This window comes from Jezberella sp. (genome assembly GCF_964834465.1).
On record NZ_CBAZRM010000005.1, the window covers coordinates 1 to 189867 of the forward strand.

Annotated in this window: 172 protein-coding genes, 1 tRNA gene and 4 pseudogenes; 89 read left to right on the forward strand and 88 right to left on the reverse strand. The window is 51.6% G+C overall.

Annotated elements, in window-relative coordinates; genetic code table 11:
• A partial coding sequence (locus AC1W8Y_RS04810; RefSeq protein ID WP_482013339.1) for a hypothetical protein occupies nucleotides 1–214 on the forward strand: 214 nt, incomplete at its 5' end.
• Nucleotides 215–495: 281 nt separating this feature from the next.
• Entirely contained in the window at nucleotides 496–1959 is a 1464-nt protein-coding gene (rng, locus tag AC1W8Y_RS04815) for a ribonuclease G (RefSeq protein WP_482013340.1), read from the forward strand.
• Between the two features lie 16 nt (nucleotides 1960–1975).
• Here the strand turns inward: rng and msbA are convergent, their stop codons facing one another.
• Nucleotides 1976–3745, reverse strand: a complete 1770-nt coding sequence (msbA, locus tag AC1W8Y_RS04820) for a lipid A export permease/ATP-binding protein MsbA (RefSeq protein WP_482013341.1) — start codon at nucleotides 3743–3745, stop codon at nucleotides 1976–1978.
• 199 nt (nucleotides 3746–3944) lie between these two features.
• Here msbA and AC1W8Y_RS04825 point away from each other — a divergent pair, with 199 nt between their 5' ends.
• Entirely contained in the window at nucleotides 3945–4850 is a 906-nt protein-coding gene (locus tag AC1W8Y_RS04825; RefSeq protein ID WP_482013342.1) for a glycosyltransferase family 9 protein, read from the forward strand.
• 135 nt (nucleotides 4851–4985) lie between these two features.
• Complete coding sequence (locus AC1W8Y_RS04830) at nucleotides 4986–5642, forward strand: YdcF family protein (RefSeq protein WP_482013343.1); 657 nt, start codon at nucleotides 4986–4988, stop codon at nucleotides 5640–5642.
• A 27-nt stretch (nucleotides 5643–5669) separates the two neighbouring features.
• On the opposite strand, the gene AC1W8Y_RS04835 is transcribed toward AC1W8Y_RS04830, so the two are convergent.
• From AC1W8Y_RS04835 to dnaE, 7 genes are read right to left on the reverse strand one after another with little or no spacing between them, the layout of a single operon-like run.
• Complete coding sequence (locus AC1W8Y_RS04835; protein WP_482013344.1) at nucleotides 5670–6803, reverse strand: glycosyltransferase family 4 protein; 1134 nt, start codon at nucleotides 6801–6803, stop codon at nucleotides 5670–5672.
• The gene (locus tag AC1W8Y_RS04840; protein WP_482013503.1) at nucleotides 6796–7500 is read right to left on the reverse strand and encodes a polysaccharide deacetylase family protein; all 705 of its coding nucleotides are present in this window, start codon (nucleotides 7498–7500) and stop codon (nucleotides 6796–6798) included. The genes AC1W8Y_RS04835 and AC1W8Y_RS04840 overlap by 8 nt, the downstream gene beginning before the upstream one ends.
• A 46-nt stretch (nucleotides 7501–7546) precedes the next feature.
• Nucleotides 7547–8656 carry a glycosyltransferase gene (locus AC1W8Y_RS04845; RefSeq protein WP_482013345.1) on the reverse strand — a complete coding sequence of 370 codons (1110 nt, stop codon included), beginning with the start codon at nucleotides 8654–8656 and terminating at the stop codon, nucleotides 7547–7549.
• A complete protein-coding gene (locus tag AC1W8Y_RS04850; protein ID WP_482013346.1) occupies nucleotides 8653–9462 on the reverse strand; it encodes a glycosyltransferase family 2 protein in 810 nt (269 codons plus the stop codon). Before AC1W8Y_RS04850 ends, AC1W8Y_RS04845 begins: the two co-directional genes overlap by 4 nt.
• Nucleotides 9432–10280: a polysaccharide deacetylase family protein gene (locus AC1W8Y_RS04855; protein WP_482013347.1), complete on the reverse strand. Its 849-nt coding sequence runs from the start codon at nucleotides 10278–10280 to the stop codon at nucleotides 9432–9434. Before AC1W8Y_RS04855 ends, AC1W8Y_RS04850 begins: the two co-directional genes overlap by 31 nt.
• Nucleotides 10277–11413 (reverse strand): glycosyltransferase family 4 protein, encoded by a 1137-nt coding sequence (locus AC1W8Y_RS04860; protein WP_482013504.1) that lies wholly within the window; start codon nucleotides 11411–11413, stop codon nucleotides 10277–10279. Before AC1W8Y_RS04860 ends, AC1W8Y_RS04855 begins: the two co-directional genes overlap by 4 nt.
• Nucleotides 11413–14898, reverse strand: coding sequence for a DNA polymerase III subunit alpha (dnaE, locus tag AC1W8Y_RS04865; RefSeq protein ID WP_482013348.1), 3486 nt, complete (start codon nucleotides 14896–14898; stop codon nucleotides 11413–11415). The genes AC1W8Y_RS04860 and dnaE overlap by 1 nt, the downstream gene beginning before the upstream one ends.
• Before the next feature lie 80 nt (nucleotides 14899–14978).
• Between dnaE and AC1W8Y_RS04870 the strand changes: the two genes are divergently transcribed.
• Nucleotides 14979–15878: an aspartyl/asparaginyl beta-hydroxylase domain-containing protein gene (locus AC1W8Y_RS04870; RefSeq protein ID WP_482013349.1), complete on the forward strand. Its 900-nt coding sequence runs from the start codon at nucleotides 14979–14981 to the stop codon at nucleotides 15876–15878.
• A 7-nt stretch (nucleotides 15879–15885) separates the two neighbouring features.
• On the opposite strand, the gene hrpA is transcribed toward AC1W8Y_RS04870, so the two are convergent.
• Complete coding sequence (hrpA, locus tag AC1W8Y_RS04875) at nucleotides 15886–19746, reverse strand: ATP-dependent RNA helicase HrpA (RefSeq protein ID WP_482013350.1); 3861 nt, start codon at nucleotides 19744–19746, stop codon at nucleotides 15886–15888.
• An 82-nt stretch (nucleotides 19747–19828) separates the two neighbouring features.
• Here hrpA and argA point away from each other — a divergent pair, with 82 nt between their 5' ends.
• Together argA and AC1W8Y_RS04885 are read left to right on the forward strand one after the other, a co-directional pair.
• Entirely contained in the window at nucleotides 19829–21193 is a 1365-nt protein-coding gene (argA, locus tag AC1W8Y_RS04880; RefSeq protein WP_482013351.1) for an amino-acid N-acetyltransferase, read from the forward strand.
• 53 nt (nucleotides 21194–21246) lie between these two features.
• Complete coding sequence (locus AC1W8Y_RS04885; RefSeq protein WP_482013352.1) at nucleotides 21247–21513, forward strand: oxidative damage protection protein; 267 nt, start codon at nucleotides 21247–21249, stop codon at nucleotides 21511–21513.
• Between the two features lie 3 nt (nucleotides 21514–21516).
• Here AC1W8Y_RS04885 and phoU read toward each other — a convergent pair whose 3' ends face one another.
• The 6 genes from phoU to AC1W8Y_RS04915 form a co-directional block, all read right to left on the reverse strand.
• Nucleotides 21517–22239, reverse strand: coding sequence for a phosphate signaling complex protein PhoU (phoU, locus tag AC1W8Y_RS04890; protein WP_482013353.1), 723 nt, complete (start codon nucleotides 22237–22239; stop codon nucleotides 21517–21519).
• A 135-nt stretch (nucleotides 22240–22374) separates the two neighbouring features.
• Complete coding sequence (gene rpiA / locus AC1W8Y_RS04895) at nucleotides 22375–23049, reverse strand: ribose-5-phosphate isomerase RpiA (protein ID WP_482013354.1); 675 nt, start codon at nucleotides 23047–23049, stop codon at nucleotides 22375–22377.
• 1 nt (nucleotide 23050) lies between these two features.
• Nucleotides 23051–23815, reverse strand: coding sequence for a 3-deoxy-D-manno-octulosonic acid kinase (locus tag AC1W8Y_RS04900; RefSeq protein WP_482013355.1), 765 nt, complete (start codon nucleotides 23813–23815; stop codon nucleotides 23051–23053).
• Between the two features lie 4 nt (nucleotides 23816–23819).
• A complete protein-coding gene (locus AC1W8Y_RS04905) occupies nucleotides 23820–26315 on the reverse strand; it encodes an ABC transporter permease (RefSeq protein WP_482013356.1) in 2496 nt (831 codons plus the stop codon).
• 31 nt (nucleotides 26316–26346) lie between these two features.
• Nucleotides 26347–27711 carry a DNA repair protein RadA gene (gene radA, locus AC1W8Y_RS04910; RefSeq protein WP_482013357.1) on the reverse strand — a complete coding sequence of 455 codons (1365 nt, stop codon included), beginning with the start codon at nucleotides 27709–27711 and terminating at the stop codon, nucleotides 26347–26349.
• 16 nt (nucleotides 27712–27727) lie between these two features.
• Complete coding sequence (locus AC1W8Y_RS04915) at nucleotides 27728–28447, reverse strand: SDR family oxidoreductase (RefSeq protein WP_482013358.1); 720 nt, start codon at nucleotides 28445–28447, stop codon at nucleotides 27728–27730.
• Between the two features lie 109 nt (nucleotides 28448–28556).
• Here AC1W8Y_RS04915 and hpnC point away from each other — a divergent pair, with 109 nt between their 5' ends.
• From hpnC to AC1W8Y_RS04960, 9 genes are all read left to right on the forward strand, one after another.
• The gene (gene hpnC, locus AC1W8Y_RS04920; protein WP_482013359.1) at nucleotides 28557–29399 is read left to right on the forward strand and encodes a squalene synthase HpnC; all 843 of its coding nucleotides are present in this window, start codon (nucleotides 28557–28559) and stop codon (nucleotides 29397–29399) included.
• Nucleotides 29396–30274, forward strand: a complete 879-nt coding sequence (gene hpnD / locus AC1W8Y_RS04925) for a presqualene diphosphate synthase HpnD (protein WP_482013360.1) — start codon at nucleotides 29396–29398, stop codon at nucleotides 30272–30274. The genes hpnC and hpnD overlap by 4 nt, the downstream gene beginning before the upstream one ends.
• Nucleotides 30271–31587: a hydroxysqualene dehydroxylase HpnE gene (gene hpnE, locus AC1W8Y_RS04930; RefSeq protein WP_482013361.1), complete on the forward strand. Its 1317-nt coding sequence runs from the start codon at nucleotides 30271–30273 to the stop codon at nucleotides 31585–31587. Before hpnD ends, hpnE begins: the two co-directional genes overlap by 4 nt.
• A gap of 69 nt (nucleotides 31588–31656) precedes the next feature.
• Nucleotides 31657–32880 carry a voltage-gated chloride channel family protein gene (locus AC1W8Y_RS04935; protein WP_482013362.1) on the forward strand — a complete coding sequence of 408 codons (1224 nt, stop codon included), beginning with the start codon at nucleotides 31657–31659 and terminating at the stop codon, nucleotides 32878–32880.
• Between the two features lie 83 nt (nucleotides 32881–32963).
• Complete coding sequence (locus AC1W8Y_RS04940) at nucleotides 32964–33224, forward strand: DUF4160 domain-containing protein (RefSeq protein ID WP_482013363.1); 261 nt, start codon at nucleotides 32964–32966, stop codon at nucleotides 33222–33224.
• An 8-nt stretch (nucleotides 33225–33232) separates the two neighbouring features.
• Nucleotides 33233–33487 carry a DUF2442 domain-containing protein gene (locus tag AC1W8Y_RS04945; RefSeq protein WP_482013364.1) on the forward strand — a complete coding sequence of 85 codons (255 nt, stop codon included), beginning with the start codon at nucleotides 33233–33235 and terminating at the stop codon, nucleotides 33485–33487.
• A 16-nt stretch (nucleotides 33488–33503) separates the two neighbouring features.
• Entirely contained in the window at nucleotides 33504–33857 is a 354-nt protein-coding gene (locus AC1W8Y_RS04950; protein WP_482013365.1) for a nuclear transport factor 2 family protein, read from the forward strand.
• A gap of 22 nt (nucleotides 33858–33879) precedes the next feature.
• On the forward strand, nucleotides 33880–34269 hold the full coding sequence (locus AC1W8Y_RS04955) for a tautomerase family protein (protein ID WP_482013366.1): 390 nt from the start codon (nucleotides 33880–33882) through the stop codon (nucleotides 34267–34269).
• A gap of 68 nt (nucleotides 34270–34337) precedes the next feature.
• The gene (locus tag AC1W8Y_RS04960; protein ID WP_482013367.1) at nucleotides 34338–35699 is read left to right on the forward strand and encodes an ISL3 family transposase; all 1362 of its coding nucleotides are present in this window, start codon (nucleotides 34338–34340) and stop codon (nucleotides 35697–35699) included.
• Between the two features lie 39 nt (nucleotides 35700–35738).
• Here the strand turns inward: AC1W8Y_RS04960 and thrC are convergent, their stop codons facing one another.
• Genes thrC through alaC form a run of 3 tightly spaced genes read right to left on the reverse strand, consistent with a single transcriptional unit; the run spans nucleotide 35739 to nucleotide 39636 of the window.
• Nucleotides 35739–37148 (reverse strand): threonine synthase, encoded by a 1410-nt coding sequence (gene thrC, locus AC1W8Y_RS04965; protein WP_482013368.1) that lies wholly within the window; start codon nucleotides 37146–37148, stop codon nucleotides 35739–35741.
• Complete coding sequence (locus tag AC1W8Y_RS04970) at nucleotides 37145–38452, reverse strand: homoserine dehydrogenase (protein WP_482013369.1); 1308 nt, start codon at nucleotides 38450–38452, stop codon at nucleotides 37145–37147. The genes thrC and AC1W8Y_RS04970 overlap by 4 nt, the downstream gene beginning before the upstream one ends.
• Nucleotides 38452–39636: an alanine transaminase gene (gene alaC / locus AC1W8Y_RS04975; RefSeq protein WP_482013370.1), complete on the reverse strand. Its 1185-nt coding sequence runs from the start codon at nucleotides 39634–39636 to the stop codon at nucleotides 38452–38454. Before alaC ends, AC1W8Y_RS04970 begins: the two co-directional genes overlap by 1 nt.
• Before the next feature lie 192 nt (nucleotides 39637–39828).
• Here alaC and AC1W8Y_RS04980 point away from each other — a divergent pair, with 192 nt between their 5' ends.
• The 5 genes from AC1W8Y_RS04980 to pbpG all read left to right on the forward strand — a co-directional run bounded on the left by AC1W8Y_RS04980 (nucleotide 39829) and on the right by pbpG (nucleotide 44592).
• Complete coding sequence (locus tag AC1W8Y_RS04980; protein ID WP_482013371.1) at nucleotides 39829–40278, forward strand: Mth938-like domain-containing protein; 450 nt, start codon at nucleotides 39829–39831, stop codon at nucleotides 40276–40278.
• 9 nt (nucleotides 40279–40287) lie between these two features.
• A complete protein-coding gene (locus AC1W8Y_RS04985; RefSeq protein ID WP_482013372.1) occupies nucleotides 40288–40761 on the forward strand; it encodes a peroxiredoxin in 474 nt (157 codons plus the stop codon).
• Nucleotides 40762–40792: 31 nt separating this feature from the next.
• Entirely contained in the window at nucleotides 40793–42535 is a 1743-nt protein-coding gene (locus AC1W8Y_RS04990; RefSeq protein ID WP_482013373.1) for a PhoH family protein, read from the forward strand.
• Nucleotides 42525–43520 (forward strand): 4-hydroxythreonine-4-phosphate dehydrogenase PdxA, encoded by a 996-nt coding sequence (gene pdxA / locus AC1W8Y_RS04995; RefSeq protein ID WP_482013374.1) that lies wholly within the window; start codon nucleotides 42525–42527, stop codon nucleotides 43518–43520. Before AC1W8Y_RS04990 ends, pdxA begins: the two co-directional genes overlap by 11 nt.
• Before the next feature lie 106 nt (nucleotides 43521–43626).
• A complete protein-coding gene (gene pbpG, locus AC1W8Y_RS05000; RefSeq protein ID WP_482013375.1) occupies nucleotides 43627–44592 on the forward strand; it encodes a D-alanyl-D-alanine endopeptidase in 966 nt (321 codons plus the stop codon).
• Here pbpG and AC1W8Y_RS05005 read toward each other — a convergent pair.
• The 9 genes from AC1W8Y_RS05005 to AC1W8Y_RS05045 all read right to left on the reverse strand — a co-directional run bounded on the left by AC1W8Y_RS05005 (nucleotide 44589) and on the right by AC1W8Y_RS05045 (nucleotide 51573).
• Complete coding sequence (locus tag AC1W8Y_RS05005; protein ID WP_482013376.1) at nucleotides 44589–45965, reverse strand: replicative DNA helicase; 1377 nt, start codon at nucleotides 45963–45965, stop codon at nucleotides 44589–44591. The genes pbpG and AC1W8Y_RS05005 overlap by 4 nt on opposite strands.
• Nucleotides 45958–46803 carry an RIO1 family regulatory kinase/ATPase domain-containing protein gene (locus AC1W8Y_RS05010; protein ID WP_482013377.1) on the reverse strand — a complete coding sequence of 282 codons (846 nt, stop codon included), beginning with the start codon at nucleotides 46801–46803 and terminating at the stop codon, nucleotides 45958–45960. The genes AC1W8Y_RS05005 and AC1W8Y_RS05010 overlap by 8 nt, the downstream gene beginning before the upstream one ends.
• An 85-nt stretch (nucleotides 46804–46888) precedes the next feature.
• Nucleotides 46889–47344: a 50S ribosomal protein L9 gene (gene rplI, locus AC1W8Y_RS05015; RefSeq protein WP_482013378.1), complete on the reverse strand. Its 456-nt coding sequence runs from the start codon at nucleotides 47342–47344 to the stop codon at nucleotides 46889–46891.
• A 13-nt stretch (nucleotides 47345–47357) separates the two neighbouring features.
• Entirely contained in the window at nucleotides 47358–47630 is a 273-nt protein-coding gene (gene rpsR / locus AC1W8Y_RS05020) for a 30S ribosomal protein S18 (protein ID WP_482013379.1), read from the reverse strand.
• A 12-nt stretch (nucleotides 47631–47642) separates the two neighbouring features.
• The gene (gene priB, locus AC1W8Y_RS05025) at nucleotides 47643–47936 is read right to left on the reverse strand and encodes a primosomal replication protein N (RefSeq protein ID WP_482013380.1); all 294 of its coding nucleotides are present in this window, start codon (nucleotides 47934–47936) and stop codon (nucleotides 47643–47645) included.
• Nucleotides 47937–47940: 4 nt separating this feature from the next.
• A complete protein-coding gene (gene rpsF / locus AC1W8Y_RS05030) occupies nucleotides 47941–48321 on the reverse strand; it encodes a 30S ribosomal protein S6 (protein WP_482013381.1) in 381 nt (126 codons plus the stop codon).
• A 206-nt stretch (nucleotides 48322–48527) separates the two neighbouring features.
• Nucleotides 48528–50381: a 1-deoxy-D-xylulose-5-phosphate synthase gene (gene dxs, locus AC1W8Y_RS05035; protein ID WP_482013382.1), complete on the reverse strand. Its 1854-nt coding sequence runs from the start codon at nucleotides 50379–50381 to the stop codon at nucleotides 48528–48530.
• Nucleotides 50382–50395: 14 nt separating this feature from the next.
• Nucleotides 50396–51301 (reverse strand): polyprenyl synthetase family protein, encoded by a 906-nt coding sequence (locus tag AC1W8Y_RS05040; RefSeq protein WP_482013383.1) that lies wholly within the window; start codon nucleotides 51299–51301, stop codon nucleotides 50396–50398.
• Complete coding sequence (locus tag AC1W8Y_RS05045; protein WP_482013384.1) at nucleotides 51298–51573, reverse strand: exodeoxyribonuclease VII small subunit; 276 nt, start codon at nucleotides 51571–51573, stop codon at nucleotides 51298–51300. The genes AC1W8Y_RS05040 and AC1W8Y_RS05045 overlap by 4 nt, the downstream gene beginning before the upstream one ends.
• Nucleotides 51574–51740: 167 nt before the next feature.
• Here AC1W8Y_RS05045 and AC1W8Y_RS05050 point away from each other — a divergent pair, with 167 nt between their 5' ends.
• Together AC1W8Y_RS05050 and htpX are read left to right on the forward strand one after the other, a co-directional pair.
• Nucleotides 51741–52886 (forward strand): aromatic ring-hydroxylating oxygenase subunit alpha, encoded by a 1146-nt coding sequence (locus tag AC1W8Y_RS05050; protein WP_482013505.1) that lies wholly within the window; start codon nucleotides 51741–51743, stop codon nucleotides 52884–52886.
• On the forward strand, nucleotides 52883–53764 hold the full coding sequence (gene htpX / locus AC1W8Y_RS05055; protein WP_482013385.1) for a protease HtpX: 882 nt from the start codon (nucleotides 52883–52885) through the stop codon (nucleotides 53762–53764). Before AC1W8Y_RS05050 ends, htpX begins: the two co-directional genes overlap by 4 nt.
• On the opposite strand, the gene AC1W8Y_RS05060 is transcribed toward htpX, so the two are convergent.
• Nucleotides 53761–54531, reverse strand: a complete 771-nt coding sequence (locus tag AC1W8Y_RS05060) for a ZIP family metal transporter (protein WP_482013386.1) — start codon at nucleotides 54529–54531, stop codon at nucleotides 53761–53763. The genes htpX and AC1W8Y_RS05060 overlap by 4 nt on opposite strands.
• A complete protein-coding gene (gene polA, locus AC1W8Y_RS05065) occupies nucleotides 54531–57251 on the reverse strand; it encodes a DNA polymerase I (protein WP_482013387.1) in 2721 nt (906 codons plus the stop codon). Before polA ends, AC1W8Y_RS05060 begins: the two co-directional genes overlap by 1 nt.
• On the opposite strand from polA, the gene AC1W8Y_RS05070 reads away from it, so the two are divergent.
• From AC1W8Y_RS05070 to AC1W8Y_RS05085, 4 genes are all read left to right on the forward strand, one after another.
• Complete coding sequence (locus AC1W8Y_RS05070) at nucleotides 57250–57909, forward strand: LOG family protein (protein WP_482013388.1); 660 nt, start codon at nucleotides 57250–57252, stop codon at nucleotides 57907–57909. The genes polA and AC1W8Y_RS05070 overlap by 2 nt on opposite strands.
• 7 nt (nucleotides 57910–57916) lie before the next feature.
• Nucleotides 57917–60022, forward strand: coding sequence for an O-linked N-acetylglucosamine transferase, SPINDLY family protein (locus AC1W8Y_RS05075; RefSeq protein WP_482013389.1), 2106 nt, complete (start codon nucleotides 57917–57919; stop codon nucleotides 60020–60022).
• A 64-nt stretch (nucleotides 60023–60086) separates the two neighbouring features.
• Entirely contained in the window at nucleotides 60087–62720 is a 2634-nt protein-coding gene (locus tag AC1W8Y_RS05080) for a tetratricopeptide repeat protein (protein ID WP_482013390.1), read from the forward strand.
• A gap of 22 nt (nucleotides 62721–62742) precedes the next feature.
• Nucleotides 62743–64854, forward strand: a complete 2112-nt coding sequence (locus AC1W8Y_RS05085) for an O-linked N-acetylglucosamine transferase, SPINDLY family protein (RefSeq protein WP_482013391.1) — start codon at nucleotides 62743–62745, stop codon at nucleotides 64852–64854.
• A gap of 95 nt (nucleotides 64855–64949) precedes the next feature.
• Here the strand turns inward: AC1W8Y_RS05085 and AC1W8Y_RS05090 are convergent, their stop codons facing one another.
• The 9 genes and pseudogenes from AC1W8Y_RS05090 to scpB all read right to left on the reverse strand — a co-directional run.
• The gene (locus AC1W8Y_RS05090) at nucleotides 64950–65354 is read right to left on the reverse strand and encodes a DoxX family protein (RefSeq protein ID WP_482013392.1); all 405 of its coding nucleotides are present in this window, start codon (nucleotides 65352–65354) and stop codon (nucleotides 64950–64952) included.
• Nucleotides 65355–65441: 87 nt separating this feature from the next.
• The gene (typA, locus tag AC1W8Y_RS05095) at nucleotides 65442–67262 is read right to left on the reverse strand and encodes a translational GTPase TypA (protein ID WP_482013393.1); all 1821 of its coding nucleotides are present in this window, start codon (nucleotides 67260–67262) and stop codon (nucleotides 65442–65444) included.
• Nucleotides 67263–67271: 9 nt separating this feature from the next.
• Entirely contained in the window at nucleotides 67272–68027 is a 756-nt protein-coding gene (gene truB / locus AC1W8Y_RS05100) for a tRNA pseudouridine(55) synthase TruB (protein ID WP_482013394.1), read from the reverse strand.
• Nucleotides 68028–68056: 29 nt separating this feature from the next.
• On the reverse strand, nucleotides 68057–68458 hold the full coding sequence (gene rbfA / locus AC1W8Y_RS05105) for a 30S ribosome-binding factor RbfA (RefSeq protein ID WP_482013395.1): 402 nt from the start codon (nucleotides 68456–68458) through the stop codon (nucleotides 68057–68059).
• Between the two features lie 9 nt (nucleotides 68459–68467).
• Complete coding sequence (infB, locus tag AC1W8Y_RS05110; protein ID WP_482013396.1) at nucleotides 68468–71518, reverse strand: translation initiation factor IF-2; 3051 nt, start codon at nucleotides 71516–71518, stop codon at nucleotides 68468–68470.
• A 64-nt stretch (nucleotides 71519–71582) separates the two neighbouring features.
• Nucleotides 71583–73055: a transcription termination factor NusA gene (nusA, locus tag AC1W8Y_RS05115; protein WP_482013397.1), complete on the reverse strand. Its 1473-nt coding sequence runs from the start codon at nucleotides 73053–73055 to the stop codon at nucleotides 71583–71585.
• Entirely contained in the window at nucleotides 73052–73561 is a 510-nt protein-coding gene (rimP, locus tag AC1W8Y_RS05120) for a ribosome maturation factor RimP (protein ID WP_482013398.1), read from the reverse strand. Before rimP ends, nusA begins: the two co-directional genes overlap by 4 nt.
• Nucleotides 73562–73776: 215 nt before the next feature.
• Nucleotides 73777–75507 (reverse strand): pseudouridine synthase, encoded by a 1731-nt coding sequence (locus tag AC1W8Y_RS05125; RefSeq protein ID WP_482013399.1) that lies wholly within the window; start codon nucleotides 75505–75507, stop codon nucleotides 73777–73779.
• A gap of 197 nt (nucleotides 75508–75704) precedes the next feature.
• Nucleotides 75705–76307, reverse strand: a pseudogene (scpB, locus tag AC1W8Y_RS05130) (SMC-Scp complex subunit ScpB); the annotation flags it as partial.
• 75 nt (nucleotides 76308–76382) lie between these two features.
• Between scpB and AC1W8Y_RS05135 the strand changes: the two are divergent.
• Nucleotides 76383–76459, forward strand: a tRNA-Met gene (locus tag AC1W8Y_RS05135).
• Between the two features lie 250 nt (nucleotides 76460–76709).
• Here AC1W8Y_RS05135 and AC1W8Y_RS05140 read toward each other — a convergent pair.
• Nucleotides 76710–77198: a hypothetical protein gene (locus tag AC1W8Y_RS05140; protein WP_482013400.1), complete on the reverse strand. Its 489-nt coding sequence runs from the start codon at nucleotides 77196–77198 to the stop codon at nucleotides 76710–76712.
• Nucleotides 77191–77988, reverse strand: coding sequence for an enoyl-CoA hydratase/isomerase family protein (locus AC1W8Y_RS05145; RefSeq protein WP_482013401.1), 798 nt, complete (start codon nucleotides 77986–77988; stop codon nucleotides 77191–77193). Before AC1W8Y_RS05145 ends, AC1W8Y_RS05140 begins: the two co-directional genes overlap by 8 nt.
• A 232-nt stretch (nucleotides 77989–78220) precedes the next feature.
• On the opposite strand from AC1W8Y_RS05145, the gene AC1W8Y_RS05150 reads away from it, so the two are divergent.
• Entirely contained in the window at nucleotides 78221–78916 is a 696-nt protein-coding gene (locus tag AC1W8Y_RS05150) for a nitroreductase (RefSeq protein WP_482013402.1), read from the forward strand.
• Nucleotides 78917–78992: 76 nt separating this feature from the next.
• Nucleotides 78993–79682, forward strand: coding sequence for a TerC family protein (locus AC1W8Y_RS05155; RefSeq protein ID WP_482013403.1), 690 nt, complete (start codon nucleotides 78993–78995; stop codon nucleotides 79680–79682).
• A 7-nt stretch (nucleotides 79683–79689) separates the two neighbouring features.
• Here AC1W8Y_RS05155 and AC1W8Y_RS05160 read toward each other — a convergent pair whose 3' ends face one another.
• A complete protein-coding gene (locus tag AC1W8Y_RS05160) occupies nucleotides 79690–80385 on the reverse strand; it encodes a TerC family protein (RefSeq protein WP_482013404.1) in 696 nt (231 codons plus the stop codon).
• A gap of 197 nt (nucleotides 80386–80582) precedes the next feature.
• Here AC1W8Y_RS05160 and AC1W8Y_RS05165 point away from each other — a divergent pair, with 197 nt between their 5' ends.
• The 5 genes from AC1W8Y_RS05165 to AC1W8Y_RS05185 all read left to right on the forward strand — a co-directional run bounded on the left by AC1W8Y_RS05165 (nucleotide 80583) and on the right by AC1W8Y_RS05185 (nucleotide 85193).
• Entirely contained in the window at nucleotides 80583–80975 is a 393-nt protein-coding gene (locus tag AC1W8Y_RS05165) for a gamma-glutamylcyclotransferase family protein (protein WP_482013405.1), read from the forward strand.
• A gap of 30 nt (nucleotides 80976–81005) precedes the next feature.
• Nucleotides 81006–82130 (forward strand): DNA polymerase Y family protein, encoded by a 1125-nt coding sequence (locus AC1W8Y_RS05170; protein ID WP_482013406.1) that lies wholly within the window; start codon nucleotides 81006–81008, stop codon nucleotides 82128–82130.
• 132 nt (nucleotides 82131–82262) lie between these two features.
• Nucleotides 82263–83978, forward strand: coding sequence for a nitrite/sulfite reductase (locus AC1W8Y_RS05175; RefSeq protein WP_482013407.1), 1716 nt, complete (start codon nucleotides 82263–82265; stop codon nucleotides 83976–83978).
• Nucleotides 83975–84760 (forward strand): uroporphyrinogen-III C-methyltransferase, encoded by a 786-nt coding sequence (gene cobA, locus AC1W8Y_RS05180; RefSeq protein WP_482013408.1) that lies wholly within the window; start codon nucleotides 83975–83977, stop codon nucleotides 84758–84760. Before AC1W8Y_RS05175 ends, cobA begins: the two co-directional genes overlap by 4 nt.
• On the forward strand, nucleotides 84732–85193 hold the full coding sequence (locus AC1W8Y_RS05185; RefSeq protein ID WP_482013409.1) for a DUF934 domain-containing protein: 462 nt from the start codon (nucleotides 84732–84734) through the stop codon (nucleotides 85191–85193). Before cobA ends, AC1W8Y_RS05185 begins: the two co-directional genes overlap by 29 nt.
• A gap of 1 nt (nucleotide 85194) precedes the next feature.
• Here the strand turns inward: AC1W8Y_RS05185 and AC1W8Y_RS05190 are convergent, their stop codons facing one another.
• The 3 genes from AC1W8Y_RS05190 to AC1W8Y_RS05200 are packed head-to-tail and all read right to left on the reverse strand — an operon-like array spanning nucleotide 85195 to nucleotide 88164.
• Nucleotides 85195–86514, reverse strand: coding sequence for a sulfate adenylyltransferase subunit 1 (locus tag AC1W8Y_RS05190; protein WP_482013410.1), 1320 nt, complete (start codon nucleotides 86512–86514; stop codon nucleotides 85195–85197).
• Nucleotides 86514–87443 carry a sulfate adenylyltransferase subunit CysD gene (gene cysD / locus AC1W8Y_RS05195; RefSeq protein WP_482013411.1) on the reverse strand — a complete coding sequence of 310 codons (930 nt, stop codon included), beginning with the start codon at nucleotides 87441–87443 and terminating at the stop codon, nucleotides 86514–86516. The genes AC1W8Y_RS05190 and cysD overlap by 1 nt, the downstream gene beginning before the upstream one ends.
• Nucleotides 87433–88164, reverse strand: coding sequence for a phosphoadenylyl-sulfate reductase (locus tag AC1W8Y_RS05200; protein ID WP_482013412.1), 732 nt, complete (start codon nucleotides 88162–88164; stop codon nucleotides 87433–87435). The genes cysD and AC1W8Y_RS05200 overlap by 11 nt, the downstream gene beginning before the upstream one ends.
• Before the next feature lie 262 nt (nucleotides 88165–88426).
• Here AC1W8Y_RS05200 and AC1W8Y_RS05205 point away from each other — a divergent pair, with 262 nt between their 5' ends.
• From AC1W8Y_RS05205 to AC1W8Y_RS05230, 6 genes are read left to right on the forward strand one after another with little or no spacing between them, the layout of a single operon-like run.
• A complete protein-coding gene (locus tag AC1W8Y_RS05205; protein WP_482013413.1) occupies nucleotides 88427–89833 on the forward strand; it encodes an efflux transporter outer membrane subunit in 1407 nt (468 codons plus the stop codon).
• A 5-nt stretch (nucleotides 89834–89838) separates the two neighbouring features.
• Complete coding sequence (locus AC1W8Y_RS05210) at nucleotides 89839–90981, forward strand: EmrA/EmrK family multidrug efflux transporter periplasmic adaptor subunit (protein ID WP_482013414.1); 1143 nt, start codon at nucleotides 89839–89841, stop codon at nucleotides 90979–90981.
• A 14-nt stretch (nucleotides 90982–90995) separates the two neighbouring features.
• Nucleotides 90996–92543 carry a DHA2 family efflux MFS transporter permease subunit gene (locus AC1W8Y_RS05215; RefSeq protein WP_482013415.1) on the forward strand — a complete coding sequence of 516 codons (1548 nt, stop codon included), beginning with the start codon at nucleotides 90996–90998 and terminating at the stop codon, nucleotides 92541–92543.
• A 56-nt stretch (nucleotides 92544–92599) separates the two neighbouring features.
• Nucleotides 92600–93181 (forward strand): carboxymuconolactone decarboxylase family protein, encoded by a 582-nt coding sequence (locus AC1W8Y_RS05220; RefSeq protein WP_482013416.1) that lies wholly within the window; start codon nucleotides 92600–92602, stop codon nucleotides 93179–93181.
• A 55-nt stretch (nucleotides 93182–93236) separates the two neighbouring features.
• Nucleotides 93237–94175 (forward strand): SMP-30/gluconolactonase/LRE family protein, encoded by a 939-nt coding sequence (locus tag AC1W8Y_RS05225; protein ID WP_482013417.1) that lies wholly within the window; start codon nucleotides 93237–93239, stop codon nucleotides 94173–94175.
• A 33-nt stretch (nucleotides 94176–94208) separates the two neighbouring features.
• Nucleotides 94209–95471 (forward strand): MFS transporter, encoded by a 1263-nt coding sequence (locus AC1W8Y_RS05230; RefSeq protein ID WP_482013418.1) that lies wholly within the window; start codon nucleotides 94209–94211, stop codon nucleotides 95469–95471.
• A gap of 12 nt (nucleotides 95472–95483) precedes the next feature.
• Here the strand turns inward: AC1W8Y_RS05230 and AC1W8Y_RS05235 are convergent, their stop codons facing one another.
• Together AC1W8Y_RS05235 and AC1W8Y_RS05240 are read right to left on the reverse strand one after the other, a co-directional pair.
• Nucleotides 95484–96251: a class I SAM-dependent methyltransferase gene (locus tag AC1W8Y_RS05235; RefSeq protein ID WP_482013506.1), complete on the reverse strand. Its 768-nt coding sequence runs from the start codon at nucleotides 96249–96251 to the stop codon at nucleotides 95484–95486.
• 20 nt (nucleotides 96252–96271) lie between these two features.
• The gene (locus tag AC1W8Y_RS05240; RefSeq protein WP_482013419.1) at nucleotides 96272–96433 is read right to left on the reverse strand and encodes a hypothetical protein; all 162 of its coding nucleotides are present in this window, start codon (nucleotides 96431–96433) and stop codon (nucleotides 96272–96274) included.
• Nucleotides 96434–96531: 98 nt separating this feature from the next.
• On the opposite strand from AC1W8Y_RS05240, the gene AC1W8Y_RS05245 reads away from it, so the two are divergent.
• The gene (locus AC1W8Y_RS05245; protein WP_482013420.1) at nucleotides 96532–97161 is read left to right on the forward strand and encodes an LON peptidase substrate-binding domain-containing protein; all 630 of its coding nucleotides are present in this window, start codon (nucleotides 96532–96534) and stop codon (nucleotides 97159–97161) included.
• A 17-nt stretch (nucleotides 97162–97178) separates the two neighbouring features.
• Here the strand turns inward: AC1W8Y_RS05245 and AC1W8Y_RS05250 are convergent, their stop codons facing one another.
• From AC1W8Y_RS05250 to AC1W8Y_RS05260, 3 genes are all read right to left on the reverse strand, one after another.
• The gene (locus AC1W8Y_RS05250) at nucleotides 97179–97766 is read right to left on the reverse strand and encodes a c-type cytochrome (protein ID WP_482013421.1); all 588 of its coding nucleotides are present in this window, start codon (nucleotides 97764–97766) and stop codon (nucleotides 97179–97181) included.
• Between the two features lie 17 nt (nucleotides 97767–97783).
• Entirely contained in the window at nucleotides 97784–99004 is a 1221-nt protein-coding gene (locus AC1W8Y_RS05255; protein WP_482013422.1) for a PQQ-dependent sugar dehydrogenase, read from the reverse strand.
• A 143-nt stretch (nucleotides 99005–99147) separates the two neighbouring features.
• Complete coding sequence (locus AC1W8Y_RS05260) at nucleotides 99148–100338, reverse strand: benzoate/H(+) symporter BenE family transporter (protein WP_482013423.1); 1191 nt, start codon at nucleotides 100336–100338, stop codon at nucleotides 99148–99150.
• 230 nt (nucleotides 100339–100568) lie between these two features.
• On the opposite strand from AC1W8Y_RS05260, the gene AC1W8Y_RS05265 reads away from it, so the two are divergent.
• The 4 genes from AC1W8Y_RS05265 to AC1W8Y_RS05280 are packed head-to-tail and all read left to right on the forward strand — an operon-like array spanning nucleotide 100569 to nucleotide 104463.
• Entirely contained in the window at nucleotides 100569–101441 is an 873-nt protein-coding gene (locus AC1W8Y_RS05265; protein ID WP_482013424.1) for an FAD binding domain-containing protein, read from the forward strand.
• Between the two features lies 1 nt (nucleotide 101442).
• Nucleotides 101443–101919: a (2Fe-2S)-binding protein gene (locus AC1W8Y_RS05270; RefSeq protein WP_482013425.1), complete on the forward strand. Its 477-nt coding sequence runs from the start codon at nucleotides 101443–101445 to the stop codon at nucleotides 101917–101919.
• A gap of 2 nt (nucleotides 101920–101921) precedes the next feature.
• Nucleotides 101922–104195: a xanthine dehydrogenase family protein molybdopterin-binding subunit gene (locus AC1W8Y_RS05275; protein WP_482013426.1), complete on the forward strand. Its 2274-nt coding sequence runs from the start codon at nucleotides 101922–101924 to the stop codon at nucleotides 104193–104195.
• Nucleotides 104196–104202: 7 nt separating this feature from the next.
• Nucleotides 104203–104463: a MoaD/ThiS family protein gene (locus AC1W8Y_RS05280; RefSeq protein WP_482013427.1), complete on the forward strand. Its 261-nt coding sequence runs from the start codon at nucleotides 104203–104205 to the stop codon at nucleotides 104461–104463.
• An 89-nt stretch (nucleotides 104464–104552) separates the two neighbouring features.
• On the opposite strand, the gene mmsB is transcribed toward AC1W8Y_RS05280, so the two are convergent.
• Nucleotides 104553–105494 (reverse strand): 3-hydroxyisobutyrate dehydrogenase, encoded by a 942-nt coding sequence (mmsB, locus tag AC1W8Y_RS05285; RefSeq protein ID WP_482013428.1) that lies wholly within the window; start codon nucleotides 105492–105494, stop codon nucleotides 104553–104555.
• Nucleotides 105495–105561: 67 nt separating this feature from the next.
• On the opposite strand from mmsB, the gene AC1W8Y_RS05290 reads away from it, so the two are divergent.
• Complete coding sequence (locus AC1W8Y_RS05290; protein ID WP_482013429.1) at nucleotides 105562–106002, forward strand: malonic semialdehyde reductase; 441 nt, start codon at nucleotides 105562–105564, stop codon at nucleotides 106000–106002.
• 29 nt (nucleotides 106003–106031) lie between these two features.
• Here AC1W8Y_RS05290 and AC1W8Y_RS05295 read toward each other — a convergent pair whose 3' ends face one another.
• Complete coding sequence (locus AC1W8Y_RS05295) at nucleotides 106032–107750, reverse strand: N-acyl-D-amino-acid deacylase family protein (RefSeq protein WP_482013430.1); 1719 nt, start codon at nucleotides 107748–107750, stop codon at nucleotides 106032–106034.
• Nucleotides 107751–107860: 110 nt separating this feature from the next.
• Here AC1W8Y_RS05295 and AC1W8Y_RS05300 point away from each other — a divergent pair, with 110 nt between their 5' ends.
• Nucleotides 107861–108172, forward strand: a complete 312-nt coding sequence (locus tag AC1W8Y_RS05300) for a cupin domain-containing protein (RefSeq protein WP_482013431.1) — start codon at nucleotides 107861–107863, stop codon at nucleotides 108170–108172.
• Nucleotides 108173–108227: 55 nt separating this feature from the next.
• On the opposite strand, the gene AC1W8Y_RS05305 is transcribed toward AC1W8Y_RS05300, so the two are convergent.
• Genes AC1W8Y_RS05305 through AC1W8Y_RS05320 form a run of 4 tightly spaced genes read right to left on the reverse strand, consistent with a single transcriptional unit; the run spans nucleotide 108228 to nucleotide 112105 of the window.
• Nucleotides 108228–109268 (reverse strand): tripartite tricarboxylate transporter substrate-binding protein, encoded by a 1041-nt coding sequence (locus tag AC1W8Y_RS05305; protein WP_482013432.1) that lies wholly within the window; start codon nucleotides 109266–109268, stop codon nucleotides 108228–108230.
• Between the two features lie 27 nt (nucleotides 109269–109295).
• A complete protein-coding gene (locus tag AC1W8Y_RS05310; RefSeq protein WP_482013433.1) occupies nucleotides 109296–110237 on the reverse strand; it encodes an alpha/beta hydrolase in 942 nt (313 codons plus the stop codon).
• Nucleotides 110238–110265: 28 nt separating this feature from the next.
• A complete protein-coding gene (locus AC1W8Y_RS05315; protein WP_482013434.1) occupies nucleotides 110266–111189 on the reverse strand; it encodes a histone deacetylase family protein in 924 nt (307 codons plus the stop codon).
• A gap of 4 nt (nucleotides 111190–111193) precedes the next feature.
• Nucleotides 111194–112105 (reverse strand): DMT family transporter, encoded by a 912-nt coding sequence (locus tag AC1W8Y_RS05320; protein ID WP_482013435.1) that lies wholly within the window; start codon nucleotides 112103–112105, stop codon nucleotides 111194–111196.
• Between the two features lie 124 nt (nucleotides 112106–112229).
• On the opposite strand from AC1W8Y_RS05320, the gene leuC reads away from it, so the two are divergent.
• The 4 genes from leuC to AC1W8Y_RS05340 are packed head-to-tail and all read left to right on the forward strand — an operon-like array spanning nucleotide 112230 to nucleotide 115717.
• Entirely contained in the window at nucleotides 112230–113630 is a 1401-nt protein-coding gene (leuC, locus tag AC1W8Y_RS05325; RefSeq protein ID WP_482013436.1) for a 3-isopropylmalate dehydratase large subunit, read from the forward strand.
• A gap of 9 nt (nucleotides 113631–113639) precedes the next feature.
• Nucleotides 113640–114263, forward strand: a complete 624-nt coding sequence (leuD, locus tag AC1W8Y_RS05330) for a 3-isopropylmalate dehydratase small subunit (RefSeq protein WP_482013437.1) — start codon at nucleotides 113640–113642, stop codon at nucleotides 114261–114263.
• A 22-nt stretch (nucleotides 114264–114285) separates the two neighbouring features.
• Nucleotides 114286–115377, forward strand: coding sequence for an alkene reductase (locus tag AC1W8Y_RS05335; RefSeq protein ID WP_482013438.1), 1092 nt, complete (start codon nucleotides 114286–114288; stop codon nucleotides 115375–115377).
• 40 nt (nucleotides 115378–115417) lie between these two features.
• The gene (locus tag AC1W8Y_RS05340) at nucleotides 115418–115717 is read left to right on the forward strand and encodes a DUF1330 domain-containing protein (RefSeq protein ID WP_482013439.1); all 300 of its coding nucleotides are present in this window, start codon (nucleotides 115418–115420) and stop codon (nucleotides 115715–115717) included.
• A 10-nt stretch (nucleotides 115718–115727) separates the two neighbouring features.
• Here AC1W8Y_RS05340 and AC1W8Y_RS05345 read toward each other — a convergent pair whose 3' ends face one another.
• Complete coding sequence (locus AC1W8Y_RS05345; RefSeq protein ID WP_482013440.1) at nucleotides 115728–116705, reverse strand: glycosyltransferase family 2 protein; 978 nt, start codon at nucleotides 116703–116705, stop codon at nucleotides 115728–115730.
• A gap of 117 nt (nucleotides 116706–116822) precedes the next feature.
• Here AC1W8Y_RS05345 and AC1W8Y_RS05350 point away from each other — a divergent pair, with 117 nt between their 5' ends.
• Complete coding sequence (locus AC1W8Y_RS05350) at nucleotides 116823–118415, forward strand: ArnT family glycosyltransferase (protein ID WP_482013441.1); 1593 nt, start codon at nucleotides 116823–116825, stop codon at nucleotides 118413–118415.
• Here the strand turns inward: AC1W8Y_RS05350 and AC1W8Y_RS05355 are convergent.
• Genes AC1W8Y_RS05355 through AC1W8Y_RS05375 form a run of 5 tightly spaced genes read right to left on the reverse strand, consistent with a single transcriptional unit; the run spans nucleotide 118412 to nucleotide 123396 of the window.
• A complete protein-coding gene (locus tag AC1W8Y_RS05355; RefSeq protein ID WP_482013442.1) occupies nucleotides 118412–119662 on the reverse strand; it encodes an MFS transporter in 1251 nt (416 codons plus the stop codon). The genes AC1W8Y_RS05350 and AC1W8Y_RS05355 overlap by 4 nt on opposite strands.
• A gap of 14 nt (nucleotides 119663–119676) precedes the next feature.
• Entirely contained in the window at nucleotides 119677–121002 is a 1326-nt protein-coding gene (locus tag AC1W8Y_RS05360; protein ID WP_482013443.1) for a sulfatase family protein, read from the reverse strand.
• A 34-nt stretch (nucleotides 121003–121036) separates the two neighbouring features.
• The gene (gene hutG / locus AC1W8Y_RS05365) at nucleotides 121037–121996 is read right to left on the reverse strand and encodes a formimidoylglutamase (protein WP_482013444.1); all 960 of its coding nucleotides are present in this window, start codon (nucleotides 121994–121996) and stop codon (nucleotides 121037–121039) included.
• Nucleotides 121993–122649: an amino acid ABC transporter permease gene (locus tag AC1W8Y_RS05370; protein ID WP_482013445.1), complete on the reverse strand. Its 657-nt coding sequence runs from the start codon at nucleotides 122647–122649 to the stop codon at nucleotides 121993–121995. The genes hutG and AC1W8Y_RS05370 overlap by 4 nt, the downstream gene beginning before the upstream one ends.
• On the reverse strand, nucleotides 122650–123396 hold the full coding sequence (locus tag AC1W8Y_RS05375; RefSeq protein ID WP_482013446.1) for a transporter substrate-binding domain-containing protein: 747 nt from the start codon (nucleotides 123394–123396) through the stop codon (nucleotides 122650–122652).
• Nucleotides 123397–123498: 102 nt separating this feature from the next.
• Here AC1W8Y_RS05375 and AC1W8Y_RS05380 point away from each other — a divergent pair, with 102 nt between their 5' ends.
• Nucleotides 123499–124392 (forward strand): lysophospholipid acyltransferase family protein, encoded by an 894-nt coding sequence (locus AC1W8Y_RS05380; RefSeq protein ID WP_482013447.1) that lies wholly within the window; start codon nucleotides 123499–123501, stop codon nucleotides 124390–124392.
• An 18-nt stretch (nucleotides 124393–124410) separates the two neighbouring features.
• Here AC1W8Y_RS05380 and ugpC read toward each other — a convergent pair whose 3' ends face one another.
• The 5 genes from ugpC to AC1W8Y_RS05405 all read right to left on the reverse strand — a co-directional run bounded on the left by ugpC (nucleotide 124411) and on the right by AC1W8Y_RS05405 (nucleotide 129349).
• Nucleotides 124411–125418, reverse strand: a complete 1008-nt coding sequence (gene ugpC / locus AC1W8Y_RS05385) for a sn-glycerol-3-phosphate ABC transporter ATP-binding protein UgpC (protein WP_482013448.1) — start codon at nucleotides 125416–125418, stop codon at nucleotides 124411–124413.
• Between the two features lie 15 nt (nucleotides 125419–125433).
• Nucleotides 125434–126288, reverse strand: a complete 855-nt coding sequence (ugpE, locus tag AC1W8Y_RS05390; RefSeq protein ID WP_482013449.1) for a sn-glycerol-3-phosphate ABC transporter permease UgpE — start codon at nucleotides 126286–126288, stop codon at nucleotides 125434–125436.
• 9 nt (nucleotides 126289–126297) lie between these two features.
• The gene (gene ugpA, locus AC1W8Y_RS05395; protein WP_482013450.1) at nucleotides 126298–127182 is read right to left on the reverse strand and encodes a sn-glycerol-3-phosphate ABC transporter permease UgpA; all 885 of its coding nucleotides are present in this window, start codon (nucleotides 127180–127182) and stop codon (nucleotides 126298–126300) included.
• Nucleotides 127183–127190: 8 nt separating this feature from the next.
• Nucleotides 127191–128519 (reverse strand): sn-glycerol-3-phosphate ABC transporter substrate-binding protein UgpB, encoded by a 1329-nt coding sequence (gene ugpB / locus AC1W8Y_RS05400; RefSeq protein WP_482013451.1) that lies wholly within the window; start codon nucleotides 128517–128519, stop codon nucleotides 127191–127193.
• Nucleotides 128520–128665: 146 nt separating this feature from the next.
• On the reverse strand, nucleotides 128666–129349 hold the full coding sequence (locus tag AC1W8Y_RS05405) for a hypothetical protein (RefSeq protein ID WP_482013452.1): 684 nt from the start codon (nucleotides 129347–129349) through the stop codon (nucleotides 128666–128668).
• Between the two features lie 183 nt (nucleotides 129350–129532).
• Here AC1W8Y_RS05405 and AC1W8Y_RS05410 point away from each other — a divergent pair, with 183 nt between their 5' ends.
• Entirely contained in the window at nucleotides 129533–130507 is a 975-nt protein-coding gene (locus AC1W8Y_RS05410) for a Bug family tripartite tricarboxylate transporter substrate binding protein (protein ID WP_482013453.1), read from the forward strand.
• Nucleotides 130508–130527: 20 nt separating this feature from the next.
• Here AC1W8Y_RS05410 and AC1W8Y_RS05415 read toward each other — a convergent pair whose 3' ends face one another.
• Complete coding sequence (locus AC1W8Y_RS05415) at nucleotides 130528–131322, reverse strand: SDR family NAD(P)-dependent oxidoreductase (protein WP_482013454.1); 795 nt, start codon at nucleotides 131320–131322, stop codon at nucleotides 130528–130530.
• 129 nt (nucleotides 131323–131451) lie between these two features.
• On the opposite strand from AC1W8Y_RS05415, the gene AC1W8Y_RS05420 reads away from it, so the two are divergent.
• From AC1W8Y_RS05420 to AC1W8Y_RS05455, 8 genes are all read left to right on the forward strand, one after another.
• Entirely contained in the window at nucleotides 131452–132648 is a 1197-nt protein-coding gene (locus AC1W8Y_RS05420; protein ID WP_482013455.1) for an MFS transporter, read from the forward strand.
• A 29-nt stretch (nucleotides 132649–132677) separates the two neighbouring features.
• Nucleotides 132678–133667 (forward strand): quinone oxidoreductase family protein, encoded by a 990-nt coding sequence (locus AC1W8Y_RS05425; RefSeq protein ID WP_482013456.1) that lies wholly within the window; start codon nucleotides 132678–132680, stop codon nucleotides 133665–133667.
• Nucleotides 133668–133733: 66 nt separating this feature from the next.
• Nucleotides 133734–134930 (forward strand): porin, encoded by a 1197-nt coding sequence (locus AC1W8Y_RS05430; RefSeq protein WP_482013457.1) that lies wholly within the window; start codon nucleotides 133734–133736, stop codon nucleotides 134928–134930.
• A 104-nt stretch (nucleotides 134931–135034) separates the two neighbouring features.
• Entirely contained in the window at nucleotides 135035–136288 is a 1254-nt protein-coding gene (locus AC1W8Y_RS05435) for an ABC transporter substrate-binding protein (RefSeq protein ID WP_482013458.1), read from the forward strand.
• A 46-nt stretch (nucleotides 136289–136334) separates the two neighbouring features.
• The gene (locus tag AC1W8Y_RS05440; protein WP_482013459.1) at nucleotides 136335–137192 is read left to right on the forward strand and encodes a branched-chain amino acid ABC transporter permease; all 858 of its coding nucleotides are present in this window, start codon (nucleotides 136335–136337) and stop codon (nucleotides 137190–137192) included.
• Complete coding sequence (locus AC1W8Y_RS05445) at nucleotides 137192–138166, forward strand: branched-chain amino acid ABC transporter permease (RefSeq protein WP_482013460.1); 975 nt, start codon at nucleotides 137192–137194, stop codon at nucleotides 138164–138166. Before AC1W8Y_RS05440 ends, AC1W8Y_RS05445 begins: the two co-directional genes overlap by 1 nt.
• Nucleotides 138156–138929 carry an ABC transporter ATP-binding protein gene (locus AC1W8Y_RS05450; RefSeq protein WP_482013461.1) on the forward strand — a complete coding sequence of 258 codons (774 nt, stop codon included), beginning with the start codon at nucleotides 138156–138158 and terminating at the stop codon, nucleotides 138927–138929. The genes AC1W8Y_RS05445 and AC1W8Y_RS05450 overlap by 11 nt, the downstream gene beginning before the upstream one ends.
• Nucleotides 138926–139660: an ABC transporter ATP-binding protein gene (locus AC1W8Y_RS05455; RefSeq protein ID WP_482013462.1), complete on the forward strand. Its 735-nt coding sequence runs from the start codon at nucleotides 138926–138928 to the stop codon at nucleotides 139658–139660. Before AC1W8Y_RS05450 ends, AC1W8Y_RS05455 begins: the two co-directional genes overlap by 4 nt.
• A gap of 3 nt (nucleotides 139661–139663) precedes the next feature.
• Here the strand turns inward: AC1W8Y_RS05455 and hppD are convergent, their stop codons facing one another.
• The 6 genes from hppD to AC1W8Y_RS05485 all read right to left on the reverse strand — a co-directional run bounded on the left by hppD (nucleotide 139664) and on the right by AC1W8Y_RS05485 (nucleotide 147443).
• On the reverse strand, nucleotides 139664–140740 hold the full coding sequence (hppD, locus tag AC1W8Y_RS05460) for a 4-hydroxyphenylpyruvate dioxygenase (RefSeq protein ID WP_482013463.1): 1077 nt from the start codon (nucleotides 140738–140740) through the stop codon (nucleotides 139664–139666).
• An 11-nt stretch (nucleotides 140741–140751) separates the two neighbouring features.
• Nucleotides 140752–142071: a fumarylacetoacetase gene (gene fahA, locus AC1W8Y_RS05465; protein WP_482013507.1), complete on the reverse strand. Its 1320-nt coding sequence runs from the start codon at nucleotides 142069–142071 to the stop codon at nucleotides 140752–140754.
• 2 nt (nucleotides 142072–142073) lie between these two features.
• Entirely contained in the window at nucleotides 142074–142610 is a 537-nt protein-coding gene (locus AC1W8Y_RS05470) for a VOC family protein (RefSeq protein ID WP_482013464.1), read from the reverse strand.
• Nucleotides 142611–142614: 4 nt separating this feature from the next.
• The gene (locus AC1W8Y_RS05475; RefSeq protein ID WP_482013508.1) at nucleotides 142615–143097 is read right to left on the reverse strand and encodes a MarR family winged helix-turn-helix transcriptional regulator; all 483 of its coding nucleotides are present in this window, start codon (nucleotides 143095–143097) and stop codon (nucleotides 142615–142617) included.
• Between the two features lie 97 nt (nucleotides 143098–143194).
• Nucleotides 143195–144067, reverse strand: coding sequence for a response regulator (locus tag AC1W8Y_RS05480; RefSeq protein WP_482013465.1), 873 nt, complete (start codon nucleotides 144065–144067; stop codon nucleotides 143195–143197).
• The gene (locus AC1W8Y_RS05485; RefSeq protein WP_482013466.1) at nucleotides 144060–147443 is read right to left on the reverse strand and encodes a hybrid sensor histidine kinase/response regulator; all 3384 of its coding nucleotides are present in this window, start codon (nucleotides 147441–147443) and stop codon (nucleotides 144060–144062) included. The genes AC1W8Y_RS05480 and AC1W8Y_RS05485 overlap by 8 nt, the downstream gene beginning before the upstream one ends.
• Before the next feature lie 220 nt (nucleotides 147444–147663).
• On the opposite strand from AC1W8Y_RS05485, the gene urtA reads away from it, so the two are divergent.
• The 11 genes from urtA to AC1W8Y_RS05540 all read left to right on the forward strand — a co-directional run bounded on the left by urtA (nucleotide 147664) and on the right by AC1W8Y_RS05540 (nucleotide 158507).
• Complete coding sequence (gene urtA / locus AC1W8Y_RS05490; protein WP_482013467.1) at nucleotides 147664–148929, forward strand: urea ABC transporter substrate-binding protein; 1266 nt, start codon at nucleotides 147664–147666, stop codon at nucleotides 148927–148929.
• Nucleotides 148930–149011: 82 nt separating this feature from the next.
• Nucleotides 149012–149926: an urea ABC transporter permease subunit UrtB gene (gene urtB, locus AC1W8Y_RS05495; RefSeq protein WP_482013468.1), complete on the forward strand. Its 915-nt coding sequence runs from the start codon at nucleotides 149012–149014 to the stop codon at nucleotides 149924–149926.
• A gap of 27 nt (nucleotides 149927–149953) precedes the next feature.
• Nucleotides 149954–151186, forward strand: coding sequence for an urea ABC transporter permease subunit UrtC (gene urtC, locus AC1W8Y_RS05500; RefSeq protein ID WP_482013469.1), 1233 nt, complete (start codon nucleotides 149954–149956; stop codon nucleotides 151184–151186).
• Nucleotides 151183–151929 (forward strand): urea ABC transporter ATP-binding protein UrtD, encoded by a 747-nt coding sequence (gene urtD, locus AC1W8Y_RS05505; protein ID WP_482013470.1) that lies wholly within the window; start codon nucleotides 151183–151185, stop codon nucleotides 151927–151929. The genes urtC and urtD overlap by 4 nt, the downstream gene beginning before the upstream one ends.
• A gap of 9 nt (nucleotides 151930–151938) precedes the next feature.
• Nucleotides 151939–152628, forward strand: coding sequence for an urea ABC transporter ATP-binding subunit UrtE (gene urtE, locus AC1W8Y_RS05510; RefSeq protein ID WP_482013471.1), 690 nt, complete (start codon nucleotides 151939–151941; stop codon nucleotides 152626–152628).
• An 18-nt stretch (nucleotides 152629–152646) separates the two neighbouring features.
• Nucleotides 152647–153876 (forward strand): formamidase, encoded by a 1230-nt coding sequence (fmdA, locus tag AC1W8Y_RS05515; RefSeq protein WP_482013472.1) that lies wholly within the window; start codon nucleotides 152647–152649, stop codon nucleotides 153874–153876.
• A gap of 28 nt (nucleotides 153877–153904) precedes the next feature.
• Nucleotides 153905–154258, forward strand: a complete 354-nt coding sequence (locus AC1W8Y_RS05520; RefSeq protein WP_482013473.1) for a zinc ribbon domain-containing protein — start codon at nucleotides 153905–153907, stop codon at nucleotides 154256–154258.
• 75 nt (nucleotides 154259–154333) lie between these two features.
• Nucleotides 154334–155371, forward strand: coding sequence for an aliphatic amidase (locus tag AC1W8Y_RS05525; RefSeq protein ID WP_482013474.1), 1038 nt, complete (start codon nucleotides 154334–154336; stop codon nucleotides 155369–155371).
• Between the two features lie 24 nt (nucleotides 155372–155395).
• The gene (locus tag AC1W8Y_RS05530) at nucleotides 155396–156199 is read left to right on the forward strand and encodes an AAA family ATPase (protein ID WP_482013475.1); all 804 of its coding nucleotides are present in this window, start codon (nucleotides 155396–155398) and stop codon (nucleotides 156197–156199) included.
• Nucleotides 156199–157866 carry a nitric oxide reductase activation protein NorD gene (locus AC1W8Y_RS05535; protein ID WP_482013476.1) on the forward strand — a complete coding sequence of 556 codons (1668 nt, stop codon included), beginning with the start codon at nucleotides 156199–156201 and terminating at the stop codon, nucleotides 157864–157866. Before AC1W8Y_RS05530 ends, AC1W8Y_RS05535 begins: the two co-directional genes overlap by 1 nt.
• Nucleotides 157867–157904: 38 nt before the next feature.
• The gene (locus AC1W8Y_RS05540; RefSeq protein WP_482013477.1) at nucleotides 157905–158507 is read left to right on the forward strand and encodes an MOSC domain-containing protein; all 603 of its coding nucleotides are present in this window, start codon (nucleotides 157905–157907) and stop codon (nucleotides 158505–158507) included.
• Between the two features lie 23 nt (nucleotides 158508–158530).
• Here AC1W8Y_RS05540 and AC1W8Y_RS05545 read toward each other — a convergent pair whose 3' ends face one another.
• Complete coding sequence (locus tag AC1W8Y_RS05545) at nucleotides 158531–159682, reverse strand: alpha/beta fold hydrolase (RefSeq protein WP_482013478.1); 1152 nt, start codon at nucleotides 159680–159682, stop codon at nucleotides 158531–158533.
• 123 nt (nucleotides 159683–159805) lie between these two features.
• Between AC1W8Y_RS05545 and AC1W8Y_RS05550 the strand changes: the two genes are divergently transcribed.
• Both AC1W8Y_RS05550 and AC1W8Y_RS05555 read left to right on the forward strand, forming a co-directional pair.
• Nucleotides 159806–161476 carry a 3-(methylthio)propionyl-CoA ligase gene (locus AC1W8Y_RS05550; protein WP_482013479.1) on the forward strand — a complete coding sequence of 557 codons (1671 nt, stop codon included), beginning with the start codon at nucleotides 159806–159808 and terminating at the stop codon, nucleotides 161474–161476.
• A 52-nt stretch (nucleotides 161477–161528) separates the two neighbouring features.
• Entirely contained in the window at nucleotides 161529–162368 is an 840-nt protein-coding gene (locus AC1W8Y_RS05555) for an amidohydrolase family protein (RefSeq protein ID WP_482013480.1), read from the forward strand.
• A 1-nt stretch (nucleotide 162369) separates the two neighbouring features.
• On the opposite strand, the gene AC1W8Y_RS05560 is transcribed toward AC1W8Y_RS05555, so the two are convergent.
• The gene (locus AC1W8Y_RS05560) at nucleotides 162370–163026 is read right to left on the reverse strand and encodes a hypothetical protein (protein ID WP_482013481.1); all 657 of its coding nucleotides are present in this window, start codon (nucleotides 163024–163026) and stop codon (nucleotides 162370–162372) included.
• A 220-nt stretch (nucleotides 163027–163246) separates the two neighbouring features.
• On the opposite strand from AC1W8Y_RS05560, the gene dctP reads away from it, so the two are divergent.
• Genes dctP through AC1W8Y_RS05575 form a run of 3 tightly spaced genes read left to right on the forward strand, consistent with a single transcriptional unit; the run spans nucleotide 163247 to nucleotide 166134 of the window.
• Complete coding sequence (gene dctP, locus AC1W8Y_RS05565) at nucleotides 163247–164278, forward strand: TRAP transporter substrate-binding protein DctP (RefSeq protein ID WP_482013482.1); 1032 nt, start codon at nucleotides 163247–163249, stop codon at nucleotides 164276–164278.
• Between the two features lie 40 nt (nucleotides 164279–164318).
• A complete protein-coding gene (locus tag AC1W8Y_RS05570) occupies nucleotides 164319–164837 on the forward strand; it encodes a TRAP transporter small permease (RefSeq protein WP_482013483.1) in 519 nt (172 codons plus the stop codon).
• A 10-nt stretch (nucleotides 164838–164847) separates the two neighbouring features.
• Entirely contained in the window at nucleotides 164848–166134 is a 1287-nt protein-coding gene (locus AC1W8Y_RS05575) for a TRAP transporter large permease (protein ID WP_482013484.1), read from the forward strand.
• A 77-nt stretch (nucleotides 166135–166211) separates the two neighbouring features.
• On the opposite strand, the gene AC1W8Y_RS05580 is transcribed toward AC1W8Y_RS05575, so the two are convergent.
• Nucleotides 166212–166520 (reverse strand): putative quinol monooxygenase, encoded by a 309-nt coding sequence (locus AC1W8Y_RS05580; protein WP_482013485.1) that lies wholly within the window; start codon nucleotides 166518–166520, stop codon nucleotides 166212–166214.
• A 181-nt stretch (nucleotides 166521–166701) separates the two neighbouring features.
• On the opposite strand from AC1W8Y_RS05580, the gene AC1W8Y_RS05585 reads away from it, so the two are divergent.
• From AC1W8Y_RS05585 to AC1W8Y_RS05595, 3 genes are all read left to right on the forward strand, one after another.
• Entirely contained in the window at nucleotides 166702–167436 is a 735-nt protein-coding gene (locus tag AC1W8Y_RS05585) for a sulfite exporter TauE/SafE family protein (protein ID WP_482013486.1), read from the forward strand.
• A gap of 12 nt (nucleotides 167437–167448) precedes the next feature.
• Nucleotides 167449–168297 (forward strand): dienelactone hydrolase family protein, encoded by an 849-nt coding sequence (locus AC1W8Y_RS05590; protein WP_482013487.1) that lies wholly within the window; start codon nucleotides 167449–167451, stop codon nucleotides 168295–168297.
• Nucleotides 168298–168378: 81 nt separating this feature from the next.
• The gene (locus AC1W8Y_RS05595) at nucleotides 168379–169251 is read left to right on the forward strand and encodes a phytanoyl-CoA dioxygenase family protein (protein ID WP_482013488.1); all 873 of its coding nucleotides are present in this window, start codon (nucleotides 168379–168381) and stop codon (nucleotides 169249–169251) included.
• A 5-nt stretch (nucleotides 169252–169256) separates the two neighbouring features.
• On the opposite strand, the pseudogene rlmD reads toward AC1W8Y_RS05595, so the two are convergent.
• The 5 genes and pseudogenes from rlmD to surE all read right to left on the reverse strand — a co-directional run.
• Nucleotides 169257–170561 (reverse strand): annotated as a pseudogene (gene rlmD / locus AC1W8Y_RS05600) (23S rRNA (uracil(1939)-C(5))-methyltransferase RlmD); the annotation flags it as partial.
• An 8-nt stretch (nucleotides 170562–170569) separates the two neighbouring features.
• Nucleotides 170570–171070, reverse strand: coding sequence for a Spy/CpxP family protein refolding chaperone (locus AC1W8Y_RS05605; protein ID WP_482013489.1), 501 nt, complete (start codon nucleotides 171068–171070; stop codon nucleotides 170570–170572).
• Between the two features lie 8 nt (nucleotides 171071–171078).
• Nucleotides 171079–171927: a peptidoglycan DD-metalloendopeptidase family protein gene (locus AC1W8Y_RS05610; RefSeq protein ID WP_482013490.1), complete on the reverse strand. Its 849-nt coding sequence runs from the start codon at nucleotides 171925–171927 to the stop codon at nucleotides 171079–171081.
• Between the two features lie 17 nt (nucleotides 171928–171944).
• A complete protein-coding gene (locus AC1W8Y_RS05615; protein ID WP_482013509.1) occupies nucleotides 171945–172724 on the reverse strand; it encodes a protein-L-isoaspartate(D-aspartate) O-methyltransferase in 780 nt (259 codons plus the stop codon).
• Between the two features lie 23 nt (nucleotides 172725–172747).
• On the reverse strand, nucleotides 172748–173494 hold the full coding sequence (surE, locus tag AC1W8Y_RS05620; protein WP_482013491.1) for a 5'/3'-nucleotidase SurE: 747 nt from the start codon (nucleotides 173492–173494) through the stop codon (nucleotides 172748–172750).
• Nucleotides 173495–173634: 140 nt separating this feature from the next.
• Between surE and plsY the strand changes: the two genes are divergently transcribed.
• A complete protein-coding gene (plsY, locus tag AC1W8Y_RS05625) occupies nucleotides 173635–174270 on the forward strand; it encodes a glycerol-3-phosphate 1-O-acyltransferase PlsY (RefSeq protein ID WP_482013492.1) in 636 nt (211 codons plus the stop codon).
• A gap of 67 nt (nucleotides 174271–174337) precedes the next feature.
• Here plsY and tsaD read toward each other — a convergent pair whose 3' ends face one another.
• On the reverse strand, nucleotides 174338–175408 hold the full coding sequence (gene tsaD / locus AC1W8Y_RS05630; protein WP_482013493.1) for a tRNA (adenosine(37)-N6)-threonylcarbamoyltransferase complex transferase subunit TsaD: 1071 nt from the start codon (nucleotides 175406–175408) through the stop codon (nucleotides 174338–174340).
• Nucleotides 175409–175424: 16 nt separating this feature from the next.
• On the reverse strand, nucleotides 175425–177029 hold the full coding sequence (locus AC1W8Y_RS05635) for an ABC-F family ATPase (RefSeq protein ID WP_482013494.1): 1605 nt from the start codon (nucleotides 177027–177029) through the stop codon (nucleotides 175425–175427).
• A gap of 149 nt (nucleotides 177030–177178) precedes the next feature.
• On the opposite strand from AC1W8Y_RS05635, the gene AC1W8Y_RS05640 reads away from it, so the two are divergent.
• The 5 genes from AC1W8Y_RS05640 (at nucleotide 177179) to AC1W8Y_RS05660 (ending at nucleotide 183531) form a co-directional block, all read left to right on the forward strand.
• Nucleotides 177179–178513: an alanine/glycine:cation symporter family protein gene (locus AC1W8Y_RS05640; protein ID WP_482013495.1), complete on the forward strand. Its 1335-nt coding sequence runs from the start codon at nucleotides 177179–177181 to the stop codon at nucleotides 178511–178513.
• A gap of 124 nt (nucleotides 178514–178637) precedes the next feature.
• Nucleotides 178638–179834, forward strand: coding sequence for an ABC transporter substrate-binding protein (locus tag AC1W8Y_RS05645; RefSeq protein ID WP_482013510.1), 1197 nt, complete (start codon nucleotides 178638–178640; stop codon nucleotides 179832–179834).
• A gap of 123 nt (nucleotides 179835–179957) precedes the next feature.
• Nucleotides 179958–180836 carry a branched-chain amino acid ABC transporter permease gene (locus AC1W8Y_RS05650; protein WP_482013496.1) on the forward strand — a complete coding sequence of 293 codons (879 nt, stop codon included), beginning with the start codon at nucleotides 179958–179960 and terminating at the stop codon, nucleotides 180834–180836.
• A gap of 4 nt (nucleotides 180837–180840) precedes the next feature.
• Nucleotides 180841–182781, forward strand: coding sequence for a branched-chain amino acid ABC transporter ATP-binding protein/permease (locus AC1W8Y_RS05655; protein ID WP_482013497.1), 1941 nt, complete (start codon nucleotides 180841–180843; stop codon nucleotides 182779–182781).
• A 27-nt stretch (nucleotides 182782–182808) separates the two neighbouring features.
• Nucleotides 182809–183531 carry an ABC transporter ATP-binding protein gene (locus AC1W8Y_RS05660; protein WP_482013498.1) on the forward strand — a complete coding sequence of 241 codons (723 nt, stop codon included), beginning with the start codon at nucleotides 182809–182811 and terminating at the stop codon, nucleotides 183529–183531.
• Nucleotides 183532–183548: 17 nt separating this feature from the next.
• On the opposite strand, the gene AC1W8Y_RS05665 is transcribed toward AC1W8Y_RS05660, so the two are convergent.
• From AC1W8Y_RS05665 to AC1W8Y_RS05675, 3 genes are read right to left on the reverse strand one after another with little or no spacing between them, the layout of a single operon-like run.
• Complete coding sequence (locus AC1W8Y_RS05665; RefSeq protein WP_482013499.1) at nucleotides 183549–184808, reverse strand: Dyp-type peroxidase; 1260 nt, start codon at nucleotides 184806–184808, stop codon at nucleotides 183549–183551.
• Nucleotides 184805–185974, reverse strand: a complete 1170-nt coding sequence (locus tag AC1W8Y_RS05670; RefSeq protein ID WP_482013500.1) for an SMP-30/gluconolactonase/LRE family protein — start codon at nucleotides 185972–185974, stop codon at nucleotides 184805–184807. The genes AC1W8Y_RS05665 and AC1W8Y_RS05670 overlap by 4 nt, the downstream gene beginning before the upstream one ends.
• Before the next feature lie 60 nt (nucleotides 185975–186034).
• Complete coding sequence (locus tag AC1W8Y_RS05675; RefSeq protein ID WP_482013501.1) at nucleotides 186035–187498, reverse strand: carbohydrate porin; 1464 nt, start codon at nucleotides 187496–187498, stop codon at nucleotides 186035–186037.
• A gap of 196 nt (nucleotides 187499–187694) precedes the next feature.
• On the opposite strand from AC1W8Y_RS05675, the pseudogene AC1W8Y_RS05680 reads away from it, so the two are divergent.
• A pseudogene (locus tag AC1W8Y_RS05680) lies at nucleotides 187695–187910 on the forward strand (transposase); the annotation flags it as partial.
• Nucleotides 187911–187948: 38 nt separating this feature from the next.
• On the opposite strand, the gene AC1W8Y_RS05685 reads toward AC1W8Y_RS05680, so the two are convergent.
• Nucleotides 187949–189493, reverse strand: coding sequence for a DKNYY domain-containing protein (locus tag AC1W8Y_RS05685; RefSeq protein ID WP_482013502.1), 1545 nt, complete (start codon nucleotides 189491–189493; stop codon nucleotides 187949–187951).
• 193 nt (nucleotides 189494–189686) lie between these two features.
• Nucleotides 189687–189867: pseudogene (locus AC1W8Y_RS05690) on the reverse strand (IS256 family transposase); the annotation flags it as partial.

Genomic DNA, 189867 nt, shown 5'->3' on the forward strand with positions numbered 1-189867 from the left:
ATCGTATTTCCATGACCTGATCGCTCAGGCCGGTTATACGTCGCTGCTCAAAGGAAGTGAGGTTGTTTGTCTATCTAAGCCCTTGACGAACTTAAATAAATTTACTTCCAAACTTCTTTGTGAGCACTTGATTTCGTTTAAGCAGCTAGTGACCCTGTTACAGATCATTCGCCTGCGCACTCATTCCAAGCGCCCACACTTATCGGTTGTCTAGTTTTTAAAGAACATGGTATTCGGTACTACTTTGTCAGTTTGCTTACTTGCATTTGCTTTCGCATTTACGTTTCAACAAAACAGAAGCGAGATTATGAACGATTTTTTTTACCGTGTCAAATTGTTGCAATCAAACGACTTATTTAATTTGCTTGCAAAAACTGCCACTAAAACCGACCACACTTTTGTTTCACAACTGCGTAAAACAAAACCGCTTCAACTGCCAAGCCCGCTACTATAGCACGATTGCGGTAACTACACATAGAACGTAAAGACGAAACCATGACTGAAGAAATTTTGATCAACGTAACCCCCTTTGAAACCCGCGTGGCGCTTGTCTCTCACGGCACGTTGCAAGAGGTACAACTTGAGCGGACCATGCAAATGGGCCATGTCGGTAATATCTACCTCGGCAAGGTGGTGCGCGTATTACCGGGCATGCAAAGTGCCTTTGTTGACATCGGCCTTGAGCGCGCGGGGTTTATCCATATCGCAGAGTTACGGGAAAATCGCAGCGAACGAGTCGCCGCAGTCACCCCTACAGCTATCGAGAAAATTTTATTTGAAGGCCAGAGCTTGTTGGTGCAGGTCATCAAAGACCCCCTCGGCACCAAAGGGGCAAGGCTGTCGACTCAAATCAGTATTGCCGGCCGTATGCTGGTGTTTTTACCTCACGATCCGCATATTGGGGTGTCGCAGAAAATAGATTCAGAGGCTGAACGCCAATCGTTGCGTGATCGAGTGGCCGCGTTGATCGGTGACGAGACCAAAGGCGGTTATATCGTGCGCACACAAGCAGAAGGCGCGACTGATCAAGAGCTAAAAGCTGACATTGATTATCTGGCAACGCTTTGGCGTCTCGTACAAGCGAAAGCTAAATCACTGCCTTCACCATCAGTGCTGCATCAAGACTTAACGCTCGCCCAACGGGTAATGCGGGACATGGTGACCCCAAATACGCATCAGATTCTGGTTGACTCTAGAAGCACGATGACTGAACTGGTCGCATGGGCCAATATCTACACCCCTTCAGTCACTGATCGCATCCAACACTACAGTGCAGAGCGGCCGCTTTTTGATACCGCTAATATCGAGGATGAAATATTGCGGGCCATGTCACGTCGGGTGGATTTGAAATCAGGCGGTTACCTCATCATTGATCAGACAGAAGCGCTCACGACCATTGACGTTAATACCGGCGGTTATGTTGGCGGTCGCAACTTTGATGACACCATCTTCAAAACCAACCTGGAGGCCACGCACGCAATTGCTCGGCAATTAAGGCTGCGCAATCTTGGTGGCATTGTGATCATTGATTTTATTGACATGGAAGATGCCCGCCATCGAGAGGCTGTGCTCGCCGAGTTGAATAAATCTCTATCCGTCGACCGAACCCGTGTCACGGTGAATGGTTTTACGCAATTGGGTCTCGTCGAAATGACTCGTAAGCGCACGAGAGACTCGCTTGCGCATCAGTTATGTGAGCCTTGCCCTACCTGCCAAAGTCGAGGCAGCGTGAGAACAAATCAGACGATTTGCTATGAAATCTTGCGAGAAATCTTGCGAGAGGCGCGTCAATTCAATCCGAAGGAGTTCAGAATTTTTGCCTCACAAGGGGTCGTCGACCTGTTCCTGGAAGAAGAAAGTCAACACCTGGCCATGCTCGGTGACTTCATCGGCAAACGGATCTCTCTTGAGGTCACAACGGGCTACACCCAAGAGCACTACGACATTGTCCTGACCTGAAGTTGCTATGCAAGTGTTAGTGCAAACCCATTTGATGTAAATTGCAGTAAGCACCGCCTTTTGCAAGCAACTCGAGGTGTGTGCCTTGCTCAATGACGCTTCCGTGATCCATGACAACGATGCTGTCCGCGTTTTGTACCGTCGACAGTCGGTGAGCGATGACGAGGGTGGTGCGGCCTTTCATGAGTGTTTCAAGGGACATCTGCACCTGCCGCTCTGATTCGTTATCTAAAGCAGACGTGGCTTCATCCAAAATCAAAATGGGTGCATTTTTAATCAAAGCCCTTGCAATTGCCAAGCGTTGGCGCTGACCACCGGACAGTCTGGTGGCATTCTCGCCCACCTGTGTATGAATGCCTTGAGGTAATTTATCGACAAAATCCAATAAGTTCGCCGCTTGCAGTGCGGCACGGATTTCTGACTCGGATGCTTCGTGCAGCGCACCGTAGCCGACGTTAACCGCAATCGTATCGTCAAACAGCACGACGTCTTGACTGACAAGCGAGAGATGCTTGCGCAAGTTGCTCAGGCTAATCTGTTCGATATTCTGATCATCGATTAACACTTCCCCAGCGCTCGGAAGAACAAATCTTGGCAACATGTTGACCAAGGTCGTCTTACCGCTACCGGATCGTCCGACAAGAGCAACAGTTTGTCCCGGTTCGACAACGACATTGATTTGATTGAGGGTATTTGCTTCTGCATCAGTAAATCGATGAGATAAATTTTTAAACGCGATCCTTCCCTTGACGGGATGAGTGAAGTCCCCACGCACCGTTTCAATTTCGGACGGTTGATCAATCAGCGAAAAGATACTTTCTGCGGAAACCAGCATTTTTTGCGTACGACTAGACACCTTAGTCAACCGCTTGATTGGGTCAAATATTTGCGCCAATGCAGCCATGAACGAAGCGAAACTGCCCACGGTGAGCCCACCATGCTGTGCTTGCCATAACGCCACTGCGATGACCGCGGCAACGGCAAATGCAGTGATCACTTGGGTGATCGGAGTCAAGGCCGCGTCTGCGGTAGAGGCTCGCATATCAAAACGACGTAACCGCCCGCTGACATAAGAGAACCTATCTCTCTCGTAGCGGTATCCATCAAAAAGTTTGATCACGCGCTGACCATCGATAGCTTCGTTGACCGTTCGGGTCATCTCTGCGTTCATGGAGATCATCTCACGATTGATCTTACGCAGCCGATTTGTGAATATCTTAGAAATCACCACCGAGAGAGGCATGGTGAGGATGATGATCAGCGTCAGTTGCCATGACATATAAAGCAACACGGCAATCATGGCGATCACCACCATTGACTCGCGAACGATAGTCGTCAACACATCTGTTGCAAAGCTGGTGACATTGCCCGCATCGACGGTAAATCGGTTGAGCAGCCGACCCGAATCGCCCTTTTTAAATTCACTATCGGGCATGGTCAACAGTTTGTCGAACATATCCCGTCGCACCCCAAGCAGCACATTGTTGGCAGCCCAGGACAATAAATAGTCGCTGAAAAAGTTACAGACGCCTCTTAGCAAAATCAAACCCACGATGGTGAGCGGCACGATCCAGATATAAGATGGTTTGCCACCAGTAAAACCTTCGTCTAGCAATGGTTTCATGGCGACAGCCAAGGTGGGTTGAGTCGCTGCAGCGCCAGCCATGAACAATGCCGCCAACAAGAGACCTTTCCAATTTGAACCCACACGCGTGTAAATGCGACGCCACAAGTCTTTGTTCGTGGGCGACGACAAATTGGGAGGTGATGAATCAGCGGTGGTCAAAGTGAGGATCCGTATAAATTAAACCAAGAGTGTTGCGGATTTTACCCGCAGAGTCCTCTCGATTCGGCTACTTTACGTGGGTTTACTTTGGATAACCGTCGCTTTGTCGTATTCTCACAAAGTGAGCAAATCTACCAACATGCCAGTGACACTACCTTCCGTTCTCATCAGGCTGCCCAATTGGGTCGGCGATGTTTGTATGAGCCTACCCATCCTCGATATGTTTGAAAAGGCACAGATCCCTTATGCCTTGTGTGCAAGGGGTTGGGCTCAACAACTTTTATCCGGATTCAACGCTGAAGGGTTTTGTCAGATCAACGGAACCCTATTGCACGATATAAAAGCCGTTCGTGCTTGGACACGGCAACATACGAGCTATCAACGTGCCCTCGTGCTTCCAGACTCTTTGTCGAGCGCGCTTATTTTTCGCACGGCGGCTTTAAACAGTGTTGGTTACCGGGACGACGGTAGAAGCTTTTTGTTGACGCATGCTGTTGACAAATCTAATCCTGCGCAGCACGCTGCTCAATACTGGTTTGAGTTGGCTCGACAAGCATTACATCGGTGGGAAATCTCGAACGACTTGCCAGCCTTGCCTGAACAAGTGTGTCTTCGCTTGACAGACCAACACCAAGCTGGGGCATTGAAATTACTATCGACGCACGGGCTCTCACCTAAAAAGTTTGTCTTAATTGCCCCAACCGCTACTGGTTTACATCACGGGCAAGTCAAAGTCTGGCCACATTTCGCCGCGTTGACAGAAGCGCTACAAAATGAGGGACATTTAGTCGTCATGTGCCCGCCTCCGTTGGAAATGATCGCGGCCAAGCGTGCCGCGCCCAGCGCAATGATGCTGCCGCCGCTAGACCTCGGAAGTTTTGCTGCGCTGAGTCAATTGGCCTCGTTGGTTGTTTGCAACGATTCGGGCGTTGCCCATGTCGCCGCAGCGGTAGGTGCAACTCAAATTACGCTTTTTGGCGTGACCAATCCAAATAGGACGCGACCTTGGACACCAGCCAGTATTAATCTAGGTTCGCAAGACCATTGGCCAACTATTGATGAAGTCGTTGAGCAATCAGCGTTGAGCCTTGAGCGTTTGCGGTAGCTTTAACATTGTTTTCACCAAACTTTGCTGACATCCATACAAATCCCTTCGCTGCTGCTTTATCCACCTAACCTCTGCCTACTATTGTTAGTGACAGCGGTTGTGTTGGCCTTGCTGAGAAAAAAACAAGCGGCAATGACGTTAACTGCAGCTGGCCTACTGTGGGTGTTGATCTGGTCGTTGCCCATCAGTGCCTTGTATTTCGGTGGTCGATTGGAGGCCAAAGCGGACTATCTGCCTCCAGCGCAAGCGCCCAAAGCGGACGTCATCGTCGTTCTTGGGGGTAACACCCAAAGCAATCGCTCAAACTGGTTCGAGCCTTATAGTCGGTCGACTGCAATCGATCGAATCGATCGTGCGGCAGATCTTTATTTTGAAAACAAAGCCAGCCACATTGTCGTTTCTGGCGGATCGCTCGAAGGCCCGACCAGCGAGGCGCACGGCATGGCGAGGGTCTTGCGCCAGAAAGGTATCCCAGAATCCGCGATTGTGCTAGAAAACAATAGCCGAAACACATACGAAAACGCCCTTTTTAGTCAGCAAATTATTCAGCAGTTTGGTTGGTCGAAAGTTGCTGTGGTCACTTCTTCCCTTCACATGCCACGTGCCATTGCTACCTTCAAAAAACTTGGCGTTGATGCGGTCCCCAGTGGTGTTCCACCGCAGATCGTTAAGTCAAACCACTTACTCATTAACCCTTGGTTGCCACACACTCGCACCCTCGAGGCGAGCCGCAGCATCATCAAAGAATATTTCGGCCTCTTCGGCTACTGGTTACGTGGTTGGCTATAGCGCCCCAGACTCGACACACGACAGGCGTCATTGAGCTCGTGTTTCGACGGATTTTGTATACAGTGCTTCGTACTGATCAGTGACGTTGGCCCACGACAGGGACTCGACGAGGTGCCTACTCTGTTCAATGAATGTGCTTCTTAGCTCAGCAGAGCTCATGACAGCCGTAATCGCGGTTTTGATTTCGTCAGGGTCGTCTGGATGCTCTAAAACCCATGCATCGCTACCGTGTGTGACATATTGAGCAAACCCGCAATATCTGGGGTGACTAACGACCACGGGTAAACCATTTGCCATTGCCTCAAGCGGTGCCATCGCAAAACTGTCGCCTAAGGTTGGATGTACATAAATATCTGCAGCTGCATAGTAGGGCTGAACATTGGTCGTAGGCAGCACAAAGAGCAGTCTTCGCGAGGTAAACAGGGGATGCGCTCGTAATCGCTCTTGCACCTCTTGCTCAGCACCAACGACCAACACCTTATAGTGCGCGGGTAAATCTTCGGCTGCTTTGAGCAATTGCTCAAGCCCTTTACGCAATGGATTAAGCGCAACCAGCAAACAAAGTACATTCAGCTGCTCTACGCCCAGCATGGTTCTCGTTTGCTCCCGTATCAACGGGTCAACACGGACTGGATCGACCCCCGGGGGGATGACTTGTACCGGCAAATCTTCACCATAAGCCGCTAACAGTTGCTCTTTAATGACAGGCGCAACGGCAACGACCTGTCGGCCCGCTTGATGCGTCATGCGAGCCCCTTCAAGCCAAAAATAAACTGCATTTCGAGGGCTACACCAGTGCAGGATCTTCGCCCATTTGCCACGCCCATTTAAGCGCCGAAAACGGACCGGACTCACATGCATCACCTGTATTTGCCCGGCCGGACCATCCATATTTGAGTGCACGATATCAAAGCCCTGACGAGTTAACCGAGCTGCTTGTATCGCAAAGTGCCATACGCGAAGCCAGCTAGGCCACCAGCGCGGCCCTAAAATTTTGACCTCGTGAACAGGCAACTGATGATCAAACTCGTGTGCAATAACCGTCACATCATGAGAGCGACGCAATAAATGCGTCACTAAATCGACGCTGTACGCCTCTGCCCCGCCAAATCGGCGACCGAAACGATCGACCAAAAAAGCAATGCGCAAGGGCTTATGCACCGCGCCTGTCCTCGTGAAGCGTGAGCACTTTCTGAAAAAAACGAATCAAATGCGTCTGGCGCCAAATACCCACCCGATTAATTTCAAAAGCATCACCACCAACATGCGCTAATCCACGTTCTGTCGTGGTCGCATTCGTATAGCCCGCGGCAAGCGCCATGTTTGCATGTGCAGGCCGATGGTCTCCATAGGGATAACAGAAGGCGGTCACTGCTTGATCGATCGTGCTTTCTAGTATCCGCTTTGATTCGACCATTTGAAAGACCGCTTGATCGTCTGAGATATCAGTCAAGTGGACGTGATCTAAGGTGTGAGACCCCACTTCTTGACCGCTACGCGCCCAACGCCGAATTTCATCGGCAGTCATCAGATCAGCGGCAGGAACATTCTTCGATAGATCCCATCGATTAGAACCCCCAAACTCGTTTGCGACGAAATAATTGGTTGATGAAAACCCGAGTTTTTGCAATACGGGCAAAGCGTTGATCAACACATTGCGATAGCCATCGTCAAAGGTGATCCCAAACACCTTTCCGTGACGTTCACCAGAAAGGTAGGGCATCAAGTCTTGCATACTTAGCCCTTGGTAACCCAGTCTTGATAACCAAGTCATTTGGCGTTCAAAACTTTTAGGATGAACGGTCAAACTACGAAATCGCGTACCTCGCGGTGCAGGTATCGTGATTTGGTGGTACATCAAAACAGGAATCGGTTTCAAACGAGAACAAGTCGTGGTGCTCATCTTATTTGTCTCCCGCTTGATAAACGGCCAGCGTTTCAGTCACAAATTGCCGCAAATTGAAGGTGGTGAGCGCTTTGACTCGGGCGCTTTGCCCAAAGGTTTTCAGCACTTGCGGCTCTTTCGCGATGGCGTTGAGGACCTCAGCAATCGCGCTGGCATCGCGAACCGGCACAATCCATCCCTCTTCGTGATCGGTCAGGTTTTCAGGTAACCCACCCACCCGAGTGATCATGACAGGTAAACCCTGCGCCATGAGTTCGCGACAAGCAAAGGATAAGGCTTCACGATAAGAAAGAACGAAGCCCACGTCACAGGCTGCCAGCACCGGACGGACGTCATCGATTAAACCTGGAAACGAAAACTGGTGACGAACACCGATCGCGTCAAGCCGAGCAACTTGATCTGCCGAGGGTGGGTCACCGATCACCACTACGTGAAAGCGATCACGTACCGCTGGATCCAATAGAATCAATGCGCCAGCGAGATCCAACCACCCCTTGTCATCATCTGTGCCACCTGAACTACCCAACACTATTTTGTCAGGCAACGGTGAGCCAAGATGTTTCACACGTAAAGCCTGGTATTCGGTTTCAGTCACTGGCGTGAAGTAATCAGTGTCGATACCATGTCGAACCGTCACGATTCGATGCCGCCGGTAAGGCGATTTCAATAACAATGCAGAAATGAAATCACTGACGCCAATTGCCGCATGGGTGGCGAGCATGGCTCGAATCCAGTTGCCAATACTGTTGATGGGATGATCGTTATGCTTGGTCAAAACAATACGTGGTTTGGGCGACAACCCAATCGTCGCCAGCATCACTAGTTTGTGATCACTTGAACCATTGACATGAATGACGTCAAAGCGATGATGTTTGATCAGGCGTCGCAACACTTTACAGGGCCCAGCAAGCTCGGTAACGCGCCCAGGGAACGACAAATCTACCCGATTAACGGCAGGAATATCGGCCGCATAACGATACAACCGACTCGATGCCGGCGTGGCCAAGGTGATTTCATTGTGCCCCGCCAGTCCCCGCATCAGATTCATGAGGTAAGTCACGTGACCGCCGCCATTGCGGGGATGAAAATTGGTGTACAGAATTTTCAACGCTTGTCTCGCTTGTTGCGCTGGTCATGCGTTGAGCGGTGATCGTTGATCAGCATCAATTTGGCATACCGATAAAAACTACCGGACGCAGCGGTCACGGCAAGCACAAGCCCATATCGTCCGTCTAAGAACCCACGTCTCAAAAAATAAATTCGAATAAACGTCCAGAAAGCGTGCCCTAAAGCACCGAAAACACTGGTGCGCTTGCCTTTGTTTGCCATCATGGTTGCTGCATCGCTCGAATAGCGATTGATTTTGAGAATCAACGCATCGAGATCGGGGTACGGAAAATGTAGCAAAGAGGCCTTCAGTGTCCCGACACGATCTTTTGTGACAACCTTTTCATGCACTGGAACATCAGAAAATCTTGCGCTTTCCCTTTTGAACAACCGCAAGACATGATCAGGCCACCAGCCGCTGTGGCGAATCGCCTGCCCACAAAATTCAGATAATCTTGGTATCTGGTAGGCCGACTCGATGGGGTTCAACAACACCGCGACGATTTCGTGCTCGAGCGCTTCGGTCACGCGCTCGTCTGCGTCAATGGACAACACCCAAGCATGGTTAGCCAAATCCAGTGCGCGATTTTTTTGTGGCCCAAAACCTGGCCAGTCTGCGACAACATGGACCTGAGCGCCGCAGCGCTTCGCTATATCAATCGTGCCATCGGTGCTGCCAGAATCAAGCACAATCACCTCATCAGCAAAGGCGACCGAGGCTAAGCACGCTTCAATATGGCGTGCCTCGTTCTTGGTGATAATGATCACCGACAGTCCTAAGCTTTGTTGCGGCGTGCTCGCTTCCATAACTTCCATTTGTTGTAGAGAGGGCCCCAGAAAGGATGCGCAGCAAGCCAAATGCGTTGTGCAATCCAGAGAAAACCTCTGTTTCTGACAGCGAACCGGTAGATATGGGCCGTATCCTGGCCGGCGACGTTCTGACCATACGCATCGGTCGTGTAGAGATGTTTAAAACCAGCCTCTTTCGCCAAGGCGACATAATCTTGATCAAAATACCCTTGTGGCCAGCATAAATGATCTGACACTGATCCGAGTCTTTCTTGCAACACGCGGCGCGACTGAGCAAGATCCTCCATCATTTTTGCATTTTTACTCTCTGCATCAGGTAGCAACAAATCCCAACGCTCATGTGTATGCGTATGGCTATGGAACTCGAAACTACCTGTCTGCCGCATGAGTTCAACTTCGCTCCAACGCAGCATGACCTCATCCTTACGGTCTGAGAACATCAACGCTTTTGCCGTTTTGTGTGTCGGGGTATCTGGCAACGCTGAGCCACTGCCCAGATGAGGTCTGCAAGGGCCCTCACCGATCAAACCAGTAATCACGAATAACACGGCGGACATGCCGTATTTCTTGAGCACCGGGTAGGCGTACACGTAGTTATCAAGATAACCGTCGTCGAAGGTAATCAAGATGGACTTTTTCGGAACCGGCTTGCCTTGCAAAAAACTCGCAAATTCGTCACACGTCAGGCTGCGATAACCCGATCGCGCCAAACAGCTGATTTGACGTTCGAAGTTGGCGGGCGACGTGGTAATCATGCCCGCACTCGGTGAGACATGGTGGTACATCAAGACGGGCACACAAAACGCTTGGCTCATGAGTTGGCGGGCCCAGTGCAGGTTAGATGACCCAAATCCTGCAACCACTTAACGTATACCTCTTCGGTGCGTTCGCCAAGGCGCTCGGTCGTGAAAATCCCGTCAGTCCAGATGCGCTCGAAGCCGATTTGACCCATGCGCACGCGAACATCAGGATGATCAACTAAGGTTTGGATGGCTAACCGTAAGGCGTTTGTATCTTTAGGCGGCACGAGTAATCCCGTCACGCCTGGGATCATCATTTCTCGTACGCCCCCGACATCGGTACCAATCACCGCCAAGCCACTCGATGCGGCTTCAACGAATACGGTACCCAACGCCTCTTGTTGGGTCGCTAAGGCGAAGAAATCAAAACCTGCCAACAAATTCGGTACGTCTTTGCGAGTCCCGAGAAAGTGCACCTGTTGAGCTAGGCCTGCGGTTTGTACCCGCGCCTGCAGTGCTTCGATTAACGGTGAACCGCCACCGACGAGCACCAAATGAACCGTCCTTTGTGCATGCAGAATTGGCTCGATGGCATCCAGCAAATACGCATGCCCTTTATTCGGTCGCATGACGGCGACACAACCGACGACGGTGTCTTCGGCTGATAAGCCAAGTTCGCTTCTCAGCGTCGATTTTTCAACGGGCGGGGTCAACACCACACCAGTGTAAATTGTCTCAACCAAGTCGCTCGACACGCCGCGCGCAATGACTTGGCGGCGGACGTATTCGCTGACGGTTGAAATTCGGTGCGGCAACCAGGTATAGGTGAGCAGTGAGCCAATCTTGCTCGCCAAATGTCTGGTGCGAACGATCAGCGGGATTTTGGCCAAACGCCCTGCCGCCGCAGCGATGAGCGTATCTTGTCGACTATGGGTATTCAGCACGTCGAAACGACCTTTGCGCAAAATTCGTGTGAGCTGAATCACGCCTTTGAGGATGTTGACCAGACCGTCCATGTACAGGGTGTGGACGACAAAACCAGCGTCTCTCAGCTTCTGCGTTAATTCTGCGTCGGGTTGACAGATCGCTTCGAGGTAATGACCACGGTCACGCATGGCTATCATCTCTTTGTAAATACGATGCTCTTGACCACCAAAGCTAGTTGCTGCTTCAGAATGGACAATTCTTAACGTCTTGTTCGCCTGCATCAATAAGTTACCTGCACATCCGAAGGTGAAGTCCAGTGAGTGAGTTGCTCGACCAGAGAGTCGGGCAAGCGCACTCGCCAAGAGTCTCCGAGCCGGATCGTACACTGGGCCTGCTTTGTTTCATAGACGATTTCAACGGGCGTGCCAGTGCCTGCGTTATCTTGGGTTGCACGGTGAGGATCGAGCAAAGATTTAAGTTTTTTTGCGTCTGCGTTTCCATTCAAGCGAATGCGCAGCACACGAGCGCGAGCCTCTCGAGCCAGTTGCAAATCGTAAATGCTATCGACGATGATTCGTAAATTGCCTTCATGATCCTGGCTGACCTTGACTTGTGCCATCATGAGGTGATCTTCTTTGAGGCGATGCTTGTGTTCGTCAAAAAGCTCTGAATAAACCGTCATCTCTTGTTGGTCACTGCCATCGTCGAGCACAATGGTAGACATTTTTTTGCCGTTCTTGGACATCCGAGTCTGGATGCTGGAAATCACACCTGCCACCCACTGCTTGTCACGCGAAGGTTCTAAGCGTGAAATCGGTCGAGGGACTAAGGTTCGAACTTCTTTTTTCCAGATATCAAAAAGATGACCGCTAAAAAAGAAACCAAGCGCAAGCTTCTCTGCAGTGAGTTTGTCTTTTAAATCCCACGCGGGGACTCGGGCGAGTTCCATGGCAACGACCTCGCCGCTATCGTCTCCAAACAACGATACCTGATTGGCGCTTCGCTCAAATTGCTCTGCGGCGTCCATTGCTGTTGCTAAGGATTCAATCAGCGCAGCACGATTCGGCTCAATCAAATCAAAAGCCCCGGCACGAATCATTGCCTCAATGCAACGACGGTTAACGGCTTGGCGATTGATGCGTCTGCAAAAATCGAACAGTGACTGGAATGGACCAGACTGACGCGCCAAGATAATCGCTTCGATCGCCGCCTGACCCGACCCCTTGATCGCCCCCAGACCATAGCGAATGGTTCGTGGCGGTAAACCCTGAGCACTATAGGTGTCAAACACAGGCTCAAACCGATAACCAGACGCATTGATATCTGGCGGTAATACTTCAACGTTGTTCGCTAGACAATCACGCCAGAAAATCTGCACCTTCCCGGTATCGTCCATATCCGAGGACAAGGTCGCTGCAAAAAACTCGGCTGGATGGTGAGCTTTCAACCAAGCAGTCTGGTAGGCGATGAGCGCATACGCAGCTGAGTGAGATTTGTTAAAACCGTACCCTGCGAAGAGCTCCATGAGGTCGAACAGTCGCACAGCCATCTGGGTGTCGTAGCCCTTTTTCGCTGCCCCTTGCTCAAATAACTCACGGTGAGCGGCCATCTCTTCCGGCTTTTTCTTACCCATAGCCCGGCGAAGCAAATCAGCGCCGCCAAGCGAGTAACCACCAATAATCTGTGAAATCAGCATCACCTGCTCTTGATAGACAATGACGCCATAAGTACTTTTCAGTGTCTGTTCAAGATCTGGATGAAAATAATCGACGGTTGCACGACCGTGCTTACGATTGACGAAATCGTCGACCATCCCTGACTCAAGCGGACCCGGTCTAAACAGAGCAAGCACCGCAACAATATCCTCAAACGTATTAGGTTTGAGCTTTTTCAACAAGCCTTTCATCCCGTGGGATTCGAGCTGAAACACGGCTGTCGTGTTTGCATCGCAAAGCAACTTGTAACTGGCAGGGTCGTCCAGCGACAACGACATAATGTCAAAATCTGCGAGCTTGGGATTGAACTTGCGAACAAAACGGACAGCCCAATCGAGAATCGTCAGGTTCCTCAGACCGAGAAAGTCGAATTTGACCAATCCGACTGCTTCAACGTCATCTTTGTCAAACTGAGAAACAGCGCTGCCCTCTGCCCCTGGCTGACAATACAAGGGGCAAAAATCCGTCAGTTTGCCAGGCGCAATCAACACCCCGCCCGCATGCATCCCGACGTTGCGTGTCAGGCCTTCAAGCGGTTTAGCAAGGTCAACAAGCGCTTTGACTTCTTCTTCGTTTTCATAGCGTTCACGAAACTGTGGCTCTTCATTTAACGCGCGGTCAAGTGTCCAAGGATCAGCTGGATTCTGTTGAATCAATTTGGATAAGCCATCGCAAAGCATATAGGGCATATCCAAGACACGCCCTGCATCACGCACCACAGCCTTGGCGCCGAGGGTACCGAACGTTGCAATTTGGCTCACGGCTGCCCGACCATACTTCTCTTTGACGTAATCGATCACACGTTCTCGATTATCTTGACAAAAATCAATGTCGAAATCCGGCATAGAAACCCGTTCAGGATTCAAAAACCGCTCAAACAGCAAGTCATAACGAATCGGATCAAGATCGGTAATGCCTAACGAATAGGCAACCAAGGACCCAGCCCCTGATCCGCGCCCCGGACCCACGGGTACCCCATTGTTTTTACCCCAGTTAATAAAATCCTGAACAATCAGAAAATAGCCAGGGAAACCCATTTGGACGATGGTCTTGCACTCAAGCGTCAAGCGGGCGGAATACGTTGGATATTGCTTTTCACGCTCGATCGGGTCTGGATAAAGTTGCGCCATGCGCTTGGTGAGACCCGCCTCAGACAATTGAAACAAGTAATCATCCAGCGAAACGCCCTCTGGCGTCGGAAAATCTGGCAAACGGGGCCGACCCAGCTCTAAGGTCAGGTTGCACCGCTTGGCGATGGCGATCGTATTAGCAAGCGCGGAGGGAATATCAGAGAAGCGCTCAACCATCTCTTCGCTGGATAACAAATATTGATCTTCGGTAAAAGCCTTGGGGCGACGCGGATCGGTCAGAATCTGGCCTTCTGCAATACAAACCCTGGCTTCATGCGCCCTGAACTCATCTTTTTCGAGAAACTGCACAGGGTGTGTGGCAACAACAGGCAAACCACAATCACTCGCCAAGCCAAGCGCTGCCTGCACATAGGTCTCGTCGACGTCGGATCCACGGCGCTGCAACTCAATGTAAAAGGCGTTTGGAAAGCACCGTGCCCACTCACGGGCAAGGGCTCTCGCCAATTCTTGCTGCCCGTTGAGTAATGCTTGACCAATATCCCCTGAAGAAGCCCCGGATAGTGCAATCAACCCTTCGCAGTCGTTGAGCCATTCGCGTCGGATCTCACCCTTGCCACGATACGCATTGGTCAACCAGGCCTGCGTTAAAAGCTCACATAGCTTTAAATAACCCTGATGGTTGGCAACCAGAAGTAGAATACGACTAGGTTTGTCGCGATCTTGATCGTTCGTTACCCACATATCGCAACCGGCAAGCGGCTTAATCCCCGCCCCGCGAGCGGCTTTATAAAACTTGATCAAGCCGAAAAGGTTGGTCAGATCGGTTAAAGCAATTGCCGGTTGGTTAAAAGCAACCGCTTTGGCGATCAAATCAGGCAGGCGAACGGTCCCATCCACCACCGAAAACTCGGAGTGGACGCGTAAATGGACAAAACAAGAGCTGGTGGGAGTTTCAGGCATCTGAGAATTGTACCCATTTGCAGGTGGCCAGACGCAAGGATTTTTAAGACGTCATAACGGCGGTTCGAGAGGATGAAAATATGAAATGGGTGGTACTTTGTGCCTGGTTAGGTTCAGTCTTATTTGCACATTTTCGTGGCTACGTGAGGCTGCCCTTGGGCAGGCAACTGCTTGACCACTCAATTTTGCTGGCGCCTTTGAATGCTTTCATGGTGCTCACCTCTAAAGTCGCCACAACGCCTTACATCCCCGTTCAAACCCTGAGTGAACTGAAACTACTTGAAGATAACTGGGAAACCATCCGCGACGAAGCGCTGCATTTGGCGCAATTGCGTGAAATCAAAGCACCTGAGTTACACAATGACATTGGCTTCAATTCTTTTTTTAAATACGGCTGGAAGCGGTTCTATCTCAAATGGTATGACGCAAAACATCCCTCAGCCGAGGCGCTGTGCCCCAAAACGGTCGAGTTGCTGAACCGAATCCCAAGCGTTAAAGCGGCCATGTTTGCTGAACTTCCCCCTGGTGGGCAACTGAATCCGCATCGCGACCCATATGCTGGGTCTTTGCGTTACCACTTAGGCTTGGCGACGCCCAACGATGACAAGTGCTATATCGATGTTGATGGTATTCGGCACAGCTGGAGAGACGGTTTGGGCGTCATTTTTGACGAAACTTATATCCATGAAGCATACAACCGCACCGATAAAAACCGCATTATCCTGTTCTGTGACGTCGAACGCCCGCTCAAATGGGGCTGGGCAAGCGCGTTTAACCATTGGTTTGGACGAGTGATGATGTCGGCCGCTAGCTCGCCTAACGCAGAAACCGATCAGACCGGGTTCATTAACAAGTTAACGCACTGGCACTGGGTCATAGACCAAAAGCGTAGAGCGTTTAAGAAAGCAAACCGGCCGCTTTACAAAGCAACCAAGTTCGGTTTGATTGCCTTGGCGATTATTTTATTTATCGTTGCCTAAAACGACGTTAACGTTGCATCGCAGCCCAAGCTTTTTCAAGTCTCTTGACTGAAACGGGCATCGGGGTTCGCAGCTCTTGGGCGAACAGCGCGACACGCAACTCTTCGAGCAACCACCTGAACTCATCTAGCGCAGGGTCGCTCGCGCCCTTGAGCGCCGATCTGGCGCGCACATATTGTGACACCAAGGGCGCCATCTCGGACATCAGTTTGCTATCTCTGGCGGGATCGTTTCGTAACTTATCAAGTCGACTGAGGGCTGCTTTCAAATACCGCGGGACGTGTGTCAGTTGTGCATAGGGAATATTGGTCACAAAATCTTTATTCACCAAGGCTTGAATTTGCTGATGTATATCCTTGTAGGTGGCCGGATAGGCTTTTGCCTGCGGTAATTTGCGCATGAGCGACGCGTACGCATCGAGCACAGTGCCTGCTAAACGAGCTACTTCTTGTGCCAACAAGCCTATTTTCGCTTTACCTTCGACCTTTCTCTGCTCAAACGCCTGCTCATCGGTCGGCAAAGGATCAATGAGACAGGTCAAATCAATCGCGCGATCAATCAACTGGTCTCGAAGTTGTTCTTGAGTCCCGAGTGGCAGAAACAGCATACTGATTTTCGTCAGGTCATGAAGGTTTTTTTCAAGAAACTTAACTTGCTCTTTTAATCCCAGCTTAAACAACCGAAGCAAGCCTTTGCGGTGCGCACAGGCTGCTGTTTGAGGATCTTCAAAAACGTCGATGGTGCATTCAGCACCTTGATCGACCAGCGCCGGATAACCAATCACGGTTTGCGACTTCTTTTTTATTTCAAGCAGTTCGGGCAGGGTACCGAAGCCCCAGGCAGTAATATTTTCGTGGGCGATCGCTTGCGCTATCTGTTGGTCACTCGTCACCATTTTCGTGAAACTTGTCTGGGCCTGTTTGCCAAGGTCTGCCCGAATTTGCGCCAAGTTACGTCCTGCCGACAACATCCGACCGTGTTCGTCAATCACCCGAAAGGACATGAACAGATGGGCGGGTAGTGTCTCGACCTTGAAGTCAGCGACAACAGGGCGGATACCGAGTTGCTCGGACATATCGCAGATCAGTGCGTCAATCAGCGTGCAACCGGGATCACCCAGTCGATCAAACCAGCGTTCGTAAAAGCCAGCGGCATAATCGGGCAAAGGGACACAATGACGGCGAATTTTCTGAGGTAAAGACTTCAGCAGCAGATGCACCTTTTCTTTCAACATACCTGGCACTAGCCACTCACAGCGGTCTGCCTCGACTTTATTTAAAAAGAACAGAGGCACGGTCAATGTGACGCCGTCTTTGGGAGACCCCGGCTCAAAGTGATAATCCACAGACAAATCAACGCCTTGCCAGCGCAACACCTTGGGAAAGACGTCAGTCGTGACACCTGCCGCCTCATGACGCATCAGAGCTTCTCGCGTCAGTAGCAAGGTTGACGCGGCTTCCTTAGTCAAACCTTTGTACCAGTGCTCAAGCGTCGCGGTTTGATGGATACCCTCAGGCAGTGCCGCTTCGTAAAAGGCCTTGATCAAACTATCATCGACCAAAATATCTGGGCGGCGAGACTGATGCTCGAGTTTTTCGATCTGCTCGATCAATTGACGATTTTTCGCAATAAACGGCAGCGACGAATTGATTTCACCAGGGACCAAGCCCTGTAAGATAAAAATCTCGCGTGCCTGTTTTGGGTCGATTGGGCCGTAATGAATGCGTCGACCTGAATACACGTTCAAACCATACAGCGTCGCTTTTTCGTTGGCCACGACTTGCCCGAGCTTTTTCTCCCAACGGGGATCAAACCAGCTTTTGCGTAATAAGTGTTTGGCGCAGCGTTCAATCCAGAGTGGATCGATTTTCGCGACACAGCGCGCATAGAGCTTACCGGTATCCATGATTTCGGCGGCCATGATCCATTTGCCCGCTTTTTTGGCCAGTTTAGACCCCGGATTAATCACGAACTTAATATCCCGAGCCCCAAGATACTGATTACCTTCCTCAGATTTCAAACCGAGGTTACCGAGCAACCCCGTCAGCAAGGCGAGGTGCAACTGATCGTAGGTCGCCTGCGTTTGGTTAAGCCGCCAGCCGTGCTCGTCAATCAAGGTTTTGAGCTGGTGGTGGATATCGACCCACTCACGCATGCGCATGGGCGACAAAAAAAGCTGGCGCAATAACGCGACGAGTTTTCGTTGCGGCATTTTTTGCGTTAATTGCTCCTGGTACCAGGACCAGAGCTTGAGATATCCCAAAAACTCGGATTTATCGTCTGAAAACTTACTGTGTGCTTGATCAGCGAGCTCTCTTGCCTGCATGGGTCGATCACGAGGATCCTGCACGGATAAAGCCGCTGCGACCACGAGCATTTCTGTCATGCAATCTTGATCCCTGGCCGCCAAAATCATTCGGCCGATGCGAGGATCAAGCGGCAACTTTGCCAACGCTTTGCCCGTGGCCGTCAACGCGCCGCCATGCTCAATGTCCTGTCGCAGTGCGCCCAGCTCTTGCAATAGATGATAACCATCGGCAATGGCCCTACCGGTAGGTGGATCGACAAAAGGGAACTGTTCGATCTCATCCCAACCCAGAGATTTCATCCGCAAAATAACGCTTGCGAGCGATGCGCGAAGAATTTCTGGGTCAGTAAACGCATCACGTTGTTTGAAATCCAGTTCGTCATAGAGACGAATACAAATCCCCGGCCCTAATCTGCCGCAGCGCCCTGCCCGTTGGTTGGCAGAGGCTTGACTCACCGGCTCAATTCTTAATTGCTCCACCTTATTTCGCCAGGAGTAACGTTTAACTCTGGCCAAACCGCTGTCAATCACGAACCGTATACCCGGAACTGTCAGTGAGGTCTCAGCAACATTGGTCGCCAAGACAACGCGACGCGCATTTGTTTTCGGCTTGAAAATCTGCTCTTGCTCTTCTTGTGAGAGCCGCGCATATAAGGGCAGAATTTGAGTCGTCGTTTGCTGAGTTTTGCGAAGTGCCTGTGCCGCCTCTCGGATTTCGCGTTCACCCGGCAGAAAGACGAGGATATCCCCAGCGCCAGTGCGTGTGCATTCATCCACCGCATCGACCAGCGCGTTAAGCAGTTCTTTTTCTTCGTCTCGAATAGAAACTGGCTGCGACGCAGTATTGCCTGATGCCGCGCGCTGCGGTTCATCCTCTTGGTCAACCTCAGGTTTGATGGGGCGATACCGAATATCCACCGGGTATAGCCGACCAGAAACATGGATCACCGGGGCGGGATCACCGTTGGCATTGGCGAAGTGTTGAGCAAAACGAGTGGCATCGATCGTGGCGGACGTAATGATGACTTTGAGATCGGGGCGCCGAGGCAGAAGCTGCTGCAGGTAACCGAGCAAAAAGTCGATATTCAGACTGCGCTCGTGCGCTTCGTCAATGATGATGGTGTCATAGCGACTGAGTAATGGATCGCGTTGTGACTCAGCCAGCAAAATCCCATCAGTCATCAATTTGATGGCGGTCGCTTTGCTGCTCTTATCTTGAAAACGAATCTGATAGCCCACCCAGTCGCCCAACTCACTCTTGAGCTCTTGCGCGATTCTCTTGGCTACTGAACTCGCTGCCAACCTTCTGGGCTGCGTATGGGCGATCATTTTGTTCAGCCCTCTGCCAAGCGCTAAACATATCTTTGGTAGCTGAGTCGTTTTACCCGAACCCGTCTCGCCGCTCAGAATAACGACTTGGTGTTCGCCAATCGCGTGTGCGATTTCAACCCGGCGAGCGCTGACAGGGAGATCCTCGGGGTATTCGATGGTAGGGACTTGGCGTGGGGAATTGACAACGCTTTGCGGTGTGAATTCGGATGACAGCAGAGTTTCGGGCATATATTCCTGTCAAAAGTTGAACGCATTATAAAATCCCGCAACATCATATTTTCTATTCACCACTTTTGAGACAAAACAATCCGTGACAACACCCCCTCTCGAAGAAGTCGAAACCCTATCCGCGCAAGAAGCCACTGAGTTTTCACCAGCTCAATTCGTTCGATGGTTTCGAGAGGTTGCGCCCTATGTTCACGCGTTTCGCGGTAAGACCTTTGTCGTCGCATTCGGTGGCGAACTGGTTCAAGCCAATGCTCTCAATAATCTGATCGAAGATTTGTCACTACTATCTGCACTGGGCATCAAGCTCGTTTTGGTGCATGGTTCTCGCCCTCAAGTCAACGAACAGCTTCGCCTGAAAGGTTTCGAACAACAGTTTGGTCGAGGCCGCGAGCCAATGGATACCGCTGCGCTCGAATGCGCAAAAGAAGCGGCTGGCGAAATTCGCTTGGATATCGAAGCGGCCTTCAGCCAAGGTTTGCCCAACACGCCCATGTCTCATGCCCAGATCAGAGTGATTTCTGGCAATTTCGTTACTGCCAGGCCGACGGGTATCATTGACGGCGTCGATTATCGGCACACCGGTCAGGTCAGAAAAATCGACGTTGAAGCACTCAAATTCGCCATTGAACGCGGCTCGATTGTGTTGCTGTCTCCGCTGGGCTTTTCACCCACCGGTGAGGCGTTTAACCTTGCGATGGAAGAGCTCGCCACCAGCGTCGCGACCGCGTTGCGGGCTGAGAAGCTCATTTTTCTGACGCAAGGCCCTGGGGTGGTTGGTACGGACGGCAATGTCAGTACCGAGCTGGCCCGGCTGGACGCGGATGCGCTGCTTGCAGCGGGCGATCTTGATGAAGATACCGCCTTTTACCTGCAATACGCCTCAAAGGCCGTCAAGCGTGGCGTCACGCGCGCCCACTTGGTGCCGTTTAATACGGATGGCGTCGTTTTACTTGAAATTTTTACCCACGACGGGGTTGGCACCATGGTTGTCGAAGACACGCTCGACGATTTGCGGCCAGCCACCATTGATGATGTGGGCGCTATCCTGCAACTGATCGAACCGCTCGAAGAGGACGGCACCTTGGTCAAGCGCGGCCGGGCCGTGATTGAGCGCGATGTGGAAAACTTTACCGTGTTAGAGCACGACGGCGTCATCTATGGCTGTGCCACCCTGCATTCGTTTGCTGCGGATCAGATGGCAGAAATGGGCTGCCTGATTGTGCATCCCGAGTGGCAAGGCACAGGTGAAGGTGAAATTTTGCTCAGGCATATGGAATCTCGCGCTCGTGGGCATGGTGCCAAACGGCTCTTCGTGCTGACCACCAGGACTTCACACTGGTTTATTAAACGTGGGTTTGTTCAAGGCGGTGTGACAGATCTGCCCAAAGAAAAACAAGCACACTACAATCGGTCACGAAACAGCCTGATTTTTATCAAACGTCTCTAAGACATCACACGCATGTTTTGCAAGCTGTCAGCGCCGTATTAAAGGAAACAACGATGAGCCGTACCGTCAATTGTCTGAAACTGAAAAAAGAATTGCCTGGTCTTGATTTGCCTCCCTATCCTGGTGACATGGGGACAAAAATATGGCAACAAATTTCGAAAGAAGCGTGGCAGAACTGGATGGATGTTCAGACTCGCCTCGTCAACGAGAATCGGCTGAACCTCGCCGACGCTCGTGCCAGAAAGTACCTGAAAGAGCAAATGCAGAAATACTTATTTGAAGATGGCGACGTCGAAGCGCAGGGCTACGTCGCCAGCTAGCGTCTACGGCTGGGCAGGTGTGTCGCCTTTCGCGGTGACAAGGGCTTCCGCAAATTTGACGCCTCGATGACGTACATCATCGCCATGAATCATATAAATGATGCGCTCTGCCATATTTTTGCTGTGGTCACCAATACGCTCAATTGAGCGGGCGATAAACATCAAGTCGATGGCGCGAGCGATGGTTCTGGGATCTGCCATCATGGCATCGATCAGCTTGAGAAGGGTTGCCTTCCACTCACGATCGACTTCTTTATCGCTGCGAACGACTTTTGCCGCGAGCACTGCGTCATGCCGAGCGAAAGCATCCATCGTTTGATTGAGCATCGAAATCACACAATTCGTCATGTGCAAAAGCTCAACAGCAGGCAGAAATGCCTGCGTATCAGTGTGGATACGTTTTGCCGCAGCAGCAATCTTTTCTGCTTCGTCCCCTGAGCGCTCCATGTCGGTGAGCATTTTCATGATCGACAGCAACATGCGCAAATCGACGGCGGTTGGCTGATTTCTGACCATCGTGCCGGTGACGCGTTCGTCAATCTCGATTTCAAGCTTATTCACTTCCTTTTCGCGAGCCTTGATACGCTCAATAATGGTTAGATCGCCCGTCGAGAGCACACCAATGGCGTCTGCCACCATGGATTCAACTAACCCGCCCATCTGGAGCAGCATAGTGCGAACGCGCTCGATTTCAATGTCAAACTGCTTCAGTGTGTGCTCAGTCATGTCTGGCCTGTATCAAAAAAATCGGTCGAGTCAAGTGAACCTCGACTCGAAACTCATCTTAGTTATCTTTGCATTGCATGTTAAGTGTATGTTATGTCACTTTCATGACACAACATGACGACTTAGGGCAAGTCATTAGCCGATTCGATAAATGCCCTTGTCATTTGTGGCTAATAGGGCAATATCAGCCCCTTTTAAGGCGAACAATCCGTTGCAAACGACGCCAGGGATATTGTTGATCGCGGTTTCGATCAGCTTTGCGTCAACGATTGGCAAATGATGGACATCAAGAATTTCGTGACCATTGTCGGTGACGAAACCAGTTCTGGGGATAGGTTGACCCCCCATCAAAACCAGTGCTCGTGACACGGACGCACGCGCCATCGGGATCACTTCGACTGGCAAAGGAAATTGCCCAAGCTGATGCACCAACTTAGAGCCATCTGCGATACAGATAAACTTCTCTGCAACCGATGCGACTATTTTCTCACGGGTAAGTGCCCCGCCCCCACCCTTGACCATTTCTAAGTGGTGGTTGATCTCGTCAGCACCATCCACATAGACTGGCATGGCGCTGACCGCGTTTAAATCCAGCACGCGAACGCCACCAGCAATCAGTCGTTTAGCACTTCTTTCAGAACTGGCGACTGCCGCGTAGAACTGGTCTGCGTGTTTAACGAGAGCGTCAATAAACAGATCTGCTGTCGAACCAGTCCCTATCCCGATCACAGATTGTGTATCGAGCATGGGCAAAACCAATGCTAATGCGGCATCTGCAGCCTGTTGCTTTAACTCTTGTTGCGAAAACATATCAAATTTCCCCCGCTTTAAGGCTGGAATCGTAACCGATCACTAATGCATGGTAACAATCGTCGATTAAGACACGATTGACCTTAAGAACTGACCGCTTCAACCGAGCGAGATTCGACAACCGCGCCGCTTCGCTCGGGCGACCTTGCCAACACCGATCGAAATCAATCAACCAAACCTCGTCGTGTTGGTCGACCAAAATATTGAAGACATTCAAGTCAGCGTGATACACCCCGAGTCGATGCATCTGCGCAATCACTTGCCCCGCCCGCCCCCAAACTTTCGGGCTAGCAGCGTCACTGATTGGCCGAGCCCCCGGAATTCGTTCGGTCAGCATGGCAGCTTGATAAAACAAGCCACGATGCCACACAGCCATCGCCAACGGGCGAGGGACTCTCAGCCCTTGCACATAGAGCTGATGTAACAAGCCCAATTCTTGGTAGGCTCGGGTGTTTTGCAGCCCAATCCACAGGTAATCGTGCTTGGATAGCTTGGCCGCCCACCCCCCCCGACGATATTGCCTGAGAACAGCATTGACCCCTTCAACCGATACAAACCAAGCAGCATTACGCCCGCCTTGCGACACAGGATGAGCCGCCAAGCTACTATGGGTGGGATCAAACCAATCAACACTGGGTGCTTTAAGCTTGGTTTGATCAAAAAATATATCAATCGTTGAGCCGCTGGCGTGGGTAAAGCCAGGCATTAGATCAGCCGTTTTGAGGCTTAAGACTAACGAGGATGGTTTGGCTGGCGAGATCGTCATTAGATTAAGCTGCCAATTGACGCAACACTGCCAGTGGTGGCGAGCGCAGCACATCGCGCAAGGTCACCGACCCAACCAGCCAGCTACTCAACACGCAGGCCAAACTACCGATCAGCCAAGGCGTGACAGAAGGCGTGATTGAAAAATGAAATACCCACGTAGCCAGCGCCCAAGCAATCAGGCTTGCTCCCGCTGCCGCCAACAGCCCGGAAATCAATCCAGTGACAAGGAATTCGATCCGCTGCGCCCTGGCCAATTGCTCGCGCGTCGCGCCAAAGGCTCGCAATAAAGCTGCCTCCCGAATTCTTTCGTCTCGTGTCGATGAGAGAGCCACAACCAACACCAGCATGCCAGCCACGACAGAAAAACCAAATAAACCCTGCACAGCGGCCGTGACCTTGTTGAGGACCTCGCGCAATTGGATCAAAATTGCACCAACATCAAACAAAGTGATGTTCGGATAGGTGCGCACCAACGACTGCAGCCAAGGCGTCTCGCCGGGCTTGAGTTGGAATGCCGTCATCCACGTTTGCGGCTGGCCTTCCAGCGCCCTGGGTGTCGTGATTGCGAAGAAATTCGGTTTCATTGAATCCCAGTTCACTTTGCGGATACTAGTCACTTTCACATTGACCAGCCTGCCTGCCACGTCAAACACAAGACGATCGTCGATCGCAAGCCCCAACGTGGTAGCCAAGCCAGCCTCAAGGGAAACCTCGGGTTCACCAATATCCAGTGCGCGACCGCGCGTCAATTGAGCTTCTTGCGGCAGTTGCGTGGCATAAGAGAGGTTAAATTCGCGGTCAATCAGTTGTTTGGCTCGAGCATCAGTAAAGTCAGCAGACCCGATCGGTTGCCCGTTGCGTTGAATCAAACGCCCGCGAATCATGGGATACCACTCAGTATCGGTGCGCTGCTGCCGCGCAAAATCACGTTTGATTGAAGCCAGCTGATCGGTCTGAATATTGATCATAAAGCGATTCGGTGCGTCAGGCGCAATGGTTCTTTGCCAGCCCTCCAGCAAATCAGTTCGAATGATAATCAACAACAAAATTGCCATCATGCCAATCGCCAACGCACTCATTTGAACGACAGTGGCATGTCGTCTGCGGATCAAACAAGATAACCCAAAGCGCAAACTCGCCCCTGTGACAAAACGGACACGCACAACGTCAAGCAATCTGAGAGAGCCGTAGCCCATGATAGAAAAAAACGCGGTCGCGATCGCAAAGCCGACTGCCATTAACAACCCCAGCTTAATGTCCTGTGCAACCCAACATAAAAAGACTATCAATCCCGCGCAGGCGGGTAAATAACGACGGATCGGATCCGCCGGCAAAATACCCGATTTGACTCGCATCATCTGAACAGGTGTTCTGCGGTTCAAGTCGTTCAGACTTGGCCAAGCCAATATCAACAGCAAAAATATGCCGAGTCCCAAGGCCTGAAGCATCACCAACGCGCTTGGTAATGGGAAAGACACGCCTATCAAACCGCTCAATGTATTGAGCAAGAGCCAATTGGCGCCTAAACCAATGGATATCCCCACGACAGAACCCATTAAACCAACAACGAAAAACTCAAATAAAAACAATTGAGCGATGACCCTTTGGGTAGCCCCAAGACAGCGCATCACTGCCACGCCCACGAGATGACGTTGGCGAAACTGTCGTGCGCCCAAGACCACGGCAATGGCAGCAATTAACGTGGCGAGTAAACCAACAAGGGTCAAAAACTGTTGCGCTCGATCTAACGATTGACGGATTTCAGGTCGTCCGTCTGAAACGGTGACCACTTTCTGCCCCGGCTGAAGGCGCGTCTCTAACCAGGTTTTAAATCCAGCAACGTGTGAGGGTTCGCCGGCAATGAGCAAGGCATACTTCACTCGGCTGCCCAACGTCACCAGACCGGTACGATCAAGGTCTTCAGCGTTGATCATTGCTCTTGGTGCCACATTAATAAATTGCATCCCCCGATCTGGCTCGTTAATGATCAACGTACTCAGGGCGAGCTTGATATCGCCGACAGTGATGGAATCCCCTAGCTTGGCATCAAGACCCGTCAATATCTGAGGATCAACCCAAAGCTGGCCCGGCAAGGGAACCCCGCTCGCCTCCCGCTCAACGCCGGTCGCGCTGGTCGTTATCTTTAAACGCCCCCTCAGTGGATACCTGCTGGACACCGCCTTGACCGACGCCAACTGCGACTGCTGATCGGTGGTGAGCATTGACGCGAACTGCCAGGTCCTGGCGATGTCCAACCCCGATTGTTCAGCGGTTGCGATCCAGTCCAAAGGGATAGGGGTGTCTGCCTCGACCACTAAATCTGCCCCCAGCAATTGACCAGCGTCTCGCTCTAATCCTCGCCTGACGCTGTCAGCGAGCATGCTGACCGTGCTCATGGCAGCCACCGCGATCACAATGGTGAGTGCCAGCAGGACCAAATCCCCTGCGCGAATGTCGCGCCAGACTTGCTTTACCGCGAGTTTGAAGATCCCTGACATAGAGGTGGCTCCGGGTGCATTCGTTAGGCCATCAAGACCGCAACTTATCCATCATCTCTTGCAATCGCTCGACGGGCCAAATTTCAAGCCCCTCGATGGGTTGCTTCGGTGCGTTTGCTTTAGGGATCATCGCGATCTTGAAACCGAGCTTAGCCGCTTCTTTTAATCTTTCTTGCCCTCTTGGGGCAGGTCTGACCTCACCAGCCAAACCGATCTCACCGAAAGCAATCAACCCCGCTGGTAGCGGTTTATCGCGCAATGAAGAAATGATGGCAAGCAAAACCGCCATATCAGCGGCGGGCTCTGTGATTCGAACCCCACCGACCGCATTGACAAAGACATCTTGATCATAGGTCTTCACACCGCCGTGTCGGTTGAGCACAGCCAACAGCATCGCCAAGCGGTTACCCTCCAGTCCCACGGATAATCGGCGAGGATTCGGGACGTGAGCGGTATCAACCAAGGCCTGAATCTCGACCAAGAGCGGTCTTGTCCCCTCTTGTGTCGCCATGACGCAAGCACCTGCCACCTGACTTGAATGTTGCGACAGAAAGAGCGCTGAGGGATTAGCGACGCCGCGCAATCCCCGATCTGTCATGGCAAACACCCCGAGCTCATTGACCGCACCGAAGCGATTTTTAAATGCCCTGATCAAACGAAACGATGAGTGCGTATCGCCCTCAAAGTACAACACGGTGTCCACCATGTGTTCTAGCACTCGAGGGCCGGCGAGCGCACCATCCTTCGTGACATGTCCGATCAGCACGATGGGGACACCGGTTTGCTTGGCTAATCGTGTCAGCTGTGCGGCACATTCTCTCACCTGCGAGACTGAGCCTGGTGCAGCCGTCAAGTCTGCGGAGTATAAGGTCTGTATCGAATCAATGACTGCCACCGACGGCTTGTGCTCAGTCAGCGTGTTGCGGATGACATCCAGTCTGATTTCTGCCAGCAAATCGACCGAAGCCCCAGAAGCCCCCAACCGTCTGGCACGGAGAGCAACTTGCTCTGCGGATTCTTCGCCGGTGACATAAAGCACACGTGCCTGCGCAGACATCGCAATCAATGCTTGCAACAGCAGGGTGGATTTACCAATCCCCGGATCGCCGCCGATCAGTACCACGGCCCCTGCGACCAAGCCCCCGCCTAGTACCCGATCGAACTCTGCGATGCCCGTGCTGCGTCTGGGTAACTCAAGGGCTTCGACTGAAGCCAAACTTCTCAACTGACTTGTCGGCGCCAATGGCGCATATCGATGATCGGAAGCCGTCACAGCGCCGCTATCTAGCGACTCTTCGAGTGTGTTCCAGGCGTTGCAGTGTGGGCACTGACCCAACCACTTCGGGCTGACCCCACCGCAGTCGGTACAAGCAAATACAGTTTTAATTTTTGCCATGCGTTGATGTCACGAGCTAAGCGGGTGAGCCTGCTAGACTGCCACCCCCATCTATGCCGATCACCTGACCGGTAATGAACCCGGCATCCGCCGATAATAGAAAGGCAATCAGCGCCGCGACTTCATTGGCCGAGCCCAGCCGACCCAGTGGTACCTGGGTGCTTTGTTGCTGAGCCATGTCTTTGCCCGGCGTTGCATGCATCAACATTTCTGTGTCAATTGCCCCTGGCGCAACTGCGTTAACCGTGATGCCATAAGACGCCAATTCTAGGGCCCAGGTTAACGTGCAACCGATAATTGCGCTCTTAGCGGCAGCATAGCTGGTCGAGTCTCTTGCGCCTCTTGCGGATAGACTGCATAGATTAACAATACGACCGGTGCGACGGGCTTTCATTGACTCGATAAACGCTTGCGTGACTTGGACTGCTGTTCGCACGTTGAGGTCAAAGGTTTCGAAAAGGACTGACAGCTCGACGCTGCCAAGCGGCTGAGAGATGGCGGAACCGACGTTATTGACAATTGCGTCGACCGGAAATTTATCGCGGATCGTCCTGAGTATCTCTTCCGTTTGACCTGCGTCGGACAAATCGCATTCATATAAATAGCCAGGGAAATCAATTTCAGCCGTGTTGCGCGCGATTCCCACCACGTGGCAACCCAGATCGGCAAGTTTTTGACTCAACGCCCAACCGATCCCCTTGGTTGCGCCTGTAATCAATACGCATGTATCTTTCAACTTCAGTCTCCTTTTCGGGAGCTAATCGGAGCAACCCTGAAGTGTTAGTCTACCGCACTGAGCTCATTTCTGATGTTTCTATTCGCCCTTTTGTCAGTAACCCTACCCCATGTCTGTTGATCACTACGAGAACTTTCCGGTCGCCTCAATTATTTTGCCTAAGTATTTGCGTCAGCCCGTCATCAGCATCTACCGGTTTGCGAGAGCGGCTGACGACATTGCCGATGAAGGTCATGAATCTGCAACAGAGCGGTTGACCGCACTGCGCTCGTTTCATGAGGCACTGCATCTGATTGCTACCGGACAGCGTCAACTGCTGGCTGACATGCCCGTTTACCTCTCATCGATTTTCGTTCCGCTAGCAACCACCATCGCTGAGCATCAATTGCCGCTCGTCCCGTTTTTTGATCTTCTGTCTGCGTTTGAACAGGATATACAAACCAAGCGTTACGATGACTTCGCCACCTTACAGGACTATTGCAGGCGATCCGCTAATCCAGTGGGTCGTCTGATGCTCTACCTGTACCGGCAGACCGACCGCAGCTCAGTGGAACAATCCGACGCCATTTGCACAGCTTTACAACTCATTAATTTTGTTCAGGACATTGCTGTCGACTGGCAAAAAGATCGTATTTATCTGCCAAAAAATGAAATGGCTCGTTTCGAAGTGACTGAAGAGCACATTGGCGAGTTCGAGTGCAATGCATCGTTTCAGAAGTTGTTGGCGTTTCAGATCCATCGATGCAGGAGCTTGTTAAAATCCGGCGAGCCTTTAGGCAAACACCTTTCAGGCCGAATCGGTTTGGAATTACGCCTCATGATGCACGGTGGCTGGCGCGTTCTGGATCTTATCGAGAAAAATCAATATGACGTTTTTCGTCATCGACCTACGCTAGCCAGAAAGGATTGGGCGATTCTGCTCTGGCGCGGATTATTGCGAAAACCACTATGACTCCCATCGAATACTGTCAGACCAAGGCGGCTAAAAGCGGCTCAAGCTTTTATTACGCTTTTCTTTTCTTACCACCGGAAAGACGCCTCGCGATCACGGCTTTGTACGCATTTTGTCGAGAGGTGGACGACGTTGTGGACGAATGCAGTGACGAGTCCATTGCACGCATCAAACTCGCCTGGTGGCGTACCCAGATCGAGGCCATGTTTCAAGGTAAACCAGAACACCCTGTGACCAAGGCACTGGAACCCTGGCTGGTTAAATTCAACATCACGTCCGATCGACTCAATGCGATTATCGACGGGATGGAAATGGATCTCAGTCAAACCCGTTATCTCGATTGGGTTGGCTTACGCACGTATTGCTGGCATGTCGCCGGCGTCGTTGGTGAGCTTTCTGCGAGCATTTTTGGCTATCAAGACGCACGCACACTAGCGTACGCGAGCAAATTGGGGCTCGCATTTCAAATGACCAACATCATCCGCGATGTTGGTGATGATGCTCGACGTGGCCGCATTTACTTGCCCATCGAAGATTTACAAAAATTCAATATCAAAGCGGCCGACATTCTGAATGGTAAGCACAGTGCCGGTTTCGAAGCCTTGATGGCCTTTGAGGCGGATCGAGCACGGCAACTTTATGCAGAAGCCATCGAGTCGCTCGCTGAAACCGATCGTCGCGCCCAGCGGCCCGGATTGATGATGGCGGCGATTTACTATGCATTGCTGGAAGAGATTCAGCACGAAAAATGGCAAGTGCTGGATCAACGGATTTCACTCACGCCAATCCGAAAGCTTTGGTTAGCCTGGAAAAATTGGGTATTGGCGGGGCAAAGCGTGATCAAACAAATTAAACAGAGCGGCCTCACGTCTTGAAAATCGCCGTGATCGGTGCTGGCTGGGCAGGCCTCGCCAGCGCAGTAACACTCGCTGATGCGGGCCATGACGTCACCGTATTCGAAGCAGCCCCCAACGCAGGCGGCAGAGCACGGGGCATTGAGGATGACGCGCTGGGCATGATCGACAATGGCCAACACATCCTGCTGGGCGCTTACACCCATTGTCTGAACTTGATCGACCGGTTACACCCAGATCGCGATATTGAAACGTTGATTGATCGATCGCCGTTGCAGCTAGAAAGTGCTGATGGCGAATTTTGTTTGCGTGCGCCCGCTCGAGCGGCAGGCCTGAGCCTCTTGATGGCGCTTTGGGGCGCACGCGGACTGAGCCTCACGGACAAGTGGTCAGCCACCCGAATGATGGTTGCGCTTCGTTGTGCTGGTTGGCAAACGGATAGCCATCAAACCGTGCAAGCGTTACTTATCGCGCATCGACAGCCAGACCGGCTGACTCGTGCGGTATGGGCACCGTTGTGCTTGGCAGCCTTAAATACGTCAATGACGGACGCGAGCGCGCAACTGTTTTTAAACGTCTTGCGAGATAGCCTGGCGGGTGCTGCCCCGCATAGCGACTTGATTATCCCTCGCGTGGATCTGTCGACCCTCTGGCCAAACCTTGCCGCGAGCCTTGTGAGCATGCGTTTTCGCCATATCGTGCGCGAGATCTGCGTGTCGGCCCATCACGTTGATGTTGATGCTGAGCGCTTCGATGCCTGTATTTCGGCTATCCCTCCTTACGCACTGGCCAGGACACTACAAACGGATACTGAACCAGAGGCGAAAGCACGCTTACAAAGGGATTTACTTGCATTTTCATACAACGCGATCGCAACGTTGACCCTAAAACTGGCACATCCATGGTGTCTGCCAAGCCGCATGCTCCTGCTTGACGAGGATCACAAGAAAGGCTGGGTCGGGCAGTGGGTCTTTAACCGAGCTCAATATCCCGATCAGCTAACCGTGGTGATCAGCGCCGCAGACGATTATTTGAAGCGAGACAGAACGCAGTTTGTCACCGCGATCGCGGCGCAAATCCAAACTCAAGTCAGTCGCCATTCAGGCAATCTGATAGCGATGCCCCCGGTCAAAGCGCACAAGCTGATTATCGAAAAAAGGGCCACCTTTGTGGCTCAGCCAAATCTGATCCGCCCGAGTGCCATCACGGCTTGGCCCCGTCTATTCTTGGCGGGAGACTATACGGACACAGGCTATCCTGCAGTGCTGGAAGGGGCTGTCAGAAGCGGGATAAGCGCCGCAAAAGCGCTATTAAATGTTAAGTTCTCGGCTTGACCGCAAACAAACACACAAATACCCTATCGCCTCACGATTCTTCACCTGCCTCATAGAAACCTAGCTGTCATGCAAAACGAAAACACGCCATCATGGCTCACTGCCTTGCGATACTTCGTCAAATGGGGTTTGCTGGCCGCGCTGGTCGCACTGATGGCGGGTAGCGCATCGTCGGTTTTACTGTTTACCCTCGACTGGGCCACCAACACCCGCCACTCGCACCGATGGTTGTTGGCCCTGTTGCCCGTCGGTGGCTTTATCGTCGGCTGGTCTTATCTGAAGTTCGGCAAGCAGGTCGAAGGGGGCAACAACCTGCTGATCGATGAAATACACGACCCCAAAAAAACAATACCGCTTCGCATGGCACCATTTGTCTTTATTGGCACAACTGTCTCACAGCTCTTGGGCGCGTCGGTGGGGCGCGAAGGCACTGCCGTTCAAATGGCAGGCGCCCTTGCTGACCAAATTGCACACTACCTGAAATTAAGCCAAGATGATCGCCGATTGGTTCTCATGACAGGCATCAGTGCGGGATTTTCGTCAGTGTTTGGCACACCGATGGCGGGCTGGGTGTTTGGGATAGAGGTCCTTGCAACCGGTCGCATGCGCTATGAGGCGATTTTTCCGTGTGTTTTAGCAGCGGTGTTAGCCAATCAAGTCGGTGATCTCTGGGGTGTGCATCACACCGTCTATTTGTCTGGCGTCGTGCCCTCGCTTTCAGTTTGGGGATTTGTGGCGACCATGATAGCGGGTGCTGCCTTTGGGCTGACAGGTCAACTATTTGCAAAGTCGACACATTTTTTATCTGGTCAAATGAAACAGCGAATCCCGTATGCACCATTGCGCCCTTTTGTGGGCGGTGCCGTCATTGCCTTGAGCGTCTGGCTATTGAGTGCAGATCGCTACATTGGCTTGGGAATCCCCACCATTGTTTCAGCCTTTGAACAGCCTCTGCCGCTCTATGACTTTTTTTGTAAATCACTGTTCACCATTGCCTCTCTTGGTGCCGGTTTTAAAGGCGGTGAAGTGACCCCCTTGTTCTACATCGGCGCAACGCTGGGCAACAGCCTTGCCCAGTTGCTGCATATGCCGGTGACGTTAATGGCAGGTTTAGGTTTTGTCGCCGTTTTTGGGGGGGCCGCGAACACGCCCATCGCGGCCACCTTCATGGCGATGGAGCTATTCGGGGCTGACATTGGCGTCTATGCTGCTATTGCCAGTGTGATGAGTTACTTATGCTCAGGGCAATCCGGCATCTACCGAACGCAACGTCACGGTCACATCAAGTTTTAACGGGTATCCGTAATTTGTTGTTGACAGTCAACTATTGTCAATGTATATTAAACCGTAATACATTGTTTATTTAAGGGGCTTTCATGCCTACCATTAGCAGCTTTTACGGCATCCTCATTCGGATGTTCTTTAACGATCATGCGCCAGCGCATTTCCATGTGCAGTATGCCGAATACAAGGCTACGGTTGATATTGAATCATTAACTCTTTCTTCTGGCGAACTACCCCGCCGCGCACAAGAACTGGTGCTTGACTGGGCTGAACTGCATCAACAAGAATTATTGGAAGACTGGCGTTTGTGCATGGAAAAGCAGCAACCAAAACCAATTGAACCCTTAAAGTGAGGCCACTTATGAAATGGGATGTTATTGACGTTAAGAAGATTGCACCACTGGCTTTGCAAGTCCAGTTTGCGGATGGAACTGTTGGCAAGGTGAAATTTGAAAACAGTCATTTGACAGGTGTTTTTGAGGCACTCAAGAACCCAACCACTTTCGATCAGGTTCACATTGACAATGGCGCTGTTGTCTGGCCTGGAGATCTTGATTTAGCTCCGGATGCCATGTATGCCCAAATCAAATCGCAGGGCGAATGGATTTTGCGTTGAGCTTAGCAGGTAAATCATGATTACCTCGGAATTCGCACGCCAATTTTCCCAAGAATGGCTATCTGCTTGGAATGCCCATGATTTAGAAGCCATCCTCTCGCATTACGCCGATGATTTTGAAATGATCTCGCCGTATATTGTTGCCATTACAGGCGAGCCTTCAGGAGCTCTGAAGGGCAAGAGGGCAGTAGGAGGCTATTGGGCAACAGCTTTAGCCAAATACCCAGAGCTGCATTTTGAGTTACGCCAGATCCTCATCGGGGTTCAAAGTGTGGTCATCTACTATCAAGGCATTAAGGGCATGGCGGCAGAAACTTTTATTTTTAACCAAGAAGGTAAGGTGATGAAGTCTATTGCCCATTACGAATAATCCTTAATCTAGTGTAAGAAGCATGTCGCAAATAAAAATATACGGCCTCAAAGATTCGCTCAAAGACCATCAAGCCCAGCTCTCAGATGCCATTCATAAAGCAGTTGTGCAAAGCTTGGGCCTTCCAGTCGATAAAAAATTTCATCGCTTTATTAGCTTAAATCAATCGGAGTTCATTTTTCCTGCCGATCGCAGCTCCAGCTACACCATTATTGAAATCTCAATGTTTGAGGGGCGATCTGTGGAGACGAAGAAAACCCTAATTCGATTACTATTTCAGTATATTGAGCAAGACACTGGCATCGCTCCTCAAGATATTGAAATTACGATCTTTGAATCTCCAAAACACAGCTGGGGAATTCGAGGGCAATGCGGTGATGAGTTGATGCTTGGTTATAAGGTTGGCGTTTAATTTACCCACTTGCGCCTGGGGAAATATTGGTTGCAGCATACTCGCTCAAATTTCTGCCAATCTAAACAATGCCAACCAACATTTTAAATCTGCCATCCGTCGTTATTGATAGAGTGGATGAGGCGGAACATGATTACCATATATACGCACACGCATTAAAGAGCCCAAGCTCTTGCTCGGCTTGTATGGGTAGTGAAGTTGTCGGTTTTGGACGCAACGAACAGCTCGTAAAAGACCTACCCATACACGGTAAGCGGGTCGGGATTTACTTTGAAACGCGTAGATTTAGATGCAAAGTCTGTAGCAAAACCTTCCTTGAGCAGCATGCCGACTTCCATCCAGAGCGCGCAATGACCACCCGGCTAGTGAATTGGATTGGGAGGCAGTGCATCAAGCGCACCTTTGCCAGCATTGCCGAGGAAACAGGTGTTGTTGAGGGAACTATTCGCAATATCTTTCGCGACTACATTAATGATCTAGAGCAAACCATCCGCTTTGAAACCCCCAAGTGGATGGGAATTGATGAAATTCACCTTATTAAACCAAGAGGCGTGATTACCAATATTCAGAACAATACGGTGGTCGAATTGCTGCCCAATCGCAACAAAGAAACGATCATTAAATATCTAACAGGACTACAGGGCAAAGAAGAAATTGCTTATGTCGCTATGGATATGTGGGCACCTTATCGCGATGCCGTCTTGCAAGTGCTCCCAGATGCCAAAATCGTGATTGATAAGTTTCATGTGGTCAAAATGGCTAATGAAGCGGTGGAGAGGATACGCAAGAGTTTTAAGGCGGAACTAGCGCCCAAGATTCGGCGCACTTTAATGCACGATCGTTACACATTGCTTAAGCGTGAGTCTGAGCTGACTGATAAAGAGGCGCTGCTTCTGTCTGGCTGGGCAAATAACTTCCCAACCCTAGCCTTAGCATACCGACTCAAAGAAGACTTCTTTAAGATTTATGAAGCTAAAACTCGCAATGATGCTTTAGCGCTCTTTGCCAATTGGGAAATATCCGTTACCCATGAAGTCCGAGATGCCTTTAGCGATCTCATTCGGGCTTGGCGTAATTGGCAGCCGTACATCCTCAATTACTTTGATCATCCAGTAAATCAACCGATTACCAATGCCTATACCGAATCGCTCAATAATCTGATTCGGGTCATGAATCGCCTGGGCAGGGGTTACAGCTTTGAGGCGTTAAGGGCCAAAATCCTCTTTTCGGAAGGGGCGTTTAAGAAAGAGCTACAACGCCCTAAATTTGAAAGGCGAATGGGTTATGGGGTTCCTGATATGCCTATGATGTTCCGTACCGTTCCAGGCCTAAGCAGTAAGGTTATAGAGGTCGATGAGAATGCAGCTGAAGTTAATTATGGAGTGGATATATCAATCCTAACGAGAATGATTGAAGCTGGTGAGATTTAGGTCAAATCAATGGATTACGGATACCCGTTTTAACCAGCTTCAGGGCACAACATGCTCGCGTATATAAGCCCCTACTGAGGCCACATCGCAAGGCAAAACGGTCACCTTTTGTGGCAAAGACTCTAGGCTTTCAAGCCCACGGGGCGTTGGTGCAGGCTGCCCGATCGCCTCTTCAATCACGTCAGAGAACTTTGCGGGCAAGGCTGTTTCTAGCACCAGCATCGGGATACCGGGTTCGACAAACGCCGAAGCAACCTTGACCCCATCAGCGGTATGAGGATCAATCAGCACACCGGTACGTTCATAAACAGACTTAATGGTGGCCAGTCGATCTGCGTGGGTACTGGTGCCTGAGACAAAGCCATACTGCTTTTCGAAGGTCGGTTGATACGAAGACAAATCAAACTGCCCTGTTTGCCCAAGCTCTGTCCAAAGTTTAGCCACGCGTGCGGCATCGCCATCCAGCAGATGAAAGACAAAGCGCTCAAAATTCGAGGCACGTGAAATATCCATTGACGGGCTAGAAGTCACATGCGTCTGCGCTGCCGACCGCGGACGATAGACCCCCGTGCGAAAGAATTCTTCTAGGACATTGTTTTCGTTGGTTGCCAAGACCAAGCGCCGAATAGGCAAACCCATCATGCGCGCAATATGACCCGCAAGAATATTGCCAAAATTGCCTGACGGAACAGCAAACGACACCAATTGATCGGCCCCTGTCGTCGCCTTTAACCAGCCATGAAAATAATAAACAACCTGAGCTGCAATGCGCGCCCAATTGATCGAATTGACTGCACCAAGCTTGTACCGGGATTTAAACGACAAATCGCTTGCCAAGGCTTTGACGACATCTTGTGCTTGATCAAAGTTACCCTTCACTGCCAAATTGTGAATATTGGCGTCTTGCAAAGAATACATTTGTGCCCGCTGAAAGGCACTCATCCGACCCAGAGGAGACAGCATAAAAACGGCAACGCCTGCTTTGCTTCGCATCGCGTACTCAGCGGCCGACCCCGTATCACCTGACGTCGCGCCAAGAATATTCAAGCTGGTTTGCCGAGCAGCCAAAACATGCGGAAAAACCTGCCCGAGAAACTGCATCGCCATATCTTTAAAGGCAAGCGTCGGCCCTTCAGATAAACCCAGCAAAGACAAACCATCAGAAAGTGGCTTCAACGGCACGATTGCCTCGGTTTGAAACGATTGTGCGGTATAGGCATCATGCGTTAACTGTGTCAACGTCTGTGCGGGCAGATCAGTCACAAAATAGCCCAACACCTTGGCCGCTAATTCAGCGTAAGACAAAGCTCGCCAACTTTCGAGCTCACGAGATGAAACCACAGGCATTGATTCTGGGATGGCCAAACCACCGTCTGGAGCTAAGCCTTCAAGCAGCACGTCTGAAAAATATTGCGGATCCATACCCCCACGGGTCGAGATGTATTTCATGCGAGAGATTCCATTCTCAGTCGAGTCACTTTAGATTGAATGAAGGGCAGTGCTTCAATGCGGATGATTGCTTTGTTGATGTCGCGTTCGACGGCCTCATGCGTCACGAAAGTCAACTCTGCCGTGTGATCTTGTTGCCCCGGCTGTTGAATCATCGCCTCGATGGAAATACCCGCATCAGCCATCAGACGAGTCAAATCTGCCAACACGCCTGGCTGATCAACAACTTTCATTCGCAGGTGATAGGAAGTCACCACGTCTTCGATGCCCAGAATGGGAGTATCTGCCATCGCATCGGCCTGAAACGCAAGGTGCGGCACGCGATGTTCTGGATCGGCAGTCAACAAGCGCGTCACATCCACCAAGTCGGCGACCACCGAGGACGCGGTTGGCTCTTCGCCTGCCCCTTTGCCATAAAAAAGAGATTGTCCCACCGCGTCACCACGCACGAGCACGGCATTCATCGCGCCTTCAACGTTCGCAATCATCGAGTCTTTCGGCACCAGCGTGGGGTGGACACGCAATTCAATGCCTTCAGGACGGCGCTTGGTGATGCCCAGCAACTTGATTCGATAACCTAGCCTGTCTGCCATTTCGATGTCTTCAGCCGAAAGCTTCGAAATCCCTTCAATGTAGGCTTTGTCAAACTGTACTGGGATACCAAAAGCGATGGAGGCCAACAAAGTGAGTTTATGAGCGGCATCGACCCCTTCAATATCGAAGGTGGGATCCGCTTCTGCGTAGCCAAGTGCTTGAGCAGCCGCCAACTCAGTGGCGAACGAGGTCCCCTTGTTACGCATCTCAGAGAGGATGAAGTTGGTCGTGCCATTAATGATGCCAGCAACCCACTCGATGCGGTTGGCCGTCAAGCCTTCACGCATCGCCTTGATGATTGGGATGCCACCGGCGACTGCGGCTTCGAAGGCGACAATTACCCCCTTTTTTGATGCCGCGGCAAAAATCTCATTGCCGTGCTTTGCCAGCAATGCTTTGTTGGCCGTCACCACATGTTTGCCGTTATCGATTGCCGTCAGCACAAGTTCACGTGCAAGCGTGTCACCACCAATCAATTCAACCACGACATCTATCTTGGGATCGCACACCAACGCCTGGGGGTCTGCGTCAACCGTCACGGCAGCACCAACCAGTTGCCGAGCTTTAGCCACGTCCCGAACCGCGACTCGAGTAACTTCTATGCTGCGGCCGGCGCGGCGGGCGATTTCTTGCGCGTTACGGGCGAGGACCTTCCAAGTCCCACCACCAACGACACCCAAACCCAACAACCCTACTTTGATAGAATCCATTACAGCAACCCATCCTTACGGAACATTTCCTTGATGCCGCGGACCGCCTGTCGGGTGCGTTGCTCATTTTCGATCAAAGCGAAACGCACGTATTCGTCACCATATTCGCCAAAACCAATCCCAGGTGAAACCGCGACTTTCGCTTCATGCAAAATTCGCTTTGAAAATTCTAACGATCCAAGATGACGATAAGGTGCTGGGATGTGCGCCCAGATGTACATGGACGCTTTGGGAATATCAACCATCCAGCCTGCGTCATGCAACCCTCGGGCGAGCACGTCTCTGCGATTTTGATACATCTTAACGACTTCAGAGACACAATCTTGTGGCCCTTCTAGAGCGGCAATGGATGCCACTTGTATGGGCGTGAATGTCCCGTAGTCGTGATAGCTCTTGATGCGAGCCAAAGCGCCAACCATGTCTCGATTACCGACCATAAAGCCGACGCGCCAACCGGCCATATTGTAACTTTTGCTCATGGTAAAAAACTCGACCGCGACATCACGGGCACCTTCAACTTGCATGATTGAGGGTGCGACATAGCCATCAAAACAAATATCGGCGTATGCCAAATCATGAACGACGAGAATATCGTGCTCACGAGCTAACGCGACTACGCGCTCAAAGAAAGATAAGTCAACACACTGAGCCGTCGGGTTGCTTGGAAAACCCAGAATCATCATTTTCGGCTTCGGAATCGATTCGCGCACCGCCCGCTCTAACTCGACAAAAAAATCAGTCCCGGGGGTCATTCGAACCGAGCGGATATTGGCGCCGGCAATCACCGCACCATAGATATGGATGGGATAACTAGGATTGGGCACGAGCACCGTATCACCAGCATCCAGTGTGGCTAGCATTAAATGCGCCAGGCCTTCTTTTGAACCGATCGTGGCGATTGCCTCTGAGTCTGGATCCAAGTCGACGCTGTAACGCCTGGCGTACCAGTCAGTAATGGCTTTTCTTAATCTTGGTATCCCTTTTGACACCGAGTAGCCATGTGTTGTTGGCTTTTCTGCACACTCGACCAGTTTTTCAACAATGTGTGCAGGGGTCGCACCATCAGGGTTGCCCATCGACATATCGATGATATCTTCGCCCTTGCGCCGCGCCGCCATTTTTAGCTCACTGGTGATATTGAACACGTAGGGCGGTAAACGCTCGATGCGGGGGAACTTCCTCATTCATCAATCCTTGATTATTTAACTTCATGCGTACGACGGAAAACCCATTAATCTAGCTCAACCGCCACTTTGAGGCAAATTGACACAAAAACGACGTCAAAAACGACTGATTTTCGATATAAACCACAGATTCATCTTCAAACAGGTAGCATTTGAGTACGTTATGATCAGTAAAACCTGCCGGAGTCATTATTGAAGCTTCACTCAGATACAAACTCGGCAATGAACGCGGTAACTGCCTACGATGCCGGGTTCGTCGAGATAAACAGAATTCGCTTTGACCATGCGATTGCTTTTGGCCCCCTGGGTGAGATCACCCGTTGGCCTGCCCAAAATCCCCTTGATATTTCATTTGAATTGCTGTTGCAGGCGGCCAGATTATCGCTGGCTGCTGTCGATCCTCTGTCTTTTCTTGATGAGGACGAGTTCTCAGCACCTCGTATAGAGGGCGATAAACCAGAAGTTCTGCTGGTGGGCACCGGTTCGACTCAAGTCATGTTACCGCATGCCATCACGCAGCAGCTGTTGCGCATTGGCGTGGGTGTTGAGGTCATGAGCACGCCGGCTGCATGCCGTACCTACAATATTTTAATGGGTGAAGGTCGCAAGGTGGTCGCGGCCCTCATCCCGCCGACTGAGTGAGTGTGAGCCATGTCATCCCTCGAAATATCAAAGCCAGTTCCTGAGTTTGAGGCCAATAGCACCTTTGGACCAATTTCACTCGAGCGTGTTCGAACAAAAACGCTCGTGTTGTACTTCTATCCCAAAGACAATACGCCCGGCTGCACCACCGAGACCGAGGGTTTCAGAGACCACCATCAAGCCTTTTTAGACGCTGGTGCGGTGGTGGTGGGTGCTTCGCGCGACCCGCTTAAATCGCATGAAAACTGGAGCGCAAAACTATCGCTGCCTTTTCCGTTGATCACTGACCCAGATGAAAAACTTTGCGAACTATTTGGTGTCATGAAAATGAAGAACATGTACGGCAAACAAGTCAGAGGGATTGAACGCAGTACTTTCCTGATCGACGCCCGAGGTGTACTTCTGCGTGTATGGCGAGGTGTCAAAGTACCAGGCCATGTCGAAGAAGTTTTACAGGCAGTAAAAGCATTAAGCAGTCACTAAAAACCATCCCCTTATTTGGAGAGTGCCCCCAATGCCGCTTCCGAAGTTGCCCACGCACCCAGCCAGTATCCTTGACCTCAATGGGGCAGAAACCCCAAAACTGTCGACACTCCCCAAGATTGCAGACATTCAGCCTGCGCTAAGCGGACTAGAGGACCCTGCGGACACCACGCCGACCAACTTCGCGATGAAACCCACCGCAGCACCGGCTTTCGCGCCCGCCAGAGCAGCAAATCCGGCTACAAAAACCAAAGCCCCCGTCAGATCACCTAACCCCAGCCAAACGAAACCTGCGCGACCGGTGGCGAACCCTGCAGCCGCCCGTGCAACCAAACGCAGTGCTGGAAAATCGGCCAAGCCGGAGGTCTCCAAGCTTTTCGTGCTGGACACCAATGTGCTGCTGCACGATCCAAGCTCTTTGTTCAGATTTGAAGAGCACGACATTTTTCTGCCCATGATGGTGCTAGAGGAATTGGACCATCAGAAAAAGGGCATGTCAGAAGTCGCACGCAACGCTCGACAGGTTAGTCGCTCGCTCGACTCGCTGGTCGGTGATCATAAGTCGTTGGCGGACGGCTTGCCCTTGAGTGCGCTTGGCCACAAGGACGCGACTGGCAACTTACACTTCCAGACCAAAGCGCTCGACAATCTGCTGCCCTCGGATATGCCAGCGGGAAAAGCTGACAACATGATTCTGGGGGTCGTGCGCGCGCTGCACGACAAACACCCAGAGCGTCAGGTGGTGTTGGTCTCGAAAGATATCAACATGCGCCTCAAGGCTTTTGCCTTGGGTCTTGCTGCTGAGGACTACTTTAACGATCAGGTACTGGAAGACTCTGACCTGCTTTACTCGGGTGTCCTGGAGTTGCCAGAAAACTTCTGGAACAAGCACGGCAAGGGCGTTGAGTCATGGCAGCAAGGGGGCATTACCTACTATCGCATCAATGGCCCGCTTTGCAGTCAGTTCATGGTCAATCAGTTTGTCTATTTTGAAGGCTCCATGCCCCTGTATGCTCAGGTGCGGGAAGTCAACGGTAAAACGGCTGTACTGGCCACGCTACGCGACTTCACGCACGGCAAGAACAACGTCTGGGGGGTCACCGCTCGCAACCGTGAGCAGAACTTCGCCATGAATTTGTTAATGAATCCTGACTGCGATTTCGTCTCGCTGCTAGGTCAGGCAGGTACTGGCAAAACCTTGCTGGCGCTCGCTGCTGGCTTGGCACAAGTACTTGAGACCAAGCGCTATACAGAAATCATCATGACTCGCGTCACTGTGCCTGTCGGGGACGATATCGGATTTTTACCCGGCACTGAAGAAGAAAAAATGCTCCCGTGGATGGGCGCACTGGAAGACAATCTGGATGTCCTTAACATGGGTGATCTTGATGCCCCGCAAGGGGGGGGTAACTCGAACGGACAAGGCAATGATTGGGGGCGGGCTGCAACCATGGACCTCATCAGATCGCGCATCAAAGTCAAGTCACTGAATTTCATGCGTGGCCGAACTTTCTTGAATAAATATCTCATCATCGATGAGGCACAAAATTTGACGCCCAAACAAATGAAAACCTTGGTCACCCGAGCAGGCCCAGGCACCAAAGTCATTTGTCTTGGCAATATTGCACAGATTGATACGCCCTACTTGACCGAAGGAAGTTCAGGTTTGACTTTCGTGGTCGATCGCTTTAAAGGCTGGCCGCACGCGGGCCATGTCACCTTGCAACGTGGCGAAAGATCTCGTCTGGCCGACTATGCGGGTGATGTCCTTTAACGCCAAACCGCTTGCTTTAACGATGGGGGATGCCGCTGGTATCAGCCCCGAGATTATCGTGAAGCTGCACATGGAGGGGCTACCCGCCCCTTGCGTAGTGTATGGAGACGCTGGTTCGCTTAGACGTGCAGCGCAGCTGCTCGGCGTTGATTTGCGTATTGAGGCGGTGACTGGCCCCACCAGCGATGGTTGGGGTCAAGTCGCGCAGGGGGCGTTATTCGTCAAACAGACCGAGCCTTTGTTACCGGTCGATTTGCCATTGGGCAGCGTTGACGCTCGCGCTGGTCGAGCCGCCTATGATGCGCTTTGCATGGCCATCGATGACGCCATGGCGGGGTTGGTGAGCGGGTTAGTGACCGCGCCGCTGAACAAAGAGGCCATGCATTTGGCTGGACTCGATTTTCCTGGGCACACGGAAATTCTGGCACTGCGATCTCACACGTCACACGTATCCATGATGCTGGTCAATGACGAATTGCGTGTCATTTTGGTGACGATTCACGAAGCACTCGCCCATGTGCCTCAGTTGTTGACTCAAGCGCTTGAGCTACTGACGATCCAGCAAGCTGAGCTGGCTTGCAAGCAACTGGGGATAAAGTCGCCTCGGATCGCCGTTGCTGGTCTTAATCCGCATGCGGGCGAGAATGGCAAATTTGGCCTGGAAGAACGCGACGTCATTGCCCCAGCAATCGCTCAAGCAAGAAACTTAGGCATCAACGTGACTGGCCCCTGGCCTGGGGACACTATTTTCATGCGAGCTCGCCGTGGTGAATTCGATATCGTCGTCGCTCAGTATCACGACCAAGGGCTGATCCCTGTTAAATACCTCGGGGTTGATCAAGGGGTTAACGTCACCGTCGGTTTACCGTTTGTTCGAACGAGTGTTGACCATGGCACCGCCTTCGATATTGCAGGAAAGGGAATTGCTGACCCTGCCTCGCTGAGAACCGCATTTAATTTAGCCTGCACACTGATCAAACACTAAACATTTCTTTTTTTTAATAAATTTTATATATCGGACAGTAAATTTCAGTTTAAGTTCGACCGCTAAGTATATAATTCAGTTGAATATTTAAGAAAAGGCGGTCGAGATGGTATCCAAACGTTGTTTGTTGCCTGCTAAACAGTTAGTAACAGCGGTTACCTGCGTTGCTTTATTCGCTTCAGGCGGAATCAGTTTTGCGCATAAAAACAGTGTCACAGATAACCAAAATACCCAATCAAAATCAGCTGCCTACAGCAATAAGTCCGACACCAAAGCTAGCTCAAAACATAAAGTCAAGGCAAAACCAGAGGTCGTCACTAGCGGTTCGCTCAGATCTCATGTGGTTTATGTTCAAGATTTGGCAAATAACAACGTGTTGTTGTCGAAAAACGACGATCAAGTACGTCCCATTGCATCCGTCACCAAGCTGATGACAGCCATTGTGGTGGTCGATGCCAAGCAACCGATGTCTGACATGATAGAAGTGACCCAAGACGATATCGACAAGCTTAAGCACAGCCGTTCACGCCTGCCCGTCGGTACCAAATTATCACGTGCCGATATGCTTCACCTTGCCCTGATGTCGTCTGAAAACCGAGCTGCTAGCGCGCTCGCCCGTTATTACCCGGGTGGTACAGCGGCACTCGTACAGGCAATGAACGCGAAGGCGCAACAACTGGGGATGCATCAGACGCGTTTTGTCGAACCTACCGGGCTATCGAGCGCGAATGTCTCGACGCCGAGAGATCTGGTCAAAATGATGCTGGCTGCGATGCAAAGACCCGCAATCCACGAGTTCACCACAGATGATCAGCAAGAGATTAGAACTGTCGGTAAATCAGCGACCGTCTTCAGAAACACCAACTCGCTCGTCGCCAAATCTGATTGGGATATCAAGGTGTCTAAAACCGGATTTATCAATGAAGCAGGTCAATGCTTGGTCATGATTGCCCGTATCAACAACCGAGACACAGCCATCGTCTTGCTCGATGCCGTTGGACGAGGCACCCGCGTTGCCGATGCCATTCGAATTCGTCAACTGATGCAACGACAAGAGCTCGCTGCCCTCTAGTATCCCGACTGCCCACCGGTAAAATTCAAGAACCGGGTGCTAGACCCTTGGAAGGTCATACGAACGGATCCAATGGGCCCGTTACGTTGTTTGCCGATAATAATTTCAGCAGTGCCTTTATCGGGTGAATCGGGGTTATACACTTCATCTCGATAAATAAACAAAATCAGATCCGCGTCTTGTTCAATAGCGCCTGACTCGCGCAAATCGCTCATGATGGGTCGTTTATTAGGCCGTTGTTCAAGACTGCGATTGAGCTGGGATAAAGCAATAACTGGGCATTCAAGCTCTTTGGCGAGACTTTTCAGAGATCGACTGATCTCTGAAATTTCAGTGGCACGATTTTCACCAGACGTCGATGCACCCATCAATTGCAAGTAATCAATCACAATTAAGCCAAGCGTCCCGCATTGTCGGGCAAGACGACGGGCACGTGAGCGTACTTCACCAGAACTAAGGGCTGGCGTCTCATCAATGTGAAGCTGTGCGTCTTGCATTTTTTGCACCGCATGCGTCACCCGCGGCCAATCTTCGGCGAGCAACTTACCTGTGCGCATTCGGTGCTGGTCAAGCATCCCGACCGACCCTAACATACGCATGGCGAGTTGAACAGCACCCATCTCCATTGAGAAGACGGCAACCGGCAGACCCTGTTCGATCGCCACGTATTCAGCGATATTCATCGAAAATGCGGTTTTTCCCATGGAAGGACGGCCAGCGACAATCACCAGATCGCCTTTTTGAAGACCTGACGTCATTTTGTCCAAGTCAGAAAACCCAGTGGGGACACCCGTCACATCAGAGTCCCCCTCGCGATGATAAAGTTCATCGATTCTGTCGACCACCTCTGATAACAGTGGTTGAATCACTCGGAACCCCGTCGTGCTACGAGCCCCCTCTTGAGCAATTTTGAATACCTTGGCCTCGGCCTCATCCAGCAGCTGTCGCGCCTCTTTGCCTAAAGGATTAAAAGCGTCTGCAGATATTTCATCAGCCACAGACACCAATTTACGTAACATCGAGCGCTCGCGAACAATTTCCGCGTAGCGACGGATATTGGCAGCTGACGGGGTATTGTGTGCCAGTGCGTTGAGATAAGCAAGACCGCCTACCTCTTCTGACTTGCCAGCACTCGACAGCGATACATTCACTGTCACCACATCTGCAGGGCGTGACAAGTTAATCAATCTGGCAATATGCTGCCAGATCAAACGATGGTCGTGACGATAAAAATCATCTTCATTCAGCGTATCGCTGATTCTTTCCCAAGCGCTGTTATCAAGCAGCAAGCCGCCAAGGACAGATTGCTCTGCCTCGACAGAGTGGGGAGGGATCCGTAAGTAATCGAGCTGTGGATCTGGTGGATTATTCATCGTTCAATGTTAACCCTAAGGTGTTCGTGACATACAAAAAACCCTGTACATCTTTGCCGGGAATCCTGCGCAGAATGGGTCCGAAGAGACGAACGATCCATGTAAACGCTACCGCCATATTGCTGAGATAGCGTTTCACGAGAGGATCGCTATTGAGCGTCAAATAATCTTGTAATAACCGATCGCATAAGGCTTGCCGTTCGACAGGCTCAATCTCGTCGGCTCTCATCCCCGCTAAGGAGGATAACATTTGATAAAAATCATACGCCTGACCCAAAGGTCTAGCCATTGCCTCACCGATATTTTCTTCAAAATCGATACGGGTTAATTTGCCACCTTCAAACATCAGGTTACGCAACTGGGCACCCCCGTGAATAAATCCAGCTCGATGAAAACTGGCGAGATCACGAGCGACAAGCAACATCCACTCGAGACGAGTAGCGGCATCGCTCGTTCTGAGAAAATGTGGCAAATCCTCACCCACGAACTCAAGCACGAGCACGCCAGGCTCATCGTGCAAAATCTTAGGGACATTGCAACCTGCGTCATAAAGGAGGCGTAAGCGACCTGCCTCTTCGGCTAACCCGTTTTGCAACAGCGTGCGAGTGGGTGGTCGTTGACCTAACACCAGCCAACAGAGCAAAGAAAGACTAAAAGACCGCGCAAAACGAAGACCGTAAACCAGGCGATCGAAGCCTTGAGGTCGACGACGCTTGACCACACACTTCTGGTCGGCAATCAAGACAATTTCTACCCCGTTAGCATCGTGGGCGTGTTCGATCAACCAAGCAGCCAGGGCTTGATCGAAGGATTGGGTAGACAGGGGTTCAGTAGACACAGGATCAGTCTTCAGCAGGGTCGCCGGTTAAAACAAAAAAGCCGGCAGACAAGCCGGCTTTTTTGCCAAAGGCAGTCTGAATAACTTAGACTACATCGCCTGAAATAACCACTTTAACGGTACTCACCACATCAGGGTGCAATGACACCTGGACGTCGTATTCGCCAATCGCCTTGAGCGGGCCTTCTGGCAAACGTACTTGCGACTTTTCGATACCTGCAAAGCCTGCTTTGACAAGCGCAGTCGCAATATCCATATTGGTCACAGAACCAAACAGACGACCATCAACGCCAGATTTCTGCAAAACAGTAATCGACTGACCTTCCATGCGTCCGCCGAGTGCTTGCGCATCAGCGAGTTTCTGCGCCTGAACCTTTTCAAGCTCAGCGCGACGCGCTTCAAAATCTTTGAGCGCAACTTCAGTGGCACGGCGGGCTTTCTTTTGTGGAATCAGAAAATTACGAGCGTAACCATCACGCACACGCACCACGTCACCCAGGTTGCCGACGTTAACGACTTTTTCGAGAAGAATGATTTGCATAATAGGCCCCGGATCAGTTGTGATTGTCAGTAAACGGCAACAGCGCGAGGAAACGTGCGCGTTTGACTGCGACGTCTAATTGACGCTGATAAATTGCCTTTGTACCCGTCAGACGGGCAGGAATAATTTTGCCGTTTTCTTGAATGAAATCGCGCAATGTGTCGATGTCTTTGTAATCAATCTGATCAACACCAGCTGCACTGAAGCGGCAAAACTTGCGACGCTTGAACAGTGGGTTTTGCTGAGTGAACTTCTTTTTTTCTTTACGTTTACCGAAAAAAGCCATGATATGCCTCGTTCAAATTTGTTTAATCAGTTGCGCATGCAACCTGAATTTCGGAGAGTCTTTTCGCATTGGTGCCAAAAAACCCTGTATCTGTACGTTAGATCCCAACTGCAACTTGCCAGTCATCTGAACCAGATCCCCCATCGCAACTACTGGCAACCTAATCACCACTTTGCGAGGCTGACCTGCTTCAACCACCTCTGACTCACTGTCGATCAAGAACTCTGAGACTGCCATACCAGCGGGCGTATAACGCACTGGCGAAACCTCAAGTACCTGACCCGCGATGTCGAGCCGGTTTATCACCAACTTATTCTGAATCTTGATCGCTTGTCACTGAGTCGGCTGAAGCTTTACGGGCTTCTTCGCGCTCGACTTGTTTCATCATGATCGAGGCTTCTGTTTGTGCAGCTTTGGTTTTAATGACCAGGTGGCGCAACACTGCATCGTTATAGCGGAACGAATGCTCAAGCTCATCAAGCGTCGTTTGACCACACTCGATATTGAGGCAAACATAATGCGCTTTCACCAATTTCTGAATCGGATACGCTAACTGGCGACGACCCCAGTCTTCAAAGCGATGTACTTTACCGCCTTGTGTTGTGACCACTGTCTGATAGCGCTCAACCATCGCGGGCACTTGCTCGCTTTGATCGGGGTGCACAATAAAAACCACTTCATAGTGACGCATGGGTAATACTCCTAGGGATATCCAGTTAGCTGCTTGAGTGAGTCGCCTGAAAGCACAAAACCTTCAGGTGAACCCACTCGGGCATTTGACTGGGAACAGCCCGCCACACCAGAAAATCAGGTTGGTCGAGCAGGAAAGCTCTCTATTATGAGGCAAAGTGACAAAAAAAGCAACGATGACAAACACTTATCGTTACTCACGGTCGTTTATTCGAAGAATCGTCGTCGAACTGACGCCTCGATCCCTTCTGCACTCAAGCCCAACTCAACCAAAAGCCCGTTTTGATCGCCGTGATCAATGAACCGGTCAGGAAACCCTAAGTGCAAGACAGGATAGACCACGCCTTTCTCTGCGAGCAACTCGGATACCGCGCCCCCCGCCCCGCCCATGACGGCCCCCTCTTCGAGAGTGACAAAACCTTCATGCTGAACGGTCAAATCAAGGATCAGATCGCGATCAATCGGTTTGACAAATCTCATATCAACAACCGTCAGATCTAACTTCTGTGCCGCTTTCAGCGCCGCTGGCAACAAGGTACCAAAGACCAGCAAAGCAATTTTCTTGCCTTGACGTCTGACAATCCCCCGCCCTACCGGCACCACCTCTAAATGTTGAGCGGGCACAATGCCTTGCCCAGCGCCACGAGGATAGCGAACCGCTGCTGGCCCGGGATATTGGTAGCAGGTGGAAAGCAATAATCGGGCTTCTGACTCATCAGAGGGCGTCGCCACCACCATATTGGGGATGCAACGTAAGAATGCGATATCGTAGTTACCAGCGTGTGTCGCCCCATCAGCACCCACCAGGCCCGCGCGATCAAGTGCAAACGTCACGTCTAGATCCTGCAGCGCGACGTCATGGATCAACTGGTCATACCCTCGTTGCAAGAAGGTTGAATAAATGGCGACGACTGGCTTTTGGCCTTCACACGCCAGACCTGCAGCGAAGGTGACCGCGTGCTGCTCGGCAATCCCAACGTCGAAATAACGATCTGGAAACCGCTTTTCAAACTCGACAAGCCCACTTCCCTCGCGCATAGCCGGCGTGATCCCGAAAAGACGGCTATCTTGACTCGCCGTGTCACACAACCATTGACCGAAGACTTGCGTAAAGGTCAGTTTGGCGGGTGCGCTAGGTTTTTGAATACCAATGGCCGGATCAAACTTGCCTGGGCCGTGATAGAGAACAGGATCAGCTTCTGCGAGCTTGTAACCTTGACCCTTTTTAGTAACCACATGCAAAAATTGTGGCCCTTTTAACGCCCGAATATTCTGCAAGGTGGGTATCAGTGACTCAAGATCATGCCCGTCGACAGGCCCGACGTAATTGAATCCCAGTTCTTCAAATAAAGTCGCAGGTGTCACCATGCCTTTGGCATGCTCTTCAAAACGACGAGCGAACTCAAGGACTGGCGGTAAATGTTGCAAAACCGCCCGACCAACGCTCTTGGCTGCCGCGTAAAACTGCCCTGACATCAGGCGCGCCAGATAACGATTCAAGGCCCCCACCGGCGGGGAAATTGACATGTCATTGTCATTAAGAATAACCAGCAGGTGAATATCTGGCGTCACCCCCGCGTTATTCATGGCCTCAAAGGCCATCCCAGCACTCATCGAACCATCGCCAATGACGGCAATATGCTCACGATCAACACCTGCATTGCGAGAAGCAACTGCCATCCCAAGAGCCGCTGAAATCGAGGTCGACGAATGTGCGGTGCCAAAGGCGTCGTAGACGGACTCGCTGCGCTTGGGAAAACCCGACAGCCCACCGGATTGACGCAACGTCGCCATGCCTTGTTTTCGACCGGTGAGAATCTTGTGCGGGTAGGACTGATGCCCGACATCCCAGATGATGCGGTCATGCGGCAAATCAAAAACATGATGAAGCGCGATGGTCAGCTCAACGGTACCCAGGTTTGACGACAGGTGGCCGCCAGTGCGCGACACCGAGTCAAGTACAAAGGCGCGCAACTCTTGCGCCAACTGCTTGAGCTCACGTCTATCCAGCACCTTGACATCAGCGGGTGAATGAATACTGTCGAGTAAGTTAAAAGGCATGTTCAAGTCACGTTTCAGTTTTTTCTTAATAAGATGTAGTCTGCCATACTGCGAAGCAAATCGGCGTCTTGCCCCAAGGGCTCAAGCGCTGCGAGCGCTTTTACATGCAAATCATCTGCCAATGCTCGGGCATCAGCCAACCCTAACAATGAGACATAGGTGGGCTTGTTGTTGGCAGCATCCTTGCCCGAGGTCTTACCCAATTGAGTCGCATCCTCAGTGACGTCGAGAATATCGTCGACAACTTGAAAGGCTAAGCCCATGGCTTGCCCATATTGGTCAAGACAAACACGCTGATGAGGTGGCGCATCTGCGACGATAGCACCCAGCGACACACTGGCCGCAAGTAGCGCGCCAGTCTTCAACGTATGCATGAGCTCAAGCTTTTCAAGGCTTAATTGTTGCCCCACACTATCCAAGTCTATTGCCTGGCCGCCCGCCATCCCTTGACTGCCAGAAGCAACCGCCAGTGTGTGAACGGCTTGTGCCATTCGGCTGGGTTCAATATCCATTTCGGTCAACCACTTGAAAGCCAAGGGTTGCATGGCATCGCCTGCCAACAGGGCGCACGCCTCGTCAAAAGCCACGTGAACGGTTGGTTTGCCTCGACGTAAAACGTCGTTGTCCATACAAGGCAAGTCATCATGGATCAACGAGTATGCATGGATAAGTTCAACCGCACAAGCAGCCATATCAAGTGTCGAATCGCTCGTTCGATCCAATTGACCACTCGCACTGGCGCAGGCGTAGACTAAGCCCGCCCTCACCCGTTTTCCCCCACCCATCACCGAATAGCGCATGGCTTGATGCAAACGTTCAGGAACCACGTCAGGCAAGGGCATGAGCCGATCCAGCGCGTGCTCTACTCGATCGACATGGCGGCGGCGCCACTCATCGAATGATATCGATCCTTGCTTCATACTTTTTCTGAATCATCCAGAGGCCGCAACAGCCCTGCCTCAAGCACTTTCACTTGTTGTTCTGCCTGGCTGAGCCGGTCTTGGCATATTTTGGTTAAGTCAACCCCGCGCTTGTAAGCTGCTAAAGACCTCTCAAGCGACAATGAACCAGATTCCATCTCGGAGACTAATTCCTCAAGCTCGGCAAGGGCCGTCTCAAAATCCAGGGGCAAAGGTGGTGCTTCGGCTAAAACAGCCTGCGGCTGAACAGGGGTCTTGCTTGCAGTTGCCACGCTTACTCCGCGATGAGTCAATAGAGGTAATTGCTAGATTGTACGAGATGTACCCAATGGGCACGTTAATGATATACTTCCCCTCTTTGATTATCGGCCTATCCGATTTTTCTTCGCGCCAGTGCGGGTTGCCCGTTCTGGCATTTTTTATCTTTGCGGGGGGAATCATGACCGACATTGGTCGGATGGCGCATTTGACGCCAGCACGCACTCAGTTGCCTGTCAGCACTTACTTTGACACTGCGCTGTTTTTGCGAGAGCAACAAAGTATTTTCCATCAGTCGCCGATTTACGTCGGGCACGAGAAATCGGTACCCGAACCGGGTGACTGGCGCTGCCTGACGCAAGAGAACAACGGCAGAGTGTTAGTACGCGGCGCAAACACAGTCGAATTGCTGTCGAACGTTTGCCGCCATCGGCAAGCGCTCATGCTGGGGGGGCAGCCTGGCAACGTCGCGGGCGAAGAAAATGTGCGTGGCAGCTTAAGCCACAATGGCGGCAATATCGTTTGCCCCTTACACCGCTGGACTTACGACAAGCAAGGCCAATTGCTCGGTGCACCGCAATTTGAAGAGAAACCTTGCCTGAATCTGCAAAAATTTCCGTTACAAAACGTCCATGGCTTGCTATTTGAGGGGCCAGGCAATGCTCACGCGGACATTGGTCACTTGTTCAAACGACCAGAGTTTGATTTCTCAGACTACGTCTTAGACCATGTGGAAGTGCATCAATGCAACTACAACTGGAAGACCTTCATTGAGGTCTATCTAGAGGATTATCACGTTGCCCCTTTCCATCCGGGGCTCGGTCATTTTGTGACCTGCGATGACTTATCCTGGGAGTTCAACAAAAGCCACAGTTTGCAAAAAGTGGGGATTCACCAAGCACTGGCCCAGCCCGGATCCCCCGCCTACAAAGTATGGCACGAAAAGCTGATGGATTTTCGACGCGGGCAGGCCCCTGACTTTGGGGCAGTTTGGGTGACGTATTTTCCGACACACATGATTGAGCTATACCCTCATGTCCTGGTGTTGTCGACGCTCTATCCTAAATCACCGCAAGAAACGGTCAACATTGTCGAGTTCTATTATCCAGAAGAAATCGCCTTGTTCGAGCGTGAGTTTGTCGAAGCACAACGCGAGGCTTATCTGGAAACCGCCGTGGAAGACGACGAAATTGCTGAACGTATGGACGCCGGCAGAAAAGCTTTGTTGAACCGCGGCATTTCTGAAGTAGGCCCCTACCAGTCGCCCATGGAAGACGGCATGCAACACTTTCATGAATGGTATCGCAGCAAGATGGAGAATCTGTGAAACGAGTCTTTCTTTTTCTGATCACTAACCTCGCCGTGATGCTGGTTTTGAACGTGACGTTAAACATACTTGGGGTCAACCGTTTCCTGACCTCTCAAGGCCTGGACATCACTTCGCTCGTTATTTTTTCTGGGGTCATCGGTTTCGGCGGCGCATTCATGTCGCTTTTAATGAGCAAATGGCTAGCAAAATCCAGTACGGGTGCAGTCATGATCGATCCACAGAGACCTGCTGATTCGAGACAGGCGTGGTTGTTGGACACGGTGTATCAATTAGCTGACCGAGCCGGTATTGGTCGCCCCGAGGTTGGCATTTACGACGGCGCACCCAATGCCTTTGCGACAGGTGCGTTCAAGAACGACTCGTTAGTGGCTGTTTCGACGGGTTTGCTGGAGACGATGACCGAAGAGGAAATCACTGCCGTTTTGGCCCACGAAGTTGCACATATTGCTAACGGCGATATGGTGACCTTGACGCTGATACAGGGGGTGGTCAACACGTTTGTGGTGTTGCTTGCCAGACTTGTTGGTTATTTTGTGGATCGGGTTCTGTTCAAAACCGAGCGCGGCGTCGGGATTGGTTTTTATGTGACACAGTTTGTTTGCGAGCTTGTGTTCGGCATCCTCGCCAGCATGATTGTGGCCTGGTTTTCGCGCCATCGCGAATATCGTGCTGATGCCGGCTCTGCCCAGTTATTGAGTTCGCGCGAACCCATGATCCGTGCTTTGGCTCGCTTAGCAAGCCTGACTTCCGGCGAATTGCCGCAAAATTTTAAAGCAGCGGGGATCACGGGCGAAAAAGGCATCACTTCGTTGCTCGCCTCTCACCCCCCCCTCGCTGCTCGCGTGCGAGCGCTTCAAGACCTACGACTAGGCTAGTCGATCAGGACTGTTGTCGCATAAATGATCGCCACCCCGAGGGCGACCAACAACAATTGAGGTACGGCATCTTTGAGCGAACCACGGGCATGCATTTGTGGGATCAGATCGGCGATCGAAATATACAAAAAGCTTGTTGCTGCCACGATCAACAGATAAGGCAACGTGTTCAACGCGTGTTCAAGTAACAAGTAACCGAACAGCCCTCCCAGGGCTGAACAGGTGCTGGAAAAAAGAATCAATAAAAACGCCCGTTCACGTGTCAAACCAGCGTTTGTCAGAACGACGAAATCGCCTAGCTTGTGCGGTACTTCGTGCAAGATAATGGAAGTTGCTGCAAGTACCCCCAGCGTTGGATCAGTCAAGCAGGCAGCAGCGATCAAGATGCCGTCGACCAAATTATGCAACGAGCTTCCGATCAAGATAAGCACACCGCCTTTTCCCGCAACGCTTCTATCCATGCCATGATGATGATGATGACCATCACCTTCGTGGTGATGACTGTGTCTGAGCAAGGCAATTTTTTCAAGGACAAAATAACCGATAATCGAAGCCAACATCCAACTAAAAAGCATACGCGGGTTCATCCCTTGGCTGAAGGCCTCTGGCAACAAATGCAGCAAGGCCACAGCCAAGAGGACACCGACCGAGAGACTCACCATGTGGTGAATATATTGGGCGAAGACACGGGTGCTGAGCCAATAAGCGATGGCCACGGCACACAGGCCCCCAATCGTTGAGGCGAATAAGATCAAAAACAGCGTCATTAGTGTGCCTGCTCCCAGTTATGACCCACACCCACCTCAGCCACCAAGGGGACTCTCAATGTTGCGACATCGCACATTAAGGTCGGTAGGGTTGCTTTAACCAGATCAAGCTCCTGCAAAGGGGTATCCAGCACAAGCTCATCGTGCACCTGCATAATGATTTTGGTACGAAGTTGTTTGGCTTCCAGCCAATCCTGAACCGCAACCATCGCCAGTTTAATCAGGTCTGCCGCAGTCCCTTGCATAGGCGCGTTAATCGCCGCTCGTTCAGCCCCAGCTCGTCGTGCACCGGCCGCCTTGATGTCCGCTAGCCATAGACGTCTGCCGAAAACCGTCTCAACAAACCCTTGGGCATGCGCTTGGCTTCGGGTGTCTGCCATATATTGCGCAACCCCCGGATAACGCGCGAAATAGCGGTCAATGTAGGCCTGAGCAGCATCGCGTGTAATCCCTAAGTTACTCGCTAAGCCAAATGCCCCCATCCCATAGATCAAACCGAAATTAATTGCCTTAGCCGCGCGACGCTGTTCAGAAGAGACGTCTGATAGGCTTACACCAAACACTTCAGAGGCCGTTGCCCTATGGATGTCTTCGCCGGCTGCGAACGCTCGCTGCAAATTCGCATCGTTTGACACATGCGCCATCACACGCAATTCAATCTGGGAATAATCCGCCGAAACCAGCATCCCATCTGAGGAAATAAACGCCTCTCGTACGCGCCGCCCTGCTTCGGACCTGACCGGGATATTTTGGAGATTTGGTTCGGAAGACGCAAGGCGGCCGGTAATAACGGCTGCCTGAGCATAATGCGTATGCACCCTGCCTGTGACGGCATTGACCATCTTGGGCAATTTATCGGTATACGTTGATTTGAGTTTTGCAATCCCTCGGTACTCGAGCAGCACTTTCGGCAGAGGATAATCTTGAGCAAGTTTAGTCAACACCTCTTCGTCTGTTGACGGCACCCCTTGGGGGGTTTTTCGCACCACGGGCAGTTGCATCCGACCAAAAAGAATCTCACCTAATTGTTTGGGCGAATTCAAGTTAAAGGGCTGCCCCGCCAACTCGTACGCTTTTTGTTCAAGCGACAACATTTCTTGCCCGAGGGTATGACTCTGACGACCCAATTCGGCCGAGTCAATTTTCACCCCGGTACATTCGATTTTGAATAAGACATTGGACACCTTGATCTCAAGGGCGTAGATATCATTAAGCGCCGCGTTTTGAATCACCTTAGGATATAGCAACTGATGCAACCTAAGGGTGTAATCGACATCCTCACAGGCGTATTGAGACGCACGCTCAATGTCAACCTCGTCAAAGCAAATCTGATGTGCCCCTTTGCCGCACAGATCCTCAAATGACAAGCCTTTGATGCCCAGCCAGCGTTGCGCGAGATCAGCCAGACCGACGGTTTTGTGTGACTCGAGCACGTAGGCCTGTAACATCGTGTCATGTGCAACGCCCTGGAGATTAACCCCTTCATTAGCAAAAACGTGAGAATCGTATTTCGCGTGGTGCAGCAATTTAGTCGGCCTGGGATCTTGCAGCCACGCCCGCATTTTTTCTAGCACCGCCTGCCTTGGCAGCTGCTGTGTGGCGTCTGGCCCACGATGCCCCAGAGGGATGTAACACGCCTGCCCGGTGACCACCGAGAGTGAAATACCAACGAGTTTCGCGGTCATTGGATCAAGCGCCGTGGTTTCCGTATCAATCGCCACACAGTCAGCTTGTTCTACCAAAGCAAGCCAGCGATCAAAGCTATCCCAGTCCACGACGGTCTCGTACGACAAAACCGCTGGAGGGGTTGGGCGTTCTGCGTCAACCACTTGCCGAGCATCGAGAGCGGGGGTGCGCTGAGGCTCACCCGTGATTTCTCGCAACCAGGTGCGAAAACCGTAACGTTCATAAATATCGAGCAGCACAGCACTGTCGTGAGGCTTTGGTGCCAGTTCAGCAATGTCTTTAACGTCTTGTTGCAGATCACAATCCGTCTTGATAGTAATCAGTTCACGGGTGAGGGTGAAGTTGGACAGTGCATCGCGTAGATTTTGCCCTGCAACCCCCTTAATATTCTCAGCTTGCTCAACCAAAGCCTCAATGGACCCGAATTCTTGCAGCCATTTGACGGCCGTCTTGGGACCTACTTTTTGCACGCCCGGCACGTTATCGACCGTATCACCAATCAACATGAGGTAATCAACAATCCGGTTAGGGGGGACACCAAATTTATTCAAGACACCCTGCGGATCAAGCGTCTCGTTGGACATCGTGTTCACCAATGTCACATGGGTGTTCACCAATTGGGCGAGGTCTTTATCCCCTGTCGAGATCACTGAATGAACGTCCTGCGCCGTCGCCCAGCACGCGAGCGTGCCGATAATGTCATCCGCTTCAACGCCAGGCACACTGAGAACCGTCCAGCCCATCGCTCTGATGGCGCGATGGATAGGTTCGATTTGAAGGGCAAGATCTTCAGGCATGGAGGGACGATGTGCCTTGTATTCTGGATAGATATCATCCCGAAAAGTTTTACCTTTGGCGTCAAAGACACATACGGCATAATTCGCCTGATATTCTTCTACCAGGTTGCGCATCATGTTCAGGACGCCATAAATAGCCCCCGTCGGTTCGCCTTTGGCGTTTCTCAGGTCAGGCATGGCATGGAAAGCGCGGTATAAGTAACTCGATCCATCCACCAGTAACAAGGTTTTTTTCATGGGTATTCATCAGCAGTCGGTCGCGCCCGAAATTGAGCGATCAACCCAAATTATGTCAGAGATGATCAAGGCTGCAGAAACGCTTGCAGACATTGGGGTAGCCGTCAGTGTATTCGGTAGTGCCCGTATTGAACCATCTTCCCCCTACTATGCGCTGAGTCTGGAACTGGGCCGTTTGTTAGCTCAAGCAGGGTTTGCCGTGATCGCGGGTGGTGGGCCGGGGATCATGGAGGCCGCCAATAAAGGGGCCTACGAGGCGGGCGGCAAAAGTGTTGGACTGCATATCAAAGTCGTGCAAGAAGCGACCCCGAATACCTACCTCTCAACGCAATTGGACTTTGCTCACTTTTTATCGAGAAAATCCACATTTTTTCAGCACAGTGCAGCTTATATTGTGTTGCCTGGCGGCTTTGGCACCTTGGATGAGTTGTTCGAATGTTTAACGCTCATTCAAACGAAGCGTATGACGCCCTGCCCGGTTATTTTGGTTGGTAGCGATTTCTGGGGAGGTCTGGTCACTTGGATGCGAGAGCAGTTGCTGGCTCAGGGCTTGGTCGATGCCTGTAATCCTGAGTTGTTCACCCTTGAGGATGACCCCGTTGTGATCATCAATGCCCTTAAAAAAACGCTCAACGGTAGCGTCCACCGTAACGGGTAACATTGTCATGAGTAGCCGCGCAAACGCTATCGACATCCATCAGCTTCTTATCAACAGCTTTGCATTGCATCGACAGGGGCAGTTAGAGCAAGCTCAGGCTGGCTATGAACAAATTCTTGCTGCAGATCCAAATCACTTTGATGCGCTACAACTGATGGGCGCAGTCCTGCTAGAAAAAAAACTTCACTTGCCTGCGCTTAACTACCTGTCGCGCGCTGTGGCGATTGATCATCAAAACCCTGTTGTGCATTTCAATCATGGCCAAGTATTTGAAGCGTTGGGGTTCTTTGCAGAAGCTATCACGAGCTATGAAAAGGCGATCAACCTGCAAAAAGATTATGTACTTGCACTTGAAAAATTGATCGTCTGCTTATGTTTAACGACACAGTTTGAATACGCCTTAGAGATGGCAAATCGATTGGTGGATCTCGATCCAGCTTCGGCCGTTTCGCATTTTCATCAAGCCAACGCTCTGTTTGAACTGCATCAAATCAAGGCGTCATTAAAGAGTTATGAAATCGCTTTAGCCATCAATCCATCGTTGGCCGAGGTGCTCTATAACTATGCGAACGCACTCTGTGCAAACGATGATTTAGAACGCGCATTAAGCAGCTACAACGAAGCAATTTCCCTCAAACCTGATCGGGCCGACTTTTACAACAATCGTGGCAACTTACTGTTCAGACTGAAACGTCTCGACTTGGCAAAGTCGGATTACGAAAAGGCGTTTGATATCAACCCAAAAACTCCGTTTTTAGGGGGAATGCTGCAATACACCAAGATGGCAACTTGCGACTGGGGTAGCTTCGAGGTTCAAAAAGAAATGCTCTGTCGACAGATTGCCAACCACGAAACATCCTGTCCGCCATTCCCGTTTCTCGCGTTTGAGGACAATCCTGCGGCGCAGCAACGCTGTGCAGCGACTTTTGCTCAAGCACACTTCCCTCCCAACAGCTCACTTGGTGAAATTGGTCTACGGCACAATAAAGACAAGATTCGTATTGGCTATTACTCAGCTGATTTCCATCGGCATGCCACTTCGTATTTAATTGCGGATTTAATCGAAAGTCACGATAGAGATAAGTTCGATATCATCGCAATCTCGTTGGGGAGAGACGCTCAAGATGAAATGCGCACCCGACTTACCAGTGCATTCGACGAATTCATTGATGTACGACATCTTTCTGATCGATCGGTCGCAGCATTAAGCAGAGAAATCGGGATCGATATTGCAGTTGATCTCAATGGATATGCGGCGGGCCGTCGAACAGGTATCTTTGCTCATCGGGCAGCACCAATACAGGTCAATTATTTGGGATACCCGGGGACAATGGGGGTAAATTACATCGATTACATCGTCGCAGATAACGTGTTGATCTCTTCAGAAAGTTCGGCTTTTTATTCCGAAAAAATTGTTTATCTGCCGGATAGTTATCAGTGTAATGACCGAAAGCGAATGATGCCCGACAAACCATTGACACGACGAGCGTTGGGCTTACCTGAAGACGGATTTGTATTTTGCTGTTTCAACAATAATTTTAAAATACAGCCGACAACTTTTGATAGCTGGATGCGCATCCTATTAGCGGTGCCCAACAGCGTTCTCTGGTTGTTTGAAGATAACCCCATGGCTAAGGGAAATCTGCTCCTCGAGGCCCAACTCAGGGGAGTATCAAAGGACAGACTCGTATTTGCTCAAAAACTATCACATTCCGACCATCTCGCTCGTCATCATGTCGCAGATCTTTTCATTGATACCTTGCCGTATAACGCTCACACAACAGCGAGTGACGCACTTTGGGCTGGACTGCCGGTGCTGACATTGGCAGGGCAGTCGTTTGCCAGTAGGGTTGCGGCAAGCTTGCTAACTGCTATCGGCCTGCCAGAGTTAATCACGCAGACCCGTGGTGAATTTGAAGCACTTGCCATCGAATTGGCGACTAACCCCCAATTGCTGAAAATGATGAAAAATAGGCTTGTGGATAACAGGTTAAACACCCCTTTATTCGACACTGGTCGCTTCACTAGCGCGCTTGAGCAAGCGTACATTGAAATGATGAGTAGACATTGTTTAGGATTGAAACCTCAAGACATTCACATCAGTCTCGACTGATTCCCTACTTGACACATAACCGCAAGACTTCTGATCTTCAATCGAAATTGAAGTAACAACAAAGATGATTCATCCCAAACAGACTGATGTTGACTACCTTATATCGCAAGGGTTTTCTAACCATCAACAGGGGAAACTGCTAGAAGCAAAGGCCTGTTACCAACAAGTCCTCAACGTCGATCCAAACCATTTCGACGCGCTACAACTTTTAGGCGCAATGGCGTGCCAAGAAGCAGACTATGCACTCGCCATAGATCTCTTGTCGCAGGCGCTAGCAATACAAGCCACGGCCCCAGTGGTTCACTACAACCTTGGCATGTCTCGCGCAAATCTGGGGATGATCGATGAGGCCTTGAAAAACTATGAAATAGCCATCGCCTTAGAACCAAATTATGCGCAAGCGCATAACAACTACGGGGTGCTATTAAAAAATTTAAATCGATTGGATGAGGCTCTCTTGCATTTTGATCAAGCTATTTTGATCAATCCAACCTTCACGGACGCACACAACAATCGTGGCAATACGCTAAAAGCACTTGAACGTTTCGATGAAGCATTGTCCAGTTTCAGTGCTGCCATTGGCATTAATCCAAATTATATTTTCGCCTTGATCAACCGCGGCAATGTTTTGCATATCATCGGTCGATACCAGGAGGCGCTGGTCAGTTATGAACAAGCACTTTCTGTAGATCCAAGATCCTCTGACGCATTGAACGATCAAGGGATTACCTTGATAGAAATAGGAAGATTGGATGAGGCTGTCGCGTGTTTTAAGCGGGTAATCGCCATAAAGCCCGACATGCCAGACGCCTACAACAATCTTGGAAGCACCCTTTGCAAGCTGCATCAATTCAGCGACGCAATTGAGTTTTATGACCTTGCCATCGCGTTAGACCCAAACTGCGCCAAAGCTCACTTCAATCGAGCATGTGCATTACAAGAACTTAATCGCTTAGACGAAGCACTGGAAAGCTACGACCTAGCGATCCATTTTGATTGCAACGACGCCAAAGCCCATCAAAATCGCGCCAATGTTTTGTACAGCCTAAACCGATTGCATCTAGCGCTTGCTAGCTATGACCAAGCGATTGAATTAGACCCGAATTTCGGAGAGGCATACTTCAATCGTGGCAACCTGTTGAAAGACCTCAAGCGCTTAGAAGAAGCACTCGAAAGTTACGATAAAGCCATCAGTAACTCACCAACTTCTGCCGGAGCGCATTTCAATCGGGCGAACGTGCTGGGTGGTTTGGGCAGATTGGAGGAGTCTCGTGAAAGCTATACACGGGCAATCGAAATAACACCAACTTACGTCGAGGCGCGATGGGTTCGCTCAATTGCTATTTTGCCAATCATTCAACGTCAGCCCGCTCATACGCAGTTGTGCCGCGAACTTTTTCAACAAGAGATTAATGAGTTAACGCAATGGTTCGCCGAACACCATATGGAAGATGGGCATCGTGCAGTCGGGTCAGCACAGCCTTTTTACCTTGCCTACCAAGAGGAAAATAATAAGGAAATTCTGAAAAAATATGGCGAACTGTGCTGCGAACTGATGAGTCATTGGTATCAAAACAATGTGTCTCCTTCTGCATTCAAAGGAAGTAATCGTCCAATTAAATTGGGCATTGTCTCTAAACATATCCATCAACACTCAGTATGGGACGCGCTCACTCGTGGATGGATCGAATACATTGATCGTGATCGGGTTGAAGTATGTATTTTTTATACGGCTAATCACGTTGATCTCGAAACAGAATACGCAAAATCCAAGGCAAAGGACTTTGTGACGCTTGATAATGATTTAAGCGCTTCTGTGCAACGCATTCTTGACGTTCAGCCTGACGTCTTACTCTACCCTGAAATAGGCATGGATCCATTGACCGCCAAATTGGCTAGCCTTAGATTGGCGTCCGTGCAAATTGCCTCTTGGGGTCATCCTGAAACCACTGGTTTACCAACCATGGATTACTACTTGTCTGCCGAGCTACTGGAACCCGAAAATGCTCAACAATACTATACGGAGAAGCTGATTAAGCTACCCAATCTAGGGTGCTGTTACCAATTGGATCAAGTGACGGACGTCGAGATCGATTTAGTCAATTTCAACATTCAGAAAAATCAACCGCTGCTGATCTGTCCTGGCGTGCCATTCAAATATCAACCGCAACATGATCGTATTTTTGTCGACATTGCGACCCGTTTGGGGCGGTGCCAATTCATATTCTTTATGCCAGACGGTCAGCAACTTTCTAAGCTTTTCAAAGCCAGGCTTGCTGCTCAATTTTTGGCCTCTGGCTTGAACAGTGATGATTATTGTGTCTTTTTACCTTGGCAACCAAAAGCATATTTTTACAGCCTGATGCGCCTCGCAGATGTATATCTTGACACCATCGGCTTTTCTGGATTTAACACAGCTGCACAGGCAATTGAATGCGAACTGCCCATCGTGACACGTGAGGGCAAGTTTTTGAGAGGACGCTTGGCAAGCGGATTATTAAAGCGACTTGGGCTACCGCAGTTAATTGCGAAAAGCGACGATGATTATGTGAATCTCGTGCTGAAGCTGATTTTAGATCCAGACTATGCCTTCAGCGTTAGAAAGACAATGAAAGAACATCGTGAAGTTTTGTATAACGATCTAGAACCTATCAGAGCACTTGAGGACTTTTTGGAAAATGCTTGCCTCCACCATTGACTTGGCGTTCGAGTAACTATTGATGCAATCTTCTCACGACCGCTTGCGGATCACAGATCTACTCAAGCAAGGCCTTGAATTGCATCAACAAGGCTGGATCGAACAGGCACAGGATGCCTATGATCAAATTCTATCTGTTCAACCGGACAATTTTGATGCATTACAACTATCAGGTGCGCTCAAGATACAAAGAGGAGATTACGAGAACGCTATAACCCTGTTGAATACTGCCGTTTTGCTCAACCCGTACTTTGCCCCGGCGCATAACAATCTCGGGTTTGCGCATGCTCAAACGCAACAATTAGAGTTTGCGCTTGAACACTTCAATCGTGCCATTGCCCTTGACCCAGCATATGCAGAAGCGCATCGTAATCGCGCTCAAGTATTCAACAGTTTGCAACGATCAACCGAGGCGTTAGCTGATTACCAGCGGGCCATCATCCTAAATCCGCAAGACGCAAAGTCACTCAAAGAACTCGGCGATATCCTCTATTCGCGTCGAGGTTTAGAAGAAGCACTCAGACACTACGATGCCGCCCTCTCGATTAATCCGCAATACATTGAAGCTTGGTCAAATCGAGGGGCGACACTTAGAGCGCTCGGTCGCCACGAGCAAGCCATTGAGAGCTATGACACTGCAATCGCCTTATATCCAAACTTCACGGATGCGCACAACAATCGAGCGAATGCCTTGAAGGATTTAAAGCGTCTAGATGAGGCGCTTGCGAGCTACCAACAAGCTTACAGCACTGATACTCAACGACAACACATGCTGGAGGCGATGCAGTTCATCAAACTTTCCATGTGTCTGTGGGATGACTATGATGAAGCGATTGAGCAGATACTTAATAGAGTAAAAAGCAGAGAGCCAACGACACTCTTATTTGCACTGCTTGCAATCACAGACGATCCGTCAATTCAAAAAATCGCAACTGAAGTCGTCGTTGAGCACGACTACCCAGCCAATCCATCATTGGGTGTAATTACTCAAAAGTTCTCGAAGGAAAGAATAAAAATCGCGTATTTCTCGGCTGATTTTGGAGAACACCCAGTTGCCTATTTAGCGGCCGAACTCTTTGAAACTCACAACAAAGAAAAGTTCGAAACTTTTGCATTTTCGTTTGGCATTAATCAATCTGGTCAAATGCACGAGCGAATCAAAAAAGCCTTCGATCACTTTTACTATGTAGATCAAAAATCTGATGAAGACATAGCAACGTTAGCCAGAGCGTTAGACATTGATATTGCCATTGATTTGGGTGGGTTTACGGATAGTAGTCGGACAGGCATTTTTGCTTACCGAGTAGCTCCGATCCAGATGAGCTACCTCGGTTATCTCGGCACCATGGGTTCACCTTACTACGACTACCTCATTGCCGATCAGACCATTATCCCTGCAGAAGCTCAACAGCATTATTCAGAAAAAATAATCTACTTACCGAGCTACCAAAGCAACGATCGTCAGCGAATCATTTCGTCCGAACGGTATACGAGGTCTGATTGGACATTGCCCGACGAGGCATTCGTCTTCTGCTGTTTCAACAACAACTACAAAATTACACCTTACGTTTTCAAGAGCTGGCTAAAAATATTAGCTGCCGTTGAAGGAAGTGTTTTGTTCTTATTGGCAGACAACCCGTGGGTTGAAGTCAATTTAAAAAAGACAGCGCAAGCAATGGGGGTGGATCCCAATCGATTGATTTTTGGCGGACGACTCAACCGAGATGTCTATCTTGCACGATATCAAGCTTGTGATTTATTTTTGGATACCTGGCCCTACAACGCAGGAACGACAGCAAGTGATGCCCTGTGGGCAGGTTTGCCTGTTCTCACGCTGATGGGAAACTCATTCGCCAGCCGAGTCGCAGCTAGTTTGCTCAACGCAATAGATTTGCCAGCGTTGATTACCGCGACCAGAACTGAGTACGAATCGAGAGCCATTGAACTGGCGCACCGGCCTGAGAAACTGCGCGCCATCAAACAAACACTGGTCAATAATCGATTGACCTGTTTGCTGTTTGATACCCCTCGCTTCACGAATTACCTCGAGCAAGCCTATCAAGAGGTGTTGTCTCGTTATCACGATAAGGTCGTGCCGGATCACCTCTATGTCACCCCATCACGGATGACATGAAACCACAAATGGTCTCAATTCATCTCATTACTCAGGGATTTACTCAGCAAACTGCTGGATAACTCGATCTAGCGAGGGCGTTGCCCCCAGCCAGATTACGACTGACGACCGTCCACACTGAATTTGCCAGCACCCGCAGAAGCAAGAGCGAGCAGACCGCCAATCACGGCGATGTTCTTGAAAAACAAGAGCTGAGTGACAAATACTTGGTCAGCAGGCACCGCCCAAAAGGCATGACCAGTAATCGAGGCAAAGAGGGTAAACACCGCCATGCCGATCGCAACGAGTCTGGTTTGAAAGCCCACGATGAGCGCCAGGCCACCCAGCACCTCGACCACAATCGCGACGGCGACCGCTACGTTCGCGGCAGGGATGCCAAGAGAATTAAAGTAGCCTACTGTGCCAGCGAAACCGAGTAGTTTAGACACACCCGCTGGTAAAAACAGTGCACTGATCAATAGGCGACCCAGCAGGTTCAGAGAGTTTTGGTAGTTTTTCATTTTATTTTCCTTGGTACGATAAGCAATCCAACACCTCAGCAACCAATCACCTTGACGTACTGGCGGCCAAGGTGACCGGGGGCGCGCTTATGAACTGCTACGCGACATCTTTTTACGCTCATGCTCTGCCAAGTATCGTTTACGTAAACGAATACTCTTGGGCGTGACCTCGACCAATTCGTCATCATCAATGAACTCGACTGCATACTCGAGATTCAACTCAACGGGTGGTACCAGACGAACCGCTTCATCCGTACCGGACGCACGAACGTTGGTCAACTGTTTACCCTTGATCGGGTTAACAACCAAATCGTTGTCACGACTATGAATACCAATGATCATACCTTCATAGACAGGGTCGCCATGTGACACGAACATGCGACCACGATCTTGCAGCTTCCAGATGGCGTATGCAACGGCCTCACCATCATCCTGACTGATCAATACGCCATTGCGACGTTCGCCCAACAGACCATCTTTCACAGGACCGTAGGTATCAAACGTATGACTCATGAGACCGTTACCACGCGTCATGGTCATGAAATCACCGTGAAAGCCGATCAGGCCGCGCGCTGGCACACGGTACTCAAGACGAGTACGACCACGCCCATCACTGACCATATCGAGCAACTCAGCCTTGCGTCGACCGAGTTCTTCCATGACAGAACCTTGCGTGTTATCTTCAAGGTCGATACTCAAATTTTCATACGGCTCTGTCTTCTCGCCATTTTCTTCACCAAACACAACGCGAGGACGAGATACGGCAAGCTCGTACCCTTCGCGGCGCATGGTCTCAACCAAAATCGTCAAGTGCAACTCGCCGCGACCCGACACCTCAAACACCGTATCGTCGTCAGTATCTCTGACACGCAAAGCCATGTTCGACTTTAATTCGCGATCAAGGCGTTCGCGAATCTGACGACTCGTGATGTACTTGCCCTCTCGTCCTGCCAACGGACTGGTATTGACCATGAAGTTCATCGTCAAGGTAGGCTCGTCAATCTTCAGCAAGGGCAATGGATCGGGCGTATCCGTTGAACAGATGGTCGTGCTGATCCCGATATCCTCAATACCGTTAACCAACACGATATCACCAGCAATCGCCTCGTCAACGATCTCTCGCTCTAGCCCTTTGAACTTGAGCACTTGGTTAATACGGCCTTTGAACGGCACACCGCCCGGGCCATCAATACAGACGACTTCCATACCAGATTTGATTCGGCCACGACGAATACGCCCAATGCCAATTTTGCCCACATAGGTGCTGTAGTCAATTGACGAAATTTGCAACTGCAAAGGTGCATTGGGATCGTCATCACGCATCGGTACATGTTCAAGAATGGCGTCGAACAGTGGCCGCATATCACCGTCACGGACATCTTCATTTAAACCGGCAAAGCCGTTGAGCCCTGAAGCAAACACGACCGGGAAATCGAGCTGCTCTTCGGTCGCCCCTAGTTTGTCAAACAACTCAAAGGTTGCATTAATGACAAAGTCACAGCGAGCGCCTGGGCGATCGACTTTATTGACCACCACAATGGGCTTCAACCCAAGCGCTAACGCTTTTTTGGTGACGAAGCGGGTCTGAGGCATAGGGCCTTCTACCGCGTCAACAAGCAGCAACACACCGTCAACCATGGATAACACACGCTCTACTTCTCCGCCGAAATCGGCGTGACCGGGCGTATCAACGATATTGATATGGGTGCCGTCATACTCGACCGCGCAGTTTTTGGACAAAATCGTGATGCCACGCTCTTTTTCAAGATCGTTGGAATCCATCACGCGTTCAGTCATTTTTTCGTTTGAACGGAAGGTGCCCGATTGACGGAGCAACTGGTCGACCAATGTGGTTTTGCCGTGGTCAACGTGAGCAATAATGGCAACGTTACGCAATGCGCGTGACATACATATCCTTTAAGTAGTAACTGCGTTCTTGGCCGAAGGCAACAAGCCTTCGGGTAAATCATTCAGTGCTAACAACATCTTTTCGGGCTCTGACATCGTCTGCAACGGCTCAAGTTCAACCGCTTGATCCAGTGAGAAAGGCCCCACCCGAGTCCTTCTTAATGCAGACAAATGACCGAAACAACCTAACTTGCGACCGATATCCTGCGCCAGCGTTCGGATATAGGTACCTTTCGTACAAGCTACCTCAATGACCGCATGCTTGGGACCGGAAGATACCAGATCAATATGACGAATCGTAATTTCTCTGGGCTCACGCTCAAGAACAATGCCTTGTCGCGCATACTCATACAGCGGTTTACCGTCTCGCTTCAGTGCCGAAATCATCGGTGGAATCTGCAATTGCGTCCCCACAAACGACTTCAATACTGCGCGCAAATCATCTTCAGACACGCCTTCAAAATCATCGCCAGCTTGCTCAAGCACAACCCCTGTCAAATCACCAGAGTCTGTCTCCTGACCAAAAGCCAGCGTTGCCAAATAGGTCTTATCCGCGTTGAGCATCGCACCAGAAATCTTGGTCGCCCGACCCAAACAGCAGATCAGCAAGCCAGTCGCAAACGGATCTAACGTACCCGTATGGCCCGCTTTCTGTGCGTCAAGCGCTCGTTTCGCCCTCTGTAACGCATGATTACTTGATAAACCTACCGGCTTATCAAGCAACAAGACCCCGTCGAGCACACGCCCGCGTCGTTGCTTTGCCATCTTCAATATCCAAATTTAAGACGACAGCCTCAGGGCTTGTCTTCAGGTTCGTCTGCCACGCCAGCGTACTGACCAGGCTCGTTCGCTTGGTCAATCAGTTTGGACATTTCAATCCCGCGTTTCAATTGCGGATCGTGAAAAAATCGCAGCGTCGGTACCGTGTGAATATGTAAGAGCTTGAACAACTGCGAATGCAACCAACCCGCCTTCTCGTTAAGTAAGGTCGCCGCTTGCTCGGGCTCTGCCCCTAGCACCGTAAAGTAAACTTTTGCATGAGCATAATCAGCCGTCAGTTCAACGGCGGACAAGGTAATCAGCCCCGCACGAGACATATCAATCTCTCGTTGAATAATCAACGCTAGATCCTTCTGGATCTGATCTGCCAGCCGAATATTTCGACCTGGGATGGATTTCTGTTTGTGTCGATTCATCAGAGGGGCTTAGAGCGAACGCGCCACTTCTTTGATTTCAAAAATCTCAAGCTGATCGCCAACCTGAAGATCATTGTTGCCGCGCAAGGTGATACCGCAATCAAATCCGGATTTCACCTCACGCACGTCATCTTTAAAGCGACGTAGCGATTCCATCCAGCCAGTCCAGTGCACAACGTTATTACGCAGCAAGCGGACTTGCGAGTCACGCTTGACCAAGCCATCCGTGACCATACAACCCGCAACGGTACCGATACGCGAGATGGTATAGACCTCACGAATCTCAACCATGCCGATGACTTCTTCGCGTTTTTCGGGAGCAAGCATGCCAGACATCGCTGCTTTCACTTCATCGACTGCGTCGTAAATGATGTTGTAGTAGCGGATATCGACGCCATTGGACTCGGCCAGCTTTTTGCTACTTGCGTCAGCACGCACGTTAAAGCCAATAATGACGGCGCCTGAAGCAATGGCCAAGTTGACATCGCTCTCTGAAACGCCGCCTACCGCCGCGTGGACCACTTGAACTCGAACTTCTTCAGTCGATAATTTGACCAACGACTGAACCAAAGCCTCTTGGGAGCCCTGAACGTCTGTCTTGACAATCAGAGAAAGCGTCTGTGCGCCCTCTTTGATGTTCTCAAACATCGACTCAAGCTTGGCCGCTTGTTGACGAGCCAACTTCACATCACGGAATTTACCTTGTCTGAACAAGGCAATTTCGCGCGCTTTGCGCTCGTCGACCAAGGACATAATCTCATCACCAGCCGAGGGCACCTCTGTCAGACCTTGGATCTCGACAGGGATGGAAGGACCCGCTGATTGGATTGGCTTGCCATTTTCATCAAGCATGGCGCGAACACGACCATACGCAGCGCCAGCAAGCACTACATCACCGCGATTAAGTGTGCCACTTTGAACCAGAATCGTTGCCACTGGACCGCGACCTTTATCCAAACGCGCTTCAATCACCAACCCCTTGGCGGGAGCGTGAACGGCCGCTTTGAGCTCGAGTATCTCGGCCTGCAACAACACGTTTTCGATCAATTCATCAATGCCCTGACCTGTTTTGGCAGAAACCGACACAAAGGGGACATCACCGCCATATTCTTCTGGCACAACTTCTTCAACAACCAACTCTTGCTTAACGCGTTCGGGATTCGCGTCTGGCTTATCAATCTTATTAACAGCAACGACCAGCGGAACACCAGCGGCTTTCGCGTGATGGATCGCCTCGCGAGTTTGTGGCATCACGCCATCGTCGGCGGCAACGACCAAAATCACGATATCGGTAGCCTTTGCACCGCGAGCACGCATTGCCGTAAATGCTTCGTGACCCGGGGTATCAAGAAAAGTCACCATACCGCGTTCAGTTTCAACGTGATAAGCACCAATGTGCTGGGTAATACCACCCGCTTCACCTGACGCGACTTTGGCACGACGGATGTAATCCAGCAGTGAAGTCTTACCATGGTCAACGTGACCCATGACGGTCACCACGGGTGCGCGAAGCATGAGTTCAGCGTCTTCATGTGGGGGTACATCATCCAAGAAGGCCTCTGGATCATCGAGTTTGGCTGCGATTGCCTTATGACCCAGCTCTTCAACCACGATCATCGCCGTTTCTTGATCCAATACTTGGTTGATGGTGACCATTTGACCAAGCGACATCAAATGCTTGATTACTTCACCTGCTTTCACTGACATCTTGTGGGCAAGATCGGCAACGCTGATGGTTTCAGGCACGTGAATCTCACGAGCAATGAACTCAACCGGCACTGGCTCTTGGCGATCGGATTGTGCGTTGCTGCCACGCCCACCCTTTTTGCCACTCGATTTGCTCTTGCCACCCGCGCGCCAACCGTCACGGCCTGGCGCAGAGGGGGCATCACGCTTCTCAGCGGGCTTCTTGCCGCGGGAATCATCAGACCAAGTCGATGAAACCTCACCGGATTTAATCACCTTTTTGCCAGCTGCATCGACTGGCTTTTTCTCACCCGCTTTAGCAGGCGTAGCCGCTGGCTTATGCAAGGTACCTGATAAAGCCGCAGGATCTGGTTCAACTTTGACGGGCTTGCGTGAGCGGTTCAACATGTCACGCAGCGCAGCGGCCTCTGCCTCTGACGCGCGACGCGCCTCATCGCGGCCAGCGCTGTCTTGTGCTTTTGCTTGCGGTGGCGCAATACCCCTACCACGTGTTTGCTTAATGGCCTTGGGTGCCTCGGCAACGGGGCTGGTCACATCTGACGCAGCTACTGGCGCTTGATCCGCTGATACTGAAGCAGCAGGGGCTTCAGGTAACTGGCCTGCTGGCTCGACTGGCGCGGAAACCCATTTTTCTAAAGGCGCATCATCGACCATTAAACCAGACGATTGAGCTTGATCATCCAAGACTGCGTCAGTTTCTGCAGATGAACTATCTGTCAGGGTCGTTTCGGCACGAACCTCATCTGAAGCCGCCACTGCCACAGCATCGACAGATGCCGTTTGCGCTGCTATGGCAGCGCCTTCAACGGCTACGTTAGCACTATCGGTATCAGTTGCGACCTGATCAGCCGTCTGCATTGGCGTTGACTGAGTCGCATCGGCTGCCGCTGACGTTGGCGCGGGTTCAACCGGCACGACCGTTCGATCATCCAACGCTGCAGGTAACGCAGCAGTCGGCTGCGAGGTCATTGACGGCTTGTCGTCAGCATCAGGAACGGCAACAACAGGGGCTACGATCTCTTTCGCCAAGGGCATTTCACTCTCGGTCGTTTCAGCGATATCTCGCTTAACAAACACCCGCTTCTTGCGAACTTCTACTTGAATCGTCCGGGATTTACCGGTGGCATCAGCTTGCCTGATCTCAGACGTCTGGCGTCGAGTGAGTGTAATTTTTTTACCCTCAGTCGCCCCATGCGAACGGCGAAGGGATTCGAGCAGTCTCGTCTTATCCGAGTCGGTAACCTTTTCGTCCACGGAGCCGAGATCGACACCAGCCGAACGTAACTGCTCTAGCAGCACATTGGCGGGCATTTTCAACTCTGTGGCGAACTGGGCAACTGTAATACTGGACATTAGACTCTCTCTTCCCATTTACTGCATGACTGCATTAACTTAAATAACGATGCACAACAACTGACTATTCAAACCAATGAGCACGCGCTGCCATGATCAGATCGCTGGCGCTTTTTTCATCTACCCCAGTCATCTCGGCGAGCTCATCCGTGGCGAGCTCTGCCAAATCATCCCGCGTTTGGATGCCATGCGAGGCCAAGGTGGCGGCGAGGTCGTCTGTCATCCCATCGAGACTCAACAAATCTTGCACGGTTTCAACACGCTCTTCTTGTGCAATGGCTTCAGTCAGTAGTGCATGACGAGCTCTGGTACGCAGTTCATTGATCGTATCTTCATCAAAAGATTCGATCTCAAGCAATTCTTGCATCGGCACGTAGGCGATTTCTTCGAGACCAGTAAAGCCTTCGTCAATCAGGATATCGGCTACCTCTTCGTCAACATCAAGACGCTTCATAAAGGTCAAGCGCAAATCAGCACGTTCGACTTCTTGCCGGTTCTGGCTTTCTTCAGGTGTCATGATGTTGATTTGCCACCCAGTCAGCTCTGATGCCAGACGCACGTTCTGACCTTTAGAGCCAATCGCTTTCGGCAGATTTTCTTCGTCGACAACAACATCCATCGCGTGGCGATCTTCATCAACCACGATAGACTCGACGTTGGCAGGTGCGAGCGCACCAATCACGAACTGAGCTGGATCATCAGACCATAAAACGATATCTACCTGCTCGCCGCCGAGCTCGTTGCGAACAGCTGTGACACGCGAGCCGCGCATGCCGACACACGTGCCAATTGGATCAATTCGTTTATCGTACGCAACCACTGCAATTTTGGCACGAACCCCAGGATCGCGAGCAGCCCCTTTAATTTCAAGCAGACCCTGCTCGATTTCAGGCACTTCGTTTTCAAACAACTGCTTGATGAACTCGGGCGCATTACGCGACAAGATCACTTGCTGGCCTCTGGCTGTGCGGTCGACCTTAAACACCCAGGCACGCACACGATCACCCACCCGCAGGTTTTCTTTAGGGATCATCTCGCTACGAGGCAACCGTGCTTCGATCTTGCCGGTTTCGACAATCGCGTCACCCTTGTCCATCCGCTTGATCGAGCCGGAAACAATGAGTTCATTACGATCCAGAAAATCAGTCAAAACCTGCTCACGCTCGGCGTCGCGAATTCTTTGCAGGATAGCTTGCTTGGCAGCCTGCGCACCGATACGCCCAAACTCGATTGGCTCTAAGGCTTCTTCGATGTATTCACCCACCTCGATATCTGACACGACCTCTTGGGCATCGGACAACATCTCTTCGCGCTCAGGCGCTTGAAGGCCCGCCTCATCAGGCACCACCAACCAACGCCGGAAGCCTTCGTGCTCACCACTCAGGCGATCGACCGAGACACGGATATCCGCATCCTCTTTGAAACGCTTTTTCATGGCTGAGGCCAACGCCCCTTCCAACGCATCAAAAACCACATCGCGCGTCACGTTTTTTTCACGTGCCAAGGCATCAACCAACTGAAGAATTTCGCGACTCATCGCTTTTTACCCTTGAAATCCAGAACCGGATCCAGCTTAGCGCGCTCAACGTCAGAAAACCTGAATGCGACTTGCCGGACTTCGCCTTTTTTTGCCTCAAATTCGACACCAAACTCGACACTGGATTTACCTGCATCAGCGTTGGCACCCACCTCACCCGCCTCACCGTTCAGTGAAACGAGTCGCCCCGAAAAAACCTTTTGATTCTCTACGGCCTCACGCAACTTCACCTCAATCCGCTCACCCACAAATCTGCGGAAGTCAGACTCGGTACGCAAAGGCCGATCAACACCCGGCGACCCAACCTCAAGCCGCCGATAATCGATATTTTCAACCTCATAGACCCGCGACAAATGCTTGGACACCTGTTCGCAATCTTCGATGCGCACCCCGTCGGCTCTGTCGATTGTGATTCGCAGCAGGCCGAGCGCAGCCCTCTCGACGTCGACTAATTCGACATCCATTGAGGCAAGTGCCTGTTGCGATAAACTAAATAGATCTGCCATCGACTCAAAAAAAAAGGGCTGAAAACAGCCCGATTAAATATTCAATCAAGCACCCTCAGTCAGGGATGCTTGCTCTTAAGAAAGATTCTTGCCCACTAACGACCCGTGGTGCACCGCACTTTCAGTGCGCACCCGCAAAAACACTAAGCTCGATATGTTAGCATATTTTCGCTAAAAATCTTGCCAGACCAATAAGTTACGACGCTCAATCGAGCTTACCGGCCGCCACGTGGTTTGCTAAAACCCAGTTTAGATTCATGTGCAGAAGCCCCGCTCGGCTGCCAATCATCCCCTTTGGGGGTTGACCGCTGACCGCCAGCCCGTGGACCGTTTGTTTTGCGACGTTGTCCCGTTTTGGGCGCACTGCCGTTTGGCCCCGCCCCCGCTCTGGGAGGACGACCATCGGGTCGTGGTGCTTGGCTGGTGGGTTGCTGACCTTGCGCGCGATCGCCAGCGCCCGCCGCGCCCAGCGGTTTCCGCGATTTTTGGGGTGATCGAGGTTTGCGAGCACCCGACGGGGTAGCTGTGGTGGCGCCAACTGCAGCTTGACCGCGACCACCGCGTCCGCCGGCCCTCGCTTGTGGATGGCCGTTGGCAAAACCGCCTCCAACCGTCAGTGCGGCTGGTGCAAACTCACTGCCTCTTGAAAAACGCTCAGGTTTATCTCGCCCGCCAGAGATATTGCCTCGCCGACCGATTTTGGCGCCATTCATTCCGTTTTTTTCCATGGTGCCAAAGCCTGGCGGCAAGGCACTATCATGCGATACCGGCTGCCTAGGATGACGGGATCGGCCGTCACCCTCGCCCTCGTCCCGAAGCAACCCGACTTGCACCATCAAAGCAGAGCAGAGCTTGGGATCCAGCTCTTCCCAGCGACCACGGCGCAAATTCGTTGGCAAAACGATGTCCCCAAAACGGGTTCTGATGAGCCTGCTAACCGTTAGCCCCACGGATTCGAACATGCGGCGAACCTCGCGATTGCGCCCTTCATTTAAAGTCACGCGATACCAGCGGTTACTGCCTTCCCCTCCCAGAAATTCGATCATACCGAAGCTAGCCAAACCGTCCTCAAGGGTCACACCATCCAGCAGCGCTTGTCGCTGCTCGGGGCCCAACTCGCCAAGCACCCGAACCGCATACTCTCTTTCATTGCCGTAGCGGGGGTGCAACAGACGGTTTGACAAGTCGCCCGAAGTGGTGAGGATCAACAGACCTTCCGTGTTTAAATCCAAGCGACCGATCGATAACCACTTGCCAACTTTCATCTTGGGCAAACGTGCAAAGACATTCGCTCGACCTGCGGGGTCGTCATGACTGACAATTTCGCCTGCAGGTTTGTGATAGAGGATAACGCGAGGAGGCTTGCGCTGATTGGTACGAGTGACCGGCTTACCATTAACACGTACCAAATCGTTCGGACCTACCCGCTGGCCAATGTGTGCGGGCTCGCTATTGACCGAAACACGACCAGCAATGATGAGCTCTTCCATCTCGCGTCGCGATCCAATCCCAGCATCAGCCAAAACTTTATGAAGTTTTGGCATCAACACATCGCTATTGAGATATTTGCCCAAGCGCTGTTCAATCCGTTCGGCCTTACCTAGATAAGAAAGCGCCTGAACAGCTTCCTGTTCACCAGCGACGGTATCAACGTGCTCGTCTGAGGTATCCACATCGACAGCGTCATGGCCAACGAGTTGATCAGCCTCAAAGGGTTCGTTACCTTGCTGCGCGTGTCCCTCTTCTGCACTCGATGTCTGGGTCACGGCTCGTGTGTCGGCAGACTCAGCATCTGGACGGCGTCGACGAAAAGGCGTTCTAAGCTTTCTGCTACGAGGCTTGCTGGTACGTGTCGCATCAACTTGCTGTGTGGCTGTATCGGACGGCGTGGAGAGATCAGCGACTTGGTCGGGCGTTTCGTTATTGCTGTTTGATGTATTCGTCACTTGGACTCCGGATTAACTTGATCGACTTGTTGATCGATCTCAAAATTTATTTTTTCTGTTGAACGGTCAGGGCTTTGCTCTGCCGCTGAGACGACGCTGTCATCCACCACATCGAGCCTGACATTGTTATCAAGTGCTTCTGCAGCGATGAAGTTATCCATCAGTTCTGCGTTATCCATCAGTTCTGGTGAGCTGTTCGCCGCACTGCCACGATCAACATCCTCAGCGCTTGTGCTGGTCGCCGACTCTGGGTCAATTTGCAGAGCCCCCAACGCATCGCCAAGATCGATGGACCCCAGCGCAGGCAATTCATCCAGGGCGCGTAATCCCAGATCATCGAGAAATTGTCTTGTCGTCCCTAAAAGACCAGGCCGACCTGGGCCGTCTCTGTGCCCAATCACATCAACCCAGCCTCTTTCTTCGAGGGTTTTAATGATCTGGGACGAGACTGTAACACCTCGGATGTCTTCTATGTCACCCCGGGTCACTGGCTGACGCCAAGCAATAATGGCAAGCGTCTCCATGACGGCGCGAGAGTACTTGGGCGCTCGCTCGATGCTCAAACGCTGTAAATAGGCCTGCATGCTTTCACGGCTTTGAAACCGCCAGCCGCTTGCCAACTCGACCAGCACCATACCACGATCATTCCAGGCAATTTGAAGCGCTTCTAACGCTTCTCTCATCTGCCCATCGCTCAACGACTCATCATCAAACAGTTTTTTAAGCTCTGAAATCGGCATGGGTGCCGAGGCGCAGAGTAGTGCAGTTTCCAATACCAGTAAGGCTTTGGGATCATCCATATCGACTTTTCTTTCCTTTCAGCGTCGGTTCGATTTGCGAACTCGCGCTAGATACGCTATACTCTTTTTCTCAGACGCGGGGTGGAGCAGTCTGGCAGCTCGTCGGGCTCATAACCCGAAGGTCGTAGGTTCAAATCCTGCCCCCGCAACCAAATACAACTTCTGGTCGATCGCGATTTTTGCGCTCGGCCAGTTTTGTTTTGTGAGGATGAAAATTAATTCAGCACTCGACAATCACGGCTGTGACCAAGTCAATCAGAATGGGTGTTGTGTTTCATTCACCGTGAACCGGCACATCAGGCAGGCGCAACGGCAAGCTTCATTGCAATGTAAGAAGAAAATGTGGCAATTTGGAAGCTAAGTTGGCAACCATGCAAGCACGACTGCTAACTGACAACGGGATTAGTGTAACGTATTAGCCAGCATATTTTCAAGACCTTCAACCCAAGTGCTGCTGGGCCAATTCTCTAGCTGATGCGGCTTCAGGGTTGAATTGATCGGTACGACACCCAAATAACAATAGCGTTGACCTAAAAAAGGCGTGTGCTTCAAAGTGAATTGAATCGCCTCTGGATCTGCTTTGCGAGAGACGACCAACACCGCCTCCAATTTGGACACTTTAGCCGACAGGGCTTCGAAGAAAATCTTTCTAAGGTGGTCGCCCAAGCCGGTGTTAAGACCGCAGCACAGACACGACTCATCTGCCCCAATCGGCGCAAGCGATGCAACGCTCAACCACGGGTGGCGGTCATCCGATGAGACAAGATCCGTCTCATCAGTAATCACAATCACCCGATCGAATCTAGACCACTGGCGCAAATCGTTTTGCCAGCGCTGAGACCTGTCGTTGGCGTCCAGCGCCAGCAGCAGTAATGAAATACGATTAGGCATCTGGTTGCGCTGGCCATTGAAACATGGCCGGCTCTTTGGCTAAAAATTTTGATACGGCCTGCGCATGCCAAGGACTAGTGCGTGCAATCCCCTGTGCCGCCGCTTCGATATCGATCATGGCGTCCAACGAACTGTTCATCGACACGTTCAGGGCACGTTTCATCAACGTCAATGAAGCGGGGGCAGCTGCCGCAAAACACCGAGCGATCTCTTTGGCCCGAGCGAGCCCGGTATTAGCAGAAGCAATTTCGGTGACAATCCCTAACTGGTGGGCCTCCGCTAGCCCCAACTCGCGGCCAGAAAAGCAAAGCTCTTTTGCGCGCTGAACGCCCACAATCCTCGGCAACGTATAAAACGCCCCACAATCAGGCACAAGGCCCAGCCGAACAAATGACATACAGAAGCGGCTACCTGGTTCGGCGACGACGAAGTCAGCAGTTAAGGCAAGACTAAAGCCGGCACCAAAGGCTGGCCCTTGCACCGCGGCGATTACCGGCACTTCAAGTCTTAGCAGCGTCTCTATCCAGGATAAATAGTCATGACGCATTCTGTCGCGCCCAGCCTCAGCGCTGCTGGCAGCTGACATCATATTAGTGATATCGCCACCAGCGCAAAAAGCCCCACCAGCACCTGTGATCACCAGCGCTCTGAGATCTCGCTGTTGAGGCAGTGCGAACAGCACTTGTTTCAACTCATCGGACATCACCTTGTCAATGGCGTTCTTGCGGGCAGGTCGGTTCAAGGTTAAAACGCCCACGCCATCTTCAAACTCGTACTGAATCGCTTGCATGAAACACTCCTTTAGCGGGAAATAATGATATTGACATTGTTGCCGCCCCCAAAGGACGGTCACTTCAGCCGCTCGTGAAATAGGATAGCAGAGAGCTTGATTCAGTCTTGGGCTAGCAGCATGACTATCTGCTTACCGAGGGTTTGTGTTAGATTTTGACCCCATATAGCCTCGCCCGGGCGAGCTCCCCATTAACCAGAGACAACGGCCTTAACGTCGCCCTTCATTTTTCATGATCAAACATACCGAGCAAGAAATCGTTGATCGCGCCATTACGTCTAGACATTCGATGCGTGCCTTCCTTCCCAAGGCAGTGCCACGCGAAGACATAGAACAAATGCTTGCGGTCGCAGCCAGAGCCCCGTCAGGTTCAAATACACAACCTTGGAAAGCTTATGTGGTGACAGGTGATATCAAAGAGCGCTTATCGAGCGAAATCTTGGCAACCATTGCCGATCCTGACAAGGCGTCGGAAATCACCGAAGAGTATCGCTACTATCCTGATCATTGGGCGCCCCCCTACATTGATCGCCGTCGTAAAGTTGGACTAGGTCTATATCAGTTATTAGGACTTGGTAAAGACGACAAGGCAGGAATGAAGCTTCAGCATGAAAAAAATTTCATTTTCTTCGGGGCTCCCGTTGGTATCATTTTTACGATTGACCGAGTGATGAATACTGGCTCTTGGTTGGATTTTGGTTGTTTCTTGCAAAGCTTCATGGTTGCCGCGCGCGGCCGTGGGTTAGACACCTGTGCACAAGCCGCCTTTAACCGGTTTCATCAAACCATCAGACGCGTGACCGGTATCCCGGAAAGTGAAATTCTGATGTGCGGATTGGCACTCGGTTACGCTGACATGTCTAAAATCGAGAACACACTAATCAGCGAAAGAGAACCGGTCTCAGGCTTCGCAAAGTTCTTGACGTAACGCGCAAGATCGAAGAATCTACGAATGGTAACAATTTGTTAAACGCAGCACTACACTTACTCGGAACAAAAACACAATGGATTTCTTTTCACTAGATCACTTTTGGTGGCCACTGTTAACCATCATGGGGATCAATATTCTCTTGTCAGGCGATAACGCCGTAGTCATTGCCCTCGCTGCTCAAGCATTGCCGGTGAATCAGCAAAAAAAAGCCATCTTCTGGGGATCTTTGTCGGCCGTTTTCTTTTTGATCGTCCTCACGATTTTCGCGTCGACACTACTGCACATCCCTTATCTCAGACTGATCGGTGCCTGTCTGCTGCTGTGGATCGGCGTAAAACTCTTGGCGGGTGACGAAGACGACGGCGACATCAAACAGAGTGATAATTTATGGGCTGCCATCAGGACAATTTTGGTGGCGAACCTTGTGATGAGCCTGGACAATATCTTAGGGGTCGCTGGGGCCGCTCATGACAACAATGTCTTGATGATTATCGGTCTGGGAGTAAGCATTCCGGTCGTTATTTTTGGCTCAACCATGCTGATGAAAGTAATGGAACGATTCCCTCTCATCATCACTATTGGTGCTGCGCTCATCGGCAAAGTTGCAGGTGAAATGCTGGTGGATGATCAAGCAATCAGCACTTGGATTGACCCACACAGACAACAATGGGAGTACGGTGCTCAAATCGGTGGCGCCTTGATTGTGCTGGTCGTTGGCAAAGTGTTACAAAAAAAGCGTCAAACAACGAGTGAAGCTGTTTGACGTCTTTTTAAAATGAGTTCTGGTCCCGTTTGCCCGCTTGTCTAACAAATCGTAAATAACGGGCAAACATCCAGACCAGCACTGCTGTCGCCAACGCAATGGCGTTGAACCATTCGACAAATGGCTGGCTCAATGTCTGAATTAAGGGTTCATCAAAAATCATACTGGCCGCTGTCCAAGCCAACACCATCGCGCCAAGGTCGATGACGACTGGATAGCGATCAATCAACCTCAGCACGAGCCCGCTGCACCAAACAACAATCGGGATGCTAATCAACAGCCCCAAACCAACCAGCAAAAAGCTACCATGTGCGGCCCCTGCAACTCCCAGCACATTGTCGACCCCCATCACAGCATCGGCAATGATGATCGTTTTCATCGCCGCCCAAAAGCTACCGGCGTGATCGTGATCATGCTGGTCACCCGCTTCTTGGGTCATCAATTTGATAGCAATCCATAACAGGATCAATCCGCCGATGAGCATGACCCCTGGTATTTTCAATAGCCACAGTGCACCAAGCGTCATGAAACTACGAACAACAATCGCACCGACGGTCCCCCAAAAAACAGCTTTACGCTGTAGCGCCTTGGGCAAACTTCTGGCTGCTAAAGCGATCACTAGGGCGTTATCACCTGCAAGCACCAGATCAATCAAAACAATTGCACCTAACGCACTCAAAAACTCTATTGACCAAATATCCATGTAAAGCCTTTTTGACTAATGAGCGAAATGCTGCGCACTTAAACAAGCGACGGTGCGACGGGACAAAGCGCTCAAATGACACAAGTCTGGAAGCGTACCGCGTTTGTCGAGAATTTCATGTTACAAAATGCAACGGTGCGTAAAAAATGCAATTATTGCCAAGCAATATTAACGATGAATGATGAGGATCTGGCACGGTGAATGTCTTTACTTATGGCTCGCTCATGTTTGACCGTATCTTTCAACAAGTCACTCAGTCGCTGCCAGAAAAAAAGCAAGTCACGCTTGACCATTGGCGTCGTCATCAAATTGTTGATAAACCGTATCCCGCAGCGGTCCCGCAGCAGGGTCATATGATCAGCGGTGTGGTTTGGTTGAACCTGTCAGCAAATGAGCTGCGATTACTTGATGATTTCGAAGCGCATGAATACGTTCGCGAACCAGTCTTGGTGACGTCCGGCGATGGGGCAACCATCGCCGCCGATATTTACCGATGGATTGACGCGAGCGCCTTGATCGACAAAGATTGGGATCCACAAGCGTTTGCGTCTGCCCATTTGACAGATTTTTACCAATCTCATCGACCCTAGTACTCCGTGCGCAGAATCGCTCATCTCGACATGGACGCATTTTTTGCGTCGGTAGAGTTGCTAACTTACCCAGAACTTAAAGGGCAGGCCGTCGTGGTGGGTGGCCGCAATGCATCGCGCCCTGTTCAAGACAAGGTCGGCAGATGGATCTACCCTAAACTAAGAAACTATGTCGGTCGAGGTGTGGTGACTACTTCGACCTATGAAGCGAGGGCCTTGGGTGTCTTCTCTGGGATGGGCTTGATGAAATCCGCTGAATTAGCACCGGATGCGATTTTGTTGCCTGGCAATTATGAAGCGTACCGCCATTACTCACGGTTGTTCAAATCTGCCGTCATCAATCTTGCCCCAATCGTCGAAGATCGCGGGATTGATGAGATATATATCGATCTGACAACGCTTGAGGGCAGCACCTACCAAATTGCCACGCGCATTAAGCAAGCCGTTCGGGATGCGACCGGACTCAGTTGCTCAATCGGTATCACGCCAAACAAGTTGCTCTCCAAAATCGCGTCTGACTTGAACAAACCGGACGGGATCACCATCTTGGACGAGCCAGATCTAGCAACAAAGATCTGGCCATTAGCGGCCAAGAAAATTAATGGCATTGGCCCCAAAGCAACCGAAAAGCTAAAAACTCTTGATATTCATACGATTGGGGATCTCGCAGCCACCCCCGTCGAGATCCTGGTGCAGCATTTCGGTCGATCAACTGGGTTGTGGATGAACCGAGCCGCGCATGGCATCGATGACAGGCCGGTCGTCACCGAGTCTGAACCCAAGTCAATTAGCAGAGAAACGACGTTTGCGCGTGATCTACATGTCAAAACCGACAAAAGCGAACTGTCAGAGATTTTTACCTCACTGTGTGTCAAATTGAGTGAGGATCTCCGGCGAAAGGCTTACGCGGCGAAAACGCTGGGCATCAAGTTGAAATATGCGGATTTTCAAGTGGTAACGCGCGATATCACCTTGGCCCAGCCCGTGTTCGAGGCGGTGGATATCCGCCGTGAAGCGCAAGAATGTCTGAAACGAGTCCCGCTCGCACAAAAAATCCGCCTGATCGGCGTTAAGGCCAGCAGTCTCATCCCCTTAGAGAATCTGGCTACCGAAATTCCTGTCCTGCAGGGAGATTTACCCTTGGAATTTCGCTAAAAGTCGTTGACTCAACAGCATCACGAAAGCTCGACGAAAGCATTTCTGGTTATATCCATAGACTAATTGCTTCTTTGACCTGCGTTGTTCCCGGCGATAGCCTTGTGCTTTCCTCATTGCTGTGCCAAAACAATGTATCAATCTAATCTCTTCGATACCACGCGCCTGAAAGAGCGCGCGACACAACTTGCTGGCCAGATTCAACGCAATCAAACGGGGCTACTGAGCGACGATCACCTCAAGCCATTGCGTTTACAAAACGGTCTCTATATTCAACGCTATGCACCGATGCTGAGAATCGCGATTGCATACGGCATGCTCAACAGCAAACAATTGAGAGCCTTGGGTCAGGTAGCGCGCCAATATGATCGTGGCTATGGGCATCTGACAACTCGTCAGAACATGCAACTAAACTGGATCTCATTAGACGATGCCCCAAAGGCGCTCGCAGATTTAGCTGAAGTCGGTATTCACGGGATTCAATCGAGTGGTAATTGCCTACGAAACATTACCAGCGATGCGTTGGCAGGGATTGCGCCAGACGAACTTTTAGACCCTCGGCCTTACGCTGAGTTGATGCGTCAATGGAGTACTTTTCATCCAGAACTGTGCTTTCTACCCCGAAAATTCAAAGTGGCGCTTACCGGGACGCCAGAGGATAGAGCATTGACCCAACTGCACGACATGGCGTTTGAGGTGATTCGGGCTGAGCCCGAACCCGTTTTTCGCGTCAGAGTTGGTGGCGGCATGGGGCGCACACCCATTCTTGCACCTGTCTTACGCGAAGAGCTCGAATGGAAGCACTTGTTGACCTACACCCATGCAGTCATGCGGGTCTACAACGAGCTAGGACGTCGTGATAATCTGACAAAAGCTCGAATTAAAATTCTTGTCCGTGCAGTGGGCATCGATCACTTCAGAGAGATGGTGGAGGCTGAGTGGGTTAGATTACGCGATGGTATCCATCAGCTGACGCAGCGTGAACTCGATCGAGTCAAGGCCGCCTTTGTCGAACCAGATTGGACTAAAGGCGCTAGGCTCGCCAACCTAGACAATCAGTTCACAGGATCTGAGCAGACCAGTTGGTCACACTGGCTCGCACGCAATCGACTGCCTCATCGTCAACCAGGTTATGCAGCCGTGCTCATCCCTCTCAAGCACCATACCCGCCCGCCAGGCGATGTGACCAGCGATGAAATGGATCAAATTGCAGCGATTGCGGATCAATTCAGCCAAGGCTTTATCCGCGTGAGCCATACGCAGGATTTTGTCCTCCCTGCCGTGATCGAAACTGATTTGCCTGCCCTGTATGTGGCTTTGAAGAGCCTGAACCTGCATCATGCCGTCGGCGGATTAATTGGGAGCATGGTCAGCTGCCCAGGGGGAGATTTCTGCGCTTTAGCCAACGCACGATCCATCCCCGTTGCCGAGGACATTGCCCGTCGTTACCAATCGGTCGATGCGCAAGAGAACATCGGCCCGCTTGATTTGAGAATATCTGGCTGTATGAATAGCTGTGGGCACCACCACACGGGTCATATTGGTATTTTGGGGGTCGACAAAGACGGTGCTGCGTTTTATCAAGTGCTACTTGGCGGTCATTCAGGGCATGGTGCACCCGCAGCGCTCGGCACCATCATTGGTAAAGCGTTTGCCGAAGATGAGATCGGCGACGCGATTGAAGAAATCCTGGACACCTACCTCGAACTACGTCAACCTGGCGAGATCTTCAGGGCGTGTGTTGCGCGCGTCGGCAAGCAACCCTTTGCCAAGGCTGCCGATACGGTGAGGAAGGCAGTCACTCCGTTGCAAGATGATGTGACAGAAGCGAGTGAGTTGGCCACATGAGTGTCACGTTGATGGGTGCAGGTCCCGGAGACCCAGAGTTAATGACCCGTAAAGCCTGGCGAATTCTGAGTCAGGCTGATGTTGTCTTGCACGATGCGTTAGTTGATCTGGCGGGGATGCGCGAGGCGGCTCCCCATGCGAGGTGGCTCGATGTCGGTAAGCGTTTGGACCAACCCTCAGTTGAGCAATCATTTATCTGTTCAAGCTTGCTTGCTTTCGCCAAGCAAGGCAAAAATGTCGTCCGATTGAAAGGCGGAGACCCTTCCATTTTCGGCCGGCTTGCTGAAGAACTTGAGATCCTTCGACAGCACGGGATCCCTGTCGAGGTCGTTCCGGGCGTGACCGCCGCCTGCGCCGCTGCCGCAACGTTGCAAGCGAGTCTGACGCTCAGAGGTATCTCTCGCAGCGTTGCTTTTGTAACCCCTCGAGTCGGCCACCGTGAAACTGAAAATGAAACGCAGTGGATTCGCGCCTGCATGGGGGTTGAAACCGTCGTACTCTACATGGCAGGATCGCAATCACAACAGATTTGCCAGAAGCTGATCGACGCAGGAAAATCACCTGACACAGCAATTTGTCTGGTTGAAAATGCGAGCCGTGCAGGTCTTCGCTTGCGCTCAACGCTAGGCGCCATCGCCGCTGAAGGGTTTGCGCCGTGCGACGGGCCTGTCACTTTGTTGATTGGCGCGGCCATGAATAACGTTGCTGTTGACAGACTGTCGCAGCCTGATCGAACTGATATGGGACATCGTCATGAATTTAGAGAGTTTGCCATCCGCTGAGGTAACACCCGTTGTCGTCTTTGACATGTCTGGTCTGCGAGTGCCCGAGCCACTGACACCAACGGAAATTATTGAACCCGAGTCACTGTTGGGGACCGACAGTGCATTGGCATTGAGTGCCCACGTACAGCAATTTGCCGAGGCACATCGAGGCACGGCCGGGGTGGGGATCAAATTCTCCAAGTTTGCTGATGGCAGGGCTTATTCAATCGCAGCACGTTTACGTGAAGCAGGGTTTCAAGGCGAATTACATGCCGTGGGCGATATCAATCAAGAGCTCTTGTTCTTACTCAAACGCGTGGGATTTACCCATGCTCACATACCAGACCCCGGGGTAACGCACTTGGCGACAAGCATCGTGACACCCTTTGCTGGTCACTACCAGGCAGGCTTGGACGGATCCAAGGCCCCTTGGCAATCAATCGATCAATGAGTCAATGAGTTAGACCTCTAATCATGCCAGCCGCGACAGTTTGTTGTGTTACCGCATCAATGAGGACAAAAGAGCCCGTCGTACTACATTCGTCAAAGTGATCTGCGGCGATTGGTTTTTGCAACGTCAACTGAATTTGTCCGACGTCGTTCATGTGAAATGTCGCTGCGGTTTGTGCTTCTGACAACGTTTTCACATCAAGTACGTGATTGATATTGTTAACCCGTGCAAACACAGTACGTGTCGTGTGTTGCAAAACATATTTACGAACAAGCGACAGCGGCTCACGCCCCAACCAGCAAATATCGGCACGGACGTGGCTTGAGAGGGTTGGCCATGTTTGCCTATTCGAATCCACCAGTAAATCTCCTCGAGAAACGTCAATATCGTCCGTCAGGCGAATCGTGACAGGCTCACCTACCGACGCTCGCTGATCTTGGTGGTCAGCATCTAAGTCAATACCATTGGCCACATGGATCTCTGCAACGCTTGACCGAACACCAGACGGGAGGATGGTGATCTCCTGGCCAACCCGCAGCTCACCCGCCTCTACGCGCCCAAGATAGCCCCGAAAATCTTCACTCGAGCTACCATCCTGTCGCATTACGTACTGAATCGGTAAGCGCAACGAATTTAGACGCGGCATCGCAGAGGTGTCCAAGTCTTCAAGCCACCGTAGCAGTGTTGGCCCTTGATACCAGGGCGCTCTATCGCTCACTGTCACCACATTGTCCCCCTGCAGCGCAGAAATGGGGATGGCAACCGCCGAAGCTAAGTCAAGTTTTTCCGCTAACTCGTTGAGCGCGCGATGGATGGCATCAAACGCATGCTGATCGAAGTCCAATAAATCCATTTTGTTCACGGCAAACGCAACATGACGCAGTCCCAACAAACGAACGATGGCCGAGTGGCGGTTGGTCTGTGCAAGCAGCCCAGGTGGCTCTACACTGAAGTCGACTCGTGTTGCGTCGACCAGAATGACGGCGACATCGGATTGCGATGCACCGGTCACCAGATTTCGGGTGTACTGTTCGTGTCCGGGGGCGTCCGCGACAATGAACTTTCGGTTAGCCGTAGCGAAATATCGATACGCAATATCGATCGTAATGCCCTGCTCTCTTTCGGCTTCAAGCCCATCTGTCAGCAAAGCCAGATCAATTGCAGCGTCGTGCGCCCTCACTCGTGAGTGTTTGCTTCTTGACACCGCACTTAACTGATCAGTCAATACCGCTTTGGTATCGTACAAGAGTCTGCCAATCAAGGTACTTTTACCATCATCAACGCTACCGGCCGTGATGAATCTAACCACACCATGTTTCATTAGAAATATCCTTCCTTTTTGCGGCGCTCCATTGAAGACTCGCTCGTCTGGTCGTCCATTCGCGTGGCCCCTCGTTCTGTCAATTGTGACAAGGCTGTCTCTGCAATTACTTCTTCTGGTGTTGCAGAGCTGCTAGCAACAGGGCAGGTGCAACTGATATCCCCCACTGTACGAAAGCGAACTTGTCGAATACTGCTGCTATCGGCGGGATTTTTGGGGGTAATGTCCGTCACCGGCAGAAGCAGACCATTTTTTTCAACAACCTCTCTGAAGTGTGCGTAATAGATATTGGGTAACGCAAGTCTCTCGCGGGCAATGTATTGCCAGATGTCGAGTTCGGTCCAATTTGAAATTGGGAACACTCTCATGTGCTCGCCTGCGGTGATTCTTGCGTTGTAAAGCTGCCAGAGCTCGGGCCGTTGTGTCTTGGGATCCCACTGACCAAATTCGTCTCTAAACGAAAAAATCCGCTCTTTGGCACGCGCCTTTTCTTCGTCCCGGCGCGCACCGCCCATCAACGCATCAAACTGATGATCCGCAATGGTTTCGAGCAAGGTCACCGCTTGTGCTGCGTTACGCGAATCGGTCGGCTGGCGAAGTTTTACCGAGCCCTTGTTAATCGACGCTTGAACCATACCAACCACTAGCCGATCGCCCGTTCGAGCAATCAATTCATCGCGAAACTGAATCACCTCTTGATAATTATGGCCAGTATCGATATGGACAAGCGGAAATGGCAAGGCTGTCGGCTGACGACGCAACGCGAAGGCCTTGCGTGCCAGATGAAACATCACCACCGAATCTTTACCACCCGAAAACAACATCGCTGGATTGGCGCATTGAGCAACAACCTCACGGATGATGAAAATTGACTCTGATTCAAGCCAATCCAGATAATCATGCTGAAGTTTTTGGATATTATTTGACATGTAAACCACACTCTTTATTTTCTTGTTGCAACCACCACCAACGACCTGCACGCGTTTCTTCGCCAAACCGAATTGCCCGCGTACAGGGTTCGCAGCCAATGCTCGGGAACCCCTGACGGTGAAGAGGATGAATAGGTACAGCCCGCCATTGAAGGTATGTCCAGACATCGTTGTCCGACCAGTCAAAGAGTGGGTTGTATTTGGTGAGTCCGCGTGCTTCATCGATTTCTGAGAATGCGATGGACGTGCGAGTGACAGACTGCTCTTGCCGTTGACCGCTCACCCAAGCCTCTGCGCCAAGCAAGGCACGTTCAAGTGGCAGGACTTTTCTAGCTCGGCAACACGCCTTTTTAGCCGCCTCATCTTCATAAAAACCATTGAGACCGTGCGCTCGCACAAAACCAGTGACGTCCGATGGATCCGGCTGCATCCGCTTGATCAGGATCCCATAATGGTTTTGCACAACGTCAATCATATTGAGCGTTTCCTGGTGCAAGCGGCCTGTATCCAATGTAAATATCTCAATCGCTCCCCCAACTTCGGCGATAGCATCGATCAAGACTAAATCTTCGGCTGCCATACTGCAGGCGAAGCGAACGGATCGATGCGAACCATTGATGCCGTGCAATCGCTCGCGCAAACGCTCATGCCGTCGAACAACGTCGTCGGTCAGGGGATTGGGTGGTGGCATTTGCCATAAAAACGCTGCGGGCTGATGCATAGTGACAGGTCTGACGCAATAAATAAGATATCTATGCTATCGACCATCATCAGATAAGCAAACGAATGAGTTGCTATTAGGTTATGAGCTATTAGGTTATGAGCTATTAGGTTATGACACACCGCCTCAAGTAACCCTAGAGGATGACGGGAATTGGCCGTATTTGCGGTATCTGCCAGATGTACAATAGGGTAAATACTAGCAATGAGATTAAGATCGTCCTTGATCTCGATTTTCAAGCAAGCGATCCATTTTGGTGTTTATGCGCCCTCTTTTCGTTTTATCCTGTTGCCTGGTTCTCTTTGGTTGCACCGCCCCTCAAGACCAACTCAGCGCACCCGCCAATCCGTCTATCAACGAACTCGAACCTGGGCTATCTGATGCCGCAGGCAAAATCCAAGAGCGTTGGTGGGCGGTGCTCAACGACTCACAGCTCAATCAGGTCATGGATCTCGCACTGGCGACATCCCCCAGCGTCCAAGTCGCCGGTAGCCGTATTTCGGCGGCGTTGGCGATTGCGAACGCACAACAGGCAGCACTGGTTCCTCAGGTTGGCTTCAGTGCACAAATCGATCAGCAACAGTTTTCACAGAATTATTTCTTTTTCCCCGGGATGCAGACGACCAACGGGTATGGATTCATTCAAGCCAATCTGAATTGGTCACTTGACCTGTGGGGCAAACAGCATAAATATTTTGATGCCGCGATCAGTCGATTGAAAGCAGCACAATTCAATGTCGACGCAGCAAAATTGATGTTGTCGAGTTCGATCGCGAAAGTCTACGTCGATCTGGATCGCGTGCACAAACTCAAGGCGCTTAATGCTGACGAAGCTACCTTGCGCGACCGCCTCTATCAAATTGCTGTCGCCAGGCAGACAGCCGGTGTCACCGATGCACTTGAAACCAAGCAACGTCTGGCTGATCGAGATCTGTCGCAAGCCCGTCTGATTCAATCTGAACTCGCGATCAAAACCCTGCAGCATCAGCTGTCGGCGCTCGCACAGCAAGGCCCTACCTGGGGTGAAAAACTTCGCCCTCCTGCCCTGACCGGCTACAACGGCGATCTACCTGAGTCGATTCCCGCTGACCTGCTGGCAAGAAGACCCGACTTACAGGTCTTGCTCGAACAAATTAAAGCGTCGGGATTAGAGTTCGACGCTTCTAAACTGGAATATCTGCCGGACGTGAATCTTCAAGCGTACGCAGGCCTGCAATCCATCGGATTATCGACACTATTTCAATCCGCCAGCCAGGCACTGAGCATTGGCCCAGTGATCAGCTTGCCGATTTTCGACGGTGGACGAATTGCAGCGAACTCACTCGGTAAAGAAGCCGCTCGCAACGAAAGAATCTCGACGTATCAAGATCAGCTCGCCACTGCACTAAAAGAAGCGGCAGACGCCATTGCAACGGTCAAAAATACGTCTCTTGAACTGGTACAAGACCAACGAGTGTTGAACGACAGACTGAGCTATCGGCAAATTCAGCAACAGCGTAAAACAGCTGGCCTGACCACGAGCGACAACGTCATCGCAGCTGAACTCAACGTTGTTCAACAAAGAAAACAAGTTCTCGATACTCAAGCTAGAGCGCTGAGTGCCAAGGTCACACTGATTCAGGCACTGGGCGGTTCGTTCGAGACCACATCAGATTCAACTGCTCAATAAGCATCATGACAACATCCACACCTACCCAAACCGCCCCCACGACCCCTGCCGACACTCGTGGATCGAGTCGCAGCAGCGCATTTCGAGTTTTCTTCATCGTGTTGTTGCTGATTGCCATTGGCTACGGTGTTTACTGGTTTCTTTACCTGGATCATTATCAGTCGACAGACGATGCCTATGTAGCGGGTACTCAAGTGCAGGTGACCGCCCAAACAGAGGGCACGATCTCTGAGGTATTGGTTCTTGACACCCAAGCAGTAAAAGCAGGTGATGTCCTTTTCAGAATGGATCCCTCAGACCAAAAAGTTGCGCTCGAAAAAGCCGATGTGGATCTGGTAAAAGCCTATTACACCGTCAAAGCAACGATCTTAAATGCCCAGCAACGCAAGCAAGATCTCGATAAGGCGCAAATCGATTACAAACGCCGGACCGCGCTTCAAGGGGAGGCTAGTGTCTCCAAAGATGAAATCGATCGGGTGAAGCTAACGTATGACAATGCTCGGATTGCTTACGAACAAGCACTGGCCTCTGCCGAAAACATCACTGACGTCAATCAAGCAGATCGACACTCAGAGACTTTAAAAGCCATCAACGCCGTGCGGCAAGCGTATCTAGCGTTGGTTCGTACAGACATTCTCAGCCCCGCGAATGCCGTGGTTGCAAAGCGATCAGCGCAGTTGGGACAACGAGTCAGCGCTGGGACACCAGCCGCTTCGCTGGTCATGAATCAGACGGTTTGGGTCGATGCGAACTTCAAAGAAAATCAGATTCGTTTCATGCGTGTGGGGCAATCAGCACGCGTAGAGGCTGATGTTTATGGCAGTAAAGTGGTCTATAGCGGCAAAGTCGCCGGCTTCGCACCCGGCACAGGTTCAACCTTGGCCTTGTTACCCCCTCAGAACGCCAGCGGCAACTGGGTAAAAGTGGTGCAACGCTTACCCGTCAGAATTGAGATTGATCCTGAGCAACTGAAACAATATCCCTTAAATATCGGTCTGTCGATGGACGTCAAAGTAGATGTGTCAAATGCTCAAGGTCTTGCGCTTGCCCCTATGGAGCACAAGGGTGACTTGAAAACAGATATTTATGCAAAGCAACTTAAAACGGCCGACGAGCATATTCTGACAGTCTTAAAACGCGCTCGTTAAGATTCTGACGTCACATGGCCAATCAAGCATCCGCTGATGCCCCGCAAGCTCAGCTTACCGGGTGGAAGCTAGCACTCGGCACCCTCGCACTCGCTGCGGGCTCGTTTATGAACGTCCTCGATACGTCAATCGCAAACGTATCGCTACCTACGATAGCCGGTGACTTTGGGGTTACCGCGACACAAGGCACGTGGGTCATCACGTCGTACGCGGTAAGCGAGGCCATCTTTTTGCCACTCACGGGATGGCTATCTAAACGCATCGGTGATGTCAGGCAGTTTATCTTCGCGACCTTGTTATTCACGGTTGCCTCGATGCTTTGCGGGGCTGCCCCCTCTTTTGAAATGCTCATTTTTTCACGAGTACTGCAAGGGGTTGTGGGCGCCTCAATGATCCCCCTGTCGCAATCGTTGCTCGTCAAAATATACCCGCCGACCAAACGAGGGATGGCGCTTGGGATTTGGGCAACGACCACAGTGATCGCGCCAGTACTGGGGCCGGTGATTGGTGGTTGGTTAACGGACAACTTGGTCTGGCGATGGGCGTTTTATATCAATCTGCCCTTCGGCATATTGACGGCCTATGGCGTGTACTGGCTCTTTGGTGCACCAAAAGCGAAGGCATCCACAGAAAGCATCGATATTGTTGGATTGCTTTTACTGATTGTTGCCGTATCGTGCCTGCAGATCATGCTCGATAAGGGCAATGAACTCGACTGGTTCTCCTCTGAGTTAATCGTCGGCTTGGCGATTGTGAGTGCGATTGCCTGGGTTAGTTTTGTGATCTGGGAGCTCGGGGCAGAAAACCCGGTCGTGGACTTGCGACTCTTCAAGTTGCGAAACTTCAGGATTGCCGCTAGCTGTTTGTTTTTTGGGTCTTTTTCTTTCTACATTTATATCGTGATAGGCCCGCTATGGTTGCAGACTCAGCTGGGTTACACGGCTTTTCAGGCAGGCCGAGTCATGGCCTTTACCGGCATCTTGGCATTGATTAGTGGTCCTATTTTTGGGGCAAATATCAACCGTCTCGACGCACGACTGATCGCTACCATTGGTTTTAGTTGTATGGCTGGGGGATGCTTTTGGGCAGCAACATTCACCACTGCTGTTGATGAAAAAAGTTTGATGATCGCCAGATTGATCATGGGGATTGGCATCTCTGGCTTTTTCATGCCGATGACTGCCATCGCGATGTCATCGCTCAAGCCGCAACAGTTTGCAGCAGGTAGTGGCTTGACCAATTTCTTACGAAATATGGGAGGCAGCATTGGCACGGCCATTGCTACCACCGTCTGGCAGGACAATGCCTCACGACATCATGCCCATTTGGTCGAAAACATCTACACCGGAAACCCAGCCTATCAGCAATTCTCTGACCAAGCCGCCGCTATCGGTTTGGTCGAACCCGCGAAGTCTGCTGTCATCGATCAATTGATTTCATCGCAGGCGTACCTGCTCTCGACCAATGAACTCATGATTGCCGCTGCCGGGTTACTGGTCTGCCTGCTTCCGCTAATTTGGCTGGCTAAGCCGCCGTTTGGCGCTGCACCTGGCGCCCATTAAAAGGTTGATAAGCTTCAAATCTTACTGATTCGGTGCAATCACTCAGGGGAATACAAGTGACAACAGTTGATGAGGGGTCGAACAAACGATTTGCGCAAATCACGCTAGATTCATTGCCGGATGAAACCAAACCCTTAGCCCAAGAAATTCTCGACATTTCTAGTCTTGGATTAGCGGGTCCTTACAACGTGATGTTGCGCAGCCCAGTTTTTGCCAGACGCTTCAAAGATCTGCTGGACTATTTGCGTTTCAATAGCTCTTTGCCAAAACGCCTTAGCGAGTTTGCCATTTTGATTCAAGGGCGTCTGTGGTCTTCACAGGTAGAGTGGCATGCGCACTACCCGATTGCGCTCAAAGCAGGGCTCAGCGCCTCAGTTGCAGCTGATTTAAAAAACAATCAGCGACCGAGAGACATGACTGAAGATGAAGCCATCGTGTATGACGTTTGCATGAGTCTCAGTACCCAACACAAAATCGATGATGAACTGTTCAATCGAGCCAAGTTGATACTTGGTGAAATGCAACTCGTCGATCTGGTGGCGGTGAGTGGTACTTATATGACGGTCGCTGGTCTCTTAATTCTAGGCAATGAAATGCCACCCGCTGGTGCGCCGCTTCCCTTTGGCAACAGCGAATGAAGAATTGAGTTACAAAGTCAAACATAACCAATAAAAATTTACCGGAGACTAAAGGATGTGGGAAGAAAGCCAGCGCTATCCAGACCCTAGAGTGATTTCAATCGATAAATCGTTTGATAAATACAGACTGGCGTTAGCCTCTGTCGAACAAATTGCGACCGGTTGCCGATGGGCTGAAGGCCCAGTTTGGTTCGGGGATGGGCGCTATTTACTCTGGAGCGATATCCCCAACAATCGCATCATGAAATGGGAAGAAGAAACGGGTGCCGTCAGTGTCTTTCGCCAGCCATCCAATTATGCCAATGGCAATACCCGCGATCGCCAAGGGCGGCTAATTACCTGCGAACACATCGGGCGAGTCACTCGTACTGAGTACGATGGGACGATCACCGTCTTGATGGATAAGTTTGAAGGCAAGCGACTAAACTCGCCCAATGATGTGGTGGTGAAGTCAGACGGCAGTATTTGGTTCACTGATCCACCGTTCGGCGCAAACAGTGACTACGAAGGCAACAAGCATCCAGAGGAGCTACCGCATGCCATTTATCGGCTTGACCCGTTGACGGGAACAGCTGACATGCTGACCGATCAGATAAAAGGGCCCAACGGCCTATGCTTTTCACCAGATGAAAGTCTGCTCTACGTCATTGAGTCAAGAGGTACACCGAATCGGTTGATTCACGCTTACACGTTAAAGGATAATGGCAAGAAACTCGGTGAACCTCGAGTATTTCTCGATGCGGGTGCCGGGACGATTGATGGTATGCGTGCGGATATCGACGGCAACCTGTGGTGCGGCTGGGGCATGGGAAGTGCAGAAATGGATGGCGTGAGGATCGTCTCACCTCAGGGTGAGATTATCGGATCTATTGATCTGCCCGAGCGTTGCGCGAACGTCTGTTTTGGCGGTACCAAACGCAATCGCTTGTTCATGGCAGCGTCACACTCGGTGTACGCGCTCTATGTGAACACCCAAGGTGCAATTGGCGGATAACTCGCCATTTCAAAAATTCTCTCGTGGTGCTCAATGCCAAACACGCCAGCCTCGCCAGACCTGATTGACTCACCGTATGCGCGCAGACGATTAATCTTAGCCGTTGTGCTCGGATTATTTGGTTGTAGCTGCATGTACGTCGTGTCAGTGGTTTTACCCTCGGTACAAGCTGAGTTTCAAATATCTCGATCAATGGCCTCTCTGCCCTACACCGCGCTCATGATTGGGTTTGGCGTGGGTGGTCTATTCATGGGCAGGCTGGCGGACAAACACGGCGTCCGGTTGCCGTTGTCTATTGGCGGCTTGGCGTTGTTTGCAGGGTTTGGTCTTGCTAGCCTTGCCGACAATATTTACAGTTTTGCGCTGGCGCACGGACTCTTGCTTGGACTACTTGGCGCGGCGAGCGCTTTTTCTCCGTTATTAGCGGATACCGCGCTGTGGTGGAACAAGCGTCGAGGCATTGCCGTGGCGATCTGCGCTAGCGGTAATTACCTGGCTGGCGCAGTATGGCCTGCTGTTACGCAACAACTGATTGATCACATCGGATGGCGTCAGGCTTATTTGACGCTCGGGATTGTATGTGGGAGTGTCTTGCTGGTACTGAGTCGAGGGTTAAAGCAACGACCACCGACGATGCAAATAACAGCAACCAAAGCCGAACAAGCCAGTGCCGACCATCCTTTTGGGCTGAGTATCAACAACGCTCAGCTATTGCTATGTCTTGCTGGGTTATCGTGTTGTGTAGCAATGTCAATGCCACAAGTTCATATCGTTGCCTACTGTTCGGACCTTGGTTATGGCGCGGCTCGTGGCGCAGAAATGCTGTCACTCATGCTGGGTTGCGGCATCATTAGCCGCTTAGTATCAGGTGCTATCTGTGACCGAATTGGTGGTCTACGCACCTTGATCATGGGGTCAACCCTTCAAGGCATCGCGCTACTACTCTTTCTACCATTCAATGACCTAGTGTCCTTATATTTGATCTCAGCCCTATTTGGCTTATTTCAGGGCGGGATCGTCCCTTCATACGCGATCATTATCCGCGAATACTTTCCCGCAGAAGGCACTGGTCAACGAACGGGTGCTGTCATGATGGCAACACTGTTTGGTATGGCACTCGGGGGCTGGATGTCAGGCAAACTATTCGACCTCACTGGGTCGTATAAATCCGCGATGCTCAATGGTTTGGTCTGGAACGTCTTGAACCTCTCTATCGCCATCTGGTTGCTCTTACGGGTCAAACACTCAGGTTTGCCATTCAAACCCTTGATGGGATCGAAGACTGCTCGGACCTGAAAGCAGGAAAACCTAAGGTTTAACCAAGCGCAGCGCAAATCGATCGCTGGTTGTTTCCATCTTTGTGGATGGCATATCTCTTGCATCAGCGAGATTACGCCAAGCACTGGATTCAGCTTCAACCTTAAAACCAGCATTCATCAGTTCTTCGATGACAGTTTGCTCGTCTATCCGATGCAGCGTTGACGTCACACTTAACCCACTACCTGCTCGGGCTGCATGGTCAATCAAAATCAGATGGCCTCCCGGCTTAAGCGCATTGAAGAGGGTTTGATTCATCTTATGCCGATCCATCGGCAGATTGGCAATATCGTGATAACTAAGCACGAGTGTCACCAGGTCGACTTTTGGCAGGTCGGCTGGATACACCGCTTCAAACGGTTGCGTCAGGACCGTGATATTGCTTTGAGGCTGCGCCAACAAGCGCGCTTCGAGCGCGGCTGAGGGTTTGGATATTTGAGCCAACAGCTTGCCCTGTGGCCCGATGGCCAAGGCCAACAGCTGCGAGGTATAGCCTGCACCTGCTGCCACATCGAGCACCGTCATCCCAGGTTTGACCTGGGTTAACGTCAAAAAATCGAGAGGCCGTCGCGACGCATCCATGACCCGATCTTTATCGGTTCGGATCGGGCTAGCAATCGCTTGTTGATAGACATCATCGGCTGCGCTACTGTTCATGGACAGAAACGCAAAGCTACAAACGAAGACTATCGTTGCCAGCTTGGTGTAGCGCGTCACACGCGAATTTGTCAATCCCTTGGCCCACGCATTTTTTAACATTTTCACCAGTCCGATCTGTTTTAGAAACTTGGCTTATTCTTATCTTTGCCGCGCGGAAAAATTGCCGTCACCTGCGTTGGGCGGACGGCATCCAGTGCTGGCGCGGAGCCTGTCTTGGCCGTAGAGGTGTCTTTCTTCGGCTTTTTGGCTTCTTTGTTGGTTTTTTGCTGACCCTTGGCCATGATGAATGCTCCTTTTGTAGGACAATGATGTTGAATGCAATCTAACTCGCGATTGATGCTGACAGTGTACGACGCGATGACTGAAATGACCTAACCCGATGACGACGCTAACCGATGTGCCACTGTTTCCCCTTGGAACAACACTTTTCCCGGGCGGGTTATTGCCACTCAAGATCTTCGAAGTGCGCTACCTGGACATGATCAAAAAGTGTCTGCACGAACAGAGCAAGTTTGGCATTGTCACCATTGAGCAAGGCGCTGAAATCAGAACCGCTGGGCAAGAGGTCACCTTTGCCAACACCGGGACACTCGCCTCCATTCATTCGTTTGACGCTGTCACCCCTGCGCTATTCATGATCCGGTGCCGAGGCGAGCAGCGATTCACGATCAACCATAGTGAGCGTCAACGCAATGGCCTTTGGACCGCATCGATCGACTTGGTTGCCCCGGATCACTTTATGGAAATACCCGCAGAGCTTTTCGATGCAGCGGGTGCACTCAGAAAAACGTTAATTGCTATTCTTGAGCAAACCACCCAAGAAGAAGAGCTGGCCGTCCTCGAACCATACCAGTTCAACGATTGCTCTTGGGTCAGCAATCGATGGGCAGAATTATTGCCTTTACCACCACCGCAGAAGCTGCATCTGCTGAGCATGGACAATCCACGACTCAGATTGGATTTAGTTGCCGAAATCCTTCAAGAGCTGGGTGTGCTCGACGGGGAATAGCCACACAAGCTGATCGCTTAATTGCTTGTCAAACCAGCAATATAGTCAGCCAAAATGGGGATGTCACCGTCCTTTACCATGGACAGCGCAGAGGTCATGTTGCCATCCATATCCCAACGAGTATGTGCTTTAAAACCTTGTAATTGAACCAGTAAATAGTCATACTGCTGCCCGGCGATGCGCGGAATATGCTGAATCCCTTTCAACTCGGCACCGTGACACTGAGTACAGTTGTACTGTTGTGTGAGTGACGGGCCAAGTTTCGCGTTTTCAGCCGACGTTTTATGCGTTGGCGCGGCCGGTTTCTCATTGGCGAAATACGCGGCAAGATTATTCATCTCTGCGTTGGTTAGGTTCGCCGCCATGGGCGACATTTGTGCGTTCTTGCGATTGCCTTCTCGATAATTGTAAAGCTGCATACTGATTGCTTGCGCCGCATGCCCAGAAATAGAAGGCACCCCAGCGGTCACCGAGTTACCACCGGGCCCGTGGCAGGCAATGCACGTTTGTGACATTGCCATGCCAGCGTCAAGGTCAGCAGCAGCAACCCGCGCAACTGGCCACATAAAAGCCACAGCAGCGACTGCTGCTGCGATCTTTGTCATGCGTTGAAGCTGACACATCATTTCTTATAGCTCACGCGGTAAATCACACCGTTGTAATCATCCGAAAACAGAATCGAGCCATCTGGCATTTGCAAGATATCGACTGGACGACCCCACATGGGTGGATCTGCCTTGTCGTCTGTCAAGAAACCAGACACGAAAGGCTCATATTTAACGACTTTACCGTTGGCATCCAACACCACGCGCATCAAATCGTAGCCACGCTTTTCACTTTTATTCCAAGAGCCATGGCGAGCCATGAGGATGTTATTTTTGTATTCAGCGGGGAACATACTGCCTGTGTAAAACTGGATAGCCAGAGGTGCAACGTGAGCACCGAGCTTGAGCACGGGTGGGGTGCTGTGAGCACAGGTATCGTATTTGCCATAAATCGGGTCAGCAATTTCACCCTGATGACAAAAGGGAAAGCCAAAATTCTCACCCTCTTTCGTGAGCACATTGAGTTCGTCGTTCGGGATATCTTCGCCCAACCAATCACGACCGTGTTCGGTGAACCAGAGTTTTTTCGTCACGGGATGAAAAGCCATACCGACACTGTTACGCACGCCGGTGGCGACACGCTCGAGTTGACCAGTGGCGGGGTCAACGCGCATGATCACGGCCTGGTTATACAACGGCATGGTGATGTTCTCGGGTGAACCGATATTGAAATACAGTTTGCCGTCGGGCCCCATCACGAGGTACTTCCAGTTATGGCCGGGACCATTGGTCGGATCAATGCCGTCGACCACCACTTTGCCTGGGCCCGGGTTATCCAGGTTCGCTTCAATGTTGTCAAAGCGCCAGATCTTGTCATGTTCAGCGACAAACAGCGTGCCTTTTGAGAACACCACGCCATTGGGCATGATCATGTCTTTGGTGATCGTTTTGATGACTTTTTTGCCATCCTTTTCAACAATGGCAACCACACTCTTGGTATTGCGATTGCCAACGAAAATAGTCCCCTTGTCGCCGCGTGCCATCGATCTTGCCGAAGTCACCCCATCTGCCCACACTTCAATATGAAAACCAGGGGCCATCTTGATTTTGCTCAACGGCAAATCTTTTGCTTCGGTCCCTGTCATGATTGGGGCAAACGGATGCAACGTCGCAGGCTGCTTGGTGTTATCCATGCCTTGCTTCCATGCCGGTGCAGGCGCAGCAGCGGGCGGCGTCTGGGCAAACACGGACATCGTACAAGCAAGAGCAAGCGTTAATAGCGCTAATTTAAATCGCATGGTCGTCTCCGGATAGGTGAATTTTTTTGATACTGAGTTAGTGAATCACAATAATCAACAAATCACCAGACGTTCTTGCAGATGCTGGATTCAATCACTAACGGAAACTAACGGAAACTGCCCAAGCAACTGCAGAAGCCCGGCTACTTTGGTTTCACGAGTGCGTGCGCAATCATCCCAAGAACCAAGCCCCAAAAAGCACTACCGATGCCAAAAAGACTTAATCCGGACGCCGTCACCAGAAACGTCAACAGCGCGGGTTCCCGTCCAGACAGATCCGCCAAGCTGTCAGCAAGACTCGTACCGATGACACCAAATAAGGCAATCCCGGCAATCGCCACCACCAACGAATGCGGAAAAACAGCGAACACAGTGACAACGGTTGCACCCAGTAGCCCGAGGATCAGATAGAAAATACCCGCCCACACCGCCGCCCAATAGCGGCGACGCGGATCGGCATCCGCATCGGGACTCATGCAAATGGCAGCCGTGATGGCCGCCAGGTTAAACGAGAAACCACCAAACGGCGCAAGTAAAAGCCCCGTAAGGCCAGTCCATCCGATGATCGGTGATACAGGTAAGCTGTAGCCATTTGCTCTTAACACGGCGACGCCAGGCAAGTTTTGCGATGCCATGGTGACTAAAAACAAAGGCAGCCCAATCCCGACTAAGGTCGCCAGCGAAAAAGTCGGACGCACCAACTCAAGCTGGGCGAACTGCAGAGAAGCCGCATCCCAATGCATCGCACCAGACAGCGCTGCGTAGGCGACCCCGATCGCTAACGTCAATGGGACCGCATATCTGGCAGCCTTGCGTTTAAAAAACAAGTAGCCCAATAGCATCACACCCACCTGCCAAAGATCGCCGGCCAGTTCAGTAAAGACGTTCAAGCCGAATCGCAACAACACCCCCGCGAGCATCGCCGACGCCAGCGCTCTGGGAATATGCTTCATGAGTCGATCAAACCAGCCAGTCAAGCCAACCAGCAAGAGCAAGGCCGAAGAAAACAGAAAGACGCCCGTCGCCTCAGCGAGCGACACCCCGTTGAGCGACGTCGCCAATAGGGCAGCGCCAGGCGTTGACCAAGCAGTCAGCACAGGGCTTTTAAAATAGAGTGACAAACCGATGCACGTCGCGCCCATCCCCAAGCCCAACGCACATAACCAAGAGGCGATTTGCGCCGGGGTCGCCTGGGCGGCGTGAGCCGCCTGAAAAACAATCGCCGCAGAGCTGGTGTAGCCAACCAATACCGCAATAAAGCCAGCCGCGACATGTGACGGCGCAAACCAACCGCTTGATTTCGCCATGGGTTTATCATAGAAATGATCACTCATGTCACCGCTCCTCATCGTTTTTATGCTGGGATGATAGCAAGAAGCCAACCGACCATCACGACCTCATCAAATGAATATTTTTCGATCATCCGCCCCGTCGTCTGAATAGGGGTGGAACTCTGCGATAGAATTGGTAGGATAACTAGAATGACACCAGCAACGCCATGCGGCTTTGTTTGGGGCGGCGAGCCCGAGAGAAAGCGACGGCAACACGACATGAGGCACTCACAATGAGCGAATTGCGTTACGAAACTCCCGCGACAGTCGAGGCCGCAGCCGCCTTACTTGCAGCTGCCTCTGGGCCTGCACGGGTACTGGCTGGTGGTACAGATATGTTGGTGCAAATGCGGTCTGGCCGCGTCAAACCTGCGATGCTGGTCGATGTTAAGCACATCAGCGAGATGACATCTCTGACCCGCGAAAACGGTGGCTGGCGTGTCGGGGCTGCGGTGAGCTGCATGGCTTTGGTTGAAAATGAGGCGTTTGCGGCGACTTGGCCAGGCGTGATTGACGGTGCCAACTTGGTGGGCTCAGTGCAAGTGCGTGGCCGGGCGACGCTGGGCGGTAACTTATGTAATGCCTCACCTGCAGCCGATAGCGTGCCTGCCATGATTGCAGCCGGCGCGGTGGCTAGCGTCGTCGGTCCGAACGGTCGTCGCGAAGTGCCCGTCGAACAGATCAACATCGGCCCCGGTAAAACCTCTCTGGCCAAAGGCGAATTAGTCGCTTCCTTCTTTTTGCCTCAGCGCCCTGCCCACTCGGGTGATGCCTATTTAAGATTTACTCCTCGCTCAGAAATGGATATTGCCGTGGTGGGCGCGGGGGTGAATTTAACGCTGGACGCACAAGGCGTCTGCACAGCTGCGCGCGTCAGCCTCGGCGCCGTGGCTGCACAAGCACTGTATCTCCCTGAAGCGGCACAAACACTGATTGGTACGATGGTAGATGAGGCTGCGCTAGAAGCTTTAGCGGCGAGTGCGAGCGCTGCCGCCAGCCCGATCGACGACAAACGCGGGACCAAAGCATTTCGTATCAAAGTCGCTGGGGTACTGGCCAAACGAGCCGCCAGCGTCGCCTTAGCCAGAGCAAAAGGAATTAACTGACATGTCAAAGCATCACATCACGACAACCATCAATACGAATCCGGTTGAGTTTTTATGCGAGCCGCAGCAGCCTTTGCTTGACGTCTTGCGCGATGAGTTGGGTATGACCGGTACCAAAGAAGGCTGCGGTACCGGCGATTGTGGCGCCTGTAGTGTGACCCTCGACGGGCGCCTGGTTTGCTCATGTCTCGTGTTGGCCGTTGAGGCGCAGGGCAAAACCATCGAAACCATCGAGGGTATGGCACAAGGGGATCATTTGCATGTGTTGCAACGAAAGTTTCTTGAGCATGCTGCGCTGCAATGCGGGATCTGCACCCCTGGCTTTTTAATTGCTGCCCGTGCATTGCTTGAACGCAATGCAAATCCGACGGAAGAAGAAGTTCGGTTCTGGTTGGCAGGCAACTTATGCCGTTGCACGGGTTATCAAAAAATCATCGAAGCAGTGCTTGCTGCTGCTAAAGAAATACGTGGAGCCTAATCATGTTGACTAAAACGATGGATCCGACTAAAGCGTTGAAACTGGTGGGCACCAGCCCCGTTAGACCTGACGGTGTGCCAAAAGTGACTGGCCAAGCGATTTACGGTGCAGACACGATTTTGCCAGGGATGATTTGGGGGCAAATTTTACGATCACCTCATGCACACGCGCGTATCAAATCGATTGATACCAGCAAAGCCGCAGCCCTTCCTGGGGTCAAGGCGATCGTGACAAGCGCAGATCTGCCGGACCATCCCTTTGAATATGTCGGTCCAGAGCGCGTGGCTGTCAATTACTGGCACATGACGCGCAACATTCTCGCCCGTGAAAAAGTGCTTTACGAAGGCCATGCCATTGCGGCAGTTGCCGCAACAAGCCCAGCGATTGCGCAACAAGCTGTAAATCTCATCGAAGTTGAATTTGAAATTCTTCCTCACGTCATTGATGTAGATGAGGCAATGAAGCCCGACGCACCGTTGCTATTTGAAGACATGATCACCAGGGGCGTTGAGCCTGCCGTATCCAAACCGTCGAACGTTGCAAAGCGCGTCGAGTTTGCGATTGGGGATCTTGAAGCTGGTTTTGCACAAGCTGACGAAATCGTCGAAATGTCGTTCACGACCGCGGCGGTTCACCAAGGCTACATCGAACCGCATTCGTGCGTGGCACGGTATGGTGCTGACGGACAATGCGAACTGTGGTCAGCGAGCCAGGGACACTTCGTCGTACGCGCCTATACCGCCAAACTGGTTGGCATGGACATCGGCAGCCTGCTAGTGCATCCCGCTGAGATTGGGGGTGGATTTGGCGGTAAAACGGTGGTCTATGTTGAGCCAATCGCTGTCGCACTTTCCAAGAAGTCTGGTTTACCCGTCAAAATCATGATGCGCCGCGAGGATGTCCTAAGAGCAACGGGCCCGACCTCGGGTGCATCGATGACCGTCAAGATCGGGGTGACCAAAGCTGGCAAAATCGTGGCGGCCGACTCAACGTTTAAATTTCAGGCGGGCGCTTTCCCCGGGTCGCCGGTCATGAACGGCGCCATGTGTGCTTACGCCTGTTATGAAATCCCCAATTCAAGAGCCGTTGGCTACGACGTGGTATCGAACCGTCCTAAATCAGCGGCTTATCGCGCACCAGGCTCACCGATTTCTGCTTTTGGGGTCGAAAGTGTGCTTGATATGTTGGCTAAGAAAATCGGGATGGATCCGCTTGAGTTGCGTCACAAGAACGCAGTATCAGCTGGCTCACCCACTGCTTGGGGGCCTAAGCACGCCCATGACGGGTTTAAACAAACCATTGAAGCGCTCATGCAACACCCCGCGTACAAGACCGCGCTTGGTAAAAATCAGGGCCGAGGCGTGGCTTCGGGTTTCTGGTTTAACGGAGGTGGCGAATCAGCGGCAACCGTCCATGTCAATGAGGACGGGTCTGTTGTGATTGCCACAGGCAGTATGGATGTCGGTGGTTCGCGTGCGTCGATGGCGCTGATGGCTGCCGAAACGCTGGGTATTCCGTATGAAAAAGTTCGTTCTACGGTCGCCGACACCGCCTCGATTGGTTATAACCACGTGACAGGTGGCTCACGGGTGACTTATGCCACCGGTATCGCGGTCGTTCAAGCGTGCGAAACCGTCATTGCGGATATGCGTGGCCGGGCCGCCCTTACCTGGGATGTCAGCATCGATGACGTGGTGTGGGAGGATGGGCACGCTAAATTAGTCGAGGGAGTCCCCGGCAATCATGCCCCGTTATCTCTCGCTGCGATTGCCGCCAAGCGTGCCGTCACTGGCGGGCCCATCGTCGCCGAAGCTGCCGTCAATGCCGGTGGTATGGCACCAGGTTTTAGCACGCAGTTCTACGATGTCGAAGTAGACCCTGAAACCGGTCACACTAAGATTTTGCGTGTTGTGGCGGCTCAGGATGTCGGTCGCGCCATCCATCACGACTACTGTGAAGGACAAATACAGGGTGGTGTCGTACAAGGCATTGGTTGGGCGCTGAACGAGGAATATGTCTACGATAAAGAAGGGCATTTAGCCAATGCTGGGTTTCTGGATTATCGAATCCCCGTCGCCTCTGACTTGCCGCACATTGATGTTGTGATGGTTGAAGTCCCCAACCCGAATCATCCGTTTGGTGCAAAAGGGGTTGGCGAAGTGAATATTGTCCCGCCAATGGCTGCTATTGCGAATGCGATTCAACAGGCGACTGGTAAGCGTATGACGTCCTTACCCATGTCACCGCCAAAAGTACTCGCTGCGATAGACGGCTAAGCCCGGGATGCCTGTGACAACCGCGCACGTTGTTCTCACCAGCGGCTTTAGTCGCCGCTACACAAACGGCGTCAAAACGTTTGACGTTGAGGCAACAACGGTGCGCGGTCTGCTCAAAGCGATGGATCAGCTATATCCGGGCCTGGGAGAAATTCTCGAAGAAGAAACGGCAATTGCCGTCGACGGCGAGTTGCACGAAGTGGTTTACACCCAGGTATTGAGGCCCGGCTGTGAGGTGTTTTTTATCCCGAGAATCGAGGGTGGTTAAGCGTTGAATCAAAAAAGGCTCGCACCCAGCGAGCCTTTTTCACGATCAACGAGTCACTTGAACGCGCAGTGACGTGCAACAAGACATGGTTATTTCTGCAGCAACTTGAAGATGCTGGCGTAATCGAGAGCACCATGGCCAGCTTTGCTGTGGATATCGTAAAGATTGCGAGCTGTCGCCCCTAAGGTCACCGTGGTTTTCGTCGACACGGCATTTTCAACCGCCAACCCTAAATCCTTCAACATCAAGTCGGTACCAAATCCGCCGGTATAGCCTCTGGAGGAGGCTGAATCTTCTTTCACACCCGGACATGGATTGCCATTGATGAGTGCCCAGTTTGACCCTGAGCTTTTGCTGATGATTTCCGATAAGACTTTTGGATCCAAGCCGTTGGCAATCCCGAGCTGGAGTGCCTCTGCGGTAGCAATCATGTTGATACCGAGAAGCATGTTATTGCACACCTTGACAGTTTGGCCGCTGCCATAACCGCCCGCGTGATAAATCGCTTTACCCATTTTCTCGATATAAGGCTTAGCTCTTGCAAAGCCATCGTCAGTGCCACCCACCATAAAGGTCAGCGTGCCCGCCTCTGCGCCAAACGTACCGCCGGACACGGGCGCATCCACCATCGTGAGCCCTTTGGTTTCAGCCAGTTTACCGAGCTCGCGTGACACATCGGGGGCTATCGTCGAACTATCGATAATGAGTGTGCCGGGTTTGGCGAGCGTCAGCAACCCTTGTTCACCCAAGCACACGGCTCGCACATGCTGACTGGCGGGCAACATCGTCACAATCACGCTCGCTGCCTTTATTGAGTCAGGCAACGAAGTCGTTGACTTACCACCACTTGCAACGAGGCTATCAACGCTCGCCTGAACCAGATCAAAGCCCGTGACCATGTGACCAGCTTTCGCCAAATTTTTTGCCATGTGCAAACCCATGTTGCCCAAGCCGATAAACAAGACATCTGAACTCATTATTGCTCCTCTTTTTTTTGATTCATGCTCAAACCGCTGACGTGTATTATCCACAACGACAGGATATATCGATTTTTATCATCAGATTGACGCCAGTTTAAACCTTCAGGAATTCACCATCATGACGCAACTCAGCCAAGCGGCTCTCGATCAGCTTTTTTTAAACGCCAGAACTGCCAATGGCTTTTTGGATACGCCGATCGCCATTGAGACATTGCACGAGATTTACCACCTTGCTCGCATGGGTGCCACGTCGATGAATAACCAGCCTGCACGCTATATTTTTCTGGCAACCGCGGAAGCGAAAAATCGACTACTACCCGCGATGAGCGCCGGCAATCTGGATAAGACCAAGTCAGCGCCAGTCACCGTCATCGTTGGGATTGATCTACATTTTCATGAACAGATGGGTCGTGTGTTTCCGCATTTTCCGGCAGCCAAAGAAATGTTCACTAACAATGAGGCACTGAGGCTCGAAACCGCTCGTCGTAATGGTGACCCAAGCAAATTGTTCGAGCGCGGCTATCGCTTTAGTTTTGACGAAGCGTGCCAGGTACTTTGATTGAGCAGCTTACCCAAGAATCAATCAGATCAAACGGGGCTCGCTTGAGCCCCTCTGATCAACTTGCCTGGATAGGCACCGGTTGGCTGACCGTTTGCGTAGGTTACAACGCCAGAAACAATCGTCGCTCGATAGCCTTCCGCTTGTTGAGACAGTCGCCTGCCGCCTGCCGGCAGATCTCGCACAATGGCTGGCGCCCGCAGCTTCAGCCGTTCAAAATCGATCAAGTTGATATCGGCCTTATAGCCAGGTTTGAGCACACCTCTATCGTGTAAACCGACGACGGCAGCGGTATCGCGGGTCTGCCATTTCACGAGATCGGCCAAGGGTAATGTGTCTCCCCTCATGCGATCCCTTGCCCAGTGTGTCAGCAAATAGGTGGGGAAACTTGCATCGCAAATAAATCCGTAATGTGCCCCGCCGTCGCTTAATCCGGGCACCGTATCTCGATCTGTCAACATTTCTCTAACAACGTCCAGATTCTGGTCGACATAGTTGTAAAGTGGACGATACAGCATCCCCTGACCTTCACCCGAAGTTAAAAAATCATAAGCAAATTCGTTGGCATCCAACCCTGCCCGTTGCGCCAGTGCGCTAATACATTGGTCTGGGCTTGGTTCGTAATCGGGTGGATCCTGCAACAAATACAAGTTGTCAAAGTTTGCAAAACGACGCGCCTGCATCGGCGTTGCGTGCCGTTCGGACAAAATCTGTCGACGCACCTCTGGGTCACGCAGACGCGCGAGCTTCTGGGACAACGGCAAATGGCTGATTGCCTCGTACGTCGGTAGCTGTGAAAATGGACTTAAGGTCAAAGCAAAGCTAAAAATCAAGGCAACAGGTCTGGCACCCACCTGTGCCTTCATCTTGACCCCGTCATCAACGGCTGCGTGCATGTGGCTCATGACGCGGCGCCACCGATCCGGTAAATGCTCATGCTGAAGCAAGGTTAACGATAAAGGCCGACCAGAGGCCTCTGCGATCCGGCGTAACATCGCGAATTCTTCGTCCACATCATCAAAATCGGTCACCAGTTGTAAAACCCCCTTGTTTGCTTTTTTCAATCCAAGGGCAATCGCCGTCAGCTCTTCTTCAGCTGCCCCCAAACTTGGGGTGTGTTTACCGTCACTGCTCAAATGCAAAATCGTGCGCGACGTCGTAAAGCCCAACGCCCCAGCTTCAACCGCCTCAGCGGCAATCGTCGCCATTTGCTCAAGATCGTTTAAAGTTGCAGGCTCACGATTCGCACCACGATCACCCATCACATGAATACGTAAAGGCGCATGACCGATCTGCGCTGCCACATCCACATCAAAGCGACGACCTTCAAGCACCTCCATATACTCAGGAAACGTTTGCCATGTCCAGGGCAGCCCTTCCTCAAGCACGATGCCGGGGATGTCTTCAACGCCCTCCATCAACTTCATCATCTTGCCCCGATGCTCTGGCAGGCAGGGCGCAAATCCAATCCCGCAATTACCCATCACGACCGTGGTAACGCCCATTTGTGAGGAGGACGCAATCTGTTGGCTCCAGGTGACTTGACCGTCATAATGCGTATGGATATCGACGAAACCCGGTGTGACCAAGAGACCTTGCGCGTCAATTTCGTGGTCGGCGGTATCAGCAATCTTACCAACAGCTTTGATCAAGCCGTTGACTATCGAAATATCGCCCACATAAGGGGCTGAACCCGTCCCGTCGACGATCGTGCCGTTTCTGATAATCAGGGTCGCTTTCGTATCCATTGTCTCTCGCTCTTTTTTGTATCGTCAAACGCACTATGACGCAGCTGCTTCGAGTATCGTAACAAATGGTGCTACTCACAACAAAAATATTGAACACAGAAGGTTTCACGATGACAACGATGACATTCGAAGCATTCGAAAAGCAATCACTGAGTGAAGGGTATAACGAGGTGCTCAAAAAGGTCTGGGAACCTAGCCGAACCATTGAGGTTCATACCCACCCATTTGGCGTTCATGTGGTGGTCGCCGAAGGCGAGATGTGGTTGACCAGAGATGGCGTGCGGCATCATATGACGGCAGGCACTGACTTCAAGCTTAGTGCTGATGAGCCTCATGCAGAAGAATATGGCCCGCAGGGTGCGACCTTTTGGGTGGCGCGTGCTCATCCTAGTTCATCAGCGCCGTCGTCGCCAATGCGTTGACTGCGTTCGCAGCGACCAGCATCAGCAAATGCCCACGCAGCCGTTTGGCAAACGATCAGTTCGGTTGATAGCCGCTGTCTTTAATGATCTTTGCCCACGCGGCTGAATAGTTGCGCTCTCTCACGTGCAGTTGCGCGGCTGTCAGATAATCAGGGCTGAGGCCCATGCTAGAAAATTGGGCCATCACCTCAGGCCTGGCAACAATCTTCTCGAGTGCTTTAGACACTTGTATGAGCATTGCTTCAGGCGCCTGTTTGGAAGCAAACACCCCATAAAAGGGGAGATCTTCAAAGCCATCGACACCCAGCTCTTTGAACGTTGGCACATCCGGTAGTGAGGCCTGACGCTGCGCCCCCATCACTGCCACAATGCTTAATTTCTTTGCCTGATGAAATTCAATAAAATCGGGGACCGATGCGGAGCCGGCCTCAATTTGATTACCGAGCATATCAGCCATCATCGGCGCACTCCCCTTATAGGGGACTGAAATCAAGTCTAGATCATATTTTTTGGCCAGTGTTTTGACCAAAAACTCAAGCGTTGACGCAGGGGCAGGTATACCGACCGAGCCCTTCCTACCTTTTTTGGCATTCGCCATCAAGATGTAATCTTTAAAATTCTTAGCTTGAGTGCCACTTGATAAAGCAAACGCATTGACAAAGCTTGCCACCCCTGCCACTGGCACGAAATCTGCCTCGACATCGAAACCAGGCGTTTTCATGACGAGTGGCAGAATCGAGATGGTGTGGTCATGCGACAAAAATAACGTATAACCATCAGCACCGACTGCCTTCAGATATTGCGCAGCAATTTGACCACCAGCACCGGGTTTGTTCTCAACCGCCACTGACACGCCAAGCTCTGTTGACAAGCGGGCAGCCAACAGGCGGGCAAGCGCATCAGTGCCACCCCCAGCCGGAAAACCGACCATCAACCTTAATGGCTTATCGATCTGCGCCCACACGTTGGCGCTTGCCAAACCCAACCCGAGCAGACAGATCAAGACGAGGTTGCGCAATACACCACAGCGAACAACCCCCTGTAAGCGATGACTGATCACCCGAGCAGCCGTCAGTGTTGTCTCTTTTACCGTCATTTGCCTCACCTTCGTCTCCTTGAACGCTTACGCGTAAAAACTGTCGCGAAGTACTTGCGCACACAGCTTGACCGCCGTATTTGCTTCGCGCAGCACGCGCCCCATCAAGACAAACCCGTGAATCTGTCGCTCAAAACAAACGTACTGGGTCGGGACACCTGCCGCTGATAATCGATCTGCATAGGCGGCACCCTCATCCCTGAGAGGATCGTAACCCGCGGTCAACACAAACGCAGGGGGTAAATTCTCGTGTGTCTTGGCCAGCAACGGTGACGCTCGCCAGTCTTTACGGGATTCAAGGTCAGGCATGTAATGATTGAAGAAGTATTTCATTGATTCTGCAGTCAAACCGTAACCTTCAGCGTTATCCACCATCGACTGGGTTTTGCCATGTGCATCGGTCACCGGGTAGATCAACAATTGCAGGATGGGGCGAAAACCACCAGCGTCTCTCAACGCTAAAGCCACCACTGCGGCCAAATGTCCGCCTGCGCTATCGCCGCCTACGGCAATTTTTTCAGGATCGATATTCAGCGAAACGGCATGGTCGTAAACCCATTCGGTCGCTGCTAAGCAATCGTCTGATGCTGCCGGCAATTGATATTCAGGGGCCATCCGATAATCCACGGATACCACAGCGCAAGTCGCCAGGTTTGAAAGCTCACGGCAAACAACGTCATGCGTATCCAGATCACCAATCACATGCCCACCCCCATGGTAATAAACCAGACAGGGCAATACGTCGGTGGTTTGACTACCTTTGGGCCGATACAGACGAATTTTGATCGGACCGCGCGGGCCGGGAATCTCGTGGTCAGCGACATGAGCCATATCAGGAGCGTCGGGTTGCGTAAAAAAACGTCGCGCCAGGTAGGCAGCGCGGGCTTGATCTGGGGGGACCGTATGCACTGGGGGAATCCCCTTGGCGATCATCATGTCTAACAAAGCACGCGCTTGTGGATCCAGCATGTTTACCCCCTGATGTGATTGAATAGCATCATATTATGCAACGATTGAAAGGACTTTGAAGCGGATAAAGATCTGCTGCCATCTTGACTGTCTGCACATGGATATCAACAATGGTCTGTATATCGGTGCTGTACCCACCAGCCATCATGATCGACAGCGGCAATCCATTGTTCTGTGCAAAACGCATCACTATCACATCGCGTTCACGCATGCCAGCCTTACTTAAACTCAAACGCCCCAAGCGATCCGACTCGTGCGGATCTGCACCCGCTAAATAAATAACAAACTCTGGTTTAAACCTGACAACCACTTGACTGAAAGCAGCCTCTAAGCGATCCAGATATTCCTCATCTTCACAACCGTCTGGCAAAGGGATATCGAGATCGCTTTGTTGCTTGTGAAAAGGATAATTTCGCTCGCCATGAAGCGACAAGGTAAAAATGGATGCGTCGTTTTTTAGAATAGCTGCTGTCCCATCGCCTTGGTGTACGTCGAGATCGACAATCAAGACTTGTCGCACGCGCTTAGCGTCGCGCTGAATGGCTCTCGCCGCAATCGCTGCATCGTTGAAGACGCAAAACCCACTACCGTGATCTCGGTACGCATGGTGGGTACCTCCGGCTAAGTTGACAGCGACCCCCTCCTCTATGGCTGCCCGACAAGCCCCAATCGTGGCGCCGGCTGAGCGCCGTGATCGCTCAACCATGGCAGGGCTCCAGGGAAAACCGATTTCTCGTTGTTCTTGTGCGCTGAGCTCACCTCGCAGCAATCGCTGAACATATCGCGGCTCATGTGCCAATAAGAGTTGTGCATCAGTGGCTGCCTCGGCCTCAACAAGTTCAATGTTTTGAATCTCCTCTACGGCCTCACGCAATAGACGGTATTTGGCCATCGGAAATCGATGCCCCACTGGCAAGGGCAACACGAAATGATCAGAGTAGAACGCTTTCATCTGCTCACGCGACGCGTCGTTGATCGATGCGCAAAGTACCCACAGCAATCCCGAGCACGATTAAAAACAAAGCACTCAGCACATACACGTCAAGCGGTTCATTTAACGTCCAGCTTGAAAACAGCAGCGCAACCACCGGCACCCCGAGTAATCCCATTGATGTGACAGACGCAGGCAAGTCTCGGCTTACCGTATTCATCGCCCAGTAAGCAAGCGCCGTGCTGATGCCGCCACCATACGCCATCAACAAAATCAACCGCCACGACCACTTGACCTGCGGCACCCCTTCAAAGATCAAAGCCAAGGTGATTTGTAACACCACCGCTAATGATAGTTGCCAAGGCACTAACTCGAATAACGGCGTCACCCAGCGATGCGCTCTGCCATACACAATGCTTAGCGCCCAACACAGTGCGGCCAGCAGAATCAGACCATGCCCCAAAACGATGTGAGGATCATGCCAATTCATTGAGGCTGGCTGCATGATTAGCAATAATCCACTCATGCCCAAGGCCATCCCTGCGACTTTGCGCACCGTAAAGGATTCTTTGAGAAAAAACCAAGCAGCCGGAAATACCCAGAGGGGGGTTGTGTAGGCCAGTACGACTGACCGACCTGCCGGCAAATATTGCAATCCAATGCTCACCAGTGCTGAAAACCCCACCATATGCAACGCCCCCATACTGAAAATCACGGGCAAATCGGCTTTGACAGGCAGGCTGATTCTTTTGGTAGCGAAACAGATCACCCAGTACACCACGCAGCCCGGGGCCAACCGTGCCACCACTGCCCAAATGGGCGGTAGATAAGTCAGCATCGACTTGTTGACCGTCCAAGTCATCCCCCAACCGAACATCAGCAGGATCAAGAGGATGAATGCATGGCGGCGCGCACCGGCAGAGTCGGGCTGTTTCAATTTATTATTAAATGTAAGATGAGCGGAAGCCTCAAAGCATCATAACAAGAATGCGTATTGAACGTGACGATGGGTACTAAGATTTACTGGACAAAAAAATACCAATTACTGAGCGAGTCACTGAATGTCTTTAGCAAAAACCTTGTTCGAAAAAATATGGGATAAGCACACGATTCTTGAGCAAAGCGATGGATCTACCCTGTTATATATCGGTCGGCATTTGGTGCACGACGGTTCGCATGCTGGTTTCAAAACCCTGCGCGAACGTGGTCTCAAGTTAAGACGACCGGATTGTACGTTTGGCACGCCCGATCATTATGTGCCGACCACGACACGGGACATGTCGACGATCAAGGAAGAGGGTCGACGTCAGGTGGTCGCCTCCATGAACGGCAATGCCAAAGAGTTTGGCATGACCATGTTCGGCTTGGACGACATTCGACAAGGGATTGTTCACGTGATCGGACCCGAGCAAGGCATATCGCAACCTGGCTTGATCATTGTGTGCGGCGATAGTCACACAGCAACACATGGCGCCTTGGGCGCACTTGCGTTTGGCATCGGTGCGTCTGAAGTGACTCATGTGATGGCAACTCAAACGCTATGGCAAAGTAAGCCCAAAACCATGCGAATCACTGTCACTGGCCAATTGAATGCCGGTGTTTCAGCCAAAGATGTGATTCTCGCCATCATCGCAAAAATCGGGGCCGCCGGCGGCACTGGCTATGCGATCGAATACGCAGGTAGTGCAATCACCGGCCTTTCCATGGAAGGTCGCATGACGCTATGCAACATGTCAATCGAGGCAGGTGCACGCACCGGGATGGTTGCCCCAGACGAGAAGACCTACGCCTATATGAAAGGCCGTCCGTACGCACCGGTCGGACAAGCGTGGGAGCAAGCCCTGGCCTATTGGCAGTCTTTGCCCACCGATCCAGGGGCCAAATTCGACAAAGAAGTTCAGTTAGACGGCGCAGAGATTGTCCCCATGATGACCTGGGGCACGAGTCCCGAAGAGGCTGGCCCGATCACTGGGGTCGTGCCAGATCCGGGTCACATGACTGATCCAGACAAACGCGAAGCATTGCAAAAATCGCTCGACTATATGGGCTTAACAGCAGGAACACGGTTGACCGACATTAAGGTCGACAAAGTCTTTATCGGTTCGTGCACCAATAGCCGAATCGAGGATATTCGAGCAGCCGCCGCCATCGTCAAAGGAAAGCAAGCAAAAATCTGGGCCATGGTGGTACCTGGCTCGGGGCTCATCAAAGCGCAAGCAGAGGCCGAGGGGTTGGACAAGATCTTTCTAGAGGCCGGTTTTGAATGGCGCTACGCGGGTTGTTCGATGTGTGTCGGGATGAATGGGGATTTGCTCAACGAGGGTGAAAGAAGTGCGTCGACCTCGAACCGAAATTTTGCGGGCAGACAGGGACGTGGTGCTCGCACTCATCTGGTGAGCCCCGCCATGGCGGCAGCCGCGGCCATTCATGGCCACTTTATCGATATTCGTGACTTGACCTAAAGGAACGCCATGGAAAAATTCATCACTGTTCAATCCATCGCGATCCCGATGGAAACCCCCAACGTTGACACTGACCAGATCATCCCTGCGAGGTTTCTCTGGCACCCCAAGTCGGACGGCTACGGCAAGTGGCTGTTCAATGACTTGCGGCTCAACGAAGATGACAGCCCTAAGCCTGAATTTATTCTGAACCACCCGCTGTACCAACAGGCCAAAATCATTGTCGCAGATCGCAACTTCGGTTGTGGTTCATCGCGTGAGCATGCGGTCTGGGCGTTAACCGATTATGGTTTTAAAGTCGTTATCGCAAGCAGTTTTGGTGATATTTTCTACAACAACAGTTTTAAGCAAGGTCTTCTGCCTGTCGTACTGGCTGAAAACGTGTTGCACACCTTACGTGACCTCATTGCACGCGAGCCTTCGTCGGGGCATGTTACCGTCGACCTTGAGGGTCAAATGATCGAAGGGCCCAGTGGTTTCAAGGCATCCTTTGAGATAGACCCATTCAGAAAAAAGAAATTACTGGAAGGTCTGGACGACATCTCTGTCACGCTTACCTTTGACGCTCAAATCAAGCAGTTTGAACAATCGTACGCCCTTGCCATGCCATGGCTGGGGACTAAACCCGCATGACAACGCAACAAGGCAACATCTCATGAAGAAACTTTTTACTGCCGGCAACTTCGGTGCAATCGACATCAGCAATCGCGTCATCATGGCCCCCTTAACGCGCATGCGTGCGATGGCAGGCGACGTGCCCAACGAGCTATCGATTGAATACTACGCCCAGAGAGCAGGCGCTGGCGCCATTATCAGCGAGGCGACTCAAATCTCGCCGCTAGGCAAGGGCTACCCTGGCACGCCCGGTATCTATCGTGATGAACAAGTCGCGGGCTGGAAGAAAGTCACCCAAGCTGTGCACGCCAAGGGCGGCAAAATGATCGCCCAGCTTTGGCATGTCGGCAGAATATCTCATACGTCGCACCACCCAGAGCAGGGTCTGCCCGTAGCACCTTCCGCGATTGCCCCCTCCGGTAAAGTATTCACCGCTGATTGGTCTATGGCACCTTTTGAAACACCTCGTGCGCTGGATCTCAATGAGATACCTGACTTAATCAAAGACTTCGCCCACGCTGCTGCGCAAGCAAAAGCGGCTGGATTTGATGGCGTTGAGGTACACAGCGCGAACGGATATCTGTTGGACCAATTCTTGCATGACGGCTCCAATACGCGCACAGATAGTTATGGTGGTTCTTTCGCTAACCGTTCACGTCTTTTGATCGAAGTGCTTGATGCGGTCATTCAAGTATGGGGCAGTGACCGTGTTGGCGTGCGCTTGTCTCCCTATGGCACATTTAACGACATGGCCGATAGTGATTCGCAAGGTCTATTTACCTACGTCATTGGTGAACTTGCCAAACTAAAGCTGGCCTACTTGCATTTAATCGAGCCACGCGCGACCATGGCAGGGGGTAGCGACAAGGTTCTCACTGAAATGCCAAGCGCAGCGGCCTTGTTTGGCAAATTATTCGGCGGGATGATTCTCAGCGCAGGGGGCTACGACAGGGACACTGCCATCGCAGCCGTTGAGTCGGGTCAAGCCGATGCCATCGCGTTTGGTCGTTTATTTATCTCGAATCCTGATCTACCCAAGAGACTCGAGATCAACGCAGCACTCACCCCTTATGACCGTGCCACGTTTTATGGCGGTGGCGCGAAAGGCTACACGGATTACCCCAGTCTTTAATCAAAAGACATTTTCAACCCTTAAAAAAAGGATCATCAGCATGACAAAAAAAGCATATTGGGCAAGCGTTTATCGTTCGGTCTCCAAACCTGACAATTTAGCAGCCTACGCAAAGTTGGCCGGACCCGCCATCATGGCAGCAGGTGGCAAATTTCTGGCGCGTGGCCTACCCGCCGCTGTGAAAGAAAACGGGATGATGGAGCGTCTCGTTTTGGTTGAGTTCCCGAGTGTTGCGGCGGCTGAAGCAGCCTACGCCAGCCCCGCCTACAAGGCAGCGCTCGACGCACTGGGTGAAGGGGCTGTAGATCGCGACATTCGTATTATCGAAGCCGCAGAATAACGGGCCGACGTTACCGATCAGCTGGGTCTGATTGGTGATGACGCTTTCTAACGAGATAAATCGGTCGGTTTTTTGTTTCCATATAAATCCGACCGATATATTCACCCAAGACGCCAACGCTGATCAATTGCAAGCTGCCAAAAAATAGAATAGCCACAAGCAGCGAAGCATAGCCAGGGACATCCACCCCAAATATCAAGGTTCGCGCGATGATGATCGCTGCATACAAAAACGTCGTCAGCGCACCGATTGCCCCCATGTAAGACCAGAATTTTAAGGGTGCCGTGCTGAAACTGGTGAAACCTTCGACGGCGAAATTCCAGAGTTTCCAGCCAGAGAACTTGGATTCTCCTGCAGACCTAACCTGACGCACATAATCAATCGTGACCGTTTTGAAGCCCACCCAGGCAAACAACCCTTTCATGAATCGATGATGCTCTGACAGCCCTTTCAGTGCGTCAACCACGACCCTATCCATCAATCTAAAATCGCCCACATTTTTAGGGATTTTGATAGTGGAAAGCTGGTTATGAAACTGATAGAACACGTTAGCAGTTGTCCGCTTTAAGAAACTATCTGCCATTCGGTCAGCGCGACGAGCCAGCACCACCTCTGCCCCTTGCATCCAGATATCGATCATCTGGGGAATCAACTCGGGGGGATCTTGCAAGTCGGCATCAAAGGGGATCACGGCATCGCCGGTCGCCTCATCGATACCTGCCGTCATGGCAGCCTCTTTGCCAAAGTTTCGCGACAGTTCAACCACCTTAAAGCGGTCGTCCCTCTGGACGAGTGAGACGAGCTTTTCGAGCGTGTCATCGCGACTACCATCATCGACGCAGACCACTTCGAACGCCATGTGCGGCACTTGCTGAAAAACCTGGCAAAGGGCGTCGTACAAATGGTTGATCCCCTCACTCTCGTTATAGCAAGGCACCACCACCGAGACCTTTCGTTGCTCAATCACGCTGTATTCCCATCTCATCATCTGCCCAGAGCTATTCTACCCTCTCGATTTGCCCCTACGACCGAGCCGTCAGACGCTCAGGACTTGAACACGACGGTTGTGTAAACTAGCTCATCCTCTGCAGACTACTTACCAAGAATGACAACATTACCTGAACGAACCTCCGACGAATCGCCGCAAACTCAGCAGAAATGGCTTGGCTATTTCGACTTGAGCAAGCCCGCTGATCTCGGCAAACTGACGGGCTGCTTTGTCGTTTTTCACGTGCTGCTATGGCTAATACTGACCACTTTCACTCACCGTGCCCCTCATTGGGACAACATGGAAGAGATCGTCTGGGCGCAGTCCTTTCAGTGGGGCTACTACAAACATCCGCCCTTCTCAACCTGGGTCTACACCTTCTGGACGTCACTGTTAGGCCAGCATTTCTGGGTCACCTATTTCTCATCGCTGTTCAATATTGGCCTGATGTTGCTCATCATTTGGCGCATCGCCCTGATGGTGATGAACCCGGCTCGCGCGCTCATGGCTGTGGTCTTATCAGCAATCATTTTTTATCACAGTGTGCATGGCATCATCTCGGATCAGAATACCTTGCAACTCATGCCTATTGCGCTGATGGCCTGGCTACTTTTATTGTCCGTCCGTGTGGGTGGGTGGTGGCGATGGGCCTTGATGGGGTTAGCTGCCGCGATTTGTGTACTGACCAAGTACAGCGCCGTCGTCTGGTTTGCGGTGATGGGGTTATGGCTGATTCAAGACAAACGTATGCGCGACTGGCGGGTGTGGTGCTTGGTGTTGCTGTCCGTGCTGACTTGCGTGCTTGCCCTCTGGCCGCACATTGACTGGTTGATTAGAGAAAACTACCCCACCTTTCAATATGCAGAATATCAAGCGGGGGGTCGCGGCGTTTCAGAAAACTGGCGCAAACTGGGCGGCTTTCTGAGCGCGCAAGCTGGTCGTATCGTCCCCCTGTTGCTTGCTGTGGGCATCGTTCGGTATCACTTACGCAAAGAACCTGTGGTCGCACAGGTGGCAGTTTTCGATGAACCAACGCGGGCTGAGTGGCGCTTTGTTGATATATTGGCCTTGGGGCCTATGGTGTTAGCGATCTTGCTGGGTATGGCGGGCGTGAATCTGAATGCGAACTGGGCGGTGACGTTTTTCATCCTCACCGGGGTATGGGCGGTCAAGTTTTTACCCAAGGTGCAGACCACTCGGCTACTCAAGACAGTCTTAGCCGTGGGGATTGCGCTTGATATCGCGATGGCGGTGGGCGAAGCATTAAGCGGTGGTGTCGTGGTGGATTTGATGAAACGGCAATCTCGAGCCAATTTCCCAGCAGCACAATATGCTGAGTTGCTCGATAAAGCTTGGGCCGAACACATGGGCGCTGATACGCCCGTTGCACTGGTGGTCGCAGACGAATGGTTTGGTGGCACCTATCTCGTCAAATCAAAATACAAACCATTGGTTTTTTTAGATGGCTATTACAGCGAGACACCGTGGATCAAACCTGACATGCTGAAAAACTGCGGTGCGTTGATGATTGTCGACAGACGAGAAGATTCTCCGCCCCCGCGCCCTAACGTGATTGCGCTGCTCGAAAAGGCATCGTGGCGCGGATCCTTTGAGATCCCCTGGACGCGCACCGGCAAAGGCGAACAACTTCAGATTGAATGGGCGATCATCGAACCACAGGTTAAAGGTGCCTGCAAACCCAGCCCCTAGCGATGAACATTAGCTTGGGCTGTCTGCAGCCACAGGTGTGCTCGCCAGTGGTACACCATGATCACCGTGGATAAGATCCCGAGCAACGGATACACCATTGCCGTGGCACGAAACCCGATCTGATCAATCAGCGGGCCTGACAGCATCAGACCCGCGGGTAACCCCCAGATGGCCAGCATGCGAATGCCCATCATTCGCCCCCAAAACGCTGGTTCGGTTTCTCGGATCATGATTGAGGCGACTGGGATTAGACAAATGCTTTGTACAAATCCGCAAGCCATCAAAATCGGGTAGCCCCATGCGAGGGAAAGCAGATTGGCGTAGACAAAAATCAAGATAAACCAAGCGACACTGGCAAAGATAACGGACCTCGCCGTCCCCAGATTAAAACGATTCATGGCGAGAACGGTTGATCCGAGCAACCCGCCGAAAGAGAAAGACGCCGTCAACCAGCCGTACCCGGTCTGATCGAGCTGATAGATGTTCTTCGCCACGAAAGGCAGCAGCCCCAGAAAAAATGGGTAAGCGAACAGGTTGACAAGAAAAGCGAAAAAGATGCACCCAAGAATCACGGGGTTTGACCAGGCGTAGACAAAAGACGCTGACAACTCTTGCACGACTGACACCCTAGCGGTCGTCGCCATTGTCGGTGTTGAGCGATCTGGCGCAACACCAAACGTCAAGATCCAACTTGAGGCATACATCAATAAAACCACGACATAGGCCCAACCCATCCCAAAGACAGCAAAAACGCCGACACCAGAAAGTGCACCTGCTACCTTGGCCGAATCATAGGTCAGGCGCGAAATCCCCAAGGCACCCGTTAACTGATCGGACGGCAGGGTCTGCGCAATCAGCGCATTACGCAACAACATATCGGAAGGTCGCATCAGGCCGCAGACCCCCGCCAGGACGAGGGCGAACGTTGGCGTCAGCAGGTGCGTAAACGCTAATGCGCAGTATGAGGCCGACAAGAGAACGTACAAAAATCGTGTCATGAAAAATACATTTCGGTATCCCACACGATCGCCAGCAACGCCAAACAGCGGTGATATGAGTGAACCACCATACTGCAAGGCACCATACAACGCCAGCAAACTCACCGATCCGGTCTCGACGAGGATGAACCAGCCGAGGATGAGCGCTTCCATTTCGAACGCCCATGAGGTCGCCAGATCTGCCAGCCATTGAAAGCGAAAGCTTCGAACGCCGAAGGGTGCAAGCGCAGAATGTCGCACAGAACTCATCTGATTATCTGATGCTAACGACTCGGCATATCGTTGATGGTGTACACAAGACTGACAGTCGCATCGTCAGGAATCGCTGGCATGGTGTGGTTCCAGGTCTCCCAGTCAGCACACATCTCAGCCAGCAAGTCTGGCCTCAACTTCGCGTGATTGGCACGTTCTCTTTCGTCCTGTTGAAGATTGAACAGGTAATCGATGCCATCGACTCGAAGATATTTCCAGTCACCTTTGCGAAATGCACGTTGACCTCGGTGCTTCATGCGCCAGTAAAGCGGTCGCTCAAAGGTATCAGCAGGCGCTCTGAGCACCTTGGCAAGCGATACGCCGTCAAGCGGATAATCGGGGTGAGGTTTCGCCTCGCCCAGCTCAAGCATGGTCGCTGACCAGTCCATCGTCATGGATTGCTGAAGGCTCTTTTGCCCGGGCGCGATCGCAGCAGGCCAATGAGCAATCCATGGCACGCGAATGCCACCTTCGGTCAAATCCATTTTTCCACCGACCAGCGGCCAACTATCACTGAACCGTTCACCACCGTTATCAGACGTGAAAACAATCAGCGTATTATCCAGCTGACCGTTTTTCTTCAACGCTTCAACCACCCAGCCAATCCCTTCATCCATGTGGTGAATCATGCGTTGATACGTTTGGATATTGCCTCCGTGCAAATGCCCCAGTTGCCGAGCTAAGTTGGGAGCAAGGCCTGCATCGTCACGAGTCTCCCAGGGCCAATGCGGCGCGGTGTAATGCAAACTGAGGAAGAAGGGCTGCGCTGACTGGGCCACATCGCTCATTCGGTTGACGTAATCAACGGCTCGTTTTGACAACAAGTCCGTCAGATAGCCTTGCTCTTTTGTTACTTGCTCGCCCTCGTAGAGATCTTCCTCGCCCGCATTACTGCAATGCGTGAAGTAGTCGACGCCACCAGCCATCGGCCCAAAGAACTCCTCGTAGCCAGATTTAATGGGACTAAAATAAGGCGGGTAACCGAGGTGCCACTTACCGATGAGCGCGGTGTGATAGCCCGCTTGCTGCAGTAATGACGGCAATGTTGGCAACTCGGGGGGCAATCCCAACGTACTGCTCGTTTTGCTCTTGCTATTGATGGGCTCCTCACCCGCGCCGCGCAAACGATATTGATAGCGCGCCGTCATCAAGGCGAACCGGGTTGGCGAGCAGACTGGCGAATTCGCATATCCTTGGGTAAACAATAAGCCGTTTTCGGCCAACTGATCTAACACGGGCGAAACTGGACCAAAGCTGGCATCTCGCCCGCCGTAACAACCAAGATCTGCGAAGCCTAAGTCATCAGCCACGATAAAAATGATATTGGGTCTCTTCAAAACACATCCTCAGCGAATGGGTAATAGGGGTATGTCAACGGTTATCCAGTAAGTACCATGCCAGGCGCGCAGCAATTCGAGCCGTTTGGTCGTCGATATCTAACCGAGGGCAAAGCTCGGCGATGTCAGCAATGCGCATTTTTCCACTTTGTTTGACGTGCCGAGCAATCGCTTCAATCACCGGCAGCGAGACGCCAAAGGCAGCGGGTGCCGAGACGCCTGGCGCCACGCTGGCAGGTAAGACATCGAGGTCGATGCTCAGATACACGTCGTCAGCCGTCGCCAGCAATCGATCAAGACGTTCGAGCAAAGTGCTCAGGTTGCCCATCTGCATGGCCGTATCTTCAACAACATCGGCATCCAAAACCGCTGCGCGCGCGAACAACGCGGCCGTGTTGGAGAGCCTTGACACCCCCCAACAAGCGTACTGAAAAGGTCGGGCCGTACGTTCACAATCTTGGGCGATTTGATCGAAGGGCGTGCCAGAACTGGCAGGCCGACTGGTTCGCAAGTCAAAATGAGCATCCAAGTTCAAGACAAGCAATTGACGCGCCGGCGGCTCAGTATCCTGTTGAGACAACCAAGTCCTCAAACCCAAATAGGTGCCCCAGGCTACCTCATGCCCGCCCCCAAGCACGACGGGGTTAACGCCTTGTGCCATCACTTGGCTGACTTTCAGACCTAAAGCCATCTGTGCGGCTTCAAGATCACCCTCTATGCAGATGACATCGCCACAATCCCAGACCTCAGTAAAATGGTGCGCGGGCAGACTTGCCATCCGCTTTTTAATCGCGGCCGGACCTTCAGCCGCACCCAACCTTCCCTTGTTGCGAGCAACGCCCGCATCAGAAGAAAAACCGATCAACGCAGCCGCACCTGGGTGCATTGCCCAATCATCGGTTCGAATAATCTGAAATAAGCGCCTGACATCGCCTTGCTCAGCGCTATCGTCGCGACCTGCCCAGATGCTAGTGTCGATTGGCGAAGCGCTCATATTCTTTGAAGTTTTCTCTCATAGGCCGCCAACAGTGCGGCCACCCCGGAGGTCAGCACCAGATAAATGAGCGCCACCACCAGGTAAACCTCAAGCGATCGATAACTCACGCTGATGATTTTTTGCCCTTCATGCATTAAGTCGTGGATGGTCAAGAGCGACACCAGGGCAGAGTTCTTGATCAACGCGATAAATTCATTACCTAGCGGTGGGATCATTCTCACGATCGCTTGAGGCAGGATCACTTTGAACATACTCATCAACGGCGTCAAACCCAGCGCAAGCGCCGCCTCGCGCTGGCCATGATGGATCGATTGGATCGCCCCTCGCACGATCTCGGAGACATAGGCACCTGAATAAATACCTAGCCCGAGTACCCCACACACCATCGCAGGCAACAGCAAGCCAAACTGCGGCAAACCGAAGAACCAGATAAAGAGTTGCACCAGAAGTGGCGTGCCACGAATGAAGGTTACGTATAGGGTGCAAACACTGTAGACGACTCGCCGCTTAGGGTTGAGTCTGCCAATACCAACCAGCAGGCCAATCAGGCAGCCCAACGTCAAGGCCATTGATGTCACCTCGACGGTGACCAACGCCCCTTCAAGCAATGAATGCCAGTCAGTCCAGACGGGAGTGAAATCCAGCATCAATTATTTTGCCTGTGCTTCGAACCACTTTTTAACCAATAGTTCGTAAGTACCGTCGGCTTTAATTTTTTGCAATGCGGCATTGATCGCTTTGGTGGTCTCAGGTTGACTCTGCGGAATCGCCATCCCGTAGTCCTCGACGGTAATTTGGTCAGGTAAAACCATCATATCGGTATGCGTTTGTGCATAAAGTTTCGCTGCTGGTTTGCCTGTGACGGCAGCATCAGCTCGGCCAATCTGCGCCAAGTTGAACATTTCTTGATTTTTCTCGACTTCGACACGCTCGACCTTGGGGAAGCTATCCTTGAGGAAATTGACTGACTTAGTCCCAACCTGGACCGCAACTTTCTTACCGTCAAGGTCTTTTAAGGTTTTGACCGAGCCCTCTTTCTTCGTCAGCACCACCAGACCACCGGCATAGTAGGCATCGCTGAAATCCACCACTTTCCGACGCTCGTCTGTGATGTAAATGGCTGACATTGCCATATCTGCTCGACCTGCCTGCAGTGCGGGGATCAACCCTTTAAAGTCAATGTCAATCCATTCGATCTTTCGTCCCATCGCCTTACCTAGCGCCTCGACTAGGTCGATATCGAACCCGGTGCGCTGTCCATCTTTGACAAACTCCATGGGCGGAAAGGTCGCATCAGTGACGACGCGCAATGGCGCAGTCTCGGCACTCGCTGGCCCTGCAATGGTAGTAGCCAACAGCGAGAAACAGACTGCAAGCAGATGACGACGGTTTAGCATGTTGAATCCCTTATGGTGTTGACGATCAGAATGCACATCAGGCATGAAGCTTACCGCAAACGAGCGTGAGATGGTCGATGCATGCTACCGTATTGATGGATGATGAAAAAAGGAAATCAAGCAGTGTGGATTGAGAAAATCGGACCCGCGTTTGCAACCGCTGTCTTTCGCACGGTTGCCGCTTTACCATTACCGGTTGCACAAAAAATTGGACGGTTTTTTGGTTGGATCCTCTGGTGCTTGCCAGGAAGCTATAAGCGCAGAGCGGCTCAAAATCTATCTCAAGCAATCCCCGGCACCAGCACGGCGTCTATCCGCAAGGCCATCATCCCAGTGGGGCAATTATTTTTTGAAATGCCTTATTGGTGGGTCAAACGAGATGACGTCTCTGTGAATCGCTATGTTGATTGCGATGACTGGGATCAATTTAAAGACGCCCTGGCGCTCGGCAAAGGTGTCATTTTGCTGTCTCCGCATGCGGGATGCTTCGAATTGTTGGGCCCGGTTTACAGTAGTCGGTTTCAATCGACCGTCTTGTTTCGCCCACCGCGATTGGTTTGGTTACAGGACTGGATCGTCAAGATGCGCAGTCGTGAAAAACTGGTGATGGCACCGGCCAATCAATCTGGGGTACGAACTCTCGTCAAGACACTAAAGCGCGGTCATACCGTTGGCATTTTGCCGGATCAGGTACCTGTGCTGGGTGAAGGCGTATGGGCGCCCTTCTTCGGTAGACCTGCATACACCATGACAATCGTCGAGCGGTTGCAAAGTCTAACCGGTGCGACGATCTTCATTCTGGGTGCAAAACGTCATGCCAAAGGGTGTGGCTTCACCATTTTGCACAAACGGATGACAGAGCCCTTATCCAAAGACCCTGTTGAAGCGGCCACACAAATCAACGTTGAGATGGAGGCAATGATCCGCCAAATGCCAGATCAATACCTCTGGGGTTACAACCGTTACCGCGAACCACGCGCCAAGGGGGAGCGTTAACGCAGCGATGTTATTTGATCAGTCGACTCGTTTACCGGTCACCGCGCCGAAGTAATGGATGCAGCCTGCTCGCGGTTTAACCGTCAATGTGGAACCAATGCGCGCGACCAACTGATCGTCGTATGAGCGCAGAATCAGCTGATTTCCCCCGAGAGAGCAGTAAATCAAACGCTCAGCCCCCAACATCTCGACGGCCTCAACCACCACTGGCCAGCCATCGGGATCAATCTCCAAATGCTCAGGACGCACCCCTAACACTTGGCCGGCCGGGACGCTTGGCATATTTTTAAGTAAATTCATGGGGGGTGACCCCATAAAACTGGCCACAAACATCGAAGCAGGCCGGTGATAGACTTCTTCTGGGGTGCCAAACTGTTCGACAATCCCTGCATTCAGGACAACCATGCGCTGGGCAAGTGTCATGGCTTCGACTTGATCATGTGTGACAAACAAAGAGGTGATGCCTAGCTCGCGGTGCAGTTTTTGAATTTCGAGCCGGGTTTGCGCCCTCAGCTTTGCATCCAAGTTCGATAGCGGCTCGTCAAAAAGAAACACTTTGGGCTGTCTGACGATAGCGCGACCCATCGCGACTCGTTGTCGCTGTCCACCTGACAAGGCACCTGGCTTGCGATCTAAGTAGGGCGCTAGTTCAAGAATACCAGCCACTTTATCGACACGAGCCCGAATCTCTGCCTGAGGTACTTTTGCAATCTTTAACCCATAAGCCATATTGTCAAAGACTGTCATATGCGGATACAGCGCATAGTTTTGAAACACCATCGCAATGTCGCGCGCTGCGGGCTCAAGCTCATTGACGACTTGTCCGTCAATGGCAATCGTTCCGCTGGAGATCGCTTCAAGACCAGCCACCATTCGCAACAACGTCGACTTGCCGCACCCCGAGGGCCCGACAATCACAATGAATTCGCCGTCCTCCACCTGTGCGCTCAGATCGTGAATCACCTGCACCCCGGCTCGAGCGTCGCCGTATTGCTTTTTAACGTGGGTAAATGTAATGGATGCCATATCAGCTTTATCCGGTTATTTCTCTGCGTCGACTAGACCCTTGACGAACCATTTCTGCATGAGCATGATGATTATCATGGGCGGAATCATAGCCAGCACAACATTGGCCATCACGACATTCCAGTCAGGGGTTGTTTCGGTTGAAATCAACCGCCGAATGCCCATGACGACGGGATACATATCCTCACTGGTGGTAGCCAGTAAGGGCCACAAGTATTGATTCCAACCGTAAATAAACTGGATAACAAAAAGCGCTGCAATGCTCGTTCTGGATAAAGGCAACAAAATATCCCAAAAAAATCGCATCGGCCCTGCCCCATCCATCCGTGCCGCTTCGGTGAGTTCGTCGGGAACACTCAAAAAGAACTGTCGAAACAGAAATGTTGCGGTTGCAGACGCAATGAGGGGGATCGTTAACCCCGCGTAGCTATTCAATAAGCCGAGGCTCGCTACGACATCATAGGTCGGTCCGATTCTCACTTCGACCGGTAACATCAAGGTCACGAAGATCATCCAAAACACCAGACCTCGAAACGGAAATCTGAAATAAACGATGGCAAAAGCTGACAATAAGGAAATGGCAATTTTGCCCATAGAAATGATCAGCGCACTGATCAGGCTAACTTTCATCATCGGCCAAGCAGGCACAATCACACCCCCTTGCGAGGTTGAGCCGCCAAACAACGCGAGCCGATAGGTCTCGATGAAGTGTCCTCCCGGCAACAACGAGATAGGCGCGGCGGCCGCGATCTCTTCGGCACTCTGGGTCGAGGCGATGAGGGTAATGTAAAGTGGCAAGGCGACCGTCAAGACCCCCAAGATGAGCACGACATGTGACAACCACGTCAAACTGGATTTGCGCTCAACCATGGACTGATCTCATGAATATTGCACCTTGCGTTCAACAAAACGAAACTGGGCTACCGTCAGCATGACGACGACAATCATGAGGATGACCGACTGCGCCGCAGACCCCCCCATATCCATCGCCTTGAATCCGTCGTAGTAGACGCGATAGACCAGTGTCGAGGTTGAGGCACCTGGCCCGCCGTGAGTGGTCGCATCGATAATCGCGAACGTTTCAAAGAACGCGTACACCACATTAATCACCAGCAGAAAGAAGGTCGTGGGCGATAGAAGCGGAAACACGACCGTCCAGAACCTATGCCAAGGTGTCGCACCGTCGATGGCTGCCGCCTCAAGCAACGATTTTGGAATCGACTGCAAGCCTGCCAAAAAAAACAGGAAGTTGTAAGAAATTTGCTTCCAGATTGCTGCAATGACAATCAAGGTCATCGCGTTGCCGGTGTCGAGCAAGACATTCCAGCGAATGCCCATGCTTTTGAGCGCAAAAGCGATCACGCCCATCGGCGAGGCGAACATGAACAGCCACAGCACACCCGCCACAGCTGGCGCAATCGCGTAAGGCGCAATCAAAAGTGTGCGGTAGACGCTCGTACCACGGGCGATACGATTAGCCATCACCGCCAGCAAAAGGGCCAGGGACAAGCCGATGACAGCGACCAGTACGGCAAAGACTGCGGTGGTGTAGAAGGATTCGAGATAAGTTGAGTCAGAGAATAGTCGTTGAAAATTCTCTGATCCGACATACGTCACTGAGGTGCCAAAGACATCCTGACTTAGAACACTTTGGTACAACGCCTGCGCGGCAGGCCAGAAAAAAAAGACCAGTATCACGAGCATCTGTGGCGCAATCAGCACCCACGGAAGCCAATTCGATTTAAACCGGACTTTTTTTTCCATTGATCAGCTTACTTGGTATTCGCTTTGGCAAAACGCTCTAAGAGCTCGTTACCTCTTTTCGCCGCACTATCCAACGCTTCTTTGGTACTTTTCTTTTCTGACCAGACCTGCTCGAGTTCTTCGTCGATGATGGTTCTGATCTGAATGAAGTTGCCTAACCGAATACCGCGCGACTTATCGGTTGTCTTGCGAATCATCTGAGTCACGGCGACATCGGTACCGGGATTCTCTTTGTAAAAACCAGATTTGTCGGTCAGCTCGTAGGCAGCAATCGTGACCGGCAAATAACCTGTGCGCTGATGGCTCGCCGCGGCGACCTCAGGCTTGGACAAATAGGCGTAAAACTGACCAATGCCTTTGTAATGATCGGCAGGCTTGCCGCTCATTGTCCACAAACTCGCGCCACCGATGACCGTATTTTGAGGGGCACCCTTTACGTCGGTATAGTAAGGTAGCGTCGAAATGCCGAACGCGAACTTGCCGCTTCGTTTGACGTCCGCATAGGTCGCGGACGAACCTGTCAACATCGCGCACTCGCCTGAAACAAAGTTGTTGGTTGCTGCGCTTGCTCGACCCTTGTATTTGAATAAACCCTCTTTTGACCACTTTTCGAGATTACCAATATGACGCATTTGCAATGGCGCGTTAAAGGCCAAGCGTGCTTTCAACATGTCACGCATCCCGTTACCCTGGGTTGCAAACTCTGTGTCGTGCCAGGCGCTAAAGCTCTCTAGCTGAACCCAGCTCATCCAGCTCGTTGTGTAGGGGCATGTGCTACCGGATGCCTTGAGCTTAGTCATGGCGACTTCCATGTCTGCCCAAGTCGTCGGTGGCTTTTCAGCATCCAAACCAGCCGCTTTGAACGCGTCTTTGTTATAGAACAAAACCGTGGTTGAGCTGTTGAACGGGAAGCTGAGCACCTCACCATTAGGCGCCGTGTAATAACCAATCACTGCAGGGACATAATCCGTTGGTTTGAAGGAGAGCCCCGCCTTTTTCATGACCTCTGTCACAGGCACGATCGTGCTTTTGCTTGCCATCATCGTCGCAGTGCCAACCTCGAACACCTGCAAGATATCTGGTTGATTACCGGCGCGAAACGCTGCTGCCGCAGCCGTCATCGCTTCATCGTAGCTACCTTTGAGTACAGGCACGACTTTGAACTCTGACTGACTCTCATTAAAGTTCTTGGCCAGATCATTGACCCAACCCTCAAGCGCACCAGACATGGCGTGCCACCAGATGATTTCAGTAGCGGCGTACGATGGCGCAGCAACGGTCAGCGTTGCGGCAGTCAAACAAACCGTCGCTACGGTGCGAGAGATCTTCAATTTCATGCTATCCCCAGTTATCTCGATATGAGCCTCGGACTTTAGCGTCCGCATGTGACATTTTTACTGCAATTGTGTCACAAACATGTTATTTATCGAACAGACCTTCGCGTAAACCCCCATAAAACCAAACGAGAGCTAGCCGATTGTTGTCAGTGATAGGTGCTGCTGGGTTTGTACTCTTTGGGAAAATCATCTTCCAGCGATGTCTCTACTGGATTGTTCATGACATTGATGGTCACAAACCAATGGGCGTGACCGGCAACCGCATTCAGTAGCGAGTGCAAGCCTAACCCAAGATCCCGTGCAAGGCTGACGTTGAAAGAGTTGCGACCGGTAATCATGAACTCGAACGTCAGGAGATCTGGCGCAAACGCGCAGGCAGCATCTGCCACTAAGGCTGGCTCGACATCAGCCCCAAGCAAATTGCCTGCCTGAGGCCTTTCTTGGAAGGGCATACTTTCTTTTGGTGCGACCGTTATCTTGGGTGCCGGCGCTGGGCTCATCGCAACTTTCGCATGACCACCCAGACCTCGGCCGCTTTGGGTATCCTCGCCCTCGGTCGCACAGTTGTCCGTGTTACCGTCAAACCGTTGCGCCTCGACTGGAATGGGTCTCGATTGCGCGCGACCAAAGTAATCATTTGCACTATTCGGGGCTGGCGTTTGACCGATCAGACCGTCAATTTTTAAAAATATCGAGAGACGTTCGAGCATGAACCGACAAATGCGCCGTGTGACCACGAGACTCAGGTGTTTATCTGCGCCCAAGTTCATACGCATCAGCATCCTGTCTTCTTGGTCAAGGTACATGACCTGTATTTGTGAGATTTCCATAAGATCTACATCGGGATTACGCTAAAAACCGGCCTCAACAGCCTGATACTATCGCGAATATGACTTCTCGTCGTTAGCTTTTTGTTATAAAAGCAGATGCCCGCCAGACTAACCCCCCGCGACTTTACAGTTAAGATCGCTTTCTAGACAAGATCAATCGTGGCAGTTTATGGGATTATCAACATGAAAAGATTTCTACCCTGGATGGGTGCCGTGTTTGTTTCGATGATGGCACTCAGTGCTTTCGCAGCCGAAGCAGATGTGTATCCTTCACATCCCATCAAATTGGTCGTACCCTACGCACCTGGCGGAACCACAGACGTCCTGGCACGCCTCATTGCTGCCAATTTGTCTGAAAAGCTCGGGCAGCAAGTTATCGTCGAGAACAAGCCCGGTGGTGGTAACAACATTGGCACAGAATACGTGGTGAATTCGGCCCCTGATGGTTACACGATGCTGCTGGCAAATCCGGCGAACGGCATCAATACGACGTTGTACCCAAAGCTGCATTTCAATTTTCTACGTGATATCGATGCGGTCGCTGGCATCGTTCGTACGCCCAATGTGATGGCAATCACAAAAGTGAACCTACCCGTGAACAACGTGGCTGAATTCATTGCCTATTGCAAAGCGAATCCAGGCAAAATCAATATGGCATCCTCGGGTAGCGGCACATCGGTTCACCTGTCTGGGGAACTTTTCAAATCCATGTCAGGGTGTGACATGACCCACGTGCCGTATAAGGGCGCAGGTCCCGCGCTCACCGATCTGATTGCAGGGCAGGTACAGGTCATGTTTGATAATTTGCCTTCATCGGCACCGCACATCAATGGTGGTCGCTTAAAGGCAATCGGCATGACCTCGGCCAAGCGCGAACCATCGATGCCTGACGTGCCTTCTATTGGCGAGACCATCCCAGATTACGAGGCGACGGCATGGTTTGGCCTAGCAATGCCTAAAGGCTCTCCGAAAGCCGCGATCAATCGGATTAATGCCGAGGTTAACAAAGCCCTGGCAGAACCCAAAATGAGAGAGAGACTGCTCGAACTCGGTGGATTGCCCATCCCAGGCACACCTGAAGACTTTGGCAAAACCATTGCAGACGAAACAAAAAAGTGGGCCGTCGTGGTCAAACAGTCTGGTGCAACGGCAGACTAGCGATGGGTTTGGGCTATTGATTACTTGGTGGCGGCAATCAAGCCGCCGTCAACCACGATGTCTTGCGCGGTGATGTAGCGGCTTTGGTCGCTCGCTAGAAACAGCACGGCATGAGCCACATCCCATGCATCACCCATATGCCCCGCGGGAACCTGCTGGTGGCGATGTTCAACGAAAGCCTCGAACTGACCACCTGCGTATTTATCTGCCAATCGCTTGACCAACGGAGTGAACACCAAACCGGGTACCACACAGTTCAGCCGAATCCCTTTGTTTGCATATAAAACTGCGGTGGTTTTGGTCAATTGCATCAAGGCTGCTTTTGCCGCCGCATAGGCCACCTGAGGCTTGCCGACGTATCGCAGGCCGGCGACGGACGAGATACTAATCACCGAGCCACTGCCTTGTTTTTCCATAATTGGCAAGATCGATTTCATGGTTAAAAAGGCTGATTTGACGTTCAAGTCGAGCTGACTATCCCACGTCGCTTCGCTCATTTCGACGGGCCCTCCTGGCTCTGATTGCCCCACGTTATTGATCAGAATATCAATTCGGCCAAACCGTTCGAGACAGGCCTGAACCATCTTCTGAACATCCTCAGCGCTTGTCACGTCAGCGGCCATCACAAAAGCGTTGCCGCCTTCGCTTTGCACGAGTTGCTGGGTGACTTGAGCCGCTTCGAGATCTCGATCTACGCCAAAAATTGTTGCTCCTTGGCGAGCGAGCAAAACGGTGATTGCTTTGCCGTTGCCCCACCCTTCACCGCGCGTACCGCAACCGGTTACCAGTGCCACCTTGCCATCGAGTCTAAGCATGCTGTGTGTCCCCCATCAATTGAACGGATTTTTATGAGGGCATCATAGATCAATGCACGCCCTACCCGAGAGTGCGCCGAGCGGGTAATATCAAATGAATTGGTCTCAAAACTACAAAAACACCCACTCATGACGACAAAACACAAGCTGTTCAATCGAAACCTGGTGATGATGATTGTCTGTCAGGGGCTGTTTTTAACCAATAACGTGACGTTTGCGGCCATTAACGGGTTAGTGGGTTTTTCACTGACCCCCATCCCGTGGTTAGCGACCTTGCCACTCATGGGCTATGTGGTGGGAGGCGCCCTCTCAACGAGCATCGTCGCCAAAACTCAACGCCGCTATGGTAGAAAAAAGTCGTTCCAATTCGGTATCGTCGTCGCTATCTTGTCAGCACTTCTCTGTGCTTTGGCCGTGAGCCTGCACAGTTTCATACTGCTCATCACGGGTACCGTCGTCGCTGGCTATTACAACGCCAATGGGCAAATCTACCGATTTGCTGCGCCCGAGCTTGCTCACCCCAGCATGCGCGAAAAGGCGGTCTCATGGGTGCTGGCAGGTGGTTTGATGGGTGGCATTTTTGGCCCGAGCATGACGGTGCTGACTAAAGATGCACTGAGCATCCCTTTCATGGGGCCCTATCTTGCCTTAGCGCTGATCGGGGTGGTTGCCTACATTCTGATGGCCCAGATTCACTTCCCCGATGACGCACGAACAGAAGCACCAAAAACGAGTGGCCGGCCACTTATCGACATCATCAAACAACCCCTGTTTTTTGTGAGTGCGTTAGGCGCCTCCCTTGGCTACGGCATCATGAATTTGCTCATGGCGGCAACGCCCCTCGCGATGGATGTCTGCGGATTTCCGTTTTCGGATGCGGCGCTGGTGTTGCAATGGCATGTCATCGGCATGTTCGCGCCAGGTTTTTTTACTGGTTCCTTAATAAAAAAGATCGGCGCAATTCAAGTCATGTCGATTGGGTTGCTGCTGAATCTCGTTTGCGTTGCGATCGCATTGACGGGTGTTGACCTGCGTCACTTTCTGGCAGCACTGTTCATGCTGGGCGTCGGCTGGAACTTTCTTTTTGTCGGCAGTACGACCCTGGCACTCAACGCCTACAAGCCTGAGGAAAAAGACAAAGCCCAGGGCGCCATCAATTTTTGTGTGTTTGCCGTGATGGCGGTCACTTCCCTGAGCTCGGGTGCCCTACTCACCACCAAGGGATGGGACTGGATGAATTATGGATCCCTCATCCCTATTGCCATGGTCGCCCTCGCCCTGCTATGGCTAGTTAGTCAACGCAACATAAAAGCGAATTCCGTTTAGAGATTGCCTCACCAACTGATAAAGGTTCAATGATGTTGTCATACTGGATGCACACGAAAGAAGGTCAAACCACCTTAGAAACCAGATCCATCGATATACCGACGCCTGGTCCAAACCAAGTACTTGTCGAACTAAAAGCAGCCAGTTTGAACCGAGGCGAGTTCGTCGTCGGCCATGGCCTGCACAAAGGTGATCAGGCCACCCAGATTGGCATGGAAGGGGCTGGTGTCATTGCCGGTCTGGGCGAAGCGGTCTCAGGATTCGCGGTCGGCGATCGAGTCATGGGTCGTTGCAAAGGTGCCTTTGCAGAATACGCCTGCATGGACACAAGAGAAGCCATGCTTATCCCTGCAAATCTGTCCTTCGAACAAGCAGCGAGTGCGCCTTTGGCCTTTTTGGTCGTGCACGACATGTTGACGCTCCAGGGTGAATTAAAAGCCCATGAGTGGCTGCTCATTAACGGGGTATCGTCTGGTGTCGGTGTTTGTGCCCTGCAGTACGCCAAAGCAATTGGCGCCAAGGTGATTGGGACGTCAGGCTCGCCAGACAAGCTGGCCAGGCTCAAACAGCACGGTCTGGATGTTGGCATCTGCACACGCCAACCAGACTTCGCCAACGAAGTTTTGTCAGTTACCAACGGACGAGGGGTTGACTTGGTCGTCAACACCGTCGGCGGAACCGTGTTCGCCGAAGACGTTAAATGCATGGCATTTGAAGCTCGGTTTGCCATGGTCGGCTACGTCGACAATACCCTCAGCGCGGAGATCGATCTGCAGGCACTGCACGCCAAGCGATTGAGGTTTTTCGGCGTGTCAAATAAGTTGCGCACCCCTGAACAGAGAGCCGAGTTCTTGCCTGCGTTTAAGCGAGATATTCTGCCCTTTCTTGGTGACGGAAGCATTCAGCCCCTGGTTGATGAGGTCTTCCCGTTTGCTGATCTGGCCCAAGCAAAAGCCATGATGGAGACCAATGCACACGTCGGCAAAATCGTCATCCGCATGCCAAACACGGGCGTTTAAAGCCCGACCCAGCTGTCCGCTGCAGCGCTGAAATTGCTGCTCGGACAACCGCTGGCTCAACCTTCTATGGCCATGATTAAAAAACAATTTGCCTTCGCTGTTGCGCTACTCTTGATCAGTGCCAGCCACGCAGAATCAGGGGTGACTTTATATGGCATCATCGATTCAGGTTTGCTTTACCAAAATATCAGTGGCAACAGCACCTATAGCGCCGCGCGAGCCGGTTTATCCAGTGGCTCACAGACGACGTCCAGGTGGGGGATGCGTGGTGCCGAGGATTTAGGTGCTGGTTATAGCGTCAACTTCACCCTCGAGAGCAGCTTTGAAACCAACGACGGTGCACTGCTCTCAGGCGGCAGAATCTTTGGATTGCAATCTTGGATAGGTGCCACCAAACAAGATCTGGGTTACGTCAGATTCGGCCGTCAAAGCAGTTTTGCGCTTGAGAATTTTTTACCAATCGACCCCTTTCGTGGCGGCTTTGGCCAAGCAAGGATGGCGATGGCATTCGGGTCGTCAAACTCAAACACGAAATATAGTAATTTGCTCAAAGTGATGGTCGAACCCATCCATGGATTAAAAGTCGGGGCAGGTTACTCGTTCGCACCACAAATGAACACCACCTATTACAACGGTGTAACCGCGATCAGCGCGACCGCTGCTGACTACAACTTCAACACGATGAACAACACTCGGCTCATCACCCTGGGGATGAATTACACCAGTGGGCCACTGGTGCTCGCGGCTAGTTTTGATCAGGTCATGCCTGACGCAAGTGCCCAGGTACCAGATGCCTTGTCTCGCCCGGGAAATATCCGAGAATGGATTTTGGGCGGCAAATATGAGATCGACTGGATGGTCCTATCCTTTGCCTTTGGGCAAAACGCGGGGGGGACGATCAACAACCAAGCCATATCAGCAACCAGCAACGGCAAGGCAAGTGTTGATGGTGTCTCTTGGGGGGGTGGACAAGGGTCGATCATGTTTGATCCAGATATGCGCTACAACGCTGTTATGCTGGGGGCTACCTTCCCTCTCGGCGCAGCGTCGAAAATCTTTACGTCGTGGACACAAGCCCATAATACGGGGTCGAGCAATGCGGCAGCAGGTGTGTCGAGCCAAAACATCTATAGCGTTGGATATCAATACGACCTATCCAAACGAACCGACCTCTACGCGGCAACGTCTTATGCAACGAACGCTGGCTTTGTCAGTGGTGTCAACAGTTATCTCTTGGTGAGCGGCTTGCGCCACCGGTTTTAACGCCAGTTTGTTACTCGACCGCTAGTTCTCTTTGCAGGGGAAACCCTAGCCGACGAATCAGTTCACCCGCAGCTATACTCAAGCGACAACAGGAGACCGACCCCATGAACATGTTTAAAACATTCAGCTTTGTTTCGGCAGCAGTGCTTTCGCTGGGCATGGTATCAACCACTAGTTTCGCTGCTGATGACGTGAAGATCGGTGTGATGTTTCCGTTGTCAGGTAACTCGGCAAATGCGGGCAAATCCGCGGTTGCCGCGATCGAAATCGCGGCCGACATTATCAACAATCCACAACCTGGGTTCGAGACGTTGCCACTCGGCGCTGGTAAAGGATTACCTAACCTAGGCGGTGCAAAGATCAAACTGGTCACGGCCGATCACCAGGGCAATCCCAGTGAAGGCCAAGCGCAAGCCCTACGATTGATCACACAGGAGAAAGTCGCGGGTATCGTCGGCGTCTACCAATCTTCGGTGGCGGTGACAGCCACTGCAATTGCCGAGCGCAATATGACACCCATTGTCATTGGCGATAGCGTGGCGACCAATATTACCGAGAGGGGCTTCAAATGGACCTTTCGCACCACCCCAGTCGCAACGGACTTTGCCAATGCTTACATGGAATACCTCGAGGACTTTAAGAAAGATGGTCATCCAGCGAACAACATTGCGCTCGTTTATGAAAACACCGACTACGGTGTCTCTGTCTCGGGTAGCATCAAAGACGTTGCTGTCAAACATGGCTTTAATGTGACCGCAACGATCCCTTACAACGCAAACGGCGCTGACGTCTCGGCTCAAGTGTTGCAGTTGAAAGAGAAGCGCCCTGATGTCATTATTTTCATTTCCTATACGTCAGATGCCATTCTGTACGTTAAAACCATGAAAAGTCTGGATTACCTCCCACCATTGCTCATCGGTGATGATTCGGGCTTTTCGGACTCGGCTTTTATTAAAGCGGCCGCACCCTTGGCACAAGGGGTTGTCAATCGCAGCGCATGGACGACTGGCCCCAAGGACAGCGTAACCTGGCGCATCAATGAGATGTTTAAGGCAAAGACCGGTCAAGATATGGATGACACCAGTGGTCGTGATATGCAGGCATTCTGGGTCATGGCCGATGCGATCAACCGTGCGGGATCTACAAAGCCAGAGGCCATTCAAGCAGCTTTGCAAAAAACTGACATGAAAGCTGAGCAAATGGTGATGGGCTACAAGGGTGTCAAGTTTGACGAAAAAGGTCAAAACACCTTGGCGGCAACCTACATCATCCAACTGACTGGCGATAAGTATTATTCAATCTGGCCCAAACGCGGTGCTGAGAAGCCATTAGTCTATCCCTACAAGGGCTGGAACTAAATCACAACGTCGCACGCCTGACCTGATACAAGAAGGGTAACGTCTTATGGTGCTTGTTCAGGTGATCGTCGCCGGCCTGTTAATCGGGTCGGTGTATGCCCTTTTTTCGTCGGGATTGACCTTGGTGTGGGGGATGATGAATGTCATCAACTTTGCACACGGCGAGTTTGTCATGCTCGGCATGTACGTTGCGTTTTGGTCTTTCACGCTCTTGCACTTTGGTGTGGCAAGCTTTGGACTTGCTGCCGCCATTTTACTTTTTGTGCTTGGCGTGCTGGTGTACTTTTATCTCATCAGGCACGTCATGCGCGGCCCAATGCTCGGGCAGATTCTTTCAACCTTCGGCTTGGTGTTGGTGCTGAGATACACCGCTTTTTGGGCGTTTGGATCGAATTTTGTCGGTTTGCCTGAGGACATCCTGGGATCAAGCTACAACGTCGGCGGAATCCTCTTGAGTGCACCGAAATTGATCGCAGGCATTGTCGCCTTGCTCATCACGATCGCGATGCATTTGCTGCTCACCCGCACCATGCTTGGCAGCCGTATTCTTGCCGTCGCAGAAAATCGCAACGCGGCCATGCTGATGGGCATCAAACCGGACAGAATGCAAGCTATCGCATGGGGCTTATCGGGCGCTAGCGCAGGGATCGCAGGGGCTCTGATTGCCACGTTCTACCCAATCTCTGCGACGGTTGGCGAATCCTTGGGTTTAATCGCCTTTGTCGTCGTCACCTTCGGTGGTTTTGGCAGCGTACCGGGCGCGATGTTTGCCGGGTTGTTGATTGGGTTGATTGAATCCTTGTCAGCCTTTTATTTGGGCCCGGTGTATCAGGATGTGGCGGTGTACGCCCTGTTCGTGTTGGTGTTGTGGGTTCGTCCGCGCGGACTGATGGGAAAATCTTGATGAAACGTATCGGTTGGATTGCGCTGGCTGTCGTGTTGATCGGGTTCCCGATCAGTTTTAACAACCCTTACTATGAACAACTCGGTTCACTGGTACTACTTGCTGCTATCTCTGCCTCTGCGTGGAATCTGATTGGAGGCTACGCTGGTCAAGTATCTGTCGGTAACGCTGTCTTTTTTGGCGCAGGCGCCTACATGCCGTTGCTTTGTTACAAACTCTGGGGCGTCAGCCCTCTGTTTGGTTTTCCGATTGGCATTCTGATCAGTATTGTCATCGCGATCTTGATTGGCATTCCGACCTTTAGACTAAGTGGTCACTATTTCAGCATGGCTACCATCGCGGTCGCAGAGCTGGTGCGTATCGTCGTGGGAAACTGGGATTTTCTGGGCGCCTCGGTTGGCCTGACAGGCCCTGCCATTGCACGCGACTGGACTGATCTGGTCTTTCGCAGTTCGATCCCCTACTACTACATGTTTCTCGGCGTGCTAGCCCTCTTGCTAGGTTTGACATTGATGATCGAGCGCAGCCGCTTTGGCTATTACCTTCGCGCCATTAAGGCCGGAGAACGAGCGGCCCGCAGTTTAGGCGTCCCCGTCAGCCGCTACAAACTCTACATCTTTATGCTGAGCGCGACCTTTACATCTTTGGCAGGTTCGCTATATGCCGCAAAATTTGGTTTTATTGACCCTGCAAGTGGACTCGGTATCCTGGTCTCGGTCAACATGGTCATTGTTGCAGCGTTGGGCGGTGCGGGTCGACTATTAGGGCCGCTGTTGGGCGCAATTATCCTGATCCCGCTGCAATCTGAAACCAATAGCCTGTTTGGGGGCAGTGGCACCGGTTTCACCTATATTCTTTACGGTGGCATCATCATGCTCATTGCCCGCTTCGAACCCGGTGGGTTACTTGAAATTTGGGAACGTTTTCAAGAACGGCGTCACCTCAAACGCGAGGGTCATCGCGATGCTGCTTAAAGCGGAAAACGTGAATATGACCTTTGGTGGCTTCCAGGCCGTCGCGAAGGCGTCTATCGCCGTTGAGAAAGGTGAAATTATTGGGCTGATTGGGCCGAACGGGGCGGGAAAATCAACATTCTTCAATTGTCTCGTTGGCGACTTAGTTCCCAGTGGCGGCCGGATCTGGTTGAACAATCAAGAAGTCACCATGAAATCGCCCGAGGCACATGCCAAGCTCGGTATTGGACGAACATTTCAGGTACCTGCAACCTTTGAGGATATGACGATCCTTGAAAACGTCATGGTGGGGGCTTTTCTCAGACACCCTCGCGTCAACGATGCGCGTGAAGTTGCCCACGGGATTTTGAAAACAACCGGACTCACTGATCTTGCAAAGCAAAAAGCAAAAAGTTTGGGCACCCCGGGGCGCAAACGCCTGGAAATCGCGCGAGTTCTGGCCACCGATCCTGAGATCATGTTGCTTGATGAAGCGCTGGCCGGACTAACCCCTGTCGAAGTACAGAAAGCCATTGAACTGGTTCAACAAATTCATGAATCAGGTATCACGTTGGTCATCGTTGAGCACATCATGGAAGTCATTTTGACATTAACTCAACGAGTCACGGTGTTTAACCAAGGCCATGTCATCGCCAGTGGCGCGCCTTCCGATGTCATGAATAATCAAGCGGTCATTGAAGCCTATCTTGGACGCTCGTTAGTGAGAAACAAATCACCAAGCACTCACGCTTCTCGTCTATCTGCTGATGAGCAAGGCCTATGAACAACAGCTTACAGATGTTAGAGGTCAGCCATCTTGAAGTTCGCTATGGTGATCTTGTGGGCGTGCAAGACGTTTCAATTACAGTACAGCCCGGCAGTATTGTTGCCTTACTTGGGTCAAATGGCGCTGGAAAAACGACCACTTTAAACGCTATCGCTGGTTTGGTTAAACCCAGCACGGGATCCATCCACTGGTCTGGTGAGAACATCGCTGGCCAGCCTGCTTACTCAATCGTTGGCAAGGGCGTGGCATTAGCCCCAGAAGGGTGGCACCTGTTCACCCAGCAGACCGTTGAGCAAAACTTGATGCTCGGCACCACTGCACTGAGTGAGAAAAGGCACATCGCTGACCTACTGGATCAAGTTTTCTCTTTCTTCCCGCGATTGAAAGAGCGTCGTAAACAACGCTCGGGCACGCTATCCGGTGGTGAACGTCAGATGCTCGCAGTCGGACGTGCGCTGATGAGTAAACCCAAAATTTTGTTACTCGATGAACCCAGCCTAGGCCTGGCACCAGCGATCGTTGAGTCTATGTACGAGACACTGACCTTGCTCAATCAAGGCGGTTTGACGTTGTTGATCGCCGAACAATCCGTGCAACTGGCGTTGGAGGTATCCGATTACGCTTATGTGCTTCAGACAGGCAAAACCGTGTTGCACGGGCCTGCGCAAGAATTGGCTGACAATCAACAAGTCCGACGTATCTATCTAGGTCAAGTCGATCATGGCTAGCCGCTAGACGGTCAACGTCCCTCGTCTTAGCTGATCTCTTTCCATGGAATCGAACAGCGCTTTGAAGTTTCCTTCGCCGAACCCTTCATCTTTCTTGCGCTGAATGAATTCAAAAAAGACGGGGCCCAGCAAAGCCTCTGAAAAAATCTGCAATAACAGTCTTGGATCACCTTGCGCCGTTGAACCGTCAAGCAAGATCCCTCGTGCTTGAAGCTCAGCCACCGGCTCACCGTGACCAGGTAACCGCTCAGACAACATATCGTAGTAAGTTTGTGGCGGAGCCGTCATCAACGGTATCCCTGCTCTTCGCAAGGCATCGACGCTTTCGATCAAGTTATCGCAGCGCAGTGCGATGTGCTGAATCCCCTCGCCGTTGAACTTCATTAAAAACTCTTCGATCTGACCACCACCGCCCCGGCTCGACTCTTCGTTAAGGGGGATTCTAATCATGCCGTCGGGGGCCGTCATCGCCTTACTGGTCAGCCCCGTGTATTCACCCTTGATGTCAAAATAGCGAATCTCTCGGAAATTGAAGATTTTTTCGTAAAAACTCGCCCAAAAGCTCATCCGACCACGATACACGTTGTGGGTCAGGTGATCGATCACTTTAAATCCGTGCCCTCGGGGATGTCTATCGACATCAGGCAGAAACTCGAAGTCAATGTCGTAAATGCTTTTGCCATCCTCAAACCGATCAATCAGATAGAGTGGTGCGCCGCCAATCCCCTTAACCGCTGGTAGCCTGAGCTCCATGGGACCTGTCGGGATTTCAATCGGCTGAGCCCCCAGTTCAAGGGCTCTCGCGTAAGCATGATGAGCGTCACGGACACGAAACGCCAGCGCACATGCCGAACTACCATGCTCGGCTGAAAAGTACCCCGCAAGACTTTTAGGATCGCGATTGACAATAAAGTTGATGTCACCTTGCCGATACAAGACAACATCTTTTGAACGGTGTTTAGCGACTAACGAGAATCCCATCAACTCAAAGACACGCTCAAGTTTGTCCGATTCAGGCGAGGCGAACTCGACAAATTCGAAGCCACACAAACCCATTGGATTTTCAAAAAGATCAGACATATTTATCCCTTTTAAGCAACGATTGCTGGCAATACTTGCGCAACACATTCACCAAAACCAATGCGTGCAAAGCCCTCCCGTTTGCACCCTCCGCGCAGCGTGACTGCATCCCCATCCTCGAGAAAGGTTCTTCTTTCACCACTCGGTAAAACAAGGGGCGTTTGACCACCCGCGGTGAGTTCAATGAGCGCGCCAGCTTCACCTGCGTTGGGGCCTGATAATGTCCCTGTGCCAAACAAGTCACCGCCTCGCAGATTGCAGCCGTTCACAGTGTGATGAGTCACGAGTTGAGCGGCTGTCCAATACGCATATCGATAGTTAGACTGCGTCACCACACAGGGTTCGATGCCTGTTTTTCTCATCTGCTCTGTTTGCAGTTGCACTGCCAGCTCAATGTCGAACGAACCCAGTTGCGTGTTGTGATCTGACTTCAAATACGACAACGGTTGAGGATCTGTCGACGGGCGTGGCAAGGACGTGCGGTAAGGCGCCAGCGCCTCAAGCGTCACGACCCAGGGCGACACTGAGGTGCAAAAACTTTTCGCCAAAAACGGCCCAAGTGGCTGATACTCCCATGCTTGGATGTCTCGGGCCGACCAATCATTGAGCAGACAGAGGCCAAAAATGTGTTGTTCTGCTTCGTCAAGCGGGATCGCGTGACCCCAGACGTTACCCGTACCAATATAGATCCCCAATTCAAGCTCAAAATCGAGCCGCCCACACGTGGAAAGACTGGGTATCTGCTGACCAGGGCTTAACGTTTGACCCAGCGGCCGGTGGAAATTCTTACCTGACACCACGACACTTGAGGCGCGACCGTGATAGCCAATAGGCAACCACTTGTAATTAGGCAGTAACGGATTGTCGGGTCGAAATAGTTTACCGACGTTCGTTGCATGTTCAATCGACGTGTAAAAATCAGTGTAGTCACCAATGCTCGCAGCCACCGCGTATTCAACCATGGTCTGTGGCACCAAGCAGCGCTGTACGACTTGTTGGTTGCGATATCCTTGGGCGAGCATGTCAGAAAGCGCTGAGCGCAGCGCAGACCAGGCGTGATGGCCCAGTCGCATTAATGCATTAAGACCGTCATGACTGCCTGCCAGCAGCGCCTCTTGCGCAAGACCTGAACACAGGGTCGTGTCTGCTAAAGCGGCGAGATCAACAAGCTGATCGCCAATGGCAACGCCAATTCTAAAAGTTTCGTGGGTGGACTTTCTCCGAAAGTTTGCAAACGGCAGATTTTGAATAGGGAAATCGTTTTCTGGGATGTTTGCGCTGTCGACCCAACTCTTTAGCGCGATGTCGTGTGTTTGATTAATGGTGTGCATGGTCACCCCCCCCTGCTGCCGTCGTGCATCCATGCTGCGTGCATGGGCGCCTTTTTGGTTGCCGCCCATTCTTCTAGCATCGCCCACTTCACCTCATCAAGCTGTTGATACATGGCCGCCGTCCCACAGTCGTAAGCGAGCTCAAGACGATGGCCATTGGGATCGAAAAAATAAATACTTTTAAAAATCGTGTGTTCAATGGGGCCAAGCACCTGAACGCCGTTCGACTCGAGGCTGGCTTTTGCCTCAACCAATGCTTGATAAGATTCGACCTTAAACGCGAGGTGTTGCACCCACCCGGGCGTGTTGTGATCCCGATCCATCGGCGGCTGAGTGGGCAATTCGAAAAATGCCAGAATATTGCCCCCACCCGCATCCAGAAACACATGCATATACGGATCAGGGGCTTTGGTTGAAGGCACTTGATTTTCTGCGATCGCCAGAACGAACTTCATCCCCAGATGCTGTTGGTACCATGCTACTGTCTCTTTAGCATCCTTGCAGCGATAAGCCACGTGATGCACCCCTTGTGTCTGCATGTTGTCATCCCCTTTTTTTACTATCACCGAGCGTCATTCCCTGTTCTGTATGTCTGAGCAGCTTGTCGAGTAACCGGCCAAGCGTCTCTGACTCTTTCAGTGATAAGCAACCAAACACTTCTTGATTGCGCCGCTCAATCATCGCTACCGTTTTTAGCCAAACCTTCTTGCCAGCAGGCGTCAGGCTTAAGCTCACCCCACGACCATCCAGCCCGTTAGTATGCTTAGCCACGAGACCCTGATCGACCAGCGCCTGTGCTGCTCGACTAGCTTGACCTTTGTTTAAGTTCGCCCGGTTCGCCAAATCGCTAATCGATAATGGCCCAAAAGCACCAATTGCACCCAAGCACCGCCCGTCGCTGAGAGAAAGGCCTGTCGCCTCAGGATATGAGCGCTGACTTTCCAGATCGCTGAGCTTATGCAATCGATGCAGCCGATAAGTCAGCGCCCTACTTAGCTGATAGTGGTCGTTAGGCATAGGTCTCAACATGATTTAGTACCAGCATAATATAAACAAATTTAGTTGCGCACGCAACTAATTTTGAACGCATAACTCTGCCATCAACCAAAACACCATTGAGGCGCTACTCTTTTGATAAATGAGCGCCTATTGCTGCCGCTGCCGTTCGGGTCTCAACACCCAGCTTGTCAAAAATATGCTCTAGATGTTTATTGACCGTTCGCGGGCTCATGCCAAGAATATCGGCAATATCCCGGTTGGTCTTTCCTTTCGCAAGCCAGGACAACACCTCACTCTCTCGAGGTGTTAAGGACGCGTTTTGCAAACGGGTTGCATCCCCGGATGGTAGGTCTCGCTTGGCGATGAGTAGCATGGTCTCACCAAGCCCGACTAGTCCAAGGTTTCTTAAAGATAGCTCTGGATAGTCAGGCAAACAGGCGTGAGGCCCGTCTGCTGCCATGAGCGCCATCCATTGCCGAGGAGGCACCGCGCGCGGCAACCACTGTTTGGCCTGTGGGGACTGCCAAGCCACCCGACCTTGAGCATCAATGACAATGACGCCAAACCCGGCAATATCAACAGCCTCTCGAGCAAGCCTGACTTCTTTCGCGTTACGAATATGGGTTTGCAATCTCGCTAACACCTCTTCGATACGAACGGGCTTGACGACGTAGTCTACCCCGCCGCTCTCAAATGCTTGAACAATATGTTGAGTCTCGGACAGCCCTGTCATAAAGATAATAGGTAAATGCGCCAGTATCGGGTTCGATTTAATTTGTAGGCATGTCTCGAAACCCGACAAGCCGGGCATCACGGCGTCCAGTAAGACCGCGTCAACAGACACCATTTGCAGCCGACTTAACGCGGTCGGCCCATCCAAAGCTACCAAGACGCTGTAACCTGCTTGTTCAAGTGACTCATAAAGCATGCCTAAACTTTGGGGGTCATCATCGACAATCAATACCACCGATCGTTGGGTCATTTCAGTTTCAGTCATGGCTGCTCGTTCTGGTCAGTTCAATCAAAGATTCAAACTCAAACCTTGTCACCATCGACCGCAAAGTCTCGCACAGCACCGTGTGCGCCGAATGTTGCGTGCGAAACAGTTCAAGTTCATTCAATAAGCCTTGCATGTGACCGATATGCAGCAAGGGTGACAGTCGCACACTGAGTTCGCTTGGAATCATCTCGGGCGTCAGTGGTTGCTGTTCGGATGCAGGGGGTAATGTCGTCCCCAGCCCCGTTAAGCTGACGTTGATCCACTTGATCTTGAGAAAACGCCCAAGCACGCCCAACAACTCAGATTCGAGGACCGGTTTGCCGACAAAGGCGTGACACTGAGCCTCTTCAAGCTTGGAGATCTGATTATCAAAGAGATTGGCCGACACCAAAATAATCGGCAAATCACGATAACCTCTGACTCTTACTGCTCGAGCTGTTTGCCAACCATCCATTTCATCCATCGAAATGTCGAGCAAAATGGCATCGGGCAGATCGATCTGCAAGCTATCTAAACACTCGCTGCCACTGGCCGCTTCGTTAACGGTAAAACCTAAGGGTCGCAGTAACGCTGCCAACATTTGTCTTTGATCAGGCTGATCATCAACTGCCAGCAGGGTGATTCTTGGGCCTTCGTAGCCCGTGATCTGGCCAACAGACTGAACCAACGGCCCGGGATCATCAACTTGAGGAAGATAAAGCCTGACACAGAATGAACTACCTTGATCTTGAACACTTTGCATGGACAATTCGCCGCCCATCATAGACGTCAGCAAGCCCGTAATGGTCAAGCCAAGGCCAGTACCTGGCTCTCCCCTGCGGCGCGCTGCCCCTCCTCTTTCAAAGGGAAGAAAAATACGTTGTTGATCCTGCGGGGCAACACCGACGCCGGTATCGATGACATAAAACACAAGTACTTCTGCATGCGCATCAACCCGAAGTGTCACGCTACCTTGATCGGTAAATTTGATTGCATTGCCTAACAAATTGATAAGCACCTGCGTCAACCGCTTAGCGTCTCCCTTTACCCAGTCAGGCACAGAACCCACCACCTCATACTCAAATCTCAACCCTCGTGCGGCAGCCTGAGGTTCAATCATATGAACGATCTCATCGAGCAATAGTTTGAGCGGCATTGCTGCGGTCTCAAGACGCATTCTGCCTGACTCGATGTGAGCTAAATCCAACAAGTCATCCACCAATGACGCCATGTGCAAGCCACTACGTTGTATCGTCTTGAGGGCATCAACCTGTTTTCGATCTTTTAATTCTGTCTTCAGGAGAATTTGCAGATAACCAAGAATGCTGTTGAGAGGTGTGCGCAACTCATGCGTCATGCCCGCGACGTAGCGCGTTTTGGCTCGATTGGCGTTTTCTGCGACATCCTTCGCCACTTGCAGTGCCGCATCGGTTCGGCGCAAGGCTTCCACCTCTCGTTGCAGCAACCGACTCTGAGCGTTTGATTCATCCTGCGCCAATTGACGACTCTCGTTGATGAGCACAACCCACCAGCTGCAGACCGCCACGACCAGAATCATCATGACAAAAATTTTCGTAAATGCATCAAGGTGAGTGGCATAGGGAATCGTCTGGTCGCTTCCCTCTTGCGTGAGTGCAATAGCCATCACGGTCGCAAGTACAAACGCGAGCGATAAAAAGACAATTAAAAATCTGCCCGCACGCGATTTAAACCGATCAGAAATATAGGCGGGCAACACGTGGGTCATCCAACCAGCAAACTGTTCGTCAATTCGAGAACCGACTTTACACATATCGTGGCAGCGCGAGTCCAGCGTGCAGCAGAGCGAACAGATGGGTGCGCCATAGGCGGGGCAATGCGTCATATCAGGGGCTTCAAAGTGATTTTCGCAAACACTGCATTGAACAATTTTGCCGCCCGTTGAGATATCTGACGCGCGTCTGGCGAGGTACCATTTTCCGTGAGTTAACCAGGCAATCACTGGCGACAATAAAAACGATGCGCATAGTGCAATAAAGGGAGAAAACGCACGAGCGACATCGCCAAAAATACCCCCGTAAGCCGCCAGCGCAACGGTGGCTGAGATCAGCGTGGCACCGAGCCCGACCGGATTGATATCATAGAGGTGGGCTCGTTTGAACTCGATACCTTTAGGTGACAAACCCAAGGGTTTATTGACGACTAAATCGGCCACGATCGCACCAATCCACGCAATGGCGATGTTGCTGTACAAGCCCAAGACTTGCTCAAGTGCCTTAAATACACCCAACGTCATGAGCAAGGTCGCGATAATCACGTTGAACACCAACCAGACGACACGGCCTGGATGACTATGGGTGACTCGGGCGAAAAAATTTGACCAAGCAAGGGAACCCGCATAGGCATTGGTGACGTTGATCTTGACTTGCGACAAAATCACGAAAAGCGCGGTGATGGCGACGACCCAAGCAGGATCCTGAAACACATAAGCGAAACCGGCCAAGTACATTCTCGTGGGTTCGCTGGCGTACTCTGGCGATAACTGTTGCTGCAACACCAAAAAGGCTAAAAATGCGCCACCAACCATTTTTGCAGCCCCCGGGATAATCCAACCAGGCCCAGCCAAAAGCACAGCAGTCCACCAGCGGCAACGGTTCTTTGCGGTTTTTTCAGGCAGAAATCTTAAATAATCTACCTGTTCACCAATTTGAACAACGAGAGAACAGGCCACGGTGAACGCCGATCCGAACATCAACCAACCAAATTCACTCGTACCCGATAAACGCCCACTCAAACCGACGAACTCCACAAACGCGGACGGGTCTTTGATAGCGATCGCCACATAAGGACAAACCAGCAAGATTAGCCAAACGAGCTGAGTCCAAAGTTGCAAGCGCGAAATCAAGGTGATCCCCCTGAGCACGAGAGGAATAATCACCAGCGCGCTTAACACATAGCAAATCGATATCGGCCAGTCTAAGTAGAGCTTGAGTGCAAGGGCCATAATCGCGGCCTCAAGCGCAAAAAAGATGAATGTAAACGCCGCATAAATCAGTGAAGTGATAGTCGACCCCACGTAGCCGAACCCTGCACCACGCGTGAGAAGATCAATATCTACCCCGTAACGAGCTGCAAAATAGCTGATCGGGAGCCCAGTCAATGCGGCAACCAGAGCAACAGCGACGATAGCCCACATGGCGTTTGCAAAGCCGTAATTTAAGGCCATGACCGCGCCAATGGCCTCAAGTGCCAGGAAGGAAACACCACCCAACGCAGTATTCGCGACCTTCCATTCAGACCATTTTCGAAAAGACACGGGCGTATATCGAAGCGCAAAATCCTCGAGCGACTCGTCGGCGACCCAACTGTTGTAGTCGCGTCGGATGCGAATAATTTTTTGATTCGCAATGGTCATCGTTTAAACCTCAGTAAAGCCTTCTCAGCACTCAAGCACGAACTATGCCAAGCATCTCAATTTGATGAAATCATCGAGGCAGCATCGGGCTTTGATCATGACTCGGATTTCTATCCGAGATAGCCCGGTGTACGTCAATTAACGTATTGGGGTTCTCCCGAGTATCACGCAGAATTCACTGCAAGACGGTTATTCGTCTGTCAACCTCAGGAGCCCTCCAATGAAGAAGCAGCCTTCAGAATTGTCCGATTTACCTGTCAGTAGTGATCGCCGTCAGGTTTTGCAAGGTATCGTCGGTTTAGCCTTGGCCGCGGCAACCATGCGTGCTGGTGCCCAGAAACTACCGACGTCGCAAGTGAACACAACCAAATTAGCGGTGACCGATACGGAGGTCATTGTGGGTCAGTTGCATTCTGCCACAGGCACCATGGCAATCTCAGAAACGGGCTCTATTCAAGCAGAGCAACTCGCTATCGACCAGATCAACGCCATGGGCGGTGTGCTTGGTCGACAGATCAAAGTGATCAAGGAAGATGGCGCCTCTGATTGGCCTACATTTGCTGAAAAGGCAAAGAAGCTCTTGGTCAACGATCATGCTGCAGCCGTGTTTGGTTGCTGGACGTCAGCCTCACGTAAAGCCGTGTTGCCTATCTTTGAAAAAGAGAACGGCATGCTTTACTACCCAACCTTTTATGAAGGTCTCGAGCAAAGTAAAAACGTCATTTACACCGGTCAGGAAGCCACCCAACAGATTCTGTGGGGACTGGATTGGGCGTCGAAAGACCTTGGCACTAAGTCGTATTTTCTCGTGGGATCAGACTACATCTGGCCACGCACATCGATGAAGATCGCCCGCAAACATATCGAGCAGCACCTGAATCAAAAAGTGGTGGGCGAAGAATACTACCCACTTGGTAACACCAACTTTAATTCGCTGATCAATAAGATCAAGGCAGCAAAGCCAGATCTGATTTACGCAGCTGTCGTAGGCGGCAGTAACGTGGCTTTCTACAAGCAGCTCAAAGCAGCCGGCATCACCTCAGCCAAACAAAAGCTGCTCACGATCTCGGTGACCGAAGATGAGTTGCTTGGTATTGGTGGTGAGAACACCGAGGGCTTCTATTCTTGCATGAAGTACTTCCAGTCTCTGGACAATGAAAACAACAAAAAGTTTGTTGCTGCATTTAAAGAAAAATATGGTGCCAAGTCAGTGATTGGTGACGTCACTCAAGCAGGCTATCTCGGCCCATGGCTCTGGAAATACACCTGCGAAAAAGCCGGTAGCTTTGACGTCGATAAGATTGCAACGGCCTCAACCGGCATCGAGTTTAAGGGCGCACCTGAAGGCTACGTGCGCATCGACGATAACCACCATTTGTTCAGCAAAGCGCGTATTGGCCAGATGTTGGCCGACGGGCAGTTCAAGGTTGTCGCCGAATCACCCGAATTGATCAAACCTGATCCATTCCCTAAGGGTTATCAGTAAGGACTAAGTGTTGAGATTGGCAATAGTTTGCCAATCTCAATTCAAGTCAGGCAATTTAGCTTTTGCGAGACAAGGATGCATCATGGAACTCTCTGAAATTATCAATATCACGGTGATGCAAGGTTTTGCCGGTCTCAGTCTTTTCGCAGTGTTGCTGCTCATGGGACTAGGACTCGCCATCATCTTCGGGCAAATGGGTGTTATCAACATGGCTCACGGTGAGTTCATGGCCATCGGTGCCTATACCGTTTTCCTTGGATCGACGCTGACCGAGAAGTATGCCCCCGCTCTGGCGCCCGTGTATTTTCCCTTTGCAATCGGTGCGGCTTTCATTTTCGCTTTCATCGGCGGTTGGCTAGCCGAATGGTTGCTGATACGACATTTATACAAGAGGCCCTTGGATACCTTATTGGCGACTTGGGGTTTAAGCCTTGCCCTTCAACAATGTTTTCGCACGTTCATCAGCCCGAAAGAAGTGAGTCCGACACTGCCAGACTGGTTGCTAGGATCTTGGGCGCCGCACGAAGGCCTTGATATACCCATCAATGGCATGTTCGTCATGATGCTAACGCTCTTGGTGACGGGTTTCGTCATGCTGGCGATGTACCGAAGCCGCTGGGGCCTGCGAGTTAGGGCAACGGTGAGCAACCGCCCCATGGCCAATGCAGTCGGGATCAACACCAAAAAAACAGACAGACTCACGTTTGCCATCGGCTGCGGCATCGCCGGGATCGCAGGCGCTGCCTTCACAACGATAGGCTCAACCGGGCCGACATCGGGCTCACTGTATATCGTTGACTCTTTCTTAGTGGTTACGTTTGGTGGCGCAGCCAGCCTGCTAGGCACCGCCGCCTCTGCCTTTGGTATCGCTCAGATTCAATCCATTACTGAGTTTTTCATGACTGGTTCGATGGCAAAGGTATTCACCCTTTCTTTTGTGGTCATCGTCTTGATGTTCCGCCCTCAAGGCTTATTCGCCTCGAAGATTCGGCGCTAACCCCGGTCGCTCACGGAGATTTCAACCATGACTGCTATCAAGACATTTCTCAAGCAACCCGGTCTAGCCGGCTTCATGATCCTGGCGGGCATCTTGCTCATTGTGTTCCCCGCTTGTTTCGACATTTTTCGACTGAATTTGATTGGCAAGTATTTAACGTATGCATTCGTGGCCATTGGTCTGGTCATGCTGTGGGGTTGGGGAGGTGTCTTGAGCCTCGGCCAAGGTGTCTTTTTCGGTCTAGGGGGCTATTGCATGGCCATGTTTCTAAAGCTTGAGGCATCGGATCCTATCACGACCAAAATTCAATCCACACCAGGCATTCCAGATTTTATGGACTGGAATCAACTCACTGCTCTCCCCATCTGGTGGCAGCCATTTCATAGCCTCACGTTTACCTTTGTCGCCGTGGTGGCTGTCCCTGTGTTGTTAGCGTTCATCGTCAGCTACGCCATGTTCAAGCGTCGCGTCGGTGGTGTTTACTTCGCCATCATCACGCAGGCGGTGTCTCTGATCCTCATGACGCTGATCATTGGGCTGCAGGGATACACCGGCGGCGTGAACGGCATGACAGACTTGAAGACGATGGCGGGTTGGGATACACGCACAGACTCAGCCAAAATCATTCTTTATTACGCATGTGCTGGCACCCTACTATTCTGTGTGTTGATCGGCACTTGGATGCAGCGAAGCAAGTTTGGCACGCTTTTGCTGGCGATGAAGGACAAAGAAGACAGAGTGCGTTTCTCAGGCTATGACGTCTCCATGTTCAAAGTCGCGGTATTTTGCTTAGCGGCAGGCGTGTCTGGCATTGGTGGTGCTTTCTTTGCTCTTCAGGTCGGTTTCATGTCGCCGTCTTTCGTCGGGATTGTGCCTTCGATTGAGCTAGTCATCTTATGCGCAGTCGGTGGTCGAATGAGCCTGGTAGGGGCCGTTTACGGCTCATTGTTGGTCAATGCTGCCAAGACGCTTTTTTCCGAGAGCTTCCCTGACCTGTGGTTGTTTCTGATGGCCGCCTTGTTTATCGGTGTCACCATGGCTTTCCCGTTGGGATTAGCAGGCCTGTGGGATCAGAAGATTAAACCTTGGTGGAAGAAACGCAATGCCGAGCGGTTGGCTTTAAGGCAGCGTCTCAAAACCCTTGACCAAGCACCACTTGAGACTGAGGCATCGAGCACTGACAAAACTTGCGTGGCTTCGCTCGATACGAACCCAACCGCTACCCCACCCAGCCTGATCATTGAAAGGAGTCCAGTATGAGCAGCAACACTGACTTTGTGCTGGCGATAGAGGATCTCACCGTGTCATTCGATGGCTTTAAAGCCATCGACAGCTTAAACCTTTATGTCGACCAGAATGAATTACGCGTCATCATTGGGCCAAACGGCGCCGGTAAAACAACGTTGTTAGACATGATTTGCGGCAAAACAAAAGCAACCGCGGGTAGCATCAAGTTTCACAACGAAGAGATGACCACCCTGCCCGAGTTCACTCGTGTTCGCCGGGGCATTGGTCGTAAATTTCAGACGCCGTCGATCTACGAAAACTTGTCTGTCTTCCAGAACCTTGAAGTGTCCTTTCCGAAGGGACGATCAGTGCTAGGAGCCGTGTTTTTCAAATGCACGAGCGAGGTCAACGATCGTGTTCAATCTGTCGCCCAGGAGATTGGATTGCTCGACACGCTGAATACGGAAGCGGGCTTGTTATCTCACGGCCAGAAGCAGTGGCTTGAGATTGGCATGTTGTTGATGCAAGAGCCAGAGCTGTTAATGCTTGACGAACCAATTGCCGGCATGAGTGTTCGAGAGCGTGAAATTACCGCCGAACTTCTGAAAAAAATATCGAACAACCGCTCGGTGATCGTCATCGAACACGACATGGAGTTTGTCAAGAAAATTGCACAAAAAGTGACCGTCATGCACCAAGGAAAGATATTGGCTGAAGGCTCAATGGACGATGTTCAGAACAATTCGCAGGTTATTGAAGTCTATCTGGGCCACTAGGAGAGCAGCATGTTGAGTGTCAAAGATCTATTCGTTGCCTACGGTCAGAGCGAAGCGCTGCACGGTATTTCTATAGAAGCCAATCCCGAAGAGACCATTGCGATCATGGGTCGCAATGGTATGGGCAAAACAACCTTCTTTAAAAGCCTGATGGGCTTGTTGCCAGCCAAAAGTGGTGCCGTCTCTGTTAACGGCCACGACATTACCACCGACGAGAGCTTTCAACGTGTTGCCAAAGGGATTGCTTACGTGCCACAGGGCCGGATGATTTTTCCCACACTGACCGTAGAAGAAAACATTCAGACAGGGCTCGAGAACGCGAAGGTAAAAACCATTCCAGACGAGATTTATGCCTTGTTTCCCGTGCTTTGGGATATGCGTCGGCGCAAGGGTGGAAACCTCTCTGGTGGTCAGCAGCAACAACTGGCGATCGCTCGTGCGCTCGTGACCGATCCCAAGGTTCTCTTGCTGGATGAACCAACCGAAGGCATCCAACCGTCGATTATTAAAGACATCGCTAAAGCGTTGAACGAAATCCGAAAAATGCGCGGCATCACCATCATTGTCTCAGAACAAGTGTTGAGCTTCGCCATGGATGTTGCTGACCGCCTGTTTGTGATTGAGGGTGGCCGGTTGGTTTACGAAACATCGCGCAACGATACCGATGTTGATCGTATCAAGCAGTACCTTTCCGTTTAACTTGACCTGAGGTGCACCATGCCAGAAACCCTAATCTCCGTTGATCTCAAGCAATCCCCCTACGACAATCCAAAAATACATAATCGTTGGCATCCTGAAATCCCCATGGCATGTTGGGTCAAACCAGGCGATGAATTTGTGCTTGAGACCTTTGACTGGACCGGTGGCTTCATTAAAAACAATGATAGTGCCGATGACGTCCGTGATATCGACCTGTCCACCGTTCACTTCTTGTCTGGACCCGTCGGTGTAAAAGGCGCCGAACCTGGTGACTTACTGGTGGTTGATCTGTTAGACATTGGTGCCAAAGACGATAGCCTGTGGGGTTTTAACGGCTTCTTCAGCAAAAAGAACGGTGGCGGCTTTCTGACAGACCATTTCCCTTTGGCACAGAAATCCATTTGGGATTTTCATGGGATGTTCACGAGCAGTCGCCATATTCCAAATGTCAAATTTGCAGGTCTCATCCATCCCGGCTTGATCGGATGTTTGCCCGATCAAAAAATGTTGAATACCTGGAATGAACGTGAAGTGGATTTCATCGCCACACAACCTGATCGTGTGCCGCCATTAGCCAACCCACCCTTCGCTAAAACCACACATGCCGGTGCTGCGACAGGCGATGTCAAAGCGAAAATCGAGAACGAAGGCGCTCGCACAGTTCCGCCGCGTGAGCATGGCGGCAACTGCGACATCAAAGATTTGTCACGAGGTTCAAAGATTTATTTTCCGGTGTATGTGGATGGCGCAGGTTTGTCAGTCGGCGACTTGCACTTCAGTCAGGGCGATGGCGAGATCACTTTCTGCGGTGCGATCGAAATGGCCGGTTGGGTACACATGAAAGTTGAACTCATCAAAGGCGGCATGGCGAAATATGGTATCAAGAACCCTATTTTCAAGCCTAGCCCGATCACCCCGCAATACAACGATTACTTGATCTTCGAGGGGATCTCGGTTGATGAACAAGGCAAACAACATTATCTGGACGTCAACGTGGCCTATCGCCAAGCTTGCCTGAACGCCATCGAATACATGACCAAGTTCGGGTATTCGCGTGCTCAGGCTTATTCGATCTTGGGTACTGCGCCTGTGCAGGGGCACATCAGTGGTGTCGTTGATATACCGAACGCATGTGCCACCCTTTGGTTGCCGACTGGCATCTTCGACTTCGACATTAATCCGACTGCGGCCGGACCACAAAAGCTGGTGACGCCGGGCTTTGAGATGCCATTGTCTCAAGATCTTTAACCAATTGCTTTGAATCCAGGAGACCCTCATGCCAACTTACGATTATTCATGCAAATCCTGCGGCAACTTCGAGGCGATCAGACCGATGAGTCTGCGCAATGAAGTGTCAGAATGTCCTGAGTGCGGAGGCGTCTCTGAGCGCATTTTTGTGCTTGGATCCAATCTGGCCCGTCTCGATAGCGATTCGCGTAAAGCCATTGAAGGCAATGAGCGGGCTGCCCATATGCCGATGATGTCGCGTGACTATGACGGGGGTTACAGCCGGATGAAACATCCCTCTGGCTGTGGCTGTTGCAAGACTGGCAAAAAGGCAACGACTCAAACCTTTGCAAATGGCAACAAATCATTTGTGGGCAAACGCCCGTGGATGATTAGCCATTAAGTTGCTCGGGGGATCAGCCGCTATTCACATTCAACTTGTCACTATTCATCACGTCATCATTAGAGGAAAATCAGCATGAGACACGGAGATATCTCGAGCAGTAAGGATTGCGTTGGCGTCGCCGTCGTTAACTATAAGATGCCTCGATTGCACACGAAGGCGGAAGTACTGGATAACGCTCGCAAGATCGGGGAAATGCTAATTGGCATGAAGCAAGGTTTGCCGGGCATGGATCTGGTTATTTTCCCCGAATATAGTACGCATGGCATCATGTACGATGCCAAAGAAATGTATGAGACGGCCTCCACGATCCCGGGCGATGAAACTGAGATTTTTGCGGCAGCTTGTCGTCAAGCCAATGTCTGGGGTGTCTTTTCACTGACGGGAGAACGTCATGAAGAACATCCAAACAAAGCGCCCTACAACACCCTCATCTTGATGAATAATGAAGGTGAGATTGTTCAGAAGTATCGAAAAATCATGCCCTGGACACCAATCGAAGGTTGGTATCCAGGCGATTGCACCTACGTCTCGGAAGGCCCCAAGGGGATGAAGATCAGTCTGATCATTTGCGACGATGGCAACTACCCCGAAATCTGGCGAGATTGTGCCATGCGCGGCGCCGAGCTCATCGTTCGTTGCCAAGGCTACATGTATCCCGCGAAAGAACAGCAAGTGATGGTCGCAAAGTGTATGGCTTGGATGAACAACACCTATGTCGCCGTCGCGAACGCCGCGGGCTTCGATGGCGTCTATTCCTACTTCGGCCATTCGGCCATCGTCGGATTCGACGGCCGCACACTGGGCGAATGCGGCGAAGAAGAAATGGGGATTAATTACGCTGAACTCTCCATGGGTTTGATCCGAGATTTCCGGAAAAACGGGCAGTCACAAAATCACCTGTTTAAACTCGTCCATCGTGGTTACACCGGGAAAATCAACTCAGGTGAAGATGTCAACGGGGTCGCCGCTTGCCCTTATGAGTTCTACGGAAAATGGATAAGCGACCCGGAGGGGACTCGAAAAATGGTCGAGTCGTTTACTCGATCGACCGTTGGCACGCAAGAGTGCCCAATCCCAGGTATTCCGAACGAACCTGTGGCCCACCGCTAGTGTAGACATGAGAAAAGCCTAATCATGGCGCTTGATCTTAGTGCCTATCGACTATCTCAGGCGCCTTACTATTGCCCATCGGGGCCAGAGGTCTCTTTGTACAAACAGGCCTACGCTCACCGGCTTCCGGTGCTACTGAAGGGGCCCACTGGGTCGGGCAAGACGCGGTTTGTCGAGTATATGGCTCATACCTTGGGCTTGCCCCTCGTCACCCTCGCTTGCACAGAGGACATGACGGCCTCGGATCTGGTGGGCCGATTTTTACTTGATGAGACAGGCACCGTCTGGCACGATGGGCCACTTACACAAGCGGTTCGCGGGGGTGCCATTTGCTATCTGGACGAGGTGGTCGAGGCGAGGCAGGACACCACTGTCGTGATTCATCCACTGATTGACTCGAGACGCACACTCCCTCTAGAGAAAAGGGGAGAGTTGGTGCACGCGCATCCAGACTTTCAGCTCGTTGTCTCCTATAACCCGGGCTATCAGAGCCAGGCCAAGGACCTCAAGACTTCAACAAGACAGCGCTTTGTTGCGATCGACTTCGACTATCCAAGCCCCGACATCGAGGTAGACATCGTGGTTCATGAGACCCGTGCTTCAACAACGCTGGCTCGCCAGCTGGTCGATATTGCCAACCGAACTCGACAACTGAAAAGCCAGGGGCTCGCCGAAGGCGCGTCGACTCGTTTGTTAATTTATGCCGGAAAATTGATTGTTGGCGGCCTCTCACCGAAGGATGCATGCGAGCTGGCTCTGGTGCAGCCTCTCACCGATGACGCTGATATGACAAGGGCTTTGCTCGCTCTTGTGGCTGCACATTTCTGATGCCAGCCCCCGAAGCAGCGCTATCACTGACTGGACTTGGCTTGTTGTTCAGCGCACTCAGTCGTCACGCCGTGACCTTGGGTTTGATCACAGACTCGCAGGCGGAAGATACGCAAGCGCGCGTCATTCTTACACCGACGCATTGCCTTTTGCCCGCCCATCTAAGCCATCCGTCTTGCCCACATCCGGTACAACTCAGTGCTATCGCCCATGCTGCCGCGCACTTGCTATTTTCACCGCACGGTCTGGAGACCACCGGTCTCAAACCGATGGGGATTGCGGTTGTTTCCGCGATAGAAGACGCCCGGATCGAAGCTCAAATGAGAGAAAGGTTTCCCGGCACGAGTCGATGGTTTAGAGAATCGCTGGCGCAGTCCACGGACGAGTTCGGTCTTAATTGTTCATCGTTGATACATCGAATGAGTCGCGCCCTTGGCGATGACACCTACCAGGATGAACACTTCTGGATACAGAAGGCAAAGCGGCTTTTCCATGATACCCGAATCACCGCCGGCTTAGCGGACTATCAAAGTTTTCGCAAACTGGCTTCTGTACTAGCCAATGACTTGGGACAAATGAGAGTACAGTTCAATGCCCAACAGTACGTTGTTCCAGAACGCTATAGAGATGATCATTCTTATTTATGGCGCCATGCAGACACCGTCGCGGCCCTTACCTTGTCGCAAGAGATCACCCTACAAAACACGAAGCGAGCCACCGCGAGTGTTGATCAGCGCCCAACCAAAAAGGCCCAAGTCACAGAGGTCATTCATCGCTACCATTATCCCGAATGGGACTATCAACGCCACGTACTCAAAGCAGATTGGTGCAGGTTGCTCGAAACAAAGCAAGTGTCGGATTCAGTTACCAGAGAGTCAATTTTTCTGCGCCCCTCACCACTTCATCTCAAGCTGAATCGATCAAAAATGAGGCGTCCTGACCGTGCCGTGCGAGGTCAACCAGAGGGAGACCAAATTGATCTGAATGCGGCCGTGCAATTTATGGTGTCTCGTCAAACGATGCGATGCGACGAACCCCGGTACTTTGTTCGGCCTCAGCTAAGAAAAAGAACGGGTAGTGTCCTGTTGATCATGGATCTATCTGAGTCGGCGAACGACATCATTCTGAGCACGCCCAAACCAACAACCATACTTGACCTGGAAAGGCAGGCTGCACTCGCATTAGCAGCATCCGCCTCAATGCACGGCGACCGAGTGGCCATCCATGGATTTTCAAGCGACACACGCAGTAAAGCTCACTATCATCGCTTTCTGGATTTTGGAGAAACACTCACGCCAGAAGCTGAAAAGCACGTGATGACTCAGCAGGCACAATATTCAACGCGTCTTGGCACGGCTATCCGGCATGGGGTCACCCTGTTAAGACCAGAAGCCACCGACTACCTTGCCATGCTGGTGCTAAGTGATGGGATGCCCGCTGACATTGATGTCTTTGATGCTGACTATTTAATAGAAGATGCCCATCACGCGGTGCAATTTGCCAAACGTCATGGTGTTTATTGTTATGGTCTGATCTTTGAAACTCAAGCAGAACAGATTTCCCGACGAATTTTTGGATTGCAAAATTACCGAATCATCGCTCGCGCCGAGTCACTGCCGCGACACCTCGAACAGTGTTACCAATCCTTATCTCAGCGGCTATCATAGAGAACACCATCGACCTGTCTCGACAAAAAGGGCTTCACATGCGCATATTAACGATCTCCACTGGTAGGGTTGCCAAAATAATGGTGAGCGATGGTGGGCCTGTCCGCTCAGTGAATTCAGCCATCAACAAAACGCCGGTCAGTGACCTGAATAACCGTCAAGCCATCTTTGCTGGCCCGTTAGGGCTCGAGCAAGACGAGCAAGCGGATCACAACGTACATGGTGGGCCAGGGATGGCAGTCTACGCCTATCCCGTTGAACATTATCCGTTCTGGATGCAACTTCTCAAATCTCAAAAGAGCGATATTCACGCGCTGTCTCACGGCTTTTTTGGTGAAAACCTGACGGTTGAAGGCTTCTCCGAGCAAGAGGTTTTTGAAGGAGACGTATGGACAGTCGGCGAGGCAGAGTTCATGGTCGAGAAATTGCGAGAACCCTGCTTCAAATTCGACGCCAAAATTGGCTTTGCTGCTGGCCCTTCAATGATTTTGTCGGCACGCAGTGGTTGGTATCTGCGTGTGTTGACGGCTGGGGTCATTCACGCGGGTGATGCGATCGAGGTAAGCCCGGGCGAGCGGCTCGTCAGCATTGCAGACCAGAATGCGATGACAGCCCATCGTCGCAGGCTGTCAGCTGATTAAAGCCCACCAAACATCCGCGTCCGTCACCGATTGTTGCTCAAAAATTCAAGCAACAATTGACAGACCTTTTCTGGCTGCTCTTGCTGAACCCAATGCCCTGCCCCCTCAACCAGATGGGTCCCTTGGTAACACGTCGTCAACCCATGCTCAACGTATGCCAAGCCACCCGGGGTTTGGTAGACGCCCCAATCGCTTTCACCACCAATGAACATCGACGGAACCGTAATTTTCAACCCTGCAAATATCTGCAACTCACGGTCAATCGGCCCGATCCGGTAGCCCTGCAACCCGCCTTGAAACCCTGTTCTGCCATATTCGCTGCTGTAGACACGTAACTCGTCGTCCGGTAACCAGGTACAACGAGCAATAGCTTCAGCTGAAGGCATCTCAGCTGCCACCGACTCTGCCATACCGTGTGCAAGATCCATCACATAATAACGAGGCAGTTTCTCCCACTCACTGGCAATGAGCGCTTGCAAGGGGAAGGGTTTGTTTTGTATCCAATCCGCACTCTTCATGTGATAGTAGGCGCGCAAAAACGCATGAAGCCCTTGTTTGGCACGCCACATATTTTCGTTCGCAGACGGTGTTGTGTAATAACGCATGTAATACTTGCGCGGCGGATCAAGCTCGGCGAGCGCTTGATGGATTTCATCTGGATTCGCCTCAGCCGCGAGCGAACCAACGGCGTTGTTCGCCGTATCGAACGGGAAGTCTCCAGGCGCCCCTCGAAAGGGAGAACTCATCATCACCACCGACTTAAACACATCGGGCCTGCTTAACGCGCACCAACCCGCAATCGGCGACCCTTGATCGTGTCCAACGACAGCATCCACCGATCGGTAACCCAAGGCTGACAGCAGGGCAAGGTTATCGACAATCTTATTGCGAGTACCAAAAGGACGCAGATCGTCCCCATGCTTGACATCAGTACCCGAACTGCGGCCATACCCGCGAGCATCGGGCGCAATCACGTGGTAACCAGCCCGCGCCAAAGGCAGCATGACTTTGCGCCAACTGTAGGCCAACTCAGGAAAACCATGTAACAACAACACCGCCGGTCGCCCCGGTGTTTCAAAGCCGGCCTCTAAGACATGTACCGTCATGTCATTGATGTTCGGTATCAGACGAGCACGGATGCCCGAGGGTAGAAAAATGGCATCAAGAGCAGACATGGTGGCAGCCTAAGCAAAGTAGCGTCAAAATGGCAAATAAGAAATTGATTTTTTTTGTACTTAATATACATTAGGGCTAAGTGCCAAAAATGATGGCCCCAAGAACCAAAACGAGACAAAACAATGCCAGCTACGATAGACAGCAAACATCTGCTCATGGGTCAGATGATGACTCAACCGTTGATGATTTCAAGCTTACTGACGCATGCCAGTGAATCGCACGGTACCACTGAAATCGTATCGCAGCGAGTCGAAGGCGATCGACACCGTTACACATACGCTGATTGCGCCTCTCGTGCGAAAAAAGTGGCTCAGCTGTTGTCCAGACTTGGTTTACAGCCCAGTGATCGTGTTGCCACCATTGCCTGGAACGGTTATCGCCATCTCGAACTCTACTACGGTATCTCAGGTGGTGGGCTAGTCTGCCACACAATTAACCCTCGCTTGTTCGAAGAGCAAATTCACTACATCATCAATCACGCACAAGATGCCGCCATTTTTTTTGACCTGACGTTCTTGCCGCTTGTAGAAAAGCTACAACCCACTTGCAGCGAGGTTCGCCATTGGGTGTGCATGATAGACGAAGCTCAAATGCCGAAAAGCAGTATTCCGAATCTGTTGTGTTACGAAACCCTGATCGCAGCTGAAGATGGTGACTACGAATGGCCAGTGTTTGATGAAAACGCAGCGTCTGCGCTTTGCTACACCTCAGGCACAACGGGTCGTCCCAAGGGCGCGCTCTATAGCCATCGATCCACCGTATTACATTCTTATGCCTCAGCGCTGCCCGATTCGTTAGACTGTGGCACACGTGACGTGATTATGCCAGTGGTCCCAATGTTTCATGTGAACGCGTGGGGGGTGCCCTACACCGCGCCCATGGTTGGCGCAAAACTTGTTTTCCCTGGTGCAAAGCTCGACGGTGCATCGCTATGCGAGTTGATTACCTCTGAGGGCGTCACGATGTCGGCGGGGGTACCGACGATTTGGGCAGGTCTTCTGCAATATGCGAAAGATCACAAAATCACGTTCACCACGTTTAAACGAACCGTCATCGGTGGCTCAGCCTGCCCTCCTGCCATGATGAAAGCATTTGAAGCGATGGGCGTACAAGTGATCCATGCTTGGGGGATGACTGAGCTTTCACCCCTTGGGACGGTCGCTAAATTAAAGAGGTCAGACCTGGTCAAGACAAAGGCTGAACAGGACGCGATTTTGCAAAAGCAAGGACGAGTCATTTATGGCATCAGCATGAAAATCATTGATGGAGAGGGCAAGGCACTCGCCAACGACGGCAAAGCCTTCGGTGATCTGCTGGTCAAGGGCTCGTGGGTCGTGAACCAGTATTTTCGAGGCGACGAGTCGCCGCTGATTGATGGGTGGTTTCCCACGGGAGACGTGGCGACGATCGACCTCGACGGTAACATGCAGATCACCGACCGAAGTAAAGATGTCATCAAATCGGGAGGCGAATGGATTTCTTCAATTGAAATTGAGAATGTGGCAGCGGCCCATCCCGATGTGCATTTGGCCGCGTGTGTCGCAGTTGATCATCCAAAGTGGGATGAACGCCCCCTGTTGGTCGTGGTCAAAAAGCCCGAAAGCACCATAACCGACGACGATTTAAAACAAGCGCTGTTGCAATCATTTGACGGTAGGGTCGCGAAATGGTGGATTCCCGATGACGTTGCATTCATCGAGAAAATGCCCCTGACCGCCACTGGCAAACTACTCAAACTCGAATTGAGAAATCAGTTTCGCCACCGAAATATGTTGTCGCCGAAGCAGCGCTAGGGTTAACGTCCACGGCATCAAACACTGACCAGTTGTTAGGAGATTGCGACGAATGATTATCGACGCGCAGGTTCACGCCTATGAAAGAGACCATCCAGCTCGCCCCTGGGCAGCGGTTCTGGTTGGGCCCAAGGAAGTGACGGGTGCAGATATGTGCGCCGCCATGGACCGCGCCGGGGTCGATGCGGCCATTCTGGTGTCTGTATTTACCATGTACCGCTGGGATGACAGCTACGCGCGCGAAGTGTATGCCGCCTACCCCAAACGTTTTCGGCTCATTAAACCTGTCAATGCGCACGACCCAGCCGTGGGCGAAACGATTGAGCAGTGGGCGGCAACACCAGGGGCGATTGCGATTCGCATCATGATGAATCAAGATATCTCGACAGACTCGACGGATCCGGCTGTCAACCACGTCTTGGCGACAGCCGCGCGATATGACCTGCCCGTCAACTTGTTTTGCCCTGGCCGTCTCGCACAAGTGCAAGCGCTCGCGAGACGCAATCCTGAGACACAAATCGTTGTCGATCACGTGGGGTTGCCACAACCCTATGAACCACCACCGCTGACCGACCCCTTTAAGGATCTCCCAGCGGTGCTGTCATTAGCCACTTGCCCGAATGTTGCGATCAAGCTCACGGGGGCGTGTACGCTTTCAAAACTACCCTACCCCTACCCAGATATTTGGGATCCGATTCGGCGCATCCTCGATGCCTACGCGGTAGACCGCTGTATGTGGGGTACTGACTGGACTCGAGCCAGCCAGATTCTGACCTACCAACAAGGGGTGGATGCATTTAAAACCACCCAGCAACTCAGCGACTCAGAACGCGCACAGTTAATGGGTGACAATTTACAAAAAATCTATCGCTGTGACTTTAACGAATCATGAATTAGAACGGTGTTTGGCTCTCTGTCGCAATACCCAAACGGGTTGCGCGGTTACCGTTTAGCCACACCATACTGTCAGTCGCATTCCCGGCATCCGTTTTAACAATCCATGCCACCGCTGCCGCTGGCAGCATTTCTTTTAAATACGGAACGATCGTCTGCTCATAATAAGGATCTTTAAGATCTTTGGAGTCCTTCGTCTTGTTGCTGCCGGGGAAGTGGTAGCCAAGACCATGCCTTGAACTGGCATTCTTACCGGTGAGGATATTGTCAGCCCGCGAATAATGTCGCTTGAATCCACCTGCAAACACTCTATTGCACGCGCCCTCGCAAACATCGAGCTTACCGTCAGTCCATGTGGTCAGTTTATTGGTGCGCAGATAGTGACCAATCTTGATAGCATCCGAGTCCCTGCCGCCCGTATTGTTCAGACGCAGAACTTTGTAGGCTTGACCCTTACCTTGCATGTACTGAATGAACTTGTCGGCGTCACCTTCACAAATCCCGCCCGTCATGTAAACATAAGCGTCTTTAACGACAAGTTTCATCGGTGACGCACAAGCGCTTTGTGCCCAAACATCGACTGGCACCAGCCCCAAAAAAGTCAAACATAATCCGACCGCCCAGCCGCAACGCCCACCACTGAACAAAGTAAACATAAGCTAAATCTCTAACTCGCCGACGTCAAACGCCTGAAACGTCGCCACTATAGCACCTAGGGGGACAAAGCAAATTTGTGACTTTTGTAAGGGTTTTCCTTGTGAATTACCGTTGCCTTGAGGGGGGCGAAAAGCGATACTTACGCATTCAAATCAGACTGAGAATATGTACGTGTCCGTCTGATTTTGCCGTTAAAAAATATTTACCTACGGAGCCTTTATGACAACAACGACTCGACGCACCTTCATTCTGAATACAGCAGCACTGGCAACGACCGCTTTCATCAGTGGTAATACCCGAGCCGCTGACGAACCACTTTTGATTCGATGCTCGCTCGATACAGCTCCGTCGCATGGCAGAAACAAGGCATTTCAAGATTACTTGGCCAAATTAGAGTCACAGTCTGGTGGCCGTATCAAAACCAAACTCTATGAAAGTGGTCAGCTTTTTAAAGACTTAGAGATACCTAAGGCATTGCTGCAAAATCAAGTTGAAATGGCTTGCCCCGGTAGTTGGGCGATTACGGGTATTGTGCCGGATGCCGATGCCTTCCAACTGCCTATTTTGTATGGTCGTAGCGCCGATGATGTCCATCACGTATTTGACAATGACGCCGGTAAGCTGATCAATGCCAAGATCGAAGAAAAGCTGCGAGCTCATGTGATGGGCCCCTGGATCGACCTAGGCTACGAAAACTGGTACAGCACAAAGACAGAGATCACTGGCCTTGCGTCGCTCAAGGGATTAAAGGTCCGCAACTCGGGAGGCCCGGGGCAGGCCTGGCGTGCAAAATTTGTAGGGGCCATCCCCAACACCACGGCCTGGCCCAGCGTCCCTCTATCCTTATCGCAAGGGGTATTCGACACGTTGGTCAGCACCAACGAAAGTTTAGTGACCGCGCAACTGTGGGATGCTGGTGTCAAGTACGCCTATGAAGATCATCAGTTTTTCGCAATGTATATCCCCATGATCAGCACAACCTTCTGGGCAAAACTGACACCCGATTTGCAAAAACTGATGACTAGCCTTTGGGCAGAAAACATCACCGCTTATCGAGCTCATATGGCCGATGCGCAGACGAAAGCTCGAGTCACGCTTCAGAGCCATAACGTCAAATTCATTGACCCGACCGCTGATCAATTAGCTGCAGATCGCAAACGCATGATGCCTGAGCAAGAAGCCCTCGCGAAAGAGCTGAAGTTATCTCCTGACGTGGTTAAATTTATCAACGCAGGTTTTGCCAGTGCTTAATCATCACAATCTCCAATCCTTCATCCGACGTTGGGATGCCATGGAACAAAAGCTGGTGGGCTTGCTGGGCTTGGTAGCACTTGCCGTGGCACTCTGGCAAGTCATCGGTCGCTACGCAACGCCCGAGCACGCCATCAGTTTTGCGGAAGAGATCATCGTCTATCTGATGATCTGGGCGGTCATGATTGTGTCAAGCCAGCTCGTCAAACGTGACGGTCACGTTCGCCCCGATCTTGTCTTGCGCATCTTACCGATTCAGGTAGCGCGTTGGATCGAAGTCTTCAATTGCATCGTTGCGATCGCCTTTTGTGGTGGGATGGTTTGGTTCGGTGCCAGCATTGTGCAAACTGCCATCTTAATTGAGGAAGCGAGTTCGAGTGACCTGCAGTTTCCGATGTGGATCTATTACTTGGCCCTACCCGTAGGGACCGGACTGATGACGATTCGCTATGTTGCCAAACTCATCAGTTACGTGTGGTTTTACGATGCGCAAACCATGAAGCCCGGACGTGTTCTACACGATAGTGTGGACGGCCTTGAAACACCCAAACTGAACTAATCGAAACATCATGGGCTATTTATTTTTTGCGCTTTTCTTTGGCCTGCTTGCAGCAGGCATGCCCATCTTTCTGGTCTTGGGCACCTGCGCGGCTGCGCTGTTTTTTGCCTCCGGGCATGAGCTCGTTGGCATTGCGCAAACGATCTGCAATGACTTGAACTCGAGCACTTTGATGGCCTTACCTTTGTTTGTGATGGCTAGTGCCTTCATGCGCTCTGGCGGTATTGCGACTGCACTGGTCAACCTAGCAGGCGTTTGGCTGGGCGGCGTCCGAGGTTCTCTCGGATTGATCACCGTCGTCTCCTGTACGCTGTTTGCTGCCATTTGCGGTTCTAGTGTAGCGACCGCCCTGGCGATGGGATCAATTCTGGTCCCTGCGATGATTGAGCGCGGCTATCCAAGATCGTTTGCACTCGGGGTGGTTGGCGCCTCAGGCACCATTGGCATCGTGATCCCCCCAAGCCTGGCCTTACTGCTATACGGAATTGTCACCGAGCAGTCGGTTCCACGTTTGTTCCTCGCGGGGATTTTGCCCGGATTATTGCAGGCAGTGGTGTTCTTTGTCTGGGTAATGTATTACGCCCGCAAGCACAATTTCCCCATTGAACCCAAGCGCCCAACCGCAGAACGTATTCGGATGACAATACAAGGCCTTCCAGCACTGATTGTGCCGGTTGTCGTTCTTGTCGGTATCTATGGTGGCTTTGTAACGGTCACCGAAGCCGCGGCACTCGCCGCGATTACCTCACTACTGGTGTCGCTCTTTTTCTATAAAGGGTTCCGTTGGACAAAAACGCTTGATGTGATTGCCGACGGTATCCGTAGTGCCGCGGCGATCATGCTGATCGTGGCGACAGCGTTGGCGTTAGGGCATTGGGTGACAGAATCAGGCATCCCAGAGAAACTGGTTCAATTCACCGTTGATCACGAATTTAGCCGCTGGCAGTTTCTGCTGGCGATCAATGTGTTGTTGCTCATCATTGGTTGCTTCCTCGAGGTCATTGCCACCTTGCTATTAATCATGCCGCTGCTTGCGCCCGTATTAAAACCGCTCGGCATTGATCCCGTACACTTTTCAATCATCTTTACGCACAACATGGAAATCGGTTTGATTCATCCACCCGTGGGCTTGAATCTGTTTGTGCTTTCGACGATTGTGGCGGCCCCCATCAGCGAAGTGATCAAAGGAATCTTTCCCTTTTTGGTGTTGCTCATTCTTTGCTTGGGGATCATCACCTATGTACCCGAACTGACCATGTGGTTACCTAGCTATGTGTTTGGGCCCGCGACCCACTAAGACAAACATGAATGGATCGAACCTAGCGCTTGCCCAACTCATGGGCAAGCTGCTTTTAGTTCAATCTGACTCATGCATCAGGTGGGTGACAGAATGTGGATGACCCGGTTGGCCAACAACTCTTTCGTTTTGGCACCGTAGGCCACCATGTGCGGGGCAACCCCGTGCGCTTTCAACGCCTCGATGCTTTCCCACTTTTCGATGACGACAAAGGTATCTGGCCCCCATGGGGTTTGAATCGCAGGCGCACCTTCGCTATCAATGGCTGCACCGTATTCGATACAGCCTTGCTCAGCTCTTACAGCTGGCACATTGGCGCGAAAATATTCCAGCACGGTGTCGCGCAAACCAGGTTTAGCGGTAATCACAGCAATCACGTGAATCATGTCTTATATCCTTTCTTATCATGGGTTTGACTGCAGTATGCTCGAGCTAAGCGGTGGCTCGGCGATTCGTACGGTAACATGACGTCAACGCATTAAACAAAAGAACAAAAAGGGATTTCGGTTGAAGCCTCATCGCCGATCTGTCATCGAAACAGTTGCGCGCTTCAGTGTCGGTTAATTGATGTATGCGCTTGCCACCTTCGTTTTTCTAGGCGCCTTTGCCGGCGGCTTAGTGTCGGGTTTGGCCGGATTCGGGCTCGGACTCACCGCGCTGCCCCTATGGTTGGTGGTGGTCCCGCCTCAACTGGCGTCACCACTTGCAGTGATCTGTTCTGTCGTCGCTCAAACAGGCAACTGGCGAAAGCTCAGACACACCATCGATTTCAAGCGAGTGACACCGTTTATTGTCGGTGGATTGATCGGGGTGCCGATAGGCACCGCGTTCCTGCCATACGTTTCACTTAATGCCTGCAAAGTTGGGGTGGGTATCTTGCTCATCACCTATTGCACGTTTCAATTGATCAGCCGCGCGCGTGGCAAATTGTCATGGGGCGGACGTTTTGCTGACGGCGTCATTGGTCTAGGGGGTGGCGTGCTTGGCGGTTTAGTGGGGCTATCTGGGCCCTTGCCCACCGTTTGGGCTAGCCTGAGAGGTTGGGACAAGGACACCAAGCGGGGCGTTTTTCAAGCGTACAACACCACGATTTTATTTTTTGCACTGGTTTCCCAGGTTATTGCTGGCATCATTACTTTTGAAATGGGACACTTGGTCTTAATCGCCCTGCCTGGCACCCTTGTCGGCGCTTGGTGCGGACGCCGTTTGTACACCCGTTTAAGCGATCAACGTTTCGATCATGTCCTTTTGGTGCTGTTACTCATTTCTGGGTGTTCACTTTTAAGCTCAGTGTTTCATTAGAGGCTTCGTTTCATGGCATACAACATCATTCGATATTTCGCTTTAATTGGTACGATCATCAATGCGCTATCGACCCAGTCGTTCGCTGCGCAGAGCCATGGTGAAATGAAGGGCCACGCCATTGAACACAACGCTGAGACAATCAAAGCCCTCGTCGCAAATGCGAGTGTCGCACTGCCTGCCCAAGTGGTTGGCACCGATAGGTTTATTGGTAAGTTTGACCAAATCCCCGAACACATCATTTCAAAAAAAGTACCCGTCGTGCTCTTTTTGCACGGATCCTCTGGCTTGGGGCTTAAAGCCATCGGTGATTGGCAAGCTTGGCTAGCCGATCTTGGGATTGCCAGTGTGGCACCAGACTCATTCGTATTGCCCGATCGAATCACCTATACCTCGCCGGTCGATAAAATCACGTACGAAAAAATTCATACCCTACGGCAGTCAGAAATAGCGGCAACGCTCAAAGTCTTGCTTCGGACGCAGTGGGTGGATACCAATAAGCTGATTTTGGCGGGTGCTAGCGAAGGCGGGGTGCCTGTTGCCCGCAATCAAGACAAATGGCTGGGCCGAATGATCTTCAGCTGGAGCTGCGAGAACAATTACTTTGTGACAGAGCACCGAACGTACAACATGACAGAGCCGGTCTTGAATGTCATGAGCTCAACGGATCCCTTTTTTTCAACTGAAAATAGTTGGTTGGACAATGCTGCGGCCACGGGCAATTGCGCCAAAACGCTCAAGCAAAACCCCCAAGCAACCATCGTCTTAATCCCTGGCGCCCCGCATACGCTGCTTAACCTTCCCCCTGTCAGGATGGTGACGCAAGCTTGGCTAGAGCGGTTACTCAGCGGCAAGCCTTAGCATCGAACAACATCAAACGGTTGAAGTTGGTCAGTTTATGGGTAGAATTGTTATTAAATAACAATCAGCCGGAGACAAATCATGCACTTAAGCCCAGAACAACTCGCGCAATTTGATCGAGATGGTTATCTTTTCTTTCCCGGGTTATTCACGCCTGAAGAAACACGCGGCTTAAACGAGGCAGTGCCAGCACTGTATAGCCGCCGCGAAGCCTACAACATTCGTGAAAAAGACAGCGATGCTGTCCGTACCAACTTTGCGGCACACCTGTATAGCGAACCTTTTGCGCGTCTGGCTCGGCATCCACGCATGATTAAGCCCGTCGAAGCGCTGTTTGGCGAAGAAGTCTACATGCACCAGTTCAAGATCAACGGCAAAATGGCGTTCGAAGGCGACGTCTGGCAGTGGCACCAGGATTATGGCACTTGGATGAATGATGACATGATGCCCACAGAACGTGCCATGAACGTGGCAATCTTTCTGGACGATGTCAATCCTTACAATGGCCCGTTAATGTTTATCCCGGGTAGTCACAAAAAAGGCGTTATCAACGCACAACATGATTTGACAACAACCAGTTATCCCCTCTGGACCATCGACAACGATCTCATCAAACAACTGGTTGAGCGCGCTGGTGACAAGAACGGCGGCATCGTGAGCCCAACTGGCCCGGCCGGTTCAATGATTCTGTTTCATAGCTGCTTGGTACACGCATCTGCCAGCAATCTTTCACCCTGGAACCGAGTCAGCGTTTATTTGAGTCTGTGCGCAGTCTCAAATCATATCCGTCGCCACAAGCGCCCTGAGTTCATTACGCATCGCGATTTTACCCCGATTGAATGCTTGCCCGACGATTGCCTGACAACCAACTATCCGGTTGATACCCCGTGGCGACAAGGTATGCCTGCCAGTGCGTTAGAAACGTCACTAGAAGAAATTACCACGACCGTTTAAGCTAGATCGAAGACTGCGATCGATTCGACATGCCCAGTGTGAGGAAACATATTAATCACACCGGCTGTCTTCAATAGGTAACCACCGTCAGTGACGAGAGTCGCTGCATCCCGGGCAAGCGTGGCGGGGTTGCAAGACACATAGACGATACGGCTCGGTTTCAGTTCAGGGGCGAGGCCTGCAATCGCTTGCGAAACGGCGAGCGCCCCTTCTCGCGGCGGATCAATCAGCATGCGATCAAACTTGCCTAGGCTCGCTAACCATTGACTATCAACCTCAAACAAATTCAAGGTATTGAACGTCGCATTATCGATGCCCGCCAACGTGGCAGCCTCACCCGCTCGTCGGGTCAGCATCTCGCTACCTTCCACACCAACCACTGATTGAGCTTGTGTGGCTAATGGCAGGGTGAAGTTACCTAAGCCACAGAACATATCCGCCACGCGATCAGTGTTTTGAACACCAAGCAATTTGACCGCCTTAGAGACCAAGGCTTGGTTGATCTGCTGGTTCACTTGGGTGAAATCAGTGGGTCTAAACGGCATGCGCAGACCAAACTCGGGCAACACGTACGCCAAATCACCCTCTTGAGACGGATCCAGCAGGACAACCGTATCTGGGCCTTTGCTCTGCAACCACCACTGAATATCGTACTGCGAGGCAAAGGCTCGTAATAACGCAACATCGTCCTCGGTCAACGGCATCAGATGACGCAAGACCAATGCAGTGACGCGATCCCCGACACTCACCTCAATTTGGGGAATACGATCTGGCATGGACAAGTTCGTCACCAACTGACGCAGCGGCAGCAGCAGCGCAGAGACATGAGGCGGCAAAATCTGACAACTGTGCATATCTGCGATAAAACTACTTTTGCGCTCATGAAAACCAACGAGTACGCCACCCTTTTTGGTCACCAGACGCACGCCAAAGCGAGCGCGATAGCGATAGCCCCAGGCAGGCCCATGCAGCGCAGGCAACATGCTTTCTGGTTTTAATCCACCGATGTGAGCAAGACTGTCTTCAAGGGCGCGCTGTTTCACAGCCACTTGCGCAGCGGGCTCCAGATGTTGCATCATGCAGCCGCCGCAGATGCCAGCATAGATGCACTTTGGCACGACTCGCTGACTTGACTGACGTGCAATGACTTGTACTTTGCCAATCTCAAAGGATGGCTTCTTACGAAACACATTGACCGTGACGCGTTCGCCAGGTAACGCGCCTTCGATAAAAACGACTTTACCCTCTCGGCGAGCGATACCACGCGCTTCGAGATCGAGTGACTCGACAGTTAAAAGCTCAGAGGACATGAAAGACTTTATTTGTTGCGTTGCTTAGCCATGGCAGCGTGCTGTTCACGCATGTATTGGACGAGTGTATTGCGCTGAGTCTGGCTAAGGCTATCCCAAAACAACAACCACTTCTGCTGTACGGTATCGACTCGTGCATCCATCGCGTTACGCGCTTGCTCTCGCTGTTTGATGACCGCTCTGGGATCAAACTTGTCAGATGACAACTGGTCGGTCAACATCTTGTAAGACGTATCCCGTGTCGCCATGTTTGCCGCCTGCGCCTCTTGACGAGCCGCCAGTGCACCTGCCATCATGTTTTGCTGCTCTGCGGTCAACCCTAATTGATCCACCACTTTGCCGGGCAATGGCCCACCGATGGGGTCAGGCTGGCGAGAAACGAGGGCACCTGCTTGTCGGTCAAGCTTTTTTGACCCATCAGCTGTCGCTGAAGGCTGTGCAAAGGACGTCGTTACCATGACGGTCAGCGCCACAGCGATTGTTAAATTTTTGACAATTTGCTTCATCATTTTTCGACTCACATCGGTTTCGCTGGTAGATACAGCATGGGATCAACGGGTACTCGCTCACGTCTGACTTCGAAGTGCAACCGAGGCGAGGTGGCCTCACTTTGTCCGAGCTCTGCAATCTTGCTACCCTGCTTGACAGTCTGGTCCGTTTTGACCAGCAGGGATTTATTGTGGGCGTATGCCGTCAGAAAACCGTTGGAATGCTCCAAAATGACAAGGTTGCCCAAGCCCCTCACCCCATTACCAGCATAAACAACTTTGCCACCTGCTGCCGCGACGACTGGATCACCGACGTTACCGGCAATATCAATGCCCTTTGTCGTGGCCGTGTACTGTTGAATGACGGTGCCATTCACTGGCCACGTTAAATTGGCCACAGCGGCATCGGGCGCTCTGGTGACAGGTACATCGGCAGGCTTAGGTGTCGCTGGGTCGGCCGAAGCTGGGGCATCGAGTGGACGGCCAAGGGGTTTATTAGAGAGAGGGATAGGCGCCGCACCGACACTCGTATCACTCTTATCCGATAACCGCAGTACTTGACCGACTCTAATGCTGTTAGGGTTGGAAATACCGTTCAACTTGATGATAGTACTTTCATCAGAACCAGTCGCGACCGCAATTTTTCTCAGCGTATCACCTGGCTTCACGGTGTAGCTTGACCCACCGGTCGCATTCGAAGCACTTGAAGATCCGGGGTCGTTCAAATTTCTGACGGGCGCCGGTGACCCCGAGTTATTCGTGCAAGCAGCCAACAAAGCTGTCAGCACACACAAACCAACCACATGTAACACTGTCTTGCCAAAGACCGAGTCGCTGTGCCCTTGCGGGTTCGGTTGCGACACTTGTCCTGAATACATATAGATCTCCTGGTTGCTCATGACTGTACCCCAGCACGCAGGGGTACAAATCTGACTTCTTCGAGTTCGATTCGTTCAAAACTATCTTGTCCTAGTCGAGTAATTTTTACAAGCTGCTGCGATGCCCCGCCCTCTGGTGCAATCAACACGCCACCTTGCACTAACTGCAACAGCAACGCATTCGGTATCTGAATCCCCGCTGCTGCGACAATAATGGCATCAAAGGGGGCTGAAGTCGGCCACCCATCCATTCCATCCGCGTGAGCCAGCCTGATTTTACTGAGTTTAAGGTCACGCAGTTTGGCTTTAGCCATGTCGTACAGATCGCGAATGCGTTCAACCGAAAACACCTGAGGAAACAAATGGGCCATCACGGCGGCCTGATAGCCGCATCCTGTCCCGACCTCAAGCACGCGCTTGGGCTGGCCTTGTTCAAGCAGAGAGGCAAGCATTCTCGCCACGACCCAGGGTTGCGAAATCGTTTGACCAAATCCGATTGGCAATGCGGCGTCATCGTATGCTCGACTTGCCAATGCCTCATCAACAAACAGGTGCCTCGGCACAGTTTGCATGGCACCCAGCACTTGTTCGTTACTGATCCCTTGAGCGCGAAGGCGTTTCACCATCGCCTCGCGCAAACGCTCTGAATTCAAACCAAGATTGCTCGGTGCCCCTGCCATCACGGTTGCGCTGACTTTGTGTTGCAATCTTGAGGCAGAAATCCGCGTGTTGCTATTGGTCGGCGTGATCCCCTGAAGCCCCTTTGAACCCCCTGAGCGTGAATCACGCGATGCCATCATCAACAACGATCGTCTGCAAATCATACCGACTGCGCCCAGGCGGAGACGCTAGTTAACTGATCATAGTTGGTCAAATCCAAGCGCAGCGGCGTCAACGAAATATAACCATCGGCGACGGCTGCAAAATCAGTGCCCTCGCTCGCATCAACTGCCTCGCCGGCAGGGCCAATCCAGTACACACGTTCGCCGTACGGGGTGTGCGCAGCAACCACGGGTTGGGAAGGATGGCGCTTGCCTAACCTCGTCACTTTGATGCCTTTCATTTGCTCACGGGGCAAGCTCGGAATATTGACATTTAACAAAATCGGCGCAACGATGGGGCGAGCGATTTGCTGTTTAACAATTCGGGCGGCGATTTCAGCCGCCTGTTCTAAGCCCACCCACGCCCGCCCGGTCAACGAGAACGCGATGGCAGGAATACCGAAAAGATAAGCTTCGGTCGCGGCGGCTACTGTGCCAGAATAAAGAGTGTCATCGCCCATATTGGCACCGTTATTGATGCCTGAAACGACCAGATCCGGCTTTTGCTTGAGTACACCAGTAAGCGCCACATGGACACAGTCGGAAGGAGTCCCGTTGATATACACGAAGCCGTTGGCCGCCTCTTTAACGATTAACGGTCTGTTCAGCGTCAGCGAATTCGACGCCCCGCTATGGTTGACCTCAGGGGCAAATACCGTCACATCAGCGAATTTGCTCAGCGATGCCGCAAGAGCCTCTAAACCAGGGGCTGTATAACCATCATCGTTCGAAATTAAGATGTGCATCTAAAAGAATACGCCCAGCATGAAAATTTTGTCCGCCATGTTGCAGATTGTACCCTTCACCAATCGACCAAACACAGTCTGAAGAGCGTCTATCAACACACGCTAGAATAGCCCCTATATTTATCACCTGAGCCACACCCATGATGCCGTCAGCGGACAGCAACCTGTTTCTCACCTTCGCAGTGCTCCTTGCCTACCTACTGGGCTCAATTCCCTTTGCGGTGATCGTCAGCAAACTGATGGGGCTCGCCGACCCGCGATCCTATGGGTCGGGTAATCCGGGCGCGACCAACGTACTGCGCTCAGGCAGTAAAGTAGCTGCGGCCCTCACGCTATTCGGTGATGCCTTCAAAGGGTGGTTCGCCGTTTGGTTAGCGTTGCGCGCAGGGCTCGACTTTGTCGGGCTTGCCTGGGTTGCCCTTGCGGTATTTTTGGGACACCTCTATCCGATATTTCTGTCTTTCAAAGGCGGCAAAGGGGTTGCCACCGCCCTTGGCGTGATAACTGCCATCGCCCCATTGCTGGCTTTTGCTTTGGCAGTCACTTGGCTTGCGGTGGTCGTCTTGTTCAGATACTCATCGCTTGGGGCAATTTGCGCGGCCATTCTGGCGCCCTTACTGTACCTATTAGGCGGGCAAGCTGCACTCTGGGGCATCAACGACAAATTGGCGTTGGTGATCGCCATCATCGGGGCATTACTTTTGTATAAACATCGCGCCAATATTGAACGCCTGCTCAAGGGGGTCGAGCCCCGAGTCGGCAAAAAAACAAGTTAGTTGAGCGTCATTCACACCCAATGACCACGTGGTTGCCGTTGTCATTGAGATTGCTTTGCCTCGTTACCTAAATGTTTGCCAAGTCCCAGCGTGGGCTGACGTTAAAGCCATAAGCATGAGCGGCCGATAAGTCGACCAAGCCATGTTTTACCCGCTGAGCAGCAGCAAAGGCAATCATGGCGCCATTGTCTGTACACAGTTCAAGAGGCGGGAAGAACACCTCCGCATGAAGCTTTTTCAACTTTGCGACCAGTTGTCCCCTGAGTTCAGTATTGGCCCCCACCCCACCCGCCACGACGAGTCGTTTTAAGCCTGTTTGTTTAAGTGCTGACACCGATTTAGCCACGAGCACCTCGACAATAGCAGCCTGAGTCGCCGCAGCAAGATCAGCAGCCAGCTGAAGTGATTTAGGTGACGGTGTTGCGTCTTGCTCACTCGAGGCAGACACAGCGAGGCGTGCAGTCGCTTCTTTGAGTCGTGTCATCACTGCGGTTTTTAAACCACTGAAACTAAAATCAAGATCTTGGCTGTGCAACATCGGTCTGGGTAGACTAATTTTGCTGGGGTCGCCCTGAGCCGCCAATTTCGCCAACGCTGGGCCGCCCGGATAACCGAGACCCAGCAATTTGGCTGTCTTATCAAAGGCTTCACCGGCGGCATCATCCAGGGTTTCACCCAAGAGTGCGTACTGCCCGACGCCATCGACTCGCATCAGCTGGGTGTGGCCGCCCGAGACCAACAAAGCCACAAAAGGGAAATCCGGACACGGATCTGCCATTTGTGGAGACAGCAAGTGCCCTTCTAAATGATGAATGGGAATCGTTCGAACGCCAAGCGACCAAGCCATTGCCACGGCAGCACTGGCGCCGACGAGCAACGCCCCCGCCAAGCCCGGCCCGGCCGTATAGGCAATCGCCCCGACATCTCGCAAACTGATCTGCGCCTGTTTCAATACCGTTCGCGTCAATGGCACAACGCGGCGAATATGATCTCTGGAGGCCAGCTCTGGCACCACCCCACCATAGGCAGCATGCATCGCCACTTGCGTGTGCAAAGCATGAGCCAGTAGGCCGCGCTCAGTGCACACGGCAGCGACACCGGTCTCATCACATGAGCTTTCAAATCCCAGAATAATCATAAGGGGATTGTAATTGCTAGCTCTCGATACCCTTCGAGACTAAGTACTCTTCATAGGGACCGCGATAGTCGACAACTTCACCACCAGGTTGGATTTCCCAGATTCTTGTGGCCAAACCAGAGACAAACTCCCGATCATGAGACACAAAAAACAAGGTGCCAGCAAATTTCTCGAGTGCAAATTGTAAGGACTCAATGGATTCCATATCCAAATGATTGGTCGGCTCATCCATCAGCAAGACGTTATGCCGCCCAAGCATCAAGCGCCCAAAGGTCATTCGGTTTTTTTCACCACCCGACAGCACCTTGGGGGCTTTGGGCAGATCATCAGCTGAAAACAGTAAACGGCCCAGAATAGAACGAATAGACTGATCGTCATCGCCTTGCTGGCGGTAATAAGTCATCCAATCAAACAGATTGATGTCCGTTTGCAAAAACAGATCGGACACGTCTTGCGCCATATAGCCAATGTCTGCGTTCTCTGACCACTTCAACGTGCCACGATCAGGCGCTAAGTCGCCCGCCAACATTCTTAACAACGTCGTCTTACCCACACCGTTAGCACCGATGATCGCAATTTTGTCACCCGCCTCAACCATCGTCGAAAACGGTTTGATGACGGGCGCATCATAAGACTTTTGGATGTGTTCAATTGTTACTGCAAGACGATGGAGCGGCTTATTTTGTTCGAAACGAATAAATGGGTTTTGTCGCGAAGAGGGTTTGACCTCGATTTGTGCCGCTTTGATCCGATCGATTTGCTTTAAACGCGAGGTCGCTTGACGCGCTTTAGACTTGTTGGCAGAAAAGCGTCGCACGAAGTCTTGTAATTCAACGACTCGCTCTTTCGCCTTGGCGTTCGAAGATTGAACCCGCTCGCGAGCCTGCGTCGAGGCCAACATATACTCGTCATAGTTGCCAGGGTAAAGGCGCAACTCGCCAAAATCCAGATCCGCCATGTGCGAGCACACTTGATTCAAAAAATGCCGGTCGTGGCTAATGATGATCATGGTGCTCTGATAGGCATTCAACACATCTTCCAGCCAACGAATCGTATTGATGTCCAGGTTATTGGTCGGCTCATCGAGCAACATCACATCGGGCGCAGAAAACAGCGCCTGCGCGAGCAAGACTCTCAACTTCCAGCCCGGCGCGATCTCACGCATGGGCAGCTGATGCTGCTCAACCGGGAAATCCAGCCCCAGCAACAGCTCACCTGCTCGAGCCTCTGCGGTGTAACCGTCATACTCCGCAAACTTGGCCTCAAGGTCGGCTGCCCGCATGTAATCATCATCCGTCGCCTCGGGATTCGCATAGATTGCATCTCGTGCAGACATTGCTTCCCACATCTCTGTATGTCCCATCAGGACAACATCAAGCACGCGCACGTCTTCAAAGGCAAATTGATCTTGACGTAACTTCCCCAGCCTGAGGCCAGGTTCTAACGAGACGTTACCGGCGGTTGAATCAAGATCACCACCGATGATTTTCATCAAAGTGGATTTACCAGATCCGTTTGCGCCAATGAGGCCGTAGCGGTTTCCTTCGCCAAATTTGACGTTGACGTTTTCGAATAAAGGCTTGGGGCCGAACTGTATGGTGAGATTGGATGCTGTTATCACGGGGGACCGATTGAGTAAATACTTTGGTTACATCTAGCAATATAAGTTTTCAGTGTAACAACTGTGCGACAGTCTCATCGACACACCTATGATCCGCAGCGGCTTTACACCAAAACTCAGCCGAATTTCAGACATAGAGGAGCACGCGCTTGGAAACGACTTTGCATCACTTACACGCTTTGGGGGGGTACATCTGGGGCCCGTCAATGATCATCCTTTTAGTTGGGACAGGGGCATACCTGACTCTTAAATTGGGATTTCTGCAGTTTTCATTGCTGCCGTACGCCCTAAAAATTGCTTTTAGTCGAAAGCAAGATCAGTCTTCACCCGGCGACATTTCGCAGTTTCAGGCCTTGATGACGGCACTCGCTGGCACGATAGGCACTGGCAATATCGCTGGCGTTGCCACTGCCGTCGTGATGGGTGGGCCCGGCGCCATCTTCTGGATGTGGATGACCGCGTTAGTTGGCATGGCGACCAAATATGCCGAAGGTCTGCTCGCTGTCAAATATCGTGTCAGAGACGAATTAGGCAACATGGCAGGCGGGCCGATGTACTACATCGAGAAAGGTCTCAATATGAAATGGCTGGCGATCTTGTTTGCCTTTTTTGGCATGATCGCATCACTGGGCACGGGATCTTCCGTTCAATCCAACTCCGTCGCGCAATCAATCTACAGCAGTTTTTCAGTGCCAGGCTGGATGACGGGGCTAGTACTTACCGTCATGACCGCGATGGTTCTGATTGGAGGCATCAAATCCATTGGTAAAGTCGCCTCAGTCATCGTCCCCTTTATGGCACTTTTCTATGTGATCGGTGGATTGTGCATTATCTTGATGAATCACGAGTTAGTCATTCCGGCTATCCGTCTCATATTTCAGGATGCATTCACTGGGCAGGCTGTCGCCGGCGGTGCACTTGGCACGGTGATTCGCTTTGGCGTCGCACGAGGGTTATTTTCTAATGAAGCAGGATTGGGGACTGCACCGATCGCTGCCGCAGCGGCCAAAACAGACACACCAGTCAAACAAGCTTTAGTATCGATGACCGGTACCTTCATTGACACCATCGTGGTGTGCTCAATCACAGGGTTGGCCTTGGTCATGGGTGGGCTATATCAAGGGCAAGGTGGCCTGACGGGCGCAGCCTTGACGACCCAAACGTTCGACCAGATGCTGCCAGGCCCAGGCGGCTGGATCGTCACGATCGGGCTGGTATTTTTCTCATACTCAACCATTCTTGGTTGGAGTTACTACGGTGAAAAATGCACGCAATACTTATTCGGTTCAGCTGCGGTCAAACCGTTCCGAACCGTCTATACCGCCTTTGTCATGATAGGCGCCATCGCCTCGCTCGATATCGTTTGGGCGCTTTCAGACGTATTCAACGGTTTAATGGCTTTTCCCAATTTGGTCGGCATCTTGTTGTTGTCAGGCGTTGTGGTGGCGGAAACTAAAAAATTCAGAGCTTCTGGTAGAAAATAACTGAGCCAATCTGAGTTGGTACGGTGAAAACCCCTAGTGAAACACAACTGAAACATAAGGGGTTTTCGCTAAAATCCACCTACTTCTGCCCCCGAGTGCAGACTAAGGAGATTTTTTGATGATCATGAAACGTAAACTATTCACAGTTGCCGCCGCTTGCTTGCTGACTTCTGCGGCCGCTTTGGCTGAGGACACCATCAAAATCGGCGTTATCGGCCCATTTACCGGTGGCTCATCTTCTATGGGTGTGAGCATGCGTGACGGTGTCACGCTGGCAGCAACTCAAATCAATGCGGCTGGCGGTGTACTCGGCAAGAAAATCGAATTGGTCTTGCGCGATGATGAGGCGAAAAACGAGCGCGGCGTCGAAATTGCCCAAGAATTCATCAACAACACCAAAGTTGTCGCCGCTGTTGGCTACATCAACACCGGTGTTGCCCTTGCGTCACAACGCTTCTTCCAAGAAGCGAAGATCCCCGTGATTAACAACGTGGCGACAGGCACGGTCGTGACGCACCAGTTTGACAAAGCACCTGATAACTTTGTGTTCCGTAATGCAGCCCCGGATGCCATCCAAGCACCCATGATTGTTGAAGAAGCCATTACGCGTCGTGGCTATAAGAAGGTCGCTATTTTGGCTGACTCAACCGCCTACGGTGATCTCGGTCGCAAAGACTTGACGACAGCACTTGAAGCCAAAGGGATCGCGCCAGTCGCGAGCGAAAAATTCAACATCAAGGACACCGATATGACGGCGCAACTGCTTAAAGCCAAAGAGGCTGGTGCAGAAGCGATCCTGACCTATGCGATCGGGCCTGAGCTCGCCTCGATTGCAAACAGCATGGCGAAAATTGGCTGGAAGAAACCAATGATTGGTAGCTGGACGTTATCCATGGCCAACTTTATCGATACCGCGGGTAAAAACGGCACTGGCGCAACCATGCCTCAAACATTTATTCAGGATCCAAACACGCCCGCTCGTAAAGCCTTTATCGATGCCTACTTGAAAGAGTTCAAACCCAAGAAAGGTCGCATCGACTCACCGGTTTCTGCTGCGCAAGGTTATGACTCCGTTTATCTGCTTGCCGCTGCCATCAAACAAGCTGGCAGCACAGACGGCGTCAAGATCAAAGAAGCACTCGAAAATTTGAGTACGCCCGTCCCAGGTGTGGTCACGGTCTACAACAAACCATTCAGCAAGACAGACCACGAGGCGATCTCAGCCAATATCCCCCTCATGGGACTTGTGCAGGATGGTCGGGTGACTTACGCCAACGAAGCTGATGCAAAAGCCAACCCCGTTCGCGTGAAAAATCCGTAAACAAGTTGCACTGATGAAAAAAAACGCCGCACGTCCTGTGCGGCGGTTTTTTTTGTAGCGTCCAATTTATTCAACACCTGAATGCATCTATTTGCGTTACTTATTGTTCACTGAGAATGGCTCATGGAAAACCTTCTACAACTCGTCTATAGCGGCATCTCTTACGGGATGATCTATGCGTTGATTGCATTCGGCTATCAATTAACGTTCGCCACCTCTGGCACCTTGAACTTTGGCCAAGGTGAAGCGCTGATGTTGGGGTCGTTAGTAGGTTTGACACTCTGCGATACGTTCGAAATCAACTACTGGGTCATGATTCCGATCGTCTGTGTGTTCGGTGCATTGCAAGGCTCGTTCGTCGAGTTTCTGGGTGTGAGGCCAGCGATCAAGATCAAATCAGAATTTGGTTGGATCATGTCCACGATCGCTCTCGGTATTATTTTCAAAAACGTGGCGGAAAACATTTGGGGTAGAGATGACCTGCCTTTCCCCTCCCCCATGGACGATGAACCGATCAAGCTGTTGGGTGCCAATGTCTTACCCATGGAGCTCGTTGTGATTGGCGGGGCCTTCCTGATGATGTTGCTCGTCGAGTTGTTCAATCGTAAAAGTATTTATGGGAAGGCCGTTGTTGCCACCTCGAATGATCGTGATGCGGCAGGATTGATGGGGATCAACACGGGGTTGGTCATCACTTTTTCGTATGCTTTATCTTCACTGACGGCTTCGTTTGCAGGCGTTTTGGTGTCACCGTTAACCCTAACCGGTGCGACGATGGGGGCGTCTCTGGGCTTGAAAGCCTTTGCGGTTGCCATCATCGGCGGCTTGTCGAGTGGCATGGGCATCATCGTGGGCGGACTGATCCTGGGGATTGCTGAAACGGTCACTGGCTTTTATCTGTCGACGGGTTACAAGGACGTGCCAGGTCTGGTCCTATTGTTATTAGTGCTTGCGATGAAGCCGTCCGGTCTTTTTGGCAAAACGGCGATCAAGAAGGTTTAAGAACATGAAATTGAAGACCATCCTTATAGTGCTTGCCATTGCGTTGTTGTTTGGCTTTCCTCTGCTCGTCCCCAATCCTTATTACGTCCATATGATTGAGCGGATACTGATTTACAGCATTTTGCTTTTCGGTCTGGACATTGTGGTGGGATATACAGGGCAAGTGTCACTCGGTCACGCGGGTCTCTTTGGTATCGGCGCATATACCGCTGGGATTCTATTTTTTAAACTGCACTTGCCCTTTGTGGCGACAGTCCCCCTTTCAATTGCAGTGACTGCCGCTTTCGGCGGTCTTTTAGCGCTGCCTGCATTGAAAGTGATTGGCCCTTATCTTGCCATGGTGACGCTCGCCTTTGGCACGATTATCCAGATCCTGATTAACGAGATGAGCTTTTTGACCGAAGGGCCCGTGGGCATCAAACTGACAAAGCCAAGCTTTGCCAACTACCTCGTAAACGAGCGGGAGTACTTCTGGATTGTTGCTGCGTTGATGTTAATCAGCTTGTTGATTGCTCATCGCACGTTGAAATCGCACTTAGGACGAGCCTTCGAAGCTCTGCGCGACAGCCCCATCGCTTGCGACTGTATGGGTGTCTCGGTCTACCGCTACAAGGTTTATGCCTTTGTGATCAGTGCTGGCTTTGCGGGTTTGGCTGGCAACTTATACGCCTACTCCGAACAATACATCTCACCAAATACTTATGTGATCGAGCTCAGCATCTTGTTCTTGCTGGCGGTGATCATGGGCGGTCGCAAATCGCGCATTGGTTCGATTTTGGGGGCAGCCATCATCGTTTTACTGCCTAAGTTATTGGACGATATTGTCCTCTTTCGGCAAGTCATGATCGTCTTGTCGATATTGATGGTGGTCCTCTCGACGGTGTCGCTCTCAAAAAGGTTAACGACAATCAAAAAAGTTGCTATCCCGCTGATTGGCACGATTGGTTTGACCATATTTTCTTTCTTTTTACAAAACATTACAGATTGGCGTCTGACTATTTTCGGGTGCATGATCTTGCTAGTCGTCTATTACTTGCAAGACGGGATTGTTGGTTTTGTCCGTAATTATTACGCATCGCTGTTCAGTGCTAAGCGCCAGCATGCAGAAGCCATGTCCGTCGAAACCGATGCATCTTCCAACAAAGATTTCATCAGCGCCTCTCTGCAGGGCAATCAATCCGGGCCGCTCCTGACGGTCAAATCCATTTTGATGCAGTTTGGCGGTTTGAAAGCCTTGAACCATGTCGATCTGACGGTTGAGCGTGGGACGGTACACGGTTTGATTGGTCCGAATGGGTCTGGCAAGAGCACGATGATGAACGTACTCACGGGTATTTACGTCCCTACTGCCGGGGACGTGGTCTACGCAAGCAACAGCATCGTGGGTCAAACCTCATCGCAAATCGCGTTGTCTGGTATCGCGCGGACCTTCCAAAACGTTCAATTGTTCGGCGAGATGACGGCGCTTGAAAACATTCTTGTCGGTTTGCACCATAGCTTCAACTCAAGCCTGCTGGACGTTGCGTTGCATTTACCTAAATATACCGGTGAAGAGTCTGCCGCCCGCGTTCGCGCCCTAGGTTTACTTGAGTTTGTTGGACTTGGCGCATTGGCTAATGAAGAAGCCCGTAACCTGCCCTATGGCAAGCAGCGCATGCTTGAAATCGCACGCGCCTTGGCGCTCGACCCGACGCTCTTGCTGCTGGATGAACCGGCAGCTGGTCTGACAGCACCGGATATCAAAGATCTGTTGGCCATTATCCAGAAGATCCGCGAACACCACATCACCATCATCCTGATTGAACACCACATGGACGTTGTTTCTGCTGCTTGCGATACGGTATCGGTGCTTGACTTCGGTCAAAAGATCGCTGAGGGTAAGCCGGCCGAAGTGCAATCCGACGAAAAAGTGATCGAAGCCTATCTTGGCGGACAAGCGACCTGAGCAATCAGCGAATAGACGAGGACTCACATGTTATCTATTAAAAATCTCGAAGCTGGCTACGGCAAAGTCAAGGTCTTGCATGGCATCACCATCGAAGTCCCCAAAGGTCAAGTCATCACCTTGATCGGATCCAACGGTGCAGGCAAAACGACCACAATGCGGGCGATCACGGGCATGATCAAACCCACCGCGGGCGATATCGAACTGGCAGGTAAAAAAATTGATGGCTTTGAATCCTACAAAATTGCCAAACTTGGGTTAGCCCACTCGCCAGAGGGCCGACGGGTATTTTCGACCATGTCAGTGACCGACAACTTGTTGCTTGGCGCGTTTCCTCGCTTGACAGGCAGTCGCCCCAAGGGGGACGTTAAACACGATCTCGACAAAGCGATGGAACTCTTCCCCCGCTTGAAAGAACGTCGCCATCAACTTGCGGGTACGCTCTCTGGTGGTGAACAGCAAATGCTCGCGATGGCACGTGCCATCATGCTGAATCCTGAAGTCATTTTGCTTGACGAACCATCGATGGGTTTGGCACCGATCTTGGTCGATGAAGTGTTTCGCATCATTTCTCGCCTAAAGAGCGCGGGCATGACCATGCTGCTGGTCGAGCAGTTCGCGGCTGCCGCGCTGAACGTCGCTGACTATGGCTACGTTCTCGAAAACGGACGCATCAGCGCCCAGGGGCCTGCTGAGAACCTGAAGAATGATCCGGCGGTTAAGGCTGCTTATCTCGGCGGTGGTCACTAAGGGTTTGCATCGCGACGTTAACCCAACAAACCTTGACCAATAAAACCGCCTTGCTGCGCACCGGGTGGGCACGCAAACAGACCACTTCCTGTGTGAGTCGTGAACTGATTCAGCATGTCGACTTTCGCCATCTTTTCGAAGATTTGAACAAAGCCCGTGCGCGGATCTTTTTGATAACACTGAAAGAGCAGCCCAGCGTCAAACGTGACCAATTGACGCCAAGGCGGCCAACGCTCTGCGAATTTGGCAATCCCGTTGTCATAAGAAAATGCTCTTCTGAGAATTTGCGCCCCGCGATTGTTTTCAGGTGCCGCCAACGCCGCATGCGAGAACTCATTGATGATAGGGTTGCCGTCCTTATCTTCTCGTTCTAGCCCTAATGGTTCGAACTCGTCTTTTTTCCTCAACGGGGCGCCAGAGGCTTTGTGCCGCCCGATGGTCTCTTCCTGAAAGGCGAGCTTCATTTCATCCCAATGTTCGAGCGAGATACGAATAGGGCGAATCACCATATACGTGCCGTCTCTCAGCCAGGTCGGGCCTTCCTCGCCAACCCAAACAAATTCATCCATGGATTGTGGGTAATGGGTTGTCACGTTGATGGTGCCATCTTTAAAACCCATCTGATTGCGTGGGGTTTCGTGTGGATTAAAGTCACCGGCAAACCCCATCTGCGCCCAACGCATGACGGCCACCCCTTGCGCCAACCGAGCCATGCGACGCACCGCGTACTCAACCACCTGCGGGTCGTTGGCACAGGCTTGCACCGAGATATCCCCACCCGTTCTCTCAGGCAGCAACTGATCGCCCGTAAAGCGTGGCAAATCGATCAGCGCTTCTGGCCGTTGTTTGGCAATACCAAACCGGTCTACCCCTTCTTTTTCAAAGAGCGTTGCGCCAAAACCAAATGTCAAACTGAGCGCGGTATTTGACAGACCGACGGCGGCGCCTGAACTCGCTGGCGCTTGATTTGCGTCTGCCTTTAAATCAAATTTCTCTGGCGCAGCCATCATCTCAGCACTGGCTTGACTCCAGGCTTTGAGTAAAGTGACCAGTTCGTTGCGATTACTCGTGGTGACATCAAAGGCCACGAAATACGTATGCCGAGGCTGACGAGAGGCAATGCCTGGCTGATAGCGACTAAAGAAAGCCTCTCTCTCTTTGTGCAACCTCGTCGACGCGAGGGCGGGGGCTGCTTCTGACAGGATCGGTGCAGCCACGGTAGCCAGCGCCACACGCTTCATAAAGGAACGGCGGTTATCTTGTCGAACTTGTTTCACGGCGTTGCAATCCTGATTGAGTTGATATCATCTTCCACGTAATAAAACGTCTTGCTATCGGCTGCTAGGGCGAGACCAAAAAGATTGCCGTTACCAGGTGGCGACTGCGCTTGATTCGCGTTGAGCCAGTGGGCATAAATTTGCTGACCGGCGACAGGATCAATTTCAACGGCTTGACCGTTTTTGCCGTTGCAAACAATTAAATGACCTTGATCTGTCATGATCATCGCCAACGGCCATTGCAAGAGCCCCTCTTTGGTCACCAGGCGTCCTTTTCCGGCACTTGTTGACCGTGTGCTCGCATGATCAATGGCCGTAATTTCATTGTCTAGACCGTCGGTGACATAAAGCGTGTCGTCAGGCGCAAGCGCTAGACCGGTGGGCCCAAACAAAAAATTAGCCAAATCAGCCCGGTGAGAAAAGCCATCCGCAATCACCGTTTGGCTTTTCAGCACCGGTGGCTTGCCGTCTGGAATAGAGAGCTCGATTCGCAAAACCGTTGCCTTCTGCAGAACGACGGGATATCCCGTTGCCGCGTCGATTTTGGTCGGACCAGGCACGTCGAAACCAGCCATACTAATAAATAGGGTGGCGGTATCCCCGTGATCCACGGTTGCCATGTTGCCCCATGGCCCGTTGATCGCTGGCCCCACCCAAGTAGAGACGTGCTTACCGTTAGCATCAAACACTAGAAGGCAGCCGTCGCCCTTGGTGGCCGTCGTACCGTCGGTACTTGGCGTACTACCCACAATCACCCAGCCCGTTTTCAACATGCTCATCGCAGTGGTCAGACCGACCCCGCCGGGACAATCTTTGAGTTTTTGAGGCACTTGGGCAAACAGCTTTGTCTCTTTCGTGCTGGGTCGATAACGGACAATGGTCGTGCCCGTGCCCTGCAAATTAGAGATGTTGTTGAAATTGTCGACCAGCACATCGTCCTTTTCAATCACGCCTACCGACACGGGGGCAATCACGACCGCGTAAGGGTTGACGTCACCGTTATCTGGGATCGTAGAGGTCAAGTATCGATGTTTCTTGATCGTCTCTAACAGCCCCTTGGGCTCTGCTTGCACGGTGCCCAGATTCAAGGTCAGCGTTGCAAAGACGAGCAACAGAGAAATAAAGTGATGAGGTGAAGCTCTTAGCCTAGGTCGGTCGCTGCGCATCTTAAATACCTTGATCAATGGGGGGGCACGTTTGGTTCGATCTATCTTTAGGGAACAATCCTAAAGAAGAATGTTGGTTCTGAGGCCAATGATCCACTCGTTCTGGATTCGTGTCGTCGGGTTATTGGGGTTCGCCACACCGCCGCCGGGATTAATGACGTATTGAATGTCCGGTTGCAGTTGAATCCAAGGCCTCAGTTGGTACTGATAAGTTGCTTCGAGGATGACTTCACTGGTGTGCGTTGGTTGCCAGCTACCAGTAAACGCCACGGTGTTGTCGTCAAATTGACCGAGCTGGCTGCTGACATGGGCGTAGCCAAGACCCAGACCAAAGGTATCAGACGGACGATTATTAAAGGGGCTATGCGCGACCATGCCAACGTTCGCACTAAAGTCGATCACATTTCGATCTTTAAGCGGGGTACCCATGACTCGGCCAAATAGCCCAATGGTTTTATCTGGTCGACGTTCATCGCGCCAAATCAACTGATCCGCTACGGCATAAAAAGCGAAGTTGCCCTGATGTTGCAGGGGATTGCCCGTGCTATCCGGATCGGCCAAGGATAATCCTGAGTTGTCCATTGCCAGATCCGCAAAACGATTGGAGTTGTACCAAGCCCCAATTTTATAGGTGTAGCCCAGCGCTCTTTCTTGCCCCGGTTCAACCATACTGCCCAAGGCGGGGTACGAAAACTGTGCCTCTGCGATATAAAGTTTGCCACCGTTAGTTGGGAAGCTGGTTCCATACCGGTTTTGCATTTGTGGATCGCTACCATCACTATTTTTTACGGGATCACCATTGAAGACACCCAGCAAGAGATTCAGGCCATCCACTGGCCGCGCATTCATTCGTATCCCAAGGGCTGACAACGGATAAGCTGGACCGCCCGAAGGCAGATCGGCCGAGGGCAGCATTGGCCAGCCGAACATCGTGTTGACGAAATACAGAGCGTTTGTGCTCACCATGAACTCTTGATCAAGGCTTTGTTGCCCTACCCTGATGCTTAAACGGTCTTCGTCCAGAAATTTTTGGTCGTACCAAAACTCCCACAGTCGCGTCGCATTCGTCCCCTGAATCCCGCTCGCGGTTTGTAAACTCAGCAGGTTATTGACGCTGAGATTTTGGCCGTGAAGGTTTAACAAGCTCAAATTGAGCACCCCCCCATAATGACCAAACGCTCGATTCGTATCCATTTGAAACAGCACTTGAGTCAAACCATCGTAGGCAAAGCCTTTTTGAACCCCTCCCGTTAAGTTACCGAGGCCTTCGCTGGTTTCTAGAATCCCCAGGGAAATGCCATATTTACTCAGACCCGAGCGAAAACCCCACAGGTCTCCAAAAAGCGCATTGCTTCGGTCGATACCATCAATAAAGCCGAAAAAGCCACGACTGCTGACATAATTATCATCACCCACCGCCGTCATGTTGATGGGGGGTGGCGCTGCTTGCGCCAGTAAGGACAGCAAAGGCAGCGCGACAAGCGCCAAAAACTTCAGCATCGGGTAAAGCACACCAGCACGCATAAACGCTGTCTCAACTATGAAATACAAATGATAATAGCAACGATTATCATTTACAAATTAAAATGAGTCAAACGATTTGTTACATTTTTTTGACTTATTTCATGCTGTTTTATCAAATTGTGCCGCAGCGTGTGGGGTTTTAGTTAAGTTGACAGTCTGTTCAGCTAACTCGACAACGATTGTGATGATTGCCCCCATCTACACCACGAATGCAGTCGAGTCGCTCAACAGCGTTATCCGTGCAGCCACCAAAGGTCGTAAAGTATTCCCAACCGACGAGTCTGCAAAAAAGGTTATTTATCTTGCTATCGAACAAGCGTCAAAGAAGTGGACAATGCCGATCCAAAATTGGAAAATGGCATTGAGTAGATTTGTAATGGACTTCGGTGATCGGCTTGCCAACCACCAATGATTAACCCGCCAGCATTTACACAGAATTATTTACAGGCTCTATGGGTGTACGTCAGCGCTCGCCTTCGATCGTTTGATTGGCGAGGAGAACGGCGCACAATATTGGTCTCGTGTCGCCTTCAAAGCTTGATGAACAGACAATACCAAATGCTTGCCTGAACCCTTTTCAATCAAGTAATCATCGACGTTCGGATCGAACTCAGCAAATCCACTGGATGTAGAGAAACGATTCTGTGTGAACACGTAAGTATATTTTTCGTCCTGAAAAGCCCACGCAGCATTTGAAACCTTTGCTATATGTAACGGCCCGTATGACGTGCGACGACTATCTGCAGGGTCAAGGTTGGCACAGGTTTGCAATCCTTTACCATCATTGAGGACATTTATCAGGCCCTTAGCATTTGCAAAGATGACCCCCGACCCGGACGAGCTTAGCATCACCGGTCCGTACGTCTGGCCATCGTAGGCATAGGCCTTGAGTGAGGGCACTCGTGCATCTGAGTAGTCAAAGTAATGATGGGCGTCGAGCCCAAAGAGATGATGGTTTTTCCATAGCAGCGGAAGGAAGCTTTTTGCATCGATCTCGTTGATCACCTCACCATCGACGTACACATGCTGCTTATCGCGCGCCACATTGAACGGCCGAGCAGCTGCCGAGTCCTGACCACAGCGTAGATTAGGATGGCCTGCCACCTCGCACAAGGGGCTACCTTGGTCGCCGCAGACCCCAGAAGATGTCTGGCAAGCGAGATCGATCGCTTCGAATGAGGCTGCGTCAGCTTCAGGGATGAAGTGTGTGCGATACAGCACCTTCTTGCCTGTCTTATAGTAGTTGCCACCCACACTAACGAGATGGGGATCGGCATTATTCAATAACTTCGGCTCATCAATATCGACGCGCCACACGTGACGCTTGTCTTTCAGAAGAAAGCTATCTGCAACCACCTCAAAACTTTCAGGATCCGCTTCTGCAATCGCGATCCCGTTCCAAAAAACACGCTGATCATCTTTGCTCAGATCAAATCGGTTAGGAATGTTCGTCATCAGCGTGAAGGCATTCACGTTGACATCGGCCATCAATATGCCGTCCCTGAGCAGGCTAGCACCGATCTGAACGTAGCGGTCATCGGCAAGAACCTTAACCATATCCTTGCTTAAGCCTTCGGGAACTTTGAATCCGCTCACTGGCTGAGCCTTGTAGTAAAGCGCTCGAAAATCTGTTGCGTAAGGTGTGTTCACGGACAGAGCTACCCACTGTTTAATGTCTGGGTCGCCCTGTACTAGCGTGAACTGTCGAATTTCGACGACGTGACGTCGATGCGGCCCGGCCCCATTACAGGGAAAAAAACTCGCGCATTCGCTGTACTGCGTCGACTCACTTTCATAGTAATAAAGCTTGTTCTGCTCTACCGTAAAAAATGGGTTGAGAAAATGATACTTGGAGAGAGACTGACATGATTTTTTAACCCAATCCTTTGACTCCGGAACAGACCGCCAGGCTTCGGTGCATTCATATTTATCGGCAGCGTGCGCGGATCCGAGGGTGATTAGACATAAGGTGAATGCGATCAGGAGTTTGTGCATCAGGTGGACGAAGTTTTAGGGGTTAGTCGCTGAGACGTCGCCATTCATTGAAGTGAAATAATGTGAACATTGGTCGTAGCTATAGGCATAATTATTTACAGGCTCAACGGGACTGTTTAACAGATCGTTAGCAAGTACTTGCACGAGAAGAATTGAGCCTGTAAATAATTCTGTGTAAATGCTGGCGGGTTAATCATTGGTGGTTGGCAAGCCGATCACCGAAGTCCATTACAAATCTACTCAATGCCATTTTCCAATTTTGGATCGGCATTGTCCACTTCTTTGACGCTTGTTCGATAGCGAGATAAATAACCTTTTTTGCAGACTCGTCGGTTGGGAATACTTTACGACGTTTCGTGGCTGCACGGATAACG

Excerpts from the sequence above, each read along its gene's own strand:
- AC1W8Y_RS04970 (WP_482013369.1), bottom strand. The coding sequence starts at position 38,452 with ATGGATTCTATCAAAGTAGGGTTGTTGGGTTTGGGTGTCGTTGGTGGT.
- AC1W8Y_RS05525 (WP_482013474.1), top strand. The coding sequence starts at position 154,334 with ATGAGACACGGAGATATCTCGAGCAGTAAGGATTGCGTTGGCGTCGCC.
- AC1W8Y_RS05535 (WP_482013476.1), top strand. The coding sequence starts at position 156,199 with ATGCCAGCCCCCGAAGCAGCGCTATCACTGACTGGACTTGGCTTGTTG.
- AC1W8Y_RS05380 (WP_482013447.1), top strand. The coding sequence starts at position 123,499 with ATGAAAAAAGGAAATCAAGCAGTGTGGATTGAGAAAATCGGACCCGCG.
- AC1W8Y_RS04905 (WP_482013356.1), bottom strand. The coding sequence starts at position 26,315 with ATGTCAGGGATCTTCAAACTCGCGGTAAAGCAAGTCTGGCGCGACATT.
- AC1W8Y_RS05295 (WP_482013430.1), bottom strand. The coding sequence starts at position 107,750 with ATGGATACGAAAGCGACCCTGATTATCAGAAACGGCACGATCGTCGAC.
- AC1W8Y_RS05420 (WP_482013455.1), top strand. The coding sequence starts at position 131,452 with ATGACGACAAAACACAAGCTGTTCAATCGAAACCTGGTGATGATGATT.
- AC1W8Y_RS05140 (WP_482013400.1), bottom strand. The coding sequence starts at position 77,198 with ATGCCTAATCGTATTTCATTACTGCTGCTGGCGCTGGACGCCAACGAC.
- rng (WP_482013340.1), top strand. The coding sequence starts at position 496 with ATGACTGAAGAAATTTTGATCAACGTAACCCCCTTTGAAACCCGCGTG.
- dxs (WP_482013382.1), bottom strand. The coding sequence starts at position 50,381 with ATGCCTTTTAACTTACTCGACAGTATTCATTCACCCGCTGATGTCAAG.
- AC1W8Y_RS05230 (WP_482013418.1), top strand. The coding sequence starts at position 94,209 with ATGCCAAACACGCCAGCCTCGCCAGACCTGATTGACTCACCGTATGCG.
- AC1W8Y_RS05185 (WP_482013409.1), top strand. The coding sequence starts at position 84,732 with ATGAATTTAGAGAGTTTGCCATCCGCTGAGGTAACACCCGTTGTCGTC.
- AC1W8Y_RS05175 (WP_482013407.1), top strand. The coding sequence starts at position 82,263 with ATGTATCAATCTAATCTCTTCGATACCACGCGCCTGAAAGAGCGCGCG.
- AC1W8Y_RS04990 (WP_482013373.1), top strand. The coding sequence starts at position 40,793 with ATGCCGCTTCCGAAGTTGCCCACGCACCCAGCCAGTATCCTTGACCTC.
- dctP (WP_482013482.1), top strand. The coding sequence starts at position 163,247 with ATGACAACAACGACTCGACGCACCTTCATTCTGAATACAGCAGCACTG.
- AC1W8Y_RS05550 (WP_482013479.1), top strand. The coding sequence starts at position 159,806 with ATGCCAGCTACGATAGACAGCAAACATCTGCTCATGGGTCAGATGATG.
- AC1W8Y_RS05610 (WP_482013490.1), bottom strand. The coding sequence starts at position 171,927 with ATGTATTCAGGACAAGTGTCGCAACCGAACCCGCAAGGGCACAGCGAC.
- AC1W8Y_RS05445 (WP_482013460.1), top strand. The coding sequence starts at position 137,192 with ATGAAACGTATCGGTTGGATTGCGCTGGCTGTCGTGTTGATCGGGTTC.
- AC1W8Y_RS05650 (WP_482013496.1), top strand. The coding sequence starts at position 179,958 with ATGGAAAACCTTCTACAACTCGTCTATAGCGGCATCTCTTACGGGATG.
- AC1W8Y_RS04985 (WP_482013372.1), top strand. The coding sequence starts at position 40,288 with ATGTCATCCCTCGAAATATCAAAGCCAGTTCCTGAGTTTGAGGCCAAT.
- AC1W8Y_RS05520 (WP_482013473.1), top strand. The coding sequence starts at position 153,905 with ATGCCAACTTACGATTATTCATGCAAATCCTGCGGCAACTTCGAGGCG.
- AC1W8Y_RS05580 (WP_482013485.1), bottom strand. The coding sequence starts at position 166,520 with ATGATTCACGTGATTGCTGTGATTACCGCTAAACCTGGTTTGCGCGAC.
- AC1W8Y_RS05375 (WP_482013446.1), bottom strand. The coding sequence starts at position 123,396 with ATGCTAAACCGTCGTCATCTGCTTGCAGTCTGTTTCTCGCTGTTGGCT.
- AC1W8Y_RS04940 (WP_482013363.1), top strand. The coding sequence starts at position 32,964 with ATGCCTACCATTAGCAGCTTTTACGGCATCCTCATTCGGATGTTCTTT.
- plsY (WP_482013492.1), top strand. The coding sequence starts at position 173,635 with ATGATGCCGTCAGCGGACAGCAACCTGTTTCTCACCTTCGCAGTGCTC.
- AC1W8Y_RS05275 (WP_482013426.1), top strand. The coding sequence starts at position 101,922 with ATGTTGACTAAAACGATGGATCCGACTAAAGCGTTGAAACTGGTGGGC.
- AC1W8Y_RS04885 (WP_482013352.1), top strand. The coding sequence starts at position 21,247 with ATGAGCCGTACCGTCAATTGTCTGAAACTGAAAAAAGAATTGCCTGGT.
- AC1W8Y_RS05235 (WP_482013506.1), bottom strand. The coding sequence starts at position 96,251 with ATGTTAAAAAATGCGTGGGCCAAGGGATTGACAAATTCGCGTGTGACG.
- AC1W8Y_RS05250 (WP_482013421.1), bottom strand. The coding sequence starts at position 97,766 with ATGACAAAGATCGCAGCAGCAGTCGCTGCTGTGGCTTTTATGTGGCCA.
- nusA (WP_482013397.1), bottom strand. The coding sequence starts at position 73,055 with ATGAGTCGCGAAATTCTTCAGTTGGTTGATGCCTTGGCACGTGAAAAA.
- AC1W8Y_RS05470 (WP_482013464.1), bottom strand. The coding sequence starts at position 142,610 with ATGCAGACACAAGGGGTGCATCACGTGGCTTATCGCTGCAAGGATGCT.
- AC1W8Y_RS05155 (WP_482013403.1), top strand. The coding sequence starts at position 78,993 with ATGGATTTCTTTTCACTAGATCACTTTTGGTGGCCACTGTTAACCATC.
- AC1W8Y_RS04950 (WP_482013365.1), top strand. The coding sequence starts at position 33,504 with ATGATTACCTCGGAATTCGCACGCCAATTTTCCCAAGAATGGCTATCT.
- ugpA (WP_482013450.1), bottom strand. The coding sequence starts at position 127,182 with ATGGAAAAAAAAGTCCGGTTTAAATCGAATTGGCTTCCGTGGGTGCTG.
- ugpC (WP_482013448.1), bottom strand. The coding sequence starts at position 125,418 with ATGGCATCCATTACATTTACCCACGTTAAAAAGCAATACGGCGACGCT.
- AC1W8Y_RS05655 (WP_482013497.1), top strand. The coding sequence starts at position 180,841 with ATGAAATTGAAGACCATCCTTATAGTGCTTGCCATTGCGTTGTTGTTT.
- radA (WP_482013357.1), bottom strand. The coding sequence starts at position 27,711 with ATGGCAAAAATTAAAACTGTATTTGCTTGTACCGACTGCGGTGGGGTC.
- AC1W8Y_RS04860 (WP_482013504.1), bottom strand. The coding sequence starts at position 11,413 with ATGCAGGCGAACAAGACGTTAAGAATTGTCCATTCTGAAGCAGCAACT.
- AC1W8Y_RS04955 (WP_482013366.1), top strand. The coding sequence starts at position 33,880 with ATGTCGCAAATAAAAATATACGGCCTCAAAGATTCGCTCAAAGACCAT.
- AC1W8Y_RS05245 (WP_482013420.1), top strand. The coding sequence starts at position 96,532 with ATGACGACGCTAACCGATGTGCCACTGTTTCCCCTTGGAACAACACTT.
- thrC (WP_482013368.1), bottom strand. The coding sequence starts at position 37,148 with ATGAAATACATCTCGACCCGTGGGGGTATGGATCCGCAATATTTTTCA.
- AC1W8Y_RS05085 (WP_482013391.1), top strand. The coding sequence starts at position 62,743 with ATGCAATCTTCTCACGACCGCTTGCGGATCACAGATCTACTCAAGCAA.
- AC1W8Y_RS04830 (WP_482013343.1), top strand. The coding sequence starts at position 4,986 with ATGACGTTAACTGCAGCTGGCCTACTGTGGGTGTTGATCTGGTCGTTG.
- AC1W8Y_RS05200 (WP_482013412.1), bottom strand. The coding sequence starts at position 88,164 with ATGCATCAGCCCGCAGCGTTTTTATGGCAAATGCCACCACCCAATCCC.
- AC1W8Y_RS05225 (WP_482013417.1), top strand. The coding sequence starts at position 93,237 with ATGTGGGAAGAAAGCCAGCGCTATCCAGACCCTAGAGTGATTTCAATC.
- urtA (WP_482013467.1), top strand. The coding sequence starts at position 147,664 with ATGAAGAAGCAGCCTTCAGAATTGTCCGATTTACCTGTCAGTAGTGAT.
- rplI (WP_482013378.1), bottom strand. The coding sequence starts at position 47,344 with ATGCAAATCATTCTTCTCGAAAAAGTCGTTAACGTCGGCAACCTGGGT.
- AC1W8Y_RS05345 (WP_482013440.1), bottom strand. The coding sequence starts at position 116,705 with ATGATGAGATGGGAATACAGCGTGATTGAGCAACGAAAGGTCTCGGTG.
- AC1W8Y_RS05240 (WP_482013419.1), bottom strand. The coding sequence starts at position 96,433 with ATGGCCAAGGGTCAGCAAAAAACCAACAAAGAAGCCAAAAAGCCGAAG.
- hpnD (WP_482013360.1), top strand. The coding sequence starts at position 29,396 with ATGACTCCCATCGAATACTGTCAGACCAAGGCGGCTAAAAGCGGCTCA.
- AC1W8Y_RS05415 (WP_482013454.1), bottom strand. The coding sequence starts at position 131,322 with ATGCTTAGACTCGATGGCAAGGTGGCACTGGTAACCGGTTGCGGTACG.
- dnaE (WP_482013348.1), bottom strand. The coding sequence starts at position 14,898 with ATGCCTGAAACTCCCACCAGCTCTTGTTTTGTCCATTTACGCGTCCAC.
- AC1W8Y_RS05540 (WP_482013477.1), top strand. The coding sequence starts at position 157,905 with ATGCGCATATTAACGATCTCCACTGGTAGGGTTGCCAAAATAATGGTG.
- urtD (WP_482013470.1), top strand. The coding sequence starts at position 151,183 with ATGAGCAGCAACACTGACTTTGTGCTGGCGATAGAGGATCTCACCGTG.
- AC1W8Y_RS05595 (WP_482013488.1), top strand. The coding sequence starts at position 168,379 with ATGCACTTAAGCCCAGAACAACTCGCGCAATTTGATCGAGATGGTTAT.
- AC1W8Y_RS04935 (WP_482013362.1), top strand. The coding sequence starts at position 31,657 with ATGCAAAACGAAAACACGCCATCATGGCTCACTGCCTTGCGATACTTC.
- rbfA (WP_482013395.1), bottom strand. The coding sequence starts at position 68,458 with ATGAATCGACACAAACAGAAATCCATCCCAGGTCGAAATATTCGGCTG.
- AC1W8Y_RS05335 (WP_482013438.1), top strand. The coding sequence starts at position 114,286 with ATGAAGAAACTTTTTACTGCCGGCAACTTCGGTGCAATCGACATCAGC.
- polA (WP_482013387.1), bottom strand. The coding sequence starts at position 57,251 with ATGAAAAAAACCTTGTTACTGGTGGATGGATCGAGTTACTTATACCGC.
- AC1W8Y_RS04960 (WP_482013367.1), top strand. The coding sequence starts at position 34,338 with ATGCCAACCAACATTTTAAATCTGCCATCCGTCGTTATTGATAGAGTG.
- cysD (WP_482013411.1), bottom strand. The coding sequence starts at position 87,443 with ATGTCAAATAATATCCAAAAACTTCAGCATGATTATCTGGATTGGCTT.
- AC1W8Y_RS05075 (WP_482013389.1), top strand. The coding sequence starts at position 57,917 with ATGAGTAGCCGCGCAAACGCTATCGACATCCATCAGCTTCTTATCAAC.
- leuC (WP_482013436.1), top strand. The coding sequence starts at position 112,230 with ATGTCTTTAGCAAAAACCTTGTTCGAAAAAATATGGGATAAGCACACG.
- AC1W8Y_RS05145 (WP_482013401.1), bottom strand. The coding sequence starts at position 77,988 with ATGCAAGCGATTCAGTACGAGTTTGAAGATGGCGTGGGCGTTTTAACC.
- AC1W8Y_RS05205 (WP_482013413.1), top strand. The coding sequence starts at position 88,427 with ATGCGCCCTCTTTTCGTTTTATCCTGTTGCCTGGTTCTCTTTGGTTGC.
- AC1W8Y_RS05310 (WP_482013433.1), bottom strand. The coding sequence starts at position 110,237 with ATGCTGGATCCACAAGCGCGTGCTTTGTTAGACATGATGATCGCCAAG.
- AC1W8Y_RS05210 (WP_482013414.1), top strand. The coding sequence starts at position 89,839 with ATGACAACATCCACACCTACCCAAACCGCCCCCACGACCCCTGCCGAC.
- AC1W8Y_RS05265 (WP_482013424.1), top strand. The coding sequence starts at position 100,569 with ATGAGCGAATTGCGTTACGAAACTCCCGCGACAGTCGAGGCCGCAGCC.
- AC1W8Y_RS05585 (WP_482013486.1), top strand. The coding sequence starts at position 166,702 with ATGTATGCGCTTGCCACCTTCGTTTTTCTAGGCGCCTTTGCCGGCGGC.
- typA (WP_482013393.1), bottom strand. The coding sequence starts at position 67,262 with ATGTCACGCGCATTGCGTAACGTTGCCATTATTGCTCACGTTGACCAC.
- AC1W8Y_RS05545 (WP_482013478.1), bottom strand. The coding sequence starts at position 159,682 with ATGTCTGCTCTTGATGCCATTTTTCTACCCTCGGGCATCCGTGCTCGT.
- AC1W8Y_RS05670 (WP_482013500.1), bottom strand. The coding sequence starts at position 185,974 with ATGCGCAGCGACCGACCTAGGCTAAGAGCTTCACCTCATCACTTTATT.
- fahA (WP_482013507.1), bottom strand. The coding sequence starts at position 142,071 with ATGCACACCATTAATCAAACACACGACATCGCGCTAAAGAGTTGGGTC.
- AC1W8Y_RS05260 (WP_482013423.1), bottom strand. The coding sequence starts at position 100,338 with ATGAGTGATCATTTCTATGATAAACCCATGGCGAAATCAAGCGGTTGG.
- pdxA (WP_482013374.1), top strand. The coding sequence starts at position 42,525 with ATGTCCTTTAACGCCAAACCGCTTGCTTTAACGATGGGGGATGCCGCT.
- AC1W8Y_RS04825 (WP_482013342.1), top strand. The coding sequence starts at position 3,945 with ATGAGCCTACCCATCCTCGATATGTTTGAAAAGGCACAGATCCCTTAT.
- AC1W8Y_RS05315 (WP_482013434.1), bottom strand. The coding sequence starts at position 111,189 with ATGAAAGCGTTCTACTCTGATCATTTCGTGTTGCCCTTGCCAGTGGGG.
- phoU (WP_482013353.1), bottom strand. The coding sequence starts at position 22,239 with ATGACTGAGCACACACTGAAGCAGTTTGACATTGAAATCGAGCGCGTT.
- pbpG (WP_482013375.1), top strand. The coding sequence starts at position 43,627 with ATGGTATCCAAACGTTGTTTGTTGCCTGCTAAACAGTTAGTAACAGCG.
- AC1W8Y_RS05150 (WP_482013402.1), top strand. The coding sequence starts at position 78,221 with ATGATCAAACATACCGAGCAAGAAATCGTTGATCGCGCCATTACGTCT.
- rpsR (WP_482013379.1), bottom strand. The coding sequence starts at position 47,630 with ATGGCTTTTTTCGGTAAACGTAAAGAAAAAAAGAAGTTCACTCAGCAA.
- cobA (WP_482013408.1), top strand. The coding sequence starts at position 83,975 with ATGAGTGTCACGTTGATGGGTGCAGGTCCCGGAGACCCAGAGTTAATG.
- AC1W8Y_RS05450 (WP_482013461.1), top strand. The coding sequence starts at position 138,156 with ATGCTGCTTAAAGCGGAAAACGTGAATATGACCTTTGGTGGCTTCCAG.
- hpnC (WP_482013359.1), top strand. The coding sequence starts at position 28,557 with ATGTCTGTTGATCACTACGAGAACTTTCCGGTCGCCTCAATTATTTTG.
- AC1W8Y_RS05660 (WP_482013498.1), top strand. The coding sequence starts at position 182,809 with ATGTTATCTATTAAAAATCTCGAAGCTGGCTACGGCAAAGTCAAGGTC.
- AC1W8Y_RS05440 (WP_482013459.1), top strand. The coding sequence starts at position 136,335 with ATGGTGCTTGTTCAGGTGATCGTCGCCGGCCTGTTAATCGGGTCGGTG.
- ugpB (WP_482013451.1), bottom strand. The coding sequence starts at position 128,519 with ATGAAATTGAAGATCTCTCGCACCGTAGCGACGGTTTGTTTGACTGCC.
- AC1W8Y_RS05350 (WP_482013441.1), top strand. The coding sequence starts at position 116,823 with ATGACAACATTACCTGAACGAACCTCCGACGAATCGCCGCAAACTCAG.
- AC1W8Y_RS05675 (WP_482013501.1), bottom strand. The coding sequence starts at position 187,498 with ATGCGTGCTGGTGTGCTTTACCCGATGCTGAAGTTTTTGGCGCTTGTC.
- urtE (WP_482013471.1), top strand. The coding sequence starts at position 151,939 with ATGTTGAGTGTCAAAGATCTATTCGTTGCCTACGGTCAGAGCGAAGCG.
- AC1W8Y_RS05005 (WP_482013376.1), bottom strand. The coding sequence starts at position 45,965 with ATGAATAATCCACCAGATCCACAGCTCGATTACTTACGGATCCCTCCC.
- rpiA (WP_482013354.1), bottom strand. The coding sequence starts at position 23,049 with ATGTTTTCGCAACAAGAGTTAAAGCAACAGGCTGCAGATGCCGCATTA.
- rimP (WP_482013398.1), bottom strand. The coding sequence starts at position 73,561 with ATGGCAGATCTATTTAGTTTATCGCAACAGGCACTTGCCTCAATGGAT.
- AC1W8Y_RS05070 (WP_482013388.1), top strand. The coding sequence starts at position 57,250 with ATGGGTATTCATCAGCAGTCGGTCGCGCCCGAAATTGAGCGATCAACC.
- AC1W8Y_RS05605 (WP_482013489.1), bottom strand. The coding sequence starts at position 171,070 with ATGATGAAGCAAATTGTCAAAAATTTAACAATCGCTGTGGCGCTGACC.
- urtC (WP_482013469.1), top strand. The coding sequence starts at position 149,954 with ATGACTGCTATCAAGACATTTCTCAAGCAACCCGGTCTAGCCGGCTTC.
- leuD (WP_482013437.1), top strand. The coding sequence starts at position 113,640 with ATGGAAAAATTCATCACTGTTCAATCCATCGCGATCCCGATGGAAACC.
- AC1W8Y_RS05685 (WP_482013502.1), bottom strand. The coding sequence starts at position 189,493 with ATGCACAAACTCCTGATCGCATTCACCTTATGTCTAATCACCCTCGGA.
- AC1W8Y_RS05555 (WP_482013480.1), top strand. The coding sequence starts at position 161,529 with ATGATTATCGACGCGCAGGTTCACGCCTATGAAAGAGACCATCCAGCT.
- AC1W8Y_RS05080 (WP_482013390.1), top strand. The coding sequence starts at position 60,087 with ATGATTCATCCCAAACAGACTGATGTTGACTACCTTATATCGCAAGGG.
- AC1W8Y_RS05485 (WP_482013466.1), bottom strand. The coding sequence starts at position 147,443 with ATGACCATTGCGAATCAAAAAATTATTCGCATCCGACGCGACTACAAC.
- truB (WP_482013394.1), bottom strand. The coding sequence starts at position 68,027 with ATGGCAAAGCAACGACGCGGGCGTGTGCTCGACGGGGTCTTGTTGCTT.
- hutG (WP_482013444.1), bottom strand. The coding sequence starts at position 121,996 with ATGAGCGCTTCGCCAATCGACACTAGCATCTGGGCAGGTCGCGACGAT.
- AC1W8Y_RS05060 (WP_482013386.1), bottom strand. The coding sequence starts at position 54,531 with ATGACGCTGTTTTTGATCTTATTCGCCTCAACGATTGGGGGCCTGTGT.
- AC1W8Y_RS05355 (WP_482013442.1), bottom strand. The coding sequence starts at position 119,662 with ATGAGTTCTGTGCGACATTCTGCGCTTGCACCCTTCGGCGTTCGAAGC.
- AC1W8Y_RS05280 (WP_482013427.1), top strand. The coding sequence starts at position 104,203 with ATGCCTGTGACAACCGCGCACGTTGTTCTCACCAGCGGCTTTAGTCGC.
- AC1W8Y_RS05575 (WP_482013484.1), top strand. The coding sequence starts at position 164,848 with ATGGGCTATTTATTTTTTGCGCTTTTCTTTGGCCTGCTTGCAGCAGGC.
- hppD (WP_482013463.1), bottom strand. The coding sequence starts at position 140,740 with ATGTCTGATCTTTTTGAAAATCCAATGGGTTTGTGTGGCTTCGAATTT.
- AC1W8Y_RS05190 (WP_482013410.1), bottom strand. The coding sequence starts at position 86,514 with ATGAAACATGGTGTGGTTAGATTCATCACGGCCGGTAGCGTTGATGAT.
- AC1W8Y_RS05590 (WP_482013487.1), top strand. The coding sequence starts at position 167,449 with ATGGCATACAACATCATTCGATATTTCGCTTTAATTGGTACGATCATC.
- AC1W8Y_RS05645 (WP_482013510.1), top strand. The coding sequence starts at position 178,638 with ATGAAACGTAAACTATTCACAGTTGCCGCCGCTTGCTTGCTGACTTCT.
- AC1W8Y_RS05160 (WP_482013404.1), bottom strand. The coding sequence starts at position 80,385 with ATGGATATTTGGTCAATAGAGTTTTTGAGTGCGTTAGGTGCAATTGTT.
- AC1W8Y_RS05305 (WP_482013432.1), bottom strand. The coding sequence starts at position 109,268 with ATGACGGTAAAAGAGACAACACTGACGGCTGCTCGGGTGATCAGTCAT.
- AC1W8Y_RS05560 (WP_482013481.1), bottom strand. The coding sequence starts at position 163,026 with ATGTTTACTTTGTTCAGTGGTGGGCGTTGCGGCTGGGCGGTCGGATTA.
- AC1W8Y_RS05270 (WP_482013425.1), top strand. The coding sequence starts at position 101,443 with ATGTCAAAGCATCACATCACGACAACCATCAATACGAATCCGGTTGAG.
- urtB (WP_482013468.1), top strand. The coding sequence starts at position 149,012 with ATGGAACTCTCTGAAATTATCAATATCACGGTGATGCAAGGTTTTGCC.
- AC1W8Y_RS04900 (WP_482013355.1), bottom strand. The coding sequence starts at position 23,815 with ATGACGATCTCGCCAGCCAAACCATCCTCGTTAGTCTTAAGCCTCAAA.
- alaC (WP_482013370.1), bottom strand. The coding sequence starts at position 39,636 with ATGAGGAAGTTCCCCCGCATCGAGCGTTTACCGCCCTACGTGTTCAAT.
- AC1W8Y_RS05530 (WP_482013475.1), top strand. The coding sequence starts at position 155,396 with ATGGCGCTTGATCTTAGTGCCTATCGACTATCTCAGGCGCCTTACTAT.
- tsaD (WP_482013493.1), bottom strand. The coding sequence starts at position 175,408 with ATGATTATTCTGGGATTTGAAAGCTCATGTGATGAGACCGGTGTCGCT.
- AC1W8Y_RS05430 (WP_482013457.1), top strand. The coding sequence starts at position 133,734 with ATGGCCATGATTAAAAAACAATTTGCCTTCGCTGTTGCGCTACTCTTG.
- AC1W8Y_RS05255 (WP_482013422.1), bottom strand. The coding sequence starts at position 99,004 with ATGCGATTTAAATTAGCGCTATTAACGCTTGCTCTTGCTTGTACGATG.
- AC1W8Y_RS05040 (WP_482013383.1), bottom strand. The coding sequence starts at position 51,301 with ATGAAGCAAGGATCGATATCATTCGATGAGTGGCGCCGCCGCCATGTC.
- AC1W8Y_RS04840 (WP_482013503.1), bottom strand. The coding sequence starts at position 7,500 with ATGTACCACCAAATCACGATACCTGCACCGCGAGGTACGCGATTTCGT.
- AC1W8Y_RS05425 (WP_482013456.1), top strand. The coding sequence starts at position 132,678 with ATGATGTTGTCATACTGGATGCACACGAAAGAAGGTCAAACCACCTTA.
- AC1W8Y_RS04945 (WP_482013364.1), top strand. The coding sequence starts at position 33,233 with ATGAAATGGGATGTTATTGACGTTAAGAAGATTGCACCACTGGCTTTG.
- infB (WP_482013396.1), bottom strand. The coding sequence starts at position 71,518 with ATGTCCAGTATTACAGTTGCCCAGTTCGCCACAGAGTTGAAAATGCCC.
- AC1W8Y_RS05435 (WP_482013458.1), top strand. The coding sequence starts at position 135,035 with ATGAACATGTTTAAAACATTCAGCTTTGTTTCGGCAGCAGTGCTTTCG.
- AC1W8Y_RS05215 (WP_482013415.1), top strand. The coding sequence starts at position 90,996 with ATGGCCAATCAAGCATCCGCTGATGCCCCGCAAGCTCAGCTTACCGGG.
- ugpE (WP_482013449.1), bottom strand. The coding sequence starts at position 126,288 with ATGGTTGAGCGCAAATCCAGTTTGACGTGGTTGTCACATGTCGTGCTC.
- AC1W8Y_RS05570 (WP_482013483.1), top strand. The coding sequence starts at position 164,319 with ATGGAACAAAAGCTGGTGGGCTTGCTGGGCTTGGTAGCACTTGCCGTG.
- AC1W8Y_RS05050 (WP_482013505.1), top strand. The coding sequence starts at position 51,741 with ATGACCGACATTGGTCGGATGGCGCATTTGACGCCAGCACGCACTCAG.
- surE (WP_482013491.1), bottom strand. The coding sequence starts at position 173,494 with ATGCACATCTTAATTTCGAACGATGATGGTTATACAGCCCCTGGTTTA.
- AC1W8Y_RS05300 (WP_482013431.1), top strand. The coding sequence starts at position 107,861 with ATGACAACGATGACATTCGAAGCATTCGAAAAGCAATCACTGAGTGAA.
- fmdA (WP_482013472.1), top strand. The coding sequence starts at position 152,647 with ATGCCAGAAACCCTAATCTCCGTTGATCTCAAGCAATCCCCCTACGAC.
- hrpA (WP_482013350.1), bottom strand. The coding sequence starts at position 19,746 with ATGCCCGAAACTCTGCTGTCATCCGAATTCACACCGCAAAGCGTTGTC.
- AC1W8Y_RS05290 (WP_482013429.1), top strand. The coding sequence starts at position 105,562 with ATGACGCAACTCAGCCAAGCGGCTCTCGATCAGCTTTTTTTAAACGCC.
- AC1W8Y_RS05480 (WP_482013465.1), bottom strand. The coding sequence starts at position 144,067 with ATGACTGAAACTGAAATGACCCAACGATCGGTGGTATTGATTGTCGAT.
- AC1W8Y_RS05340 (WP_482013439.1), top strand. The coding sequence starts at position 115,418 with ATGACAAAAAAAGCATATTGGGCAAGCGTTTATCGTTCGGTCTCCAAA.
- AC1W8Y_RS04855 (WP_482013347.1), bottom strand. The coding sequence starts at position 10,280 with ATGAGCCAAGCGTTTTGTGTGCCCGTCTTGATGTACCACCATGTCTCA.
- AC1W8Y_RS05170 (WP_482013406.1), top strand. The coding sequence starts at position 81,006 with ATGGACGCATTTTTTGCGTCGGTAGAGTTGCTAACTTACCCAGAACTT.
- AC1W8Y_RS05410 (WP_482013453.1), top strand. The coding sequence starts at position 129,533 with ATGAAAAGATTTCTACCCTGGATGGGTGCCGTGTTTGTTTCGATGATG.
- AC1W8Y_RS05090 (WP_482013392.1), bottom strand. The coding sequence starts at position 65,354 with ATGAAAAACTACCAAAACTCTCTGAACCTGCTGGGTCGCCTATTGATC.
- AC1W8Y_RS05455 (WP_482013462.1), top strand. The coding sequence starts at position 138,926 with ATGAACAACAGCTTACAGATGTTAGAGGTCAGCCATCTTGAAGTTCGC.
- AC1W8Y_RS05615 (WP_482013509.1), bottom strand. The coding sequence starts at position 172,724 with ATGGCATCGCGTGATTCACGCTCAGGGGGTTCAAAGGGGCTTCAGGGG.
- AC1W8Y_RS05405 (WP_482013452.1), bottom strand. The coding sequence starts at position 129,349 with ATGGAAATCTCACAAATACAGGTCATGTACCTTGACCAAGAAGACAGG.
- AC1W8Y_RS04850 (WP_482013346.1), bottom strand. The coding sequence starts at position 9,462 with ATGGAAGCGAGCACGCCGCAACAAAGCTTAGGACTGTCGGTGATCATT.
- AC1W8Y_RS04870 (WP_482013349.1), top strand. The coding sequence starts at position 14,979 with ATGAAATGGGTGGTACTTTGTGCCTGGTTAGGTTCAGTCTTATTTGCA.
- rpsF (WP_482013381.1), bottom strand. The coding sequence starts at position 48,321 with ATGCGTCACTATGAAGTGGTTTTTATTGTGCACCCCGATCAAAGCGAG.